The sequence below is a fragment of the Chitinophaga oryziterrae genome, from assembly GCF_009758125.1.
Classification (GTDB): domain Bacteria; phylum Bacteroidota; class Bacteroidia; order Chitinophagales; family Chitinophagaceae; genus Chitinophaga; species Chitinophaga oryziterrae.
The window spans coordinates 1,384,118-1,614,803 of sequence record NZ_WRXO01000001.1 but is presented as its reverse complement, the minus strand read 5'-3'; the positions used below and the strand labels follow the sequence as shown (position 1 = coordinate 1,614,803).

General features: G+C 41.8%; 191 protein-coding genes, 1 tRNA gene and 1 pseudogene. 65 read left to right on the top strand and 128 right to left on the bottom strand.

The features are described 5' to 3' along the window. Positions 1–18 precede the first annotated feature (18 nt). From GO495_RS06640 to GO495_RS06610, 7 genes are all read right to left on the bottom strand, one after another. Positions 19–1,317 carry a thioredoxin family protein gene (locus GO495_RS06640; RefSeq protein ID WP_157298878.1) on the bottom strand — a complete coding sequence of 433 codons (1,299 nt, stop codon included), beginning with the start codon at positions 1,315–1,317 and terminating at the stop codon, positions 19–21. A 78-nt stretch (positions 1,318–1,395) separates the two neighbouring features. Further along, positions 1,396–2,880 carry a RagB/SusD family nutrient uptake outer membrane protein gene (locus tag GO495_RS06635; RefSeq protein WP_157298877.1) on the bottom strand — a complete coding sequence of 495 codons (1,485 nt, stop codon included), beginning with the start codon at positions 2,878–2,880 and terminating at the stop codon, positions 1,396–1,398. A gap of 10 nt (positions 2,881–2,890) precedes the next feature. Then, positions 2,891–6,274: a SusC/RagA family TonB-linked outer membrane protein gene (locus GO495_RS06630; protein WP_157298876.1), complete on the bottom strand. Its 3,384-nt coding sequence runs from the start codon at positions 6,272–6,274 to the stop codon at positions 2,891–2,893. 135 nt (positions 6,275–6,409) lie between these two features. Continuing rightward, the gene (locus GO495_RS06625) at positions 6,410–7,546 is read right to left on the bottom strand and encodes a FecR family protein (protein WP_157298875.1); all 1,137 of its coding nucleotides are present in this window, start codon (positions 7,544–7,546) and stop codon (positions 6,410–6,412) included. A gap of 80 nt (positions 7,547–7,626) precedes the next feature. Then, positions 7,627–8,229, bottom strand: coding sequence for an RNA polymerase sigma factor (locus tag GO495_RS06620; RefSeq protein WP_157298874.1), 603 nt, complete (start codon positions 8,227–8,229; stop codon positions 7,627–7,629). 293 nt (positions 8,230–8,522) lie between these two features. After that, positions 8,523–9,767 carry a Y-family DNA polymerase gene (locus tag GO495_RS06615; protein WP_157298873.1) on the bottom strand — a complete coding sequence of 415 codons (1,245 nt, stop codon included), beginning with the start codon at positions 9,765–9,767 and terminating at the stop codon, positions 8,523–8,525. Continuing rightward, the gene (locus GO495_RS06610; protein WP_170302634.1) at positions 9,755–10,228 is read right to left on the bottom strand and encodes a S24 family peptidase; all 474 of its coding nucleotides are present in this window, start codon (positions 10,226–10,228) and stop codon (positions 9,755–9,757) included. Before GO495_RS06610 ends, GO495_RS06615 begins: the two co-directional genes overlap by 13 nt. 235 nt (positions 10,229–10,463) lie before the next feature. Between GO495_RS06610 and GO495_RS06605 the strand changes: the two genes are divergently transcribed. Further along, positions 10,464–10,991, top strand: a complete 528-nt coding sequence (locus GO495_RS06605) for a hypothetical protein (protein WP_157298871.1) — start codon at positions 10,464–10,466, stop codon at positions 10,989–10,991. Between the two features lie 171 nt (positions 10,992–11,162). Then, positions 11,163–11,693: a hypothetical protein gene (locus GO495_RS06600; RefSeq protein WP_157298870.1), complete on the top strand. Its 531-nt coding sequence runs from the start codon at positions 11,163–11,165 to the stop codon at positions 11,691–11,693. A 62-nt stretch (positions 11,694–11,755) separates the two neighbouring features. Here GO495_RS06600 and GO495_RS06595 read toward each other — a convergent pair whose 3' ends face one another. Genes GO495_RS06595 through GO495_RS06565 form a run of 7 tightly spaced genes read right to left on the bottom strand, consistent with a single transcriptional unit; the run spans position 11,756 to position 18,327 of the window. Beyond that, complete coding sequence (locus GO495_RS06595; protein ID WP_157298869.1) at positions 11,756–12,679, bottom strand: hypothetical protein; 924 nt, start codon at positions 12,677–12,679, stop codon at positions 11,756–11,758. A 19-nt stretch (positions 12,680–12,698) separates the two neighbouring features. Then, positions 12,699–13,676, bottom strand: coding sequence for a hypothetical protein (locus tag GO495_RS06590; protein WP_157298868.1), 978 nt, complete (start codon positions 13,674–13,676; stop codon positions 12,699–12,701). Between the two features lie 23 nt (positions 13,677–13,699). Further along, positions 13,700–14,641 carry a hypothetical protein gene (locus GO495_RS06585; protein ID WP_157298867.1) on the bottom strand — a complete coding sequence of 314 codons (942 nt, stop codon included), beginning with the start codon at positions 14,639–14,641 and terminating at the stop codon, positions 13,700–13,702. 12 nt (positions 14,642–14,653) lie between these two features. Continuing rightward, positions 14,654–15,568: a hypothetical protein gene (locus GO495_RS06580; RefSeq protein WP_157298866.1), complete on the bottom strand. Its 915-nt coding sequence runs from the start codon at positions 15,566–15,568 to the stop codon at positions 14,654–14,656. Between the two features lie 39 nt (positions 15,569–15,607). Further along, complete coding sequence (locus tag GO495_RS06575) at positions 15,608–16,522, bottom strand: hypothetical protein (protein WP_157298865.1); 915 nt, start codon at positions 16,520–16,522, stop codon at positions 15,608–15,610. Next, positions 16,519–17,427, bottom strand: coding sequence for a hypothetical protein (locus GO495_RS06570; protein ID WP_157298864.1), 909 nt, complete (start codon positions 17,425–17,427; stop codon positions 16,519–16,521). The genes GO495_RS06575 and GO495_RS06570 overlap by 4 nt, the downstream gene beginning before the upstream one ends. Further along, positions 17,428–18,327, bottom strand: a complete 900-nt coding sequence (locus GO495_RS06565) for a hypothetical protein (RefSeq protein WP_157298863.1) — start codon at positions 18,325–18,327, stop codon at positions 17,428–17,430. Positions 18,328–19,659: 1,332 nt separating this feature from the next. Here GO495_RS06565 and GO495_RS06560 point away from each other — a divergent pair. The 5 genes from GO495_RS06560 (at position 19,660) to GO495_RS06540 (ending at position 23,956) form a co-directional block, all read left to right on the top strand. Further along, on the top strand, positions 19,660–20,142 hold the full coding sequence (locus GO495_RS06560; RefSeq protein WP_157298862.1) for a J domain-containing protein: 483 nt from the start codon (positions 19,660–19,662) through the stop codon (positions 20,140–20,142). Between the two features lie 63 nt (positions 20,143–20,205). Further along, positions 20,206–20,610: a hypothetical protein gene (locus tag GO495_RS06555; protein WP_157298861.1), complete on the top strand. Its 405-nt coding sequence runs from the start codon at positions 20,206–20,208 to the stop codon at positions 20,608–20,610. Positions 20,611–20,870: 260 nt separating this feature from the next. Beyond that, on the top strand, positions 20,871–21,245 hold the full coding sequence (locus GO495_RS06550) for a hypothetical protein (RefSeq protein ID WP_157298860.1): 375 nt from the start codon (positions 20,871–20,873) through the stop codon (positions 21,243–21,245). 63 nt (positions 21,246–21,308) lie between these two features. Next, on the top strand, positions 21,309–21,617 hold the full coding sequence (locus GO495_RS06545) for a hypothetical protein (RefSeq protein ID WP_157298859.1): 309 nt from the start codon (positions 21,309–21,311) through the stop codon (positions 21,615–21,617). 539 nt (positions 21,618–22,156) lie between these two features. Then, positions 22,157–23,956, top strand: coding sequence for a hybrid sensor histidine kinase/response regulator (locus tag GO495_RS06540; protein WP_157298858.1), 1,800 nt, complete (start codon positions 22,157–22,159; stop codon positions 23,954–23,956). Between the two features lie 17 nt (positions 23,957–23,973). Here the strand turns inward: GO495_RS06540 and GO495_RS06535 are convergent, their stop codons facing one another. After that, positions 23,974–25,086, bottom strand: coding sequence for a terpene synthase family protein (locus GO495_RS06535; RefSeq protein ID WP_157298857.1), 1,113 nt, complete (start codon positions 25,084–25,086; stop codon positions 23,974–23,976). Positions 25,087–25,889: 803 nt separating this feature from the next. Here GO495_RS06535 and GO495_RS06530 point away from each other — a divergent pair. Continuing rightward, a complete protein-coding gene (locus GO495_RS06530) occupies positions 25,890–27,368 on the top strand; it encodes a 3'-5' exonuclease (protein ID WP_157298856.1) in 1,479 nt (492 codons plus the stop codon). A gap of 41 nt (positions 27,369–27,409) precedes the next feature. On the opposite strand, the gene GO495_RS06525 is transcribed toward GO495_RS06530, so the two are convergent. The 5 genes from GO495_RS06525 to GO495_RS06510 all read right to left on the bottom strand — a co-directional run bounded on the left by GO495_RS06525 (position 27,410) and on the right by GO495_RS06510 (position 30,760). Next, positions 27,410–28,180, bottom strand: coding sequence for a hypothetical protein (locus GO495_RS06525; RefSeq protein WP_157298855.1), 771 nt, complete (start codon positions 28,178–28,180; stop codon positions 27,410–27,412). 240 nt (positions 28,181–28,420) lie between these two features. After that, positions 28,421–29,017, bottom strand: a complete 597-nt coding sequence (locus tag GO495_RS06520; RefSeq protein ID WP_157298854.1) for a hypothetical protein — start codon at positions 29,015–29,017, stop codon at positions 28,421–28,423. Continuing rightward, entirely contained in the window at positions 28,923–29,327 is a 405-nt protein-coding gene (locus GO495_RS32640) for a ubiquitination-like system serine protease family protein (protein WP_420808902.1), read from the bottom strand. The genes GO495_RS06520 and GO495_RS32640 overlap by 95 nt, the downstream gene beginning before the upstream one ends. Beyond that, a complete protein-coding gene (locus GO495_RS06515; protein ID WP_157298853.1) occupies positions 29,317–30,510 on the bottom strand; it encodes a ThiF family adenylyltransferase in 1,194 nt (397 codons plus the stop codon). The genes GO495_RS32640 and GO495_RS06515 overlap by 11 nt, the downstream gene beginning before the upstream one ends. Next, positions 30,470–30,760, bottom strand: a complete 291-nt coding sequence (locus GO495_RS06510; protein ID WP_157298852.1) for a multiubiquitin domain-containing protein — start codon at positions 30,758–30,760, stop codon at positions 30,470–30,472. The genes GO495_RS06515 and GO495_RS06510 overlap by 41 nt, the downstream gene beginning before the upstream one ends. Positions 30,761–30,936: 176 nt before the next feature. Here GO495_RS06510 and GO495_RS06505 point away from each other — a divergent pair, with 176 nt between their 5' ends. Together GO495_RS06505 and GO495_RS06500 are read left to right on the top strand one after the other, a co-directional pair. Next, positions 30,937–31,290, top strand: coding sequence for a helix-turn-helix domain-containing protein (locus GO495_RS06505; protein WP_157298851.1), 354 nt, complete (start codon positions 30,937–30,939; stop codon positions 31,288–31,290). Continuing rightward, on the top strand, positions 31,287–32,171 hold the full coding sequence (locus GO495_RS06500) for an ImmA/IrrE family metallo-endopeptidase (protein WP_157298850.1): 885 nt from the start codon (positions 31,287–31,289) through the stop codon (positions 32,169–32,171). Before GO495_RS06505 ends, GO495_RS06500 begins: the two co-directional genes overlap by 4 nt. A gap of 159 nt (positions 32,172–32,330) precedes the next feature. On the opposite strand, the gene GO495_RS06495 is transcribed toward GO495_RS06500, so the two are convergent. The 5 genes from GO495_RS06495 to GO495_RS06475 form a co-directional block, all read right to left on the bottom strand. Further along, positions 32,331–32,588: a hypothetical protein gene (locus GO495_RS06495; protein ID WP_157298849.1), complete on the bottom strand. Its 258-nt coding sequence runs from the start codon at positions 32,586–32,588 to the stop codon at positions 32,331–32,333. 158 nt (positions 32,589–32,746) lie between these two features. Next, positions 32,747–33,994, bottom strand: a complete 1,248-nt coding sequence (locus GO495_RS06490) for a hypothetical protein (protein ID WP_157298848.1) — start codon at positions 33,992–33,994, stop codon at positions 32,747–32,749. A gap of 7 nt (positions 33,995–34,001) precedes the next feature. Then, entirely contained in the window at positions 34,002–36,497 is a 2,496-nt protein-coding gene (locus GO495_RS06485; protein ID WP_157298847.1) for a WD40 repeat domain-containing protein, read from the bottom strand. A 503-nt stretch (positions 36,498–37,000) separates the two neighbouring features. Continuing rightward, entirely contained in the window at positions 37,001–37,342 is a 342-nt protein-coding gene (locus GO495_RS06480; RefSeq protein WP_157298846.1) for a hypothetical protein, read from the bottom strand. 116 nt (positions 37,343–37,458) lie between these two features. Beyond that, positions 37,459–37,944, bottom strand: a complete 486-nt coding sequence (locus GO495_RS06475) for a hypothetical protein (RefSeq protein WP_157298845.1) — start codon at positions 37,942–37,944, stop codon at positions 37,459–37,461. A gap of 516 nt (positions 37,945–38,460) precedes the next feature. On the opposite strand from GO495_RS06475, the gene GO495_RS06470 reads away from it, so the two are divergent. Together GO495_RS06470 and GO495_RS06465 are read left to right on the top strand one after the other, a co-directional pair. Beyond that, on the top strand, positions 38,461–38,898 hold the full coding sequence (locus GO495_RS06470) for a nucleoside deaminase (RefSeq protein ID WP_157298844.1): 438 nt from the start codon (positions 38,461–38,463) through the stop codon (positions 38,896–38,898). Between the two features lie 142 nt (positions 38,899–39,040). Then, positions 39,041–40,195 carry a baeRF3 domain-containing protein gene (locus GO495_RS06465; RefSeq protein WP_157298843.1) on the top strand — a complete coding sequence of 385 codons (1,155 nt, stop codon included), beginning with the start codon at positions 39,041–39,043 and terminating at the stop codon, positions 40,193–40,195. A 2-nt stretch (positions 40,196–40,197) separates the two neighbouring features. On the opposite strand, the gene GO495_RS06460 is transcribed toward GO495_RS06465, so the two are convergent. The 5 genes from GO495_RS06460 to GO495_RS06440 all read right to left on the bottom strand — a co-directional run bounded on the left by GO495_RS06460 (position 40,198) and on the right by GO495_RS06440 (position 44,319). After that, positions 40,198–41,202 carry a hypothetical protein gene (locus GO495_RS06460; RefSeq protein ID WP_157298842.1) on the bottom strand — a complete coding sequence of 335 codons (1,005 nt, stop codon included), beginning with the start codon at positions 41,200–41,202 and terminating at the stop codon, positions 40,198–40,200. After that, the gene (locus GO495_RS06455; protein ID WP_157298841.1) at positions 41,180–41,689 is read right to left on the bottom strand and encodes a P-loop nucleotide/nucleoside kinase family protein; all 510 of its coding nucleotides are present in this window, start codon (positions 41,687–41,689) and stop codon (positions 41,180–41,182) included. Before GO495_RS06455 ends, GO495_RS06460 begins: the two co-directional genes overlap by 23 nt. An 8-nt stretch (positions 41,690–41,697) precedes the next feature. Further along, a complete protein-coding gene (locus GO495_RS06450; protein ID WP_157298840.1) occupies positions 41,698–42,345 on the bottom strand; it encodes a hypothetical protein in 648 nt (215 codons plus the stop codon). Positions 42,346–42,434: 89 nt separating this feature from the next. Beyond that, positions 42,435–43,070, bottom strand: a complete 636-nt coding sequence (locus tag GO495_RS06445) for a nitroreductase (protein ID WP_157298839.1) — start codon at positions 43,068–43,070, stop codon at positions 42,435–42,437. A gap of 202 nt (positions 43,071–43,272) precedes the next feature. Continuing rightward, entirely contained in the window at positions 43,273–44,319 is a 1,047-nt protein-coding gene (locus tag GO495_RS06440; RefSeq protein WP_157298838.1) for a zinc-dependent alcohol dehydrogenase family protein, read from the bottom strand. A gap of 245 nt (positions 44,320–44,564) precedes the next feature. Between GO495_RS06440 and GO495_RS06435 the strand changes: the two genes are divergently transcribed. Continuing rightward, on the top strand, positions 44,565–45,983 hold the full coding sequence (locus GO495_RS06435; protein WP_157298837.1) for a lipopolysaccharide biosynthesis protein: 1,419 nt from the start codon (positions 44,565–44,567) through the stop codon (positions 45,981–45,983). On the opposite strand, the gene GO495_RS06430 is transcribed toward GO495_RS06435, so the two are convergent. The 4 genes from GO495_RS06430 to GO495_RS06415 all read right to left on the bottom strand — a co-directional run bounded on the left by GO495_RS06430 (position 45,949) and on the right by GO495_RS06415 (position 50,282). Beyond that, entirely contained in the window at positions 45,949–47,043 is a 1,095-nt protein-coding gene (locus GO495_RS06430; protein ID WP_157298836.1) for a glycosyltransferase, read from the bottom strand. The genes GO495_RS06435 and GO495_RS06430 overlap by 35 nt on opposite strands. Beyond that, positions 47,018–47,815, bottom strand: coding sequence for a hypothetical protein (locus GO495_RS06425; protein WP_157298835.1), 798 nt, complete (start codon positions 47,813–47,815; stop codon positions 47,018–47,020). The genes GO495_RS06430 and GO495_RS06425 overlap by 26 nt, the downstream gene beginning before the upstream one ends. A gap of 519 nt (positions 47,816–48,334) precedes the next feature. Then, positions 48,335–49,024 (bottom strand): RloB family protein, encoded by a 690-nt coding sequence (locus GO495_RS06420; RefSeq protein ID WP_157298834.1) that lies wholly within the window; start codon positions 49,022–49,024, stop codon positions 48,335–48,337. Then, positions 49,011–50,282: an AAA family ATPase gene (locus GO495_RS06415; RefSeq protein WP_157298833.1), complete on the bottom strand. Its 1,272-nt coding sequence runs from the start codon at positions 50,280–50,282 to the stop codon at positions 49,011–49,013. Before GO495_RS06415 ends, GO495_RS06420 begins: the two co-directional genes overlap by 14 nt. 1,087 nt (positions 50,283–51,369) lie before the next feature. Between GO495_RS06415 and GO495_RS06410 the strand changes: the two genes are divergently transcribed. Genes GO495_RS06410 through GO495_RS06400 form a run of 3 tightly spaced genes read left to right on the top strand, consistent with a single transcriptional unit; the run spans position 51,370 to position 54,994 of the window. After that, positions 51,370–52,506 carry an ABC-three component system protein gene (locus GO495_RS06410; RefSeq protein ID WP_157298832.1) on the top strand — a complete coding sequence of 379 codons (1,137 nt, stop codon included), beginning with the start codon at positions 51,370–51,372 and terminating at the stop codon, positions 52,504–52,506. A gap of 2 nt (positions 52,507–52,508) precedes the next feature. After that, positions 52,509–53,012, top strand: a complete 504-nt coding sequence (locus GO495_RS06405) for a three component ABC system middle component (RefSeq protein ID WP_157298831.1) — start codon at positions 52,509–52,511, stop codon at positions 53,010–53,012. Then, positions 53,012–54,994 carry a DUF3732 domain-containing protein gene (locus tag GO495_RS06400; RefSeq protein WP_157298830.1) on the top strand — a complete coding sequence of 661 codons (1,983 nt, stop codon included), beginning with the start codon at positions 53,012–53,014 and terminating at the stop codon, positions 54,992–54,994. The genes GO495_RS06405 and GO495_RS06400 overlap by 1 nt, the downstream gene beginning before the upstream one ends. Positions 54,995–55,069: 75 nt before the next feature. Here the strand turns inward: GO495_RS06400 and GO495_RS06395 are convergent, their stop codons facing one another. The 5 genes from GO495_RS06395 to GO495_RS06375 form a co-directional block, all read right to left on the bottom strand. Then, positions 55,070–55,306 (bottom strand): hypothetical protein, encoded by a 237-nt coding sequence (locus GO495_RS06395; protein WP_157298829.1) that lies wholly within the window; start codon positions 55,304–55,306, stop codon positions 55,070–55,072. Between the two features lie 11 nt (positions 55,307–55,317). Further along, positions 55,318–55,962 carry a hypothetical protein gene (locus tag GO495_RS06390; RefSeq protein WP_157298828.1) on the bottom strand — a complete coding sequence of 215 codons (645 nt, stop codon included), beginning with the start codon at positions 55,960–55,962 and terminating at the stop codon, positions 55,318–55,320. 19 nt (positions 55,963–55,981) lie between these two features. Beyond that, the gene (locus tag GO495_RS06385; protein WP_157298827.1) at positions 55,982–58,195 is read right to left on the bottom strand and encodes a TonB-dependent receptor; all 2,214 of its coding nucleotides are present in this window, start codon (positions 58,193–58,195) and stop codon (positions 55,982–55,984) included. An 82-nt stretch (positions 58,196–58,277) separates the two neighbouring features. Continuing rightward, the gene (locus tag GO495_RS06380; protein WP_157298826.1) at positions 58,278–58,970 is read right to left on the bottom strand and encodes a LytR/AlgR family response regulator transcription factor; all 693 of its coding nucleotides are present in this window, start codon (positions 58,968–58,970) and stop codon (positions 58,278–58,280) included. Then, positions 58,967–59,965: a sensor histidine kinase gene (locus GO495_RS06375; RefSeq protein WP_157298825.1), complete on the bottom strand. Its 999-nt coding sequence runs from the start codon at positions 59,963–59,965 to the stop codon at positions 58,967–58,969. The genes GO495_RS06380 and GO495_RS06375 overlap by 4 nt, the downstream gene beginning before the upstream one ends. A 477-nt stretch (positions 59,966–60,442) precedes the next feature. On the opposite strand from GO495_RS06375, the gene GO495_RS06370 reads away from it, so the two are divergent. The 4 genes from GO495_RS06370 (at position 60,443) to GO495_RS06355 (ending at position 66,301) form a co-directional block, all read left to right on the top strand. Beyond that, positions 60,443–62,983, top strand: a complete 2,541-nt coding sequence (locus tag GO495_RS06370; RefSeq protein WP_157298824.1) for an adenosylcobalamin-dependent ribonucleoside-diphosphate reductase — start codon at positions 60,443–60,445, stop codon at positions 62,981–62,983. Between the two features lie 125 nt (positions 62,984–63,108). Next, positions 63,109–63,933 carry a hypothetical protein gene (locus GO495_RS32045; protein ID WP_205691207.1) on the top strand — a complete coding sequence of 275 codons (825 nt, stop codon included), beginning with the start codon at positions 63,109–63,111 and terminating at the stop codon, positions 63,931–63,933. 322 nt (positions 63,934–64,255) lie between these two features. Then, the gene (locus GO495_RS06360; RefSeq protein WP_157298823.1) at positions 64,256–64,597 is read left to right on the top strand and encodes a helix-turn-helix domain-containing protein; all 342 of its coding nucleotides are present in this window, start codon (positions 64,256–64,258) and stop codon (positions 64,595–64,597) included. 939 nt (positions 64,598–65,536) lie between these two features. Further along, the gene (locus GO495_RS06355) at positions 65,537–66,301 is read left to right on the top strand and encodes a TlpA family protein disulfide reductase (RefSeq protein ID WP_157298822.1); all 765 of its coding nucleotides are present in this window, start codon (positions 65,537–65,539) and stop codon (positions 66,299–66,301) included. A gap of 58 nt (positions 66,302–66,359) precedes the next feature. Here the strand turns inward: GO495_RS06355 and GO495_RS06350 are convergent, their stop codons facing one another. The 8 genes from GO495_RS06350 to GO495_RS06315 all read right to left on the bottom strand — a co-directional run bounded on the left by GO495_RS06350 (position 66,360) and on the right by GO495_RS06315 (position 81,556). Then, a complete protein-coding gene (locus GO495_RS06350; protein ID WP_157298821.1) occupies positions 66,360–68,987 on the bottom strand; it encodes an alpha/beta hydrolase family protein in 2,628 nt (875 codons plus the stop codon). 287 nt (positions 68,988–69,274) lie between these two features. Then, positions 69,275–70,606 (bottom strand): thioredoxin family protein, encoded by a 1,332-nt coding sequence (locus GO495_RS06345; RefSeq protein WP_157298820.1) that lies wholly within the window; start codon positions 70,604–70,606, stop codon positions 69,275–69,277. Positions 70,607–70,682: 76 nt separating this feature from the next. Continuing rightward, a complete protein-coding gene (locus tag GO495_RS06340; protein WP_157298819.1) occupies positions 70,683–72,143 on the bottom strand; it encodes a RagB/SusD family nutrient uptake outer membrane protein in 1,461 nt (486 codons plus the stop codon). A gap of 19 nt (positions 72,144–72,162) precedes the next feature. Next, positions 72,163–75,561, bottom strand: a complete 3,399-nt coding sequence (locus GO495_RS06335; protein ID WP_157298818.1) for a SusC/RagA family TonB-linked outer membrane protein — start codon at positions 75,559–75,561, stop codon at positions 72,163–72,165. A gap of 130 nt (positions 75,562–75,691) precedes the next feature. Next, a complete protein-coding gene (locus tag GO495_RS06330; RefSeq protein ID WP_157298817.1) occupies positions 75,692–76,813 on the bottom strand; it encodes a FecR family protein in 1,122 nt (373 codons plus the stop codon). 127 nt (positions 76,814–76,940) lie between these two features. Beyond that, positions 76,941–77,540: an RNA polymerase sigma factor gene (locus GO495_RS06325; protein ID WP_157298816.1), complete on the bottom strand. Its 600-nt coding sequence runs from the start codon at positions 77,538–77,540 to the stop codon at positions 76,941–76,943. Positions 77,541–77,797: 257 nt separating this feature from the next. Continuing rightward, positions 77,798–80,209 (bottom strand): penicillin acylase family protein, encoded by a 2,412-nt coding sequence (locus GO495_RS06320; RefSeq protein ID WP_157298815.1) that lies wholly within the window; start codon positions 80,207–80,209, stop codon positions 77,798–77,800. Positions 80,210–80,458: 249 nt separating this feature from the next. Next, positions 80,459–81,556 carry an aminotransferase class I/II-fold pyridoxal phosphate-dependent enzyme gene (locus tag GO495_RS06315; RefSeq protein ID WP_157298814.1) on the bottom strand — a complete coding sequence of 366 codons (1,098 nt, stop codon included), beginning with the start codon at positions 81,554–81,556 and terminating at the stop codon, positions 80,459–80,461. A gap of 26 nt (positions 81,557–81,582) precedes the next feature. Between GO495_RS06315 and GO495_RS06310 the strand changes: the two genes are divergently transcribed. Continuing rightward, positions 81,583–82,179 (top strand): MiaE family protein, encoded by a 597-nt coding sequence (locus GO495_RS06310; protein WP_157298813.1) that lies wholly within the window; start codon positions 81,583–81,585, stop codon positions 82,177–82,179. Here GO495_RS06310 and GO495_RS06305 read toward each other — a convergent pair. After that, positions 82,176–84,404: a patatin-like phospholipase family protein gene (locus tag GO495_RS06305; RefSeq protein ID WP_157298812.1), complete on the bottom strand. Its 2,229-nt coding sequence runs from the start codon at positions 84,402–84,404 to the stop codon at positions 82,176–82,178. The genes GO495_RS06310 and GO495_RS06305 overlap by 4 nt on opposite strands. A gap of 86 nt (positions 84,405–84,490) precedes the next feature. Between GO495_RS06305 and GO495_RS06300 the strand changes: the two genes are divergently transcribed. Further along, positions 84,491–85,972: an MFS transporter gene (locus GO495_RS06300; RefSeq protein ID WP_157298811.1), complete on the top strand. Its 1,482-nt coding sequence runs from the start codon at positions 84,491–84,493 to the stop codon at positions 85,970–85,972. Here GO495_RS06300 and GO495_RS06295 read toward each other — a convergent pair. The 7 genes from GO495_RS06295 to GO495_RS06265 all read right to left on the bottom strand — a co-directional run bounded on the left by GO495_RS06295 (position 85,959) and on the right by GO495_RS06265 (position 91,649). Beyond that, positions 85,959–86,942, bottom strand: a complete 984-nt coding sequence (locus tag GO495_RS06295; RefSeq protein WP_240915161.1) for a GSCFA domain-containing protein — start codon at positions 86,940–86,942, stop codon at positions 85,959–85,961. The genes GO495_RS06300 and GO495_RS06295 overlap by 14 nt on opposite strands. Continuing rightward, complete coding sequence (locus GO495_RS06290) at positions 86,939–87,784, bottom strand: hydroxymethylglutaryl-CoA lyase (protein WP_157298810.1); 846 nt, start codon at positions 87,782–87,784, stop codon at positions 86,939–86,941. The genes GO495_RS06295 and GO495_RS06290 overlap by 4 nt, the downstream gene beginning before the upstream one ends. Before the next feature lie 12 nt (positions 87,785–87,796). Further along, positions 87,797–88,585 (bottom strand): 23S rRNA (guanosine(2251)-2'-O)-methyltransferase RlmB, encoded by a 789-nt coding sequence (gene rlmB, locus GO495_RS06285; protein ID WP_157298809.1) that lies wholly within the window; start codon positions 88,583–88,585, stop codon positions 87,797–87,799. A gap of 21 nt (positions 88,586–88,606) precedes the next feature. Continuing rightward, positions 88,607–89,164: an NUDIX domain-containing protein gene (locus tag GO495_RS06280; protein WP_157298808.1), complete on the bottom strand. Its 558-nt coding sequence runs from the start codon at positions 89,162–89,164 to the stop codon at positions 88,607–88,609. Positions 89,165–89,260: 96 nt separating this feature from the next. Further along, positions 89,261–90,184 (bottom strand): GNAT family N-acetyltransferase, encoded by a 924-nt coding sequence (locus GO495_RS06275; protein ID WP_157298807.1) that lies wholly within the window; start codon positions 90,182–90,184, stop codon positions 89,261–89,263. Beyond that, the gene (locus GO495_RS06270; protein WP_157298806.1) at positions 90,181–91,071 is read right to left on the bottom strand and encodes an EamA family transporter; all 891 of its coding nucleotides are present in this window, start codon (positions 91,069–91,071) and stop codon (positions 90,181–90,183) included. The genes GO495_RS06275 and GO495_RS06270 overlap by 4 nt, the downstream gene beginning before the upstream one ends. A gap of 89 nt (positions 91,072–91,160) precedes the next feature. Continuing rightward, positions 91,161–91,649: a methylated-DNA--[protein]-cysteine S-methyltransferase gene (locus tag GO495_RS06265; RefSeq protein ID WP_157298805.1), complete on the bottom strand. Its 489-nt coding sequence runs from the start codon at positions 91,647–91,649 to the stop codon at positions 91,161–91,163. A gap of 66 nt (positions 91,650–91,715) precedes the next feature. Between GO495_RS06265 and GO495_RS06260 the strand changes: the two genes are divergently transcribed. Beyond that, positions 91,716–93,143, top strand: coding sequence for an aminotransferase-like domain-containing protein (locus GO495_RS06260; protein WP_157298804.1), 1,428 nt, complete (start codon positions 91,716–91,718; stop codon positions 93,141–93,143). On the opposite strand, the gene GO495_RS06255 is transcribed toward GO495_RS06260, so the two are convergent. From GO495_RS06255 to GO495_RS06220, 8 genes are read right to left on the bottom strand one after another with little or no spacing between them, the layout of a single operon-like run. Continuing rightward, entirely contained in the window at positions 93,140–94,249 is a 1,110-nt protein-coding gene (locus tag GO495_RS06255; protein ID WP_157298803.1) for an ABC transporter permease, read from the bottom strand. The genes GO495_RS06260 and GO495_RS06255 overlap by 4 nt on opposite strands. After that, on the bottom strand, positions 94,246–95,301 hold the full coding sequence (locus GO495_RS06250) for an ABC transporter permease (protein ID WP_157298802.1): 1,056 nt from the start codon (positions 95,299–95,301) through the stop codon (positions 94,246–94,248). Before GO495_RS06250 ends, GO495_RS06255 begins: the two co-directional genes overlap by 4 nt. Positions 95,302–95,311: 10 nt before the next feature. After that, a complete protein-coding gene (locus GO495_RS06245; protein WP_157298801.1) occupies positions 95,312–96,055 on the bottom strand; it encodes an ABC transporter ATP-binding protein in 744 nt (247 codons plus the stop codon). After that, positions 96,048–96,950, bottom strand: coding sequence for an ABC transporter ATP-binding protein (locus tag GO495_RS06240; protein WP_157298800.1), 903 nt, complete (start codon positions 96,948–96,950; stop codon positions 96,048–96,050). Before GO495_RS06240 ends, GO495_RS06245 begins: the two co-directional genes overlap by 8 nt. Continuing rightward, positions 96,931–97,842, bottom strand: a complete 912-nt coding sequence (locus GO495_RS06235) for an HlyD family secretion protein (protein ID WP_157298799.1) — start codon at positions 97,840–97,842, stop codon at positions 96,931–96,933. Before GO495_RS06235 ends, GO495_RS06240 begins: the two co-directional genes overlap by 20 nt. 6 nt (positions 97,843–97,848) lie before the next feature. Continuing rightward, the gene (locus tag GO495_RS06230; protein WP_157298798.1) at positions 97,849–99,078 is read right to left on the bottom strand and encodes a TolC family protein; all 1,230 of its coding nucleotides are present in this window, start codon (positions 99,076–99,078) and stop codon (positions 97,849–97,851) included. A gap of 52 nt (positions 99,079–99,130) precedes the next feature. Next, complete coding sequence (locus GO495_RS06225) at positions 99,131–99,739, bottom strand: TetR/AcrR family transcriptional regulator (protein WP_157298797.1); 609 nt, start codon at positions 99,737–99,739, stop codon at positions 99,131–99,133. A gap of 45 nt (positions 99,740–99,784) precedes the next feature. Beyond that, positions 99,785–100,084, bottom strand: coding sequence for an ArsR/SmtB family transcription factor (locus GO495_RS06220; protein WP_240915160.1), 300 nt, complete (start codon positions 100,082–100,084; stop codon positions 99,785–99,787). A gap of 81 nt (positions 100,085–100,165) precedes the next feature. On the opposite strand from GO495_RS06220, the gene GO495_RS06215 reads away from it, so the two are divergent. Beyond that, positions 100,166–101,578, top strand: coding sequence for an aminotransferase-like domain-containing protein (locus tag GO495_RS06215; protein ID WP_157298796.1), 1,413 nt, complete (start codon positions 100,166–100,168; stop codon positions 101,576–101,578). Here the strand turns inward: GO495_RS06215 and GO495_RS06210 are convergent. After that, positions 101,570–102,181, bottom strand: a complete 612-nt coding sequence (locus tag GO495_RS06210; RefSeq protein WP_157298795.1) for a MarR family winged helix-turn-helix transcriptional regulator — start codon at positions 102,179–102,181, stop codon at positions 101,570–101,572. The genes GO495_RS06215 and GO495_RS06210 overlap by 9 nt on opposite strands. A 77-nt stretch (positions 102,182–102,258) precedes the next feature. Then, positions 102,259–102,417, bottom strand: a complete 159-nt coding sequence (locus GO495_RS06205; protein ID WP_157298794.1) for a hypothetical protein — start codon at positions 102,415–102,417, stop codon at positions 102,259–102,261. 31 nt (positions 102,418–102,448) lie between these two features. Here GO495_RS06205 and GO495_RS06200 point away from each other — a divergent pair, with 31 nt between their 5' ends. Genes GO495_RS06200 through GO495_RS06180 form a run of 5 tightly spaced genes read left to right on the top strand, consistent with a single transcriptional unit; the run spans position 102,449 to position 105,720 of the window. After that, positions 102,449–102,955 carry a hypothetical protein gene (locus GO495_RS06200; RefSeq protein WP_157298793.1) on the top strand — a complete coding sequence of 169 codons (507 nt, stop codon included), beginning with the start codon at positions 102,449–102,451 and terminating at the stop codon, positions 102,953–102,955. Beyond that, complete coding sequence (locus GO495_RS06195) at positions 102,955–103,620, top strand: hypothetical protein (protein WP_157298792.1); 666 nt, start codon at positions 102,955–102,957, stop codon at positions 103,618–103,620. The genes GO495_RS06200 and GO495_RS06195 overlap by 1 nt, the downstream gene beginning before the upstream one ends. Positions 103,621–103,639: 19 nt before the next feature. Next, a complete protein-coding gene (locus tag GO495_RS06190; RefSeq protein WP_157298791.1) occupies positions 103,640–104,380 on the top strand; it encodes a sensor histidine kinase in 741 nt (246 codons plus the stop codon). Positions 104,381–104,440: 60 nt separating this feature from the next. Next, a complete protein-coding gene (locus tag GO495_RS06185; protein ID WP_157298790.1) occupies positions 104,441–105,106 on the top strand; it encodes a response regulator transcription factor in 666 nt (221 codons plus the stop codon). A 38-nt stretch (positions 105,107–105,144) separates the two neighbouring features. Continuing rightward, entirely contained in the window at positions 105,145–105,720 is a 576-nt protein-coding gene (locus GO495_RS06180; RefSeq protein WP_157298789.1) for a histidine phosphatase family protein, read from the top strand. A 396-nt stretch (positions 105,721–106,116) separates the two neighbouring features. On the opposite strand, the gene GO495_RS06175 is transcribed toward GO495_RS06180, so the two are convergent. From GO495_RS06175 to GO495_RS06150, 6 genes are all read right to left on the bottom strand, one after another. Next, positions 106,117–108,474: a TonB-dependent receptor gene (locus tag GO495_RS06175; RefSeq protein ID WP_157298788.1), complete on the bottom strand. Its 2,358-nt coding sequence runs from the start codon at positions 108,472–108,474 to the stop codon at positions 106,117–106,119. 181 nt (positions 108,475–108,655) lie between these two features. Continuing rightward, complete coding sequence (locus GO495_RS06170) at positions 108,656–109,642, bottom strand: glycosyltransferase family 2 protein (RefSeq protein WP_157298787.1); 987 nt, start codon at positions 109,640–109,642, stop codon at positions 108,656–108,658. Between the two features lie 21 nt (positions 109,643–109,663). Beyond that, entirely contained in the window at positions 109,664–111,688 is a 2,025-nt protein-coding gene (locus GO495_RS06165) for a glycosyltransferase family 2 protein (protein WP_157298786.1), read from the bottom strand. A 1-nt stretch (position 111,689) separates the two neighbouring features. Further along, complete coding sequence (locus GO495_RS06160) at positions 111,690–112,931, bottom strand: ABC transporter ATP-binding protein (RefSeq protein WP_157298785.1); 1,242 nt, start codon at positions 112,929–112,931, stop codon at positions 111,690–111,692. A gap of 18 nt (positions 112,932–112,949) precedes the next feature. Then, complete coding sequence (locus GO495_RS06155; RefSeq protein ID WP_157298784.1) at positions 112,950–113,792, bottom strand: ABC transporter permease; 843 nt, start codon at positions 113,790–113,792, stop codon at positions 112,950–112,952. 9 nt (positions 113,793–113,801) lie between these two features. Beyond that, complete coding sequence (locus GO495_RS06150) at positions 113,802–114,698, bottom strand: beta-1,6-N-acetylglucosaminyltransferase (protein ID WP_157298783.1); 897 nt, start codon at positions 114,696–114,698, stop codon at positions 113,802–113,804. A gap of 186 nt (positions 114,699–114,884) precedes the next feature. Here GO495_RS06150 and GO495_RS06145 point away from each other — a divergent pair, with 186 nt between their 5' ends. Further along, positions 114,885–115,916 carry an LLM class flavin-dependent oxidoreductase gene (locus GO495_RS06145; RefSeq protein WP_240915159.1) on the top strand — a complete coding sequence of 344 codons (1,032 nt, stop codon included), beginning with the start codon at positions 114,885–114,887 and terminating at the stop codon, positions 115,914–115,916. A gap of 103 nt (positions 115,917–116,019) precedes the next feature. Here GO495_RS06145 and GO495_RS06140 read toward each other — a convergent pair whose 3' ends face one another. Next, a complete protein-coding gene (locus GO495_RS06140) occupies positions 116,020–117,552 on the bottom strand; it encodes a serine hydrolase domain-containing protein (RefSeq protein WP_157298782.1) in 1,533 nt (510 codons plus the stop codon). A 94-nt stretch (positions 117,553–117,646) separates the two neighbouring features. On the opposite strand from GO495_RS06140, the gene GO495_RS06135 reads away from it, so the two are divergent. Further along, a complete protein-coding gene (locus tag GO495_RS06135; RefSeq protein WP_157298781.1) occupies positions 117,647–118,078 on the top strand; it encodes a MarR family winged helix-turn-helix transcriptional regulator in 432 nt (143 codons plus the stop codon). A 4-nt stretch (positions 118,079–118,082) separates the two neighbouring features. After that, positions 118,083–118,574 carry a GNAT family N-acetyltransferase gene (locus GO495_RS06130; RefSeq protein WP_157298780.1) on the top strand — a complete coding sequence of 164 codons (492 nt, stop codon included), beginning with the start codon at positions 118,083–118,085 and terminating at the stop codon, positions 118,572–118,574. A gap of 12 nt (positions 118,575–118,586) precedes the next feature. On the opposite strand, the gene GO495_RS06125 is transcribed toward GO495_RS06130, so the two are convergent. Both GO495_RS06125 and GO495_RS06120 read right to left on the bottom strand, forming a co-directional pair. Continuing rightward, the gene (locus GO495_RS06125; protein ID WP_157298779.1) at positions 118,587–119,294 is read right to left on the bottom strand and encodes a DUF6320 domain-containing protein; all 708 of its coding nucleotides are present in this window, start codon (positions 119,292–119,294) and stop codon (positions 118,587–118,589) included. An 11-nt stretch (positions 119,295–119,305) separates the two neighbouring features. Then, complete coding sequence (locus GO495_RS06120; RefSeq protein ID WP_157298778.1) at positions 119,306–120,589, bottom strand: condensation domain-containing protein; 1,284 nt, start codon at positions 120,587–120,589, stop codon at positions 119,306–119,308. 114 nt (positions 120,590–120,703) lie between these two features. Here GO495_RS06120 and GO495_RS06115 point away from each other — a divergent pair, with 114 nt between their 5' ends. Beyond that, positions 120,704–121,585, top strand: coding sequence for an alpha/beta hydrolase (locus GO495_RS06115; RefSeq protein ID WP_157298777.1), 882 nt, complete (start codon positions 120,704–120,706; stop codon positions 121,583–121,585). Between the two features lie 153 nt (positions 121,586–121,738). Here GO495_RS06115 and GO495_RS06110 read toward each other — a convergent pair whose 3' ends face one another. The 7 genes from GO495_RS06110 to GO495_RS06080 all read right to left on the bottom strand — a co-directional run bounded on the left by GO495_RS06110 (position 121,739) and on the right by GO495_RS06080 (position 132,765). Beyond that, on the bottom strand, positions 121,739–122,701 hold the full coding sequence (locus tag GO495_RS06110) for an SRPBCC domain-containing protein (protein ID WP_157298776.1): 963 nt from the start codon (positions 122,699–122,701) through the stop codon (positions 121,739–121,741). A gap of 309 nt (positions 122,702–123,010) precedes the next feature. Continuing rightward, positions 123,011–124,210, bottom strand: coding sequence for a glycosyltransferase WbsX family protein (locus tag GO495_RS06105; RefSeq protein ID WP_157298775.1), 1,200 nt, complete (start codon positions 124,208–124,210; stop codon positions 123,011–123,013). 100 nt (positions 124,211–124,310) lie between these two features. Further along, positions 124,311–126,215, bottom strand: coding sequence for a glycoside hydrolase family 97 protein (locus tag GO495_RS06100; RefSeq protein ID WP_157298774.1), 1,905 nt, complete (start codon positions 126,213–126,215; stop codon positions 124,311–124,313). 24 nt (positions 126,216–126,239) lie between these two features. Continuing rightward, positions 126,240–127,355, bottom strand: coding sequence for a glycoside hydrolase family 88 protein (locus GO495_RS06095; RefSeq protein WP_157298773.1), 1,116 nt, complete (start codon positions 127,353–127,355; stop codon positions 126,240–126,242). 507 nt (positions 127,356–127,862) lie between these two features. Further along, positions 127,863–128,867, bottom strand: coding sequence for a phosphotransferase (locus GO495_RS06090; protein WP_157298772.1), 1,005 nt, complete (start codon positions 128,865–128,867; stop codon positions 127,863–127,865). Between the two features lie 11 nt (positions 128,868–128,878). Continuing rightward, complete coding sequence (locus tag GO495_RS06085; protein WP_240915158.1) at positions 128,879–129,310, bottom strand: MarR family winged helix-turn-helix transcriptional regulator; 432 nt, start codon at positions 129,308–129,310, stop codon at positions 128,879–128,881. Between the two features lie 176 nt (positions 129,311–129,486). Then, positions 129,487–132,765 (bottom strand): Fic family protein, encoded by a 3,279-nt coding sequence (locus GO495_RS06080; protein WP_157298771.1) that lies wholly within the window; start codon positions 132,763–132,765, stop codon positions 129,487–129,489. A 127-nt stretch (positions 132,766–132,892) separates the two neighbouring features. Between GO495_RS06080 and GO495_RS06075 the strand changes: the two genes are divergently transcribed. Then, a complete protein-coding gene (locus GO495_RS06075; protein ID WP_157298770.1) occupies positions 132,893–133,048 on the top strand; it encodes a hypothetical protein in 156 nt (51 codons plus the stop codon). Positions 133,049–133,079: 31 nt separating this feature from the next. On the opposite strand, the gene GO495_RS06070 is transcribed toward GO495_RS06075, so the two are convergent. Continuing rightward, complete coding sequence (locus GO495_RS06070; protein ID WP_157298769.1) at positions 133,080–135,365, bottom strand: M60 family metallopeptidase; 2,286 nt, start codon at positions 135,363–135,365, stop codon at positions 133,080–133,082. Between the two features lie 202 nt (positions 135,366–135,567). Continuing rightward, the gene (locus tag GO495_RS06065; RefSeq protein ID WP_157298768.1) at positions 135,568–135,942 is read right to left on the bottom strand and encodes a winged helix-turn-helix transcriptional regulator; all 375 of its coding nucleotides are present in this window, start codon (positions 135,940–135,942) and stop codon (positions 135,568–135,570) included. A 160-nt stretch (positions 135,943–136,102) separates the two neighbouring features. Here GO495_RS06065 and GO495_RS06060 point away from each other — a divergent pair, with 160 nt between their 5' ends. Next, positions 136,103–136,897 carry an SDR family oxidoreductase gene (locus tag GO495_RS06060; protein WP_157298767.1) on the top strand — a complete coding sequence of 265 codons (795 nt, stop codon included), beginning with the start codon at positions 136,103–136,105 and terminating at the stop codon, positions 136,895–136,897. 245 nt (positions 136,898–137,142) lie between these two features. Here GO495_RS06060 and GO495_RS06055 read toward each other — a convergent pair whose 3' ends face one another. After that, on the bottom strand, positions 137,143–138,507 hold the full coding sequence (locus GO495_RS06055) for a S41 family peptidase (RefSeq protein WP_157298766.1): 1,365 nt from the start codon (positions 138,505–138,507) through the stop codon (positions 137,143–137,145). Between the two features lie 551 nt (positions 138,508–139,058). On the opposite strand from GO495_RS06055, the gene GO495_RS06050 reads away from it, so the two are divergent. The 4 genes from GO495_RS06050 to GO495_RS06040 all read left to right on the top strand — a co-directional run bounded on the left by GO495_RS06050 (position 139,059) and on the right by GO495_RS06040 (position 141,591). Next, a complete protein-coding gene (locus GO495_RS06050; protein ID WP_089780866.1) occupies positions 139,059–139,400 on the top strand; it encodes a type II toxin-antitoxin system RelE/ParE family toxin in 342 nt (113 codons plus the stop codon). 2 nt (positions 139,401–139,402) lie between these two features. Beyond that, entirely contained in the window at positions 139,403–140,326 is a 924-nt protein-coding gene (locus GO495_RS06045; protein WP_205691206.1) for a HigA family addiction module antitoxin, read from the top strand. Continuing rightward, positions 140,299–140,427 (top strand): hypothetical protein, encoded by a 129-nt coding sequence (locus GO495_RS32350; protein WP_276611794.1) that lies wholly within the window; start codon positions 140,299–140,301, stop codon positions 140,425–140,427. Before GO495_RS06045 ends, GO495_RS32350 begins: the two co-directional genes overlap by 28 nt. Before the next feature lie 123 nt (positions 140,428–140,550). Next, a complete protein-coding gene (locus tag GO495_RS06040) occupies positions 140,551–141,591 on the top strand; it encodes an IS630 family transposase (protein WP_157298765.1) in 1,041 nt (346 codons plus the stop codon). A 78-nt stretch (positions 141,592–141,669) separates the two neighbouring features. Here the strand turns inward: GO495_RS06040 and GO495_RS06035 are convergent, their stop codons facing one another. Both GO495_RS06035 and GO495_RS06030 read right to left on the bottom strand, forming a co-directional pair. Then, entirely contained in the window at positions 141,670–142,737 is a 1,068-nt protein-coding gene (locus GO495_RS06035; protein WP_157298764.1) for a hypothetical protein, read from the bottom strand. Between the two features lie 210 nt (positions 142,738–142,947). Continuing rightward, positions 142,948–143,409 (bottom strand): hypothetical protein, encoded by a 462-nt coding sequence (locus GO495_RS06030; RefSeq protein WP_157298763.1) that lies wholly within the window; start codon positions 143,407–143,409, stop codon positions 142,948–142,950. Between the two features lie 582 nt (positions 143,410–143,991). Between GO495_RS06030 and GO495_RS06025 the strand changes: the two genes are divergently transcribed. Both GO495_RS06025 and GO495_RS06020 read left to right on the top strand, forming a co-directional pair. Continuing rightward, entirely contained in the window at positions 143,992–145,140 is a 1,149-nt protein-coding gene (locus tag GO495_RS06025; RefSeq protein WP_157298762.1) for an XRE family transcriptional regulator, read from the top strand. Next, positions 145,130–145,720 carry a PIN domain-containing protein gene (locus GO495_RS06020; protein ID WP_157298761.1) on the top strand — a complete coding sequence of 197 codons (591 nt, stop codon included), beginning with the start codon at positions 145,130–145,132 and terminating at the stop codon, positions 145,718–145,720. Before GO495_RS06025 ends, GO495_RS06020 begins: the two co-directional genes overlap by 11 nt. A gap of 50 nt (positions 145,721–145,770) precedes the next feature. Here GO495_RS06020 and GO495_RS06015 read toward each other — a convergent pair whose 3' ends face one another. The 5 genes from GO495_RS06015 to GO495_RS05995 form a co-directional block, all read right to left on the bottom strand. Further along, positions 145,771–145,956 (bottom strand): hypothetical protein, encoded by a 186-nt coding sequence (locus GO495_RS06015; RefSeq protein ID WP_157298760.1) that lies wholly within the window; start codon positions 145,954–145,956, stop codon positions 145,771–145,773. Between the two features lie 135 nt (positions 145,957–146,091). Next, positions 146,092–146,817: an IS21-like element helper ATPase IstB gene (gene istB, locus GO495_RS06010; protein WP_157298759.1), complete on the bottom strand. Its 726-nt coding sequence runs from the start codon at positions 146,815–146,817 to the stop codon at positions 146,092–146,094. Between the two features lie 146 nt (positions 146,818–146,963). Then, positions 146,964–148,511: an IS21 family transposase gene (gene istA, locus GO495_RS06005; protein WP_157298758.1), complete on the bottom strand. Its 1,548-nt coding sequence runs from the start codon at positions 148,509–148,511 to the stop codon at positions 146,964–146,966. Positions 148,512–149,256: 745 nt separating this feature from the next. After that, positions 149,257–151,038 carry a DUF262 domain-containing protein gene (locus GO495_RS06000; protein WP_157298757.1) on the bottom strand — a complete coding sequence of 594 codons (1,782 nt, stop codon included), beginning with the start codon at positions 151,036–151,038 and terminating at the stop codon, positions 149,257–149,259. A 1-nt stretch (position 151,039) separates the two neighbouring features. Next, the gene (locus GO495_RS05995; protein WP_157298756.1) at positions 151,040–151,840 is read right to left on the bottom strand and encodes a hypothetical protein; all 801 of its coding nucleotides are present in this window, start codon (positions 151,838–151,840) and stop codon (positions 151,040–151,042) included. Between the two features lie 525 nt (positions 151,841–152,365). Here GO495_RS05995 and GO495_RS05990 point away from each other — a divergent pair. Further along, positions 152,366–153,172, top strand: a complete 807-nt coding sequence (locus tag GO495_RS05990) for a hypothetical protein (RefSeq protein ID WP_157298755.1) — start codon at positions 152,366–152,368, stop codon at positions 153,170–153,172. Positions 153,173–153,305: 133 nt separating this feature from the next. Here the strand turns inward: GO495_RS05990 and GO495_RS05985 are convergent. Beyond that, a tRNA-Ser gene (locus GO495_RS05985) sits at positions 153,306–153,390 on the bottom strand. 145 nt (positions 153,391–153,535) lie between these two features. Here GO495_RS05985 and GO495_RS05980 point away from each other — a divergent pair. Next, positions 153,536–155,563, top strand: coding sequence for a T9SS type B sorting domain-containing protein (locus GO495_RS05980; protein WP_157298754.1), 2,028 nt, complete (start codon positions 153,536–153,538; stop codon positions 155,561–155,563). 475 nt (positions 155,564–156,038) lie between these two features. Here the strand turns inward: GO495_RS05980 and GO495_RS05975 are convergent, their stop codons facing one another. Genes GO495_RS05975 through thiD form a run of 4 tightly spaced genes read right to left on the bottom strand, consistent with a single transcriptional unit; the run spans position 156,039 to position 158,642 of the window. Next, positions 156,039–156,752: a methyltransferase gene (locus GO495_RS05975; RefSeq protein WP_157298753.1), complete on the bottom strand. Its 714-nt coding sequence runs from the start codon at positions 156,750–156,752 to the stop codon at positions 156,039–156,041. Next, positions 156,740–157,477, bottom strand: coding sequence for a DUF2071 domain-containing protein (locus tag GO495_RS05970; RefSeq protein WP_157298752.1), 738 nt, complete (start codon positions 157,475–157,477; stop codon positions 156,740–156,742). Before GO495_RS05970 ends, GO495_RS05975 begins: the two co-directional genes overlap by 13 nt. Beyond that, positions 157,437–157,814: a DoxX-like family protein gene (locus GO495_RS05965; RefSeq protein WP_157298751.1), complete on the bottom strand. Its 378-nt coding sequence runs from the start codon at positions 157,812–157,814 to the stop codon at positions 157,437–157,439. Before GO495_RS05965 ends, GO495_RS05970 begins: the two co-directional genes overlap by 41 nt. A gap of 9 nt (positions 157,815–157,823) precedes the next feature. Continuing rightward, positions 157,824–158,642, bottom strand: coding sequence for a bifunctional hydroxymethylpyrimidine kinase/phosphomethylpyrimidine kinase (gene thiD, locus GO495_RS05960; RefSeq protein WP_157298750.1), 819 nt, complete (start codon positions 158,640–158,642; stop codon positions 157,824–157,826). Between the two features lie 87 nt (positions 158,643–158,729). Between thiD and GO495_RS32635 the strand changes: the two are divergent. Together GO495_RS32635 and GO495_RS05950 are read left to right on the top strand one after the other, a co-directional pair. Beyond that, positions 158,730–159,002, top strand: a pseudogene (locus GO495_RS32635) (MarR family transcriptional regulator); the annotation flags it as partial. Between the two features lie 196 nt (positions 159,003–159,198). Next, entirely contained in the window at positions 159,199–159,687 is a 489-nt protein-coding gene (locus GO495_RS05950; RefSeq protein ID WP_157298748.1) for a GNAT family N-acetyltransferase, read from the top strand. Between the two features lie 3 nt (positions 159,688–159,690). Here GO495_RS05950 and GO495_RS05945 read toward each other — a convergent pair whose 3' ends face one another. Continuing rightward, positions 159,691–160,128 (bottom strand): GNAT family N-acetyltransferase, encoded by a 438-nt coding sequence (locus tag GO495_RS05945; protein WP_157298747.1) that lies wholly within the window; start codon positions 160,126–160,128, stop codon positions 159,691–159,693. 413 nt (positions 160,129–160,541) lie between these two features. Between GO495_RS05945 and GO495_RS05940 the strand changes: the two genes are divergently transcribed. Next, positions 160,542–161,012, top strand: coding sequence for a GNAT family N-acetyltransferase (locus tag GO495_RS05940; RefSeq protein WP_157298746.1), 471 nt, complete (start codon positions 160,542–160,544; stop codon positions 161,010–161,012). Between the two features lie 67 nt (positions 161,013–161,079). Beyond that, positions 161,080–161,640 (top strand): DsbA family protein, encoded by a 561-nt coding sequence (locus tag GO495_RS05935; protein ID WP_157298745.1) that lies wholly within the window; start codon positions 161,080–161,082, stop codon positions 161,638–161,640. A 187-nt stretch (positions 161,641–161,827) separates the two neighbouring features. Here GO495_RS05935 and GO495_RS05930 read toward each other — a convergent pair whose 3' ends face one another. From GO495_RS05930 to GO495_RS05905, 6 genes are all read right to left on the bottom strand, one after another. After that, positions 161,828–163,243, bottom strand: coding sequence for an efflux transporter outer membrane subunit (locus tag GO495_RS05930; protein ID WP_157298744.1), 1,416 nt, complete (start codon positions 163,241–163,243; stop codon positions 161,828–161,830). Positions 163,244–163,267: 24 nt separating this feature from the next. After that, the gene (locus GO495_RS05925; RefSeq protein WP_157298743.1) at positions 163,268–166,420 is read right to left on the bottom strand and encodes an efflux RND transporter permease subunit; all 3,153 of its coding nucleotides are present in this window, start codon (positions 166,418–166,420) and stop codon (positions 163,268–163,270) included. 103 nt (positions 166,421–166,523) lie between these two features. After that, positions 166,524–167,708, bottom strand: a complete 1,185-nt coding sequence (locus GO495_RS05920; RefSeq protein ID WP_157298742.1) for an efflux RND transporter periplasmic adaptor subunit — start codon at positions 167,706–167,708, stop codon at positions 166,524–166,526. A gap of 332 nt (positions 167,709–168,040) precedes the next feature. After that, positions 168,041–168,925, bottom strand: a complete 885-nt coding sequence (locus GO495_RS05915) for an AraC family transcriptional regulator (protein ID WP_157298741.1) — start codon at positions 168,923–168,925, stop codon at positions 168,041–168,043. A gap of 238 nt (positions 168,926–169,163) precedes the next feature. Beyond that, positions 169,164–169,613, bottom strand: a complete 450-nt coding sequence (locus tag GO495_RS05910; protein ID WP_157298740.1) for a MarR family winged helix-turn-helix transcriptional regulator — start codon at positions 169,611–169,613, stop codon at positions 169,164–169,166. Between the two features lie 548 nt (positions 169,614–170,161). Continuing rightward, entirely contained in the window at positions 170,162–172,276 is a 2,115-nt protein-coding gene (locus GO495_RS05905) for an endonuclease MutS2 (protein ID WP_157298739.1), read from the bottom strand. Between the two features lie 185 nt (positions 172,277–172,461). On the opposite strand from GO495_RS05905, the gene msrA reads away from it, so the two are divergent. Both msrA and GO495_RS05895 read left to right on the top strand, forming a co-directional pair. Next, positions 172,462–173,118, top strand: a complete 657-nt coding sequence (gene msrA, locus GO495_RS05900) for a peptide-methionine (S)-S-oxide reductase MsrA (RefSeq protein ID WP_157298738.1) — start codon at positions 172,462–172,464, stop codon at positions 173,116–173,118. 238 nt (positions 173,119–173,356) lie between these two features. Continuing rightward, positions 173,357–174,043, top strand: coding sequence for a hypothetical protein (locus tag GO495_RS05895; protein WP_157298737.1), 687 nt, complete (start codon positions 173,357–173,359; stop codon positions 174,041–174,043). A 156-nt stretch (positions 174,044–174,199) separates the two neighbouring features. On the opposite strand, the gene GO495_RS05890 is transcribed toward GO495_RS05895, so the two are convergent. Beyond that, positions 174,200–174,400, bottom strand: a complete 201-nt coding sequence (locus GO495_RS05890) for a hypothetical protein (protein ID WP_157298736.1) — start codon at positions 174,398–174,400, stop codon at positions 174,200–174,202. A gap of 146 nt (positions 174,401–174,546) precedes the next feature. On the opposite strand from GO495_RS05890, the gene GO495_RS05885 reads away from it, so the two are divergent. Beyond that, positions 174,547–174,900, top strand: coding sequence for a hypothetical protein (locus GO495_RS05885; protein ID WP_157298735.1), 354 nt, complete (start codon positions 174,547–174,549; stop codon positions 174,898–174,900). Between the two features lie 40 nt (positions 174,901–174,940). Here GO495_RS05885 and GO495_RS05880 read toward each other — a convergent pair whose 3' ends face one another. From GO495_RS05880 to GO495_RS05845, 8 genes are all read right to left on the bottom strand, one after another. Further along, positions 174,941–176,452 carry a SusD/RagB family nutrient-binding outer membrane lipoprotein gene (locus GO495_RS05880; protein ID WP_157298734.1) on the bottom strand — a complete coding sequence of 504 codons (1,512 nt, stop codon included), beginning with the start codon at positions 176,450–176,452 and terminating at the stop codon, positions 174,941–174,943. After that, positions 176,449–179,667: a SusC/RagA family TonB-linked outer membrane protein gene (locus tag GO495_RS05875; protein ID WP_157298733.1), complete on the bottom strand. Its 3,219-nt coding sequence runs from the start codon at positions 179,665–179,667 to the stop codon at positions 176,449–176,451. The genes GO495_RS05880 and GO495_RS05875 overlap by 4 nt, the downstream gene beginning before the upstream one ends. 105 nt (positions 179,668–179,772) lie before the next feature. Further along, positions 179,773–180,681 (bottom strand): FecR family protein, encoded by a 909-nt coding sequence (locus GO495_RS05870; RefSeq protein ID WP_157298732.1) that lies wholly within the window; start codon positions 180,679–180,681, stop codon positions 179,773–179,775. A 49-nt stretch (positions 180,682–180,730) separates the two neighbouring features. Then, entirely contained in the window at positions 180,731–181,282 is a 552-nt protein-coding gene (locus tag GO495_RS05865) for a sigma-70 family RNA polymerase sigma factor (protein ID WP_157298731.1), read from the bottom strand. A 137-nt stretch (positions 181,283–181,419) separates the two neighbouring features. Beyond that, on the bottom strand, positions 181,420–182,157 hold the full coding sequence (eutC, locus tag GO495_RS05860) for an ethanolamine ammonia-lyase subunit EutC (protein ID WP_157298730.1): 738 nt from the start codon (positions 182,155–182,157) through the stop codon (positions 181,420–181,422). A gap of 14 nt (positions 182,158–182,171) precedes the next feature. Next, complete coding sequence (locus GO495_RS05855; RefSeq protein ID WP_157298729.1) at positions 182,172–183,545, bottom strand: ethanolamine ammonia-lyase subunit EutB; 1,374 nt, start codon at positions 183,543–183,545, stop codon at positions 182,172–182,174. Continuing rightward, positions 183,535–184,842 carry an ethanolamine permease gene (gene eat, locus GO495_RS05850; RefSeq protein WP_157298728.1) on the bottom strand — a complete coding sequence of 436 codons (1,308 nt, stop codon included), beginning with the start codon at positions 184,840–184,842 and terminating at the stop codon, positions 183,535–183,537. The genes GO495_RS05855 and eat overlap by 11 nt, the downstream gene beginning before the upstream one ends. A gap of 198 nt (positions 184,843–185,040) precedes the next feature. Then, positions 185,041–186,021, bottom strand: coding sequence for a GlxA family transcriptional regulator (locus tag GO495_RS05845; RefSeq protein WP_157299110.1), 981 nt, complete (start codon positions 186,019–186,021; stop codon positions 185,041–185,043). 128 nt (positions 186,022–186,149) lie between these two features. On the opposite strand from GO495_RS05845, the gene GO495_RS05840 reads away from it, so the two are divergent. Beyond that, complete coding sequence (locus tag GO495_RS05840; RefSeq protein ID WP_157298727.1) at positions 186,150–186,554, top strand: VOC family protein; 405 nt, start codon at positions 186,150–186,152, stop codon at positions 186,552–186,554. Between the two features lie 96 nt (positions 186,555–186,650). On the opposite strand, the gene GO495_RS05835 is transcribed toward GO495_RS05840, so the two are convergent. The 3 genes from GO495_RS05835 to GO495_RS05825 all read right to left on the bottom strand — a co-directional run bounded on the left by GO495_RS05835 (position 186,651) and on the right by GO495_RS05825 (position 192,557). Beyond that, a complete protein-coding gene (locus GO495_RS05835) occupies positions 186,651–187,658 on the bottom strand; it encodes a hypothetical protein (protein WP_157298726.1) in 1,008 nt (335 codons plus the stop codon). Between the two features lie 96 nt (positions 187,659–187,754). Then, the gene (locus tag GO495_RS05830) at positions 187,755–190,946 is read right to left on the bottom strand and encodes a S41 family peptidase (RefSeq protein ID WP_157298725.1); all 3,192 of its coding nucleotides are present in this window, start codon (positions 190,944–190,946) and stop codon (positions 187,755–187,757) included. Positions 190,947–191,117: 171 nt separating this feature from the next. Next, the gene (locus tag GO495_RS05825) at positions 191,118–192,557 is read right to left on the bottom strand and encodes an amino acid permease (RefSeq protein ID WP_338075365.1); all 1,440 of its coding nucleotides are present in this window, start codon (positions 192,555–192,557) and stop codon (positions 191,118–191,120) included. Positions 192,558–192,736: 179 nt separating this feature from the next. Here GO495_RS05825 and GO495_RS05820 point away from each other — a divergent pair, with 179 nt between their 5' ends. From GO495_RS05820 to GO495_RS05800, 5 genes are all read left to right on the top strand, one after another. Beyond that, entirely contained in the window at positions 192,737–193,327 is a 591-nt protein-coding gene (locus tag GO495_RS05820; RefSeq protein ID WP_157298723.1) for an RNA polymerase sigma factor, read from the top strand. Positions 193,328–193,388: 61 nt separating this feature from the next. Further along, positions 193,389–194,453 (top strand): FecR family protein, encoded by a 1,065-nt coding sequence (locus tag GO495_RS05815; RefSeq protein ID WP_157298722.1) that lies wholly within the window; start codon positions 193,389–193,391, stop codon positions 194,451–194,453. Positions 194,454–194,702: 249 nt separating this feature from the next. Further along, positions 194,703–198,167, top strand: coding sequence for a SusC/RagA family TonB-linked outer membrane protein (locus GO495_RS05810; protein WP_170302633.1), 3,465 nt, complete (start codon positions 194,703–194,705; stop codon positions 198,165–198,167). A 23-nt stretch (positions 198,168–198,190) separates the two neighbouring features. Beyond that, a complete protein-coding gene (locus tag GO495_RS05805; protein ID WP_157298721.1) occupies positions 198,191–199,990 on the top strand; it encodes a RagB/SusD family nutrient uptake outer membrane protein in 1,800 nt (599 codons plus the stop codon). A 1-nt stretch (position 199,991) separates the two neighbouring features. Beyond that, the gene (locus GO495_RS05800; RefSeq protein WP_157298720.1) at positions 199,992–200,888 is read left to right on the top strand and encodes a metallophosphoesterase family protein; all 897 of its coding nucleotides are present in this window, start codon (positions 199,992–199,994) and stop codon (positions 200,886–200,888) included. A 142-nt stretch (positions 200,889–201,030) separates the two neighbouring features. On the opposite strand, the gene GO495_RS05795 is transcribed toward GO495_RS05800, so the two are convergent. The 9 genes from GO495_RS05795 to GO495_RS05755 form a co-directional block, all read right to left on the bottom strand. Continuing rightward, entirely contained in the window at positions 201,031–201,321 is a 291-nt protein-coding gene (locus GO495_RS05795) for a group II intron maturase-specific domain-containing protein (RefSeq protein ID WP_240915181.1), read from the bottom strand. Positions 201,322–201,571: 250 nt separating this feature from the next. Continuing rightward, positions 201,572–201,904, bottom strand: a complete 333-nt coding sequence (locus GO495_RS32630) for a group II intron maturase-specific domain-containing protein (protein WP_157298718.1) — start codon at positions 201,902–201,904, stop codon at positions 201,572–201,574. Positions 201,905–202,098: 194 nt separating this feature from the next. Beyond that, complete coding sequence (locus GO495_RS05785) at positions 202,099–202,881, bottom strand: helix-turn-helix domain-containing protein (protein ID WP_240915156.1); 783 nt, start codon at positions 202,879–202,881, stop codon at positions 202,099–202,101. A 74-nt stretch (positions 202,882–202,955) separates the two neighbouring features. After that, a complete protein-coding gene (locus tag GO495_RS05780; protein WP_157298716.1) occupies positions 202,956–203,993 on the bottom strand; it encodes an SDR family oxidoreductase in 1,038 nt (345 codons plus the stop codon). An 841-nt stretch (positions 203,994–204,834) separates the two neighbouring features. Then, positions 204,835–205,287 (bottom strand): VOC family protein, encoded by a 453-nt coding sequence (locus tag GO495_RS05775; RefSeq protein ID WP_157298715.1) that lies wholly within the window; start codon positions 205,285–205,287, stop codon positions 204,835–204,837. Positions 205,288–205,866: 579 nt separating this feature from the next. After that, positions 205,867–207,555 carry a dihydroxy-acid dehydratase gene (gene ilvD, locus GO495_RS05770; RefSeq protein WP_157298714.1) on the bottom strand — a complete coding sequence of 563 codons (1,689 nt, stop codon included), beginning with the start codon at positions 207,553–207,555 and terminating at the stop codon, positions 205,867–205,869. Positions 207,556–207,576: 21 nt separating this feature from the next. Further along, positions 207,577–208,146, bottom strand: a complete 570-nt coding sequence (locus GO495_RS05765) for a Crp/Fnr family transcriptional regulator (RefSeq protein ID WP_157298713.1) — start codon at positions 208,144–208,146, stop codon at positions 207,577–207,579. 242 nt (positions 208,147–208,388) lie between these two features. Further along, complete coding sequence (locus GO495_RS05760) at positions 208,389–209,306, bottom strand: helix-turn-helix domain-containing protein (protein WP_157298712.1); 918 nt, start codon at positions 209,304–209,306, stop codon at positions 208,389–208,391. Between the two features lie 187 nt (positions 209,307–209,493). Next, positions 209,494–210,393 carry an NmrA family NAD(P)-binding protein gene (locus GO495_RS05755; RefSeq protein ID WP_157298711.1) on the bottom strand — a complete coding sequence of 300 codons (900 nt, stop codon included), beginning with the start codon at positions 210,391–210,393 and terminating at the stop codon, positions 209,494–209,496. Between the two features lie 297 nt (positions 210,394–210,690). Between GO495_RS05755 and GO495_RS05750 the strand changes: the two genes are divergently transcribed. The 4 genes from GO495_RS05750 to GO495_RS05735 all read left to right on the top strand — a co-directional run bounded on the left by GO495_RS05750 (position 210,691) and on the right by GO495_RS05735 (position 218,478). Continuing rightward, positions 210,691–211,536, top strand: coding sequence for a hypothetical protein (locus GO495_RS05750; RefSeq protein WP_157298710.1), 846 nt, complete (start codon positions 210,691–210,693; stop codon positions 211,534–211,536). 671 nt (positions 211,537–212,207) lie between these two features. Continuing rightward, complete coding sequence (locus GO495_RS05745) at positions 212,208–213,419, top strand: winged helix-turn-helix domain-containing protein (protein WP_157298709.1); 1,212 nt, start codon at positions 212,208–212,210, stop codon at positions 213,417–213,419. A gap of 443 nt (positions 213,420–213,862) precedes the next feature. After that, the gene (locus tag GO495_RS05740) at positions 213,863–216,937 is read left to right on the top strand and encodes a SusC/RagA family TonB-linked outer membrane protein (protein ID WP_157298708.1); all 3,075 of its coding nucleotides are present in this window, start codon (positions 213,863–213,865) and stop codon (positions 216,935–216,937) included. Between the two features lie 14 nt (positions 216,938–216,951). Next, on the top strand, positions 216,952–218,478 hold the full coding sequence (locus tag GO495_RS05735) for a RagB/SusD family nutrient uptake outer membrane protein (RefSeq protein WP_157298707.1): 1,527 nt from the start codon (positions 216,952–216,954) through the stop codon (positions 218,476–218,478). Positions 218,479–218,564: 86 nt separating this feature from the next. Here GO495_RS05735 and GO495_RS05730 read toward each other — a convergent pair whose 3' ends face one another. Further along, on the bottom strand, positions 218,565–221,363 hold the full coding sequence (locus tag GO495_RS05730; protein ID WP_157298706.1) for a glycoside hydrolase family 2 protein: 2,799 nt from the start codon (positions 221,361–221,363) through the stop codon (positions 218,565–218,567). Between the two features lie 168 nt (positions 221,364–221,531). Between GO495_RS05730 and GO495_RS05725 the strand changes: the two genes are divergently transcribed. Beyond that, positions 221,532–222,443, top strand: a complete 912-nt coding sequence (locus GO495_RS05725; RefSeq protein ID WP_157298705.1) for an AraC family transcriptional regulator — start codon at positions 221,532–221,534, stop codon at positions 222,441–222,443. Positions 222,444–222,493: 50 nt separating this feature from the next. On the opposite strand, the gene GO495_RS05720 is transcribed toward GO495_RS05725, so the two are convergent. After that, positions 222,494–223,330 carry a helix-turn-helix domain-containing protein gene (locus GO495_RS05720; RefSeq protein ID WP_157298704.1) on the bottom strand — a complete coding sequence of 279 codons (837 nt, stop codon included), beginning with the start codon at positions 223,328–223,330 and terminating at the stop codon, positions 222,494–222,496. A 94-nt stretch (positions 223,331–223,424) separates the two neighbouring features. Here GO495_RS05720 and map point away from each other — a divergent pair, with 94 nt between their 5' ends. Next, positions 223,425–224,189, top strand: coding sequence for a type I methionyl aminopeptidase (gene map / locus GO495_RS05715; protein ID WP_157298703.1), 765 nt, complete (start codon positions 223,425–223,427; stop codon positions 224,187–224,189). A 55-nt stretch (positions 224,190–224,244) separates the two neighbouring features. Here the strand turns inward: map and GO495_RS05710 are convergent, their stop codons facing one another. Continuing rightward, complete coding sequence (locus GO495_RS05710) at positions 224,245–224,856, bottom strand: class I SAM-dependent methyltransferase (protein ID WP_157298702.1); 612 nt, start codon at positions 224,854–224,856, stop codon at positions 224,245–224,247. Between the two features lie 253 nt (positions 224,857–225,109). On the opposite strand from GO495_RS05710, the gene GO495_RS05705 reads away from it, so the two are divergent. Further along, positions 225,110–225,652 carry a hypothetical protein gene (locus tag GO495_RS05705; RefSeq protein WP_157298701.1) on the top strand — a complete coding sequence of 181 codons (543 nt, stop codon included), beginning with the start codon at positions 225,110–225,112 and terminating at the stop codon, positions 225,650–225,652. Positions 225,653–225,756: 104 nt separating this feature from the next. Here GO495_RS05705 and GO495_RS05700 read toward each other — a convergent pair whose 3' ends face one another. After that, positions 225,757–226,734 carry an NmrA/HSCARG family protein gene (locus GO495_RS05700; protein ID WP_240915155.1) on the bottom strand — a complete coding sequence of 326 codons (978 nt, stop codon included), beginning with the start codon at positions 226,732–226,734 and terminating at the stop codon, positions 225,757–225,759. A gap of 114 nt (positions 226,735–226,848) precedes the next feature. Between GO495_RS05700 and GO495_RS05695 the strand changes: the two genes are divergently transcribed. Beyond that, positions 226,849–227,226, top strand: a complete 378-nt coding sequence (locus tag GO495_RS05695) for a winged helix-turn-helix transcriptional regulator (RefSeq protein ID WP_157298700.1) — start codon at positions 226,849–226,851, stop codon at positions 227,224–227,226. A gap of 246 nt (positions 227,227–227,472) precedes the next feature. Continuing rightward, positions 227,473–230,664: a reprolysin-like metallopeptidase gene (locus GO495_RS05690; protein ID WP_157298699.1), complete on the top strand. Its 3,192-nt coding sequence runs from the start codon at positions 227,473–227,475 to the stop codon at positions 230,662–230,664. Positions 230,665–230,686: the final 22 nt, after the last annotated feature.

Sequence of the window (230,686 nt, the reverse complement as noted above, 5' to 3'; positions counted from 1 at the left end):
AGATGTGCAGCGAGCTAATTATTGCCAGGTTGGTATGTTGTCCTGCATTTTTTTTATCCTTTCCTCATAAATGGAAATTTCATCTTTGTTCGTTTCTTTAGCAAAATCCAATGCTACTGTTTCATGTTTTATCGCTTCTTTCTTTCTACCTACTTTATATAACAAATTAGCATAGGTATCTAACCAGTGGACATTTTTAGGCTGATTCTTTAGTAATACTTCCATATAACCAATTGCTTTATTTAAAGCATAAGGATCATTGCTGAATTTAAAAATGATATTATATGATAGATTGTTAAGGGCAGAAGCAGCCAGGCCTACAGTATCCAATCCTTGATCATCTAGCTTTTCAATATTATATTTAATGATATTGGGCCAGTCTTTTACTGCGCTATACCAGCCTATCTTAGCATTGATCAGCAATCTTTTTGCGGTTATAGGGTCATAAGACTTTGCGACCTGCTTTTCTAATGCATCCCAATGAGGTAATGTACTGGTATATTTACCATTAGGTTTAATGATAGGATTAATTGCATCCTTCGCAATTAAATTATCTACAACTCTACGTGAATATCCAGGTAATTCCATCATGGAATCTGCAAGTGCCGGTTTGTGATACATAAATTGAACAATTGGATCATGTATGGAAAGCAATTCATGAAAATTTACAATGAAGGCCGGTAATTCTGCATTTATAATTTTATTAGATTGCGACTGATCTATAAAAGATTTTTTATAGAATTTAGCCATTTCAAGGGCCAGACTATCATTATGATAATCTTTAGTTTTTATTATTAATACCAAGAGCTGCTTACGTGTAATTTTGCCCTTTTTGAATTGGTTAACCTGACCAGCATAGTTGTCTTGCGGGTTAATTGCATTATTTAATATGGTCAAAAAATCGCTGGGATTCTGGTATCCCATATCTTTTTGAAGTAATTCACCATTCGGAGAAATAAATAAAAAGGTTGGAAAGGCTTCAATATGATAAGTATCCATTAAATATTTAGCATCAGTATACCAATGTTTGGTGCCTTCCGAATCTTTATCGGTTTGGTCAAATTGGACCTTAACAGCGATAAAGTTACTATTGACAAATTCAACTACTTTTGGATCGGTATATACATCTGCATCCATTTTTTTACAAGGACCACACCAAGTTGCATAAGCATCTACAAAGATATTTTTATGCTCCGTTTTTGCTTTAGCCAACACCTGTTGCCAATTGCTAAAATCTTTAAAAACAACTTCTTCATTTTTTTGAGCGTGTACTATTGTTGGTAGAAGCCAACATAAAATCATGATGATCTTTTTCATTTCTATAATTTTAAAAGGTGAGTTCACCCCATTGGATTGCTCCATTAGGGTGAACAGTAATAAAAAAAGAGCCGTTTTCTAATTTGTATAGCCTGGGTTTTGAGAGAGTGCAGAATTTAAAAGTATTTCACTAACAGGGATTGGATAAAGTGCTTTGTAAGCTAGCCAAGTACCTCCCTTATAAATTTCTGCCGCAGTCATAGCTGTATTAATATTACCGGTACGTTGCAAGTCAAACCAACGATGCCCCCATTCAGTAAATAACTCTACACGTCGTTCTTTTAAAATTAACGGCCTAAGTTGGGCTTCTGTTAGCGATAATGAAAGGTTTGGTAAAGGATCTGGAACCATTGCCGTTGCCTCAGCTCTGGAACGAGTACGCAATATATTTAAATCGGCAATAGCATCACTAGTCTTACCTTGTTCATTCCTGGCCTCTGCCCTAATCAAATATTGTTCGGACAATCTGAATACGATCGTGTACTCATCAAAAGTTGTTGAACCATCTGCAAAACCAATTTTATATTTTGCGGGATACGGAAAGGTATCTGTACCAATAGTTACCGTGTTTATCCAATTATCTTTACGGGCATCGCCAGGTTCAAAACTATTCATTAAAGATGGTGATATGAGCAGGGGATGATCACTATTAGGCCCATCATTGGGTAAAATAAATAATCCACCCTCTCTTGTATTAAAATTGTTATTTACAGGTTGCAATGCCCAAATCGTTTCGGAACTATTTTTTAAAAAAACGGAGTTAAGATCTACAATAGAATAAATGCTAGATTGGCTAATGACCTTGGTAGCCGCAACTTCTGCCAGCGGATAATTTTTCTGATATAAATATACCCTGGCTTGTAATGCGTTAACTGCTCCGAGATTAGGGCGTATGCGCTCTGAACTAATTTTTGTTACATCGGTAGTCGCTACATAAGTATTATCCAGCAAACCCTCTGCCTGTGCCAGATCAGCGAGAATTTGTTTGTATACATCGGCTTGTGGCGTACGTGCAAAATGTGAGTTTTCATTATACTGGGTAGTGAGAATCAACGGCACATCCCCAAATATATTGGTTAAGTAGAAATAACAAAACGCACGCAGGAAATATGCTTCACCTAAAAGCCTTTTGCTTACTGCCGGTTTAAGCTCTGTATTTCCTGTTAATGCTGCGATGGACGCATTGATATTGTACATTATACTAAACGTATTATTCCAATAAGGCGCACCCGATGTTAAGTATTGTGGCTCTAAGGCATTTTGATAAAAACTTCCGAAAGCATTATTTACATTCACATCATACATCATCAGATTATCGGCTGATAATTCTTCATATAAAGAAATGGCTGGTAAGTTTAAGCTCACAAAATAATTATCACTCATACGTGCATATATTCCTGTTAATACGGCCGTTGCCGTGGTATTGTCTTTATAGGCGCTTTCTGTACTAATTTTTGTTGGGGGAGTATCTACCTCTACAAATTTCTTACATGCAGTAGGTAAAACTATCATCAACAAAGTTACGCTGATGATAAATATGGAATTATATTTATTACGGTTCATGTTTAGATTTTTAAAGGGTAATTTGTAGACCTACTGTTATAATTCTCAACGGTGGTAAAGCTCCTAATCCTGCTGTTTCTGGATCGCTACCAATAAAATTCGTAAAGGTTAATAAGTTTTGAGCTTGTATGTAAATTCTAGCCTGACTGGCTTTAATCTTACTTAACCATTGCATAGGTAAAGAATAAGAAAGAGAGATATTTTTTAAACGCACGTAAGAAGCTCCAACATAAGAGGCATCACTAGCAATTGCCGCGTCAAAAGGTACAGAAATCTCAGAAGAGTTTGTACTAACTTTTTGTATATCAACAATATCTCCTGGGTTTTTCCATCGATTTAAAACGGAAATAGGTTGATTTCTTACCGCTAACCCAGGTAAATTTCCAAACTTATAATTTCTTGCCTTTTGATTGACAAACTGCAACAGAAAATCTAAATCAAAACCTTTGTACTGTAAGCTGTTGGAAAATCCACCGAAGAATTTAGGATTAGGGTCTATTAATATTGTCTTATCTGTTGTAGGATCAGGAGAAGATGTTGCTTTACCGTTATGGTCAATAAATTGATATAAACCTGTTGCGGGATTAACGCCTGCAAACTGATAGGCTCTAAAGATATTAATAGGTTGCCCAATAATATAATTATTCGCATAGGAACTTGTAGCCAAATCTGGGAAATCAATTAACTTGTTTCTTTGAATAGTCATGTTCAAAGAAGAATGCCAGTTAAAGTTTTTTGATCGTATTACATTCACATTCAACTGTCCTTCTAAACCCTTATTTTGTATAGTGGCCGGAAAATTCTCATCTACAGAACCAAAGCCAGTGATATTTGGCAGTGCATAGCCAATCAATTGATTGGAGGAACGATTGCGGTAATAATTTACACTCAATAAAATCCTGTCTTTAAGAAAGCCTAAATCTAATCCCAGGTTGATTTTTCTTGTTTCTTCCCATTGCAAAAAAGGATTGGCAATACTAAATTGGGTTAAACCTACACTCTGACCATAAGGAATATCAACACCATAGGTATTGAGTAAACTTAAATACCGATAATCTCCAATTTGATCATTGCCTGTAGTACCATAGCTGGCCCTGATTTTACCAGAACTTAACCAGGGCAAACTATTCTTAATAATATGCTCGTCCGCGAATAACCAGGCACCACCTACAGCATAGAAGGTGTGTAATTTATTTTGATCTCCAAACCGGCTGCTTCCATCCCTACGGGCAGTTAAGTTGAGGATGTATTTATCTTTTAAGCGATAATTAATACGACCAAACAATGCATTATATTTATAGAGTGACTTATCTACAAAATTTGTTACGGTGCTGGAAGCAGCAGATAAGTTGCCTAATTGTGCATCATTGGTATAACCGGAACCAGTTTGTGACAATAGATCATTACTTACTTGTTGAAAACTACTTCCAATCAAGGCATCTATTACGCCATATTCAGTTTCTTTTGTGTAAGTGATTTGTGGTTCTATAATCCATGAAGAAATTGATTTGTCCAGATAAAGAGCTGATCTTGTTAGATCGAAAGCATCTGGCTTAATTGAAGTTAGCGGATTAATCTGAATTTCCTTTCCCACTAAGCGGTTAAAGCCCATACTGGTTTTTACTTGCAAACCTGGTAAAATCTCGTAACTGATGTTATTATTTGCAGTTAAATTATTCGTATTCCCCGTATAACGTTCTTCCGTATAGGCGAGTGGATTACGAAAGCTATATCTTGATGGATTTTTTGGAAAGGGTTCCCAGTTTAAGCTACCGTCTGCAAGATGTAATAATGGAGCATTTGGGGTCAAACTTGTTGCTGGATTCATTAAATCAGAAGAACCCAATGTATTTTTATCTTGTAGGTAAGTAGCAGAAATATTATAGTGAAATTTATTGTCTAAGGAATTGTGATTTAAATTGAGGTGAACACTTCCTTTTAAATCTCCCAGGCTACCGGGATAAACTGTAGTTTGTCTATTAAATCCGTAAGCAGCTAAAAATTGGGTGGTATTGCTGCCGCCAGAAACTGAGGCTTGTAAATCTGTAAAATGAGCGGTATTGCCTACCAATACTTTTTGCCAATCGGTGTACCGGTTTTGATCCCATATCGTCAAATCATAATTAGAAGATGTTGGATTAGTTGCAGATGTTGGTATGGATTTACCAGCATTTGTATAGGCTTCTTTACGCATGTCTAAATATTGTTGCGTATTTAAAAAATCCACCTTATGCGCTATCTGACCCCAGCCGTTTTGTAGATTTACATCTATTTTGGTTTTTCCAGGTTTACCTTTTTTAGTGGTTATAAGGATAGCCCCATTAGCAGCCCTAGAACCATAAATAGCTGTAGCATCTGCATCTTTTAACACACTAATGCTTTCAATATCGGCAGGGTTTACAAAATTGAAGGTACTTCCGCCAGGACTATTGAATGAGCTATTTGCTAGAGAAGTATTAAATTGAGGTGTATAGGGAACACCGTCTATTACATATAGAGGATCACTCCCATTACCTAAAGAATTAATTCCCTGGACCTTCACATATATATTGCTGCCGCTCACACCAGATGCTTGCTGTATAAACAATCCAGGTACACGACCTTCCAAGGCTAATAGAGGATTGTTTACAGGCTGCCTTGCAATTTCGGCGGCACTTACCGTACCGATATTATTAGTACTATACTTTTTTATTTGCGTACCATAAGCGATAACCTGTATCTCCTTCAAGTCTGCATCAATCTCTTTAATAACAATACTCCCAACAGTGAAATTTTGATAAGATACACGCCTGGTTTCATGGCCCAGCATCCTAATCAACAATGTGCCATTTTCTGGTGCATTAGCAAAGCGGAACCTGCCTTGGCTGTCTGTAATGGTGCCTCTGTTGCTCTGATCATTTAAAATCACTGTAGCCCCCTCTAATGGTTTGTTTTTATCATCTACCACTATACCGTTCAATTCTCTTTGCTCCAGGTTTTCTTTTTGGACTGGCGTTTTTTTTTCTGTTTCTGGTTTGAGTTTGATCATAATGACCTTGCCATCAAATTCATAAAGGAAGGGCTGATCTGAAAATAATTTAAGTAGCGTTGTTTCAATAGTAGCTGCGTTTAAGGTAAGGGTTACAGGATGTGCATATTGCGCATTTACAGAGGTAATGATAAAGTTGTACCCTGTTTGTTTTCTAATGCTGGATAGTACCTCTAATAGTGGCTTATCTTTTACGTTAAGGGATATGTGTTGCGCATAGGCAGCGGATACATGTAGACTAATGGCGACGAGCAGTACAGTAAGTTTTGTCATTACGATGCACTTTATAAATGGTTTGTACCTTAAAGATCGGCTATTCCCGAAAGAAAAAGCCATACCTCTAGCGGCATGAATTAAAAAATCCATAGTTTTGTGGTTTAGTTGGTTGTTGATTACAATTGTCTGTGGCACATGATATACAACTGACTTTCCGGGAGTGTCGTAAGCACTTCCGGTTCTTTTTTTATACCATGCTGATTTTGGTTGTTGCTGTTTTAATTTCTATTTTTTGCTGATCACTTGCCCCCTTTCAAGTTTTAGTTGTAGGTCTGATGAATAATTTAAAATGTTGAGTACATGGTTTAATGTGAGTGTTTTAGAGAGTTCTCCCTCTATGGTTACGTTGGGGAGTGTACTGTAGTCACATTGTACATTATACCATCTGCAAATTTGTTTCATGGCCTGTTTAAGCGGGATTTTCCTGAATATGAAAAGTCCGTCTTTCCAGGCAATTTCATCTTGGATATTAACTTGTTTTACGAAAAAGCCGGTCGATAAAAGCGCGGCTTGTTGGTTGGGGAAAAGTGGCTGGCGGAGGTTTGTTGAGGGTTGAAGAAGTGTTACACTGCCTTCGGCAAGTGTAGTTTTTACGGTATCTAAATCGTATGCACTGACATTAAATTTAGTACCTGTTACGGTAAGCTGTTGTCCTTTAACATAAACGTGGAATGGTTTCTTGGGGTTCTTGGCGACTTCGAAGTACGCCTCTCCTTGTAAAGTGACTTCTCTTAAGGAGCCAGCAAAACAGGAAGGAAATTTTAATGAACTGGTGGCGTTTAGAAAAACGCGCGTCCCATCGGATAGTACCAGGTGGTATTGACCACCCACTGGGGTACTGATGGTGTTCACTCCGGCTGATTCTCTCACGTAATTTGTACCTTCCTGTTTGCTGCTGCCTTGTGAAGTATAAATTACAACGCCTGTTGCGTTGTTGTTTGTGATACTTACTCCGCCGGATATGGTGGCCACCTTACCATTGGAGTGTGCATCCAAAACTATTTTTTGCCCATTGGCCAGGGTGAGCGTTGCTCTGTTGCCACCCGGCTGTATGTCAGTAATTTGAATTTGTTTGTTTTGATGGTTATGATACAATGCAAATAAGATAGATATTGCTACAACGGCTATTATGGCTGCTGCGTAGCGTAATATAGATATTCTGGTATAGGTAGGTGTTTTATGTTTTACGTTTAGGGTTTTCCATACCCGTTCGGTCACCAGATCAAGGTGACCAGGACTACCGGCATTGGGTAATCCCTTAGCCATGTCATTAAACAGGCTATTGCATAAAGTAATCTCTTCTGGGCTTGCAGTTCCCGAAGTGTACTTATCTAGCAGTTCCTTAATTTCATTATCGCTCATCCTTATCTTGACAATCTGGTTGTTATTAAGTGGAGACGGATCAGGATATGGAAAGTACCCTTGGCAATAAAAATATTTTTTTATCTGTTTTTATTGATCCAAAGTATGGCCCACATCAGGTTTAAAAATAATACGGAAGATAGCCGGGACCGTATTCTCATTGCGGCTCTATAAAGCGCATTTTTGACGCTCTGTTCGGAGATCCCTTCTGCTTCTGCTATTTCTTTGTTGCTAAGATATTGCTTGCGGCTCATTTCAAATATGGCCCTCATTTTGGGCGGGAGGTTGTCAATCTCTTTTTCTATATGCCTTACAAGATCGTTTTCTATGACCTGGGTTTCGGTGCTGTATTCTCCTTTATTGTAAATTTCTTTAAAGGCGGCAATGTAATTGATCTTAATTTTTCTGTTCCGGGCCAAATCTATGATCACGTTACGTATGCTTTGGAACAGATAGGATTTGATAGAGGTAATTTGAACTTTTCCCATTTTCTCTAACAGATTGACAAAGATTTGCTGGGTAGCATCTTCCGCTTGACTATCGTTTTGTAGCATTTTACGGCTAAAATTGTAAATCATTGGAAAATAGCGTTTATACACAGATTCGAAGGCATGGGTATCCTCTTGGCATAATAACTCCGTTAGTTGTTCGTCTGTGTAAAAGTCATATTCGCTTTTCCTCATTGTTTGTTGGGAAGTGTTATTTAATCTGCTCCTTTTATCTTTCTAAGTTATAGAGTTAAAAGTCTAAAACCAAATATCACAATTATTTAAGCAACTGACAAGGTTGCACGTTTTTCTAAAGCCAAATATTATTCCGTTGCAGCAAGGTTATTGCTGTTTAATTTATTCGATGCCAATGTAAAAAGAAATTCCTCACGAATCTGGAAAGAATACGAGTACTCTCATTTGCATTGTTCGAAATTGCAATCGCTATAAAGGTCGTACTTATAGAACTTTCATTCGTTAATGCCACGTTAATGTAGGGTAATTATATCGTCCCAATTGGTGGTGTAATTGCGGGAGATATGTCTTTGTTTCATCTTCCAGGCATGGTATTGTCCTTCTGAGGCTATTTTTATGATGCCATTTCCAAATCTATGGTTAAGATCGTCTAGGGCTTGGCTTACTTTGTCTAATTTTTCTCCTTGGTATTTTGCGAACATGTGAAGTTGTATTTCTGTTTCTGGTAGCAGCCCGGTGAGGGTGATTTCTACTTTTTGGTATTCGAGTTCTTTTCGAAAAATACACCGCAATCCGGCCTGTGCTGCTTTAACCAGGTTGTGGGTATTGTTTACGGGATGGTGCAAGGGTATACTGATATAGGGGCTGTAGATGGCTTGGTCTTTTTTAAATCTGCTGGTGAGCAGGCGTACGCTGAGTATGGTGGCGCATAGTTTTTCTTTTCTGAGTTTTTGTGCTAGTCTGGTAGTGTAATTGGTGGTGGCCTCGTGTAGTTCTTGGTAGTCGCTAGTGAGTTTTCCGAATCCTTTTGCGGTGCTTAGGGCTTGCTTTGGGTCTAGGCTGGTGCTTAGGGGTATGCAGCTTTGGCCATGCAGTTCTTGCCAGGTTCTGGCTCCGGTGACGGTCATGTTTTTGGCTACCCAGGCTAAGGGCAGGGAGCGGAATTGTTGGGCAGTGTGTATGTTCATGCTCTGGAGCTTTTTTTCATATTGTTTTCCTATGCCCCAAACATCGCCGATGCTGAAATTTTCTAATGCGGAGGTAATGGCTGCTTCTGTGTCTAATACAAGTGTGCCGTTTTGTTTTTTGGCGAGTTTGTTGGCTACTTTGGCGAGGGTTTTGGTTTGGGCTACGCCTATGGATATGGGTATTCCGGTGTTGTGTACTACGGTGTCTCTGATGGTGGTGGTGTATTGGTGTAGGTTGCTAAATCCGCCGAAGTCTAAAAAACATTCGTCTATACTGTATACTTCTACGTTGGGTGTAAAACGTGCCAGGTTTTGCATAACTCTTGCACTGGTATCTGCGTATAGGGCGTAATTGCTGCTGTAGGTTTTGATGTTGAAGTGTTGTACTTCTTCTTGGATCTTAGCAAAGATGGCTCCCATTGGTATGCCTAATGCTTTGGCTTCGTTTGATCTGGCTATAACGCATCCGTCGTTATTGCTCAATACAATTACGGGCTTGCCGTTGTATTGCGGCTCCCATAGTCGTTGACAGGAGACGTAAAAGTTATTGCAGTCTGCTATGGCGTACATGGTGTTAGGATTTTACTGTTTGATTGTGGCATCAGGGAATGGCAGATCCAGCGGATTACGCCCCATAACAGATATTGTGTATCGGTTTGGCTCAGGTTGACCAGCTTACCTTTTTTATCGGCTAGTATAATGTCTTTGTTGTGGAGTAAGACTTCGCAGACCATCCAGGTGCCTTTGCCATAACATACGATAATGGCCTTGTTAAATATTTTGACGGATTTATCGACAACGAGTATATCGTTATCGTGTATGTGGAACCTGGTGAGTTCATGACCTTTTGCTTTGAAGTAATAGGTGTTGGTGGGGTCTTTGATCAGGAGCTGCGACAGGTGCAGGCGTTTTTGTTCATAGTCTTGTGCGGGTGATGGAAAGCCTGTGGCGGCTCCTGGTTGCTGCAAGGGTTCATACAGTTCATCTTCTTTTTCACTTAGCAGGTGCAGCATGTTGGCTCGTGTTTTCACAATAGTACTACATTATTTTCTATTTGCTAAGTTTTTTAGTATTTATTGTTTTAGGAATTGTTCCTTAATTTTTTAGGTATGGTGTTTTTTTAGATATCCCCCTTGTTTTTTGCGTGGGGTGTGTATCACACGTTTGTGTTATTTTTCGGTTAACATGCTGGTAACGTTTTGGTTTGGCTTAGTGGCTTAATTTACGGGCAGTTTGTTAATGGTTTAATCTTTAAAAAAATGAATTATGAGACAAGTGTTTTTGTATGCTGCGCTGGTGGTTTTGGTGTCTGGTTGTTTTATGGCTTCTGATCAAAGGGCTATGAGCAATGCTGAGGCGTATGATGTGGTTAAAAAAATGGTGATGGCAAAGGATACGGTTTACTTTCCTTTTTCAACGGGCGATTTTATGGTGTTGCGCAATCCGGCCTTGCCTACTTTGGAAAGGGAAAAACTGATCAAGGTTAACCGGGGGCGTGTGATTGGTGGTTCGCCTTATGTGACTATTGCTGATTTGGGGGCGAAAGATACGGTGCGTAGTCCTGCTAAGGATACGACGGAAAAATTATTGCGTTTGGCCAATAAGGTGCTGAACATTAAGCGTGTTGTTCCGGGTGAAGAGGATGGGCTTCCGGTGGTTTTGGTTGATTACCGGATTTCTTATACTGATGTTTCGCGCTTTGCGTTGTTGCAGTCGGAGAGTTTTTCTCCTTTGGATGGTACGGTTAAGTTGGTCAGGAAAAATAACAAATGGGTTAGGATACACCGGAACTAGGACTTTCTGCGGGTTAATAAGGGTTACCTGTGGAGATAGGGAACGAAGGAGGCTGCATAGTCTCCTTTCGTTTTTATAAAGGGTTTGCTTTGTTAACTTCTTATAAACGTTTTGGCGTTTGGGTATGATGTATTTTGCACATTATCTCACGTAATTTAAAAAATCACTGTTATGAAGTTTTTAGTTTTTGTTTTGTCGGTTACGGCAATGCTTGCTTGTAATCAGCCCTCTAAGCCAACTCAGTCAACTCAACCGCCTCAAATGACCAAGGAAGAGGCTATTGCTCTTGTTTCTAAGAATGTCGGGAATTATGGGTATGAAAATATTGTTATGGACAGCAAGAGTTTTGCAAGTGATTCTCCTTATCTTTTATTGGCTGGGCAGGGTTATTTAGATATTGATCTAAAGGCCAGGGACAGGCATTATGTTAGGTTGACGGATAAGGGGCTAAAGTATGCCCTGCCTTCGCAGATCCCGACGAATTACAAAGTTAGAACAGCTACGGTTCAACTTAATGACCATATAGAGATTAAGGACACATTGATAGATGGGCGTGTATGTACTAAGGTGGTTTATCAGTATTTATTAAGTGATTTTACGCCTTTTAATTCACTAAATGGAGATACGGACAGGGTGTTATATGGCGAACGTACTTATGAGCGGGATGGCCTTAAATGGAAATTGTTGTTTGCGAGTTTATAGGTTTGGTGAAGGATTTTATTGATGGTACGAAAAGAGGCTCTGTTGAGCCTCTTTTTTTGTTTTTAGGTTGGTATTAGGTGGGTTTCTTTTAGGCTTCCCGTCTTAAATTTAGCTTCAAAAATTTCGACTTGTGGCAGGAATTTTTCAGTTAATTCATCTTTGTAGTTATCGTACAGGTCGGCTTCTCTAAGTATTGACCGCAAAAATAGAAAGCGTTTTTTAGCCGGGTTACTTTGTATTTCTAAAAACATTTCGTTCATGTAGTAGAGGATTTGTTTATCGCCGGAGAAATATAGCTCGTCTTTGTTCTCATTATGGCTGATGCTGGGTATTTGTAGTTCTTGTATGGAGAGTTTGGGTAAGAGGTCTATATCGAGTATGGTGAGGGACCGATAGTTCCATTTTGAGTAGTTTAAAGCGATTCTGTGTTCATGGATGTAGTGGAGTTCCATGACAAAGTGGTAGAATTGTTTAAGGTCGTTTTGGTGTTCTTGGAGTTGTTCTTCGTTTTGACTATGGGAAAATTTTAGGGTGTAGTTCCATCTTTTTCTTTTGAGTTCTCTATTAATGATTGTTTCTTGTTCATCGTAGTTTAGTAAGTTATATATGGGTTCTGCAAATTCTGTGTTTTCAAATTCGGGGTTTAAATTGCAAATTTTATTGTATATACTGGCGTGGTCTTGTATTCTCCTGACTTGTTTTTTCAGCATTTCGTTAAAGGGTTTGATCAGGTCATAGTTCATAAAAAGACGCATATAGTCTTGCTTTAGGATCTTCACGCCGATGAAGATAAAGGGGTCGTTATCTGACAAACTCAGGAGCTTAATTTTCTTTTGAATGCTTCCTTCATAGTAGAGCATGAGGTATAACCGGGCCAGTGATAGATGGAAATCATCTAAATTAACTACATCGACCTCAATAAAGCCTTCTAGTTCTTGTAGAAATTCTTCTTTGGTTGATGGTTGGTTAGAGCTGGAATTACTCATTTGCTTTGTTTTTATAAATTTAGGGTATTTCTATGAGGGTAATGGTTGGGGTGCTTGCGAGTATGGGGTCCGTAAACCAGCTTTCTATATACTCTACCATTTTATACAGCTCGTCGGTTAGTTTGGAGCGGTATTCGTAGGCAAATGTGCTGTTGACGGCTTTGTTTACGAAGGGGAAGCGTGTTGCAAAGGAGCCGATTTCGTCAAAGTGGGATTTGGTCCAGCTATGGTCTACGGTATGGTTTTGCATGTTGGTTAACATGTCGTTCATGATTTCAAAGATTTCTTTATGCCCTGTAAATTTTGTTACGCGGTCAAGGTCTTTGCTGAACTTGGGGACACTGCGGATATTTGTACCGGAGAGTTTTAGGGCAAGGTCCTCGTCTAATATGGTGGTATGAAAATAGTATTCTTTGTGATAAGTGACTGCGATATCATGGGTGTGAAAGTAATAGAGTTTTTGCAGGTAGTTATAGAGGTCGATAAAAATGAAATCGTAATCGGATGGTTCGTTATAGATAGAGAGTACTTTGTTTTTATCGGTAAAGGTTACGGTATAAAGATACATGTCTTTTTCTAGTTCTTTTTCTACGAGTTCAATTTGTTCTTTATAACTTAAGGTTTGGAATGGGGATTCTTTAACGCCTGGTTTTCTTTTAGCTTGTTTGTTTAGTTTGTTTTGCTGGGTGCGGAGAAAATTTTTGATAAATTGATTAAAGGGTTCTGTGAATTTTTCATCTTTGAACAGTGAGGCTTCAAAGTGTTTTTGCAGGTTTTCTATGGCGATTTGGTTAAAGACAAACTTATCTGTCTTTAGGAGTGTGTTGATTTTGTCGAATACTGTTCCTTCTGTATTACGCATTTCATACAGGCATTCTAAGGATTTAAGAGGGTCTATGACTTGCAGGTTATCTTCTGTTCTCATAATGAGTTCTTCCCAAAAGTCTTGTTCTTTGCCTTGGAAGGTGTGGTCGGTATGCTTAGAGAATTTTTTCATTTTTTTGTGTTTAGGTGTTAATGTTAGATGCTTTCTATGGTGGGTATACCTATGAGTTCGTTTTTTTGGTATAGCCTGGTGCTGAGTTTATACACGATATCGAAAAAGGTTTGTGTGAGTTGATAGGTGTATGTTTCTGGTAGTTTGTTATTGCTGAAGGTCTGGAATAGATAGGGCCACCGTTCGGAGAGTTCATTGTAGTTTTCCAGGTAGCTTATTTTTATGGGTGCTGCTTTAATTTCTGATATCATGGTGTTCATGATGGTAAAAATTGCTGCGTTGCCAAGGGAACACATTTGGTTATTGTCGGCGTGTTCATTGGCCAGTGGTGTGTGTAGTTTACTCAGGGAGAGTTTTTCTACGTGTTCTGGTGCCAATACGGCCAGGTTGCGGTGTATAAATTCATGGTAGTTTATGGCTATGGTATGGGTGTCGATATAATAGATTTCCCAAAGGAAGTTATACAGGTCTGTTATTTCATCGCGGCATTGCCGTAGTTCTTCTGCATTTTTCCAATGGGTAAATTGTATTCTGTACAGGTGTTTGTCTTTGGCCAATTCTTTGGTGACCAGTTCTTGTTGTTTTTGTTCGTTCAGTACTTTAAACGGAAATTCTTCTGCATCTACATTGCTGTGGCCTATGTTTTCTTCTCTTTTGATAATGGTGTTGAGTTTGGTGGTAAATTGTTTGGTTTGGTCTTGGTCTATCAACTGGTGATAGTTGTATGTCCGGTATAATTCTTTTAGTGTTTGGTGGAATTGCAGGTCTGAATTTATTCTACTCAACCTGAATAGTTTATGTGATATTTCTCCTGTTGTGTGTCTGAGTTCGTAGAGGTAGAACAGGGTGATGATGGGATCGTTTGGCTTGATGAGGTGCTTTTCGATCATATTGCTCAGGTAGTTAACCAGACTGGTTTCCTTTATTTCCCCGACGGTGGTATTAATGGCTGAGGTTTGTTCCATATTGGTGTTTTTTTATTGTTCTTCTTCTCTTATTTCTTCAATTAGTGGTACTTGTATGATTTGTTCGTTTTGGATATAGGTGTTGTTTATTCTGTTAAGGATGGTGAAAAATTCTTCTTGCAGGTTTTCTCTTCCTTTTTTATACAGGGGTGCTGCGTGGAGTTGTTTCATTGGAAAGGGAAAATAGAGGTCTGGTTCTTTGATCATTTCTTCTAGGCTGGTGCTATCCACATTGGGGATAAGCAGGTGAAAGATGTTTCCTATGGGTTTTATCGCATCGGAATTGCCTTTGAAAATAATTTTGTATTTGAGCAGGTCATTTCCGGACAGGGATTGCAGGCTGTGGTTAAAATTGATGTCTTGGGCTAGGTTCGCATTTAACACTGTGCATTGTGTGGTGTCAAAGTCGAAATAGCTGGTTGCAAAGTTGTGTTTGCTGAGGTAAATGATTTTTCTAAAATAGTCGTATAGTTGTTCGAAGTGTATTTTAAAGCCGGATAATTGTTTCTGTACTTTGTTAAAGGTGACGGTGCAATAGGACTTTGGGACGGTGAGGCATTTTTCTGCCATGCTCCTTTGTTCGGTAAAGTCCATGAGCTGGATACGTTCGTTAAAACACAAGGTTATTGGTGCTGCGCTTAGGAAGTGTACAAATCTGTCATAGCTGTCTAAGTTTCTAAAGGTTTCTTCGGTGTACTTTTTAAACAGGTTGTTTAGGAGTTCGTCTACTTCGGGTTCTAATTCGTCCTGAAGGAGTATGCTGAGTTTTTGCCGGATATCGCCGGTATTGTAAGTCATGCGGTAATAGGTTTCTAGTTTTTGCTGGGTGAATTTTGTGGCTTTTATGAAACTGCTTATGAGTTCATCCAGGTCTACCAGAAATTCGTGGTTAATGTTCCTTTCTTCTCCTTCTTTTATGTGATACATGGTATTGTGTTTTAAGTTTTTATTGTTAATGGGTCTTTTTTATTGTTCGAATGTTTTGATGATGGGTAGTGTATCGATTAGGCAGTTGTCAAAACAGATTTGTATTTTGGTCATGCTGTCTAAGAAAATTGCTTTTATGGCTTCGCGTTGCGGGTCGGGTGTATGTATAGATTGTAATTGTTGGTTTAATTCGGGATAGTTTTCAAAGGGCTGGCTGGTGAGTTGTTGGGCATTGGGATTTTCTGCTACTTTTAATCCTAGCTTAAAGTTTTTGTTCATCAGTTCTAAGATCCAGGTTTGTGCGTAAAAGGTGATCTGATGATCGTCTGGTGTGTTTAAACCGTCTCTAAAGGTTTGTTTGACATTTAGGCATTGGGCTTGGTGTAGTTCTAAGATGTTGTAGGTATTTACAGGGTATTGGTCCCAGGCTTCGCTTATGTGGTAAGCTGAAAGGTAATGGAGCGTTCTTATGGTGTTGTGTATATTGTTTAAGTTCTCGAAAAGGTTTGTGGCTTCGCTCTCGTAAATGGGTTGCTTGCCGGTCAGGGTGTAGGAGGATATATTTTTCCGCATTTCTTGGCTCACAAAGGGGCCTAATTGGTGATAACTGTATAGTACGGCATGCTGGTCTTGTATGCTGTCTATATAGACTTGCAGCATGAGTATAAATCCTTCAATAACGAGTATGTTGGTTGTATCTTGTTTGTTGAGTTGCTTTTTAAATTTTGCTATGTGGGTTTTGGTCTTTGTTTCGAAATTGAATTTGTAGAGCTGGTCTACTTTGTCGCCCAGGTCTCCTTGTGCGAATATGATGGTGTGTAGTATTAATAGTTGTTGCTCTGGTTCTAGTTGGTCCAGCCATCCAGCGGTAATAAATGCGGCCATTGCATCCCACAAATGGCTTTGCTGTTGTAGGGCTATGCTATTGATTTTTTCCATGATTTCGGTGTTCATGATCTATAGATGTTAAAGTTGAGGATGGTAAATTCCGTTTGCACTGGTATTTCTTGTTCGTTGTTTTTGATAAACCAATGTTGCAGGCCGTGGATGGCTGCAATGAATTGGTTGGTTATTTTATTGCCGTGGGTTGGTGGTAGGTTTAGGCTGGCTAATTGTTGCCCAAACTTTGGAAAGTGTTCATATGGTTGGAGGCTGATGTTTAGGGCTTCTATACTTTGTTGCTTTGCGTTTAGGAGTTGTTTGAAGATGGTGGTTACTTGGTCTAAAACGGGTTTTATGCCGAGATAGGAATGGCTGTGTGTGAGGTTGTAATGGTTTGCCATTTCTATGAGTTGGGTGTGCAGGTACAGTTTTTGGGCTTGTTCTTTATCGAGTACGGTATATTGTAAGGGGTCAAAGCCGATGTACTGGTCTGTGATTTTATCTTGCTGTAAATAGTATTGTGTGTGTACGAGTTTATATAGTTTTTGCAGGTAATGGGTCAGTGTTTTTTTGTCTGTTGTGGTAATAGTTTGATCCCGGTAAAAGGTATACCGGTTGAGGGTTTGGCGTTTTTGTTTTTCTACAAATTCTTGTTGTTCTTGGCCGTTTTTGAGTGTTGGTATTTCGTTTTGTATGAATTGGATATTTTTATTTAGTGATTGGTTAAAGTGGTTGGTGAATAAGGGGTCTTTTAGGCATTCGTGTAGGGGTTGCTGTTGCAACTGTTCGAATGCTGTTCGTTTGCTTGGTGGTATGAGCTGGGTGTTTAGCCAGTCGAGTTTATCTTGTACGGTGCCTGCGAGTTGCAGGGTTTGGTACAGTATTTCTAGTTTGTTTTCTGGTCCTCTGTTTTTCAGGATTTCTTGAAAAATAAAGGTGCTGATCTGGTCTAGTAGTTGGTGTTTTTGATTTTCCATTTATTGTGGTTTGTAGGTTGGTAGGTTGGTGATGTGTTTTTCGTGTAAGAGGCCGCTGATTCTAAACAGGCTCTTTCTGAGTTGCAGGTCTATTTTTTGTTTGCTGGTATTGCTGATGTTTAAGTTGTTGATTTGCTGGTAGAGGTCTGCAAAGCGTGTTGGTGCGTTTGCGAGTACGTCGATACGGGTATCGTGTTTTTCGGTATGGAGTAGTGTTTCGAATACTTGATATATGGAGCCAAGGACTGCACTATGGCCTGTGATGGTGATGCTTCCATCCTCTTCTGTTTCATATGCTGCTTTTGTATTTTTATGATGTAGTTGGGCTAGTCTTGGTTCGATCACGGTGTATTGTGATGGTCTGATATCTTCATTGTAGGTAAAGGTGAATTTGTATTTGTGTAAGTGGTACAGGGTATGGAGGGTTTGATATAGTGGGTGTATATCAATTTTTAGTTGGTTTACTGGATTTTTTGTGGTGGTTTCTTGTTTGATATGGAGTGTTCCGGTTTTGATGTACAGGAGCTTGCGAATTTGTTTTTGTTGTTCGGATTTGCTGAGTATGGTGGGGTGTATGTTTTGATAGTTTACAATTGTTTCTGCCAGCTCTTTGTTAAAGGTTTCGATAAGGAGTTGACTTTTATAACGGTGGTTATAGAGGTCGGAAAATAGGTTGAATTGTTTTTTGAGTTTGTCTTTGAGTTCTGGTTCTTGTGTGCTGTGTTGTATCTGGATAATTTTTTCGGTGACGTTGCCTTGATGGTGCAATATGGTGTATAGCCAGTCCAGGTGTTGGTCTGGATTGGTTTCTTTATATAGGTCATGGATAAATTTAATGGCTAAATCTATACATGTTCTGGATGTTGTACCCAGGTAGGTATTGGTATGTATTTGTATCATGATGTTCACAGTGTTTGTTTCCGGGAATTTGCGGCATATGTTAGGAGGGCCCCGCTGTAGATCAGCAGGGCACATATATACCTATGCCAACTTTAGAGTATGTTTAAACAGGTTGTTTTTAGGCGACCTGTTTTATGGTGTCTGGAATGTTTTTATTGGCAATTGTTAATGAAAAAGCAATCAGGTTGGAATCAACCCGATGGTTTTGGAAGTAACACTCTTAGGAAAGGAGTTTCCCATAGATTGCCTTATATTGAACTTAATGATAAAATTTTTCCCTGCTTTTTATGGCAGGTAAGTTGGTTGTTTTTTGTTATTATGGAATTGATGTTTTTAACCCGGTTTGGGTTTTTGCTGGCAGCTTTGGTAGAATTAGTGGGTATTAGCATTCGCAAGTTATTTTGGTGTTTGGATCGCGTTAGCGGGTCCAGAATTATTACAAACTACATGAGAACACGATATTCGTAATTTTTTGTTTATCAACTCGTTAATGCGATGTTAACGATTACATTTTTTTGGAATGGTGGTTTTTTATATATGGTTGGGTTTGTTAATATGTGGTTATTGATTTTGTTCTGGTGTTTATAATTAAAAAGGAATTGAGGCAGTTATCTTGCTTTGCAAGATCCGCGCTTTCCGCTGTATGTTTTTCGTGCCTCAAAACGATGCCGCTGCAATCGACTAACTGATGATCGTAGCGGATACAGGTAACTTTAATGTGTATACGTTTTTATTCTTTGTGATAACGGCTCAGTTATGTAGACCCTATCCGCTCTCGTGTACTCCCTTTCTCCTGTCATCTTAACCTGTCCCGTGATACCTGCCCCGTCGTCATGCCTTCTCCCGTCATCCCGGACTTGATCCGGGATCTCTATACTCATTTACGTTTTAATTAGAGTATGTGCATACTCGTTATAAATCCCCCTTCTCTTCATGATAACGGCTCAATCATCTTTGCCCCCTCGTCATCCCGGACTTGATCCGGGATCTCAATATTTCTTTCTCTTCTTTTTCTCTTAGTGTTTGTTGCTTCTGGCTGTTTTTTCATTCGCTGGCGAATGAAAAAACAGGGGGATAATATCATTATCCCCAAAGGAAGGGAAGCGACCGATAAAGAACATTGAACCTACAACCTGGCGGAATGCGAAAGTGCATAATGCCATTTCGTTTTTGATTTCCTACGGGCATGGCCCCCTTCGGGACTTATAACTTTCAAATTCCTCGTGCCAGGTTGTCTCCTTTAATGTCTTTACGGGCTTCCTTCCTTTTGGGGGGAATGATATCGGGGGGCGGAGGACGAGAAAAAATATTGATAACGCTAAAATATGTTGTATGAAATTTTTTGACGGATGTAACACTCAGGAAGAAGTAAAAGCTAGGTACAGACAGTTGGCAATGGAGCATCACCCGGACAAGGGGGGCAATGAAGAGGTGATGAAGGAGATTAACAAGGAGTATGAGTTTATCTGTGCGAAGATTTTGGCAGGTGAAAATCTCAACCAGGAAGAAACGGAAGAGCGCGTAAAGGACAACGTAATGTACCGCGATATTTTAGAGAAGTTGATGGCCTTGGAGGGCGTTGTTATTGAAATTATTGGTCTGTGGATATGGGTATCAGGTAATACTTACCCTCTGCGTGAAAGGCTTAAAAAAATCGGTTTAAAGTTCGCTTTCAAAAAAAAGGTTTGGTATTACCATCCTGAGTATTTAACCAGCTTAGGCAGAGGTAACAAAACTATGGACGAAATCCGCGCAAAGTTTGGTAGTGAGACGGTGCAGGGAAAGTACAAGGGTAAAAAAGAACTTCATAATTAACGCTGGTGCCTATACGGCACCGGCTCCAGGTTATATTATTTGTTCATCTTAAAATCTATTTCTATGTCAGTTGTATTAATTGATTTGAGTGTTTTTCACGCGGTAGCGGAAAGGTTAGTTTCTCCTTCATTGTATGATGCGCATTTTGAAATTTGCAGAGAATGGAAAACTTCTGCACTTGAATTTCTGGTGGAAAATTGGATGAAGTTAAACCGCGCCACGTATAAGGTTATTGATACGGATGGTGTTATCGAAAATGATGTATATGAATATACAGAGAGAGGTTTTACAACAATTCAATTTTTAAAAAATCTAAAGTTTATCAGACAAAATATTGACCTCAAAATTATTGGGCTGGAAAATTTAAAGTTCGAGGAAAAATATGCTTTAGAGTTTTTGGATAGACTAATCAATACTGTTCAATCAAAATTTATTGAAAGTTTAGCGGAGTACCAGGACGCAATTTAATTTTTTTAACGCAGGGAGTGGTTAGGCTCTTTACTCCCTGCTTTTTTATTCATCTTAAAAAATAAGATTATGGAAAATTCAAAATGTTTATTTGATAGCTGGTACGATGGTGAACAGCAGAACCTTAACAATTTTCATCAAAAGTTATTTGAATTGTTTCAACTAGCGAGTGGTACAAATAAGGCGATAATAGTACAGGGATGGCCTGAACTTTTTAAGGATTCGAAATATCTATAACTACATCTTTTAAAATTCAAATCATGTTAATATCTAAAGATTCTACAATTGTAGAGAAGGCAACTGAATTTTTTTGGCTTTTCCCGGATGAAGTACCTGTTTTTATTAAATGGCTGCAAATGCATTGCTGCATAACCTTACTTCACCGGCAAGAGCTTAAAAATTTTTGCTCAGTTGAGCAAATTGGCCGGTATAATTTTCATGTATTATCCGCACAGAGAACGCTTGAAACCATTATACAGTATGAAGGTGGAATTAATCAAGAAATTGAAATTTTTGCTTTTTCTCTTTTTGATTGGTTGTACGGTGATTTTGTAGTGAATTTTTTGAAATGCTACGGTGATACAATCACGGAAAATAGAAAGGTAGCTGCTTTTATTAGCGAGTATTTCGGCTAGTTCTTTTCCCTCAAAATTTCCTTTTTCATCAGGTCTTTTTTTAACACGCTTAAATCTTTAATCATGGGCTTTATATGGCATTTAATTGTTGTTTTATTTCACTTTTCAGTGAATTTTGTTGAGCATTTATCCAGGTTGCAGGCGATTGGTTTGATATTGTTTGTTTATGGGTATAATATGCGTTTAGGAGTTCGCAGGAATAGGTATGAACGTTGGAGAAGTGGAAAGCAAAAGAAATTGTCGTTCGATGAAGATCGTCATATTTCGTACTCAGAAAAATTCACCCGGTTTGTGGGTAATATTATTAGAGTTATTGGCTTGTTTTTAGCCGCTATTGAGCTTGTTAGCCGTATTCCGATGAAATGGTGGTAGAGGAAAATGCCTGCTGTTTCATGACCCCGGCTACATTTGCGTTTTTCGGAAATGTAGCCGGGGTGTTTTGTTCCGTACTCAGATGCCGCCCTGTTCCAGGTCTGGCAGAGCTTCCCACTGTTTGGCAGTGGCAAGATGTCTGTCGGTTAAACACCGACCATCTTTTGCACACTACTCCCCCTTGTCGTGTGTGATGAAATGCAGCATACGTAAGGCTTTACGCATGCTTTCCATAAACTTAAAGTTAAATATATTCAACTACAAAAACACTTCTTCAAAACCAGAATATCAAGATTAAGTTTATTAATCAGATTAACTCTTTTATCTAAGCTAAACTGGACAAAAAATAAGCGTGGATTTTCGACGCTGTTAACAAGCCATTAACAGTTTCAACACAGTTATTGGTTAACTTGTGGTACACCGAAAAAAGAAACTCAAATCGTCGTTAAAGGTAGTCTAGTATCACAAATCCGCATGACTAAAAATTAAAGAATTTTGATAGGGACGCATAAAAAAGGCGTGTTCTCAACCTACAAATTATGAATACATTATTAAACCTCTATTACTCATTAGGGAGAAGGTTACATACTTCATTTCACTTTTTCTCTCTACTATTCTCTCAAATCGCGCAAACTGGTACAGCAGGAATCGAAGATGAAGTTTTGATTGAAAACATCAGATTAACAAATTCATTGGCACTACTGTTTGCGATAATTATGCTTTTGGGTGTACCGACTATATGCATCCTGGTTAACTCAAAACTTTTTCTTATTCCTGTTATCGTCGAGTTTTTTATTAATGCTTTTGTACTTTATTTAAATTATAGAAAAAAGCATGTGGCAGCCAGCATGTTTGTGTTTTATTTGCAGTCAATAGCCATCACCTATTTTTCCCTCATATTGGGCGAATCATTGCACATGCAATTTATGGTAATGTTCCTAATACTGATTACTTGCCTTATTTTTTCAAAACAGCACCATAGAAAAATTGCATTTGCAACTACAGTTATAATCTTATTTAGCCTTCAATTTTGTTATTTTTTCAAAGTAGTAACACCACTTAAATTAGATTACGACACTGGCTTTACCATACAATGTTTCGTGATCTCTGGTATTGTTGTAATACTTGCATTTGTTGGCAGACCATATATTAATAACAATGACAGAATTTATAAGGTTCGACTAAACAATAGAACCTTAGAGAAGGACAACAACTCTCTAAAGATCGTCAACAATTCTTTAAAGGAAGTAAAGAGCTTTACTTTACACGACTTTAGAAATCAATTACAGAAACTATTTAATGCTGTCCAGACGATAGAAAAGCAAACAAAATTAGACCCTAACCTAAATGCCGTTATTCCTCAATTGGATCAGATGTTTTATGTTTTACGTACCATGAGGAACGAAGTAAATGGTGTATTAGATGATGCAGAAATTGAATCTGGAAAAAAAGAGCTAGTACGCCCGGAAGCAATTGATATTCGTAGTTGTTTTAGTGACATTGTAAACTCAAATAACGCCTGGGCTATTAGAAACAATCGTTTTATTCAGTTAGATATATCACCATCTTTTCCAGATGTGGTTATTAGTGACACACTGTTACTTCAAAAGATAACTGACAATCTTCTGTCCAACACAATCAAATACGCAACCAGAAATACAGTTATACATTTAACCTTGACTGCCGATAAATCAACCTGGTATTTACTTGTAAAAAATAAGGGATCAAATATTCCGTTAGAAATACAAAACAAGATCTTTGAGCAGTTCATTACTCACAAAATAGATCATACTGTAATTGGAACTGGTCTAGGTTTAGCTTCCGTAAAAAGAAAAGTAGAAGCATTAGGAGGCATTATCGATTTTGAAAGTATAGATGATGAAGTAGTCTTAAAAGCTGCCTTTCCTTTAGTAATCGGCAGTAGGGATACTCTACCAGTAGAGTTGCCTATAACCACCAATCAGGAAGATATTACTATACTAATTGCCGATGATGATAAAGTAATCCTAACAATACTGGTTAGGATGTTCAAAGATAACGGCTGTCATGTAATCGAGGCTTCAAACGGTGACGAAGTTATATCTATATTGGAAAAGGCGAAACATTTACCGGATGTAATTTTGCTGGATAACCAGATGCCACAGAAAAGTGGGTTAGAAACGCTCCAATATTTAAAAACTCACCCCATATTCAAATTTATTCCTGTTTTTGTGATAACTGGCGATATAGATAAAACAGGAATCTTTAAAGAGGCTGGTGCAGTTGACGTAATTATTAAACCAATTGAAAAAATTAAAGCCACTCTATACATGATAAGCCAGCACCTTAAAGTTGTTTAGGTACTGGCTTATTAGAATTATGCTGTCAACTTGTGATCTAAGACAAGTTCTGTTTCCAGAAAAATTGAGTTTTGCCTCTTATATCGTTCGGTATGAAGTTGCCATAACAAACACGCTTTAAACACGATTTCTACGCCGTCCAGATGTTTGGATAAAGAACCAGCTTTTATGCTCTCTTTTGGGCATATAGTTTCAATAATGGCCCTTATTCTCTCCAGCAAGTTAAAGTATTCGCTTACCAATGCCTTTAACATTAAACCGGCCTGCTTCAAGGATTGTTCTAAATTAGGTATCAAGTCATTAAGAGCTAATACCATGATCAGATTTGCATCTGACGAATTATCGATAACTTCTTTCTCAAAACTGAAAATATCATTGGATAGGCCACCAAATTCAGCCACAACCTGGTGCAGTCTCCTAAGATATTTTGCAATTCCTATTTTCTCCAGCCATTCCCAATCAAGGAAATTACCGTCTGCAAATTCAATTCGCATCATCATGAAGATCATACCGCTGGTATGCAAGCGATTTTCACTATACTCCGTTACCGTAGGAATGTAGCCTAACGAACTAACCCCATTATCTCTATGCGTAATTTCAACATGATGAACATACAACTCTAAAAAGCGATTGAACCAGTCTGCGGGTGATAGCTCCTGCATCATTTTCAACAGATCGATATTAATTTGTTCAATGAAATGAGCATTTGGCAGAATGTTCAATTTTTGATCCAGTAAGGCTATACGTCCAATTAATTCGACGGCTGTTTCTTGCTCTTCGGAATTTAGACTTTTAAAAATATCCCGGCCCATTTTATCGTTTAAAAAAAAATCCATTGCCAGGTGTTTCATCATGATTAATAACCGGCCAGATTCAGCGTAAGGATACAAAAATGGATCACAACTCAGATGGTAAATAGATTTTTTCAGCCAAATACCATGTTCCTCACAAAATTGTTTGGTAAGAGAAATGAGGCTATTACTCTCTGCATGAGGCTTAAATTTCTGGCAATAACTAAGCATCCTTTGACTTTCTCCGGGTAACAAATCTGCAATACTAAACCGGGTGCCTACATTTGTAAAATGTAGATAATTTTCCTTGATACGTTCAAGAACATGCGTTACGTTCATTTTTTTGGTTTTTAAAGTGTAAAGGATTATGGAACTATCCTTTAGAAATTACACTTTAAAGGCACCAAAATTCTGTTTTTAACAACAGTACTCACATATTCAGATTTTGTTATATAAATAATATAAACACAATCTGCTACTTTGGACAAAAAACAATATAAGTACCTAATCAACAGTTTTTTAAATAAAATAAAATGCAAAATCTAATTGAATTACATTAATTTTGACGCATAAACGAAAAAAAATGATCTATGATTTACTATAAAGTATGAACAGGTGGCCGAAAGGGTGGCCTATTTTATTTTGATTATAGAGAATAGCATATGGAATAACGGTTTCGATCTAATTTTCTGATCCCAGCGGGATCACTGAAAAGAAAAAACCTGCGATAATCGCGGGTTTTTCTTTTTTTGTTGAGTGTTTAGTCGAGTTCCTTTTGTATTTAGATTAACGTGCTTTTATAAAAATAACGATTTTTAGGCGATATTGTCGATAGGGTTTCACCGTAGGTATTTGTGAATCCGAGGGGATCACCATCAAAAGTAAAAGTAAATACTCTGACGTAATTAAAACCTTGCAGAAGCATATTTGGGCAATCAATCACCATCTTTCAACAAATTATTCATCGTTTTAAAATGTTAGAGTGAATTTTCCTTTGATTTGTTTTCATTATGATCATTTAATGTTCTGTAAATGGAATCTGCTAATCTGGTGCCAGTTGAAACTAGCTTAGATAGTACGCGCTGGACCGTTTTTCTCATGCGCTACCTGAAGACTATCGTATAGCCTCTAAGTATGATATAGTGCTTTCTGATACCTCGATAGAAGCATATTACAGAGCTGAAGATGTAAATTTTGCAAATACCAATAACAGAAATGCTATTGTAAATTATCACACTCACAAAAAATTGCCTTTACCAGTTTCTAATAGTAACGAGAAACTTAGGTTTAAGGTCTGGACAAAGATGTTAAGGAGAGAACCAGCCAAGCTGACCTTTAAAATGATTATGCGTTTGGCCGAGCTTATTATTAATTCTAACCCTAAAATCAAAGATTACCTGCAAAAAACTTATCATTTTGTTTTTCTTGATGAGTTTCAGGATGCCACTAACATCCAATATGATTTCTTTAAATCCTGCTTTTTGGGAAGTTCAACTGCATTTACTGCTGTTGGTGATGGTAAACAACGGATCATGGTGTGGGCTGGTGCCCTGCAAACTGTTTTTGAAGATTACATTGCCGAAACTGGAGCTGTTCAAATGCCACTACGAATGAATTTCCGTTCAGCTCCAAGACTAGTAGCTGTGTTAAACCATCTTACAGAACATCTTTTGGGTAAGAAAGAATTGGCAATTCCATCTTCAAAGTGGGACCCTGATCGTGGAACCTGTGAAGTTTGGGTATTCGAGAATCCTGTTAAAGAACAAGAAATACTCTTTAAATCTGTAGAACAATGGATCAAAACTGATGGTATAGATCCCAGAGAGATTTGCATCCTTGTAAAACAGCAATTGGATATATATGCAGGCAACCTAATCAAATATTTTAATGATAACGGAATTAAAGCTAGAGATGAAAATAAATTTCAGGATCTGCTAACTCAGGAAGTTTGCCTTTATATAATTCACACCTTATATCTGATTTTTGGAAAAAGAAGTGGCGAATCTAAGGACATTACATTCCGTTTTTTGCGAAACTTGAATCCTGAATTGCAAGATGATGCCCTGCTCAAACTGGAATATTCTTATCAGGGTTTTATAACGGCAACAAAATCGACCTATGACAGAAAGAGATTACAAGAATCCGATATAAATTCGATGATTGATGACATTGTTAACTATGCTGGAAAGGATGGGATTAGGTATTCAAATCTACAATATAAAAATGCTACTTTGCTTGAAGAACAACTTGATTCAGTTAAAAAGGAGTTTGCTATCAATTATACCCAGTCTTTAGATGTGTTAAATAGCTTGGATATGCTTATTGGAAAAGATACAATTCCAGTAATGACCATTCATAAAAGCAAAGGATTGGAATACCACACCATAGTATTTATTGGACTTGAAGACGGTGCATTCTGGTCCTTTCAAAAACAGCCTGACGAAGATAAATGTGCGTTTTTCGTGGCTTTATCACGAGCAAAAGAACAAGTTTTTTTTACTTTTAGTAAGGAAAGAGAAGGAAAGTTTGGTACTCAAAGGCAGTCCACTTCCAACATTCAAGTGATATTTGATGAATTACGAAAATCCGGAATAGTAAAGATGGTACCAAAAGTGGATTAGTGGAATGCCACGCTAATCCAGTGCGAAGCATTTTAAAACCATTATTTCACAAACCGTCTCGTAGCCCGGATAACGTTATAAAGGCAATACGATGAAACAATACGCATCACAAGATAAATAAGTACCGACCAGCCAGTAGCATCTGTGTCATACTTTCGGAGTGGATTAGCAAATTTGAGTGCTTCACCAACTGTAGTCACTATTTGATCATATGAAAAGTCCGGCACAAAACGCAGTCCAGGTACGCCATCAGCTAATGCCAAAAAAGTAAATAGAACTATATTGAAAGCAGCCAAGGTTAAGAGAGACCAAACAAAATTTTGACCATAATTGCTAGTCCACCAGCTAAACCATAATGTAAGTGAGTTTTGACCTTTAACAAGCCACCTGATTGACTTATGAACGTGGACCGCCTCTTTTCTGTCATGCTTCAATTGTTTAGGGTATGCTTCCATTTCTAGGCCATGAAATTTATGCTCCAGTACTGTATCACCTTGCTTGGAATAAGCGTATTTTAATTGTCTGTAAGCTTCTTTAATGCCTGAGAAGTAAGTTGAATCCATATCCTTTTCAGGTATGTATAAAGACTTAGGCCATGTTATGTTATTAAAGGTACATTCAATCAAATGTGACGAGTTTAACAAAATCGTATCAGCATGACGCAGATCAATATCAAAAAACTCACCTTTGCCTAAATTGCAATGCTTAATTGTAAACTCAGCTTGTTTGTTCTCAGCTTTCAAAAATTTCAATCCAAAAATTCTTATTCTTCCATTATTGTGAAGCTCATAAAAATTGAACTTTTCGATCATAACATTCCTTAATTGAATTTCGGATTCTTATTCAGAAGATTTGCATGATGAACAGGTTATTGATGGAAAACTAACTGTAAAAAATCCCTTTAAGTAGATAAGCCATTACCAATGTACCATTGCAAAATATGCTTATGACGAATTCAGCATGACGTGGTATTAATTATTTTACAAAGCGCCTGGTTGCGCGAATGATATTGAAAATGCAGAAGGAGAGAGACAATGATCCGTGTCACTATATCAATGATTAGGGGGCCAGCGTTCTAATTCAGTTTCATATTTTCTTAATGGATTAGCAAAAGCCAAGGCTTTTGCTATAGTAGCCAAAATATGCCTTCCACTAAAGTCTGGAATAAATTTTAAACTGTGAACTCCTTCCGCCCAAACCATACAAGTAAATAAAATAGCGGTAACCGTGCCTAGCGTTATAAGCGATCTCCAAAAGCTTTGGCCATAATTACTGGTCAATGCACTAAGTAGTAATATGATAGTCCTTTCTCTTTTTATGAGCTTTCGACTAAGCCAATATTTTTTGACAGACTCTTTGCGGTTTTCACTTAAATATTCAATATAGGCATTCATTTCTAATCCATGAAACTGATGCTCTAACACAGTATCTCCTTGTTTGGAATACGAGGACTTTAATTGTCGATACACTTCTTTTTCATCCAAAAGGTTTTCAGCACCTATAATTTGGTCAAATATCTTTAACGTTTCAGGCCAGGAAACATTTACAATTAATTTATCCCTTTCCCAAAATCCAGTGTTGAATTCGTTTCCAAAACGACTTGCTTTGCGCGCGTGCTTTTTGCCTGAGATGCTTCTCCAACTTGGCATTGTCTCTCCTACGCCCGGCTTTGATCATTTTTTCGGACCATTGATACGACCATTGAATTTCGCCGTCTGTGATCCAATAGTGGGATCTGCAGGGTATTTGCCAATTGCCGACAGAAGGATACAGGGAAGGTTTGCCACCTTCTTCAGTAAACTCCCATTCACTAGGCCCAATTGGAGTAACAATTTTGTTACCACATCCGCAAGGACAGCTATGAACAGCCACTTGAAACCGTTCCGATACATATAATATGCCGGCCTCAGGTACCTTCGGTATAAACTCTACACGTTTGAGTTCGATTTTAGAGTTCATTCTCGCCAACATTTCGGTTATCGCTTATGTCAAAAAGCATGTTATAAAACTTGTTATCATCTCTATAAAACCCGCGTATCTGTTTATACCTGAGCACAGCAATACTCGCATTCAAGGCGTTCAGCTCTGAAATTTGAATATTGGCTTTGTAGACATCATCGGGGTAGTCTGCCATTGGAGCAAGCTTTTTCTCAGCAATAGCCTGCGCACTTTCAGCAGAATAATAAGTGGTTCTTATCAACCCACTAATGGCACCGCTGTCGCGATTGAGTCCCACTCCTACATCAATAAACGGAATGTACAACTTCAGCAGCAATTCATGGATTTTCGCGCGGGATTCGCCCTTGTCTACGCAGACGAATGCAAACGTAACTCCGGCAAGCTCATCTTCGGAGCCCGCCAAAATAAACTTGGGTTCAAGTTGCAGGCCATGGCGGAAGTTTTCATACCTGCGCTGATAAACTTCCGCTTTGCTCTGTCCAAGTTCCTCATTACTCAACGCACCAGGGGATCTAAAGGCGTTATGTATATGGTACGTATCGAGATCAAAGCCGCGTATTTGTTGAACCGGCGTCTTTACTAAAAAATCCAGAATATACGCCCCTGTACCACCGAGCCCTATAATCGCAATGACTTCGTCGTTAAATCGAGCTGATAGGTCACCAATTCCTGCACGGCTTGTAAGCGAGTCATTGAACTTAAAAATGGAGTCACCAACACTTACATACTCTTTAAAGGTATATGGCGTCGCTTCAGGATACTTCTCCATAGCCGGCCCCGAAATTAATGCCACATAGTTTTCGATCTTCTCGAAATGATCTGCATACTTACCGGTTGCCGTTGGCTTGTTGGAAAATGACCTTTCCACTTTTATGTCGGGCGATTGTAGCTGGATCGAAACTGGCCCACCTCCAAAGTTTGCAATCTTAAGACCGTTCAGCTCGTACGGATGAGAGCCACTAAAATAAATCTGGTGGTCATCCTGGTGGACATGATCTTTGTCTATAAAAAGCAATTTACAAACGATCGCGCCGACCTTAAGTTCGCCATGTTCATCAAGATAAGGAATGTCTCTTATCACCAAATGATCACTGTCCAGCGCGATAGCATAACCTTTGTCGCGAAGTTTTTTTAGATCGTCATTATGACTGACCAGTCGGAGTGACTGTGAATTCCATTCCATCTTTTACTTTTACTTTACCACCGGGAGACAATATACCTTCAGGCTTATTACCATGCCCCCTAACGTATTTTACTGAATAGTTCCTTTCTGGATGCTGGGGATAATCGGAGAAGGCCAACGTAACGATCTGCTCGTATGTTATTTCGTCTTTGTCCACCTGTTCGGGCGAGCCGTTAACGATGATTGTGATATTCTTCTTGCCAGAATCCTTTCCCTGGCCTTCATTATTATTCTCAACTAATTCATTCATGACACTTTATTTAATTTTTAATAATTCGGAGCTATTATTTGATGCTAACTCTAATTCAAAGATAGCAATTCTAAGTTTATCAAGCAAATAATTAGCAAAGTTTTCTTTATTAAGCATAAACCTAGCGAGATTTGGCTTTTTAAGCAGGCTTGCCTAACTTTGTTGAAACAAACGCTATGTCCTTAGGTACAAAACTCAAAGATGCAAGGGAGCATTTGCAATTGACTTTGAGACAAGTCGAAGAGGCATCAGGCATATCTAATGCGTATTTAAGCCAATTGGAAAACGGCAAAATCCTGAAGCCATCCGCAAATATCCTTTATAAGTTATCAACACTCTACAAAGTTAATTTAAATTCATTGCTAGCTGCCGCCGGAATAATCACCACGTCCGACAAATCTGCTGAATTGTCGCGGGAAGATGAGGTGTTAAATAACATCGCATTCTACGCAGAAAACCTAAGCAGCGATGAAAAAAGTCAGGTTCTTGAGTATATAAAATTTCTGCGCCATAAAAAAAAGAAAGCTTGATCGACGCATACACCAAACAAGAAATTGACAAGATAGCCTACGAACTTTTGAAATCGAGCAAGGCGTTGGACAAATTCCCAACCCCTGTGGATGAAATCATAGCTCATGCTGAGTTGCTGGTTGAAATGGGCGTAGATCTGTCGAAAATAGAAAATGGCTTCCTACAGCGATTTAACCTCGACTTTTCAAAAATATTTGCAAAGATTAGGGGAATCCTTGATCGCAAGGAAAAAAAAATTTATTTGGATCTGAGCCAGCCCGTCTCACGCCGAAATTTTGTAAAGCTGCATGAAGCCGGGCATCATCTGCTTCCTTGGCAAAAGGAAACTTTCGATTGCTTAGACAACCAGCAGACCCTTTCCCATGATGTGCGAGAACAATTCGAAGTCGAAGCTAATTATTTTGCTTCTGTTGTTTTGTTTCAACATGATAGATTTCAGCAACAGATGTGCAAGCTCGACCTTAGCATTGGAGCACCGCTCGCGCTTGCAAAAACATTTGGCGCATCCAATCACGCAACCATGCGCAAATTTGTCGAAACTTCCACAAAACGTTGTGCTTTACTTGTATTAAAGAAGCCTGAAGTCGCTGTAATAACAGCAACCTATACGGCCCGAGACTACTTTCAATCAGAAAAGTTCACTTATTCGTTTGGGGAGATTGCTTGGCCAGAACAATTTGGATACAACTGGGCATTCGTCAAAGATTACACCAATGGTAGACGAATGAAAATGGATGGCATGATCGTGTTGCTAACGAAAAACGGGGAGCAGGAATTTGAGTACCATTTTTTCAATACTACCTGGAATGGATTTGTCCTGATATTCCCAAAAAACGAAAATCGAAAATCGAAAGTGACGTACATACTGAAAGGGAAATAACTGAAAGCGATCTAACACTTGAAATAAGTTGCGGCCTCCACTGACTGTAAATGATTAAACTTTATTTAAAATACCGTCTTCTCCTGCAGAAATACGTATTGGTCTCATTCGTTGTTCACCGCGAATTTGTGGAAACTTACCTAACCATTAATTATATCGTTATTTGAAATAATAATTGATTACGGCATTAGTAGTGAAGTCCATGAAAAAGCCAACGCCAAAAGCGGCTAAGATCTGCCGCAGACCAGCTTTAGAATTTACAGAATTGATACTTTTGATGATATATGGCAGCACAGCAAGCCCGAAAATAAATGAGGCTATTAACACATCCCATTGGAGATTTGCCATATTGATCTTCACTTTAGGGAGTTGAGTGATCTGCCGGCAAAAAATGCCCAGACTTGATAGGAGATACATAGCAATGGTTAGCCAATTATTTTCGTTTTCGTCCCCCAATGCTTGTCTTTCTGTATTAAAATTCAACTGGGTAAAATAATGTTTGAATCGGAGCCCCAAGGGTATCTTACCCTTAACCTTGGTGTCCATTTGATGCATTGTGGTCATTAATATTGATTTTAATCTTTGAATACCCAAAATCCCCAGCCTGCAAACCATTGTTGTATTTCCTGAATAGAGCGGTTCTTCAATAAATTCTCCAGAAAACTGGTTGTCTCAGGACGGAGAATAACATGATCCGGTGCAATCACCATATCAAAATAACCATTCTCTTTCAGGATATTGGTCAATGGATTCACATGTGTTTTCCAAAATAAACTACCAACGGTATAATTCTGATTTCCACTGTTACACACACATAACACTGCTACTCTGTTCCCAGAAGAGGGAGTCTGCCTTTTCCCCCAGGCCTTGATTTTATCCAGCGAAATTCGCTCATCTCCTATAAAAAGCTCTGTACCCTTCAGATGCGCTACCAACAATACCATATCCCGCTTTCCTTCAAGCATCTCTTTTTTTATATCCGCCATTGTTTGCAATTGCTCCCCAAATTGCATTGTAATATGCTCTACGTCAGCCCTGTATGAACGCCACGCTTCCAGCGTCGCAGCCGTAGCAGGATGTCCCCCCTCCATTAATTGTCGCATAGTGGTTGGCAACGCATTGCATATAACTGAATTCTCTGGCACCAGCACCCTATCTAATGGTGCTATCTTCTCCGGTAGTTTAACGGAAACCGATGAGGCTCTCTTGTAAATATTTACCCGATTCTCTTTGGCCTGTCTTTCTATATTGAGTTTCAGTTCATCCCCATACCATACAACCGAACGCCCATCTTTTTTTGCTGACTCTAATTCTTCATTAAGGGTTACACTTGATGCTTTCAATTTATTCTTTACAGGAAGAACGGGGTGTGCATAGGCAACTAATCTTCCATCCTGAAAATAACAATAAGTAATGATCTCTTGGTTTCTGTTTTTATATGTACAGATAAACAAATTATCCCGGTATAAGTCAATGCTCGCAGGCAATTTCTCAAGAAATCTTCGCAAATGGTCAGTATAATCGGCCTTTACTTGACCCGAAGGCCAAAGCGTACGGAAATCCGTTTCATTGACAAACAGTCCACTCATGTGATCAGTAAGCTCCGATCCGCGGCCAAATTGATGCCGATATTTGATGAGTTTTACATCAAACCGGTCCGTTTGGAGGAAATTACTGATATCATTTTCTTCGATCGGAGCACTTGGTGTCAGAAGAATGCTACAACTAACGTGATTGAGTAGATTGGGGTATAAACTGTTTTGTCCTATGACATGAAGCCGAAACAGCAACACAAACAATATTAAGATTGATAATGGGCGCATAACGACATTATTTTTGATGGGTAATTTTCTTAACTAGATCGGGTACCCAATAGGAGGTATTTATATTTTCCTGTTTAATTATTTTGTCATCCTGGTTGTAATAAATCAAATCGTGTATGTTCCTGGAGCACTCAAACTGTCCATTAGGATCAAAAAACACATAATTCGACAATCCCACCATTACCAATTGATACAGGATTTTTCCTGCCTCCAGATCATAGACCAATGAAAAGTGATCAGTGCTGCCACACACTGCTAGTCTGCGGGAAGGACTGATTGATAGAGAATTAAATACCATATTGTTTCCCAGGTAGGCAAGTGGATTTTCCAGTTCCTTCACCAGCTTAGTTTTTTGATACAGATCCCATTTACACACCACAATGCTGTCCATATTGTTTCCCAGCAAAAAAATAAAACTACCGTCTGCACTAAATCGGTATTGATCCAGTCGTCCGGGAAACAACATAGTATCCAGCAATTGACCATCAGCCCCATTCCAAAGGTATAAGTGCTGATCACGCTGTGTTAACAGGTATTTGCCTGATTTGTCAGTCAACCACCCTTTATCGGCATAGAAGTTATCGGTAGTCGCATATGTGGGAAGCCGATAGCCCCTTTTCACTTCATTATTCTTAATAGTAAATTGCTGTAGCTGCTGTTGATCCACTGCATAAAAAGTATTATGACAAAAAACGCTTTTCTCTTCGTCCTCAGCCACCATGCTTGATCCTGTTGCCTGAAATATAAGGCCTTCTTTTGAAAACAGTACTTTGCCCGTGCTGAGATCTATCAGCTTATGCTCTTGCGTCCCATTTCCGTCGGAGCCAAAACTGAGTAAACCGTAGTGTCCATCTTCAGTTATACCAAGGATATTCGGACAGTCTTCAAAAGGAATGGAATGCGTCATCTTCCCGGTTCTCACATTTCGTGTTTGTACACGGTACAGATGAAGTCTGCGTTCCTTGGAAATATTCAAGTAAAATAATGTAGATCCATTTTCACTGAAAATAATATTATAATAATCGTATTCCGGATCTGTTGAGAAGCTGGATACTTGCTGACCGGTCCTGTTATCGTAGATCGTTTTCTTATTCTCAGTTATACCTGTAAGCACATATCTTCCATCGAAACTCGCAGTTATTTTGCCGTTGGAAATTCCATTTTTGGTTCCCAAGACTTGTCTATTCCCCGTCATCGCATTCCATTTCACAAGCTGATCGCGAAAGCTATATCCTCCGCCCCAGTTTGTCAACCATTCAGGGGTACCTCCTTTAATATTTCTGTCATTCCAGACGATAAAATGTGTACTGTCTACAAAGCGAGTGCGCATTACGGGAGCAGGAATACAAAAATAATACTGCCCTACGGCCAGACTATCAGCGTCAATGAGCTGGAAACTACCACTACTCAAGCTCACTGCATAGTAATGTCCGTTCGAACTTAATGGGCCAATGGGAGTTCCCTGATAATCATCCCATGATGCCACGTTATGCCAGGTTCGTTTATAGCGGTTAAAATATTTCAGCGTATCCATGGTTACCAGGACACCGGAATCTGAACGGCAGAAACAAATATCATAAAGAGAACCTTCCAGTGGTATACTTTCTAGGACCTTGTCTTCAGTGGTATTCAAAATGTGTAGTATGGCTGTCGATGTATATTTTTCGCTCTGGATCACTGCAAGTAAGGAATCGTTTCCTGAAAGGGTCGCCAACTTTAGCCCGCCCGGAAAGGTGTGAGTATATGCAGTATCTCCTGTTTTTGCAGTTAAAATGGCCACTTTCCCTGACAGGGATGCACAAAGTAGGTATCGGTCATTCGCACTGAACCTGTAGCTGTCATCCTCGTTGGAAATGAGAATGGTGTAGAGTTTGGAGCCTGATTGAGTCTCGTATATGGTAAGCGAGTCTTTCACATTGTTTTCCAATCCTTTTTTGGCTCTCAATGCCAAATATGCCCCGGTATTGCTGATTATTGGTTTTTCGATGTTACACATACTATTTCTCGAAAATGGTAGAACGCCCAATGAATCACCAGTTGCCGCATTGGAAAGTTGCAATATTTCACGGCCATAACGATAGCCACTCAAGAGTACAAGATTGCCTCGAAAACGGCAGATATGGTCCATCCCGGACTTTGACCAGACTAGTTTTTTTTGCTGAATGTCCCAACATTGGACCTCATTTTTACCATTCAGCAATACATAGCGACTATCAGTAGTAAATATAGCTTCTGGGTCCTTTGCATCAGGTAGGCTAAAATTGTACAATGGTACGCCAGATGATTGGTCCCAAAGGATAAAGCCGTTTATGAAATCGGAGACATCTTCGTAGAGGGAAAGCATGTAGTGGCCATCATCAGAAAAAATCACTTCTGACGCAGAAGCATCCCCTATCAGTGCAAATGAGAGCTGGGGCTTTTGTGCCCTTGCCGTTGCAAAAGCCAGCAACAGGGCTATCAGAAAAAGTGATTCTACCTTGTAATGAAAGTATAAATTTCCCATAGCAATTTGGAGTTACTAAATAAAGGCTAAACAATAGTAGTTAAATAAAATCACACAAAAAATACCAAGTAGTTTGTATTTTAGGCGATCATAACTTCTTCCTTATTAATAGCACCCATTTTGAAACCGACTGTCACGTTGGTAATATTTTTCAGATATACTTACTGGCATAGCAAGCAGGAAGTGGAAGCGTTAGTCGGCCAAGAGAAGGGTGTTACTCAATGAAAAACTCAAGTAATGGATTTGGATCTGAAGGATTATTTTAATTTAGTGCGGAGCAATATCCTGTTGGAAAAAGTGACAAAATAAATAGTAGATGTGGAAGTGCGGCATCTGATAAAACTGACCTTTTTCTCTCTGTAACTTAAGGGCTGCCTGACCATTTTGGAGTACTAGTAATAATTGTTCTTGCAGTTGCGAAAATATCTGCTACTTCCCAGTTTGTTTGTACATTCTTGTAAGATATTTTTTATATGTGCCCTAAATATCTTTCTATCATTTAATTATAGTGGATAATCGCACCTCCATGGATAGGTGAATTTGCTTAAGTCTATATTTAGCTGATACAATTTCTCTCTTAACTCTTCCTGATCTTTAGCATAGTACCTTCTTATATTGTACATTTCATTCGGTCCAAAATTTTCATCTACATTCTCTTTATCTATTTCAAAAATCGATATAACAAATTCCCACGCAGAAATTGGTTCCATTAAATCCTCGCCTTTGTTTTTATAGATAGCAACCCATTTTCTATATTGATCACAGCTCGCAGTCAGTTCCTGAGCGACAGGTTTACCGGTTCTGAAAAGTGTTGTCTGAATGGGTAATTCAAAATTTGTTTGCATAATTTATTATTCAAAATTAATTCGGATAACAGCACCGGCTTCATTATGTATTAGCTTTATCTATCTGATCATATAGGCCTGTAAAATGAACTGTGTCAGAAGTAATTTATTAAATATCATTGTCTGTGGTCAGATGAATCGAAGATATGATTTTCTTTGGCGTATAATTTAGCCTTATAAAATATTTCGATTTTGATTCTATTCTCAATCCTTGACACTTGGCCTTCAGCTAATTGCTCCCTTTCGAAAATTGGATTCAATGAAAGCTTAGGGTTATATATTGCATCAACGATGCACGGCGATCCTTGAAATTCTATAAGATACCATTCCTCCGGATCTTCCTTAAAGTGAATTAATCTGTTGTCTTCATGTAAATCGGTCTGTAAGCTATTGATATAAAACTGAGACTTTATGGACTCTGGGAAATGTTTACCCTTATTTAGTACTGAATCTATATAGTAAGCTAATGTTGAATAATTTATAGTGGTATCTTTCAGATCAATGCTTAAGTATGGATGGCTATTTGTACCATAAAAATTATTCACGCATGAACTGCATCCAGAAATTAATATGGATAAAAATATAAAGGCTTTCTTGATCATAAAGGGGAGTAAAATTTGAACAGTTTCATCATATAAATTTTAACGAGTTTAATTGGGGCGGCGACAGGTCCATCCAAAGAGCAAGTCGCCGCCTCTTTTTTACGGAACCCTATCATAGATCGGTACTCATTCGGTCGCCAAATATAATCTTTAACTGGGAGGCTGAGACGGCCCATCCCTGTAAGGGCATCGTCCACTTCCTGGCGATCCGCTCGTCATTAAGGATTTTATATGAGAAAAATATCTCAATATGCAAGATAGATCAATATTGTATGGACAGAATAACACGTGAGTGGGAATTCGCCGCCGCTATCAGTCTTATTCAACCTGATCTCTTCATCTTTAATAATTAGTATTTAATCCGACAGCTACCTTGGCTCAATTGTTAGCCAGCGTCATGCGGTCCTTTTGTATCTTTCCCAATTATATCCTATATTCATAAACTAACGGATTTATATTAGTGTCCAACATCTTTCGCTTGAATTCTCCTGTTATTCCAAACTAATATTCAATGTTATGAGCAATTTTATGATGGCCGCCATTGAAGAGGCATTAAAGGGCCTTGATGAAGGTGGTATCCCTATAGGGTCTGTGCTGGTGCACAAGGATAATATTATTGGACGCGGGCATAACCGAAGGGTACAAAAAAACAGTGTTATCCTTCATGCGGAAATGGACGCACTCGAAAATGCCGGCAGGCTTACCGCTGCTACCTACAGGGATTGTGTATTATATACAACATTATCCCCCTGCCCTATGTGTTCCGGCGCTATATTGCTATATGGTATCCCAAAGATCGTGATCGGCGAAAATCAAACATTCATGGGCTCGGAAAGCCTGCTTAAAGCAAACAATCTGGAAGTGATCGTAGAAAACAATAAGGAATGTATTGAGATAATGCAACGGTTCATCCGGGAACATCCGGATCTTTGGAATGAGGATATTGGTAAATAAACTGTTTTGTTTTCTCCCTCTCCTGAAAGAACGAAAGTTTATATAGTCTGCACAGTGGATACCTTTTAAATCATTGCATTGAATGATCAGAATCATTGACTAACAGGCCGCCAGTCCATTAGATTTGTTAAAAATTGCTTCTATGGAAAAGACGATCATTGACAACCGGGTTCTGACAGGTGAAGAACTGATCAGGCTAGTACAAAAAGAAAAAGGGAATATATGCATTTCCATTATTGTTCCCACACATAAACTTTCTCCGGAAAGAAGAGTTGATCGGTTGCAGGTTGAGAAAGCGGTCATGGAGGCTAAAAAATATTTGTCGTACAACTATGGGAAGGAAGAAATTAAACCGCTGCAACAATCCATCGATGAACTATTCGGGCAAGTCGATTTCAACCATAATTCAGAGGGGATTGGGCTATATGTTTCCGCTAATATAAAAGAATTGGTACAGTTTCATTTCCCGGTCAGGGAAAAAGTAATAATTAACCGTTCGTTCGAGATCAGGGACCTTCTGTACCAGGCATATTATTCCCTTCCCTATTATACTTTACTTTTAACTGAGAAAGAAGCGAGACTTTTCGGGGGCAGGTTAAATAGTCTCTCTGAAATAAAGGATAATGATTTCCCCAAAATATACGTAGATGATTACGAATATGCCCGGCCTTCCCGTGGCTCATCATCTGTTGGCAATGCCTTTGTAAGAGAATTTGAGAGAGAAAAATCCCAACTGGAAGAAATACGATTTCAACATTTTTCCGAAGCGGTCGATGATGGATTGAAGCACTACCTTACTAATCATAATATTCCATTGATCATTGCCGGAGCAAAAAAAGATCTGTCATATTTTAAAATGGTCAACCACCATAATAAAAATATTATAAGCGAACTGCCCGGTAATTACTCCCATATCACGACAACGGAACTAGGGAAAATGACCTTTGAATTGCTCAGGTCATTCATGGACCAGTCCAAACAGCAACTGATTACGGATTTTGAAGAAAAAATCGGTCAGGGACGTGGTATTACAGGTGTCCCCGAGATCTGGAAAGCAGCCAAAGAAGGAAATGCCCTGAAACTCCTTGTAGAAAAAGATTTTTCACGACCAGGTTTCCTAACCGAAAAAAATGAATATAATTTACATTCGCAATCGCCTTTAAAGCCACATCAGGTCCTTGCCGATGCGATCAATGACCTTATGGAGATCGTATTGGAAAAGAATGGTCAGGTGATACTCCTGGAAAATGGTACACTGCAAGCCCACCAGCGGATAGGTCTGATCACAAGATATTAAGCTCATACCGGGAGCAACATCTTTTGGTAGCCCGCTACCATGCTGAGGTATTTGTTCACCTCCGCCAGGGCTGATTCCCTTGCGGCATGATTGTCGGTGCTTCGTGCTCTAAGGCTATTGACCTTTGCCCGGATATTGGCCCGGTAACTTTTATAATAAAGAAAAAGTTTCCAGTCTGCATTAGACGTTATGGCAGGAAAGAAATTACTATAGTAGCGAAAAAACAGATCAGCCAATTCCGGCTTACCAAATGCATCCAGGTCCATGCAAAGAAAGGCGACCTCGTTCAGCACATCGATCTGACGGTATTCATCATTGAATTCTATACAGTCAAAGGGCTGAGGGTCTGGTAATAAGAAAATATTCCTGGTATGCAGATCCCCATGGCAGTCCCGGTAAAACCCTTTTTTGAGGCGGAGGGCAAAGAGATCTTTATGCTTTTCAATAAATGCATCAGACGATTCAATAGCTTCATCAAGGATAGCCCTGTTCTCTGCATCTAAATATCCCCTTTCATTTTTTAAATCATTAAATTCATCCCTTATCTGCAGAACATCTTTTTTATAAATGACCCCGGTATTTTTGTGAAATGTGGCTATCTTTTTTGCCAGGTCCCGGATGTCGGAATCTATGACCTTATTCTTCATCAACAATACGTCCATTTGCCTGCTGCTATCCAGTTTTCGCATTCTCACGGCATAATCAATTATCTCACCATTCTGATTGCCGATATAAAATCTTCCTGAGATTTCCCTTATGGGCTGCACATCGAGGTACATGTTACTGGTAAGCCTTCTATTCAGTTCAATCTCTTTTTCACAATAGTATTTCCGCTTTTCCAATGTAGAGAAGTCAAGAAAAGAATAAGTGATCGGCTTTTTAATTTTATATACGAACTGGTCACATAAGAATACCCAGGAAATATGTGTTTCAACAAGGTCCGGCCTACTGATTTGTTCCGGAAACTCCCCTTCCGAATGCAATTTAGCAATCTGTTCTTTTGTCATTTCTCAACTTTAGGTAATCAACAGCTTTGTGCAGCATGTCTTCTATGTTATTATCAGAAGACACCAGTTTCAACTGATGCTCCTGCAAAGGTTCCCATTGTTCTTTGATGAGTTTATATACTTCAAAATCAGCCTCACTGTCTACTCTTTTTTGTTTTAATCTCTCCTTTATGACAGCCTCTTCGGCTACAATTTCAATGAAAACAATATCTCCGTCCTTAGCTTCATCGGTGAATCTTTTGCGTATATCATTTGCATAGAATGTAGCATCCAGTACCAGGTCTTTATTTTGTACTATCGCCTGTCGCATTAATTTCAACATTTCATCATACACAGATGATTTCTCCTTTTCTGAATAGGACCTGGTGGGGAACAGACTTTTTCTTATCCGGTCGCTGTTAATGTAATCTGCATGGATTAACCTGGAAAGCCGGGAAGCAAAGTAACTTTTCCCGGAACCAGGTAACCCCGATACGATAATAATCATAATTAACATTAAGGAATGATCACCCTCCTGACCATCATATCATTTACAATATTTTTTGCATAATCTCTTGCCATTCCCTCAGTAGGATTCCGGCTGAATGCTTTTGATTGCCCTGACCACAAAAGTTCTCCTGTATCCACCTTATAAAGATTGCTTTCCAGCAGCACTTCCACATCAGTGACCATATAACCGGGTTCGGCATAATAGCCCCATACCCTGTAATAATACCCGTAAAATCCACGGTAGAAACCTACAGGGCCATAATATAAATTACCGGGTTGCCAGCGGTCATGTTCATCAACATTCAGCACCCGGACTGTGATCACGCCATCGAAATGCTTGTCCTGCAACTGCCCGCGCATTTTGAGCGAATCATTTATTTTGGCAAAATCGGGTCCGAACTCATCGAGACTTGTGGCAGCAGTAAACCCATTTTTCTGTAATTCGGCCTTTATATTATCTTCCCCCAGCTTTCTCTTTTCCAAATCTTTGCCGATCGCCATTACCAGTATTTTTGAAAACCTTACAGGCTGCACATTCTTATCGTTCCAGGATGAAGTCAGATGCACGGAAGGGCCGCAGGAATTGAACAGATGCAGCGAAATCATCAATAACAGCGACAGCATTGCGAACGCAACTTTATTATTCTTTTTCATCGTTACTCAATTTATTTTTATAAAATGAATGGAATTTAATTGTCACTCCAAAACTGTCACGGCTACTTTGTTCTCACTACACAGATTTTTTAATCAATAAATAAACGATTATCCCTGCTCCTTTTATGCACTTCCGGCGATTCATCACCATAACCCATGATAATAGCCAACTGTACTTCTTCGGTAGGCCGTACATGTAGCCTGGAAAAAATCTTAGTCTTTTCCACATATTTCCCAAAGCCGACGGGACAAGTATCCAGTCCCAGGGATTTCGCGGCCAGCATCATATTCTGCGCACACATACCAACATCCAGGGAAGCCCATTCATTATCCCGTGGAGAAGTAACGAATATGACCACCGGAGCTCCGTAAAAGACAGGGTCTTTTATAGCGTGAAGATCGATCCCATGTGGAAGATGCAAAAGACCATAAGCAGCCTTGAATATCTGGGCAAAACCGGATATACCGGTTTTCAGCAAGCCTTTCATCACTACCCCGCTCATCTCCCGGGAGAATAAGTGTATGGTCTCTTTATTTGTAAGGACATAAAATTGCCAGGGCTGCTTATTCATCGCCGAAGGAGCCATTCGCCCTGCATCCAATATCTGCTCGACCAGGTTTATGTCCACTGGTCTGTCTTTATATTTTCTGACGGCGCGCCGTTCGTAAATGATCTTTAAGGTTTCCGTCATTGTCCTGGGTTCGTCTGCAATGCCTGTGTTCATAATAAGCTAATTAAAGAGTTAAGATTTAGTAGTGGTCATTTGAGGATTTCTGGGGAATCCATTTAATTTCATTGTATAAAGCTATTTTCAAATCTTTCTTCCGGCAATGATACTAATCAACTTAGCAATTGATTAGTATCACGAAAAAAGTAAATAACTAGAATGGAAAAGTTTATTGGACATTGAAGGTGTAAAATGGTTCTCAGGCAGTGTCATTGGACAAAATCACTTTCAATGACTTCTCTTTTTCCGCATGTCCGAAAGTTTCATATGCCTCTAATATCTCTGTTAACCTGAATCTGTGTGTAATCAATAACAAGGGATCGAGTTTTTTGGATATAACTGTCTTTAACAACAATGGTGTTGTAACCGTATCTACCAATCTTGTGGTAATCGTGATGTTCTTTGACCACAGACTTTCCAGATGCAGGTTAACGGATTTCCCATGTACGCCTACATTGGCGATGTGCCCGCCTGCTGCAATAATTGCCTGACATATTTCAAATGTAGCGGGAATACCCACCGCTTCAATAGCGGTATCTACACACTTGTTGCCAGTAATCGCCATTATTTCTTCAACGATATTTTGTCCGGTGCTGTTGATCGTATGTGTTGCCCCGAATTTTTTAGATACCTGCAACCGGTTGTTATCAAGGTCTATCATTATAATAGCAGCCGGTGAATAGAATTGTGCGGTCAGGAGGCTGGCCAGTCCTATTGGCCCTGCTCCTACAATGGCAACGGTATCGCCTGGTTTTACCTGTCCGTTCAGCACTCCGCATTCATAACCGGTAGGAAGTATATCGCTTAGCATTACAAGCGCTTCCTCATTTGCTCCCTCAGGTATATGATAAAGGCTGGTGTCTGCATAAGGTATCCTGACGTATTCTGCCTGTGTACCATCTATCAGATGGCCCAGTATCCAACCGCCGTTCTCACAATGGGAATACATCCCTTTACGGCAATATTCACACTTTCCGCAGGAAGTGATACAGGATATCAGTACATGGTCCCCTATTTTGAAATTAGCCACATTGCTTCCGGTCGCTTCAATGACACCTACGCCCTCGTGTCCGAGAATGCGGCCATCAGTCACTTCCGGTACATCCCCTTTGAGAATATGAAGGTCCGTACCACAAATCGTTGTCTTGAGTATTTTTACAATGGCATCTGTAGGGGCGATAATTTCCGGTTTGGGCTTTTCTTCGAATGACTTCTTACCGGGCCCATGATATACTAATGCTTTCATAGCTTTTTATGCCAAGTTAAGTCAGGTCCGGCATCAGGAAAATGACGAGGGGGAATAAAAGCAATGATCCTTATCAGTCTGTATGCAGCGTGTTCTGCTGTCTCAAAGCAGCTCTTTTCCCAGGTCGTGACACTTTATTTCCATATCTATCCGGCATATAAATACCTTCTATTTTAGCGGGAAAATAGTATGAGAAAAAACATTATATTCGGGCGGAAGCTGATAAGCATTTCAGTATATAGAAGATGTCAATCAATCAAAAGTTAATACGGGACACATTACTTTATGCAACAGGGCCAATTTTAAGTAAAGTTATTTCCATTTTAATAATCCCCTATTATTCCTTCATTCTGGCAAAAAATGACCTGGGATATTATGATCTGGTTTTAACCAGTAGCCAATTAATAATGGCTATTATCACTTTAAAAATTTCAGATGGCTTGTACAGATGGCTGATGGAAAGCAAAGGTGACCGGAATAAACAGATATCTGCCGTGAGCAACAGCGTTGCTGTAATAATAGCCGCTGCCTTGCTTATTGGGGTTATTAATTATGCTATTCCCATCAGTAATTCGCTTATATACAGGAACCTGATTTGTGTGTTTATTATCACTTCTATGCTACTGGGCTATTTACAGCAATTTTTGCGGGGGCTGGGTTTAATTAAAATGTATACTTATCTTTCTATTCTGAACGGTATACTCCTCTTATTTTTCAATGTTATATTATTAGCACTGCTGCATCTCAATCTTCAGGGCATTCTGCTTTCATTGATCTTTTCCAATACAGTTTGTATATTTTATATTCTCTTCCGGATCAATTTTTTCAGTTTTATAAAAATAGAAGGTTTTAACGGTCCTGCATTAAAGGAAATGATTCTCTACTCCGCTCCCCTGGTATATAATGCAATCAGTTGGTGGCTGATGGGAGGATTTGACAGATATATTATTGCAGGATTCCTGGGGTTGGAAGCGAACGGCATTTATGCCATTGCTGTAAAATTCTCCAGTGTTATCATTTTAGTAAACTCATTTTTCATACCCGCCTGGCAGGACCTTGTTTTAAAAAAGAATGATTTAAACAGTTTGCAAACACGGTTCAACAAGATGCTCAATTATTATATTGGTTTATTATTAAGCCTGACAATTGTCTTTTCATCCCTTTCAAAAATCCTTGTAACATATTTAATTGAGGCCAGGTATTATGATGCATGGAAGTATATCCCGATTTTATTAGTTGGTGGATCTCTTCTTGCTTTAACCTCATTCATGGGTTCTTTATTTGTTCTCGCAAAAAATACTTATAATATATTTATCACTTCTCTGTTAGGCAGTATTATAAATATCCTGATAAGTCTTTTACTCATTACCCGTGCAAACCTTTACGGGCCTTGCCTGGGCATAGTAAGCGGATTTCTTGCGATCTTTCTGGTACGATACGCTTATTTTAAAAAACGGATCCCACTTCAAATTAATATTCGTCCCATACTTGGTTTAATGGTCATCTTTTCTTTTATCACCGGTTGTTTATATTTCGGGAATCCACCTCTTTATTATTTATCTATCCTGGTATCTCTGGTAACTTTTTTACTGTTTAACCGGAAACCGGGTATTGAAATACTATATACTATCAGAGCAATTTTCCTAAAGAGCCGAAACGGATAATCCCATGCGATATCTTTTTAGCAATCCTTCCCAGTTTTAATATCCCTCTCACCGGTAATGTGAGACGTAATTTTATTTGAGCTCTGGACCACCAGCTACCAACAGTATCCGGCATACCTCTTATCCCCTGCTTATAGTCCTTTACCGTTTGAGCATATAATTGTACAAGTTGTTCCATCACATTTGGGCAGGAAGCCTGCTCTCTGATCCATTCAGCATTCAGGCGGTTATTATCTCCATTGAACTTATTGATTTCCTCAATGATCAGTTTTTCATCGAAAGACCGTGTGAGCGTTTTCATACCAAAATTGAACTTCCGCAGATAATTCAGATTTGAAGGTGCCACCATCTCGCCAAGTCCACGAAAATCGCACAAAACAACTGCTGCTCCGGTAGATAATGCCTCCATTGCAGCTTTTGCCTTTGCGAAAACCAGGTCGTACTTTAATAACATCTCCTCCGGATGCTTTACATAGTTTCCTGTTCCGGACCCTATAACATCCAGGGCTAATCCGTACTGTTTACAAGCACTGACAATCACCTGGTAATGATTATCCTCTTTTGCATAATTACTGAATACCAAAGCAGTGGAAGGCCGGGATGCAAATTCTGTCCTTAGTTTAAACCGGTCAGTGTTTACCCAGTTATAAATTACACCTGTATATTTTTCAGGTATTTTTGCTTCAATGAGCAATCTTTCCAGACAATTATAGTCTACCGCAATATATTTTAAGATCCGGGAGCTTTTGATAGGAATATCATAAAAATAGCGTCTATCATGCACAAAAAGAATTACTGGTGTATTTTTAAACCGGTGTAGCGCTTGAATCGCTAACAGATTATGATGAGCATGAATAATATCAGGTATGTTTTTCAGATGGTGGAGATTATCTGTTACATTAATACCATTATTTATCAGTTCCCTCCCTGTATCACCAATAATATGCGTGTATACCTCAACATTATATCCTTTCTTCTTTAATTCAACCGCCAGTTCAAATACATATACTACAGTACCGCTTCGCAGCCCTAATTCAATGTTTGTTATAAGTATGTTCATTACCTGCTGTTTCAGCGTATAAATTTGTAGAAAGATGATGAATTAATGGTAATAGATGTTCCTGAAATGAAATTACTTTTTTATAAACACCACTATTTACCTTTTCTATGGCATATTTTTCATAAAACGGGATTCCATCTCCCCAGGATGAAAAAATATCCGGCCTTACTACTTTTCTTAAGCACTCTGTCATAAACGGTGCGCTGCCATATGCCTGAATAGCAGACTGCAGCTCATATGCAAGCTCCGCATATCCTTCTGCGGCTTTACGTTTACGATTGAAACTATCCTCATCCAGCCGGACCACTAATGATGCATCTTCCTCACTCATTAATCCATCTAACAGAAACTCAAGATTCAACATCTGTATTCCATCGTTTGCTTCTTTAAGCGCAATAGTCAGATTGATTAAGTAACGGCAAAGGTCATGCGTAGGATTAAACCCTTCTACGGCATCCCCGGCAACGACCTGAATGTTATTCTCCTGAAAATCCGATAATATTTTCAGACCTAAGACAGTCAATGATGCATAGTCTTTTTCCAAAATAATACGGTATATCTCTTTATCTGTATAATATCCCATTATTGGAGAAATACTTGCCCCACACTCCTCAAGAATATTAATTGTATTATGCAATCTGGAACTGCCTGCTGACCCCGAACCATCTGTTAATACATATACCCTTGGCTTATATAATTCTACAAAACGAAATACCCTTAGCTCATGTCCCGGATGCGCTATTATAAGGGCGATATTCTCTAGTTGCCGCATAATTGGAGTTACAAATGGCCGGAAAGATAATATATTACCCAAACATTACATGGTAAAATAAAAAATATTTATTCTTAGTATGCGGTATAGGCTGGAAATGGTCATTAAAGTAGTGCCTGACATTTTCGTAGAGGTGAATACGGCATAATTTTTTTTTGAGGGTGAGAAAATTAGTTAGAATAATAATATCAAAAATCGTCTTTTAGTATCAGAAAATCGTTAACTACAAGTTAACGGTTTTCTGATTTTTGACTAAACTCACAACTATTTACCCGAAGCTTTACATAAAATGCCATCAGATGGCCAGGTGTGATTGGTTTAGAATTCTTCTTTGAACATATTAATGTGATATTGCCTGGCAATAAAAGCAACACTTTTTTATGCCGCTCTGACGTAGAGTTACTGTTCGATTTAATAATGCGAATTATCACGTCTTACTGCATCTATAATTTCGTCTGAGTTACAAGGCGGTTTGTAAAATAAAAGAAGTCATGCACCTATTTGTATGGCTTCTGTATTTTAGTTCTTTGTATTCTCCAAATATTTCAATAGTCGCTCAACTAAAATATAAATTCTTGTGTAAGGACTTGCAGCGGCGGCGTTCTTTCCATTATGAAGCGCTTCTAACCTCTTACCACGTACGATCGCTCTTTTTACGTCACCTTCTTTATGTATGCGCTCGCAAACTGTCGGCTCACTCTTCGAATAGTTAGTATTTAACAGTTTAGAAAGCCTTTCGAAATATACTTTTCTGCCTATTGCCGATTCGAGGTCAGCAAAATGAAGAAGATACCAAAGTTCAAAGCATTCATTAGAATGACCACTTTCTATTCCTTCTTTATTGGCAAAACTTATCGCAATCTCGTAGTCTTTATCCGTAAAATCATCTTTGTCAAAAAGTGCCCATACTTCATTATAATTGGGCATGTGAGTATTCTTTTGGCGCAGCTCACGCAGTTCTACTGCTTTTCTCACAACAGCAATAGTATCCTTACTATGTCCTTTCGTTTCAATACTTACAATTTTAGGGGGCAGCAAGCTAGCCAAATATTTAAAGTAGAGGATTTCGGTTTCTGTTCCCTGACTTACGACCAGAAAATATTGCTTGTCTGGTTTAGTTCCTACAGCGGGTACAGTTGGTTTCGAGGCAGTAAGATTCTCCAAAAAACCTTTAAAATCGCTTTTTTCTTTGCTCTTATTCTTCGTCATTCATCAGAAAATTTTCGAGGTTTTCAATGAAAGGGATGCCACCATACTTCCCTTCAAGATAATTTTTAGCTAAAGGAGTTTCTTTTCTGGCGCTTTTATATTCAACTAAATTAACAACTTTTGTAGAAGAAAAATTATCTTTTTCAACTATGTAAATCTGATCTCTTCTCAGCAAATCATTGTCCATTACAGAAGCATCATGACAGACTGCGAAAAGCTGAGCACCACTTTTAACGATTTCCGAATTGAACAATTTAATAATTGCCTTCGTGAGCAAAGTATGAAAACGCGCATCTATTTCATCAATAATTACAAGGTGACCATTCTTTATAGCATACAAAATAGCGCCTAACATGTTATAGAATTTTCGGGTTCCGTCTGATTCCTGGACATCCATACCAAAATCTTCTTCCCCAACAACATTACCAGCATTGTCATAAACATCATGTTTGGCTATAACTTTATCCTGAGGGCCACTGCTCGCAAGCTTATATCTAGTGCCGTCAATGACAACCGTTTGATCTCCACTTTCCTCTTTTAGAACATCAATACTTTTAATCCCAAGATCCGCGTGCTTCATCATCTGGTTTATCGCCTTTCTGTACTTTGGTGATTCGAACAGACGATTGGTTCTACTGTTTGAACTTTTATTCCTATCCAAATCATCCAATCCACGAATGGTATGAGTACCATGAAACCATCCGTAAATTTGTTTGGCAAGGGGTACATTCCATTGATCTGCCGCCGATAAGAATAATACGTTTTCACTACACTTATTTTCCAAACCTTCCGCGTTTTGAAACGTTTTGAAGTCAATCTTAAAATTCTGTTCAAGACGCAGGAAAATTGAACTTGTTGTAGTTGCTTTCACTTCTAATAACCATTCTTTCTGAATATGAGATTTGTATGCTTCAAACCCATAGCGATATTTTCTTCGATTTATTATGAATTCAGCTTCAAACAAAGATGGTTGTTTAGCCGTATCAACGTTAAGCAGAAACGCTTCAACTGCTATGCGAGAAGTGCTATGACGCAATACTGAGTTCAGGACAAGGCGGCGATATAATAAAAATGCATCCAAAATTTTAGATTTCCCACCGGCGTTAGGACCATATAATAAGACTGTCTTAAGCAAATCATCCTTACCTTTTTCAAATACATTCGATTCCTGATGTTCACTGATTGCCGTGGCTGCGAAATTTATGACTACAGGATCCTTGATTGATTTGAAATTGCCGACTTTGAAATACACAAGCATACACACTTATTTTTAGCAAATCTAGCCTAATAATAGATATATTATGTCAATAATATTGTCGTTTTCGCAGAAAACATGCAAAAAGCATACAATTTCACATTAGACTGGAAGTTAAATTATTATGGGAAACGACTATGAAGGATATTAGATGGCTGATAGTATTCTTAAACTGTTGCTTAAGCAACTTCTAAAGGAAATTACGCTTAAAAACATTTCTAATGGCTATAAGCACCAATAGATTATCGAATTTGAATCAAATGCCTTTATCTATATGGACTAGCGATTTCGGAACAAAAACAAGATGTTTAACCAACAGTAATAACTTGTTTAAAGAAGGCATGTGAACGATCGAAGCGTCTATATTTCAGCTGTCAATGCTGGTGCTAATTGAGATTATGCTTGGCTTCTTTTGCATACTATTATCCTTTCTAGAGTTTTATATATGTCGGGAATTAAGGAAAATGAAATTTTGTTGCTTGGTGGTACAAACCAAAAAACGATGCAATAGTTCCGATTTAATCTAATAGCTCCCATAACAATCCTATTCAAGAATCCAATCAAGTTTCTGATCTGTTTACCTAGTATTGCGCACAGTGAGTATTACTATAACCTAGCGCTGATTGTTCTACAGCTTGTCTGATAGGAATTGCTCCCAAAAACTCAAAGCCATGTCCTGTTGGGGTAAGGCATTGCACACCTAATCGACTAAGTACATCTAAAATATTGTCTATTGTAGTGTAGTTTAAAATGTCGAAACTCTTTTTAACCACGAAGTTTTCATTTATGATTGCCAAAACTTTTAAATATATTAAATTATATGATTCATTAGTATTGCTATCAAATTTTGATGATATGAAAGCCCCCTAATCAGTGCATCATGTCAAGGAAATCTTGATTTTCATTGTGAGCTCCGTGTTCTTATCTGTTTGTTATATATGATTTCACCAACTGTCATGACTTAAAACGTGTCTTCAACTAGCGATTTAAACAAATAAGCAATTTTTTAATAATTAATGTTAATTTAGAGCCAGCATAAGGCAATTTAATATTATAAAATTAGTAATTATAAGTAAAGCTCCAAAGATAAATGACCTCTAATGCACCAGCTCAACTTTTAGGATATGCTGTTCAATTTCCTAGAGCACTTTTGCACTTACTGAGAGGAGGACCAGGTGATACTGTCAGTGTGGAAGTCTTAGGTGATGTAGCCACGCATAAACCAAATAACTCTGTTACTTCTGAAGAAGATAAAATATCAACAGTATCCAATCCTTTAACTGACAGATCAATAGAGTTGTGGAAAACATTATATAACTGGCTCCAAGCTGTAGCGTTAAATGCAATTGACGTTAAAAAAACTAAGTTCCTTTTGTATACAAACAAGAGTGGCAGGGAAGCGATCGTAAATAGTTTTGACGAAGCAGTTACATTAAATGAAGCGAAAAAAGCAATCGCTGATGCTAAATTAGTCTTATCTGACATTAAAAATGACCATGACATATGGGTATATTTTGAGTATGTAATAAATTTTGATAACGAAATATTAGCAGAATTAATCACCAGATTTGAATTGCAAATAGACAATGGTCTGGGTTTTACTGAAATCAATTATGAATTAGATAGATTACTGATTGGTAAAAATCAATTCTGTTTTGTTTCAAATTTGCTGAATGGTTGGCTTCAGGAAGAAATCATGACAAAGATCTCACTAAAGAAGCCTGCTTTAATACCTTGGGAAGACTATCAAAAACAATTCCGAGTATGTTTTGATAGAGCCAGAAAATTGGAGCTTATTGATTTCGCCCTGCAAAATCCCCCTAATAATGTAGCTATACAGAATCAAGTCAAGATACAGCCGTATTATCTTCAGCAATTGAATCATATAAAAGTAGGTGAAGATGATATAGTAAATGCTGTATCCGATTTTTTGCGATCAAAAGTTAACCGAGATATGTGGATTGAAAATGAGATGATTGATGAAGATGTTGCTAGCGAGTTTGAATCAAGGTTAACAAATTATTGGTCTGCACAACGTAAGAGATTAGATATCACGGAAAAATCACTGGAAGAACATGAACGAGGCAAGTTGTTGTTCCTGGATTGTAAAATGCGACAGGAAGTTATCCGGGACATGACACCGCCAGCAGGAACAATAGCAGGAACCTACCACGTGTTGGTTGAAGGAAGGTCATTGGGATGGCACCCAAAATGGGAAAATCTGTAAATATGGGAGAAATATTAGAAGAAGTAAAACTTTGGAATACCCCGATAATTGGAGCATATCTTTTATGGCGTTTCAGTACAGGCTATTGTTCCACTCATCCAAGCGGAGACGCACCGGTAGGATTGTTGCATTTTATTGCTACAGCCATATTGACCAGCCCTAAATTATCTGGTCCAATTTCGAATAAGAGAGCAAACTTACAATCATATATCAGAAGCTTTGAGGATTCTAAAAACTCGGATATACTTTTAAGCATTCATGATAGGATTAAAGATAAAATGGCCTATACGATGAAAGCCATTGATATAGCGGTCTCACGGGAATTGCTATTCTGGGATTTTGAAACAGCAAAATTATATCCTAAGAACAATTTAAGAAAGGCTTCACGTGGTAATGCATTGAGAAATAGTCATGAGCAAAATGGCAATAAGGCAGAAATTTTGGGGAAATGGTTTGGTAAGCATAATCTCGCAGATATAGCACAATATTTAAAAATCGTATTTTAATGAACCTACAACTTTTACAACTCATAATTTGGCCTAAAAATAAACAGTTTCCACCTAGAAATGTAGAGTTCAAGCCAGGGATGCTAAATGTGATTACAGGTGCATCAAGAACAGGTAAATCAGCGATAATACCAATCATAGATTATTGTTTTGCATCTAGTGATTGCTATATTCCTATTGATACCATAAGAGACCATTCATCCTGGTATGGAATCGTTTTTCAGACATATCAGGAACAGGTTCTTTTAGCTCGTAGAGTTCCCGTTGGGAATCATGTCAGCAATGATTTTTATTTGCTTCGCTCTGAGCACATAAGCGTACCGATTGAGATCACAGAAAAAAATGAAACATCTGACGGCATAAAAAACTATTTAAATACGATCTCAGGGGTACCCTATTTTAGCCTTGAGGGAGACGATGAAAAGAAAGGTTTTACAGCAAGATTAGCATTCCGTGACTTAATGGCATTGGTATTTCAGACCCAAGATATTGTGGCTAACCAGAATATCTTGTTTTATAAAACCCATGCCCATGAGCATAGAGAACGTCTACGGAACTGGTTTCCGTACATTTTGGGGGCAGAAAACATCGAAACATTAAAGGCTAGACAGCGAATACTGGTTGTTGAAAAACGATTGCATCAACTGCGTAGAGAGTACGATCGAACAAAGTCTATTTCATCTGCCTGGAGGGCTAATATGGAAGGTCATTTGATTATAGCTAAAGAATATGGACTGTTGCGAGATGACATAATTAAAGATACAGATCCTGAGCTATTATTGGGAATCGCTAAAAATGTTCTACAATTAATTCCTGAACATTCTCTTACTGAATTTAAAGATATCAATTCAGCCAATAGCAATATAGCAGAATTGGAAAATCAGGAAAGGAGCATAAGCTTCCAGATCGGAGTAATCAAGAAAAGGTTATCAGACGTTAAACGTTTAAGTTCTGGATTGACAGACTATGAGAACTCTGTGAGAAGAAGAGTAGATCGACTTCAAATATCTAAATGGTTAGAAGAAGTCTCTACAAGAAGTCAAGGTTGTCCCGCTTGCGGTAACAATGACCATCCTAATAGCAGAGAAGAATTCAAAAAAATATCCTCAGTATTTTCCAAGATAGAACAAGAGTCAAAAACATTGGCAGAAGTGCCAACTTCGTTTTCACGAGAAGAACAACGACTGAACGACGAGCTAGAAATTTTGCTTGAGAATAAAAAAGATTTTCAACGCAGGTTTGATATTATTATGCAATCCAATAGTGAAGTAAGGGATGAATTTCAACGGAGAAAAAATATGTACCTGTTCCTGGGGCACATGAAAGCATCTATGGAAACTTTTGAAAGTTTAGCTGATGGAGGTGAATTACAGTTGGAAATTACAAAGCTAGAAGAAGAATATAAGACATTGCTTGGTATTGTTGATCAAAAAAATGTAGCTGCTAAAATTGAAGTTGCTACTACTCGTATCTCTCAAGGCATGCTTAATCATCTTAAAACTTTGGATGTAGAAAGTAAATATAAAGAGGCAGCTCCAAGGTTTGACACCAAAGATCTTAATATTTCAGTATTGAGCAATGATAACCATTGGCACTATTTAGGTCAAGTAGGAAGTGCATCAAACTGGGTATCCTTTCATCTTGCACTTATGTGCTCACTACAAGAATATTTCCTCAGTCAAAAGGCGTCTTGTGTGCCGAGTTTTGTGATATTCGATCAGCCAAGCCAGGTTTATTTTCCTAAACTAAAAAGAGCCGAAATAAGAGAAACTGATCCACAGTTTCTAGGAGAAGACGTAGAGGCAGTAAAAGGGATGTTTAAAACAATAGCAGACTCTATAAAAGGCAAAGAAGGTCAATGGCAAGGCCTGATTTTGGATCATGCAGATGATACTATATATGGAGAGATTGATGGTGTGTACGAAGTAGAAATATGGAGAGATGGACTTAAACTCATTCCTGAACAATGGTATAATGTGTAGTAATAGTTTACTTTCTTATGCTTAATCAGATCCTGCAGTAGGAAAGGGTCCCGATTGAAACGGGACCCTTTGGATTTAATGAGCGGGCCTGCTATTCTCCTGTTGCTGATATCTGTGACATTCATGCCTGAAAGCGAAGCGCATCAGCAGGATATTGGCAGATATAAATAATACGATGGCCAGTATTGCAGCTATTTTACTCAGGGTGGCCAGTACAGGTTGCCTGGAAAATCCCCCGAAAATATATCCGATAATGAAGATCATACAAACCGCAAACAGTATCCGTATGATGATGATAAATGCGAGTCCCATATGTTTAAGATTTATTTGGATTGATTTAAAAGTGTCATATCTTCTGTCTTCCCCCAATGAGGATGAATATCGTCAGATGCCTGTTGTAATTGAGCCAGACTTTCATTCGCCAGTTGTTTAGCCAGGTCCTTATCCCCTCCCCACATTTTTGGTGTGTAATATTTCACCCATGCCTCTACATATAAAACACGTGGGTTATGCGGGCTCAGTCCTTTTGCCAGGTCCAGGAAATGCTGGGACAACAACCCATACTTCCGGCCGTAGGTCATAGGATTGATAAATACCTTTGTACGGTAGACCATGCTCATAACAGTATACAGCTCCGACAATTCATTCTTCTGAGTAGCTGAATCCAGTAAAGACTGCGCTTTTAATGCCTGTTCTTCGCCCTGTTTACTATAAGGTTCGATTCTCTCACCATCCTCCTGGTAAAGGAACCCGATCTTTGCATTGCAGAAGGCGGCATAATAGTAGGGCAGCCAGTCTTTACCCGCAGCAGCAGCCATTGCAGAAAACTCTTTTTCCAGTGATTCATAATCTTTCACCGTTGTGGCTTTATCCAGTCTGCTTACTGCCTGCTGTAGTGCAGGTGTCTGGGCAAAAGTGCTGTAGCAGATTAGTAACAGCACTAACATGGAGATCATTGTTTTCTTCATTTGTATTGATTTTTGTTTGTTAAAGATCTTCGTTCAGGAAATCATCTGTACGGTCAATACCCAGGCTCATAAATACACCGACATAGAAACTCCGGGTAGCAGGTAAGGTAACTGGTACCTTATTGAGACCATCATAACTGTAGTTATAACCGAATACCTGTCGTGTACCCAATAAATTATTGATACCAAAAGCACATCCGGAGAAGTCCTGCCATTTCCCCTTTTTGAAAAAGCGGGTCAGGTAAAACACATGCAGGTTCATTACACTATAAGGACGGGTAGTCCCTTTGTCTGATACCTTATATTCACTCTCCGGAGTATTGTAATGAAGGTCATAATACGGCCGGCCGGCAGCGACCGCGTAAGAGACATTGACACCGGTATTGATAGCCGGAAACATCTTTTTAATGGCAATAGTTGCGGTGTGCGGCGCTGCAAAAGAAGGCCTTAGTGCATACGGATAATCGAGGAAGTTCCTTTTAGTATCCAGATAAGTATAAGTGATCCAGTAATCAAGATCTTTAATTGATTTTTTATCCCGCCAGAAAAATTCAATTCCTTTTGCATATCCATCTCCGTTATTACTGATGGCGGGGTAAGTCTTTACAAGGTTATGGTACTGCTTGTAATAGGCTTCTACCCTAAAGAACCTGTTGTTCTTTCTCTTTGTATAGTTGAGTACATAATGCGTAGCGTTCGTGAAATTCAGGTCCCTGTTCTGGTATAGTAATTCATTCAGTGGCTCCTGGTAAAAGATACCATATGCCAGATTGAACTGACCACCATCGGGTAGCCGGTAAGCAAGACTAATTCTGGGGGCTATCACCATTTTATCCAACAGGGACGAATATTCCAGCCGGGCACCCGCTTTGGCGGCCAGGTTACCGGTGAGGCGGATATCCCCTTCTGCAAAAACAGCGCTCAGTTGATCTGTCAATGATATTGCACTGTCTTTCCTCAGACCTTTATCATTAGTGTAAAAATGTTCTGCACCAACATGTATAGCCTGATTATTGGAAAAGAAATGAGTGAATACTACCCTGCCCTGTGCAAAGCAGGTATTGATAAGACTGTTGAAAGATTTATCACTGAAGGGTACAGATGGTATGGCGATCATCTTTCCTGTTGCATCCAGGAGCTGGCTGACCGTTTTATCCTGATTGTAACTGAAGCCAATACCAGCATCTATTTTCCAGTCATGAGGCAGGAGGTCCCGGTAACTAAGATTGCTATAAATATTCTTTCCTTTCAGTTGGTACTTTGTTCGTAATGTGCTGCTGTCAATATCAGGGTTAGACATACCGACATCACTGTATGACCAGTTCGTATATAGTTTCAGCATACCTGTTTTGCTGGTTTTGATCCTCAGGTTGGCATCTCCCTGCAGGTATACAGGTCCGCTGAAATAATCCGGTTGCTGCCGTATGATTGAATTGTAAAATGACTGGTTACTATAGTTCAGGTTGACGCCATAACTACTCCTGTTATTCTTTGCAAGCTGTTGCCATCCTGCTCCGATATTAGCCGGGAAAATATTGAACCTGGCAGAAGATTTATCAGGCAGGTCTACACTTTCCAGGATGAGGGCACTGCTCATTGCCTGACCGTACAATGCAGAATATCCGCCGGAACTGAACAGGATCCCTTTAAATAAGAACGGGTTAATCCGTGCATATTGGCGAAGGCCAGGTACAGCAGAATAATTGGGATTTCTAAGCAATGTACCATCCATAAATTGCTTGGTTTCATCACTGGTACCACCCCGGACAAACAAACCATCCTGTTCACCGATCTGCTGTGCTCCCGGCAGTGCACGTAGTGCCTGTGCGAGGTCTGCATTACTACCGGCTACGGTCACCGCATCCATGGGTGTTAAAGAGGCCCCCTTCGCCTTATCACTGGCATCAAATGATCCGGCACTGACATTGACTTCATTCAGGGTATGCGTATCATGTCTGAGAACAAGGTTGAGCACACTGTCCGTCATGATCTCTTTTTTAAGAGGACGATATCCTATGGAAGAGACGGTCAGGATTTTTTTTCCTGTGCCAGTTATTTCAATTCTGAAGTATCCAGCACTGTCTGTTTGTGCTCCTTTTCCATTAATGGAGACAGAGGCTGATGGAACGACCATCCCTTTATCATTTTTAATTATCCCGCTGATCGTTTGCTGCGCTTCAGCTATCCCGGACAGTAACGTTAGCAGGAAGAGCAGTACTGCATATTTTTTCATTACCTGTAGTATTTACAGGCAAAACTACAGGCAGATGAAAGCTTGTTTTTTGAAGAGTAGACAAGACGGGGAATTGATACGACTAAATATTGAGCATCCGTGTCACATTTTCTTTGTAGAATTCGCTGACGGGTATTTCCTGATTACCGATCAGGATCAGATCTCTTTTAACGGCGGTAATTTTCCGGGCAGCAACAAGGAAGGATTTATGCGTGCGTATAAAAGCCGGTGGGGGCAGTTTTTCTTCCATTGCTTTGATGGTCATTCGTGTGAGAACAGGCTTGCCGGAGGATGACAGATGTATTTTGATATAGTCTTTAAGTCCTTCGATATATGTGATGTTAGCTACTTCGATCTTTACCTGTGCATATTCCACGTATACAAAGAAGTCCTGCGGCCCTTCTCTCTCTTTATTCCGTAAGTGAAATAATTCATGTGCATGATTACAGGCTTTCAGGAACCGTTCAAAACTGAAAGGCTTTAGCAGATAGTCCACCACCTGTAGCTCGAATCCTTCCATGGCGTATTGTTCGTAGGCAGTCACCAGTATCACCATCGGAGGTTGTGGCAGTGATCTTAAGAACTGTAGTCCGTTTAACCGGGGCATCTGGATATCCAGGAAGATGAGGTCTACCGGTTCATTTTGCATCACGGCTATCGCTTCCATTGCATTTTTACATGTTCTGATAAGTTGCAGGAATGGAATCTGCCGGATATTATCTTCCAGTAGTTCCCGCACCAGCAGTTCATCATCTATGGCAATGCAACGTATCATGTAAACATCAAAGTTAAGGTAACATGAAATAAGTGATCCTCTTCCCTGATCAATAACGTATGCCTGTCTTTATATAGTAAGTCCAGGCGAGTCCTGACATTCGTTAATCCAATACCGGAGTTCTCATCTTTACTTATCGTATTTTCATGATCGAACCTGTTCGTTACATCAAAGGTAAGCCGCCCGTTCTTTACGGATAACTGAATGTTGATCTGTGCTAAGCCATGTTTGAATGCGTTTTCCACAAAGGGGATCAGTAACATGGGTTCTATGGTATAATCTCCTTCTACCTCTATTAGAGTATTTATAGCCACTTCGCTGCCAAAACGCAGCTTCTGTAATTCAATATAACTTTGCAGGTATCCGATCTCTTTTGTTACCGGTACTTTCTTTCCCTGCGTATCATATAACATATAACGCATCAGGTCCGAAAGCATGATCAGCGAAGACTCCAACTGATCTGATTTTTTCCTCGCCAGTGATACCAGGTTCGTAAGGACATTAAACAGGAAATGTGGGCTGATCTGTGACCGGAGGAATTTCAGCTCTGCAGAAAGCTGTTCTGTACGCCGTTGCGCCTGTACTTTTTCATACCTGATCTTATTGATGATCCTCCGGTAGATGATACTGATAACAAATATCCCTACCGAAGGAGCAAAGATGAATTTATAAGCGGTGACATCTTTCAATACATCCGGGAACCAGTACGCAAGTATGTGGTATTTCAACCAGAATGAAGCCATCAGCAACAGGATAGCTGTGGGAATGTACCACCACCACTTATTGATCAACCTGGGATAAAAAAAGAAGGCATTACTATAAAAAATGCCCATATGGATCAGGCCAGAGATCGTAAAGAACAATCCGGGTATAGGACCAATCTTATAATCATTAGCAGGAGTAGACACAATATATGGCAGCAACAATAATATGCTCCATATCAGTACGTGAATCCCTGCTGTAGTAAGGCCGTATTTATTGTTGAGTACTTTCATCTGCCAGGTATTACGAAAGTAGCGTTTTAAAGGTTATTTGTTTTAGAGTGTAGACAAGATGGGCGTTTGTGTATACCAGGTCCGGAAAGTCTCTATATGTAGAACATAGGTTGGAGATAGGTTGAAGATACTTTGGTCTTTTCCGAACCGACCAAAGTATGTTCAGCCTATCTCCGACCTATGTTTAAAGTATGTTCTAGATATAGAGACTCCCCGAACACTCACCGGACAAGCTCTAATTACAAGCAAAAGAAGATTCACTTCTATTTTATCCCATGATGCATAATACATATTTTACATTCATCACGATTACTGTTTTTTGAAAACAATTTTCATTTACAAAAAATATAAACGATTAAAAATCAATCAAATAGTAAAATAAATTTGAAACTCTGATTTAAATCATAAAAATTAGTGTTCCCAAAAAGCGTAGCTTTGCAACCATATCCAACGTTGTCCTCATCTAAAATTTTAGTCATGAAAATTGCAGATCAATCCAATACAATCACTACTTATTCCATCGATGAAGCCTACCGGAAATCGCTTGATTATTTCAAAGGAGATGACCTGGCGGCGAGAGTCTGGGTAAATAAATACGCCTTAAAAGATTCGTATGGAACTATTTATGAAGGTACTCCGGATGACATGCATCGTAGAATTGCATCTGAAATTGCACGAATAGAACAACGCTACCCGAATCCTTTATCGGAAGCGGAGATTTTTGAGCTGATCCGGAACTTTAAATATATTATACCACAGGGAAGTCCGATGACAGGAATTGGCAATCCCTATCAAATTGCCTCCCTCTCTAATTGTTTTGTCATTGGTAATGAAGGCGATTCTGACTCTTATGGCGGGATCATGAAAATTGACCAGGAGCAGGTACAGTTAATGAAAAGACGTGGCGGTGTAGGGCATGACCTGTCCCATATACGCCCCAAAGGTTCGCCGGTGAAGAATTCCGCCCTGACTTCTACCGGTATTGTCCCTTTTATGATGCGTTATTCCAACTCTACCCGGGAAGTAGCACAAGACGGAAGAAGAGGTGCACTCATGCTTTCTATCGCCATAAAACATCCTGATTCCGAAGATTTTATAGATGCCAAAATGGAACAGGGCAAAGTGACAGGGGCAAATGTCTCTGTACGCATTGATGATGAGTTCATGAAAGCTGTGGAAGCCGGACAATCTTATCTGCAACAATATCCTATTGACAGCAAAACCCCACTTTACAAAAAAGAAATTGATCCTACGGTACTTTGGAAGAAGATCGTACATAATGCCTGGAGTTCTGCTGAGCCGGGAATTTTATTCTGGGATACCATTATCCGTGAATCAGTACCGGATTGTTATGCCGATCTGGGTTATAAAACAGTTTCTACCAACCCCTGCGGAGAAATACCACTTTGCCCATATGATTCCTGCCGCCTGCTGGCCATTAACCTGTTCAGCTATGTTGAAAAACCTTTTACTGCCAAGGCCAGTTTCAATTGGGAATTATTCAAAAAACATATTCATTCTGCCCAGCGCATGATGGATGATATTATTGACCTTGAATTGGAGAAAATTGATGCGATCCTGCAAAAAATTGCTGAGGACCCAGAAGACCCGGAACTGAAGCGTATTGAAAAGAATTTGTGGGTAAATATCCGCACCAAAGCGAAGGAAGGCAGGAGAACCGGTATCGGTATTACCGCAGAGGGCGATATGCTCGCCGCAATGGGCCTGCGTTACGGCAGTGATGAAGGATCAGCCTTTGCCGTACAGATACATAAAACCCTTGCTATTGAGGCTTACCGGGCATCTGTAACGGCAGCTAAAGAAAGAGGCCCCTTCGCCATATTTGACGCTGACCGCGAAAAAAACAATCCTTTTATACTTCGTTTGAAAGAAGCAGATTCACAGCTTTATTATGAAATGCTGGAGCATGGCAGGCGGAATATTGCTTTACTGACAATAGCCCCTACCGGAACAACCAGTCTGATGTCTCAAACAAGTTCAGGTATAGAGCCGGTATTTATGCCGGTTTATAAGAGAAGGAGAAAAGTGAATCCAAATGATAAGGAGGCGCGTGTTGATTTTGTGGATGAGGTAGGTGATTCATGGGAAGAATATGTCGTTTTTCATCATCGCTTTAAGCAATGGATGGAAGTGAATGGGCATGATCTGACTAAAAATTATTCCCAAAAAGAGCTGGATGATCTGGTAGCAAAATCACCTTATTATAAATCCACCTCTAATGATGTGGATTACCTGAAAAAGGTACAGATGCAGGGAGATATCCAGAAATGGGTCGATCACTCTATCAGTGTTACTATTAACATGCCTGCAGAGGTTACAGAAGATGTTGTAGGACAATTATATATGGCTGCCTGGAAAGCTGGCTGTAAAGGGGTGACAGTATACAGGGACGGATCACGTTCCGGCGTACTGATCGCGAATACTGCAACAGAGCAAGGTAGTCAGTCGATATTCCCTACAACCAGGCCACCCGTGCTTGAGGCTGAAATTGTTCGTTTCCAGAACAGCAAGGACAAGTGGATCGCTTTTATTGGATTGATTGAAGGCAGGCCGTATGAAATATTTACCGGTTTTGCTGATGATGAAGATGGTATTCTCATCCCAAGATGGGTCAACAACGGTGTCATTATTAAAAGCCGGGATGCAGATGGAGGATCGCGTTACGACTTTCAGTATAAGAATAAACGCGGACATAAAACCACAATAGAAGGCTTATCCTATAAATTCAATCCGGAGTACTGGAATTATGCAAAGCTGATTTCAAGCACCCTGAGGCATGGAATGCCTATTGAAAAGGTAGTTGATCTGATCAGCAGTCTTCAGTTGGATGAAGCTATCAATACATGGAAAAATGGCGTGGCCCGTGCGCTTAAAAGATATATACCGGATGGTACGGAAACAAAGAAGCAACGGTGTCAGAATTGTAATTCCACCAACCTGCAATACCAGGAAGGATGCCTTACCTGCAAAGATTGCGGTTCTTCAAAATGCGGGTAACTATCGATAAATTTTACTGCTTTAAAGACACCTTTGGATGATTGATCAGATTTAACATTCCCTAAGCAACATACTGCTTTAACCTTGCTGCTTCCGGACCATCTAATACACCTAATTCTATTTATATGAAAAGAATAGCCTGCCTTTTATCAGCTATTTCCCTACTATCTTTAGCACAGGCACAAACTCCTTCCAACACCTGGGCAGTAGTGCCTGTTACTGCAGACGGAATATTGAATGAATGGAAAACGCCGCTGAAATATCTTGATGAGAAGATCCAGCTTGCTTACGAGATATCCAACGACTCCACTAACTTATATGTGGCCATCAGCACAATGGACGATGCTACTCAGGTGAATATTATGCGAACAGGTATCAGTCTGGGTGTGAATATAAAAGGCAAGAAGCAGATAAATACATCCGTTACCTATCCACAGATAGATGGAAGTATCCTTTATGCACAGCATCGATATGGCGGTAATAACCCCGCACACCAGCAACCAGATGATGTCTATAGCGGACTGCAACAATATATGGGCAAAGCCGGTGTAAAAGGGATTACCGGCGTGCCTGATGGAACCGTTGACGTAACACAGCATAAAACAGGCATTGCCGCCGCATTATCTCTCGAAAAAGATACACTGAATGTAGAATTGGTGATACCATTGTCAAAACTAGGAATAACACCTGCGTATGCGAATAAGATCGCTTACAGTATCACCGTGAATCAGGATATGGCTGTGCGCGGAGGTTCGCGAGGTGGCGGCAGAATGGGCGGTGTAGGACTCGGTGTTGGTATGGGTGGCGGCACTGGAGGCATAGGAGGCGGTTTTGGGGTGAATCTGGGCAGTTTTGGGGGACGCAGGAGTATGGACGGCAGCGGGGGGGATAAAAACAGTACGATAAGGGTAAAACAGGTATTGGCGAAGCCGGAGAAAATGGTGCCTTAAAAACTTAATTACAATAATTGCATTGGAATAATAAATTAGATCAAAAAGATGTTTTTGAGTAAAAAAATATGCTTTTATCCTATATCTTTGTATTGTCTTTCCTGATGAGCTTAACAGCAATTTTCCTCATATACTTATATTATTATTCGGCGACATTTAGCTCCCAATGTGGGTTTTAAATTTATATGGTACAATAGATAAATAGACAAATTGTTAACTTTTAAAGTCTGTAGCCCCAATATTCAAGTTAACCGTCTGTCCCCAACCGAAGCAAGGAACAAGTCCAACTCATTGTTTTGTACAAATTCAAACCTTACCTCAAATGAAATTAACCTTCTCCGAAAGGAAAATCATAGAAAAGGTACAATTAGAAATCACAACAGACTTCAAGCGTAGATTTAAAATTGAGGACCTTTGCGAACAATATAAGATCAGTGAAACTAAACTGACCAAAGGCTTTAAACAGCTTTTCGGAATAACTATTGCCCGTTATCATCTTGAATTATGCATGCAATTTGCTAAAGAAGAATTCATCAAAGGTACTACCGTCGGAGAGATCGCATTTACCCTCGAATACAGCTCTATTGCCACTTTCTCCCGTGCATTTAAAAGAGTCCACAATAAGGCTCCCAGCTACTACCGGTTCACCGGAGCCGTTGACTAGTTCAACGGTTTCTGTCAAATAAAATCTTTTTTGGCCAACTTCTTTTGCGCGCATTTTCTATTGATTTAACTTACATCCAGAATAGAACGAAAGATGAACATCACAACAATTAAACTAAAAACTCTATATCGATTATAACGTTGTTTTAAACCTTCAATCCCAAGCTAAAGAAGCATTTCTATTTTAAGTCAGATAATGTTATACCCATCCCGGTCTAACTTACTAATACTACATTGGCTTTTTTCATTTAAACCTCAAGTACCCCCGTCAAATTAATGGTAAAAGTGTTTGCCTGAACGCAAGTGCAGGTATAATTACTGCCAGGATGTTGAATTAATGATGCGAATATTAATTCAGGTTATTCCTGCTGCACGGCTGGGTAAGATGTAGGGTCGGATCAGCCATATACACCACTTTAACGGATTAATGGGAATGCGGGGTACTTGATATAAACTCTCTATGGCTATTCCAGATAATGATATAGCTCGAGTATTAATTATAAAATAGCTTATACGCATATCTAAACGTGTGTAGCCAAAAAAAAAATAGAAAAGTGTCATTAACAACAGTTAATAAAATGGTAAGATACAAGAAAGCGTTTCAACCGGTTGAGATGAAGCCGTATTGGGAGAACTATAAACTGGCGAAGATTACCTTCTATAAAAAGGGGTTGAAAAATTGAACAGATCAATGGCTTAATCTTAATACAGATTATTATTTAAAAAAATGAAATGTAATATAAGAATTCATATTTGGTGTTGTTAATCTTGTAATTGCCTCCACCAAATATGAAAAGCTAATAGCAATCAAATTAGTACGTGAGTTTCCAAAATCATGTGGTAAATAGGATGAACTGCCTGTGTTATTTCTTGCCGTTCCTATATCACTCCGGGACATCATAAAATTAACCCGGTAAATTTCATTACCATACCTTATAGATTGGAATTGCTTATAATCACCGCCATAACGTTAGTATTCAGTTCATGTAGTCATCCTGTAGAAACAAACTTGATTACAGGTAAGGAAGGAAAAAGCCTATCATCTTTTGATTTACTACGCCCCAATAGTATGACCATTTATCATACCAGCCAGATGAAAGGTAAACCTACTGTAATATTTTTCTTTGAGCCCAATTGTCCTTATTGCCAGCGGCAGATGGAGGAGATTAAAACTAATATGGTTGAAATGGATAATATGCAGTTTGTTTTATTAACTGGAGCGTGGTTTGTTGGTATGAACAACTTTGTAGAACGGAATGGGTTAAAGGAATATTCTGATGTTGTGGTAGGGTTGGATACTGCAAATTTCTTTATGAAATATTATAAGCTGAATGGTTATCCTTTTAGTGCTTTTTATAATAGTAAAGGGATAAGTGAATATCCAGAAGGTTATCTCGATGGTCCAAAAACTGAATTGAAGTTATTTCGCGAAATAAGGGGGAACCCGAAAACCCTTGATCAGAGTAGGGAAATCTCGATTAATCACAAAATTATTCATTATGAAACGCGCAAAATTCATGCTCGCTGCTATCGCAGTTTTAGCAATTGCTGGTGGTGTTTATGCTTCAAAAGCAAACAGAGGTTCTTTCCTGTATTGTTCGACTACCACAAATACAACTGGGACTTTACTTACAAACTGGACAACGACAAATGTACCTGGCATCACTACCTATTGTACACTTGCTCCAGACGAACTTATCACTAAGTCCACCCTGATTACGCCTCGCATCTAAAAGAAATGGGAGGTCCTAGACCTCCCATTTTTAATATCCTTTTCGATATCCTTTATATTTAGCAGATATGCCATTTTGCATCCATGCTGGCATTGGTGCATCTTTTAGATAATGATCGAGAAACCCCTTTAACCTAATTGTATAATCTTTAAGATTGTTTTTGTTTGCGATCATATGCCCCTCATTATCATATTGTAACAACCACACTCTCTTCTGTAAGCGCCGCAATGCAGTAAATAATTCCCGACCTTGTGTAAACGGAACAATATCATCCTGAGAATTATAAAGCATTAACAATGGGATATTAATTTTATCTGCGTGCATTACAGCGGAACTTTCGATATATAAATCTTGCCCCTCCCATATATTACACCCAATTCTACCTTGTTCAGTTTCTGAGAATGCACGACCAAATGGTTCACCACCTCTTGACATTACATCGCCTGCATAACTGATAAGATTGGAAGGACCTGCTGAGTTGACCGCTGCTGCAAATCTGTTCGGTCTAATAATAATATTATTAGTCTCAAATCCCCCAAAGCTATGCCCCTCGATTCCAACTTTAGTTGAATCTATGTAGCTATATTGTGATAAATATTTATAAGCGCCGACAACGGTTTGATAAGCACTTTCTCCCTGCTTACCTGCCCTAATCGGTATATCTGGAGTGAACATTAAATATTCATTACTGACGAAATAGGCTATATTACTGATCTCTGCGCTATATTCAGGTTTTGGATAGGAATGCAAATGATCTGACAGTTGTTCATAGTAGGTTATAATTAGGGGATACTTCTTTGATGCATCGAAATTTTCGGGCTTGTATAGCACACCCTGTACTTCTGAGCCATCTAAAGATTTGAAATTTACGAGTTCAGAAGTTAGCCAATTGTATTTATTTTCGGGATGAAAATTCGTAAACGGTTTAAAGCTGATGAAATTTTTGGTAAAGTAATAATTCCCAGGATCATTGTAGTTTGTTCTTTTAACTATCCAGACATTTACATCTTTCGCCTTCATTGGATAAAATGGACTTAGTATTGGAATTTCTGAATGATAGTAGCAATCGGCCATCGAACATTTTTTCGGATCAACATTCTCTTTAAATGATAGACTGTAGAAACCATTCCGTTTTGTTTTTACATCATATGCTGAGAGGATAGCTATTGATTTAGTGGTTAAAATTCCATCACCTGAACCTTCTACAATTGGTCGAAACATTATATGGTTTCTTCTACCAAAGCCATTGGTCAGGTTGACTATTTTTTCCGGCATTTTTAGATCAACTTTCCAAAGATCAAATTCATCCACAATAAGTACTGAGGACTGGCCTTCTAGCCAGCCATAGAAATCAAATGTACGTTTGTCATCTGTATAGTAATCGTGTGTAGCTTTGGCTGTCTTTATTAAATCATGTGTGAGTACAGCAAATTTTTTTGTTCGAATTTCATAATACATAATATCTTTGAATCTTGTAACATCCAATCCTATCAGATATTTTTCGTCGGGAGACATTGCCTTCGGCCAAAACGGAACGGTGTCCTTGGTACCGCTCTTTAAATTCAATAAAATATACTTTCCTTTTGCAGATTCATTCCAATTGCGTTCCATTAAACTGCCCTTCAACACGGTGATTATTGCATAATTTTCGTTTAGAAATTGGATAAATTCATTTTCATGTTGTAACTGTTTAACAACTTTGGAAGCTATATTGATAGCTGCAATGTAACTCTTAGGGTTTATTTCTGCTAATTGTTGGCTTTGAATTTTTGCATCTTTATAACTCCATACATTAACTTTAACCGCATCATCAGGGAGTGGAGGGGTAGGACTTTCTTTAAGGCTGATAAACAACTGACTCCCATCTTTACTGAACCTATCGATAGTGTTGATCTTCAGGTCGCTGTCTAATCCTATTATATTTGAGTCTGTTAATTTAGTAAGGACGGTGTTCGTTGTTGAACCAATCCAAATTTCGGTGACATTATCTCCGTAACTAAAAGCATATTGATCTCCTCTAGGAGAAATTGTAAGGTTAGTAAAGGCAGGTGCTGTACATAATGATTTCAACTTTTGAGTTTTAAGATCTATCAATGATAACTCCTGTCCTGATTTTACTTTTGTTTCGAGGTAAACTAATTGCCCATTATTTTCTAAACGAAAGCTAATTACGTTAGGATAGCTCATAATTTTGCCGGTCTGGATTTCCTGAATATATAAATTGTCTGACATGTCCGTATATAGTAGCCAATTTTTATTATAACTTTCAAAAAGCTGATAATGTTTTATACCAGTATTTTTTTTTTCAACGGAACTACCGAGTTTAATAGTGCACATTTCATTGTTCTCTGTAAGCATTATTATATGTCTATTATCTGGCATAAAATTATACTGCCGGATTCCGAGTATCTCTTGAGACCAAGGGCCATTTGTAGCGCTTATATGCAAAGTCCTTTTCATAGGATTATAGGTCCGAGTTATGTAGGCTACGTACGTGCCAGCATTATTTACAGCCGGAACGCCCAATGATGGCCAATTGTCAAGGGCATCAAAATCTATCTGTGCCTTGGCTTCTTTAATCTGCGCATGGATTGGGCTAAACCACACTATTGTGGTCAGCCAAAGCAAAACATACCTATATTTAAATAGTGTCCTCATATGTAAATCGTTTTTTGTACATCTAATAAGTTAGCTGCATTTTACCTGTAATTTTTTTGAACATTCTACAGGAATAGGTCACTTCATTAAAACCAAAGACCTGGGCTGCTTCCGATGCAGGTATTCTGCTTTGCAATATTAATATTTTAACCTCCTTTATAATTCGTGATTCAATTATGGTATATCCCGTAGCATCAGATGGAATGTAGTTGTTCTGGAACCATATTATTTTTATTATGGTTAACAAACAAATGAAATTAAGTTACGTAACTGAAATAGAGCAGCAGTTATCGTTGTTTAGGCCAAGTTGGTTCTCCTTTCTTCATTTTTTGAAGGTTTAGCGAAATGTCAGCGTAAATATACTTCTTACCCCTTTTGGCTGCATCTTGCTCATCGGCTTTCACTGCTAATTCTTGTGTGCGAATGGCTTCACTGACCCGACCTAGTTTATATAAAAGATTTCCCTTAGTATCCAAAAACTGTGAAAAATGTTCTGCGATAATAGCTTGATCAACCCATTCTAATGCTCTTGTTAGTGCTTTTTTATCAGAGGTTTGTTCAAAAACCTCCCATGCAGGCAGATTCAACTCAGTAAAAGCAGCCATTAAGTTAGGGGCCGGTGGATATAACTTTATTTTTTCGGTTCTGTAGTAGCTATATAAATCCCAATTATTTAAGTGTCTATAAAAAACCATTTGCTCGTTTAGTATAATAGCTCTTGCATCGGATACCGGATAACGATTTTTAACGACTTTCGTTAGGACCTTCCAGTTTGGCACATTTGTAATCGGTTTATCTGATTTGTAGAGTATTGGGCCTAATAAATCGCGGGAGATAATGCTGGAGACATAACCACTTGCATTGCCCACCCCGAGTATAGAATCCATTAGGCCAGGTTGCAGGTATGCAACTTTGAAGAAATGATCGTCGAGTTTTACTAAGTCAATATTATACTCACGAATTAATTTTAGGTTATCTGGGGTCGTGAAAGCCGTCATGTCTAACTGATCTAAATAATCAGTTTTATAGCTACGCGCGATATTAGCAGCTAACGTGTCATTTATCAATATCTTTTTTATAACCTCATGGAGTTTTAGCATTTTAGAAAAATCTCTTTTACCAGCTTTATAAGCTGCTAGGTCAGCTTCAAACTGCTTCACAAAACTCGTGTCACTTGCGAAACTTACCAATGTTGATAAATCTGTAGCAGACTTGTAACCTATGGCTCTATGAATCAGTTCACCATCGGCGTTATAAAACAATACAGTTGGAAATGCATTTATTTTTTCACGGAACAACATCTTTTTCGCATCTGCATACCAAGAGCGCACGAACGCATTATCTTGGCTCGTGCTATCCATTTGTACCTTAATAGAAATGAATCTTGAATTCATTATTCTCCCTAAATCCGCATTCGGATAGGTTTCCTTGTCCATCATTTTACAGGGACCGCACCAGGTAGTATAGGCATCTACAAATACCATTTTCTTTTCTTTTTTAGCCTTTGCAAGAATAGATTGCCAATTTCCTTGATCCTCAAATTTAACGCCTGGAATATCTTGGGCATTAACCAACAGTGGAGTTATGATCCACATCCACATAAACAATATTTTTTCCATTTTCAGTTTTTTTAAGTAAAGTGCACCCTGCCTTGTCTAAAAAGGCAAGGTGCTTTGTATATTAATTAGTTATTCTTTATTCGTAGCCAGGGTTTTGTTTTAGATTTATACCAGTTTCTAATTCCTGATAGTAAATAGGGTACAATGCCCAATTACTATTCCACGTACCGCCTTTCACATTGGTAACTGATGGCATTACTTCGTCTATCTTTCCGGTACGCTTTAAATCGAACCAGCGATGTCCCCATTCAGTAAATAGTTCGTGGCGACGTTCAACAAGAATGGCTTTTAGTAGAGCTTCTTTGGTCATAGCAGTTGTGCCTTCCAAACCTGCTCTACTGCGTATAATATCCAAATCAGACTTCGCACTGTTCATGCCTGTAAGATTATTTTGTTGTGCTCGCGCTTCGGCTCGAATTAGATATTGTTCAGCTATTCTTAGTACTATTGAATATTCTGTACTGGGGAAATTTCCCTGACCGATTTTGTACTTGGTAGCGTAACAGATTGGTTTAGTCCCCCAAATCAATGTTTTAGTCCATTTACTTAGGCGATTATCATCAATATCGAAGCTAGCTGTTAAGTCTGGGTTTAAATAGTAGGGAAAACCCTCAGTTGGTCCAGTAGAGGGCAAAATAAACGTACGACCTTGCGGAGAATTTGATCTATTACCAGCGCCAACATTTTGTAAAGCCCATATTGTTTCTTTGCTATTCATTAGAAAAACATCATCTAAAGGGACTGTTTCATATAATGAAGTATTATTGATCAATTTGGTGGCTTCTCCTTCAGCTCCTACCCAATTGTTGGTGTATAGATAAATTCTGGCCAGTAGTGCTATAGCAGCGGACTTATTTGGTCGCACTCTTTCATTGGTTGTTTTTGTCAATGTTGCGTCGAAGTAAATATCTTGCATCAGACTTTGTGCTGCCAGCAGATCCTTTATGATCTGCTGATATACTTGATCTTTTGGAGTTCTAATAGATCCAGCTGCCTTATTGTAATCTGTAGTTAATATCAGAGGAACATCACCGTATAAGTTCACCAAATTAAAGTAGGAATATGCACGCATGAAATAGGATTCTCCAAGAAGTTGGTTTTTTATAGAACTGGTCATTCCTTTGCTGGCACTTATACCCTCTATTGCCTCGTTCTCGATATATACGTAAGGGTATATCCCGCGCCAAAAGTCCAGGCCATTGATAAGTTGACTAGTCAATTGATTTTTATAATAAGCTATTCGTCCTAGGTTAGTGCTGCCACTAAACAATGTCAGTTCATCTGCCGAAAGGCCGGGTAATGCATTTAAGGCAGCAAAGCCCTGACCTAGCAAATTCTCATTTGACATCGTCGCATATAACGATGTCACTGCCGCTATGGCGGTAGGATCGTTTTCATAGACAATACCACCATTATTACTTGTAATAGGAGGCTCAACGGTTATGAATTTTCTACAGCTGACTATACAAATCATTAGCAAAACAAGTAATGCATTGCCAAATTGATTCCGGTTATTGTTTTTATATATTGTGTTCATGATTATCACGTTAAAGTAATTATAAAGTTGCGTTGACGCCAAATGACCAAACCCGCAGTGGAGGGAGACTATTTAGGTTTAGCGTTTCCGGGTCTAATCCATCATATTTGGTAATAGTTAACAAGTTTTGACCATGCAGAAATAGTCTGAAATTTTGTAAATGCATTCTGCTTATCCATCCTTTTGGTAACGACCAAGATAGTGATACATTTTTCAACCGTATAAATGAAGCATCAGTGTAAGCCGCATCAGAGCTCTGAACATCACTTGCAGGTAGGTTCATGCTATACTTCTGTATTATAGTACGATCCCCATCTTTTTGCCAGCGTTGCAAAACGCTTACAGGTTGATTAAAGTTGGATACACCGACTGCTCCAAATCCATGTTCGTAACCTAGCGCTTGCTGCTTGACGAATTGAAAAAGTGCATCTAATTGAAATCCTTTATAACTGAAGCTATTTTGAAATCCGCCAAAATATTTGGGCAAACGATCAATTAAGTAAGTTTTATCAGTGACGCTATTCGGTGTCGTTACAATACTTTTATCTGCTGCATAAAATTGATAAATACCGGTGGTAGGATCTACTCCAGCAAACTTATAATTCCGTGTCAACTTAACTGATTTACCAACGACTAAACTATTTGCATAGGTAGATGTTTCTATACCAGGAAAGGCAATCAATTTGTTACTGCTGATAGTAAGATTAATAGAACTGTTCCAACTGAAATCCTTAGTTTTCAAATTTATTGTGTTCAAAGAAAACTCCCATCCAGAATTTTCTACTGTTGCAGGAAAATTTCTTTCAATATTACTAAATCCTGTCATTACAGGTAGTGCATAATTAACCAGTTGATTGTCACTACGATTGTTAAAATAGTTGGTGCTGAAAAGTAGCCGGTCGTTAATGAAACCTAGATCCAGGCCGACCTGTAATTTCTTGGTCAGCTCCCATTCGAGATATGGATTTAGAAGTTTATTAGGCTTAATAGTGGTAATTCCCTGATAGGGAACTGGAACATTATAGTTGTTGTATAAATTTAAATATCCATAATCACCAATCTGATCGTTACCGGTCGTGCCGTAACTCGCTCGTAACTTACCAAAACTTAAACTGGGCAACATCTGCTTCGCAAAAGTCTCGCTGCTGAACAACCACGCTGCACCAACAGCTCCGAAGTTGTGCATTTGGCTTTGCAAACCGAACCGGCTGCTGCCATCTCTACGAGCAGTAATATTAATTATGTATTTATCTTGCCAATTGTAATTTAACCTCGCGAACGCCGCACTGTATTTATACGTTGCCTGAAATGGTTCTCTAGCAGTCAATGTGGCTGCTGCCTGATAATTATAAATAACTGCGTCATTGTTATAGCCCATTCCATCCATTCCGCGTAAATTATGTTGTCTGGACTGAAGCGTACCTCCCAATAAAAAATCAAACTTACCACCACTTATTGAATGGGTGTAATTTAGTTGGGGCTCTATGATCCAGGAACTGATGGAACCATTTGCATATGACCCCATTCTGTAATCACTATTTTGTATTTCGGGAGGCAGTGCGGTTGATGGAAAGATGGTTACCTCATCAGAGGTTGTACTGGTGTAACCAAAATTTGAGCGTAAATCTAAACCTTTCAAAATGTTGTAAGACAAATTAAAACTAGACACCAGATTGTTGGTTTTATTTTGGTATTTCTGTACTAAATAGCTCAATGGATTAACGTTGAAAGTAGACAGGCTGTCTACACCATTTCCGGATAGAATGCGTTGCCAGTTGATGCTTCCATCTGGATGCGACAATGCAGGGGCATTCGGAGCAAGTGTGATTGCCATGTTTGTTATATCAGATGTGGGTAGCTGGTTATCATCCATCAAATAATTAGCAGTAAATTGGAGTTTAAAGCGATTCTGCAATGAATTGTGATTAATGGCTAGTCCAAAAGAGCCTTTTCGATCAGAGAAATTTTCAGATAATACAGTCGTTTCTTTGTGATAACCTGCATTGAACCGAAATGTTGTTGTGCCACTGCCACCAGATATTGAAACTTGTGCATCAGTATAATGTGCATTTCCGCCTAAAAGTTCCTTTTGCCAATCTGTATTTTTATTTTGATCCCATACTGTCAAATCATAATTATCCCAGTCAGGGGAAGTTGGTAAAGGTATCCCATCATTCTTATAAGCCTCTTTACGCATTTCCAGATATTCTTGTGTGTTGAGTAAATTCATCTTATGCGCTACCTTACTTATCCCTGTTTGAAAAGTTGCATCGATCTTAGAAGCTCCGGTCTTTCCCCTCTTTGTTGTAATCAAGATAGCACCATTGGCTGCACGGGAGCCATAAATAGCGGTGGCATCCGCATCTTTTAGTACCTCAATACTTTCAATGTCCGCAGGATTAATGTAAGAAAAAGGATTACCACTACCGGCATTTTTAAATGCATAAGTATCACCGGACTGACCCAAAACGTTGCTACCTAACGTCGGTAGCACCTGTTGAATATAGGGTACACCATCAACCACGTAAAATGGATCATTACCACGTCCAATAGAATTCACGCCTTGAATACGTATAGTAACCCCCCCTCCAGGCATACCTGAAGTCTGAGTAACAGTTATACCAGGAGTGCGCCCCGCTAGCGTTAACAATGGATTACTAACCGGTTGTGTTTCTATTTCTTTAGCAGTTATTCCACCGCTATTTCCAGTGGTCAAACGTTTACTTGTTATGCCATATGCGATTACCCTTACTTCATCTAAACTGGAAATGCTAACTTTTAATCTAACATCAACCGGGGAGCCAGAGTAATTCACGGTTTGGCTTTCGTAGCCAACCATAGTTACTAACAAGCGGCCGGAAGACGGCGCCCCTTTAAAAAGATAGGCTCCTGTACCATCAGTTGTTGTCCTCTTATTAGTGCCGACGATTGAAACGTTAGCATCTGGTATAAAACGACCCATAGTGTCAGTAATTCTTCCTATTAGATCTGTTGTCTGATCTTTTTTTGACGACGCTGTTTCTATTTTTTTTTTGGATTCTTTCAGCTTGATCATAATGATGTTATGCTGAATCTGGTATTCAAAAGGTTGGTCAGCAAAAACGGCTTGTAGAATTTCGTCGATATCGGTCGATTTGAGGTTTAGAGTAACAGGCTTAGCTTTTTCTAAGTCGGATGAGGCAATGCCAAAGGTGTAGCCACTCTGCTTTCTGATAGAGGTTAATACCTCCTGTAATGATGCTCTATTGAAGTGGAGGGAAATTTGTTGCGAGAATGCATTGGCCGATACTTGCAGCGTGGCGATGAGGAGTATAATGGTTAGTTTCATAACTGCAAGGTATTTGATTAGTTTGCCTCGTGAAGTTCGTTTTTTTTGTAAAAAAAAACACATACCTCCCTGATAATGAATTAAATTCATAATTTTACGTTTTTGGTTGATTTAGTTGATTGTTACTGTTTGCATGGAGACATGGAAATAAAACCGACTTCCGGGAGTGTGAGCGCACTTTCGGTTCTTGTTTTTTCGCCTACTGATTCTGGTTGTTCAGTTACTTGATTTTACTGATTTCTAGCCTCCTTCCATCTTTTAGTTCAATTTTGATGCCTTCATTACTACTGTTTGTAAAGTTGATCACATTAAGAATGTCTTGTAACGTAGCGGATCGTGATAAATCGGCATTGAGCTTGGTATCGGGCAAATTGTTAAAATCTGCTTCTACATTATACCAGCGACAAAGCTGCTGCAGCACTTCAGCAATGGGTGTTTTTCTAAAGATAAACATCCCATCTTTCCATGCAATTTCATCAACAGCATTGACAGTTTTAATTTTAAATCCTTTAGATAAAAGCTCTGATTGTTGATTTGGTAGTAATAATTGAGTGAGGTTACTTGAGGGTTGAAGAAGAGCCACACTGCCCTCTGCAAGTGTAGTGATTACGCTTTCGCCGGAATAGGCACTGACATTGAAATGTGTACCTAACACTGTAAGTTGTTGTCCTTCCGTGGTAACGAGGAATGGTTGTTGGGTGTTTTTGACTACTTCGAAATAGGCTTCGCCTATGAGGTTAACTTTACGCTGGCTGGAAGTAAACCGGGAGGGGAATTGTAATGAACTGGCTGCGTTTAGAAAAACGTGTGAACCATCAGGCAGAATTAATTGGTACTGCCCCCCTTTTGGGGTCCTGATGGTGTTCATTCCGATTACTTCACTAATGTTATTGTTTGTTCGCATCTTATAAGTAACAACACCAGTGCTGGTGTCGTTAGTGATCAGGACGTCGGGATTGGTGGCCACCGCCCCGTTTGCGCCGTTTAAACTGATCTGTTTCCCATTAGCCAGGGTGAGTACTGCTATGTTGCCACCCGGCTGTAAATCAAAGGCTATTTGTTTTTTATGGTTGGTCTGTTTAAATAGTATAAAGGATACCCCAACGACAAGCAACACTGTTGCCGCATATCGTAAAATTAGGATATATCTTCTTCGGGGATGCCGGATACCAATGTTTTGCCATATTTCTTTCCCGACTGATTCAAAGTCAGGAGCTATATCAGGCAAAGGAGATGTATTGGAATGTTGCAAAAACCAGCTTTCCAGCCTGGCAATTTCATCCGGCGTACATTTTCCTTCCCGATATCTATCGAATAGATTTAAAACGTCATTCTCATTCATTAGACAATCCTGTATGGTTGATGTTCTAAGAATATAACAGCTCAGAATATAAAAAGTAATAGTCGGAGTTAAGAATTATTTAATAGGTCGTTAACATCCGGTTAACGCTAATATTGGTATATTTTTACTATCCTTTTCTATGAAGCCATAGAATGGCGTACATCACCTGTAAAAAGAACAGGCATGTAAGCTTTGAACGCATTTTTCTTACTGCGTATGAGATGGTATTTTTTACAGTTCCTTCTGAGATACCGGAACGTTCTGCTATTTCCTTGTGTGAAAGATATTCCTTACGGCTCATTTCAAATATGGCACGCATCTTTGGGGGCAGGTTTTCAATCTCTTTTTCTATCTGACGCTTCAATTCATTCTCGCGCACCTGGTAATCAGTAATATATTCTCCCTGATTGTGAAATGCCAGATAAGCTGTAATATATTGATTACGTACCTGACTATGACGGTATAGGTTAATAATTAAATGCTGCACACTCTTATATAAGTAAGCCTTTATAGATTCATTATACAAACTGCCCATTTTTTCGTACAGCTTGGTAAAGGCTTCCTGAATAACATCTTTTGCCTGATCGTTGTCTTTAAGTTTATTGAGTGCAAAACTGTAAAGTACTGCCCAGTAGCGGTTATAAATCTCTTCAAATGCATGAGTATCCTCCAGAATTAATAACTCTGTAAGTTTAGCATCTGAATAAGATTCGTATTTCGCCTTCATGACAATACAGGTAAATCGTGAAATCCAAGTTAGATAGTAAAAATTCGAAAAGCAAGTATTAGCATGATTATGTCATGGAAGAATCTGCTATTGAAAGCAATAACATAATGAAAGTCTAATAGTTAGTGATGAATACTCAATTTTAGTCGTTCCCGGTACGAAATTAACATTAATGATTTTCCCCTGCGGTTAAGACGAAGTTAATTAGCTGTATAGAGACAAAAAAAGGGCCTGAAATAATTTCAGACCCTTTTCTATTATTTACCAAAGACCATTTTAAACCTGATAGCAGGATCATCATGTTCTGTGGGATTGAAGACATGTAAAAGGTAGTATTTGCCCTGTACCCAGTCCTGCACCGCATTATCATAAAACGGACTCCCCGGGTTGCCGCTCTGCCCTCCGGGATAGATGCCGTAGGCTTCTGTTTTATCAGAGAGCTGGACAACCATACGCCAGGAAGGGCCATGCGTTTGTTTAGTGGCGTTGACGATATGACGCCCACCACCGGTAGCCAGGTGCATAGCACTGAAAGCAGGAAGACTGCGTGTGAGATGACGGATATCCGTACCACGGTAACGCCCCCATTCCAGTATTTTTCGAGATTCCAGTATCTGCACGCTATCGGAAGTGATTTTGAAAGCCTGATCAACTAAAGAAGATAGTGTTTCTTTCTCAGGAGTATTAACATTGTCGATGAAATGCATGGACGAGTCGCGGATCAGCCAGAGAAGGGTGGTTTTCTCCCAGGGCATCTGCAACGCCATTTTAGTACCGAGATCGTCTTTCCAGATGAGATTCATCAACTGGTCCCAGAAAATGTAGAATATAGTGGCTCCTTTGCTGTCTGGTGAATTTTGAAGGTTCCAGTCAGAGAGAAGTTTGAAGTATGGTTTTTCGGCAGGAGAAACAGCGGTAAGGTGCTTTTTGAGCAAGGGCAGCGCTGCACGGGCGAAAAGGTTCATGTTGTCGTTCTGAAGCTGCATCATGTCCTGTACAGTGATTTGACTGGCAGCAGAAAGGACTTCATTGATGCGCTTACCGCGGAACAGGTCGTAGTCGCCGATATAGTTGTACGGATAGCTGCTGTCAGTAGGATGCTGGTTGGCGGAACTGACGAAAGCACGCTCCGGATTGTGCATATGCGGGTTCTGGTCCATGGGGATGTACCCCTGCCAGGCGAAAGTACTGTCGCTGCCGGGCATGATGTACTTGCCCTGGTCTTTCCAGCGGAGCGGGTACTGCCCGTTATGCCAGATCGCGATGTCGCCCTGTTTATCAGCGAATGCGAAGTTTTGCGCCGGGCAGGCGTAATGTTTCAATGCGGCGATGTAATCGTCGTAATTACGGGCCTTATCGAGCTGGAGGAAAGTGCGTAACTCATTGGACGGGTCGAGCGCCTTCCAGTGCATAGCGAGATACTGGCCACCGGCGGTAGTGTCGGGGAAAGTGTTGTCAAAGAGGACTGGTCCCCAGACGGTATAAGCGACGGTATCGTAGTAAGGCTTGCTGTCGCGGATGGATATCTTTTCGATGCGTTCAGTAGCGTCGCGGTATTGCCCGTTGAAGAGGTATTGCTTATGGCCGTTACGGAACTGCATCTGGTAATAGTCTTTCACGTCTTCTTCCCCATTGGTAACGCCCCAGGCGATGTGGTCATTGAACCCGATGATCACACCGGGAGCACCGGGTAAGGAAGCGCCGTAAACATTCATCTCCGGCGTATGGATCTGCACTTCATACCAGAGGGAAGGGAGACTCAGGTTCAAGTGAGGGTCGCTGCAAAGAATAGGTGCACCGGAACGTGTTTTGGAACCGGCGACAGCCCAGTTGTTACTCCCGTTGTCCGGGTCGGGCTTGTCTTCTTTGAAGCTGAGCAGCTTGCCTGCCAGTCGGATGATACTGTCCGGTGGCGGGACCGCCTTCACGGTAGCAGCATCGAAATGGGTACCGGCAGGAATGATAGGGTCCAGGCTGTCACTGAAATCGGGGTACATCAGGTCGAAGTCGGATTTGCTGAATAAGCGACGGGCATTTGTATATTCCAGATCATCAGCAGCACCGGCAAGGTCCTGAGCCATTAGTTTGAGTAATATTCCGGAGTTGAGCGATGTCCAGGGTTCCGGTTTATAGTTGAGTAATTTATATTCTATGGGCAGTTCGGCTGTGCTCAGGCTGTTGATATAGGCATTAACACCGGCAGAATATGATTCGATAGCTGTTTTGGTAATAGGGTCTGCTTCCATTTCCTTAAGGGCCACTTCAGCAGCGTAAACCATTCCTTTGCGGCGTTGCATCCGGTCGTAGTTCAGCATTTTGCTGCCGAGGATCTCGGAGAGGCGGCCGGAGGCGGCGAAGATTTGCAGCTCCATTTGCCAGAGGCGGTCACGGGCATGCATATATCCTTCTACATAGTAAGCGTCTGCATCGTTTTCAGCGAAGATATGAGGCACCATCCTGTCATCCAGCCAGACTTCCGTCTTCCCTTTTAAACCGGGGAGGTCCAGTTGTTCGTTATAGTCTTTGCTGATAGGGGTGGCATTTTGCCAGAAACCTTCCTGTGGGCTCAGGAGTTTGCCTAAGGGAGGGAGTGAACCCCATTTGTTGTCCAGCGTTGCAATAAATCCGATCGTAATGGCCGCCGTAATGGCGAAGGGAATGAGTCTCATGGCTAAAAATGATGATCAGCTAATATACATAATAATGTGCTAACCCAGGATTTTCAGAATTAAGTAGTGACCCGGTTTGATTACATAATCTTCGCGCCAGATGTTTTTGCTCATAAATACACCTTATCTGACGTGAATATCAGGTGAAGTTAAATTGAAAAACAAATCCGGAACCCATATTCCAAAGCTACATCAGAGAACTAAACAGTCAGATGCAGTGTATTTATGAGCAAAAACTTCTGGCCAAATTCAGGAACTTAGTATACCTATCAACTGATCAACTTCTTCCGTTGTATTATAACTATGTAACACAATTCTAAGACGCTCCTTGCCCCTGGGGACAGTAGGATGCATGATCGCTCTTACGTCCAGGTTAGCCGACTGTAACTTCTCAGCCAATTGCCGGATCACTTCATTACCCGGGGCCAGCACCACCTGTATCGGCGTTTCACTGGGCAGGACGTTTAAGCCTGCGTTCTGGAATTGAGAGATTAAAGAAGATAAATGCTCACGGGCGCCGTTCATATAAGGGAACAGGTCATAACTCGCCATGATAGCTGCTATAGCTGTATGCGGCAACGCCGTTGTATAAATAAAGGACCGGGAGAAATTAATAAGATAATCCCGCAAATGAGCAGAACCCAGCACCACCGCACCATGACAACCCACCGCTTTCCCAAAAGTATGCACCCGCGCAAAACAGGGTAAATTCAGATGCTGTACCAACCCCTCTCCTTTCTCTCCCACTACACCGGTAGCATGCGCTTCATCCACAATCAAATGCGCATTGAACTTATCACAAAGAGCAGCAAAATCAGCCAATGGGGCCATATCCCCGTCCATAGAATACACAGACTCCACCGCCACAAAGATATTCCCCTCCGCATGTTTCAACTTCTTATGCAAATCTTCCGCATCATTATGAGCAAAGGAAAACGCCTGGGCTTTGGATAACCGGATACCATCACGGATAGACGCATGGATCAACTGGTCATAAATGATAGTATCCCCTTTCTGCGGCACACAGGAAAACAACCCGATATTGGCATCGTAGCCGGAGTTATAGATCAATGCGGCGGGCGACTGATGGAAGGCAGCCAGCATACTCTCGGCCTCTTCTATCCATACATAATTCCCTGCCAGCAAACGGGACCCCGTACTGCCATGCATAAACGGTCTTGCCTGTAACAATGCATGCACCGCTTCCTGCATCGCAGCGCTGCGGGCCAGTCCCAGGTAATCGTTAGAACAAAAGTCCGTCATTCCGGGAGCAGGTATCCGTAACTCACGGAACGCATGTTGTTCCTTACGTAATGATAAATGCTTTAAAAGAAAATCTTCCTTCATCACACAAAGCTAAGTAACTTTGCGAAATGAGTAAGGTATCCATATTAGGGCTCCAGTTACCTACTGATCCACGCTGGGTAAACCTGGCAGAGATTTCCCTGGAAGAAGTACTGACAGATCATGCTTTTTGTGAACAGAAAGCGGCTACTTCCTGTATTTCCCTTATTCAGCGATATCCTGATAAAAGTATGCTGGTAGAGGAACTGGCGCCTATTGTTACCGAAGAATGGGGGCATTTCCGGCAGGTACTGGCCGAAATGAAAAAACGTGGATATACCTTAGGAAAACAACGCAAAGACGCCTATGTGAACGCCTTAATGCTCCATCAGAATAAAGGCGGTGACCCGGCATCCGTATTACTGGACAGGCTGCTTATTTTTGCCCTGATAGAAGCGAGAAGCTGTGAACGGTTCAGGTTATTAAGCGAAGGACTGGAAGATGATTATCTCCGCGAATTTTACCGTAAATTCATGATATCAGAAGCAGGACATTACCGGCTGTTCATAGACCTGGCAAATGAATATTTACCGGAAGACAAAGTAAAGACCCGCTGGGCGGAATGGCTGAAAATAGAAGCAGAGATCATCACCGGACTGGAAGTACGGGGCGACAGAATGCACTAAAAATTAAACCCGATATTCACGTACACCCTCAACCGGCCATCCTGGTCGGAATGCATCACAGAACCTTCAATAGGCCCCATAAAAGTGGAATATCCCATCGTTAAACCATAACCGGTAAGGTGTTTGTATTTCTCAGAAACACTACCGGAGAAGTCGTACAATGCTCCTCCTACCTTAGGAATAGCAAAGATGTTACGCGTCAGCTCATATTGCCAGGCCAGTTGTACCGTGGCAGCGCTGGAAGTAACGACCTCTCCTTCTAAAAGTCCTATAAACGGTAACTGGTTGCGCATCACGTTATTCAGTCCACCAATCATAAAGGCGTTAATAGGCCCCTGGTTATGGTTGAAGTTGATACCACTGCCACCCGCAAATTGTATGGAGCTTTTATAACTGAGCGGGAAATTATACTTCACCTGTATCGTAGCCCGCTGATAATCATTAAAAGACAGATCGGAAGTGCTTACCGGTACTTCAACACCATCATGGAAAACACGGTAACCGGGATGCTGGTTATAGATCCAGCCGGTCTCCGCGTGCAGGTCTACCCCACTGCGCGGATATATTTTCCGGTCGAGGGAATTCATCCCGAAATAGAAATAAGAGTTAAGCTGATTACCATTACCACGCACTACCTCATCTCCGGCATACCGGGGATTGACATTCAGGAACTCCCAGCGGGTCCCTAAACCCATTGCCATAATACTGTTAAAGGTATACTGCATGTGGATGTCCGTACTGAGATATCTGCTGTGGTATTGGTCCCTGGCATTAAAATCTTCATACAAGGTCATCGCATTATCTTCATAATTAACCCCCAAACCCAGACCGAAATTCCGTTTAGGACCAAGATATTTGAAATACGCTGCTTCAAGACGCGGATTCTCACTGATAGCCACGGTAAGGTATGCACGGGAGTTAGGTACGATGAAATTCCTTTGGGTGATATTGACGATCGCACTGGCATTGGTAAAACTGTTATACTGCAATGCGAACTTTACATAAGTCAGCGGATTCTCTTCAACATTGACACTCATGCTGTTCTTATTATCAATTTCAGGATGCAGCTCGTACGTAATCATCTTATAAAAACGGGTACCGAATACATTTAATACAGATTCCTTGATCTGCTCCGCCGTATAACAACCACCAGGTTGCAACCCTAATCTCCCCCTGAAAAACTTCTCATCAGAATGCACCAGCCCTGTTACACGGATAGTGGTCAGTTCGATATCAGGTGTAAAAGGCAGCCTGTTCTTCTCCGGTGGTGGTGTGGAATATAATGCGTTCAGAGAATCGGCCAGGTGTTTGAAGACAGGATACATCTCCGCTCCTTTGCGCCTTCCCGTTTCAATAATAGAATCGATACTGTTAAAACTGGCGGCGGAATAGTTTTCCAGGTTGTGGTGGATGTAAATATCACACTGCGCCCTTTCTTTAGGAAAGTCTTCCGCATCTTTATAAAAGCCTAACTGATAAAGGATATCTAATGGTGTGATGAGCTGTTCTGCTTTTCTCAATCCCCCTGCCACATTAGACCCTATCACAATATCAGCCCCCATTTCTTTAGCGGTAAGCACCGGAAAGTTGCGTACCACTCCACCATCTACCAGTTTCTTATTCCCTATTTTAACCGCAGTAAAAATAGAAGGAATGGCCATACTGGCACGGATAGCCGTGACGATATTCCCGGAATCCAGGGTCACGATATCACCGGTGGTCACATCTGTGGCTATACATTTAAAAGGAATATTGAATTTTGAGAAGTCGGTCTGATTTTTCATAGGCCAGCAAAGCCGCGCCAGTTCCAGCCATAACTGTTCTCCGGATATCACGCCCGAAGCCAGTTTAGGCTTTCCGTACTCAAAAGGGATCTCGATAATGTATTTATTGTATTCCGGTTTTTCCTCGTAAGAGATATCTGTGAGTACAGGCTGATTGGAGAAGAGATTGTTCCAATCCAGTTGTTTAGCCATCTTTTCAATCGTATCCCCGGAATAACCCATGGCATACAATGAACCCACGATACTACCCATACTGGTACCGGTAACATAATCTATTTTCAGGCCGGCGCTGTCCAATGCCTCCAGGATACCGATATGTGCCAGACCTTTCGCTCCCCCTCCACTTAATGTCAAACCTATTTTGGGCCGCACCTGAGCCTGGAGCAGCGCAGGATAGATAAATCCCAGTAACAAACAAAATAAAGCCCGTCTTATGCGCATAATGTCCCTTGTTATGATGCCATCAATAAAGTTAATAATATTTATATGTTTTTTACTATATTATGCCACTTTTCCAATTTCCACATATGAAAGACAACAAAGTACAAAGCATCTGGCAGGTAATCCTCGCCTCTTCCGCAGGTACACTCATCGAATGGTATGATTTTTACATCTTCGGGAGCCTTGCATTTATTATCTCTGAAAAATTCTTTCCCCCCAGTAATCCCGGTCTGGCATACATCGCTACCCTGGCTACGTTTGCTGTAGGGTTTATTGTGCGTCCTTTCGGAGCAATTGTTTTCGGACGTCTCGGAGATATTACCGGCCGTAAACATACCTTCCTGCTTACTTTGCTGATCATGGGCGGCTCTACGTTTGCCATAGGACTGGTCCCCGGCTATCATAGTATCGGTTATTTAGCGCCGGTTATTGTGCTGATACTAAGATTATTACAGGGATTGGCCCTGGGTGGTGAATATGGTGGCGCGGCGACTTATGTGGCGGAACATTCCCCGCATGATAAACGCGGGTATTATACCAGCTTTATACAAACCACGGCAACCCTGGGGTTGTTCATCTCCCTGGCCGTGATACTTATTACACGTACCAGCATGACACCGGAAGATTTTAACAGTTGGGGATGGCGTATTCCTTTCTGGTTATCGATCGTACTGGTGATAATGTCTTATTATATACGTATCCGTCTGAAGGAATCTCCGTTGTTTACACGATTGAAGGAATCCGGACAAACATCCAAAAATCCCATTAAAGAGAGTTTTGGTAAGAAAGAGAATTTGAAACTGGTACTGTTGGCACTGTTTGGCGCAGCTATGGGTCAGGGCGTTATCTGGTATACCGGTCAGTTCTACGCACTCTCTTTCCTGCAGAAAACCATGCGGATAGAGTTTATACAGTCTAATGTGATCATCGCCATCGCATTGTTACTGGGCGCTCCTTTCTTTATTTACTTCGGTAAGTTATCTGATAAAATAGGACGTAAAAAGATCATGATGACAGGGATGCTGATCGCCGCCCTGGGCTACTACCCTATTTATGCGGGCATGGATTACATTGCGGACCTTAGCAAAAAAACGGAGAACACCGGTCAGTATGCGATAGAGAGCAACATCAGTCGCAACAAGGATATGCAGAATATTGAACGCACCATTAAAACCAGGGTGTTCACTGACGGTACTAAAGAATTAGAAACGATCACCACCGTAGATGGGAAAGCGGATTCTAAAAAGGAAGTAGTAGTAAGTACCAGGAACGTAATCCTGCTGATATTACTGGTATTTATACAGGTACTTTTTGTGACAATGGTCTACGGCCCTATTGCAGCATTTTTAGTAGAACTGTTCCCGACGCGCATCAGGTATACTTCCATGTCCTTACCTTATCATATTGGTAACGGGGTTTTCGGGGGATTACTGCCCACTATCTCCACCATACTGGTTACGGAAACGAATCATCACCTGGCTGGGTTGATTTATCCTATCGGGATTGCATTGATATGCTTTGCAATAGGGATGGTATATATAAAGGATTATATGATCAATAAAGATTAAAATAAGCGGATTCTTTTTCCAGTTTCAGATAAGGGTGCTGTTCCAACAGTACCCTTGTTTTTTTGGCATACGTTTGTAGAAACTGTTGATGCTGCGGGCTTTTCGGGTTAAAAGGCCGGTGTGCCATGGCCCGCTGAAGATCTTCAATAGCGGGAAGTAGTTTTTGCCCTTCGGGCGATAAACAGCTATTGGTAAAATGCTCCCATACATAATTGACAGCCGTCTCATTGGGATGTACCAGATCATCTTTATAAAACCGGTAATCCCTTAAATCATCTAACACCAGTTCATAAGCCGGGAAATAAAACAAGCGGTTAAATTTATTTACAAGATGATGGACCGCCTGTAACAATACGGCCTTACTTAAATTATTCTCCACTACCCCATCGCGGACATAACGTACCGGGCTGACTGTAAACATGATCTTGATGTCCTTATTCCTGAAGAACAGGCGGTGCATCATGTTATCCAGAGCGGTGATAACATCCTGCGGAGAGAGGAGTTTTTTATGGAAGGAGGATGCCGGTACTTTATGACAGTTTCCCACCATCCGGTTATTGTCTTTTAAGGTGTAAGCATGCGCACAGCCGAAAGTGATGAATAGCCAGTCAGCCTTCTCAATTCTTTCAGCCGCAGCCGCGGCAGCGGTATTGATGTTTAACAGTGTTTCTTCAGCAGATAAAGCGGAGAAACGGCTGTGATGGTCCCAGCTATGCCATAGGTCATTATGCTGGAATAAGTCTTCCGTAGTATATTGTTTACCGTCCAGGTAACGCTGTAAAGCTTCGGTGATGCTGATGGGGTTATATAATATCCCATGAGGGTTTACCAGTGCATCGAAGTGAAACTGTTGCAGTCGTTCCCCTATTTCTTCCGCAAAACAAGACCCCATCAGTAATAACTGATCCCGATATTGTATGGGTGTTGAAATCGGTTCTACCGGAAAAGTAAGGCGAAAGTTGCTCATCATATAAAAATACGTTCTGCTATCTGCTGGGCTGCCGTTAACGCAGCTATATCCAGTTTCAGTGCTTCATGCTGTCTCACGCAATAGTCCAGCAGGTTTTCAGTCGCCAGGTTCCCTACCAGTTCGTCCTTAGCCATAGGGCAGCCACCGATACCTTTGATCGCACTGTCGAAGCGACGGCAGCCCTGTTCATAAGCCGCCGCCACCTTCTCTTCCCAGTTATACGGAGCAGAGTGGAAATGCGCCCCGAATTCTACAGTAGGATAAGCAGGTATCAGGCTGGCAAATAAGCGGGTGATAACATCCGGAGTAGCCACACCTACCGTATCCGCGAGGGAAATGGTATGGATGTTCATTTTCACCAGTTCATCTACCCATTGCAAAGCAACCGCTTCATCATAAGGGTCTCCGTAAGGATTCCCGAAGCCCATAGAGATATAGACCACCAGTTGTTTGCTGTTTTTGATGCACAGTTCCTGCAGACTGTCTACCAGTTCCAGTGAATCGGCGATCGTTTTATTGGTATTCCTTAACTGGAATGTTTCTGAGATAGAGAAAGGATAACCCAGGTAATCTATTTCATCGAATACTACCGCTTCTTCCGCCCCGCGCTGGTTGGCCACTATAGCCAGCAGTTTACTCCTGGAACCTGCCCGTTTAAGACGGGGGATCACCAAAGCCGTATCTGCCATCTGCGGGATGGCTTTAGGAGATACGAAACTGCCGCAGTCGAGGGTATCAAACCCTACCTTCAGCAAAGCGTTGAGGTAACTGATTTTATCTTCCGTGCTAATGGGGCTATGCCAGCCCTGCATAGCATCGCGTGGACATTCGATGAGTTTCATGTATGAAATGATTTAAATACCTCTCTGCTTCATCGCCTCGTACAGGATAATACCGGCAGCCACAGATACGTTGAAAGATTCAAAGTTGCCGCTCATAGGAATATGGAACAGGTGGTCCGATGCTTTCAGCAAAGCAGGATACACCCCTTTATCCTCAGAACCCATAATAATGGCCACAGGCTCCTGGAACGGACAATCATACAACTTCATTTCTGCTTCCATTTCACTGGCTATCACCTTGATACCGTTCAGGTGCAGGGTATCTATCGCTTTCAGCAGGCTGTTGACCCGGCATACGGAAATCTTTTCCAGTGCCCCTGCCGATGATTTAATCGCTTCTTCGTTGAGGGCAGCAATCCCTTTGTCGGGTATGATGATCGCCTGTGCACCGCAACAAACAGCACTACGGGCAATGGCCCCTATATTACGCACGTCCGTGATACTGTCCAGGATCAGGAACAGGGGTACTTGTCCCTGGTCGGTCACATGGGAGATCACGTCCTGTAAATCGAGATAATTGATGTGGCCAGTGATGGCAATCACGCCCTGGTGATTAAAGGAAGTTAACCCATTGAGTTTCTCTGCGGGTACACTATTGATGGGGATATTATTCTCTGCAGCCAGTTGCTGGATCAGCGGGATGATATCTCCGCTGGCGCCACGTAACATATAAATACGCTCAATCGCCTTGCCCGATTTGATAGCCTCTACTACAGGCTGACGGCCGATTACCATTGATGATGCTTTCGGTCTTGGCGCATGCTGCCGGGCCCCGGCAGACTTAAATCTTCTTTGTTCCATTGGCGCAAAGATAACGCTAAATCAAATCTCTCCTTCCAGCAGCATCAGTTTTACCTTCTGGATGGCTGTAATAGAGAGCGAGTCCGTGATCTCATGGTCCTTCACCATCTGGTAAGCCGTATCAAAAGGGACCTTTTTGATGAATAACTGCTCTGTTTCTTCCGGCTCGGCCGTACGCTGTTCCAGGTGACGGGCCAGGTACACCACGCCGGCTTCATCAGAAACGGAATTGGAAAGGTGAATGCGGACAATGGGCTGCCAGCTTTGGGCAACCAGACCGGTTTCCTCCAGCAGCTCTCTTTTGGCAGTATCCAGGGTATCTTCTCCCAGCGGACCACCACCTTCGGGAATTTCCCAGCTAAACTGTTCCAGGGGAAAACGGTATTGCCCTACCAGGTAAATATGATGGGCTTCGTCCAGGGCCACTACGCCAACGGCCGCATTTTTGAAATGTACTACGCCATAAATGCCAGGGCCCCCGGCCGGGTTCAATACCTGATGTTCAGTAACACTGATCCAGTTATTATCATATTTCTTATCACTGGAGAGGATAGTCCAGGGGTTGTGTCTGATGTCCATGCCACAAATATAAAAAAATAACCGCCTCCGGGATTAACCGGAGACGGTGTCAACCAGATGTACGGCGGTAAATACCTTTGTTCATCATACCTAAATCTAAATCGTATCTTTTGTAATTACTTTCAATTGTTGAAGATGATGTTTTAAATGTTCCACATAGTCAGTCACCAGGAACAATAATGTTACAGGTGCGCGATCGCTGATCTTACACTGATGCTGGAGCTTAGTCGCTGGTATAGTACGTATAGTTATCGACAGGTGCTTATTAAACCCTGCCCATAGATTTATTAAATTGTGCCAGCCCATATGCTGCCATGCTTGTCCCCTTACCCAAAAATCCTGATCGTATCCAGGTATTTCCAGCAAAGATATTTGTTGTGATCTTATAAAACGAGTGTTATTATTAATTCCTGAGTCAATCAGATGCCCAATGATCTCTTTTGCACTCCACTTCCCTCTCTCCGGACGCTCTGCTGCAGCGGATTCAGGCACTTGTTCGAGTAGTGGAAAAATTTCTTCCACAATTTTTAATAATTCATCCGCAGCGGCATAATGAACATTCTCTTCTTCTCTTGAGATCTCCATTTTTATATTACTCCGCTGATACCTTTCCGCTTCCAGGGGGATCTCCCTGAAGCCCAGGCGCTGATATAACTTAATGGCAGGTACCAGTTTGGTATTGGAATACAGGATAACTTTTTTAAATCCCATCTCCCATGCCAGCCTTATAATATGTGTGGCCAGCTCCGCTCCTATCCCCTTGCCCTGGAAGGCTTCATCTACCGCCATCTTTGTCATTTCCACTGTTTCACCGTCTATTTTTTTCAGGGCTACGGTACCGGCTATATCGGAACCGATAGCAGCAAAAATAATGGTGCCTCCTGTATTGATAATATACTCGTCCGCATGTTCCAGTACATCCAGGTCCACAGGTTCCAGCGTAAAGTATTTTCTTATCCAGTGTTTGTTCAGTCTTTCGAAATCCGGTAAATATTCCGGAGAATACGTTAAGATTTTCATGCTACCTGTTTATTACGGCTTACCGCCAGTTTTACAATGTATACGCCTGTCAAGGTAACCAGACTGGAAATCACGGTAATCCAGTTGATATGTTCTTTGAGGATCAGCCATCCCAGCAACACCGCTACGATCGGATTAATATAGGCGTATACGGAAGCCAGTGACGGAGGCAGGTTATTCAGCACAAATACATAGGCTGAATATCCCAGTATAGATCCTATAAAGATCAGATAGATCAGGCTGCCCCATAATTCAACGCCTTCCCCGCCTGAAGGGAACGGATGCCCCATCAGCAATGCCGTGATCACCATCACGATACCACTGAATAACATCTGGAAACCCGCGCCGTACAAGAAGTTCACCTTCAGCGCCCAGCGGGTGGTAAGTACCGAACCCAATGCCCAGCTCACGCAGGCGATAAGCGTAAGGATAATACCCAACCGGAATTCGGGGTTCATCAGACTGGCCAGGTAATCGTAGAAGATGCCACCTACGCCGAGAAAGCCTATCAGCATACCCACCAGCAGTAAGACGGACAAACGGCTTCTCTCCACCAGGAAGTAACTGAATATGGTAATCCAGATCGGTACCGTTGCCACGATGATAGCGCATAAACCACTGGGAATATATTGCATGGCCCAGGTAATGAGCCCATTACTGAGACATAACATCATTACACCTATTACGAATAAACGGGACAGGATAATTTTATCCGGCAGCTTATATCCTTTCAATAAAAAGAAAGCCGTTAATAAAATACCTGCGGTCGTCTGACGCAGACCAGCCAGCATCAGGCCATGTGTATGTCTGACACCTATTCTGGATGCCAGGTAAGTGGTACCCCAGAAAAAACTAACTATTATTAACGCTAAATATGCCTTTTTCATATACTTAAAATAAGAACACAAAATTGGCACTAATAACGCAGATAAAACAGATTCAGTTTTGTAATTTTAGACCAGATCAGATTTAGATGTTAGAACAACAGGTTACTGCCGTATTTATGTTTCATCTCATGTTCCAGCAACCATTTCTTTCTCCAAAGGCCACCACCATAACCAGTTAAAGAGCCATCACTGCCAATCACCCGGTGACAGGGCACCACAATGGCCAGATTGTTCTTACCATTGGTAGTACCAACGGCACGGATACTGCCGGGATTATTGATCCGTTTTGCCAGTGTGAGATAAGTGATAGTATGTGCGTAGGGAATGGCTGTCAGTTGTTGCCACACAGTTTGTTGAAACACCGTACCTGTTTGTTCCATGGGAAAAGTGAAGATGCGCAGGCTACCGGCGAAATATGCTTCCAGCTCTTCTGTACAAAGGCGGAAAATATCAGGAAGGGGCCCCTGTTCGGGGACAATACCTTCTTTAAAAGACAGTACATTAATAGCAGTGGCAGTGCCACGCAGGGTTAAAGGGCCAACAGGGGAAGGTATGATATGGGTATATATTTCCATCATCCAACTAAATTACAAAAAACAGATTCATTTTCTGTACTTTTGACCAGATCAGATAATTTTTTACCTATGTTAAAAACAGCAGAACATCTTTATCTTCAGATAGCTGACAAGCTGGAACTACTGATTTCAAAAGAAGTATTAAAGACGGGAGATAAACTGCCTTCTGTACGCACCATGAGCGAAGAACAGGGTGTGAGCATGAGTACTGCCTTCCAGGCATATTATCACCTGGAAGGGAAAGGACTGATAGAATCCAGGCCCAAATCGGGCTATTACGTGATCTTTTGTGCACGTCGCCTGCCGGATATGCCGCAGAAATGTGAGGCGGTCAAAAAGCCGGAAGAAGTGACCGTGCATGATATGATCTCCAAAATGTTCGTGCAGGCTTCCAATAATGAAATACTGAAATTCTCTTCTGCCGTACCACTGGCATCGCTGTTACCTACCGCCAAGTTATCCAAAGCCATGATACAGGCCATGCGGAATACAGATGCGGCAGGACTGGGATACGAATCCACCCAGGGTAATGAAAACCTGCGCAGGCAGATAGCGCGTATGTCTATCCTATGGGGTGGTGCTGTAAGTGAAGAAGATATCATCACCACATCAGGATGTATAGATGCACTGCACCTCTGTCTCTCTGCGACTACACAACCGGGAGATACCATCGCGATTGAAAGTCCGGCGTATTTCGGTACCCTGCAACTGGCTGAAAGCCTGGGACTGAAAGTACTGGAAGTCCCTACTCATCCGGCTACAGGCGTGGACCTGGAATATCTGGACAAAGCCATTCCCCGCTTTAAGATCAAAGCCTGTGTATTCGTGACTAATTTCAATAATCCATTAGGCGCTTGTATGCCTGATTCACATAAACAGGAACTGGTACGACTGCTGGAGAAATATGATATTCCGCTGATAGAAGATGATATATACGGGGATATGTATTTTGGAAAAGAAAGACCGTCTGTATGTAAAACGTTTGATAAAAGCGGACTGGTACTGTTATGTAATTCCTTCTCCAAAGCGCTTGCTCCGGGATTTCGTGTAGGCTGGACACTTCCCGGCCGTTATAAAGACAAAGTACTGCAACTGAAACGTACCCGCTCTATTTCCTGTGCTTCTTTGCCAGGGGCCGCTATCGCTCATTTTTTAGAGAATGACCGCTATGAGCATCATCTGCGGAATACCCGTAAAGCCTTGCATACACAGTATTTACGGCATTTGCAGGCGGTAACGGATTACTTCCCCGAAGATATCTGTATCACCCGTCCGCAAGGCGGTTTTGTGCTCTGGATAGAGTTAAATCAAAAGATCAATACGTTTGAACTGTACGACCAGGCGCTAAAACATAAAGTGTCTTTTGCTCCCGGCCGCATCTTCTCTTTACAGGAAAGATATGGCAACTGCCTGCGCATCAGTTATGGTAATCCCTGGAGTAAACAAGTGGAAGATGGTATTAAAACAATAGGACGGTTAATTAAAAAAATGAGTTAAGCCGTTTTCCGGTAGTTCAATATTGCCCATCCATTCAGTATTATTGCAAAAACGATCTCTATCAGCAGGGGTATTTTGATATCATTGAACCCGCTGCCTTTCAGTACGATCATCCTCATCACATCTATGAAATAGGTGACAGGTGATAACCGGGCTATTACTTTCCCCCATACCGGCATATTATCTACAGAAATAAACAATCCGCTCATCAGGATAAAAATGATGATGAAGAAAAACGCCACAAACATCGCCTGTAACTGCGTATCGCTGTAAGTGGATATCAACAGTCCAAAGCCCAGCATAGCTACCAGGTAAACGGACAGGAAGCCATATAACAGGAACAGGTTCCCCACAGGGATAATACCGTATACCAATCGCGCTATCAGCAATCCTATCGTAAAATCTATCATACCGATAATCCAGAAAGGGATCATCTTTCCCATGATAAATTCCCATTTCTTTACAGGTGTTACATTGATCTGCTCTATCGTTCCTACCTCTTTCTCTCTTACTATATTTAAAGCCGCCACAAAACCACATACCATTGTTACCAGTATCACCAATATCCCCGGTACCATGTAAATACGGTAATTCAGATAAGGATTGAACCAGTCGGAAGAACGGATATCTATTCCTGTATTTGCCTGTTGCGGGAGTAACTTCATTCTTATCTCACTGTTAAAATCTGCTAAAATGGTATTGAGATAAGAGCTGCCTAATCCTGCTTTGGTACCATTGATGGCATCAGCAGCCAGGTAAACAGGTCCTGCTCCTTCTTTAATTAACTGCTCTTCGAAATTTGCCGGTATTTCTATGATGATATCTGCTTCTTCACTTTCAATCTGTTTCATTGCTTCCGGAAAAGAAGCGGTGTTAGCGGTGATACGGAAATATCCTGAAGAACCTATTTTAGCCAGTAATTGCTGAGAGTAACCGGAATGATCATGATCTATGACGGCCAGGTTGATGTTCTTTACATCAAAGTTAGCGGCCAGTGGCATGATCAGCAACTGGATCACCGGCATGATAAAGATCACAGGGAGTAACCCTTTATCCCGGAAGATCTGTTTAAACTCCTTCTCCAACAGAAATCTTAATGTTCTCATGCCAAACGGATTTTAAAACGCTTAATACTGATAGTGAGCAGGGTGACGGTCATACCCGCCAATACCAGTGTTTGTTTCCAGACAGCCCAGAATCCCAGTCCTTTTAACATCACCGCCTTTACAATGAAATAGTACCAGCGGGAAGGAATGAAGTTAGAGATGATCCGCAAAGGCAGGGGCATATTTTCCAGGGGGAAGATAAAGCCCGTAAAGAGGATCGTAGGCAGCATCATACCCATCATTGATATCAGCATAGCTGTTTGCTGGGATTGTGTCACAGAAGAGATTAAAAGGCCCAAAGAAAGGCAGCTGATGATGAACAACGAGCTTTCCGCGAATAATAGTAACAGGCTGCCCCTGATAGGTACATCTAATACGAATACGCTCAGTAATAAGATCAGGATGAAATCCAGTAATGATAAAACGAGATACGGGACCGCCTTTGCCAGTACTACATAAGTAGGGTTAAAGGGGGATACCAGCAGTATTTCCATGGTACCATTTTCCTTTTCACGGACAATGGAGACAGATGTTAATGTGGTACAGATGATCATCAGTACCAGGGCGATTACACCGGGAACGAAGTTCATAGAGCCGTTCAGGGAAGGGTTGTACAGCATTCTTGTAACCGGGATAATCTGGTAAGGCTGCGCTGAAGGTGGCTGTATAATAGCTGTTAAGTAGTTCGTTAATGTTTTAGCGGTATTAGGATCTGATGCATCTGCAACGATCTGGATGCGCTTTTCGTTTTCGAAGTCTGCCGGGAACACGACCGCACACCGGATATTCCCTCTTTTAAAAGCAGCTTCAATATCTTCTCCGGGGTCTATATCGAAGTAGGTACTGGCATTGATCTTTGCGATCAGTTGCTGCGAAGCAGCATCCTTTGCCTGATCTACCACGATGATCTTTGCATTCTTTACCTCTGTCGTCAACGCATAACCGAATAACAAAATCTGCATGGTCGGTAATCCGAACAGGATCAGCAATGTTCTTCTGTCGCGGAAAACGTGGTAAAACTCTTTTCTGACAAATACCAGGAATTGTTTCATGGGTGTTAGTTTAATCGGCCGAACGTTTAGCGCCTCTTGCCAATGCATAAAATACTTCGTCCATCGTCTCTGCCCTGTATCGCTGTTTCAGGCTGGCAGGTGTATCCAGCGCATCTATACGTCCATCTACCATGATAGAGATACGGTTGCAGTATTCCGCCTCATCCATGTAATGCGTGGTAACGAACACCGTGATACCACTGTCCGCAGCTTCGTATATCAAATCCCAGAATTGTCGGCGGGTAACAGGATCTACACCACCGGTGGGTTCATCCAGGAATACTATTTTAGGCTGATGGATGATAGCGACAGAGAAAGCGAGTTTCTGTTTCCAGCCTAACGGGAGTTCTCCCACCATTTTCTTTGATTCACCCTGCAACCCCAGTTTATTGATCAGCCCCTCTCCTTTTTCTTTTAACTCCCCGTTTGTTAATCCATAGATACCACCATAGAAACGGATATTTTCTTTTACGGTCAGGTTTTCATACAGAGAGAACTTCTGACTCATATATCCTATATTCTTCTTGATGGATTCCTGTTTGGTGAATACATCGTAACCAGCTACGGCAGCTTCTCCTGAAGTAGGGTAAGATAGTCCGCACAACATACGCATAGCGGTAGTCTTACCGGCGCCATTGGCGCCGAGGAAACCGAATATTTCCCCTGTATTTACCTCAAAGGAGATATTGTCTACGGCGACGAAATCACCGAAGCGTTTTGTTAATCCTTTACAGGTGATCGCTTTTTCATTCATGTTTTAAGAGTAATCGGATAAAACAATCTTCAATACCAGGCGCTACTTTTTTAATAATAACATCCGTATGCCCCTTTACGTACCCGGCTAATGCATTTTCGCTGATGCCTGATACGTGCAGGTATTCCCCGAAGGCATAACAACTGGCATATTGTCTTATGTCCTTTAACAACTGGTGCATGTTCGCAGATTTCACCGCATATAACTCATCCGGGTAAGCGTGTTTAATAGCCGCGGGCGTATCTATAGATAAAATACTGCCGCTTTGCATCAAAGCGATCCGCTCACAGAGGTCTGCTTCGTCCATATAAGGCGTGGATACAACGATAGTGATACCCTGTTGTTTTAAACGTTGCAGCATCTCCCAGAATTCCTTTCTTGATACCGCATCCACCCCGGTAGTAGGTTCATCCAGGAACAATACTTCCGGACGATGGATAAGCGCGCAGCACAATGCCAGTTTCTGTTTCATCCCACCCGACAGTTTACCCGCCCTTCTTGTTTTAAAAGGAGCTATCTGTTCATAGATCTCCTTTATCATTGAATAGTTCTCCTTAACAGTGGTACCAAATAAAGTAGCAAAGAAGTGCAGGTTTTCTTCCACTGTTAAATCCTGGTACAAAGAGAATTTACCGGGCATATATCCCACCCGTTTTCTGATCTCCCTGTAATCCTTTACTACATCATATCCATCAACTGTAGCCACACCTGCATCTGCCAGTAACAAAGTAGTGAGAATGCGGAAGATCGTGGATTTACCAGCCCCGTCGGGGCCGATCAATCCAAACAGTTCTCCGTGTTTTACCGAGAAAGAGAGGTCCTTTACGGCAGTCGTTTCCCCGTACGTTTTAGTAATGTTAGTCAGTATGACGGCGTCAGAACTTTGTTGTGGCATACATCCCTATTTTAAGATACCCATCATTCGGTACTCTTATCTTAATTGCGTAAACCAGGTTGGCACGATCGTCTTTTGTCTGGATACTTTTAGGTGTGAACTCCGATTTATCCGCTACCTGGTAAATCACGCCTTTGTATGTTTTAGTATCGGTAGTCACCTGTACAGTTTGTCCCAGTTTGATCAGCGGCAACTGCCCACCGGTGATATAGGCTTTCAATGTCAGCGTATCCAGGTCTGCTATTTTATACAAGGCCTTACCGGTAGCGGTCATTTCTCCTTCCAGCGCATAACGGGCCAACACCGTACCTGAAAGAGGGTTGACGATCACACCTTTCCTGATCTGGTCATCATATTGCGCTATAGCCTTTTCCAGCGGATTCTTTTCACTCAGCACACTGCGGTTCTGGGTAGCCACGTTGGTAGAGCTGACCGTTAACTGCTGTCTTGTAACATTCATTGATTGCTGCAACTGATCCACCTGTGCATTGATATCATCCAGTTGTTTAGGCGTAGCAGCATCTGCTTTCACCAGGTTCACGGTCCGTTGCTGTTCATGCAGCAGTTGTTTCATCTGAGCTTCCTGCACGGCCAGTTGTTTCTTCACCAGCAGCAGCTGGGGTTGCACATCGGCTGTTTTTTCGCCCAATGCCATAATGGATGCTTTTACCTGTTCTTTCTGCAGGGTGATGCCTGTTACATCGATCTGTCCGACTACAGCCCCTTTGTGTAAGGTATCACCCTCTTTCACTATAAAGGAAAGCAGTTGTCCATTCTGTTGTGCAGATACGATCACTTCGTCTGCTTCAAAATAACCGGAGGCATCCCCTTCATCCTTTTTACCGGAGCAGGAAGCCAGGAACAGGAGCATAATAAATAATGTGTGTTTCATATGCGATTAATTACCGGAAGTGTTTTTACTGTTGTATTGTATCTGTAGCAACTGGATTTCATGTAATGCCAGATTCTGTCTGGCCTGGTTCTCTGCATTCACCTGACTGATATAATCATGAGAGGTGATGACACCATTCTCTAATTGCGCCACGGCAGCGTTTTTAACAGAAGTACGCAAAGCAATGATCTGCTGGTCCTGCGAGATCATATCATCGAATTGCTGTGCATTTACCTGCTGTTGTGTTAACGTTAAGCGGGTATTGAAAAGGAATGTCTCCTTTTGTACGTCCAGGTCCTGGCGATTGATACGCAGTGTCTGTTTATTGTTATGGAGTGTATACAGGCTGTTTAAAGTCCAGCTGAGACGAAGGCCGCCCATACCGAAGACACCAAAGCTGTTGTCTATAATATTATAGGTAGGCCGTCCATACCCACCTTGTACAAACGCACTTATTTTAGGCAGGTAGTTAGACCTGAGTTGTTTCTCCTGTATCTCATATGTTTGTTGCTGATGCTCATATAAACTGAGTTCCGGCCGTTTGATATCTGTAACAATATTTATTGCAGCGGGTTTAACCAAAGTAGTAACAGGCTGATTGATGAACAGGGCCAGCATCTGCATATACGCTTTTTTAGCAGCCACCAGTTGGGTACCTGCCTGCTCTACATTCAGCAGTTCGGCTTTCAGTTCATCCGCACTGCTTCTCAGCGCGGTACCATTATCCACAGCTCCCTGCATTTTATGGATACCACTTTCGATATCCGTTCTGCGCAAATCATTCTGCCGCAGTTGTTCCTCTGATAAAAGGATCCCGAAGAATAGCTGGCTTACCCTGTCTTTGACAGCGTAAAGGTTTACTTCCAGCTGTTGTTCCTGGGTAGCGGTAGCTGCCTTGCTGAGTTCTTTCTGATAGTGGATACTGCCCCCGTCGTACAGGGTCTGACTGATCTCCGCCTGTACCTTATACTGGTCCTTGCTTAACTGGGGGAGGCCGGGCAGCGGGAAATGCACGACATCCGACTGATAAGTAGCCTGCCCGGAGAAAGAGAGTTGCGGCAGGTACCCTTTCCCGGCATTTTCCACAGAATAAGCCCCGGACCTGCTAATTAACTCCCGTTGTTTGATGAGCGGGTAGTTCTTAGTGGCCAGTTCATAACATCTGTCCAGGGTAAGTGGCTCCTGGGCCAATGCCTGTGTACTGAATAGCAGGCATATCCAAACGAGATATCTCATAATACTAACTGTTTAATCTAACCATATGGTTAATTACCAGGCAAAAAAATATTTATGCTTTAATCCATGCAAAAATTACTTCTGTTATCACCTTTTTCCTGTCTTCCATCATCATATTGTACTGTACGTTGTCCAGTTGTAAAATACCCTGTACCATTGGCCGGGCTACAAAGGGGAAAACGCAGAGGGACAGGATATTGAGGAGCAACTGGATGGGACTTACTTCTTTGATCTGTCTCTGTTTTCCGGCTTCTACGATCTCTTTCAGAAACAATAATATATTGGGAAAGTTCCCTTGTGTTTTCAATCGCTGCAAAAACATCTCCGGCTGCTGGTTGATCTCATTCAGTACGAACATGGGGAGATAAGGTGCTTCCATCACGCCATCTATATAACTCTCCACAATGGCCGGGACCTTCTCCAGGATCGGCATTGGCTGGCTGAGGACTGTGCCCAGGCGGCCTATCACTTTACCTATTGCCTCATTAAATACGATCTCAAACAGTTTGTCCTTGCTACGGTAGTAATAGTGCAGCATGGCTTTGTTGATCCCCGCTTCGTCTGCAATGTCCTGCATACGTGCGCCAGCCAGCCCGCGTTTTACAAATATCTTCTTGGCCGCTTCGATGATCAGTTCCTCCGTATTTCTCTCTTGTGCCATTACAACTAATTGATTTAACCATTTGGTTAATGCGAAGATAATGGATTAACTCAATTTTCCAAAGAAGACGGATAAATATTTCATCATCTCTTTATTGATAGTCAGTTGTACGGTACGGCCGGTCTTATCGTAGATAAGTACCCCGCTGTCGACCAGGATCTTTATATGATGGGAAACTGTTGGCTGTGATAACCCGGTTAACTCAGTTATTGCACAACATTGAATGGCAGTTTGTTGCGCTGCTGCCAGCAGTATAGATAACCGGTGCTTGTCCGCTATTGCATTTGCCGCTTTTTCTACCATTGCTGCATCCATATGGTAAAAATATAAAATTTTAGACTTCATCCCATGTTTGTGTAATAATTGGCTGATATACAACCGGAAAATACATTTATACGTATATAAAATAATACTCGTGAGCCAACCATGAAGAGTTTCAGACATGCGCATTTGCAGTTGTCCTTTAACAGCAGAGAGCCAATATATCAGCAGATCAAAACGTACATTATCAATGAAATACAGCGGGGAAGACTACTTCCGGGCGTATTGCTACCCGGTACCCGTATCCTGGCCCAGCAACTGAAAGTGAACCGGAATACCATTATTACGGTGTACGAACAGCTGACAGCACAGGGATGGCTGTCCTCTCAATATAAGAGCGGGACCAGGGTAAGTGATACCATGCCTTCCGGAAAGCAGCTGGAAAGGCCTGCGCTTATCAACATTGATTTCCCTGTTTTTGATTTTAAAATCACGCATCCCCATACCAGGGGCGATTTCGAGATTACGTTCGACGACGGGCTGCCGGATATAAAACTGATACCTGTTACGGATATTACCCGGGAATGCCGGCGTCTGCTGCAACAATATTCCACCCAACAGCTTTACCAGTTCAGCACAGAACGGGGTAATGAGCAATTACTGGCGGAAATCAATGTTATTTTAAATAATGACCGGGGCCTTGCCTTGACCACGGCGAACATTTGTGTTACACACGGTCACCAGGATGCCATTTATCTCACAGCCCGGACTTTATTACGGCAGGGAGACCATGTGGCCGTGGAGTACCCTGGTTACCAGCCGGCCTGGAATGCTTTTACGATAGCAGGTGCACAATTGCACCATATCCCGGTAGACCGTTCCGGGATCAGTATCGAACACCTGGAAGCGCTGTGCAGGAAACAGGCATTGAAAGCATTGTATATCACCCCCCATCATCAATACCCCACTACGGTAACGCTTTCGCAGGAACGCCGTAAACAGTTACTGGCATTAAGTGAACTCTATCATTTCATGATCATCGAAGATGATTATGATCATGAATATCATTTTAGTAAAGAACGGATATTACCTCTGGCCGGTATGCAGCAGGCAGGCAATGTCATTTACATAGGTACACTCTGTAATGAGTTTCCATTGAGTTTTGTTTGCGGTTCTGCCGCATTCATTCATTCCCTGGCAGCGTATTATTCAGTGACCCATCAGCAGGAACATAATATACTGGAACTGGCGATCGCTAACATGCTGGCTTCGGGAGATATCAGAAGACACCAGCAGTATAGCCGTAACATTTACCAGCAAAAGATGGAACTGGCCGCCAGTGTTATTCCTTTTACAAAACCTTCCGGAGGACTGGCGATCTGGCTGGAACTGCCTTCTGCAGCTACTCCTGCAGGGATATTACAGAAGATACAGGCAGGTGGTTTAAACATTGTGGACCCTGCACGTTATTATGATGCATCACATTATGACACGATGGGTATACGTGTGGGTTATGCTTCTCTGGAAGAAAGGGAGATCGTAAATGGATTGGAAAAACTGGGGAAGATCTTAAGATAAAGAAGAGTGATACATGCAATCCAGTTGCAGCTCAGATGACAATAAACGTTTTTGCAGGAACAGGCATTCGTGCTGCCGTTTCTTATTTCCGTTATAGTGAGCGCAGTTATAACACATCCTTTGTACACCACCTTTATCAGGTGTTATTAATCCGGCGATAATTGAATATACTGACTGATACAGGAGATTTTTTTCCTGATCGGACTTATTATTCAGGAGCTGTTCAATCTGCCCCATATATGCTCCTGCCTTTTCCAGCATTTCTATCCCTGTTTCGGTCAGCGCCAGGGAAAAGCTGCGGCGGTCGCGTTTATCATTATGCATTTCCAGCAGTCCTTTTGTAACCAGTGAGCCTACGGCATCGCTGATGGTAGGGCGGCTTACCTGTAATTCAGCCGCGATGTAAGCAGCTTTGTTTACGGCAGGAGAATGGTATCCTGTAAAAAGCAGGATCTGTAACTGTAAAGGGGTGACACCCAAAAGCCTGGCCTGTTCCCATTGCATCGCCTTCAGCATATCACTGAGTCGTTGCAGGGACAATACCAGCCGGGAATCAAGGTGTGTCAGTTGTTGTTCCGGACTAAAGTTGGTTTTCCTTTTCATTGTTCAAGCGCACAAAAGTACGTCAGCCTGTCTGCCCCTGCCAGTACCAGATGATTATTTTTTACCAACCTTCTGGACTACCCCGCTATATATCCTTTTTCCTTATCTTTATTAATAGTCGCCCCGGCATAAGACACAGTACTGTAATCAGCATCAATTAATTTCACGTATAAATACGCTATTTTTTCAGCAATAGTACCCGGCACCATACCGGCCATATCAGCTAATTTGCACATTCATTCAACAATAAAACCACAATCATTTACCATGAACCGCAATGTTATCGTACCCCTTTTCCTTATTGTGTTCCTTACGCAATGTACCCCACAGCGGGACTATAAAATTCCCCTGGACCCCGTAAAGGCAAGCCGGCACGTAATTTCCATACAAGAAGCTGAACAATTGAAGAATGGTTTCCAACAGGCTAAAAAGGAACTGCACCGCCAGATACCGGGCAATTACCTGGACAGCGCCTTTAACCTGCCGGATGCGGAGATGTTTAACCGGGACGCTATAGCAGCCCTGCTGAATGCAAAAGGCGCCAAAAACCTGCGTATTTACCTGGGCCGGGATGAAAAAGGACAGGTCAGATTTGTATTACTGCCGGCAGATGCCAAAGGCAGGGATATTCTTACCACCCTCGTTCCGGGGCCAAGAGCTGTAAGCATACCGGGTATCTCCAGCGCCACCGCCCGTGACGGTGCCCAGGCCATGGAAAGTGGTCAACGTTGTCCTCCGATGTGTCAAACTACACAAGATCCTACAGAAAATTAATGAATACAATAGGTGCTTTCCTGGTTAGCCAGACTGTTCTTATACCGTTATTGATAGGGCTGATCCGCTTCAACAGGACTGTTGCCAGCTTTCAGCCCTTTCTTTTACTGCTGGCACTGGCTTTTATCTCAGAAACGATCAGCTTTATCTGTATCCGCGTACTGGACACAAGTAATGCTGTACCGTTCAATTTGTACGGACTGGCAGAATCCATGGTGATCCTCTACCAGTTCTACGTATGGGGTTTCCTCAAAAGAAAGCACGTTCTGTTCATTGCCCTGATCAGCGGCATCGGTACCGTGTGGATAATAGAAAACCTGATTTTCAATAAGATAGAAACATTTAGCCCTGTTTTCAGGGTAGCATATGCCTTTATAGTAGTGTTACTCAGTATTAATGAGATCAACTTTATGATCGTGCGGGACAACAAGAATCTCCTCAAAAACTCCCGTTTCCTTGTCTGTCTGGGATTTATCACCTTTTTTATCTACCAGATCATCTACGAAGCCTCCTATTTTGTAGGGATAAATAGTTCAGTATTACTTTTAAAGATCGTTTTAATGTTTAATTCTATCAATGCTTTTGTAAATTTGATCTATGCTATAGCTGTTCTCTACATTCCCGTTAAAGAAGAGTACTATTTTAACAAACATTTTGATGCCTAGCAGATAGCGTTAATACCCCATGATCGACAAAATATTCTATACGACTGTCTTCATCTCATTACTGATAGCTATCATCATTATATTTTTCGTGGTGTCTATCATCCTGTATCACCGCAGGTATATACAGTTGCAACGGGAACGCATAGTGGCAGAAATCACTATCCTGGAAAATGAACGCAAACGGATGGCAGCAGACCTGCACGATAGTATGGGCCCTCTCCTCTCTACCATCAAACTGAATCTTCATAGTATCAATGTTACTGACGAACCGGATAAACGTATTATTGACAAGTCGGGGAAGTATATTGATGAAGTGATCCAAAGCCTGCGGCAAATCTCTCATAACCTTTTGCCAGCCACCCTGGAACGTAAAGGATTAACGGAAGCCCTGCATGAATTTATCAGACAGATATCTGATAAACAATTACTGGACATTCATTTTCGTACGTCCGGTAACATTGACATTCCTCCCAACAGGGAAATCCACGTTTTCAGGATCATACAGGAGATCACTCATAATACGCTGAAACATGCAAAAGCCACACAGATGCAGATAGTACTGAGCAGGGAAAGCGGGTTTTTCCTTGTACTGATAAAGGAAAACGGGATAGGGTTTGATGTAAAAAAGGTAAAGGCAGAGTCTACCGGACTGGGAATGAAAAGCCTGGCCATACGCACGGATATCCTTAATGGTTCCATATCTATAGATTCCACACCTGGCCAGGGGACCAACTATTTCATTAAAATACCCGTTGAATAATGTATATTTACGGCCAATAATTTATTGAGAGCCACTTCGTACCCCCAAGATTAAACTTACATGAATCACGACATCCGATTAGTGATCGCTGACGATCATGAGATTTTCCGTGATGGACTAGCATTAATGCTTTCCAGACAACCCAATATTGCGCTTGTCGGACAGGCAGGCAACGGCCGGGAACTACTCGAATTACTGAATACCGTGGAAGCAGATGTGATCATGACGGACCTGAAAATGCCATTAATGGATGGTATTACCGCTACCCGTGCTTTATTACAGAAAGATGCCAGCGCTAAGATCATTGCCTTGTCCATGTTTGACGAAGAAGAGCTGATAGTGGAAATGCTGGAAGCGGGCGCCAAAGGTTACCTGCTGAAAAATGCAGATAAACAGGAGATTATAGAAGCCATTACCTGCGTATACCAGGACAATATATTCTATTGCCGCCAGACCTCCGCCAGACTGGCCGCCATGATCGTTAAAAGTCGTTTCAATCCTTCCAAAGACGTTGTTCCCACCTTTACGGAGCGGGAAACAGAGATCATCCGCCTGATATGCCAGCAGTTCACTGCTCAGCAGATAGGGGATAAAATCTTCCTCAGCAAACGTACGGTGGAAGGTCACCGTACCCGGATCCTTGAAAAAATGAATGTCCGGAATACCGCTGGTGTAGTGGTATTTGCACTTAAACACAATCTTATCAGCGAAGCCGAACTACTTTAGGCTATAAATCCTGCCATCCGCTGCTTATCTTTGCCTCCATGACACGTATTGCCCTTATCCGTCACGGAAGTACAGCATGGAATAAAGAAGGTAGAATGCAGGGAAGCACTGATATCCCCCTTGACGATGAAGGCATCCTTCAGGCACAGAAACTGGGCCTGCGCCTTTCTGACGAACAATGGGACCTTGTATATTCCAGTCATTTATCCCGTGCCCGCCAAACCGGCGAAATCATCGCTGCCCAACTGGGCATTACCGACTTTTTCCAGGATGAACGTTTACGGGAAGTATCCGGCGGGAAAACGGAAGGTACTTCTGAAGAAGAAAGGATCCTTAAATGGGGCCCCGATTGGCGGCAACTGGAACTGGGCATGGAAACAGAAGCTGCAGTTTGTGACCGGGGACTTGCTTTTATAGACGATTTACTGGAAGCCCATGCCAGGAAACATATCCTGATTGTGAGTCATGGTAGCTTTATAAGGCATCTGTTAAGGAAACTGGCTCCTACGCTTACTATTACGGAGCATCTTAAAAATACTTCTGTTACCCGGTTTACCATTAAGGATAACCTTTGGGATTGCGAGCTATATAATTGCACTAAACATCTGGTATAAACTCCTTCTGAACGGTATGATACGCCTTCACAGATTATAATAAGACCCTATATAAAGTAGAATTGAAGAGGTATTGCTAAGGTTCATCCTCCGTTCATCCTACGTTGCGAACGTAGGATGAACGGAGGATGAACCTTAGCAATACCTCTTCAATCCCTTTTCTTAACAATACTTCTTAGAATCTGAGTACCTGTTAATGAAAACACAGTGTAAGACATCGTGAAACAGGGCCGGAATTGGCCCTATAAGGGTCTATTTAAGCTGTTTAAGGATAATACTCAGGTAAATGGACAGGCCTCCCCATTTCGCCTGAAAAAGGCTTTTGGGAAGGTCTTTTTGTTCCTCTGGTACAGGTGCTATAAAAAAAGGCCAGCCCCGTGTCATTTAGTTTAAGGATTAAAATTTAAGACTGATGCTACCGATGAAACGGGCCGGATTCTGAGGCGTCAGTCGCACAGACCATGCTTTTTCGCTGGTCAGGTTATCTACCTTAAATCCTATACGGAACTTGCTGTGTTCATAAAAAACAGAGGCATCCAGCAGCGTATAGGAAGGGATGATCACTTTAGCTGTTTTAGTGTTCGTCTGGAAAGACGCACTACCTGCGTTACCCCCAAAGCCGGCTCCCAAGCCTTTCAACGCGCCATTGGGAATATGGTAGCTGATCCAAAAGTTCAGGGTTTTGTCCGGGCCGGACAAGGCTGGTCTTAATCCCAGGATAGAAGAGTCTCCGTGTGTATATTTACTATTGTTATAAGCATAACCGGCAACGATGTTCAGTCCTTTCACAGGGTTAGCCGTCAGTTCTATTTCCACGCCCTTACTCTGTTGTGTCGCATCCTGGATGGAATAGTTCGCATCGTCCGGATCTGTCCTTAAAACATCTTTCACCCGGATATCGTAATAACTGATGGTACCTACCAGTTTATGCTCCCACACGTCCGCTTTAATACCGCCTTCCGCCTGATTACCCTGTTCAGGCTTAAATGCTTTGCCATTTTTGTCGCTTCCTCCCTTGTTAAAGAAGCCATTCATATAGCTTCCAAATACAGAGAGTTTGTCTTTATACAGTTCGTATACCAATCCCAGTTTAGGTGATAAGGCCGTCTGGTCATACGCCCCGGTACTGATGGCAGTCGTTATATTATATACACCCTGACTATGATACCTGTCTACACGAAGGCTCAGCATCGCCAGCAGGTTATCTGTAATGTTGATGACATCAGAAGCATAAGCAGCATAAGTATTATCTCCGTTATTTTCCACACGGGGAACCGCAGTAGGCGCCAGGGCCAGTGAATCTACTTTACTCTGGCTTAACCTGTAACCTTTGCCCGGATTGATGAAATTAACAGCAGGAGCATTTACCGTTACCCTGTCGAATGAATTTGAATTATTGTAATAATCCAGTCCTACTACTAACCTGTTACGAAAAGACCCGATCTTAAAATCTCCTATGAAATTCTGCTGGATATCAGTAGCGATAAAGGTGGTATATCCTACTATTACCTGTGGACGAATTGTACTATCTGAAGCACCATTCAGCGCCGTGATATAACCGTCGATAGAAGAACGTGCACGGGACACTACTGTCTGGGAAGTCCATTTATCGGAGATCTTATAGTTTACCTGTGCGAATATGTTCATCATTTGTGTCTGGTAAGCAATATCATTGCTGATGAACATACGGTTGTATGGGAACTTCATGTCTGCGATAGACTGTATTTTGTTGCTCTTGGTGTAAGGATTGAAACGTACTACAGAGGTACCTTTTGCCTGTCCGAATTCTACGTCCAGCAATAAGGAAAGGCGGTCCGTGATCTGGTAAGAGAAACTTGGCGCCAGGCCGAGACTGCGCGTGAACCCCATATCCTGGAAGCTCTTTTCAAAAGTAGTAGCGCCATTCAACCTGAATAACATTGTTTTTTCCTTGTTAACCGGTGTATTCACATCTACGGTAAGGCGGTTGTAGTTCCAGCTACCGGCAAAAAAGGCCACTTCCCCACCGAAATCATTGTAGGGCTTTTTGGTAACACGGTTGTATAATCCGCCATAACTGCTGGATACGTTTGTACCGAATAAAGTAGCAGAAGGGCCTTTGATCGCTTCTACCCTTTCCAGGTTGGCATTATCGATAGAAGAGAATGCTGCGCCCGCCACACCATTTCTTGCATTAGGCTCTGTTTCAAAACCCCGGGAACGGAAAGTAACCCTCCCCTGGTTAGCCAGCATCGGGATACCAGCACCAGGTACATTTTTAGAGACACTACCCAGATCAACAGCCATTTGTTCCTCGATCAATTCCTTAGGAACGATGTTGTACACCTGTGGATTTTCCAGGTTCTTTAAAGGCAGCCTGCTTATATATATACTTTCCTTTTTAGAAAATCTATTTGTAGTACCTACGATGCTTACTTCCTGTAAAGCCCGGATATTTTCTTTTGTCAGCTGGTAATCGAAGGTGGTCGTTTGTCCGGCGACAACTTCTACCGTCTGGTCATTTTCCTTAGTTCCCAGCATCTGGATCCTTAAAGTATATTTACCAGGAGCGATATCTGTTATCTCATATACACCTTCCCTGTTGGTAAGTGTCCCTTTCTGTAATTCGACTAATGATATTGAAACAAGTTCTAATGGTAATTTATCTACTGAAGTGATATGACCTGTAACTTTCCCTGTATTTGATTGTCCCTGTGATATAAGAGGAAGACTAAAAAGTGCTACTATAACAGCACTGATTAAAAATCTTGGCATTTATGAATTTTTTGCAAAGGTAGGGCAGGTTTGCGCGGAGCGTTTATCGATTCGGGAATTTATCGGCGTCCATTTATTGATTCGGGAATTTTTCGTGTAAATCTACTGGTATCACTTTCCAATATTAGAAAGTGTTTAACAATATTGGATAAACCCCGGGATGGCAATAGTTGCATACTGCTTACTGTTTATATCTGATAATCAACTTCACCCATGTCTTTAACAGGAAATAAAGAGAGGTTTTATTCCTGTGTAAATTAAATGCCAATTTTGCCTGTACCAGCGCCTGAGCAGGAGCTTTGTACCCACCATAAACCATGTCTGATGTCCGTGCAAAATAATGTGACCAGTTCCTTTTGGCATTATTCGTTAATTTCTTTCTTTGATCCGGAGGAAGATATTGCTGTATGGTTTTAATAACAAAAGCAATGTCCTTTATATGCTGTCCGGAAAGAAAATACCTGCTTGAAATATTATTGCTGTGTATCCTGTACCGGGCAAGCTTTTCCGGGGAATGAGCCACCGGATAATGAGCGGCTATTCTAACCCACATTTCCCAGTCCTCTCCATAATGTACGCCAAAAAAACCACCTAATTTTTCATACACGCTTCTTTTTACGACAATCGCCGGTGGCTGAAGCTTCTGCCCCTGAGCAATTATTGTTAACCAATCGTTTATTATACCAGGTTCCGGTAAAACAAACTCGTTAGGATAACGTTCCTCTCCTTCTTCATTAATATGCCAGAATCCGGTATATGCTGCGCCTGCCTGCGGATAGGCCAGGAACAGACTTTCTATTTCATTATAAAAGCCTTCAGCAACGACATCATCCCCATGCAGGATATGCACCCATTCCCCCTTTGAACGGTTCAAACATGTTTCAAAATTACGTAAACTTCCCTGGTTTACAGGTTGCCTGAAAAAACCTACCCGCCCCTTACCTACTTCCGCTACCAGTTGCTCGATATCAGCATCTGTACTGGCATCATCAATTACTTCTATCTGCATCTTTTCCGGCCCGGGGTCCTGCTGCAACACACTTTCCAGCGTATGTCTCAGAAAGGCGCTGCAATTATACGTTGGGATCATAACAGACCATAACGGGCGCTTAACCGTATTATCCACAGGTGCAATTAACGGAGGCGAAGAAGGTATACGCTCATTCATATCAGCGCTGTTTTATTTTTATTATTCATAAAATCTTTCCCAGTTCTCCAAACCGGCCTTATGCGCTTGTCGTTCTTCTTCATTCAGTAATAATTTTTCCTGTGTCCTTAATACAGCCAGCGCAGTTTTTTTCATTACTTCTTTATTGAGTGACATATTTCCGGAATGTATACGATAATATGCGATTACCTCAGTATGACTGAATACAGGGAATATGCGTGCAATACGTAAATTAAGATCGTAATCTTCACATGATTTCAAAGAAGTATCAAAATGGAAATGAAAGAACAGGTCTCTTCTGTACATTATACTACTTTCCATTCCAATGTAATTGCCCTGCAATAAAGCCCAGTAACTATTTTCATGCTTTGCTTCATTAGTAATGCCTGGTAAATCAATACCCTCCTCGTCTATACGCTGATGCCCACCGGAAACAAAAGCAACATCGCCATAAAAGTTAAAATAATAAAGATTGAGTTCCAATGCAGACTCATATAAGATGTCATCCGCATCCAGGAAAACGACGAAATCTCCTTTAGAGAACTGTACCCCGATATTCCTTGCTGCCGATAGCCCCACTCTTTCTACTCTTACATATTTTATCCAGTCTCCGTATGCCTGACAGATAGCAGGTGTTTCGTCATCTGAACCGTCGTCAACAACGATCACTTCCACGTTTTGATGTGATTGTCCAAAAACGCTGTCAATTGCCTGCTTTAAAAACCGTCCATAGTTATAACACGGAATAATAACAGAAACGATTGTTTCTGCACTAACCACCACCTTTTGCAGTAGCTGTTCAGGAAATGGATAAATATCATGTCGTTTGCGATGTTGATTAGCCTTGTAATATTTCCATCCGGCTATACAACCTTTGATTTCCTTCAGCAAACCAGAATGGTCCCTGCTGCTGTCCCTGCGTAAATAGCTTTTGATCCTGGAATAATAATAAGCAGGAAAGCCTTTCCGGATCCTGTAAAGGTCACCTGCATGCTGATAATTCTCATGCTGGACCAGCAAGGCACTTATATGTCCACGCATATAATGGTACAACTGGCTATGGAGTTCCTTCATTGTACTCCGGTGCTGGTGATACACATACAAATGTGGATAGTAGTTGCAATTCCATCCTTCTGCCAGTATCCTGTACCACATTTCCGAATCTCCGCTACAACCTGAAGCACCCACATCCAATCGTTCATCAAATAAACCTGCCAGTTGAAACGCTTCTTTTCTGAATGCCATATTTGCACCGGCACCAATATCCCAGGCAGGTACTCCTGTATCTATATTATCAAGGAAGTACCGGTGATCGAACACCCTGGGTAAATATCCTTTATTGAAGCTCCAGTCGCGCTCAAAAACGAATTGCGAATATGTCTTTAACTCAGCAGGTAAAATTAGTCCGGTTACGGCCATTGTTAATGGATCATCAAAACAGGACCTGATGTTCCGTATCCAGTTAGATGGTATTAACACATCATCATCGGTATAGGCAATAATATTGTGAGAAGCATGCCTGGCACCGGTATTACGTGCAATATCCAGGCCCTTTCTTTTTTCCTGCACGTATTTCACTCCCGGGAATTTTGCCACGGCCAACTCCGTGAGATTATTATCCGGCGCATTGTCTATTACTATAATTTCAACATCCTTATCCGCGCATTTCGTAAGGGATAATAAGCAGTTTTGTATCGCAGACGGCCGGTTCCTGGTACAAATGACAACGGAAATCCTTTGTTGAGGATCGCTCTCCGGTATAATTTTCTTTTGACTCAACAATGAAGATACAGCACTGTATTTACCTTCTTCCAGTAAATGCTCCCATTCAGCAGATATCGGCAGGTAATGGGTTAAAACGGGCCTTAATACTTCATTGATCCGTTTCCTGTTATTCTGTCCCTCTGCAGCCTTACACCACAAATGTCCCAGCGGCAGCTCATCCGACCAGCATACCAGGTACGTATTATCCGCCCTGTTTAACAGATCATCATCCAGCTCTTTTAACTGTAAGTGTTCAATTGTATAAGGAGAGAATGTATGCATGTTATTCTTTTGTTGTTAAAGTAACCGGGAATGCCGGTCTTACGGCGCCCTGCCATTTACCGTACCATGCAGTATCTTTACGGTAATCTTCTACATCGAAAGCTAAACAGGCCTCAAAATGATATAAAGGATTGGTAGTATCTTTCACAAAAACCAGTGATATATAATAGGAACCGTCATTCAAAAAATTCCCGGGGATCGTGCATTTTCCTTCAATTAAACCATTCGTATACATGGCCCCTTCCGAACAAACATCAAAAATACACTCTCCCTTCATATTAAATAAATGTACTCCGGCAATAAGATTATCGTATGCTGCCCCCAGATACCAGAATTCAAAATGAATATTAACAGGCGTACGTATATCTATCACCTCCTGATCATTGACATATTCCGGGAGTAGCGCAACTTTTTTGATACGTATACTATCATTTCCGGGAGCATAGGGTATGGCTTCATATTCCTGGAAGCTGTTGATCTTTCTTTCTCTTTTTAAATAACGACCGATAACAGTTTCTGGTTCACCGGAATCAATAATCTCTCCCTTATGAAGTGCGATAACACGATGACAAAGGCTCTGCAACGCCTGCATATTATGACTTACAAAAAGGACCGTTTTACCTTTCTGTGTTGACACCTCCTTCATTTTCCCGATACATTTACGCTGAAATTCTGCATCACCTACCGCAAGGACTTCATCTACGATCAATATTTCCGGGTCCATATGAGCAGCTACCGCAAATGCCAGTCTCATGTACATACCACTGGAATATCTCTTCACCGGGGTATCAATGAATTTTTCTACTCCGGAGAAGTCTATGATTGCATCAAACCTGTCAGCTATTTCTTTTTTCTTCATCCCCAGGATATGCCCATTCAGGTATATATTTTCTCTTCCTGTCAGTTCTCCATGAAACCCGGTACCTACTTCCAGCAAACTTGCCACCCGGCCATTACCCATAATAACACCTGACGAGGGAGCCGTTATACGTGAAATGATCCTTAATAAAGTTGATTTGCCCGCTCCGTTATTGCCAATAAAACCCAATACCTCTCCTTCGGAGACTTCAAAGCTGACATCCTTTAATGCCCATATGTGATTACGCGGTTCCTTCTCCTGCCTGCTGTTTTTGACGGAACGGTCCCACCAGTTCTTAAAATCTTCCCTCAGCCTCCCGGAACCTAACCTGCCAAGATTATAGTATTTAGATATATTTTCAGCCCTGATCATTTTGTTAGTCATTGCAGGTAGCTTTAATAGTTAAATAATGTCCATTACGTTCAATTCTTTCTTTTTAAACAACGTCAGGCCCGTGAAAAGGATTACTGTAACGGAAAACAGCGTCAGTAAAAGGTATTTATAATGAAGAGGCCCGGTAGTAAAAAAAGCCGTTCTGAAGCTTTCGATAATCGGGGTCAGTGGATTTAGCCAAAAGACAAACCTGTATTTTTCCGGTACGATGGAAGTTGGATACACCACCGGACTCGCAAACATAAACAGTCTTAACACAAATTGCAGTGCATAGTCCAGGTCCCGGTACCGGGCCGTCATAACACTGATAATAAGCCCTGTGCCCAAACTGAAGGCCGCTGTAAGCAGGATAAGGAATGGCAGGAGTAAAATATACAGGTTAGGCTTAACAGCCTCGGTGAAGATCAGGTAGAAGAGATAAATGCCGGTAAATAGCAGTAGCTGTACCAGCATTCTTATGGTATGAGATACAATAGCGCTAAGAGGGATGATCAAACGCGGGAAATATACCTTACTGAATAATGCGGAGTTTTGTAAAAAGGTATACATTGTCCCATTCAGGCAATCAGAAAAATAGCTCCAGATAATAATGCCCGGCAGGTAAAACAATACAGGCGGGATACCATCAGTAGAGATCCGGGCTACTTTACCGAATATCAGCCAGTAAACAAGGGTCGTTAACGCAGGCTGCAGGAAGATCCAGAATGGACCTAAAACAGTCTGCTGATAATTGGCGATCAGGTCCCTTCTGACAAATCTATTGAGCAAATCTTTATATTGCCACAGTTCTTTCAGATTCCACTGAAACCACCGGGTTTTTGCCTCAATTTTCCATTTCCATTGTGTCTGCAAGTCAATAATTTAAGTACGCCGGCCAGGCATTTTACGATGAGCATAATTTGTTCCGAATATGATTTTTTCATCTATCATGTCCAGGATCTCCGGATCTACTACCCGGTCAAATTTACGTGCAAACATTTTATCAGAACGTTCGAGTAAATCAAAATCATCCTTTGTTAATATTTTCGGGCGGGAACCACCCTGGGACCGGTCTATATAATGATGATTTTCATTAATAACCGTTCCCCTAAAATAGGAATTCATCAGTAATGTATGTATCAGAAATTCGTCGGGCGCCCAGGTATGCTTAAAGAACTGCCGGATGCGCTCATTCCGGTGTAATACGTAATAAATATACAGGGCCGCATCGAAACTCAAAATCCAGTACGAGGCATATGGCCCTCCATACAACTGTAAGGTTAGCGGGAACACACGTTTTGGCAATACTTTTGAAAGAGCTGTTTCCAGCCGGTATTTCCCCCGGAAATCATATTCGGCAAGATGATATTTGGTAATACGGGAGATGGCATCATCCCACCAGGGGGATGGCGGGGTTTCAGATATCATGAAAGATTTCCCGATGTTATCCGATAATAAATCATTGATTTCAGCGACCGGTTTGATAGGATAATCCTGCCCGCTCAGAAGGTTAATAAAATCATACTTCTTATTTCCATTGAATATCTGATCAAGGGACGCAATAAGCGCTTCCAGTTGACTAAAACCTCCCCAGCGAACCGTTTTCCTGTCAATAACAAAATGAGTATTAGGCAAATCGGATAAATACGCAAAAGGTTCTATATCAACTTTTTTGTCGAGGTGAAGATAAAAATCAAAGTTTGGATGCTGCAAAACCTTAATTAAACGTTCAATCGCGCCCGGATCCTTATGAAAAATAATAATATGTGCGACTCTCATACTGAGGCAGATTTATTCGGTTGGTGCAATCGTAATAAAATTACTTTAAATAAACTTTATAATTACACTTTAATGTAATAAAAGGTTTATAGCATCTGCATAATAATCGCTGTATCCAACAAATCGTCCATCATTTCCAGCATTCTATCCAACCGTTAGCCATATTACAAGGCTTAATTTTATACTATGAAAAATGTTATGGAGATAGGAATAGATAGTTTTGCCGCCAGGTTTAGTGAAAACGCCGGCACAGCCATTAGTGATAAGGATGCTATGGCCCAGTTACTGGAAAGAATTGAACATGCAGATCATTCAGACCTTGATATATTCGGTATCGGAGAGCATCACCGGAAGGGTTTTCTTGATTCTGCCCCTACCCTTATTCTGGCCGCAGCCGCCGCCCGTACCAAACGTATAAGACTCACCAGTGCTGTTACCGTACTCAGTGCCATCGATCCGGTAAGAGCCTTCCAGAACTTTGCTACCCTGGACCTGATATCCAATGGCCGGGCCGAGATGGTGGTGGGAAGAGGCTCGTTTACAGATGCCTTTCCATTATTCGGGTATAGCCTCCATGATTATGATGCGCTATTTACAGAGAAACTAGACCTTCTACTAAAGATCCGTGAGAATGAGTTTGTCACCTGGTCGGGTAAGTTCCGCCCCGCCCTGAAAAACCAGCCCGTATATCCAAGACCTTTGCAGGACCCCTTCCCTATCTGGTTGGGTGTAGGTGGTACCCCTGAGTCATTTGTTCGGGCGGGAATGCTGGGTCTGCCATTGATGGTGGCTATTATTGGCGGGGAAACACACCGTTTTCGTCCGTTAATAGATCTTTACAGAGAGGCCGGATTAAAAGCAGGGCATTCACCTGAAAAACTAAAAGTAGGGTTACATTCATTAGGCTATGTAGCAAAAACTATGGAAGAAGCTATTGATGGTTTTTACCCGGGGTATGCAGCAAGTATGACCAATATTGGAAAAGAACGTGGCTGGCCTCCGATGACCAAAGAAAGATTTTTTGATCAGATGGGACCTAAAGGGGCTTTGCTGGTGGGAAGTGTGGAAGAAGTAGCGGAAAAAGTCCTTCGTCACGCCAATGCACTTGGAGGCATTTCCAGACTTACGTTTCAGATGGACAGTGCAGCATTGACTCACGACAAGCTGATGGAATCCATAGAATTGATAGGAACACGACTGAAACCATTAATCGGGTAATATGTAAAGCAGTTGGTTTATCGCCAGCTGCTTTTTTATCAGGTTGTTTTATACAAATACCATTCATTCCCTATCTCACGGACCATAATCAGATTATCCGGAGTCATATGTCAATAACGTCCAGGTGATATTCCTGAATCATAGCCGGGTTTTCAGGGGTTAGGGTAAAGCTTACTCTGATGTTCGCCTTTTCACCCCTGATAATAAAATAACCTCTCAATTGATTTTCTGGTACTACATCAGAGATAGTCAGTGTTTTACCGGCTTTGGCAAATGCTTCCTCCGTTGCTGCTTTTAATTTATCAGGAAAGTAATCCAGGAAGAAATTATCAGCAAATATGCCACTTTGTTTAGCCTTGCTCCAGTCGGCAATTACCTTCACGAGCTCATTCTTACGTTGTTCCAATATAGCAGATGCCGGCAACGTTCTTGGTTTTATTCCAGACAGGGCCAGCAGGGTATCCAGCGCAGCGGAATTGGGATAGCTTGCACGGGCATACGTTAAATTGGCAAATGAGACCACTCCTACCCCATAATCCGGCAGCATGTTCCAGTTACTGCCAAAGCCTGGCAAACCGCCGGTATGACCTATATAAACACGGTTTTCACAATCCTTTGCCCAACGTAACCCGTAAGCATAAGCGCTCACATTAGGACAAGGGCGACCCGTGGTCGTTTTCGCATTCGCAGATAAGTAGCTTACGTCCCATGGGTATTGCATTTCGCGGATAGAACTCCTTTTAACCGGCCCCGTTTCTGCATCATCCCGTGCAGGCCAGGCAGCTATATGTACAGCGATGTATTTGCTGAAATCCTCAATACTGGTGATTAGTCCGCCCATAGCACCGTAAGCACCATCATGTAACAGCGGCTGCTCTACCCATTCGTTGTCCAGCCAGCGGTAACCAAGTGCCAGCTGATCTTTAGGCACTTCGGTATATTCCCAGTAGGTATGCGTCATACCCAGCGGTTTCAGGATATTCTCGTTGATATACTGCTCATACGTTTTGCCCGATACTTTTTTAATGATATAGCCCAGGGTCGCGAAACCAAGGTTACTATATTCATATCCCGTACCCGGGTTATTTGAAAAGGAAACGCCCTTTTTGTAAATGGCTAACAGTTCAGCATCACTGACAGCCAGTTGCCTGTCGCCCCAGGGGTTATCTTCCGGGTAACCGGCGGAATGGGTTAGCAGATGCCTTAAAGTAACCGGTGTGGCATCTTTGGTTAAGTAATGTGTATTCTTCATTTCGGGAATGTAGAGATAAGCAGGGTCATCCAGTTTTAGCTTACCCTCGTCCCGCAATTTCAATATGGCCATAGCAGCCAGGCTTTTAGTCATGGAGGCTATGCGAAAATCAGATTGGGGAGTAGCAAGGGTTTTAGCCTTGATATCAGTATAACCAAAACTACCGGTATGTACCAGCTTACCATCCACAATAATACCATATACCAAACCCGGGAAATGGTTCTGCACTGCATAATCTTTATAAATCTGATCAATTACCGGGTAAGCAGCTTCGATCTTCTTTAACCTGTCCGGATCTGTGAATTTTGCAGGTTTGTAGTTTTGGGCCAGTGTAATACTACAGCAGGTAGTTAATAATATGGTATGAAAAGTTTTCAGGATCATCTTACATATTTACGAAAAATTCCCCTGAAACTATAACCCGTTCTTTTTTACAAAATAGTGGACAAAGTCCACTATTTTATTTTATCTTTGTATCATGCTGACAAAACAAACTGCCATTCAAAATATAAGGGCATTTAACCGTTTTTATACCGATGTAATTGGTCTGTTGAATAAGCATCTATTAGATAGTGATTATTCGCTGGCGGAAGTGCGTGTGATGTACGAGATCTCTGTGGGTAAAGAAGTACAGGCTTCCCAGATTATGGCGGCCATGAGTATTGACAAGAGTTACTTAAGCAGAATTCTGAAAAAATTAGAAAAGGACGGCATTATTACTAAAAGTCTATCCCCTCAGGATGCAAGGGCCCTGTCGATATCATTAACAGCAAAGGGAAAAAAGCTGTTTGATACACTGAATAAGGCCTCTGATCATCAGATCGGTCAATTGATTGAAACATTAAGCAGCGCACAGCAACAGGAACTGGTATCACACATGCATTCGATTATAAGCATTTTAAATAAATAATGATATGCCGCGTCTTTCAGACATACACATAAGAAGGGAGTTATTACCGGGAGACCTGGGGTATATAGCTTATATACATGGATTACTATACGCCCGGGAACTCGGATATGGTTTGAATTTCGAAGCCTATGTACTAGGCGGGTTACAGGAGTTCGCACGCCAGTACGATATTGAGAAAGATCGCGTCTGGATCTGCTCACATGAAGACAGGATCATTGGATTTTTAGTCGGATTTCATCGTCATGATATTGTGCAGTTCCGGTATTTTATTTTTCTGCCGGAGTACCGTGGTATTGGCTTAGGTAAAGTGTTGATGAATGAATTCATATCATACCTGAAAGAAAGCGGATGCAATAAAGCTTATTTATTGACAACCAATGAGCAGCAGGCAGCCATCTCTCTTTACACCAGGTATGGATTTAAACTTACCGAAGAAAAAAAATCCTATGCATTCGATAAAGAGCTGATAGAACTACGCTATGATTTAGAATTATAAACCCGGAGCATTCTACACATGAAACGTTTTTTCCAGACTTCGTCCTCTTTTTAACCGGAAGTGTACAAAAAGTAATACGATCACTACCGGCAGCACACAAGCTGCTACGATAATACTCCAGTTAAAACGGAGGACATGGTGTTGATAAACAGACAGGAGCCCTTCAATGAAAAGGCATAAGAGCGCAGCGCCTAAAAAAGTATACGCGATCAGGTTAATACCTTTGTACCGGGCCTTACGATAGGCAAATATCAGTCCGCCTGTCACCACATTGCTAATCACCAGCAACGGGATCCCAAATACTATTGACCATTGAATGCCGGTGGTGATCGCGTCCAGTATCACAATACAAAACGAAGATAGTATCAGGCCAAGCATCATCTTAACAAATCTGCTCTGATCCGAAAAGGCGAACAGGGAAATATAGCAAAAGATAATGCAGCAAATCTCTACCGGATATTCCGACCAGGTGATGCTTTTATTAATGATAAAATTGACCAGCAAAGTGGTGATAGCACTACAAAGCAATATAAGGGATACGATTTCCCAGGTAAATTTCTTTTGGGGATGCGTCATTCTTTCAGGAGTCAGCAGTGAATGGATGTCAGCCCCCGGCATTGATGACGCAGGTACCGTTAGCGCGTCCGATACCGGTGTTTTACATAGGGGGCAGATCTGCATGTCATCTTCCAGTTCGACCCCGCAATTATTGCAACGCATAACGCATGGTATTATGAATGGTTTATAATTTTAACGGGTATCCCCTGGCTCGTCAGAAAGGTGAAAAATTGCCTTTCCAATTCTTTTGACTGGGTAATATTACCGAAGGTCACGACCAGCTTTCCATCGAACCCTACGGCCCCACAATTAATCTTTAGAATTTTATTAGGCGGTGGAGGTATGAATGAAAAACGCTGAATATGACTGTTGACCTCCGTATCGAGATCGATGCGCCCCAGGTTTGTAACCACACCACTATACTGGCCGGTCCCCTGAGTATACAACCTGGACAGGATCAGGGATTTAAGCAGTAACGGTACTCGCCGGATGAACGGGTTCTTTTCACCGCTTACATTGCGGGAGATCATTTTGCCGATCAGTTTGGGGTCCGTTTCCAGTTGCATCTGATGATAAACGATTTTAATGATTTCCTCAAAACTGTAATGACCCAAACGAAGATCAATACCGGGCATCACATACAGAGAGAAATTGCGCATTGTGCGCGTAGGGAATATACGGCGAAGGTTTACGGGAATTTCTATCCGTAGCATTTTACCGGAAGTTCCTTTCCGGAGTTTAGACAACTGATCATACAGTCCTTGCAAGGCATACAGATAAACAGCCGTCAGGTACTCGGTGAGACTTACCTTGTGCAATTTCGCCTGCTGAATAACATCTGCTATCGGTATGATAGCTGTCAACACCTCAAACCGCGGGGTAGGCTTCAACCGGAATGGCACATGGAAAGCACGCGTAATCTTTGGCGGCGGCGCATCTATCTTTTTAAAATAGCGGTTATAGGCATCTTCGTACTCTTCTTTGGAAGGGGGCTCATCCGGTTTCAGGGAAAGTAATCCGGCAGGCACTATGACTCCGCGCTTTCCGAGATAACCAAGTAACAATGTTTTTAAAAATTCCAGGGCGCCTGTCCCATCGGTGAGTATATGGGAGAATTCCACACTGATGGTACGTTCCCGGGCCAGTACGCGAAACATCAGTTCTTCCCGCTCAAAACTACGGCAGGGCGTTTCCTTGTCCGGTTCTACTGCAATAGGCAGGTCATGAGGTTCCAGGTAATACCAGAAAAAACCTGCTTTCAATTTGACCTTATAATAGGGGAACCGTTCTTCCAGATCATGTACCGCATCCAGAAAGGGTTTTATTTGAATAGGTGTTTTAAGCTCCACACTGACCCTGAAAACGGCCGTCAGTTCCCGGTCTTTAACTGCCGGGTAAATCTTTGCAGCATTGTCCAGGCGCATCCAGAAATCAGGCTTGTTTCCTAATTCATCCATTACATTAAGCGTTATCGTTTAAAACTAACAGGCATAAACCATTTTCGCCATGAAATAGCGGTAACTTCAGGTATTGAAGATATTGAAACGACCGCAAATTATAAACCAGTTATCTTGGCCAGTTCCCAAAGTAAAATATTTCACCTGATACTCCGGCTGATCCGTAAAAAGAGCTTCCTGGGAAAGCAACTGGCTACCGGCACTTTTCGGTTCAGTTGCCCCGAACCTCCGGCACGTATAACTAAAAAGTTGTCTGTTACAAAATATCAGGTCCTGGGCAGAAATGTTTTTACACTGAGGCCGGAAAACCCTGGCAGCCTTACGCACATTCTTTACCTGCATGGCGGCGCTTATGTACAGGGTTTTGTACGTTTTCACTGGAGTTTTCTGGCTTATTTAATACAGGAAACCAGGTGTACCGTTACCGCCCCGGATTATCCTCTGGCACCTGATTTCACCTGCCAGGACTCATTTGCGATGGTACTTCAGCTATACCGGCAATTACTGTTAACCGTCAGGCCCGAAAACCTGATCATCATGGGGGATTCTGCCGGAGGTGGTTTTGCGCTGGGGCTTGCACAGGTACTGAGAGATGAATCATTGCCTCAACCCGGCCAATTGATCCTGCTATCTCCATGGCTGGATATTACACTCACTAACCCGGAGATAGCATTAATAGCGCCGGGTGACCCATTCCTTGAACAGGAAAGTCTTCGCAAAGCCGGTAAATTGTATGCAGGGGATATCCCTCCTGATCATCCGATGCTGAGTCCGATCAATGGACCTTTGGCAGGGTTGGGTAAATTATCCATATTCGCCGGTTCGAATGACATCCTGGTAGCAGATACCCGGAAGCTGCACTTATTGGCGATGTCGCAACACATTCAACATAACTACTACGAGTATCCTCAAATGGTACATGCCTGGATGCTATTAAATTTACCCGAATCCATAATGGCACGTGCGCAGATCATCCATCTGATCCTTCAAGGATAAAAGCATGGTATTGACTGCTGTTATCCTCGCTGTCTCAAAAGTATTAGCAGCAAGCTGTTTCAAAAATAACTAATACATCTTCGGATATGTTTGCAGCAAAACACAAGTGATTAAAAGGAAACATTCCGACCCGGAATATTTCCCTTTCTCTTATTATTTACGCTGGTAGTTCAGCATCCAGTTGATGCCAAATTTATCTGTAAATTCGGCGAAGTAAGCTCCCCAGAACATATCTTCCAAAGGCATGGTGACCACACCTCCCGCGGAAAGTGCATTAAATAATCTTTGGGTTTCCTCTCTTGAATCAGGCTCCAGGTTTATGTGCATATTGTTCCCGGTTTTCAGTTTGAAGCCCATGCTTTCAGGTGCATCAGTCGCCATCAATACATGACCTCCCATTATCGTTAATTCTGCATGGATAATCAGTTTTTTATCAGCCTCACTCAGTGGTGGAATTTCTGCAGGCAATTCTATATCTCCGAATCTTCTTAAACCAACACCTGTAAATTCACCCTGAAAAACTTCTTTGTAAAAGTTGAATGCTTCTTCTGTTTTCCCGGGGAAATTCAGGTATGTAGTTACTCTCGCGTTATTATCTTTTTTAAGTTCTTTCCTGATTTTGAACTGTGTACTTAAGTAAAGGTCAAGGTTACTTAAACCGGCAGTGAATCCTTCCTGGAAGCCCATTTTAATGATCGTTTCCAGATCAGCTTCTTTATCAAAAGTGATTTCAACTCTTACGGTCGTGTTGTCATCCGTTTCACTAAATTCCTTTTTCCAATGCATAGCCGGAAAATCCAGGTTTTCATTTCCTGCTTCATCGCAAAAATGTACTGAGTTGATGATGCTCTTTAAGAGCCCGATCGTTTCATAGTTTTCTTTACACCAGGACCTATCCCCTTCTGGTCCTACCATACAGTACAGCCAGTACCCCCCTTCCCTGAAATCCATTATTTTGGTTTCGGCCCGGTAAGGTTTAGGCGCCCACCATTGGTCAAGTATTTCACTTTCTGTCCAGGCCTTCCATACGTGTTCCAATTGAGCATCAAATGCCCTTACAACGGTCAGTTTCTTCTTTTGCAGATCCTTTGTAAAGACTGTTTCTCTGTTTGTCATGGTTTCTTATGTTTAAGGTTATCCAATAGATTGTCCGGTTGATCAAAGCGATCTACCCAAAGAGTGCGGAGTAGCGTCCGCATATATTCGCAACCATTCAGTTGCAAATATATACGCAACTAATCAATTGCGCAAAATTTATTTTAGGATCTGTTTTCTGATTCACCCGTTTGTTTAATCATGAAACAAAGCATCCTGATGGAAATATTTTTAGCCGCTATGGATGTGGCAGCATGTAGTAAAAGTAACCTGCACAGTATAACCAAACACCATACTTATTATGTATCTCCAACGGGCAAAAAATCATGTTTAACGTATCTCATCTACAAACACTTTTTTTATGGCATTTAAATACCCATAGCCGAAAACATTATCAGGTTGCAGATAACTGGTCTCCGTCCATTCATTCCAACTGTTTATAGTAATCAGAGGTACTTGTTTGGGATGCGCATCTGCGTATGCTTTAGCCATACGTAATCCCTTTTCAAAGTTATCCGGCGTGTTATTTCTTACCACAGCACTATGCCCCGTACGTGGACTATTATCCCATCCGACACTAATGTGAGGATAATAGATAAAATCAAATGCGGTATCGATACGTGCCCATTCTTTTTTTACACCTTCAAGAATATGCAGATAGTCATCATCTACATTTGCGAAATGACAAAACTGATAGTGGGTAGCACTTGTAAAGCCTAATTTTTTAACAAAGGCATTTTCAGGATTTTTCGTTTTACTACCATCAAATCCACTATGGTTCATATTGATTGACCACATGGTGAGCTGTAATTCCAGTCCGGGGAAACCGGCCTTTTTTGTTTCTTCCTTAAACCATTTTAATGCATCAGCAGCTTGTTCTATTCCTCCCAGCCCATCTATAAGCTGAGGCATGTCATAGATCATAAAAACAGGTTTTCCATCGATCTTATAATATTGCGGAAGCTTAAAATACTTTTCAATGTTCCGTTTGCATATTTTTTCAAACTCTGCCCTGCTTACTTTGCCTGTCCAGATAACATTGTTTTCATTATACTTATTCAGACGGGTGTCCCAGGTATTGACAACATCGTGGTTTGCCCACATGAGGTAAAACTTCATTTGATCAGTATTGTCGGCTTTCAGGAACCCATTGTCAAGTGTGGTTTCCATAAACGGTCTGCCATCATACCAGTACCAGTCGAAAATAAATACGTTTACGCCATGCTTTACGGCCTGGTTGATTTCCATAGACATCACAGCCGGATCTGCCTCGTTAACAGGCCCCCATAATGGCTTTCTGTTCCAGTAATGGCCGGGGAACCTTTCCTGCATGTTCAGCACAGTTTCCCATTCCCCATTACCAGCCGGCCAGAAAGGACGTAACCTGGGGTCATCACTGGCATAAGCCGGATACAAAAACGCGGCGATGTCATACGATTTCTTTGCTACAGATGTTTTCGTTTGGCCAAAAGCGATCTGGCTTCCAATCAACCAGAGTGTTAACAATAACAATTGAGGGTGTTTGTTCATGTTATATTTGATTAGTCCATTCAGGGATATCATCAAATGTAATAAAAGGTTATACTAAAAGATATATTATTCTACTTACCTCATTTACAAACACTTTAATCTATTTCTTCCCGGGTAAACTATATACAGTATAACGGGCCACATACCCTCCACCCGGCGCCAGTTGCAGAGAAATGACGTCTTGTGGTGTACCCGAAGTTTCTTCTGTTTTTACGGCCCCGGTACTGTCCGGATCATCCTTTACAACAGACACCTTATAATTCAATGCTTTCAGGAAATGGAGAGGGACCGTTAACTTTTGCGGCTGGGGGCCATTCATGATAGCCAGGAACCAGGTATCTCCCTTGCGACGGGCATAAGCCGCCAGTTGCCCTATTCCGGATTGCGGTAATACAATGGTTTCATCCCAGTTGGCAGGAATATGCCGGATCATGTCTGCGGCCGGATTCTCCAGGATATGCTGTGGCTGTGCAGCATATGTAAGCAATGGAGCGCTCAGGATAGCTGCGCTGGCAATCTGATGGGCCCAGGTGGTATTCTTCCTGCGCTCTCCAAAATGGACTACCGTGTATTCTGCAGGTCCGGCCAGTAAGCGTGTAAAAGGCAGCGTTGTTTCATGTGTGGCCCTGTCTGCCAGTTTGCTGGCCTCCATACCTTTTACCGCCTCCCTTGTCAGTTCATTAGGCCAGGTCCTGGCCAGACCTGTGGGCTTATTGGCGCCATGAAAATCTGTTAAAAGATGGTATTCAGCAGTTTCCCGAAGAATAGCGGAATACAGGTCCACCACCTCTTTAGCTTCATGATCAAAAAAATCGATTTTTACGCCTGCTATACCCAGGTCATGACATCGTTTAAAAAAAGCAAGGCGCACATTTTTATCCCGCAGGTATTTGGAATGCTTCCATACCCAAATACTTACATGCTGTTTTTTAGCATCATTTACCACATCCGTGATCTGTTCATCACTCCATTTTTCCCAGAAGCCTTCCAGGATATTGTGCTCAAAACCCAAAGCAGCAGCTTTGGCTGAAAAGTCCTTTATTACTTCAGGCGTGCCTTCCCCTCCGCCGTCCAGGTACTTCCATACTGCACGCCCGGGCCTGATCCAGTCAGTCAATATTCCTTTCGGGAAGAGTCTGGGATCAGGAGGCGGACAGAGATCATGTACCATATCATTGTTCACCATCGCATTCAGATCTGCACCAATCATCACTACCCGCCAGGGAGTTGTAATAGTACCACTAACAGCCGCCGGTTTTGACAACCGGTTAACATCTTCTTCGCTGTAACGTAACTTATACGGGTACGAAACCGGCTGGTGATGTGCCAGGCGCAGCACCAGGCCACGATTTCCATCTGCTTCCAGCGCCATACCGCTATAGTTCACAAGATTAGCTTCTGTAATGGCAGCATAAATGCCCTGTGGTAATTTTAAAGTGGCTGGCGGCGCTACCCATTCTCCCGCCTGCAATGCTGAAATCATTTTCTTTGTGTGCACACTTTCATAATGCATTACCAGGTCATGATACCAGATCTCACTACCTGCCGGAATATTGAATACCGTTGCTTCGTCGGGGACGCGGAGTTTTCCGGCAACACCTGGCACCACTGTCCGGAAAGCAATGCCCTCATTGAACACCCGTACTTCCAATGTGTAATTTACGGATGCCTGCTGCAGGGCAATGCCTGCACCCTTACAGTTATTGATGGCCCACGCATGTACTCCCATCCAGGGATAACGTTCATTGATAGTATATCGTTTAACCGTACCGGGTTTCACCTCATCTGTGAGTATTTTATTATCAACTGACAGGATCATGGGAGATGTTTCAATAACCGTTTCATTTCTGAAGGTAACCGTATATTGTAACTGATGATGAGAGATAAACAACCTGAACCGGATTTGTCCGTCAGGACTAGTTACTACTGTTGTATCAGCAGCAAAAGCTTTTGAAATTAAGAGAGGGCCGATCAGCATTAAGCAAACAAACATTAGCTTTTTCATACGTGTTTTTAAGAGGTTATTATTTTAGCGTAATAATGCTGCGGCACACCATAGTACCGGCGCCTGACCATGCATATCACCGGTAATACGTTTACGGTCCAGGTAATACTGCCGGTCATTTTTCTTATTTGTGCCTTCGCATACTTCCCGGATATCTCCGTTTTCATCAATGTAGGTGATCAGCGCCAGCCATGCCTTACGTGCTGCCGGTCCATAGGTAGCAGCATCAAGCCATCCCTGTTTTACGCCGGTGATCATAGCAAATGTGAACATGCCTGTGCAGGAAGTTTCCTGCCATGAAGCAGGATCATCCACCAGTTGCCGCCACATACCATCCTCCGCCTGACACTTAAGTAGTGTGGCCATCATCTTTTTGTAACCCTGCATGATACGGGGCCGGTCGGGGTTATCTGAGGGTAATGAGCGTAGCAACTCGCTCATGCCGGCAGCCATCCAGCCATTGCCCCGTCCCCAGAAAAAAGGCACATCAGGAGCATGATAGAATAGTCCGTTAGGTTGTTGCAATGAGTCCAGGTAAACCACCATTTCCCTGGCAGCACGATCAATATACTGCTTGTTACCTGTAGCACGATAAGCCTGCGCCTGCACTGCTGTGATCATAAACATATCATCTATCCACAAACGGGTTTGCCAGGTAAGCCCCTGATCAGAATAAACAACAGATTCCGGTTTTACGTGTGCCCCTTCGGGTGTTCCCCATTGTTTATCTGCAATTGTCTTTCCCATATCCAGGTAGCGCTGTTCTTTCAGTTGTTGGTACAACTCTAAAGGAACTGCCCCGAAAACGGTATGGTCTACGTGATCCGGAGGTGGAACCAAAGCCGCCTCATCACCAAAAAGCGGATCAAAACGTTTGGCCAGTTTGTCTCTAAGGAGCTTATCACCGCTTGCCCTGGCAAATGACAATGCGCCATACCATGTACATACTTCCGGATATGTAATAACGGAAGGGGGTGTTGGCCGGCCAAAATTGGGATGGGGAGAGGCCAGAAAACGGTTTGCCACCCGTTTTCCGATCTCTTCCGGCGAACTGCCTTTGGGAAAATGTTTCAGTGTACCGGGTTGTGCATCAACAATACCGTAATTGAGAATCATCATAAAAATCATCAAACGTTTCATGCTATTGATTTAACAGTTTATAGATCATTTACTGAAGTGGGTGCTGTGGATATAGCAGTTGCATCTGTCTGCCGGGGAATCAGATGTTTCATAACGGGTATTTTAAATGTTATATACAGATAATTTCAACATCTATGCAAACGATTGCATATTGATACAAAAAAAATGACTGTCGTTGAATCTTTGGCCTGGTACTTAATAATTGAATCTTTAAAGAAGGTGGTCTGATGCTTATGGGTCAAGGGTACAGTCAGTTTTCATAAAAAGCTGCTTAGCATGCTAAGCTCACGTGGAAACTGTTTTAAAGTTAATCAAATGAATTAATACAAAGTTGCTATAAGACTTGTTTAATTTTACCAATTACTTATACTTTTTTCTCCGGCCATGTGTGGTTTTTATCTGCAATGTCCATCTTTGCTGAGGCTTTTCAAGTAATGAGTATAATCTCAGGAAGTTGTCCAAAAGTAAAATGGCCTCCTGAGATTATGACCAGTAATAGCAAAATAACTACACGAGTTGTGCAAGAGAGATTGCAAAACGCGGAGAGCGCATCTGATGCACAGCTTCATTCAGCAAGGCTTTCCCATACATTAGCTGGCCTTCATAAGCTGCCAGGGATAATTGACCGGAGCCCATCAATGCACCAAACTCTTTCAGGCCGATTCCTTCCATTTCCTGATTATGTATGTAATCAGCAGGCTTACTTTGCACCGCAACCTGAAACATCAGCATTGCATAAATGATCCTGCAAACCTGGCGCATGACAAAAAAACGTGCTGTTTTATAGTCATCTGCAGCATTGTCAAAATACTTATTCAACAATATGCTTTCCTGTTCTCCGGTATGCACAAAGAAATTGGCAACATTTGCCAGATCAATATACTGATCGTTTAAAAAAGCGACATCCCAATCAATAATCCATATCCTTTCCCCATCGTACAAAATATTACTTGGGTTAAGGTCATTATGGCTGAATACTTTATTCGTATCCTTCCAGGGGTATTTATCCCTTATCTTTTCATAATGCCCGAAACACTCGTCGAACACTGGCCCCGACAACATATTGGTTTGCCTGAACCTGTCGATCATTCCATCAATGGTCCCCTGCAAATCGTCTCCCTCAACCTCACATGGCACCGAATGAATAGCTTTGAGGGTCCCGGCCAGTTCGGCAATTAACTTATCCGGAGCCAAAACAGCACGTATAGGCTTACTGTCTATAAAACCACTAATGGAAATACCATTTTCTATATCCTGGTAATGCAATGGCGGAGCAATACCAGCAGCAGCAGCAAGCACCAGCGGCTTAGGTAAAGTCGCAGTTGCATGTGCATTCAGTTTGAGCACATAGGGCTTGTTATGTACTACAATTTTATACACGGAAGAAGCCGAAAGCCCCCCGGCAAGCAACGAAATATCGGTAACAGCAGAGGTCCCAAAAGCCTGTAGCAAAGCCATTTCAACAGCAGCTATCCGGGAGGTCGGGATAAGAGAAGAATTGATCAGTGACATAGATAACGGATTTATACAATAGTACCACCAAGCAGCTTAAACAGTTCAGCCACGGGTTGGTTGTTTTTCAAATTTTCTACTGGAATGATTTCTTTGGCAATGGCATTGGCCGTATACTTTGCGTCTTCATATATTTGCCGGCCGGCCGCTGTAAGTACTACGTAACTCACCCGCGCGTCCCATTCGTGTGCCTCCCTTTTTATAAGTCCCATTTTTTCCATCGGCAATAACATACGGGTAATACCGGAAGCAGTGAGCCCCACTTTTTCTGATAAGTCTGCGCGCCGTAGCTTTTCACCAGGAGACTGTTGCAACAGGTACAGGATCAGAAAATCGTTAAACCCAATGCCATGCATACTTAACTTATCAAACCTGCGGGCAATAACTGCCTGTATTTTCGCCAGGTTCATAAGGAACTTAAGAGAGTGACTGACTGCTGACATATACTTGACTAATCAATGATTATGCAAGTATATGACTTTCCGGCTATACAAACAAAAATTGTCGGACTGCTGAACTTTATAAAGGATACATATATGGTAAGATAACTTTAAACCCAGGTGTACTATACTACTATAAGACAATCTTCGGTTAATATCAAAACACCAGTGAGAAATTATCACTTTTTAGCATAGATTTTTTCACCGAGCATACTTGCCCATTCAGCCCTCGAAGTACCAAGGTCATTGCCCGTATTTTCGATTACCGGAAGCCTGTCTGCATCATCGGAAATAAGGAAATGCTGTAGCACTTTGTACATGTACATACGGCTGATGCGACCATTTCCATCATCGAAGGGATGGCAGGCTACGATATCCTGTTGGAGGTTGGCCGCGAGGCCTGCTATTTCTTTGTTGAATGCTTTAGGGCCATCAGATGTTGGGGATGTACGGTTAAAAGTTGTTCTCTTCCCGGCGAGAACGTTTTTATATTTTGCCAGCAGGATTATCAGGTGAGAACGGATTTCTTCCCTTTCACTATAGGGGTAGTATACTTCGTAGCGGGGTTCTGCATCATCTTTCAGCGCATCGCCGATAGTGTTTATATCGGCGACGTTCACGGTAAATCGTGTTTTCTCTTTTATTTCTTTCTTTATTGTCTTAATAAGGGATGCTGTTAATTCCCTCTCCCAGTCATCTATCAGATCTTCTTCCTTATATGCCGCATTAACCGTAATATTTTTTTCAAGCAGCGCATCTATCTGAGGTTGTGTAAGCTCGTACGTAGAGGTGTCGTCCCCCCACCCGCTAAAGTGATTGCGAAAGTTTTTGTGTCCTGTCAGTTCCGTTGCAACTCCCAGTAGCCCATCAACAGTCCATAGCGCGTCCAGTCCCGGAGCATCTTCTTTTTTGCGAAGTAGTGCCTGCCATTTGCGGAAGGTTTGCAGGCCATATATTTCCCTTGGGTGATGAATACCGCTCCGCAGGTTTTCTATCCCATCCCGATGCGCTTCGCTGGCTCCCCATGCTTCATGCCGGCTGTATTTTGCGGCAGCTTTATTATAGTGGCGTTTATCCACGAGGGTTTGTACTTCTGTGGTCTCCCCTGGATCGGAACCAACAACGGTGTCGAGGTCCTCTGGCTGAAACGGCTTGCCCGCAGGAGCAAGCTCTTTCATTATATAGATGGAACCCTGCTCTTTCTTTTTCCCCCGTATCCTCTTGTTTTCTACGACAAACCTTGCATAGGGTGGAAATAATATTTCCCGCTGATACCATTTGAGAGCTCCCGCCAGTAGTTGTACATCCTTGCCGGTGTGCAGGCATTTGATGACATAAAGATCGCCTTTGCCAGTTTTGTCAAATTGGATGCCGAAGCGCGGAGAGGAACTAGCACTCCATAATACACCCGGAGAGATAATTTGACCGGGTTCATGATCCGTGACCTCAGACTCCAGGCGATAGGCCCAGCCTTCGTGCACTGGTAATGCCTCGAGGCCATCTGTAGCAGATTGTACATTGTCAATCGCACTTTGATCGTCTTCTCTGTTGGCAGGAGCATCCAGCACATCACTGAACTTACCAAACCCTCCGGAAATGTATTTACTGATCTTATGAGCGCCTCCGATATTATTTTCCATTAAAGCATTTACATGCTCTTCTTTATCCCCGGTTGATGCGCCGAAGTCGTAATCGCCGAGATGCGTTGCAACTTTTTTCACGTTCTTCCGTAAAGTATTCTGCTGGCTTTTGGGTACAGCTGGTTTTGCTAAAGGAGTGGTACGTAATTCCGGAGGCATGAGGACATCCCTGGCAGACTGGAACCAGCGGGCTTTTTTAGGTTCATATTTTTCTGCAAAAATCATTGTCAGCACGAGGTAAGCAGCGATATTATCCTTAAACGCCTTTTTATGTGCGGTATATGCTTTTTTACTCTTTATGCCTTTTATTGACGCTGTCTGTTCGTCAGATAGTTCATCCAATATTACAGGAGGGATTCTATTAAAGAAGGCGTCTTTATCACTATCCGCACGTACTTTCTTTTGTGGCTGCGACAAATTTCTTATGGCACTCTTTATCAGTTCAGTGATTTCGTCAGGAAATAGTTCGTCCAGCGAGTGCAGACTCTCTGCAGAATGATAGAGGCCTTTCGACATTATGTTCAGGCATCCGGGAGAAAGCAGGTAATTGGGAGGTTCCTTCCAGCCTATGGCCTTCAGGAAGGGGGAAGGTACCAGGGTGTAAATACCCGGGCCATCAGGTAGTGGCGGAAAAAGGTCCCGGATAGAAGAAAATGTTTCGAACAGGGTCATGTTTTTTGTTTGATACATGAATGCAAATAATGGCCAGCGGTTTAAATCCATGTTTTCTAATGTACTTAATACTGCTGACAGGCTTGCATTTGGGCCTTTCGATACATAATTATTTGCACTACGGCTGGCCTCCGCATAATGACTATCTACACGAAACTCATCTCCATTCAGTGCGGATTCACGCTCTATACCGCCTTTAACTTTTTTAGTGGCCACTTTCCTGACAGAACCACCAAACCTCGCATTTGTAGATTTTATATTTAGGTTGAACGTTTTGCTCTGGTCACGTTCAGATGACAGAGTGGGAACCTCGGACGCTGTTGCTGTTACGGCTTTGTTTATCTGCCCGTATACATCACCATAAGTATCTCTTAAATGATCAGCCAGTGCTCTTTCAAATATTGGCCTTGCCAAGGTAAGAATATGTTGGGCTACTGCCAGTATCTGTTCCTGTTGTAAATAATTCAGTGTATAGAAACCATGTGTATCGTCAGAAGAGGAAGAGGATGAGGATGATGAGGTTAACGATAAAGAGGATAAGGAAGAAGAAGGCATAGCTCTTCTAACCGGCTCAGTGCTGGTTGCTGCTCGCCTGTCCTGATATTCTACTACAGGCGTTTTTCTTTCTGTTTTCCCTTCTTTTTCATCATCATCGTCGTCATCATATTTTTCATCTTCTTTTGGCCCTGTTCTCTTTCTATCATCAGCCACCAGCATTTTCCCTATCCCAATTGCTTCGTCTACATCATCTCTTTCATCTACAGTATCGTCTTCTGATTCTTCTCCCGGAGCAACTTTCGCTACATATCGATTAACTTCGCGACCTTTTCCTGTAATACGTGCTCTTTTTGCCCCTCCGGAACCTTTTTCGGAAGTGTTGGTGGCGGCCTTCTGTTTCTTTCTTTTAGTAGCCTTCTTCTTATCAGATGCTTTTTTCTTAGCCGCTGCTTTCTTTTTACCAACAGCCTTTTTTTTACCAGAAGCAATTTTCTTTGGAGGCATCCGCTGTATTATGCTATCAGCCTCTGTTCCCATAATAAACGGCTGAGGTGCCGGCCGGGAAATGCCATTAGCAGAAGTATTCCCTGCAATCGCTCTTGATGATCTGTTGTAATGCTGAATGGTATTCGTGGTTTCCTTAGGCATAGAAGATTGAGAGAATCGTTGTGTAGTAAGAAAGATACGGTTTTTAATGCCTCTATTTAGTAATTCATTTTCTAAATGAATTAAAGACTCACCACTACTGTTCATAATTTCGAATAAATAGCAGAATATGAGCAGTTTAAAAGGGAAGTTATTCTTATTACCGGCGCTTCAATCCCCCTATAATATCAGGATCGGCAGCTACTATTTTAAAAGAATAAAAGAACATCCTGTAGTATATGGCTATACGTTTTTCTTATTCTCTCTGTTTAAAGGTAAACCATGAATAATTCGATTATAAGTACGACCATCCCGAGTCATTTAAGTTCATCGGGCAGCCAGGAAGGATAGGCCGTTACTTTGCCCTTCACCTTGTCTGACACGGGTACTTTCCAGATATCGAAGAATTGCGTAAGGTTAGTCTTTGTCGCATCGCAAATAGTGAGGAACCACAAGTCGCGCTTGTCTTCCTGCGATTGCGGGTATTGCTGCGGAGGTATGGCCCTGTATTTCGTGTAGGTATCATCTATACACTGCCAGCCAAATTGCCGGATCAGCTCTATGTACATGCAGAGCGCCAGGAAAGGGTCCTGGCCCCACTTTTCAAAGGAAGGCTTGTTGTGCAGGTGGTTGTTGATCTTTTTCAGTACTGTTTCTTTATCAGCAATGTCTTCGTGGTTATAAATACCTTTGTGCAGCACTTTGTCGTACACGTGCATGGTGAACAGGTTTACGGTTACCTCTCCCACTTCGCCAAAGTCTATGCCCCAGAACTGGTGGCGGTGGCCCAGTTCGTGGAACAGGCCCCAGGAGCCATGTTCGCGCACAAAGGCCTCATCCAGCATCCATTCACAACTTTGATCATCCGGCACGATGATGTGCTCCGGTACTGTGTACATGTAACCATAAGCGACATCCTGGTCTACGATCACCCTTTCCGGGTGCGGACGGGTGCGGGATATCTTAGCCAGGTCTGCATCTGCATCCATTACTTCATCCCAGAACTGCATCAGTTTTACGGGATTGCTCAATTGACGGATGCGGTAAGCAGGCACTGTAAGAATGATCTTATCGGTGGCCAGTTCCGCCCAGGGCGCAGGGTTGTTTCGAATGTTATTATTCCAGTCTGCTTCGTTGGTCTGGCCCAATTTAAAGTAGGGAGCTTTCACAGCACCCATTACCGTAATGTTGATCGCTTTAAGTGTAGTTGTATCGCCAATATTGAGTTGCAGGAGTCCGCCAAAGGGCGAGTAAACTTCTGTCGTGTCTTTGTCCAGCTGGAAGGTGCGCACCATATTTTCGGCGCTGCGGGTCAGCCTGTTCAGGTCTGCCAGGTCATCGCTGTGTACGCCTATTTGTGCTTTCAGTTGCTGGTTCCTGTCTTTGCTTTGCAGGATCACTTTCACCACCGTACCGGGCGGCACATACAGGCCCGTAGAATGAGGGCGAAAGTATACAGCGGTTGGCTCCAGCAGCCCCTGCGCACCTACCTGCACCGGCACCGTGATGCTGGTAGTAACGCGGGTGGCCGTATCCGGCACAACGCCAGGAAAGTAACGTGCACCGGGGGCGACCGCATTCTTATCTCCAGCGGTAGGATGCTGCTTTTCCTGGAAGCGCTGCATGAGGTGATAACGGACCTTATCTTCTGCAGTAGAAAATGTTATTGGTTTTTGTGGCGTGGGAATGGCCAGCGTATCCGGTAGTTTGTATTGTACTTTGAGGTTTTGCAACACAGCGGAATTGATATCGTTATTTTCAAACATCAGGTCCACCGTTGGCTGCACTATGTATCCATCTGCAATATCATCCATAAATCCTGTAGACGGGCGTTTTAGCAAAGGCAGCATGGTGGATAAATGCAGGTAGCATGGTACACTGTCTATGATCAGGTCTTTGTTTCCGGCAGTGCTGTAAAAGGCAATGTTCTTATCGCAAATACCGGCTTTTACCAGCAGCGCATTTATACAGGCAGGTTGCATAGTGCTGCCGGGCGTAGCCAATACTTTTTGATACAATTGCTCATAAGGCGATACCTGTATGAGTGTGCCACCGTTGCGCACAAAGGTTTCCAGGGCTCTCAGAGTGTCTTTGTCTGCTACGTCTGTTGCCAGATAAATGATATCGGTATGTTTTTCAATGCCCGTATTTTTTACCAGGTAAGTGCTGATATGCTGCCGGTGCGCCAACGCCAGGAAGGCACTATCTGCGGCGGTGTAAATGCCCATCTTCGGGCGTTTGCGCCCATTCCCCGCCCAGGTCAGTATGTTCTGCGCCAGTTGGTGCACGTCAGCATCGCGCAGCAGGTCTTTACGCAAATAAGCGCCACTGCCAAAAGCAATGATCCTGCCCTTGCCAAGCGGGGAAGTTGCGATCACGGCCATTTTTACCGGCACGTTTGCATCTATATTGGCTACCGCAATATTTTCTACGGTATCGTTAAAAGTAAGCAAGGTAAATACCAGGTGCGGAGTATCTGGCAATGGCAGATGTCGCACATCGTTCAGCAGTAGTGGTTTGGCCAACTGTTGCGCAATGGCGGTTTGGTGGCATAGTACAAAAAAAAGGTATAGTACAAGCACAGGAGCGCAGGATAATTTCATCGGGTTATTTTCTGTCTAAAATACGGGAACTAAATTGCATACACAAGTGAGTGAGCCTACGAGATCAATATCCAAGCAGCCCATATTATAAAGATTTCTCCAGGAGAAGTTATGTTGCTGTTCTGGCATTTGCAATATTTCGTAAAATCAAATGATGATTACAAACTTCGGCTTTTAGTCAAATATGAGTTATATATCGACATTAAACAACTTGCTTTCCAGATAGTTTATCTGAAATAGGGTGGCCGCTTCCTATATTGCCGGCTATCTGTTCTCCCCAGTCATTCATGGCGTTTAAGATCGGCATAAGCGTTTTCCCTATATCGCTCAGTTCGTACTCAACACGAGGAGGTTTTTCATTATAACTATGCCGGATAATCAAACCATCTTCCTCCAGCTCTTTTAACTGCTGGGATAATATTTTCCTTGATATATCAGGTATTTGTATAGTCAATCTGCCGAAACGAACATTTCCAACAGCCAGTCTGGCCAATATGATTGGTTTCCATTTGCCACCTATATATCCCATAGTTCGCACCATTGGGCAGTATGCTGCATGTGTCTCAAATTTCCTCATTAGTTACTTTAATGTTACCACTTTTCGGACTTTAGTTACATAAATGTCACCACTATTTCGGGATGCGTAAAAGGATCTCTAAAATTGAAGTAGTTACTTTACGAAAGTAAACAAAAATAAAATTTACATAAGTAACATCAATCTATTAAAAATTAGAAAAATGGAAAATAAGCGGAATCACGAGAACCATCTGGAAGGTAAGATTGCACTGGTAACCGGTGGAACAAAAGGTATTGGAAAGGCTATTGCTAACAGGTTAATGCAGGCAGGAGCTAAAGTTATTGTAACGGCACGTACTCAGTCGGGGGAAGCAAACCCTGCATATCATTTCATTGCAGCAGATCTATCTGATCCGGAGGATGTAATTAAAATAGCAAATGAGATCAATGAGCTATTTGGTGGTGTGGACATATTAGTGAATAACATGGGTGCAAATACATCTCCTGGTGGTGGTTTTAGTACATTAAAAGATGAACACTGGGATGAGGCATTGCAAGTCAATTTGCTATCCTCAGTTCGTTTAGATAGGGCTTTATTACCTAAAATGCTGGAACAAAAAAGTGGGGTCATCATTCATATTTCTTCAACCAGCAGCCGTTTTCCCATCTGGGAATCCACTATGGCTTATAGCGTTGCAAAAGCGGCATTAAACACGTACAGCAAAACATTGTCTGATGAAGTAGCTAGTCATGGAATACGGGTTGTAACAGTGTCTCCGGGTTTGAATAAAACAGCCGCAATCGCAGCATTTTTAGAAGATTTGGCTAGAAATGCAAACATCACGGTTGAAGAGATGACTGGAAAACTTTTTGAAAGACTTGGTGGAGTGCCAATGGGAAGAATGGCGGAGCCAGAAGAAACAGCAGAATTGGTTTATTTTCTTGTTTCACAGAGAGCCTCTTATATAACTGGAGCAAATTATATTATTGATGGCGGAAACTTCCCTGTTGCTTAATTGGACCGTAAAACTTATGAGAGATCACTTAAGTGAATTGCGAGGGCGGTATAAAACAAAAAAGAAGAACTATTCCTCTAATACGAAAAAAGCCCTGAGATGTAAAATCTAAGGGCTTCTATTTTCTTTTCAAAACAAAGGCGTCAATTTTGTAAGACCGCCCAAAGAAGAACCCTACGGCACAGTAGCTATATTTGAAGACCTGTACGGAAATTTATGGGATCAGCTGCAGCCTGTCAAAAGCCTTAATGTGATCCTTGTTTTTTGATCATTTCCTGAACGAATGCCTTGGCCGGATCCCTGCCAATAATGATATCGCCACGCTGAGGAATAACTATATGATCGGGCTGCACACCATGGCCATCACTCTTTGATGGATTGATTTGATAGGAGTGGCTGGCAATGTAACAAACGATTTTTGTATTGGGTAAAATATACTCCTCAGCATCACCACTGATCCGTGTGCGATTACCTCCGGTTTCTTCTCCAATAAATACGGCCCGCTGCGATTGTTGCAGATACGCGCTTACAATTGCCGTATTGGAAAAACTTCCTCCGTTGATTAATACATAGAGCTTTCCTTTGAAACAATCCGATGCCGGCAAAATCCACAATGCTTCTTTACTGCCTGACAGGTAATGAACAGGCTTTTTGATAAGGTAGGATAATAACAGTTTGCCAGGAGCGAAATCGCCGCCCTGGTTATCTCTCAAATCAAGCACGAGATGCTCTACCTGATCATGTTGCATTGTAGAGAAGATTACGTGGATAGTGCTGTCGAAATTTTGTTCATATAAGGATTCCAGCAAATCAACATCGAAGGTTTTAATAGCGAGCAAGGCTGTATGCGCTAATGGCCATTTTTCATAAATAATACCCCGCCCTTTTTTTGAAACCGCAGATTGTAGATCATTAATGGTTTTGTAAGATTGAATACTGTCTTTCGGTAAAGCCCCAATAGCAGTGGTTTCTATTCTGCCATCCTTTTCTTTATACTGTAAAATAAATGTTGTGGGGTAACCAAACAAAAAACTGTAGTACTCTTTAAAATAATTGCTTACGATCCACCGGGCATATTGAAGATTATTCCCGTCTCTGATCTGCCTGTCGAGTAATTGTTGGACGATGGTAGCAACAGGTTGGTTGTTGATGCTGATAATTTCTGTTCCGCGGGTCAGTGAAGTATCTTTCAAACAAGGTATTTGCACAAACAACCGGTTGCCGGAAACGAACACATGGAAAGGAAAGAACAAACTGTTTCTATTGTGATACGTTCGCGTAGCTTCGCTCAACAACTCCATCGTATGCCCATCTTTGATCTTTCCGTTTAATAAGGTAATCAAACCATAGAACGTTCTTTCTGTCATAGGTTGTTGAATAGCGTTGTGCAGGCTATCCATAAAAATCACAAAATTTTTCCGGGAAGTATACTGGTACAAATCAGGATGCGTTGTTTCCAGTTTGTAGCGCAGGTGTTGCAAGTCTTCCTGCAATGCCTTTACAGGAAATACGCGATCCGGCTGAAACCCTTTATCCTGCCCGGATGCAAGAGAGAGTACAAAAAATATGTTTGCCAGCAACAAGATTAAAAGAGCAGGAAGCCTGATCATTGTTATTTATGTTTTTTTGGCATGTTACATATTCTCTGGCACATTTGCAAGGCCGCAGGAGTAAGAGGTTCTGGAGATAACTTGGTTTTCTTTGGCGAAGCCATACCTGTTTTTTGAACAAGTATAGACAACCTCCAAATTATCGAATCGCTAAATTATTAACAGCCAGACGTTAAGGGAATTATTAAGTAAGTGAGGATAAATTATCAGACTTAAATTTGAAGGCTTTAAAGCTTGCGGGTTGTGGGAACAAGTTTCGATCCGGTTTATTCAGAATCTATTTGATATTCAGATGTTTATTGATTCATTTCTATCAGGAATAGTAAAAAATGTTTTATTTTAGTTAACAAATAGGTTAACCACAAAAGACATTTTCATGATTATGAAAAACGCTATTAATAGAAACGCTTGTTTCTGGTATTAAGAAGACCAACCAATATTTCTTAAATAAAGTGCACATAAATAGGTCAATATGACCGAAGGATAGTTGTCTTACTTATTCATTTATTTAACTTACACTTTCTATTAACTAAAATTAAATTATCTTTGTAGTGGATATTACTTTTAGGGATAAAAAATTAGAAGAACTGGCTAATAATGACCGGAAGCGTCTAAAAGAGTTTGGTAAGCTCCGGGCAGAGAAAATAAAAGCCAGGCTAGCACAATTAAGGTCTGCGACCAATCTTGAAGAAGTAAGGTATCTGCCCGGGAATTTCCATGAACTTACCAACAACCGGAAAGGACAATGGGCCTGCGATCTGGACCAACCGTACAGATTGGTGTTTACACCTCACGAGAAGCCTATTCCCACAAATGAACATGGTCAATATGTATGGATGGAGATTACAGGAATAGAAGTTAAAGAAATAGTTAACTATCATAAAGAAAAATAATAATGGCCAGGCAAAATCAATACTATCCACAATCAGTTCCTCATCCAGGGGAGACCTTAAAGGAGAAGCTGGAAGAAATGATTATGGGGCCAAAAGAATTCGCCCTTCGTACAGGAAAGCCTGAAAAAACTATAATTGCCATAATCAAAGGAGATAGTTCCATTACCCCTGATATGGCTGTCCAATTTGAGAGTGCTACCAGGATCCCCGCTAATTTTTGGATGAACCACCAGAGAAACTATGATGAATTTATTGCAAGAGAAAAAAGGAAAGCAGTTATTCAGGAAGCGGTGGAATGGGCAAAGCAATTTCCTTTGGCAGAAATGATAAAAAAAGGCTGGTTACCATCTGTAAAGACTATTCAGGAAAAAACAATGGAGATGCTTGCTTTCTTTGGCTTCTCTAATCACACAGCCTGGGAAGACTATTATTTTAATCAGCAACTTAAAGTAGCTTTTCGGATTTCTCTTGCACACACCAGCGAACCGTATGCTATATCTGCATGGCTTCGTAAAGGCGAATTACAAGCAATGGAGCTAGAAGCAAAGGACTATTCAGAAAAGAAGTTTAAAGAAGCATTACCAAAGTTGAAATCAATTAGGGGCAATTTTGATATTTTTAGTCAATTACAAAGTATTTGCCTGGAAGCTGGTGTGAAAATAGTGCATACACCCCTTATCAATAAAGCCCCCATAAGTGGTTCAACACGATGGCTAAACGATACTCCTTTGATTCAATTATCAGGGGAGTATAACGATAGTAAGAACTTTTTGTTTACTTTCTTTCACGAAGCAGGGCATATTCTCTTACATGGGAAAAAAGATATTTTTTTAGAGAAGGTAGAGTATTCCGATAAAGATCTCATTAAAGAAAAGGAAGCTGATGAATTTGCCACAAAATGGACGTTATCAGAGATGAAGAAGTGAAAATATTAGCAGCCGCCTATTTCAGCGAAGACGATATAAGAAGTTTTGTAAAGCAATTCAATATCCTTCCGGCAACTACATTTGGCCGGCTGAAACGTTAGAGAAATTAATTGCTAAACTTGCTATTGACAATTGTATAATGTCCCGCTGTCTTGTACTCCTTTAATTATAACTAGTGTGGTGAAATTATAGTAAATATACTAATAAGATATTATCTTTGAGATATGGCAAGAGTATCTCAAAAAATAACAGCAACAGCCTCAGAAAAGACTGAGTTATTATCGATGAGCCGTTCTCACAAGCTTGATAGTCGTTATGTATTGCGATCTCGCATCATCTTGTATTCGCTTGAGGGTAAAAGGCTGGATGAAATCATGGCAGAAACAGGGGTAACAAGAATGGTTGTAAATAAATGGCGTAATAGATTTCGTGCATCAGGGATTGAAGGACTTAAAGATGCCCCGCGTAGTGGAAAGCCAGCCAAATTTGATGCAGCAGATGAGGCGAGGGTAATACAAAAGGCCTGCGAAAAGCCAGCAGACGGTTATACCAACTGGTCGCAAAGGCGGATCGCATCAGAAACAGGAATGAGCCAGTTCAAAGTGCATCAGATATTAAAAAAAGCGGCATTAAAACCACATAAAGTAGAGTATTGGTGTGGCAAAAGTCCTGATCCTGAATTTGAGTCTAAGATGATGACAATTGTAGGTTTGTATATGAATCCCCCACAAAATGCAATTGTACTAAGTGTAGACGAAAAAAGTCAATTACAGGCGCTTGACAGGACGCAACCAGAGTTACCATTACGTAGTGGTCAACCCAGAAGACAAACAGCCACCTATAAGCGTAATGGAACAGTATCGCTGATTGCTTCGTTAGCAGTGCATAGCGGAGAAATAATAGGTAAGTCAATTGACAGCAACAACAAGGATAATTTCTTAAGTTTTCTTAAGAAGTTGGATCGAACATATCGCAACAGCACCTTGCATATTATAGTAGATAATTTTTCTGCACACAAGCATAAGGACATACAGGAATGGCTTAGTAATAAAAGAAAAATTAAACTGTACTATACCCCTACATATTCGTCCTGGCTTAATCAGATTGAAATATGGTTCAATATGCTCTCAAAAGACGTTATAAAGGGAGGGATATGGAGGTCGACTAAGCAGATGGTAGATCAGATTATGGAATACATTAAAACATACAATCAGACACGAGCCAAACCATTTCAGTGGACTTATGAGGGAACTAAAAGTAAATAGTATGCTTATTACAAAATCACCACACTAGATCTTTGCTTCCTCATAATTAAGCCAGCTTCCGTTGTCTATTTAAAAGAATTATTGTTTGATATACTTATAAACACTCTTAAAAGTAGCAGAACTGGGAAGAACTATTGTAAACGAAGAATCTGCTAACTCCAGTAAACTATAAGTGCTGTAGCCAAAACCAACATGATCAGCGGACGGGTAAATCTGTGTTAGTTTTCTGGTAGCGGCGTCGTATGATATTGTGCCTTTGCGTACAAATGTGTCATTACTCTGGTAATCATAAATGTAGTTACTACAAGATGAAGCTTGTAGATTCAGAATTTTATAAGAGCCGATATAATTAATTGTCATACCAAATTTATCGAATGTAATTCTATCATCGAAATGGGCTATTTGATGTGGAATGACAACATCTGTCGCACTGATGTTTTTAACCAGTAAACCGTCTACACAGTCATAATAAGACATTAACATATAGCCTGTATCTAATGACCAAATACACTGATACTTACCATCTGAATAGCAACTGGTATACATATGTCTCCAGGTACCTATTAATGAATCATTCACTACTTCGCTTCCTTCCTGCAGAACAATGACCAGTGAAGTATCCGCATTACTTACATTATTTAAAGTATCATAAGCAGCGTATTTTATATAAAAGATACCAGAATCAATAGAAGCTGGCATTTTTAATACGATGGCAGAATCTATAAAGCCATCTCCGTAGCCACGAGCACCATTTTTACCATTAGCTGCAGCTCTTCTAAGGCCAATGGCCTTTGTATAATCAACTTTAAAATAAGATTTCGCACCTACAATCTGTACATAATATCCAGCTACATTACCAGATAAATTATGAGGATAGACGGTCAGATAACCACCTTTAAACACCTGGTAGACCTTTGTGAAAGGGGTGTCTAGTACCGGAGCTGAGGCATCCATAGATGCAGCCGGGAAAACCGAATCTACAACATTAGTTCCGTAAGCAACTTTAATTCCTGCTGTAAGCACATCGGCATTTATTTTTGCAGTTATGGTGTCCTGGACAGTTTTTCTAATGCTTTCACCACTCTTGTTACAGGAGTAAAACCCTATAGTGGCAATGATGGCAGTAAGGAATAAATTTTTCTTCATGGTATAAAGCTAATAAAAGATTGCATATTGACGGAGCTATACGCAGGCACACTTTTGCGCAATCACAAATGGAGGCATTGCTTATTCATTAACTAATTGAGTGCTAAACAACAGCAGGCTCAGGATAAAACTAGTTTTTACCGTGACATTTTATACTCAGATCGTATAGAGGTGTCCAATTATTTTTAGAGAAGGTAGAGGGGTTTGAGTTTATGGCCTAGCCCAAAGGCGAATAATATCAGCGGCAACATCGTACTCATATATTTGCCTTGTCAGCGTATCGATATTCAACCATTGCGCAGTACTGAATATTACTCCATCTCCGTTATTTATGTCTGCACCTAATTGTACAATAACATAACCAGCTGTATCGGTATTCTCAAAGCGGTCGTAAATAAAAACAATGGAACTGTCTTTAACATAGTCTTTCACCAGCTCGTTTATGGATACGGAAATGTAACTTAAAATGGTATCACGCATCCAGGGAAACCGGATGTTTACCTCTTCATTGGTGTGATCAGTATAATTGACAGGCGATTGAACAACAGGGGCTGCTGCAATAGAGTCTGGCACCGATGGGACAAAGCTCGTATCTGATTTAGCTCCTGTACCATTACTGGTATGACAAGCAGCAAGCAGCACTAAGGAAAACACAATGAAACTCCTCTTCATAAATACAGGCAAGTAATTAATAATATGTGAAGGTACAAGATTAGTCGTAAAAGAATAGAGGGAGAAATACTATTGCCCTATGAACGCTGAGGTACAGATAGGGCAACAAAATATTTCGAGAGACTATAAAATATCCTGTGTTTATGGCTTATTAGGTCATATAATCTGAATAAGCCTAAAGACCGGGGAAGGCGCTGCTGCCGCGCCATTCCCCCTTCCCCATCCCGGCAGGGTTTCAAACAATGGGGTAGGCGTTTACACAAAATATTTGATACTCCCTATTTCGAATCAAAAAAAGCCTCCAAATCTTTCGACTTGAAGGCTTTAAAGCTTGCGGAGAGTCGGTTACAACTTTCGACACTTTTTGTATTCGATTTAGACAAAATTGTACAGTTTATTACCAGATATTGCCAGAATAGACCGGAATTTAAGTTTAAGTGAGATTGGAAACGCCCTCTTGGTAGGGAGGTGCTTATCCGAATAATCGGACATAAGGTTATCCTAACATTGATGTAATTACCTTATATTTAGTTAAAATACATTTAGTGGCAATAGATTTAGTTACTCTTACTACAATTAGGAATGGCGTTTGATACCAAAATGTTTGGAGAGAAACTCCGTCGTTACAGGGAGCAACTACAGCTTTCCTTAGATGAGGTTGCAACGAAAACCGGTGTTGTAAAATCGCGCCTTGAAGATTTGGAAGGTGGATTAAACGAACCAACCGGTGACGAAATATTAATTTTCTCTGATTTTTATAAACAGGACTATGTTTATTTTATAAGTAACCAGCAGAAGGCTGCTTCGGAACAAATTGATATTCTATATAGGCAATATGGAACAGATTTCACAAAAGAAGACAGATGGGCTATTCAAGAATTTATGTTCCTTTGTGAATGTGAAGAATTGGTCTTTAAAGCTATCGAGTTTGAGAAAATAGATTTTGATTTTATCCCCTCAGGTAATTTCTATAAAGCACATGGCCAACAGGCTGCGGCAAAATTACGTAGCAAATTAGGCTTCCAGCCGATAGTAGCAATACCTAATCCCTACCAGATATTAAGAAAATTAGGTATTCACATATTTAGACGTCAATTGAGTAATTCAAATATATCAGGGCTATTTATCGCTCATCCGGTAGCTGGGAAGTGTGTTTTAATCAATTATTCAGAAGACATCTATCGACAAAATTTTACGTTAGCACATGAGATTGCTCATGCCATTTTTGATCACCAAGAAAATGTAAATGTTTCTTATGAACATTACAGATCAAGTCAAAAATTAGATTTAAGAGAAGTTAGAGCAAACGAGTTTGCATCATCGTTCCTTATTCCTAAAGAAATATTTAGTCGTGTAAAAGGTTCACAATGGACAGATGAAAGCTTTCGGACACTGGCCAAACGTTTACAAGTCAATGCGGAGCCTCTATCCATTGCAATGATGAATGCAGACGCAATAACATATGTACAACAAGAATATTTTAGGACCCTTAAAATAAATCCTGCTGATAAGATTGACCCTGAACTAAAAGACTTATCATCTAAAATGTATGAGGCTAAATCTAAACTCTTGCAAAGGGGGGTTAGTGATTTTTATGTAAAAAAATGCTACGAAGCCTATGACAAAGGCGCAATTTCTTCGGGTAGACTGGCCGACATGATGCTTTGTAATGAGAACGAGCTGGTTGGCTTATTAAACCTTTTCAATCTACAACTAACTTATGACAATTGATATTACAACGTGCGTGAAGGTAAACATTATTGATAGTTGTTCTATATGGAATTTACTTTCTTCAATACTCTTGTACAATAGAATTAAGACAAACGGATTTCACTTTTCTATCACTCAATTTGTCGAATATGAATGTTTATTTAAAGAAAGATCTAATCCAGTTAATCATGATAAAGAAATTCAAGAGCGATTAAGGAAAACTAGAGAAAATGGAGCCTTTAGTACTCATCGTCTGTCAATAGATGACCTGCAAGATTCCGATGTTGTCAAATATAGTCAGCATCTTGGTCGAGGTGAGCTTTCGTCAATTGCCTTTTGTAAAAAAACTAATCAAGTATTCTTAACCGACGATCAGAAGGCGAGGAAAATTGCAAAATCAATTTTGGGAATAGAAAAAACACAAACTGTCCCCCACTTAGTTGGATGGCTTTTCTATGAAGGTATTTTAACGGACAGTGATCTAGAGCCTATCATTGAAGAACACAAAAAGTTTGATAGGCCCTTAGAGAAATATTTTCGCTCTGTGTATAGCGAAGCGATGAGGGTTAAACTAATGACAAGACAGTCCAGCCCTCAATAATTACATTCTTGAAATTATATCTTTTCGGCTTAAATAACAGCAAACTAGGTCTATTCCTTTTCTTTGTTTTCATTATTAACTACTTGTTGTTGGGTAGCAAACCCATATAAAACACGAGCAAACCTCTTAATAGACCAAATAATTTTTTGAGCTTCTTCATCAGATAAATCAAGACCTGACAGTTCTCTTAGTTTTTCAGGAGTAAGTGGCTCATTATTGGGATTTAACCTTTTCATTTCGTCGATATTGATTGTATATTCCGGTGATGCTGACCATGTATTCCGGGCGATGTTGACCACCCTTTTAAGAGACTAAAAAAAGAAAGAACTTTTGTGGATTTTCAAAGATACATGTTGAGCACTTAATGGCCCTCATTTTTTCTTTCTCAAAGACTCCCCTTTAAGCTCTAACCGGTGACTATTAGCTGTCATTCTGTCCATGATTGCATCTGCTAAAGTAGGTTCATCGATATATTCATACCAGCTTGATACAGGTAACTGCGAGGTCACAATAAGTGATTTCTTCGCGTACCGGTCCTCCATGATTTGTAACAGAGCTAGTTTGGAGGTCTTATTAAGGTTCTGAAGACCAAAATCGTCTAGGACTATCAGAGGGATCTTTTCGAGCTGGTTTAAGAACTTCAGGTAGCTTCCCTCTGTCTTTGCCATTACAATCCCTTCTATGAGACGATTCATGTTAAAATAGCGTGTTCTAATGCCTAATAAGCAAGCTTGATATGCTAATGCACAGGCTACATAGCTTTTACCGCAACCAGTAGAACCGGTGATTAATATATTCGCTCCCTGCTGTATATAATTACTTTCCAACAGTGTACTCCAGGTTGTTTTACTCAGATTACGGGTAGCATTACATTCTATGCTCTGTGGTAGTGCCTGATAACGTAGTCTGGCAGACTTCAACAAGGTTGTCATGCGGTCATTCCCCCTGTGTAATTTTTCAGCCTCCAATAGATGTGCAATCAGTTCATGGCCTTCTAACTGATGATTGACGGGTAAATTAAGCTGGGAGCTGTATGAGGCAGCCATGCCGGCTAATTTCAGCTCCTTCATTTGTTCCAGCGTTTGATTTGTGTTCATTGTTTATTGATTTTTATGATAATAAATAAGCGGTAATATATGTCTGTAATTAGAAGAGAAGTACAGATCATTGTTAGCGGATGATTTTTCATCATCTGCTAACAATGATCTCCCCGCGGGAGCGTACCAGTGTAAGTATTATCAGACTAAGAGTAGTTTTGCTTCCCACGGATATTGTTATGTCCAGGCAATCGCAGATCTTCTGTATCAAAGAGTAATGGTTGTTTATCCAGCCCCGATTCCAGTATGTTGCGGATCATTCTAAGTGTTGGACGAGGTATATTGGCAGCGCGTTTGCAGGCGGCTTCTAATCGTTGCTTGCTGTATTTATTCTGTAACAGTATCATGGCATTGCAGGCCTTATAATTCTGTTCAGGATAGATACTGCCATGGATAATGCGGGAGGCGGACTGCCGGGTGTATTCACCTACCCATCCTGCTCTGCAAAGCAACTCGTCCACTGTCCATCCTGCCATTTCTACCATCGCCTTATGTTGCGGCGGCATATGCTCCTTTATGCGATTAAACTTCCCTTCTGTACTACTTCTCACGTGGAAAGCTATCCGGTCAAGACCATAGTATACTTCCACGGTTTTTTCATCATAGCTAACATGCACTTTACGACCAACATGTTCATAGGGCACTGTATAATAATGCCCGTTGTCAGGTAACTGTATCGCGTAGTTGCGTTGTACAGTAACCTGCTTACTTTTCTTAACGTGGTAAGGCTGTTCTGGTAGCGGTTTAAGCACACTTTGTTCCCAGCGCATAAAGATATCCCTGCGGCTTTCGCTACTTCCTTTATAGGGTTTCAGATTGAGCAGATCCAACTGTTCACGGACACGACGATTCAGCATCTCCAGGCTGGTGGATACTTCTTTGCGCAAAGGGGCATAAACATGGGTGTAGATAATATTTACAGCCTTTTCTACCATTGCCTTATCTGTTGGCTTTGCCGGTCGTGTTGCACTAAAGGTAGTCGTGTAATGTTCGGATAACTGATAACACATGTCTGTAAAAAGTGGCTCGTAGCGGTCTGACCGGGTTACCGCTGTCCTCAGATTATCGCAAAGGATCGTTTTGGTAAGGCCTCCGATATATTTGACCATCTCATTGATACATCTTGCAAAATCGGGTATTCGCTGGCTGGGAACGGCTATACAGAAAGCTAATCCGCTATATGGTAATATGGCAACAAACACTTCGCAATGGATAATATCCCCGGTTTCTTTTTGCACATAGGGTAGCTTTTTACCTGCAAAGTCAACCTGGGTAAACTCTCCTGGGTTATACTCCCAATGGAAAGCTGGATCGGTGTCTTTCAGGTATTTTTTAAACAGGTAACAATACTGGCTATACTTGTATCCATCATCATTCTCACCCATATATTCTACCCACAATAACTGTTTCGTAACCCCAGTGCCATGCAGCGCCTTTTTGGCCTGCTCAAAGTGCTTGACCAGTTTGTCAAAACGCTCTCCGCGTACAGGAGCGACATCATCGTTGTAAATGATTGCCGCCAGCGCTTTATCGCTCATTTGCCCCGGCCCATCTGCCGCCTCTGCTTCGCTATGGCATTCTACCTTCCGGAGGTATTTTTTAACCGTATTGCGGCTCATACCCGTTCTGCGGGCTATCTCACTGATAGAGATTCCATCCGCAGTCAATTGTTGAATTTGTTTTGCCTGAGTCATTGTAATTGGTTTTTGAGCCATCCCCTGTTTGTTTAACTGAACGAAGGGGGTAAAATGACCACAAAAACTCAATCTTTCATTAGTCCTTAAATATTGATGGGTAGCATAAGGATAGGGTGGTCAACATGTGCCGGAATGACAGGACGTCAAATAGGAAAGGTTAAATCGAATAGGCATAAAAAGAATGAGAATGATCCCTGGCTACTCAATATAATGTCTTAAAATCCGACAAAATATGCCTGGTCAGCATGCTCCGGAACGCCTGGTCAACATAAAACGGAATGGGTGGTCAACATGCTCCGGAATCTACAATATTGATGTCCATTTGACTTGTTTTTTTGAGGTAAACAAATGAGAAAAATGAGGCATTTCGACCCTACAAGTAATTGACAATTAACCCATAGAATAAAAGAGGAGAAATTAAGAAAAATTCTTCGAACTTAAAAAGCCTTCAAATCCAATGATTTGAAGGCTTTTTAAGTTTCTGCGGAGAGAAGGTTACAACTTTCGACACTTTTTGTATCCGATTTGGACAAAATTGTACAGTTTATTACCAGATATTGCCAGAATAGACCGAAATTTAAGTTTAAGTAAAGAGAAAGGGAACACTTTGTATCCTTGCCCTTTTAGGACAAAGACATACCATATAAGCAATATATTTATTGTTATTAATTTAGTGGAAATTATTTCATCAATTGGTAGGAGTGAAAAGAGGAAAGAATCTATAGTAATAGTACATGGAGAATCAGAAACTCCATATCTCATTTGTTAATTCTCTCAACTTTTCATCTCTGTAACCTATAAACTTAATAATTTCATCCCTATCATTTGCTATAACATAATCATTCATCTCAGGCAAATAACCTTGTTTAATTAAATAGTTGACTCTTTTAATTGGATCATTTTTAGAATTAATAATATCCAGGTCAAAACGTCTAACTAAGCAATGACCAGCAACAGATTTAATATTAATATCCCAAGTTATTTCGTCTACATCACTTTCAATTTCATCGTCCTCCCAAATCTGAAATAAAACTAAAGAACTTTGTTTACGACTGCGCATAAGTTCGCTAAAATCTTCGACCTCAATTCCCATCGCTAACAATATACGAGCAAAGAAGTAATGATAGTATCCCCAGTTATCCATTCTATGAAGAACAGAGAATGGAGAATAGATCTTTTCCCAGGATTTTTCTAATTCAACAGCAAGTCTTTCTTGAAGCTCTTTCACATTAGTATCTCTAATCGATTTAATAAGTTCATACATCGAATATCTGATTGAGCTTTGCGTGATTGCTTTACCCGTAAGAGTTCTGCTATTTATATAGATATCGATGAATTTTCCAATAATGTTAATTTTTTTCACCACTACATCTTCGTCATCCAATTTCGTAACTGGTGATAAATAAAGAGGATATGCTAATGAATCAGCAATTGTGTAATAATTAGAGATATAAATATCTTCCAAACCCTCTGTGTTAATTGACTTAAACCTGTAAAGTTGTTGATATATTGAAGAGTAATAATCAAAATCGGAGCGTAAAAAATAATAATAATCTTCAGGTTTACTAAGTCCTGTTTTTGCTGAATTCTTTTTTACCCAATTGTGAAATTGGGTGCCTATTATTTCAAAATCTTCATTTTCTGCACCCTGTTTTGTTGATCGAACGGTTTCTGCATATTTAGCCCTCAACCAAGCTCTAAAAAATTCCAAGTCACCCTCTGAGTTTGTAGTTATTTTTATTTCTGCAATCCTCTCCTTCCAAAATTCGTTTAATTCCAAACTTTTTTCGCTGTCTGATACTTTTGATAACAAATACCCTTTCAACATTTCTGTTGGGTTCAGGTTCATGCCTCTATCGTTCATAGTTTCAAAAATAGTATACGCATTCTCCATGCTAAAGGCTTTAACCTCAACTAAAACGACTTTCTCCAATAACCATTCAATAAACAGAGGTAAAATATCCTTTTTGCTAATCTCTTCCGGAAATAGCATTGTAATATCTTCATACCTTTCTATGATATTAGAAACTGATTCATCCTTATTTCCATCCACAAAAACGACCTCCGGATCATAATAAAGGTGCCTAACAATTTTTTCTCTTGTATCAATATCTAAAACTAATGTCGTCTTGCCGGCTTTTGTTACATATAGAAATTGCTTAAAATCTTTTTGGAGATTAGATGGAAGTTCCAACTTGCTTTGTAAATGATGCAAATAAATAAGCAATAAAGTAAATGAGGTAAGTCTTTGCTGTCCATCTACTATAGACAAACTTCCTCCATCATTGCACAATACAATAGGTCCCATATAATAGCTATCATATGAATCATATTTTTCTATTGTATCTCCTACTTTATAGGCACTTAAAAAACTTATTGACAAGTCGCTTATCAAGGCTTCGATATGTTTTCGTTGCCAGCGATATTCTCTTTGAAAAACATCTATCTTATATCTTTCGTTTATGAAAATTTTTCCGAGGCTTTTATCTTTTGCTTCTATTTTATTGGCTATATGATTACTCATGTCATTGAATTTTTTTAACGATATACTTCAATATTTGAAAAGCATGTTCGTAAACCACACTATTATTATCCGACGGATTCAATTCTCCGTGAAATAGCATACATCTCAAATAATATAAGACCTTAATTAAGCTTTTTGCGATTAGCTCTTTATCATTTTTAAATCTGGAATTTTCATTATTATCAATTAACAAATATTCATCATTAGATATTGATTTTGTAGTTAGGTTAACTTTTTGTTTAGGGTTGATGTCAACAAAACAACTTTTAATAATTTCTTTCATTTCTGGCTTTGCTAAGCCAACAAATTCTTCATGAGTTAACAAAGTATTTAAATCATATTCTGGCATTTTTATACTTAAATATGTTTTTTTTTCTTTTACAATCAATGCCCTATAATAGGTCTGTATTTTGCTTGGTTGAGACGCCTGATAATTTATGCCATCGGTATCTGTTTCATTTACCGGTTCGCAAGCATAATCTTCAAAAAAGAGTGAGGTAAATGAAATTGCTTCATTTCTATGCTGTAGTCCTTTCTTTTCTAATTCTATATGCAATTGAGAAAGATGATATGAAAATCTATTATAATCGGAGTCTGTACTGGATAGTAAACTATTAATAAATGCTTTAATGTCATTTTTTGAAGCAATTAGTTCCTTAATTATTTTTGAGTCATTCGAATACAAATCGGGATATTTATCTACATACCAAGCATTAAAGGGAATCCATGCTTTGATAAACATAGTATAATAATCTGGTTCCGCCCTTGTTATCCAATTATCAATATGTAATTTATTAGCCATCTGTTTGCGCTTGTTTAATAAATTTTATTGTTACTACATATCGCTATTCGCATTAGCCCAAGATAATTTTTTTTCTTTAAGCTAGCTACATTTTCAGGGAAGTCTACAAACATATTTCCAATCGAATTAGTTTTGAAATTGGGGACACTTCGACCCTATAAATGATTGACAATTAATTTATAGAGTAAAGGAATAGAAATTAAGAAAAATTCTTCGAACTAAAAAAGCCTTCAAATCCAAGGACTTGAAGGCTTTTAAAATTTCAGCGGAGAGTTGGATGCAATTGTCGACCCTTTTCGCCAAAGATTTGGGTAAGATTACGGAGTTTATTGACAGGTATTGTAGAAATAGGCCGGAATGGGCAATTCCCACTAAGTCATAGCGAATAGGGCATCGTGGATTGCAGGCTGTGACTGCAAAAATTAATCATCGCTGCTCTGTGAGGAACGTAGCGTAAATCTAAACTATCAGGGAAGCTCGGCGAAACCGCTTTACCTGTCAATGGAATTTCAGTAATTTTCTGTTATGAAAGTTATCCGATTCAATCTTGCCGAATTACGGCGACATCTAAGTACTATACCGGACATACAAGCTAACACGGGAGATCTGGCGCTCAAAGCCTATGCAGCCCTTTGCCTGACGCGACTACAACATACCCTTAACGGCCTTGAGCCACTACTTGTTTCGCTGGAGCAAAATGCTGCTATTGACTATAGTGCTGGTCTGTTAATCCGACCTATGCTTGGCGATGTACTTTCCCTCGAATACCTCGCCTCGTATATTGATGTACACCGGAACGATACCGATCTGGACGCATTTGTTGATAAGTTTTGCAAAGGTTACCTATATGATGGTACCTACAAATGGATTGAGCAGTTTAAAATGGATGAAGAAAAAGGCGTATTGGATGTTGAAAAAAAGGCTTTACTCATAGGTGGGCTTCGTAAGCAATTTCCGGAACTATTCGTAGAAAAAACACCAGAGAAATGGGAGTATAATAATCCCTATAAGGCCCTACAGGCTAAAGAATTATATAAAAGTATCGATGTGCAGAAGATGGATAAGGATAAAGCCATTGTGATGAGCAAAATTTACTACCTCTATAACTATTATTCTAAATTCGAGCACCTGAGCACCTGGACTCATACCCTTCTGACTACGCAATATATTGGACGAATCCAGCAGATTGAAGAAACAAGTTTTCATATGTTACGGCATCTACAGACAATACTGACCTTCCTCAAATTGTATGAACCATCCTTCGATTCGATACAACAAGCTGTGGGCAAAAGTATTGAGGTAGGTTTCAATATGGTACCGGACAGACACTGAAAAAATATTCAAAAATAATAGATAGTAATCAAGGCTATACTTCGACACCATTTAGTGCGTAAACAAGTAAAATCCGACATAATTAAACAAAAAGAGGAAGAATTATTCCTAATTCTTCCTCTTTTGACCTGAGCGGAGAAAGAGGGATTCGAACCCCCGGACCTGTAACAGTCAACAGTTTTCAAGACTGCCGCAATCGACCGCTCTGCCATTTCTCCGCTGCAAAAGTATAAAACTGAATCAATTTTCAAAAAAAAACTTTTCCATATTGAGGGCATGGCGATTAAAAACCATAAGCACATAGGGTTTCATCGCAAAAAAAACTTATTTTTAAGTTTATTACAGCATCCGAACGGATTCACCATGCGCTTAAAAGACATTATCCTGTACCCATTTGTGTTGCTGGCCTTTATAAAAACCGCTCATGCACAAACATGTACGGCTCCAGGTCAGAACCCCTCAACGGCATTCCCCGTATGTGGTACGAAAACCTTTTCCCAGCAATCTGTGCCCATTTGTGGGAACCATGTGGTACCAGGTCCTGCATGTGATAATCCGGATGACGGTGTTCATATGGACATGAACCCCTATTGGTACAAATTTACCTGCTATACGGCTGGTACACTGGGGTTTAAGATCACTCCCAACGCCATTGCTGACGATTACGACTGGCAGATATTCGATATCACCGGCCGTTCTCCCAATGATGTTTTTACGAATACCAGCCTGTTCCTCTGTATGAACTGGTCCGGGGAAGGTGGTGTCACCGGGGCCTCCTCCGCGGGTACAGTCGCCAATGTATGTGGCGGATACGGTCAGCCCGTATTCAGTAGCATGCCTACCCTCATAAAAGGACATGAATACCTGCTACTCATCAGCCATTTCTCGGGAGATTCACAAAGTGGCTACAACCTGGACTTCAACGGTGGAACTGCTGATATTACAGACCCTGCCATCCCTCAGTTAGTATCTTCCGCTTATAATTGCGGCGATTATACAGTAAGTATCAAACTCAGCAAAAAACTGATCTGCTCTTCCCTGGCAGCCGATGGCAGTGATTTCACAATCACGCCGGCAGGGCCTAAAATCATCAGCGCAACCGGCATAGGATGCGCCAACGGCTTCGACATGGATTCCGTAATACTGAAACTGAATGTTCCCTTAGCCCCCGGCGATTATACCATCACCACCCAAAACGGGACGGATGGCAATACCATCCTCAACACCTGCGGTAACGCTCTCCCCACCGGACAGACCTCCTCCTTCCATATAGATCCTCCCCCACCCGTACTGCTGCGCTCTACAATTACCGTAGGCTGCGCACCGGATGTTATAAAGGTGGCCATGTCTGTTCCAGTACGTTGCGAATCCATTGCAGCAGACGGCACCGACTTTAAAATCACCGGTACCACCGCCGTAAGCATCCGCAGCGCTACCGGCAACTGCAACAGCAATAACCTGGCAGACACTATTATACTACAGCTCAACCAGCCCATCCAAACGGAAGGCGACTACACCGTACAACTCAATACCGGCAGCGACGGCAATGGCGTACTGGGAGAATGTCATCAGCCTGCCGCAACCGGACAATTAGCTACCTTTCATACAGCCGATACCGTATCTGCTGACTTTACCTATACAATCGACAAAAATTGTAAGGTCAATACCTTCATACTTAACCACGACGGCGCACATAAAGTAAACTCCTGGAAATGGACATTCTCCGATGGAGATCAATCCACCTTACAGAACGTTACCAAAATATATGGCGATTTCGGCGATAAGGGCATCCAATTGACCGTTTCCAACGGAGTATGTACGGATACCGTATCCAAGACCGTCTCCCTCACACAGACCCTCGGAGGCCTGTTTTCCGTAGATCCCGGTCCTTACTGCCCACTCGATGTTGTAAGCGCCAAAAATGAGAGCTTTGGCAGCATCGTCTCCTATCTTTGGAACTATGGCAATGGCAATGTCTCTACCAGTCCGGACCCGAACCCTCAACAATATTTCCCTGTCCGCAAGGAACAGGATTTCCTCATACGCCTGATAGTCACCGACAACCTCAACTGCCGGGACACCGCAGACCACATCATCACGGCCGTAACCAGCTGCTATATCGATGTCCCCACCGCCTTCACTCCTAACGGAGACGGCGTCAACGACTACCTCTATCCCCTGAGTGCATACAAAGCCATCGATCTTTACTTCGCTGTATACAACCGCGTAGGACAAAAACTATTCGAAACAACTGACTGGACAAAAAAATGGGACGGTAACGTAAACGGTAATCCTGCAGATTTAGGCACCTATGTATGGATGTTACGTTACACTATGAAAGAAAGTGGTAAAAAAATATTCAGGAAAGGAACAACGGTACTGATAAGATAAGGTCAGAGTGCATAGATTCCAACTGCCAGTTTCCCTGCATCTGGAATAGCTTCGCATTCCATATATAGAAGCGCCTGCCCCTTACTTTGGCATATTTTGCAAATACCATATCATAAAAAATACAACCGTGAAATAAGTCCACATCAAAGAAAAGATAACATGGATAACCGTTTCAAAGCCCTTCCCTTTCCATAGTTCAGGTGAGTACACAAAGAATTGAAACACCCATCTTATCCCCCAGAAAACAAATAACCCAAATGCCAGCCGGGCTCCCAGTTTCGTACTAACAATATCTGAAGAACAGACGAGACAGAACACGCCCATTAAAAACACTATTAACCCGATAAAGAAGGTATGCACATACATCAACTGCCTGTTTATCTGACTTAAAGACAATAACTCGATTTCCCAGTTAAAGTATTTAGGGAAGATAACGTGTATGAGAGATATCAACACTAAAATACAACCAACGATTTTAAGATGTAATTCCATTTTTCTGAAGGATAAAAGCCGATAAGAAAGGTGTAACCTTGATTTCTTTATAAATAGTAAGACCAGCTCCCGCAAACGTGCGCCTCCACTCTTTTTTAGAGAAAAAGTGAAAGAAACCGATATTATACGCCATAAAGTTGGGAAGATCTCTCAAATGTTCCAATACAAGTATTTGCCCCTGATCATTCAATCGCGCTTTCAATAAAGAAAAAAACCTGGTCCTTTCTTCACTGTTCCTGATTTCATGCGCTGCCAGCATCATACAGATAAGATCAGCATTTAGTAAAGGAATATTATCAGTACTGATATTCATCGTACCGGGATAAGGGCCATAAGCCTTTCTGGCCCGCTCTATGGAAACTTCCGTATGTTTAACGGGATCGTAAAAATCAAAAACGGTCAGTGCTGCACCTGGAAATTTCCCGGCTAACAATACACTTGTTTCATCAAATCCCGCATTGATATTTACGATATGATATACATCCGGGAAGTCCATCCAATCCAGCGTATACAAATCGGAATAATCATACACATACCAGGATACTGCCAGAGAAATAACAGTGCTTAATACAATTAAGAGTATCAGCAAATACTGATGGAATATAACACAGCCGATAATACCACCTGTAGCAATGACATAAAAATGCCAGTTAAACCGGATAATATTTGTTACTCCCTGAAACGCTACCCTTTCCATAACTCGGTTTTACCGCTTTTCCAGTAATAAGGAATATTGTTGATGATAAATGCGTTTGCAAGACGCATATCCTTCAACCCCAGTTTATTGATAAAGCCGGAATTACTTCTGATAACATGCACAGGTGCTGGCGTCCAGTTCGTCCTCACGCCCTCTATGATCACCACCTTCTTCGACTGCTCATCATAAGTAAAGGTAAAAGGTAAAGGTCCCGCAAAACGCCGGGCCTCTTTCCAGTCGTGAAAAGGGGAACAAGGAGGTAATTCAGCGTCTCTCACATCAACGGCTATATCCAGACCGGATTGTTTCGATTGTACAGTCACTATACTACCTTCTTCTGTTAAACTGATATCCGTCGTTTTGTAATTGTAATGCGTAAAAATATTACCCATTATCTGCATTTTCTTCTTATCCGTCTCGGAACCTATGATATACAATCCACGCAGTCTTTTGCCAGCCGCGTTAGTATAACGGACAAAGATCCTGTATCCTGTCAGGATAAAGTCGTTCCCCAGCCATTGAGGAAATCCTTTAGGTCTTAAATGTTTTGTTTGAACAATTGCAATGGCGACGAAAGCCCATTTATCCTCAAATGTATCCAGCTCCAGACAGGCAGGTATCATATGTTTTATCTCAGCAGCAGGGACAGCATAGGTAAGCACCAGCGAGCTTTTAAAGTAAGCTTCAACGGCGAAGGGATGGTTTTTTAAGAATGCTAAACTCATTTATTAAAATGATAAGGATAAAAAAGGTGGCTATAATAATATTGATCCTCCCAAATAACAAAAGATCAGGAACAAGTATAAATTCTAAAATATTCATGACCGCTACGATCACTATCTGCGTAATGGCACACAACCTTGATTGTATCCTGGTTAATATCCAGATGGCCATCAGGATCTCCAATACCCCTATCGTTCTGGTAGCCAGTGTGGCATATTCATCCCCCAATATCCTGGCAACGATCTGCCGGTGTCTCGGAACAAGATTTAAAACCTTGCAGAACAATCCGTTCACCAACCATACCAGCGCTATCAGTACGTTACAAATATAACTCTTCATCTTTCAAACTTAACTAATTATCTGCCGGACAGGATCAAAGAAATGGTTCACGGGGCCATGCCCCTCTCCTGTCTTTACATCCATGCCTTTTTCTATAGCTGTATGCATATAAACACTTCCCTGCTCAATAGCGGCAACTAACTCCACCCCCCGGGCAAGAAACGCCGTGATAGCTGAAGATAAAGTACAGCCCGTGCCATGCGTATTATCAGTAGTAATAAAATCACTGCTGATAATATGCTCCTTACCAGACCTGTCCAGATAAACATCATACAACCTGCTGCCGGATAAATGCCCTCCTTTCACCAACACCGCATTACAACCTGTTTCAAGGATCTTAACCGCCGCTGCTTTCATATCATCCACGGTATGTAAAGAGATACCCGATAATACACCTGCTTCATCCAGGTTAGGCGTTACCAATGTTACCAAAGGGAATAACTGCTCCTGCAAAACAATAATGGTCTCTTCTTCCATCAGCATACGGCCGCTACTTGATACCATTACCGGGTCCAGGATAACAGGAATGCCCGGATAATCCCTTAAAACGCTCACAATTGCCCTAACGGTATCAATGCTGTATACCATTCCTATTTTAATCGCTGAGGGCTTAATATCGCTTAAAACGGCCCTTATCTGTCCTTCCACCACCGCAGCAGGAACAGGGTAAATTCCTGTAACGCCTAAAGTGTTCTGCACAGTGATGGCCGTAATGGCAGAAGTGCCGAAACAACCTAATGCGGCGAATGTTTTCAGATCGGCCTGTATACCAGCTCCTCCGCTGCTGTCGGAACCGGCAATAGTTAATACGGAAATATAGTGCTTCATAAAAGGCCGGAAGATACGAATTCAGCCGTTTAAACACTTATTTTAAATATATGTAGTCAACTACGTACTTTTTACTATATTCGTATCATGAACGTTATTAATGAGTCAGGTATTCTTGCCATTTCCACCAGGCTGCAAAGACTGGCGGACCAGATCCGTAAAGACGGACTACTCATCTATAAGGCCAATGGCATTGACTTTGAGCCTAAATGGTTCCCTGTAATATATACCCTGCACCAGAAATCAATCCTTAGTGTGGTAGAAATAGCGGCTGAAATAGGCTATAGCCATCCTTCTACTATCAGCCTGCTAAAAGAGCTGGAAAAGAAGAAATTGATCCGTTCCCGAAAGGATAAATCAGATGAAAGGAAACGCCTGTTAGTATTAACAGAAAAAGGAACCGAACTGGTAACGCAAATGCAACCGGTATGGTCTGTTATGACCGAAGCACTCTCCTCTTTCACCACCGACCTGATAAAAGCAATAGATGAAGTGGAAGAAAAGATGGAACAACAAAGTTTTTACCAACGGGCTCAATCAATAAAAAATAAATAAGATGTCTGTCATCCTTAGAAACATTGAAATAAAAGACAACGAGGCATTAGCGAAGATCATACGTAATGCATTCATAGAATTTAATGTGCCACAGGAAGGAACCATTTTCACAGAACCGGAAACGGATAACCTGTACCAGCTATTCCGGTTTCCGGGAAGCACCTGTTTCGTGGCTGAAGAAGATGGAATTGTCCTCGGTTGCTGTGGTATCTTCCCTACGGACGGATTACCGGACGGATGCGCAGAACTGGTAAAATTCTATTTATCTGCTGCTGCAAGAGGCAAAGGTATAGGAAGATTACTGATGGAAACATGCTTTGATGCGGCTGCAAAAACAGGCTATGCCCAACTTTACCTGGAATCTTTCCCGGAACTGTCCAGGGCCGTCAGCATGTACGAAAAAGCAGGCTTTAACATGCTGCCGGAACAACTCGGTAACTCAGGCCATTTCGCCACAACTATATGGATGCTGAAAGATCTTGTTCAATAAGATTTACAGTATACATTCAAACACCTTCTGCTCTTTATTTTCCGTAAATCCGGACTTTGCATAAAATTCGTGTGCGCCTGCTCTCATCACATTGCAGCGCACACGCAACTTATTGATGTTTCTTTCTGCGGCCCATTTCCGGGCCTTCTCCACCAGTTGCTTTCCAATCCCTTTTCCCTGTACCGCTTTGGAAACTACCAGTCCTCCTATTTCACAAAACGGCCCCGACTCCAAACGAATAGTGTAAAATACATGGATCCACCCTACAACGACCTCATCCAGTACTGCCACATAAGCCACATCACAAATACTCTTGTCAACTGCTGCAATATTAGCTATCGTTTCGTTCACCGTCATGGAATAACCCAACTCCAAAGATAACGAAGTCACCGGCTGCGCATCCTTCACCGAAATATGCCGGATATAAATAGTCCCACTCATTTACACGTAATTTCATGAATAATACAAAATTTTATGATAAGCTAAAAATAAGATGCTAACTATTTTTACCAACAGGATATACATATCATGAGAAAATTTTCCATATTATTAATTTTTATTCTATTACAGTCTCCTCATCCGTGATATAAAACCAGTATTTCAGTACATCCGGTAACGTTAGTAAATAAGCTGCTGCATACAATGGACACTTGTACAAATTACAGTGAAAAAACCACCAATTATACAACAGGAACGATGATATATCTATTGACTATATGATAGCACAAGTATACTTTTGGCTCATATAACAACTCAAAAATGCCTTCAGTATATAGTGTCTGATCAATTCTTCTACCTATTCTATGACCCAATGTTTACTGTATATTAAATAAGGATTTTTTAAAATTAAGAGCATGGATATTTCATATAGATTGGCGCGTTTGATAGATGCTGAAGAACTGACTATTATGTCGATGGACTTATACAACGAGGTCATAAACCGCAAAGACTTTACTGAAAACAGAATAGTTGCTACCATACGATTTTACGAAGAGAATACCAACATGGGAGAAGTACTGATGATTGAGTGTAACGGCTTACTCGCAGGATATTCCATCGTATTCAGATTCTGGAGTAATGAATACGGCGGACTACTCATCGGCATTGATGAATTATATGTAAAGAAACAATTCCGCAATTATGGTGTTGCAAAATCATTCACTAACATCCTTATCAATGAAGAAAAAAGAAACCCTCTCTTTGTAGGTATAGAACTGGAAAGTCATCCTGATAACGAAGCTGCCAACAAACTCTATGCATCCCTGGGTTTCCCTGTAAACGAGAACGCTGCCTACATAAAGCTCTTCAAAAAACACAATCCATAATCAATACAATTTATTCCTTTATACGGCCATTGTCTGATGCTGTACAATACTTCATCTTTGTATTGTTATGAATGCAAGAACGGTCAACAACAGAGATATACCAATTATTCTGTCAAAGGAAATGCTGATCGGTGATCCGAAAGCGCCGGTAACACTGGTGGAATTTGGTGATTATGAAAGTAAATCTACGTTACAGGCACACCAGGTGGTGTTGGATTTACTGGAAAAATATCCGGATAAGATCAACTTCAATTTCAGACATTATCCATTACTACAAATACATCAACGTGCATATAAAGCGGCAGAAGCGGCAATCGCTGCCGGACAGGAAGGTAAGTTCCCTGAGATGCACGAACTGCTGTTAAAGAACAGAACAAATTTAGGGGTGATCAGTCTGACAAGTTACGCAAGGCAAATTGGTATCAAAAGCAAACAATTCCTTGATTCATTAGTTGGAGGAAGGTACGGCTGGCAGGTACACGGGGACATGGCTGAAGGAAAACGCCTGGGGATAAAGCAGATCCCCGCGTTTTTCATCAGAGATAAACAGTTGGACGGAGATATTTCAGTAGAAAACTTTTCCAAACATATTTTATCTGTTACAGATAAGAAAAAGGCTCATCGATAATTACTATACAGTTGGCATTGGTTAGAACAAATGGCTGTTTCTCTTCAGAGACGGCCTTTTTTTACAAAAAAAAAACGTCGCTAACCTGCGACGTTTAATTTTCCTATCTATTGGTTCTTCAGCCTTTCTTGTACTTACAAAATAAAATTTGGGGGTAACAATACATATATACCTATTACAACTGTTCTTACTGATAACCGCCGCCCAGGCTCCTGTACAGTTCTACAGAAGCACTTAACTGCTGACGGGTAATATCTGCCTGTGTCAGGCCTGCCTGCAGGGATTTACCCTGTGCGGTAATCACCTCCAGATAATTGGCCATACCACTGCGGAAAAGCATTTGTGCCTGGCTCGTTGCCAGTAACAATGTATTCACCTGGTCTGTAGCAATTTTCTGCTGTGTTTTCAGCTTATCCAGCTTAATAAGCGCATCAGACACATCTCCTATCGCATTCAGTGCAAGCTGCCTGAAACTGATCACCGCTTCTTCTCTCTGGATCTTCGCTACTTCCAACTGTGTTTTCAACTGCCTGTGCTGGAACAACGGTTGCGTAAGGCCACCTGCTACTGTTCCGAACAAAGATGCCGGCAGCGTAAACCACTGACTGGCCTTAAAGGCATTCACTCCACCGCTGGCTGTTATGTTCAATGTAGGATACATGCTCGCCTGTGCTACCCCTGCATTCGCATTGGCCGCTACCAGCGCCATTTCCGCCGCCCGTACATCCGGTCTGCGACTCACCATCGCTGCGGGAATACCTGTTGGCAATGAATCATGTAACACCACCGCATTCAGTTCCGTACTACGCGCTACACCGCCTGGCAGTTCTCCTGCTAAAATGCGGATCGCATTCTCCTGTATGGCCTGTGCCTGCTCCAGTTGCGGGACGAGCAACGCAGCCGTCTGCAATTGGGCAACTGCCTGCTGTACGGCCAGCTCTGTCACCTCTCCGGCTGTCTTCTGCAAGCGGATCATCTGTACGATGGTATCACTTAAGGCTACATTCCTATGGGCAATCTTCAACTGTTCATCCAGCATCAGCAGGTTGTAATAACTGTTCGCGATATCCGCAACCAGTCCTGTCTGCACCGCTCTCGCTCCTTCATATGTCTGCAGGTAACTGGCCAGTGCCGCTTCCTTCTGACGACGGATCTTTCCCCATACATCAATTTCCCACGACAAGCCCGCACCCAGGCTATAATCTTCTATATGACTTGTACCTAAAAAAGTGTTCAGACTTGTACCATTCAAACTGTTCTTTGAAGGGATGGAAGTAGAGGCAGATGCCTGCAGGTTCACGGAAGGCAGCCAGCCTACTTTAGCCTGTTTCACATACGCATCTGCTGTTTCTATACGCTTCAGCGCCAGTTGCAGATCATAGTTACCGGCAAGCGCCCGGGAAATCAATCCCTGTAATGTTGTATCCGTAAAGAATTTCTTCCATTCCAATCCGGCAATACTACTGTCCGAAGGAGCAGTACCAGCGAATTGATCCGGCAGTACCAGGGCAGGACGTTTATAATCACGTCCTACCCGGCAGGCTGCCAGTCCTACAACTATAAAAAATGAAATGAATGAAAGACCAATATATTTTCGTTGCATTATAATTACTTTATTAATTAAGGATCACACCGTTGCTTCATCACGTTTCTGTGGCTTACCACTGATCTTCTCCTGTAAATACTGGAAGATGATGAACAACACTGGTATAGCAAAGATGCCAAGCAATACGCCTGTTAACATACCACCCGCTGCTCCCGTACTGATAGAACGGTTACCCTGGGCAGACGAACCCGTTGCCCGCATCAGTGGCGTTAACCCTGCTATAAAGGCAAAGGAAGTCATGAGGATGGGTCGCAGACGCAGTTTGGACGCTTCCAGTGCCGCTGCCAGCAGTCCCATACCATTACGTCGCCGCTGCACTGCATATTCCACGATCAGGATCGCATTCTTCGCCAGCAAACCTATCAGCATGATCAAACCCACCTGTACATAAATGTTGTTATCTATACCAAACAGGTTGATGAATACGAATACCCCGAAAATACCCAGCGGGATAGATAATATCACCGAGAATGGAAGTATATAACTTTCATACTGGGCAGATAAGAGGAAGTATACAAACACCAGGCAAAGCAGGAAGATGATACCAGCCTGTCCGCCAGCAGAGATTTCCTCTTTGGTCATCCCCACCCACTCGTAAGCATAACCACGTGGCAGGTACTGTGCAGCCACTTCTTCTACCGCTTTGATCGCATCACCGGAACTGTACCCTGGTTTAGGCTGACCATTAATCGTCACCGCATTAAAGAGGTTATTACGGGTCACCGTTTCAGGACCATATACTCTTTCCAGTTTCACAACGCTGTTAATAGGCACCATCAAACCGGTACTGTTCTTTACAAAGATGTCGTTCAGACTGGCCGGATCAGCACGTGATACCATATCGGCCTGTACGATCACACGGTAATATTTACCGAAGCGGTTAAAGTCCGAAGCAAAAGTACTACCGTAATACACCTGCATGGTTTGCAGTACGTCCGTAACAGATATACCCAACTGCTTCGCCTTATTCTCATCGATCTGTACATTGTACTGAGGGTTACCCGCATTGAAAGTAGTGAAGGCAAAGGCGATCTCTTTTCTCTTCATCAGCTCTCCGATAAAGCCATAAGCTGTACCTGCCAGTTTATCCAATGGTCCGCCCGTTCTGTCCTGTAACACCACTTCAAACCCGTCCACGTTACTGAACCCCGGTACGGTAGGCATGTTGAACATGAAGATATTGGCTTCTTTTATACCCGCCAGTTTCCCCTGCATCATACCCATTACCTGCTTAAGGTCTTTAATAGCACCTCTGTCCGCATGCTGTTTTAGTTTCACAAAACCCACCGCATAAGAAGAGCTGATAGAGGTGGTCATGATGTTTAAACCGGATACGCTCAGGTAACTGTTCACTGCTTCGAGCCCCTTCATCTCCTGTTCTACTTTCGCTACTACCTGACGTGTACGTTGCAGGGAAGTACCCGGAGGCATCGTTACAGAATACACCACGAAACCATTATCCTCAGTAGGTATAAAACCTGTCGGGGTCTTTCTTACCAGCCATACCGTAATACCCAGTATGATTACCAGCGCACCGACAGGTATCCATTTATACCTTACCAGGAAGCGCAGGCTGTTAATATATTTAGAACTCACTGCTTCAAAGCCGGTATTGAAAGCGCTAAAGAAGCGGCCACCAAATCCTTTTGCTGCATATTTGGTATCATGGTCATCATGATGTTTGTTCTTCAGTAACAAGGCACATAATGCAGGGCTCAATGTCAACGCGTTCAATGCAGAGATCAGGATCGCAATCGCCAGTGTAAAGGCAAACTGTCTGTAGAACACACCTGCCGGGCCCTGCATGAAACCTACAGGAATGAACACCGCGGCCATCACCATGGTAATAGAAATGATAGCGCCGGAGATCTCCTGCATACTGGTGATAGTGGCATTCCTCGGAGACATATTGATCTTCTCCATCTTGGAATGGACGGCCTCCACCACCACGATCGCATCATCGACGACTATACCGATCGCCAGTACCAGCGCAAACAGTGTCAGCAGGTTAATGGTAAACCCAAACAACTGCATGAAGAAGAAGGTACCTATAATGGCCACCGGAACAGCGATTGCGGGGATCAGTGTAGAGCGGAAATCCTGCAGGAAGATGAACACTACGATAAATACCAGTATAAATGCTTCTATCAATGTATGTTTTACCTGATCGATAGATTCATCCAGGTATTCTTTTGTACTGTAGATATTGAAGTACTCCACACCTATTGGAAACGACAGGGCCGCCTTTTTCATCAGTTTATTAACGGCTACCTGTATATCATTTGCATTGGAACCTGCAGTCTGATAAATAGCAAGACCAATACCCTGTTTACCGTTTACTTTGGTATCACTGCTATAGGTAAATGAACCAAATTCAACTTTGGCCACATCTTTCAGTTTGAGTGAAGAACCATCTGCATTTGCTTTCAGTACGATATCTTCATACTGTTCATGCTGGTTGAGTTTCCCTTTGTATTTGATCACATATTCAAATGCTTCCTTGCTGCTTTCACCAAAGCGGCCGGGAGCCGCTTCCAGGTTTTGCTCTTTGATAGCGGTCAGCACGTCCTGAGGAGACAGGTTATTCGCTGCCAGCCTGTCCGGGCGCAACCAGATACGCATGGAATAATCCTTACCACCGAATACAGAGGCCTGTCCCACACCGGTTACACGTTGTATTTCAGGAATGATGTTGATCTTTGCATAGTTCTGCAAAAATGTTTCATCATAATCAGCCGTATTACTCATCAGGTTCACCACCATGATCATACTGTTCTGCTGTTTCTGTGTACTGATACCTGCATTTACCACTTCCTGCGGTAAAATACTGGTAGCTTTAGCCACACGGTTCTGTACGTTTACCGCAGCCAGATCAGGGTCTGTTCCCAGTTTAAAATACACGTTCAGTGTCATGGAACCATCGTTGTTGGATGTGGAGGTCATGTATGTCATGTTCTCCACACCATTCACGGATTCTTCAATGGGGGTGGCTACGGAACGTGCCACCACTTCCGCATTGGCGCCCGGGTAAGAGGCTGTCACTGCAACGCAGGGCGGAGCAATGTCCGGGAACTGTGTTACCGGCAGTGTTGCCAGCGACAATAATCCCAATAGTACCAGTATAATGGAGACCACTGTTGCCAGTACGGGTCTCTCTATGAATTTTTTTAACATAATCTTTTTTGAATGAGCTGATAGATCCGGTCATAGGATGTCCTTACTGCTACCTTGGTAACAGCCGTAACAGCGTATATCCTCTTGATTTGTATGATAGTGATTAAAGCGGTTTCAGCTTCAGCAAACTATCCATAGACATCATTTGTGGTGCAATTACAGCACCATCGCGTAAACGGTCAAGACCAGTATAGACAATTCTCTCACCTGGTTGTACCCCTTTCTCTACAAAATAGTATGAGCCATTCTTGCCGGAGACCGTGATAGGTTTACTTGCCACTTTGTTACTGTCTCCTACTGTGAATACAAATACTTTATCCTGTAATTCAAAAGTGGCTTCCTGTGGTATCAGTAATGCTGAAGCAAACTGTTCCGGTATTTTTACGCGACCGGTATTTCCGGAACGCAGCAGACCAGATGCATTAGGGAATACAGCACGGAAACTGATAGCGCCGATATTCTTGTCGAACTGTCCTTCTATGGTTTCGATACGGCCTTTTTCCTGGTAAACACTGTTATCAGCCAGCACCAGTTCTACCGGAGGCAATTTCTTCACCTTGTCCTGAACCGTTTTACCTTCTGTTTTATTTTTAAACTGCAGGAAGTCAATTTCACTCATGGAGAAATAAGCATACACTTCGTTTACATCAGACAGCATTGTTAATGCCTGTGTTTCTCCCCTGCCTACCAGGCTACCGGTCTTGAAAGGAATTCTTCCAATGTAACCGCTTACAGGTGCAGTGATCAGGGTATAACCCAGGTTGATACGGGCATTACTTACCATCGCCTGTGCCTGTGCAACATTTGCTTTTGCCGCCTGGTAAGCTGCATTCGCTGTTTTCAACTGCACATCAGACACTACATTGTTCTGTACCAGTGGTGTAAGACGGTTCACTTCCACTTCAGCCTTTTCTTCATTGGCTTTTGCGGCCTGCAAAGAAGCAGATGCATTGCTTAACTGTTCCTGGTAAGTACGTTCGTTAATTCTGAATAAAGGCTGACCCGCTTTCACATACGCACCTTCGTCTACGTATATTTTATCGAGGTAACCATCTACCTGGGGGCGGATCTCTACGTTCACCTTTCCTTCCAGGGTAGCGTTATATTCACGGTAAGTAGTGGCCGGAACAGCAGCTACTTTTAATACCGGCAGTTCAGCAGGAGGCATACCAGCATTCTCTGTTTTGGCAGAGGAGCTGGCGCATCCGGATAATACGGCCAGAAGAAGCATTGTATAAAGAAAGCCCGCTGGCTTATACATGTTGTTTTGTTGAAATAATTGAGTCATAATAAGGTAATATTTTTTGTTTTTGCAATAGCTTTCCATCCCGCATTACTGCGATAATGAATAATCAAATAATGACAGCTACTGGACGTTAGAGGTCACTCTTCCCGGCTGATACGGAAAAGTGAATAAGGCGGCTTGACGTAGTTATAACACTACGAACAGGCTACTTTTTTTTGTTTTACTGCTAAAGAGAGTAATGAATAAATAAAGATTAGCAGGCGCGATAATTATACTTCATGGGCGTGCGGTTTTAAGATGATGTTCAATATCGATAGATGAACTGTACAAAAGTACTATGGATAAAGACGATATACACTTAACTAATTACGGGATTAATTGTACTTTTCACGGATACTTTTCTGAAAAACAGCAGGCGTATGACCTGTATGTTTTTTAAAGAAACGATTGAAGTACCCATCATCCTCAAAGTTAAGCTGCCACGCTATTTCCTTGATGCTATGCTCATTCCAGAACAGCAATCTTTTAGCCTCTGTAACACGTCTTTCATCAATAATCTGTTTTGCGGTTTTACCCACAACAGATTTAACAGTATCATTCAAATGACCAGGCGTCACATACATCATATCTGCATAATGACCTACCTGCGTTTTATCCTTGTAATGTACATCAGACAGTTCCTTAAACTGACGTACAATGCGGTTTTGTACTGTATCTGCCTGTATCGCTGCAATATCACGTTGTGGTAAACGCGCACTTGCGGCCATCAGTGAATTCAGTAAATTACGGATGATCACTTCACGCAACGGCAACTGACTGTCCATCTCTTTCATCATCAGTTTTGCATACGCCATCAGCTCCTTTAATTGCCCGTCCGTGAGTTGCAGCACAGGTGTCTGAAACACACATGCCGACCAGCACACCATCCCGCCCAGCGTGTCTTCGCTGAGAAATTCCGCTTCAAATGCCATACTCACTATCTCGCATAAACTATCACCCATGTACTGATGTACCTGATCAGGTGATAATAATATCAGCGCGGGCGCCTTTACCGTATATTTTTCAAAATCTATAAACAATGTCATCTCTCCGGAAAGAACAAGCGTAATACTATAATCAATCCTCCGGTGAGGTTCCATCACGCCGTTAGGCTGCACCAGGTATGTACTGCGTTTTATGTTAAATCCCTTAATAGGATTAGGACCGGTATTGCATTCTACAGCATAATTATAAACAGGTATGATTACATTATTCTTCATAATATTAATCGTTTGTTTTTTAGTTAGGGCATCAGTAAATAAGTCACACAGTGGTGGGTAGGTCAGGTTATATGACCTTTAAAGAGCAGTAGGTAGAGTTAGTATTAACCTTTGGTAAGAATCATAATACTGCAAATTTATAACTTCCGGGCAATTTTCATAATATTCTATAAAACTTGATAACTTAATTTCCCGGTCCTATTCATTAGCCGGCTAAGTAATAGTGGCAAAAAAAACCTTAAAGCCCATACTCAGCCTCATCCAGGTTCTCTAATACCTGCATGAGCAATCTTTTAAGCAGCATACGTTCTTCCATACTAAGGTTCTTTACTGTCTGCTGTTCCAGCTTATTCCAGGTCTGCTCCGTAATATACTTCGCAGCTTCCTCCCCCAGCTCTGTCAGGAAAACCTGTACCACCCGCTGATCACTAGAACTCTTCTCTCTTCTTAAAAATCCCTTCTTTTCCAGTCGCTCCGCCATCCGGGTCACCGTTGCCGGTGTCACCTCCATATTATTCGTCAGTTCATTCATGGTGATCCCCTGCCGGCATAATACCTGCTGGAGAAATATTTCCTGGCCAGCATGCAGATTATAGCAAGACAGCATCTGGTTACCCTTATTACGGTGCGCTTTACTGATCTGTACCAACAGATGACTGATGGTACTGCACATAAGCGGTTTGTTCATGAGACAAATATAATACTTAGCCGGCTAATTAAATAAAAAAGGAAAAAAGATATCTGTATATATTAAAATAATACTGGTATAAGGGGGATATAATAGATACTACTATTTCAAAGACGTATTAAAAATATTATAATAAGCGCTGTGTTCGTAGTGTACGTCCTGCCTGATAAAACACAGAAAGAACGTAAACCTTCCTGTAAACTCTTTATAACTGGTAATAGACTACTATACAACCCCTATATAAGCCCTATCTATATAAGTACAGCTTATATACCTGTTATATAGGGGTTATATAGGGCTTATATACGGGTTATATACCTGAAAGCACAGAGTATCAGTAGGTTATCAGTACCAATTAATATTTTGGTGCTTTTTTACTACTGATTATCAATAAATTAAAATATATGGAGATTTATTATGGCAGGAAATAGTAAAAATTAAATGCCATTTAGTTAACCTTCTATGGCTGATATTAAAAGAGGGGTGACTAAAAAAGTCACCCCTCTTAAAGAAGATATAAACACGTCGCTCCTGACGGAGCTATGAAATTATTTTGCGGCTTCTTCCTTCGGCCTTTCCCTTACCAGCACCAGGTCTGCCAGTAACACATTCATCGGGATATTCCCCAGCTTCACGATCCCTCTCTTATCCCTTATCTCCAGCAGCTTCCCTACCTGCCCGTTACTCCGGATCTTCACCTGGTCGCCCACCTTACACGCGCCACCTATCTCTAAGAACTTATCCTGTACCTTCTTCTCAAACCGTTCATTAATCTGCTTCTCCTTCTTCCTGAATAACAACGCCTCTGCCTGTTTTATCACTTTAGGCTTGTCATCTGTACGTTTCCACTCCACCACTATCTGCTTCATCTTCCGCTCCATATCCTTCAGGTACTGCAATTCCTCTTCCTTGATCTGGTTCTGTAATTTCAGCACCGTCACCTGCTGCGTTTTCCGCTCCTTATCAGACAATATCTCGTATTCGCGTTTTAAGCGCTCATTTTCCTTCAGTAATTTCTGCAGCTCTTTCTCCTTGGCTTCTACCTTCTGCAGGTCCTGCTCGGCCTTATTCAGCAATTTATCAAGTTGGAAATGTCCTTCATCCACCAGGTTCCTTGCCCGGGAAATAAGCGAAGGATGCAATCCTATACGCTGCGCAATAGAAAAGGTATAAGAACTACCCGGCTTGCCTATGATCAGCTTATACATAGGAGACAATGTCTCCTCATCAAAGCCCATTGCACCGTTAATGATCCCCTTCACTTTATTGGCCATCACCTTCAGGTTCAGATAGTGCGTCGTTACAATACCAAAGGCATGTTTCTTCGCCAGCTCCTCCATGATCACTTCCGCAAAAGCACCTCCCAGGTTTGGATCAGATCCGCTTCCCAGTTCATCTATGAAGAACAACGTTTTACCGTTGGCGTTCTCCATAAAATATTTCATGTTCTTCAGGTGAGAACTATATGTACTTAATTCAAATTCCAGCGACTGCGTATCTCCGATATGTATCATCAGCTGCCTGAAAATACCTAATTGGGAACTCGGATGCACCGGCACCAGTAATCCCGCCTGCAGCATCAGTTGTATCAAACCAATGGTTTTCAGCGTAACGGTTTTACCTCCTGCATTCGGGCCGCTGATCACCAGTATATGATTATCATTGTCCAGCCTTACATTCAGCGGAATGGTAGGCTTCTTGTTCTTACGGTTGTACAACAGTAACAAAGGATGATACGCTTCCACCAGGTGCGCCTGCGAATGAGGGCTCAGCATAGGATAGTTTCCATCCATATCCAGTGCCAGCTTCGATTTCGCCCGTATAAAATCGTACATGCCCAGGATATCGTGGTAGTTGTTCAGCAAGGCAGAAAACTGGCTCAGTGCGGCCGTCAGTGCCCGCAAAATCCTGTACACTTCCTTATTCTCTTCACGCTCCAGCGATGCCACGTCATTATTCAGTTCAATCGTCTCTTCCGGTTCCACAAATGCAGTACGGCGGGTATCGGACTCTCCATGCAGAATGCCCTTCACCATACGCTTGTTCTCTGCAAACACCGCCAGCACCCTTCTGCCATTCAGGAAGGCTTCTTCCGTATCCGCCAGGTATCCCAGCTTACTGAGTTTACTCAAACTGCGTTCAAATGCCCTGCGCAACTCATTACGCTTGCGGTATAACGACATACGGATCTTCTCCAGCTCAGGAGAGGCATTATCCCTCACCTGCCCGGTTTCATCCAGCACATCATCAATCAGTGCTACGATTTTCTTCTCGTAATGTGTATGCGTAATCACACCAAACAGGCCGGAATACTGCACCCGCCTGTCGTGGTCAAAGAACCGCACAATACTGTGCATGCTCTCCGCCAGTTTACGCAACAGCATCAGTTGCTCTCCGCTTAATACAGCTCCCTGTATACTTAACAGGCGTAGTTCGTTCTTCAGGTTAAGTACGTAATCGTTCGGGAAGTGTTCCTGCAGCAGGGTTAGCTGCTTATATTCATGCGCCTGCTGCAGCGCAGTCTTTACGTAATCGATATGGGTGTGCAGGCGCAGTTCTGCTGCCATCTGTTTACCCAGCTCCGTTTTACAATGTTCCTGCAACAAAGCCTGTACCTTGTCAAATTCCAGCTGCATAAGCGCTGAATCGGGAAAATATTTCATCTTTCTATTCCATACAAAAGTCTAATGATCCATTGTCACCAGACCGGTTAAAACTGACTTTTCCGCAACCCGCAGGCGCTAAAAAAGAATGTTAAAGTTACTTATAATGATGATCTAATACACCATTCTTATCGTAATTTAACTATATGAAGGCATACTCACAATCACCTTCTGTCATTTAAATCATGCGAAGATACTCATTATTAAGCTGTTTGCTGGCCATCGCCTTCTGTGCATGTGCCCAGGGAAAACAAACAAAAAGCAAAGAACCGGTAGACATGGATGTTCCTGCTAACACAAAATTAGAGAAAGCCACTTTTGCCGCAGGCTGCTTCTGGTGCGTTGAAGCCCAGTTCCAGTACCTGGACGGGGTGGTGAAAGTCGAATCCGGTTATTCCGGGGGTACAGTAGCCAATCCTTCCTATGAACTGGTAGGTACAGGTACTACCGGTCACGCAGAAGCCGTGCAGATAACCTATGATCCTGCCAAAATCTCTTATGAAGAATTATTAGAGGCCTTCTGGCAAAGCCACGATCCTACCCAGCTTAACCAGCAGGGTAACGATGTAGGTACCCAGTACCGATCCGCTATCTTCTATCACAATGAAGATCAACACAAACTGGCCCAGGAATACAAGGATAAACTACAAAAATCCGGCGCCTTCGAACATCCGATCGTAACAGAAATAGCGCCGCTTAAGAACTTTTACTTAGCTGAAGACTATCATCAGAACTATTATAGTCAGAATGGTTCACAACCATATTGCCATTATGTAATAGGACCTAAAGTAGAAAAGTTCAAAAAGGTGTTTAAAGACAAACTGAAAAAAGAAAATCAATAAGATAAAAGCAATTAAAGAAAGGCTTGTTCTACGTTGAAAAACGTAGAACAAGCCTTTCTTTCTATATTAAAACACTACTAAGTGATATAATTAACTGATCTTCAATTAAAAGATGGGATTAAAAGAACATTATAAGTGTGTCTTAAACATTTTTGGCAAGCACTGCGCTTTTCTTGCATCATATTCAAAAAAAGCGTATATTGTATAGACATACCATTCCTGTTTAAAGCTACTACCTATGATGTACGTACCGCAATCTTCCCGGCTAACGTCTACGGAAGAACAGGTTTACCTCGCTACCATTAGCAATGATCCTATGCTTTCCAACTTTATGGAATCAGGTGAAATGCCGGGCAATGCGAAATTCTTACAGAACGACAGGTATAAATCACCTGATTTTCTGCACTTTATCTCCGCAAAATATGAAGCTGTCTTCACTGCCGCCATCATACAATGCTTTAATACAGGCAATATTGCGATGATGAACGCCCTGGTAAACAATCCGATCTTATTGGATGATGAACACCAGCAAAAAAGTTACTTCATCATTTTAAACTTCCTAAGGGAAAAACAACAAAAACTCATCACCCTATGGAACAACCTCCAACTAAAGAAAAAAATCAATTCCACAGACCTCGAACTACAAACCACCATCACACTCCTCAACTATCTGCCCGATGAATTCCAGGGCTTCCGCAGCGAATACTGCAACGAACTCGTAAAAATCGCAAAACTACTATCTCTCACCGATCCTCACCTTGCCATAGAACTGATCATCAATGCCAGTAAACTCGACTGCCTGCCACAATCCAGGCAAAGAGTACTGGAATGTTATCAGCAACTCCAGACAATGGATATAAAACCATTACCGGCAGAACACCGCTTTGCCATATTAAGACTGATTTTCGCCTTTAGTAAAAGATAAGTTTCTTATTTTGACACGGATGCGGATTTACAGGAACACAAACAAATGGCAACGGTATTAACAAACTATATAAAGAAGATAAAAAAATACCTGTTGCCCGGCCATAGCTTTCCTATCATACCGGCAACAGGTAACACATACAAACCTGTATCATAATCAAGACAGATTTTCGTGTAATATGTTATTGATTTTTTTCTGGGTCTTACGCAGGTGACGGGTCGCTAAACGTCCTGCATCTTCTGCGCCACCGGATATCTCATCCAATATACCCTTTACTGTTTCTTTTTTTGTCAGATACAAAATTACACCGGCTGCGGCAATGCCTACGATTGTGGCAGCTATCATTGCTTTTTTCATGGTTTTGTTTTTTGGTCCTACAGGGATAATACAAGAGTTGTACCAATTGATGCCAGCTTTTTATATTTTTGCCCCTTCAATCAAGATCAACAATGCCCGAAACCACACCATCACCTGTTTACAGCATTCCGTTAAAATACCGGAAAATGGAAAATCTCCATATTGTTTTCTGGTTATTCAAAGACATCAGCTGGTGTCTGGTATGGCATACTCTGGGAATCATCATGATATTCCCCACTCTTATCATCTCTATCATCATTGCCTACCGTACCCGGCAGTTCGCCTCTGAGTTATGTCATAACCTGGCCATCACGGTATGGATCAGCGCTAACTCCTACTGGATGATCAGTGAATTCATGCACTTTGATGCTATCCCTATTGCCGGCGATCTGACGTATAAACACCTGGCGGTGATACCGTTTGCCCTGGGAGTGCTTATCCTGGCCTACTATTACCTGTGGCACAGGCCCCGTCATCCCGAAGAACTTGAAACAATGTAAAGGCTCCGTAAGGAGCCTTTGCTTTTTATCGTATTGAAATTTACTTATTCCACCACACCTTTTTCAACCAGTCATCCGTTCCGCCTAATCTGTCCAGCGCTTCCTGGTAATGAACAGGATTGTTCAGTGCCTCAGTGGCCGGATACAGCAACCGCTTGGGCAACACTCCATGTGTCTGCGAATCCCCATCCACATCTTCAATTGGCAGCAGCGCAGGGAATCCTATCCGCCGCTGATTGGCATACGCCTCAAACCCATTCGGGAATAAAGCCACCCATTTCTGCATATTGATCTCTTCTATTGCTTTATCCGTTAAAACATGCGCCGCTATAAAATCCTGTACCACATTCGACGGAATAGCAGGCATCCCCGGATACATCCCTATCTGTGCCATCGCAGCCCGTATCCCCTGCTGATAATGCATATTCGCGTCTCCCGCCCAGCCACGGGCTGCCGCTTCCGACAGCAGAAACTCCACTTCTGCATAACCAAGATGCAGATAGGGCGACTGATACTGATAAAACGGTGTACTGATCGTACAATATTTATTTGCATAAGGAATCACCTGCCCATTCGCTCCAATAAAATCAGTCTCATCATCCCACCAGTACATACCCGGTTGAATAGGTAGATAATGCGTAATAGCTGTAATATCATTCCCGGCCGCATCACGGTTTACAAAAAACCTTCCCAGCCGCGGATCGTTCTCCGCTTTCAGGTAATTGACAAAAGTAGCACAGCCCGCAGTATGCCGATATGCCTGTTCTTCCTGCAATGCCTGCGCGATCCCATTACCACGGAGATCGGGATAAGCATAATCTTCATGGATCATCCTGAAATTATCATCCGCACTCTCCATCACTCCTTCTTCAATAGCTGCCTGTACTTCCGCCTTCGCCCTCACCGCATCTATCTCCGTCAGCCGCATACCCAAACGCAGCCGTAAAGAAGCTGCCAGACGTTTCCATTTAACCAGCACTCCATCATACACAATATCATTCAATACAGGCGCTTTAGCTGCATCAAACTGATGAAAAGCAGTATCCAGCTGCAAAAAGAAATCATTATAAATATCGGGCTGTCTGTCATACTGCGGCGTATACACTTTGTTGTAATACGCCATGCCTGCCTGGGAATAAGGCACATCCCCATAAGCATCCGTCAGCAAAGAAAAAACATACACCTTTAATACCCTTGCTGCCGCTATATAATTTGCCTGCATACTATCTGCTTTATTCTTCTCTATAAGATCAGACAGTTGTTTGATACTCTTACTATAAAAGATATCCCACATCAGCGTATTATAGAAATCATTCCAAATATACCTGGTACCATACCCCATACCGGTAGTGCCATTCAGGTACTGCGCCATCGGCTGAAACAGGAATAGATTCGGATAACCCGTTTCCCTTCCCCCGTCCAGGAAATAAGCAGCGGCCGTCAACTGCTCTCCCGGTGCTACGTAAGAAACCTTCCCCGGATCAGTATTAATCTGTTTGAAGTCTTTTGTACAACCAACTAATACAAGTATGAACAGGATGTATTTTTTCATAAAGTAGCATGAATATTAATCCCAAAAGAACGACGCGCAGGCAGAGAACCATATTCCAGTCCCTGCGCATTTGTATTATTATATGTCGATTCCGGATCTACGTTCGGAATATGTTTACTAAGAATAAAAGGATTCCTTGATACCAGTGATACGATCACTTCCTTCCTGAAAAACGGTAACCTGTAATCAATAGTCAACTGCCTTACTTTCACAAAAGAGGCATCATAAATAAACGGCTCCGGGATACTACTCCCTACCCTCTGCCAGTACACCTGTGGATTCACATAAGCCGCTACGTCCACATACATCGGCCTGCCCGATCCTCCTCCATTTTCATTCAACCATACTCCGTCTACCTTCAACCCGCCTGTAGGTACCCAGTCACCTTCCGCCACACCGGCTGCCAGTCTTTCCTTCTCAGATCTGGCCCATCCTTCTCTTCCGGCAAGTGTGCCTTTTTGTGACCCATTCGAATAAGACAATAAATTCGTCATAGAGAAAATACTCCCCCCATGTTTAACATCCAGTAATATTGAAAGAGAAATCCTTTTATAGGAAAACCGGTTATTGATACCTCCTATCCATTTATACTGACTATTCCCCAGTTTCGTATCTCTCACATTATACTGAGGCAGATTATTCCCATCCAGCATCATATGCCCCTGACTATCTCTCAAAAAATCCCTGCCCATGATACTTCCATATTCTTCTCCCGACTTCGCTACTATGGTTACATTTCCCCAACGTGCAGACGATAACGTATAATAATCCGATACCAGGGAATTCAACGCCAGTATCTTATTCTGATTACGAGCGAAATTCACGTCAATATCCCAGCTAAAAACCTTCCCCATAAAAGGCTTTAACCCCAACGTTACTTCTACTCCCTGGTTCCGCACGTTACCGGAATTAATCACCGCACTGGTATAACCACTACTGGAAGAAACAGGTGCATTCAATACCTGGTTCCTTGTATTGGAACGATAAAGTGTAGCATCCACACTCATTCTGCTATCGAAAAAGGAAAGGTTGAAACCTGCTTCATAAGATTTACTGATACTGGGCTTCAGCTTCTCAAAAGGAACACTGTTAGTAGCCACACCACCAATGATATAACCGCCTATGGAAGGAATATCCGGATCTGCACCATAAGTAAGTTTCAACTGATAAGGATCAATGGCATCACTGCCCGTTTGTGCAATTGAAAAACGTACTTTACCAAAAGATAATATCTCACTTTTAATCAGCTCAGAAAAAACAAAACTGGCAGAGGCGGAAGGATAAAAGAAAGAATTGTGACTGGCAGCTAATGTGGATGACCAGTCATTCCTCCCCGTCAGATCTATATAAAGAAGATTTTTATACGACAGATTGATAGCTCCGTATACAGAATTGATCCGCTTGCGCCGTATCTGTTCATTACTCAATTGTGTCTGGAAATTACTGATACTCTGCACATGCCTTGTATTCATATTCCTGCCTGTAGTATTCAGCAGGTCTTCGTTATAATCCATACGGTTGGCACCTGCATTCGCGCCTATCCGGAAATCGTTTACCTTCTTTCTGTAATACAACAGTATATCCGAATTCATCTCCCGGAAGGTACGGTCTTTCAGTGCCAGCCCTCCTCCGGGATTATACGGCGTGGAATAATCCATAAACTCCCGGAAACTAAAACGGGAGTAATCCATGCCTGTACGTCCCTGAATATAAAAGTCGGGACATAACTGGTACTTCAGTTGCACGAAGCCAGTCAGCCTGTTCTGCGTACTCGTATTAGGCTGTTCATTAATTACCCAGTAAGGATTCACCTGGTACACATTGTTATTCCAGTTCACATAATCCCCTGTTACAGCATGTTTGTAATCCTTCAGCCAGTTGATATCAATGTTAGGCGCGATCCCACTCAGCACATAACCAATATTATTAGAGTTATCAGACAAAGCCGGGCGGTTATCCACCTGCTCATTCATATAGGTAATCTTCATATCCAGGCTCACTCCCGGACATACCTGTGAAGTACCCCTTACAGAAAAGTTATGCCTGTTTAATCCACTCTCCGGTACAATATCTTTATTCCTGATATTAGTATACGCAAAGCGTAGTTGTGTTTTCTCATCTCCTCTTGAAACCGATACTCCATTCGTCAGTGTAAGTCCCTCCCTGAAAAAGGCATTCGCCTTATGCTTTGCATTCACATAAGGCACGTGTTTCCCGTTCCATATCCACACCAGGCTATCCCGGTTCATTTTAGGTCCCCAGCTCACCTGCGGAAAGTTATGTGCATCTTCCGCATCAGCAGGCAAAGCACCACCCCTGCCACTGCCATAGGTATCCTGAAAGTCATAACTGTTATTCGCCACATCCACTGTGGTATTGGAAGAAAAAGTAACTTCCAGTCCTTTAGTGATCCCTTTCTTTGTCGTAATCAATATCACCCCGTTACCGGCCCTGCTGCCATATAAGGCTGCCGCAGCGCCTCCTTTCAGCACAGATATCGTCTCTATTTCATCAGGATTGATAATTCCTGTTCCATCGCCCAAATCATAGCCCCCGTATTTCTCTGCCTGTCCCGGCGATGAATTATTCACCGGGATACCGTCGATCACATACAGCGGCTGGTTATTTCCCCCTATGATCTTAACACCTCTCAAAGTGACCTTTGTAGATGCGCCCACCCCACCGTTCACAGGATTTACATCCAACCCCGCCACTCTTCCACTCAGTGCATTCACAGGGTTAAGTTCTCTGGCCGTAGCCAGCTCACTTCCTCTAACATCCGTATAAGCATACCCCAGCGAGCGTTGTTGTCGCCCTATGCCCAAAGCGGTTATCACCACTGTATTCATTTCCACCCGTTTCAGGATGCTGTCCATAGGAATAATAATAACAGGTTGCAGTTTGATAATTACCTGTCCGCCAATCACTTTTACGCGGTACTGTGTAACAGGGAATAATTTATCCAGGATAGCTTTCAGGTTAGTATGGCGTATATGCAGGGAGATATCTGGCCGCCCGGCAAGTATTTCATTGGCATATGCAAAAGAAACCCCTGTCTGCTGCTCAATAGAGTGCAGCAAGACAATTAAAGGCTGGTTATTAATATCGATCTGAACGGCCTTCATAAACACAGTAGAATCCTGCGCTCGTCCTGTAGAAGAGGTGATTAGAATGGTTAAGAATAAATAGATGCTTATGACGCCACTGCGATTCATAAATGCCGGTTGATCTGATATATGGTTAACTGAGAAACAGATCACAGGAATTACCTGCGCGGCATCAAATTATGAGAAAAAAATCAGATATGGGAGATTAAATTCTTATTTATCTAAAACTTCGGCCAAAACAGCCTGTACTTCTTCAAATGACATATTACGGAACTTCACTGTAATTCTCTTCTTCACGAGAGAATCCGGGATCGTGATCTGTTGATGATAATATCCGGATAAGACGGCTGCTACAACGCCCGCTTCCTCATTTTCAAATATAAGATATCCGTTCGCCCAGCCACAGCGCCAGGCATAATTACCCGCCATTTTATTCAGGCTGCCCTTATCCAGCCGGCCCATTTCACCTTCTTTTAACACAATGGTCTCACCATCCAGCCGGGCCATACTCACCTTACCATCCCATACCGCAACATCTGTCAAACCTGAGTCCATGGTGATATTAAACGAAGTACCCAATACTGTCACTGTTGCGCTCTCCATCTGCACTACAAACCTTGTCTTTTCATCCTGTACTACCTTAAAAAATGCTTCCCCTTTTTCCAGTTTCACGATCCTTTGCTTATTATAAGCCAGTGTAGTACCGGGTTTGGCATACACCACAGAGCCATCGGGCAGCAGTAAACTATCCTTTTCGGCGCCCTGCGCTACAAAATTCACCCATTGTGTTTCTTTATGTCCACGTTCACTATACTGCCACCAGGCAACAGCCACAAGACACAGCGGTACCAGCACAGCAGCAGCACGCCACCAGCCGGACATCTTCCTTACCCGCACAGGAGTTTCCGTGATATGCTGAGACAACAGGTCCCATCCCTCGGTTTTATTGAAAGGTGCGGACGGAATGGTCTCCGCGATATCCCAGATGCGTTTGATTTCTTCGTACAGTACCTGGTTCTCTTCAGATTCCTGTAGCCATTTATCCAGCGCAGCCTGCTTGTCCCTGTTTTCAGGATCCGTTATGCAATCGATAACAAATTCCTGTATATCGTCGTTACTCATGATCTATACTATAATGACAATAAATAAATGGTTAAACTTTGATAGCGCTTCAACTTTTCTTCCCCTTCATATGTGTACGGAGGTACTTCAATGCTACTGCCAGTTGAAAATAAACGGTATTAAGGGTGATACCCAGTTTGGAAGCTATCTCTGAAGGGTCCAGCCCCTGCACACGACTCATCATAAATATTTCCCTGCAACGGGGTGCAAGTCCCTGTAAATGGTTGATCAGCTCTTTCTGTAAAAGGATATAATCAGAGATTTCATTCAGAGATGATGGATCGGCCTGCCATTGCAGCAGGTCATCACTCACAAACCTGGACCTTCTCTTTAATTCATTCAGGCACCGGTTGGTAATGGCCCTGAAGAGGTAATGACGCACATTACCTGTGATCGTCAGCGATCCTCCCTTTTCCCACAGATGAACAAACAGATTATGTACCAGGTCTTTAGCAAGATGTTCATCCTTTACCCAACGGCTGGCCAGTAAAAAAAGCTCTTCACTATACGCCAGATAGATTTGCCGGAAGACGTCCACATTATGATTACGGAGCCCTTCATTAGCTTGTTCTGCAGAAATATTGAATCCGTCCTGTAGCATCTTATTGAAGAAGTGAAAGGACCAAAATATTATAAATTTTGATATTAATGAAACTTCTTCCTTACAAAGTACAGAATGTTTATCGCAGGGTTAATGCAACTTATCTGAAGTGCTGTTTTTTTCCATGCTTAATCCAACTAACTTAATAACCCGTAATTATCCTTTAACTCCACTCCGGATAATTTCAATCTTAGCGCTTCCTGTAACAGGTAAAAAATCTTTCCTGCTGCTGCGGGATATTGCAGCCCTTCTTCTCTTATATTAGAAATGCAGTTTCTTACTTCGTCTGTGTTCCCCACCTGTGGGCCATAGGTGATATAAGCGCCCATGCTATCTGCTGCGCTTAATCCTGGTCGTTCTCCTATCAGTACTATCGTCACTTTTGCTTTTAACAAAGCCCCTATCTCATCTCCGATAGCAACCCTTCCCTGCTGTACCAGGCATAACGGTCCTACTGATATTCCCGTTGCTTTCAGCATAGGTAACACCTGTTGTAATAATGGACAGGCATGTACATTTACCGCCGTGGCAGATAAACCGTCTGCGAGTATGAAAACCACATCAGCATGTTGTGGTGCTAAAGATGCTGCACTGTCTGCGTCTAATCGCCTGCCCTTATCCGGTCGTTGCAGATATTCGTACCTGTCTGCTGCGCGACTATGCAGCAGGGGCACCGGTAAGTGGAACGACTGCAACTGTTCCTGTAACGCTGAAGTGTCTAATTTGGAGTACACCGCATCCCTGGCGTGCGCGTGGGCCATTTTAAAGGCCAGCACTTCCCGCAAGGGAATAGCCGTGCCAGTGCGTCCCAGGGCAATGCGTGCCGTTGTAAACGCCTTTAACGATGCCCATGGATCTGATTGTATTAATTCCATATAGTCTTTTATGTTTACACCCCGTACCCCAGCAACCGATGTGTCTCCCCAACCGATAATAACTTACCAGCTACATCCATAATTCCCTGTCGCTGCAACCATTGCTCAAACTCAGGAGCAGGTTTAAGCCCTAATACCTTCCTTGCATACAAAGCATCATGAAAAGAGGTAGACTGATAATTTAACATGATATCATCTGCCCCTGGTACCCCCATGATGAAATTAACCCCTGCCACACTTAAAAGCGTCAGTAAATTATCCATATCATCCTGATCTGCTTCCGCATGATTCGTATAACAGATATCCACGCCCATCGGTAATCCCATCAGCTTCCCGCAAAAATGGTCTTCCAGGGCAGCCCTGATAATCTGCTTACCATCAAACAAATACTCCGGACCAATAAAACCCACTACCGTATTCACCAGTAAAGGAGAAAACCGCCGGGCGACGGCATAAGAACGTACCTCACAAGTCTGCTGGTCTACCCCGGCATTCGCATTGGCAGATAACGCACTCCCCTGCCCCGTCTCAAAATACATCACATTATTCCCTACCGTTCCCCGCTGCAAAGACAATGCAGCAGCATGCGCCTCTGCCAGCAAAGCAATATCAATCCCAAAACTTTTATTCGCCTGTTCCGTCCCTGCGATCGACTGGAAAACGAGGTCCACCGGCGCCCGGTGCATGATCTGCATCGCGGTGGTTACATGACACAGTACACAAGACTGTGTCGGTATCTCAAACTGCTGACGCAACTGGTCTAACATCTGTAACAAGGTCACTACCGCCTGCGGACTGTCCGTCGCCGGATTAATCCCTATTACCGCATCCCCGCTGCCGTACAACAATCCGTCTACAATACTGGCTGCAATCCCCTTCGGGTCGTCCGTATTATGATTCGGTTGTAAGCGCACCGACAAATGCCCTTTCAAACCAATCGTATTCCGGAACTTCGTTACTACCTCACATTTTTGCGCCACACTAATTAAATCCTGGTTCCGCATCAGCTTAGACACTGCCGCTGCCATCTCCGGTGTAATCCCCGGCGCCAATTGCTGCAATGCAATCGTTGCAGCACTGTCTCCCAGCAACCAGTCCCTGAATTCCCCCACCGTAAGATGGCTTACAGGAGCAAACGCCACCGCATCATGGGTATCCATGATCAACCGTGTCACCTCATCCTGTTCATAAGGGATCACGGCCTCATTTAAAAACACTTTTAACGGTACATCCGCCAATGCCATCTGCGCCGCTACCCTTTCCTCATAACTATCCGCTGCCAATCCTGCCAAAGCATCTCCCGAACGAAAAGGGGTCGCCTTCGCCAGCAACGTACGGAGGTCGTTAAAATGATATGTTTTATGTTGTATCGTACTCTTAAACGCCATGTACTAATGTTTGGACTTTATGCCTGCCCATCGCCACAAAAATAACCAGGGCAATGAGCATACCTGCAAAGAACAATGCACTTAAAAAGACATTGTAATAAATGATAGCCGCCAGGGATATCAGAGACAAAATTAAAGCGATAGCCGGAAACCAGGGATATAATGGCGCCTTAAAAGGACGTTCCAGTAATGGCTCCTTACTTCTCAATACAAACAGGCTGATCATACTCAGAATATACATCACCACCGCGCCTAATACGGACAATATTACCAGTTGGTCCGTTTTACCGATACAAAGCGCTACAACACCTAATAATCCGCCTGTTATTAACGACCAGTGCGGCGCCTGCCGTTTAGGGCTCAGGGCTGCTAAAAAAGAAGGTAAATAACCCGCCCTTGCCAGCGCAAATAACTGCCTGGAATAACTAAGGATGATCCCGTTAAAGGAAGCAATCAATCCAAACAGACCTATTCCCGCAAATATCTTCGTAATCCCGCTTTGTTTCCCCAGCACAATACCAATTGCTTCAGGCAAAGGATAATCTATGGCAGACAATTCTTTCCAGTCTGTAATTCCACCGGTGAACATCATCACGCCAATGGCCAGTATCATCAAAGTCAGGATCCCTGAAATATATCCTTTTGGAATATTGCGGGAAGGGTCCTGTACTTCCTCTGCTACCATGGCAATGCCTTCAATGCACACATATAGCCATATTGCAAAAGGCAGTGCCGCAAATACGCCGAGCCAGCCAAATGGCATAGGATCATGCATAAAGTTGTCCATCTTAAAAGAAGGCCCAACGATACCCATGTATACCAGCAATTCAAATACTGCCAGTAAAGTGATCACCAGTGAAAAAAGAGCAGATTCCTTAATCCCCAATAAGTTCACACCTGTCAGCAATACATAAAACCCGATCCCACATCCCAGTACGGGCAAAGCAGGATGTAAAAAATGCAGATAGTTCCCCAATGCAAAAGCAATAGCAGGAGTGGCCAGCAAAAACTCCACGGCAGTGGCATACCCGGCAATAAGACCGCCGATAGGCCCCAATGCCCGGTGCGAATAAGTAAATGGGCCGCCTGCCTGGGGAATAGAAGTGGTGAGTTCTGTAAAGCTGAAGATAAAAGTGACGTACAATAATGTGATGATCAGTGTAGCAATCAGGAAGCCTACGGTACCGGCTACTCCCCAGCCATAATTCCAGCCGAAATATTCGCCAGAGATAACCAAACCTACGCCAATGGCCCACAGGTGAACAGGCTTGATCGCCTTCTTTAAATGTACTGACATAAATAAACGGGATTAATAAATAAGATTGATAAAATGATTCCCGTTTCCCTCGGTGAAGTCAGATCAAGATAAGATATTATTTTTAAAGCGCTACTATCGATCAGTAAAATCCTATTTTTTTTGATGCTGCTTCGCAGCATCAAAAAAAATTAAAGGGGTTTTGCAGGGCTTCGCCCTGTACCCAAAAATCAAACTCTTTTAAGCCGTCGCCAGTTTCCTGTTTCCACCGGAAAACTTCAATCTGTATTCCGTAGGCGTCAGCCCTACCTCTTTCCTGAACACCTTCCTAAAAGCCTTCACATCATTATACCCGCAATCCAGCATTACAGTCAGTATACTGTTACCTGTCTGTTCCAGCAGCTTCTTGGCGGCCTCTATACGCGTCTTCTGTAAATATTCTATCGGCGTAATACCGGTCGCCAGTTTAAACCGCCGTACAAAGTTCCGCCTGCTGGCAGGTATATCCTCCATAAATGCTTCCACCGTATTCGCGTCCTTATACCCCGTTTCCATACGTTTCTGCACTTCTGTGATCAATGTATCCGTATGATGTTTATCCGGCATGAACACGCTGAAATAAGCCTGTGTATACCTATCCATATCAATGGCAAACACCTTGGCCGTCTGTACCGCCATCGGCCGGCCACAATACTTCTCCACCAGATATATCAGCAAATGAAAAGTACTCGTAGCGCCTCCGCTGGTATAGATCCCTTCCGCAGCAGTTAATACCCTGTCCGATTGCAGCAATACTTCCGGAAAAATACCCGCAAACGCCGGGCAGGACATTACATGCGTAGTGGCAGGCTTTCCATTCAGCAGCCCGGTAGAACCCAGCAAAAATGCCCCGGTACAGAAGCTCGCTATTTCTGCACCATTCCGGTACTGTTCCTGTATCCAGGGAACAAAAGCGCTGTTGGCAGCAAGCGCCTGCCCAAGATCTTCCGCCACAAAAGCCGGGATCAGTACCACATCGGCTGAAGAAGCACTGGCCAGGGTAACAGCAGGATAATCAGGCAAAGGCATCACCTCATCATCCGGTACCACCAGTTGAATATCAAAAAACGGAGGCTGCTGCATGCCGGTATAAAAACTATTTACCGTGTCAAACACATCCAATATAGCAGCGATACTGATCAGTCTGTGTTTATGCGTAAGCAGTAATGCCAGCTTTTTCATCATGATAGGTTTATAACAACAGCATTAATTTACACAATTTGTCTTAAATCCCCCCTAAACTTGACTTTTTTCACCTCCCTCATCCGAACTTTTACTACTTATTTTTGTATACAAAAATAAACACCGTTATGAAACTTGTACCTTATCTGCACTTCCAGGGAAACTGCGAAGAAGCATTAAATTTTTATAAAGACATTCTCAACGGTAATGTAGAAATCGTAAGCCGTTACGATAATCCTAACATGAACACACCGGAAGACTACAAGAACAAAGTACTGCACGGTGTTATCTACTTCGGCGAAAACACGATCATGGCGTCCGACAGCCTTCCCGGACAACAACTCAAATACGGAGATTCCTCATCACTGTCAATTGCCGTTGATGGAGAAGCCGAAGCCACACGTGTATTTAACGCATTATCAAAAGGAGGAAATGTGCTCATGCCATTGGAAAAACAATTCTGGGGAGATTTCTTTGGCCACTTTGTAGACCGCTTTGGCACAAGATGGATGGTCAATGGTACCGCCCGATAATACCATTCTAAAACCAGACAGGCTGTCAATGTATGACAGCCTGTTTCCATTTAGTACCTGTTCAATACCTGATAAAGACCTGTTTTTAGTATGTTCTTAGTATGTCTTATAATAAATCAACTCCCCAGCTTCTCCCGGTGCCGAATTCTCACTAGGTACGAACAACGTCACTACCACCGCATGCTGCCCGTTAATCACTACATCCGTAAATGTAGGATTCGCAAAGGCTAAACTCCCTCCATTTGTCTGTATATTCAATTGTTCTGCATTACCGGTAGAATAATCATATATAAACGTCCTCCATGTGCCAAAATCCCCCTTCGTAAACTGCCCCTCTATCAATCCAAAATTATACCCCTGATAATTCAGATACCCATCCCGGTCCCCGATATTCCCGGCAACGCCCCAATACAACAACGCATTGTCAACATTCGACTGTTTAGATGCACTCCAACTGTTAAAATCCGTCAGCGTTCCCCTGGCCTGTCTGTCCACATCACAATTCGCATAATAATGGAATCCTACATCCAGGCTCGTGCTGCTGGCAGCATACAAATCAGGTGTTCCTTCTGCACAGGAAGAAAGCGTACGCGACGCTTCATAACTCTTATTCACTACTCCATTCTGCAAATCTGTCCAGTTTTTGAAATACACAAATTTCAGATGATTACCAGGCTCCTGTTCCCATGCCATTACAAATCCACCATCGGAAGCTACTTTAATAGTAGGCTGCGAGGCAGACCCTGTATTACTTCCTGCCAGTTCCCTGATCCAGGTCCAGGTAAGTAAATTGGCAGACGTCGCCAGGTTCACCTTGGCCGACCCGTTTACATAAGTATGGTACACAGCAATAAAACCACCATTGGGGTTAGCAATGATCTTCGCACAATCCATTGTATGCCCCACATTATCTTTGACATTGTACACTTTAGCGGTAGCTGTTGTAACATTGGAAATAAGCGTTTTTAACGCAGCTCTTGCCGGGTCAGATGGCGCTCCTGCTGCTGCCACTGCTATACCCGATGATGATTTAAGTGATTCTTTGTTTTTAGTACAGGCGCTAAATAATACGGTCAGTAAAAGACCATTCAGAAGGATTCTCATACGTGGGTTAATTGTGGGTCCAAAAAGAGTTTTCTATCCTGATAAAGTTAATCAAAAACAAAAGACCGGAACATGTCCGGTCTTTTATCTTATCAATTATTTAATCTCTTTCATCATCTCCTTCACCGCAGCTTCCAGTTGCGTATCTTTCCCGTTTAAGTTATCCTCATAACTTAACGGTACTTTAATATCAGGCTCCAGTTGCAGATTCTCTGTAGGACGTCCTTCTTTACCGATAGTCGCGATCATGGGAATACCAAAGATCATGGAAGGATCTATCTGTCTTTCCCACCATACTGCTGTACCTGTACCAGCGACCGGCATACCAATTACTTTACCCAGTCCGTTCTGTTTATAGATATACGGGAAGATGAAGGCATCACTATAATTCCCTTCACTCATAATCACGCAACTGGGTTTCTGCCATCTGCCTTCCGGCTCACCACCTTTCACCTTGTTCCCCTGCGGAGCAAAATCCAGATAACGTTTGCCACTCAGGAATGTAGCCAGGTCATCATGTAACCAGCCACCGCCATTAAAGCGGGTGTCTACAATCAATGCCTGCTTATCCCTGTTCTTACCCATCACTTCATCATATACAGAGCGATAGCTTGCATCATTCATGCTCTGTACATGGATATATCCTACTTTACCGCCACTCAGTTTATCTACCATTACACGCATCCTGTTCACCCAACGTTTGTACATCAGCACATCTTCTTCTCCACCGGTGACAGGTTTCACTGTTTCATCCCAATGTTGCTGACCATCAGTAATACTTACCAGGATATTCTCTCCTGTCTTACGGTTCAGTAAGGTGGCCCAGTCGGCCTGAGAAGTAATCTCCGATCCGTTAATACGTTCAATGATATTTCCTTTTTTCAGCTTACTGGCAGCCTTATCAAAAGGGCCGCCGGCAATCACTTCATCTACCTTCAGACCATTACCGGTATATGTTTCATCATACAATAATCCTAAGGCTGCCGTAATATCCCCATTAGGATTGGAAGGATAATAACGGCTACCTGTATGTGATCCGTTCAGCTCTCCTAATAATTCACTCAGCAATTCCTGGAAGTCGTAGTTATTACTGATATGCGGAAGGAAACGTTCGTAGTTTTTTGCATATCCTTCCCAGTCAAGTCCACGTAAAGAAGGATCATAAAACTTATCCTTCACTTCTTTCCAGGCATGCTCAAAGATGTAACGACGTTCTGCATCTGCATTCCATTCAAACTCTGTATTGATATTCACCGGTGTGATCTTACCTGAAGCAGCATCCACTTTCACCACACTTCCTTTGTTGCTTACGAACAAAGAATTGCCATCTTTACTTAATGCAATATCCCCCTGTGTACCACTCAGTTTGGCAAGGATTTTCGTATCTCCTGTTCTTGGTTCTGTTACCCACAGGTCATATCCCTTTTCAAAAGAAGCGGTGTAATAGATCTTACTGGCATCTTTATTCACTACATAATCACTGATAGAAGCGCTGTTAATAGTTAAACGCGTTATTCTGTTCTCCAGATTATTAAAATCGGGCTGGAACTTTTTCTTAGCAGCAGTCGTGTCTTTCTTAGCTGTTGTATCGTTCTTTTCCTTCAGTAAAGTAAATTCATCTTTCGATAATTTAAACTGATCATACGTATCCTGGTCAAAGAACACGCCGTAAATATCCACTTCCCTGCTACCTTGTTTAGCCAGAGAACGGCGTCCTTCACGCTCACTCTGCCATGTCAGGACCTTCCCATCTGCGGCCCATTTAATACCAGATTCTCCAAACCCGCTCTTTACAGGATAAATCACCTCTCCTTTTCCATCTACCGGTATCAGCGCGGCATTACTTACACCAAACGCATATCCCTGATGGTCCTCTGCTACTATCCATTTCCCATCAGGACTCCATGCAAAATCCCAGTCCCCGTCAGAGTAAGAATAGTTACGACCCTTAGGTAATAACGTACGGCTTTTCTTAGAAGCGATATTATATATCCTCAGTATATTCCTGTCTTCCACATACACTATTTCTTTGCCATCCGGTGAGAAAAACGGCTGAAACTCCTGCGCATCAGTCGCTAACAACGGCTCTTCTTTTAACAATGTGGCTGCAAAGAAATAAGGCTCTTCTGCACGTACTATTGAACTCTGGTAAATATCCCAGTTACCGTTACGCTCAGCAGCATAGACTAAATGTTTCCCATCGGGCGACCACTGCACAGATCTTTCCTGCTGCGGTGTATTGGTGATACGTTTAGTCATGTTGTTGTCCACGCTGGTCACAAATACTTCCCCACGGGCAATGAACGCCATCTCCTTACCATTCGGGCTCATTGCGAACTGTGTCACATTACCACTTACAGGCAAATGCTTCTCTGTTAAATAACGGCCGTCGTTCAATACCTGTACTGCGATCTTCTTAGGTTGTTGCCCTTCCTTTAACGTATAGATCTCTCCGTTATAAGTAAAGCAAAGCGTATTATTATCAGCACGGGATAAATGACGTACAGGGTTTTTATCAAAATGTGTGAGCTGTTGCAACTGCCCCTTATCATATACAAAGAGGTTCTGGGAAATGCCTCCCTTCTCACTCAGGTAATATACCTGGTCATTATTTCCAAACACAGGCTCTCTGTCTTCTCCTTCATAAGAAGAAATCTGTTTGTAAGATTTTGTATTGAGATCATAGATCCATATATCACGTGTCACCGCAGATACGTGGTGTTTCCTCCAGGGATCTTCATATCCTTTCCTGTCCTGGAATACCAGCTGATTACCTTTACTGTTGTAATGCGCGTTCTCTGCACCGGCAGCACTTACCAGCAGAGATCTGCCACCGGTAACCGGCACAGTATACAGGTTATTGAATAAATGAGAACTGAAACGGATAGCGGAAGCGGGTGCATTCCTCGCACTGCCGTACAGTACCTGCTTATTATCCGGACTAAAATCATACGGATAATCTCCGGCGCTGTTATAAGTAAGCCTTACAGGGGTACCACCCGTGGCAGACATTACAAACACGTCAAAGTTGCCATAACGGTCACTGGCAAAAGCGATCTGTTTACCATCATGACTCCATACAGGCATCATATCCTGTGCTTCATGGATAGTCACCGGCACAGCAACGCCGCCATTAACATCTACCCGGTAGATATCTCCTTTATAGCCAAAAGCAATGGTCTTTCCATCAGGAGAGATAGCGGGATATCTCAGCCATAATGCGTTGTCCTGGGCATGGACGCCAACAGCCATACAACAGGCTGTAAAAGCAAGTAGTAATCTTTTCATAAGCAGTTAAAGAAGTAAATATATTAAAACGCAGCCTTGTTTCAATTTTACTAAATGATAAGTGGCCACCCGGTTATAGTAAAGGCAAGATAAAGTTACAGGATTTAGTAGCACTGAGGCTATTAAGGTCTAAGTAAAAAGCCGGATGTTGTTAACAACATCCGGCTTTTTTTATAATGAGTTTCTTAGTTTACTATGCTTCTTCCCATACCCGAAATAAATAGCAAAACCTATCAGCAGCCATACTATCAGTCTTATCCATGTATCCAGTGGCAGAGCCGCCATCATGGTCAGGCAGGTTAAAATACCCAGAATAGGCACAACAGGCACCCATGGAGTTCTAAAGGGCCTTGGTATATCGGGCTGTGTTTTTCTCAGGATCAATACACCTATGCATACCATTACAAACGCCAGTAATGTACCGATACTCGTCATCTCCCCTACTACCTGGATGGGTACCAGTCCGGCAAACAAACTGATAAACAGGCACAACACGATATTAGATTTAAACGGCGTATTAAATTTCGGATGTAAATGGGAAAATACGTTCGGCAGTAATCCGTCTTTACTCATAGAATAAAATACCCTGGACTGCCCCAGTAAATCTACCAGTATCACCGAAGTATACCCTATCAGGATAGCTGCAATAACAGCCATAAACAGCCATTCATAAGGCGTATGCGCTATCGCTATCGCCACCGGGGCCGCACTGTCCTTAAACTCCGTATAATGTGCCAATCCGGTCATTACATATCCGAACAGCACAAACAATATCGTACATACTATCAGCGAGCCTAAAATCCCTATAGGCATATTCCTCTTAGGGTTCTTTGTCTCCTGTGCCATAGTCGCCACGATATCAAACCCTATAAAAACAAAGAATACCACACCGGCACCACGCAGAATACCACTCCATCCAAAATGTCCGAACTCCCCGTTATTGGCGGGAATGAATGGCTTATAATTCTCAGGATTGATATAATGCCAGCCCAGTGCAATAAATACCAGTACCACACTTACTTTCAGCGCTACGACAATAGCATTGAACAGGGCAGAGCCCTTGGTCCCCCATATAATGATAGAAGTAATAAATACAATGATCAGTACCGCAGGCAGATTAATATATCCATGGATCTGTGTACCATCTGCCAGTGTGATCAGTTCAAAAGGAGAAGCGACCAACTGTGCCGGTAGATGGATATTGAATTTGCCCAGGAAAGTTACCAGGTACTTAGACCAACTGATACCTACCGTAGCGGCTCCTACAGAATATTCCAGCACCAGGTCCCAGCCTATGATCCAGGCAAACAGTTCACCCAGGGTAGCATATGCGTAAGTATAAGCGCTGCCTGCAACAGGCACCATAGAGGCCATTTCTGCGTAACAGAGGGCGCTGAACGCACAACCTACCGCCGCCAGTACAAAGGACAGGATAACGGCCGGACCGGCATTATTAGCCGCCGCAATGCCTGTTAAGGAGAACAGGCCCGCTCCGATAATAACACCTATCCCTATGGCTATCAGGTTAATACCACCCAAACTTCTTTTTAGTGTATTGCCGCCCGTTTGTGCAGCTTCCTGCTGAAGGCTCTCGATTGATTTTTTTAACACGGGTATAGTTTGCGGCAAAGTTATACTCTTACAACTACTCTACAAAATCAATAGACTTATTCTGATCTTTAGCAAAGATTCGCTTAACTTCACCGCCTTATTTAACATGGTATTCAAATGGCCAAAATCGTAACATATCGTTAATAATAGGCTTTCCCTGATTTATATAATTTTGTTCCATGAGGAATGATGAGCAGATTAGGTCTCTTTTTGAAAAGGTCTGCAACGATGATATGCAGGCATACAATGAGTTATATCTTGCTTTGTGTAACCGATTGCTTCATTTTTCTGCTGCGATAGTTTCTTCATTTCACCTTGCCGAAGAAGTGGTATCAGATGTTTTTATTGCGATATGGCAGAAACGCCACCAGCTTACTCATGTACAAAATCCTGCTGTTTATCTGTATGTTATCACTAAAAATCTTTCACTAAACACTTTACGACAACAACGTCGCCATTTGCATGCCAGCCTGGAATTGCTGGATATTTCCGCCTTACAGATTGCGCCTGATGCTGAGAGCGGGATGATCTCTTCAGAGGTTTCCGGGAAAATAGAAGCAGCTATCCGAAGTCTTCCGGCTCGCTGTCAGCTCATCTTTCGCCTTGTGAAGCATGACCAGTTCAGCTATCGCGAAGTAGCGGAACTCCTTAATATTTCTCCTAAAACCGTGGATGCACAACTCACTATTGCCATTAAAAAAGTGACGGAGACCTTACGTTTTGACCTGTCCGGGGAAGTGGCAAAATCCTACCTTCATCTCGATTCATAATTTTTTTTAAAAATCCTTAGGGAATTTCTGTTAACCGTATTGTCCTTTTAGTATCATTAGTATGGATAAGGAAAAATTTTACAACCTGTTGGCCAGGGAAATAGCCAATGAACTGACTTCTGCCGAAGCGGAAAAACTGCAGCAATTGTTGCAGGAATATCCGGATGCATTCTATATCCGGGAGGTATTTACCAGGCAGTGGAAAGAAGCCGCACAAAAGGAGTTGCCACATAACATGCTGGAAAAACACCAGAAACGTTTACAGGCGGCGTCCTTCACTGTTGAGGATGAAGCTGTTCCAGCGCGCCAGGTATTCCGCTTATGGCCACGTATCACTGCTGTAGCGGCCAGTATAGTGCTGATCGTTTTCGCAGGATGGAAAATACAGCACCGCGTTCCCGCTAAACCATTACCGCTGGCACAAAAAGTAACACTGAAGGGAACACGCTCACAGATGTTGTTGCCGGATGGCTCGCGTGTATGGCTCAATTCTGGAAGCAGACTGGAATATCCGAAAACGTTTGCCGCTGGTCAACCCAGAATTGTACAACTGGAAGGGGAAGCTTTTTTTCAGGTAGCTACTGATGCCAACAGGCCCTTTCGTGTACAAACGAAATCCTTTACCATCCTGGTGCTGGGTACTTCTTTTAATGTAAGGGCTTATCCTGGTGAATCCAGCGCCGTTACTTCGTTGGTGGAAGGCTCTGTTGAAGTGCAACTGGATAAGGCAGGCAAACAAAAGGTGGCACTGCATCCCAACGAAAAACTAACTGTACCAGCTAATCTCTTCGATATTGAAGATGAACCGGTGAGTAAAACCGATACCAGAAAATTACCAGCAACAGTATATAAACAACAACTGACACACGTACGGGACAGCATTGTATCTGAAACGGCCTGGGTGAAAAATAAGCTGGCCTTTAAACACCTGCAACTGGAAAAAGTCACTGCGCTGCTGGAACAATGGTATGGTGCCGAGATAGGCTTCCACAACCAGCAGAAGCGATCACTTTATTTTACCGGTGTATTTGAAACTGATCGTCTTGATGACGTACTGGCAGCGCTGGCGTCTACCAGTTCGTTTACCTATATTAAAGATGCAAGTGGAAAAATCTGGATTGAGTAGCCAATCTGTTTAATCGATTAAAATTACTACTATGACTTAATTCACCTGTAACAACGCGGATCTCAGGTTTCCTTAACGGATAAAAAAACGGGAAATGTTCTCACCATTCCCCGCGTATTTATCGGTTAACGGCTTCGTATTGTCTTTTGCGCAACAATCAGATTAATTAACCAACAAAACAAAAGTATGAAAAAAAGCACAGTGGACAATAATGTCCCGCTGCGGCGGCTGTATAAACTGTTAGTTTTTATGAAGTTTTTTATGCTGTTCGGAATGGTCACATGCCTGCATGTAAGCGGTGCAGTGCACTCACAATCAAAAATAACACTGAAATTATCACAGGTACAGTTAGAAAGAGCGTTGGCTGCACTTGAAAAAAACAGCACTTACCGCTTTGTGTACAATGATGATAACATGCCCCTGCACCTGAAAGTATCGGTAAATGCAGACGGGCTTCCGGTAGATAAAGTGCTGGAACAATTGCTGGACAATACTGCTTTGCGTTACCGTATGATGCCGGGCAACATTATCGTGATAGCGCCGGCAGCGGTGGTTAGCAAAGATGTACTGGTAAAAGGTAAAGTAATTAACACTGCAGGCGAGGTATTGCCGGGCGTTACTGTACGCCTGAAAAATACGTCTATTGGTGTAACTACAGATGCGAAAGGTAACTTCGAATTAAAGGTGCCTGAAAATGCAGTACTGGTATTTTCTTATGTGGGATTTGATCCGCAGGAAGTATCATTGAATGGAAGAGAAAACGTGACTGTTACCATGGAGGCATCTAAGAATTCCATGGAAGAAGTGATCGTAATAGGATATGGTACGCAGAAGAAGATCAACCTAACCGGTGCCATCGATCAGATCTCCGGCAGGCAACTTGCAGAAAGACCTATTGCTAATGTGATGCAGGGTTTGCAAGGCGCAAGCCCAGGCCTGAATATTACGTATAAAGGTGGTGCTCCCGGACAAACCCCCAAGATCAATATCCGTGGTATTACTTCGATAAATGACAGAACGGATGCTCCGCTGATCGTTATTGATGGTATCACTGCGGCCACAGATGATCTGATGCGTCTCAATCCGGCGGATATCGCCTCCATCTCAGTACTGCGTGATGCCGCATCTGCCGCCATTTACGGAGCCCGTGCGGCTTTCGGAGTATTGCTCATTACCACCAAACAAGGTACTCCCGGTGGCAAACAATCTGTGAGCTACCGCAACTATTTTGCAAGATCAAAGAGAACAGTTTTACCTGAGCCTGTTACTGATCCATATATCTTCTCACGTGTACTGGAAACATCCACCAATAATACTCCCTGGGATTATATAAATTATTCCGACGAATATTATAAGTGGGCGAAAGAAAGATCAGATAATCCTTCCCTGCCTGATACCCGCCTTGATCCCAGTGATCCTACCAAATGGGCGTATATGGGCAGCAATAACTGGAATGATTATTTTTTCAGTAAATCCAACTTCTCACAATACCACAGTATCGCATTAAGCGGTTCTGCTGAAACCGCGAAGAAGATGCCAGTATCTTATCTGCTTTCTGCTGATTTTACAGATGAGAATGGCCTCAACCGGCTGTCTAAAGACAAATGGGACCGTTACGGCCTTCGAAACAAAGTGAACATAAAGCCGCTTAGCTGGTTGCAACTGGACAATAATCTTAGTATCTACCAAACAAAAGCAGATGCACCTGCTTACAATATCACAGACGTTTATTACCTGCAACCCACTCAGGTGGCCGTGAATCCTGATGGAACCTGGGCCAATAGCCCTGCAGGCCGTCTTGCTGCCAAACTGGTAGACGGCGGTCGTAATGTACAAACCCGTTTCGGTTTCCAGGATGTGATCAGAGGTACTGCCTCTTTCCTTAACAACGATCTGCAGGTAATTGGCGACGCCAGTTTCAAACGTGAGCTTTGGAAATATCATAATGATTCCAGGAGATACAACATTGGCTTTGGTCCAAAGGATATCCGTCAGGAAGGTGGCACCGGTGCTGTTTCAGAAAACAACGGTACCGTTACCCATGATGTATATGATCTATACACAAACTATCACAAAACCCTTGGTAATGATCATAAAATACAACTGTTAGCAGGTTTTAATCAGGAAAGTTATGAATGGAATTTGGTGAACGTGACTAAACAGGGACTGATCTCTTCTTCATTACCATATATTTTACTGACAAACGGAGCTGCAACCGTAGGTAGTACCTATCAGGCTTATGCTATCAGGAGTTTCTTCGGGAGGGTCAACTATACTTACAAAGATCGTTACATTATTGAAGGGAATGGTCGATATGACGGGTCTTCCCGTTTCCCTGCCAACAATCGCTGGGGCTTCTTCCCTTCTGTTTCCGGAGCCTGGATCGCCAGCGAAGAGAATTTCATGAAGGGACTCTCTCATCAATTGTCTACCCTTAAGTTCAGAGCTTCTTATGGTAGCCTCGGCAACCAGAATGTGAGTGATTATTTTGGATATATCCAAACGATCCCTACAGGATTGTCGGGTTACCTGATAGGTGGCAATGCAAGCCAGACGGTAGTTACAGGTGCTCCGCAACTTAACGTGGATCCTAACAACTATACCTGGGAAAAAGTAACCACCGCCAATATCGGCACAGATATAGGTTTGTACGGGAACCATATCCAGGCTACGTTCGATTATTATGTCCGTAATACCAGCGGGATGCTTACCTCCGGTGTGGAATTGCCTGCGGTACTTGGCACAACACCACCGAAACAAAATGCCGCTGACCTCTCTACCCGCGGCTGGGAACTCACCCTAAGTTACCGTAATAATTTCAACGTAGGCAACAGCCCGCTGAACTTTGGTGTCAAAGTATTTGTTTCTGATGATAAAACAAAGATCACCCGTTTCAAAAATGATCAGCAGCTTTTCAGCAACTATCGGGAAGGACAAACCTTGGGTGAGATCTGGGGCCTCACCAACGATGGTATGTTCAAAAGTAAAGAAGAGATCAAAGCACTTGATGAAAGCTCCCTCATCCCCTGGGGAGCCCTCGAAATCATTGAGGGATGGCCTAAATATAAAGACCTGAATGGCGACGGAAAGATCGAAAGAGGTGTTTCTGCCAAAGATCCTAAGGACCTCAGTGTAATCGGTAACAGTAGTCCGCATTATCGCTTTGGTGTGAATCTGGATGCCAGTTGGAAAGGGTTTGATGTATCCGTTTTTCTGCAAGGTATTGCAAAGATGAAATTTTACCCGCACCACTATCTTTTCTGGGGTCCTTATCAGCAGCCTTATGCCAACATATATCCCTGGAACCTGAATTTCTACCGTGGCGCTGCCGATAATCAAGCGCTACGTGCGCAGCATTCACAGTCCTATATTAAAGCCGGACTGGCAGATGCAAACACTGATTCTTATTTCCCGGTATTGCAGTCGTGGCTTGCAGATAACAATTATGGTAGTGGTCTGGATATCCCGCAAACAAAATACCTGCTGAATGCAGCTTATCTGCGTGTGAAGAATGTAACGATAGGATATACATTGCCACAATCGTTTACTAAACGTTATCACATCGCACGTTTACGTTTCTTCGTGTCAGGTGAGAACCTCTTTGAGTTCTCTGCTATCAAAAAATATCTCGATCCCGAGTCTATTACCGATGGTTTTGGGTGGGAATATCCTTATCAGCGCAAATATTCAGCAGGATTAAATCTTGATCTGTAATAGTGATGCTTAAAAATAACAAGATGAAAAAAATTCTCCTCTTTATGATAGTCAGCGTAATGATCGCTGGTACGGCTTGCCAGAAAAGTTTTCTGGACAAGTATCCGCAGGATGCCATTTCTCCTCAACTCTTTTTTAAATCAGAAGAAGATCTGTCCCTTTATGTGAATGGTCTGCTTTCTTTACCCAGTACACAGATCTATTATGATGATCAGGGTAGTGATAATATGGCCACCACAGGGGCTATTGAAGTGAAGAGTATTATGACAGGCAACCCTTCTTCACAGAATATTACCAGCGGCTGGGACTGGACCCGTCTGCGCAACATAAACTATTTCCTGGATAACTACAGCGAGGCAGCAGTAACACAGGATGTGAAGGATCATTATGCGGGTATAGCAAGATATTACCGTGCGCTGTTCTATTTCAGTATGATTAAACGTTACTCAGATGTGCCCTGGTATGGACATACTATCAATCCAACGGATTCTTCTCAGCTCTACAAGGCCCGTGATCCGCGGGCGCTGGTGGTAGACAGCCTTATGGCCGATCTGAGCTTTGCCGCTGCTCATATCCGCAGCAGTGTCCCGGCAGGTACACCTAACGTATGGGCTGCAAAAGCACTGTTTGTGCGAGTGGCATTGTATGAAGGCGTTTATCGTAAATATCATCCTGAGCTGAATCTGCAATCTACAACTGGCCGTTTTCTTGATTCAGTGGTGAATGTAGCAGAGGATATCATAAAAAACGGTGGTTTTAGTATTTATAGCACTGGTAAGCCAGACCAGGATTATGCGGCATTGTTTAATAGCCAGGACCTTCTGCAGAACAGGGAAATAATTCTCGCACATCCTTATGATGCCAGTAAATCAGTGAGTAGTGGAGGTACCAGTAATGTATTCGGTGATTATGAGCAGTCACCCTCACACGATCTTGTACAAACATACCTGATGGATGATGGTACGCGTTTTACAGATCAGCCGGGATATGCGCAGACACAGTTCGTGCAGGAGTTCCAGCATCGCGATCTGCGTCTGAAACAAACACTTGCCTCCCCCGGTTTTGTAAAAGCAGGAGATAACAACCCATATATTCAGCGTTTGAACAAGAACTTTTCCGGTTATCATCAGGTGAAAGGTTATAGCAATACTACAGATAATATAGTAGCGGGAAGTATAGATGTACCTGTGTACCGCTATGCAGAAGTGCTGCTGTCTTATGCAGAGGCTAAGGCAGAGAAGGGAAGCCTCACTCAGGGCGATCTGGATAAAACTGTGAACCTGCTGCGTACCCGTGTACAGCTCCCTGCGATGGATCTGGCGACTGCCAACAGCAATACAGATGTGGTACTGGCTGCGAAATATCCTGATGTTACAGGTGCTATGACAGGCGCCATCCTGGAGATCCGCCGCGAAAGAAGGGTGGAGCTGGCCATGGAAGGCTTCCGTTATGATGATCTGATGAGATGGCATGCCGGTACATTACTGGTACAGCAGCCAGAAGGGATGTATTTTCCTGGTCTTGGTAAATATGATCTTACCGGAGATGGCATACCTGATATTATCCTGATTGATAAGACAGCAGATATTCCTACAGATGATATAAAAGAGAAAAATTCGCTGGGCGTGAACCTGGTTTACTACAAGGCAGGGAGTTTCGGTGACAATGTAACCGTATATATGAAAAACGGTACAGCAGGCGGCACACTGGTGACGGAGATTACAGCGAGAACATTCCTGGTACCGAAATATTATTATCGTCCTGTTCCTTTTAATCAGATAGTTCTAAATCCAAATCTTAAACAAATTTTTGACTGGCAATAATATGGACAGAAGAAGTATTCTCAAAAATGGTGGCCTGCTGGCAGCAGCGTCCCTACTGGCACCCGCAGTAAGAGCAACTGAACCGGAAATCAAACGTAAGCCGGTGCTTACAATCGCACATATAACAGATGTACATTTACGCCCGGAAGAAGGAGCGCCTGAGCGTTTTGAAAAATGCCTCAGTGCTGTTAAAAAACATGGAGTGGATTTTATCCTCAATGGTGGCGATTCCATCCTTGACGCCTCCTATGATGATGTAAAACGGGAGCGTGTTACAGAGTTGTGGAATATCTGGGACCGTTGTATGGAAACGGTAAAGCCATATGAGGTGTATAGTTGTCTTGGGAATCATGATATGTGGTGGAAGGCACCTTCCAAAGAGGATGAGATGTATGGAAAAGCATATGTGGTAAAGCGTTTAAACATCTCAAAACGTTATTACAGCTTCACTAAAAAAGGTTGGCATTTTGTGATTCTGGATAGTAATAATGAGAATATATCACTGGATGAGGAGCAGTTTAAATGGTTGGAAAACGATCTTCAACAACTGGTTCCGGGTACGCCTGTACTACTGATGTCGCATTATCCAATTTTAGGAGTAACTCCCTCACTGGTAGGCGGCGGCCACAGCGATCATGTGAAACTGAAAAATCTCTTCTACAAACACAAAGACAAAGTCAGGATCTGCCTGAGCGGCCACAATCATCTTTCCGACAATGCTGTGTATAACGATATCCGTTATTGCTGCAACGGGGCTGTGTCTGGCTACTGGTGGGGGAAGGGAGACAAGGATTCTGCTGGTCCGGGTTATTATTATGAAACACCACCGGGATATGCGATCCTGCGGTTATACGAAGACGGACAGGTAGAGAATGAATATATTCCTCATGGATATTAGAATGAAAGAGGCGGCTAAAACGTTTACTAAATGTATAATTGCAGATAAGTCATCTGTAAACCGGTTCCGGGTAGAGCGGTTCGTTACCTCCCCGCTCCTCACAGATCCGTGCGAGCAGATTTCCTGCACACGGTTCCTCTATTTACGGTTTTGCTAATTGATAGCTGTGATAGATTCTTGGTTGTACAAGAGGCATCCACTCAGTAGTCAGTTTCATGATCTTATCCCATGTCCAGACTCGTTTGCCTCCGCGATGGTTTAGCCATTTATGGAGTAGCCGTTTAGTCTGCATAAAGTAAGCGTTTAGTCGCCGACTATTAAATGTAATACCATAGTAGGTATAGTGGCCGCGTAGCTTTTGGTTTAGTTCCGATATAAGCTCCGGTATAGGAAGCTTATGTCTATAGAACTTGATCCAATCACTCAGTCGCATCAAAGCAAGATTCAGTTTCTTACTGCTTGTTTTGCGTTTCAGGATACGATTGCCTTTCCGGCTTTTACTCATGTAGCGGGGTCGAGTAGATAAGGACATTTCAGACCAAACCTCTCACAAAACCGGACAGGCACGTCTCCGCGCATCCGGCTTTTCATCATCAAACAGAAGGGACAACTCCATACACTCAATGTTCGAATAGTGTTGGGGTTTCTTTTGCCACACTACCCACCCATTTCAGTGCATTCCATCAACTCTCTCTTAACCTTTTGAACTTCCTTTTAGCCCAGCATGCCAGCCGTATATTGATATACTGCAAATGCTTTTTGAGTTCGGAAGAGTAAAATTTTGCATAGCTTGAAATCCAACCCCGTATCTTAGGATTTAATTCTTTTGCTATATCTTTTAGAATGTTATTCGTCACTTGAAGCTGATTTACTTCCCTTACTTTTATTCGAATAGATTTTGCAGATTTCTTACTTATTGCAGGTAGAAAACTTGTGAACCCTACTCCATGTTTATTTCCTTTTAAAACGTATAAAACCCATTCTTCCCAATTGTTTTTAATGCGTACTTCCTGCAATAGTCGATAATAATCTGATTTGTTCTTTATTATAAAAAGTACTTAGATAAAGAATGGGGCTCTCTAAAAGCCCCATGGATGATAAGATAAAGAACGTTAATGATTCTTCCGGTTCGACCATTCCCATCATAAAATAGTTGTATGCTTTCAAATTAATAATGCTGCACTGCCAGTTTGATAATAGGAGAAAATCATCATGTCAATTTGTTGGGAGACCTTCCGAAATGCTTCTTAAATGCAAAGCAGAAATGTGAAAGATCTTCAAAGCCCAAATCCATAAAAATTTCCATTGGTTTTTTTCCTTCCTTTTCCATCAAAAAACGAGCCTCTGTTAACCGTCTCTTTAATAGCCAACGATGTGGCGTATCATTATAAGTTTGCTTAAAATCCCGCTTGAAAGATGAAAGACTTCTTCCCGTTAAAAAAGCAAAGCGGTCAAGATTTACATTAAACCTGTAATTTTGATTCATAAATTGTTCCAGGTCGATTTTGCCAGGAATTCCATAATCAAAAAATAAGCCTGAAAGTTCAGGCTTAGATTGCAGCAATATAAGCAGCAGTTCCTCGCGCTTCAAATCAAAGAAGCTTTTGCCAATTTGCCCGTCACTATCATAATAAGGGTTTAATGAACCAATGAACGTTGACAACAGATTATTGCTGGTAATCTTTACAAAAGCATCAGTAAACTTATTTAATTTTATTGATGACCTATGTTTTTCCTGAAAAGTTCTCAGAAATGGTTGATCGAATATAAAAGTGACTTTAGTCGCTTTTATGACTTCAGGAACGTTTAAGTATTTGCCCAATTGGTTTTTACGGAGAATACAGCATTCACCAGATGACAAACAATAATTATTTTCTCCATAGCGTCCTTCGAGTCTGCCATTAATTAGATGGAGGAAAAGATGTTCAGCAATAAACTGCTCGGGCGCTAACTCAGGTCCGATTATCAGCGTTTTTGAAACGGGTTCTTTCATTGTATTAACGAAGTTAAGCATGATGCCGCTTAAATCAAACCACTGGCATAAGAGCGACAACGCCGAAATATTATTCATCTTTTGATCAATCCAAACGCGAATAAACTTTCCGCGGTTGCTAATACAGCTTCTTCATTGCTTCTTGGGGCCCATTTCAAAATATCTTTTGCCTTTTGATTACTTGCTGCAGGATGTTTTCCTAAACCTGGCACAACAGATTTTAGTGTGGGATCTAAAAGCGCCGCAAATTTAACTAACCAGTCGGGCAGTATACGGGACGGAACTTTTTTTGCGGCATCACCTAAATGCGACTTGAGTATATCTGCCATTTCTTTGACACTCAATGGCTCGCCCGCTACAGCCAGGAAACGCTCACCGTTAGCAGCCGGACTGAGCATAGCCCTGATATGAAGATCTGCAACATCCCGAACATCAACCACACCAAAAGAAATATTTGGCACTCCCGGCATTCCTTCGAGAAGCTTCTGGATGCTTTCAGTAGATGTACTTGTTTCGGGGCTTAACACCGGACCTAATATACCAACCGGATTGATTACTGCTAGTTCCATCCCCTTTCCATGTTTGGCAATAAAGTCCCATGCTTCTTTTTCTGCGAGCGTTTTCGATTTCTGATACGCCAATACAGGTACTTCACTATTTAGTCTCGTCCAATCCTTTTCTGTGAAAACCCGGTTTTTTTCAGCATATCCATATCCCACAGATGCAAAAGATGAAGTGACTACTATTCGTTGAACTTTTGCATCACGAGCGGCCTGAAGAACGCGTTGTGTTCCCTCAACTGCCGGCACGATCAACTCAAGCTCATCTTTTGGTACCGTCGATGGGAAGGGAGAGGCAGTATGTAATACATATTTACAATCCTTGACAGCATCGGGCCAATTGTCGTCCTTTGTTAAATCTGTTTCTATGAAGCTTAGATCCTCAAATGTAGATATGCCACCATTTTTCAACTTCTCAATCACCTTAATCTTTTGATTTATAGAGCGGATGGTAGTCTTCACGCGATAGCCTTGATGTAATAACTGCAAAATACAATGCGCTCCTAAAAAGCCGCTGCCTCCAGTCACTAAAACGTTGGTCTTTTGTTCCATGGTTATTTATTTATATCACAAAACTCGGACTTATAATATTTACTAACTGTGTTAGAAAGTTCAAATACACTGTGTAAATCAGTCCATCATGGCGACAAATTGACCCCTTTATAGCAGGTTAGCAAGAACAGGCTAAGTACCACTGATCGATCAGTCAGCAAATGGTAATACGGCTAATCGGCTTGAAGTTGCATCTGATAATATTCAAACTTCTTGAATCCGAGATTGACCCGGGTATTGACGGTAATTACTGGATTTTTACCAATCGGCGGAAAACCGATACCCAATCCCGAATACCCTACTGCCACTGGCAAGGGCAATTATGGAAAAATATGAAACCCGTTTTATTGCTATTTCAAACAAAACCTGGCAATAAACGGCAAAATCAGGTCCAGGTCACTTTAATAATATGATTGACTCTTACGCTTATCCCCAGCAAGCCGTCACGTCTCTTTTGATTAACTGCATTTTCATTCTAAGTGTATATTTGATATTATTCAGAAACAGATAATAACGCTAGCCCAAAAATGAAAATTAGCATTAGTTGTTGGTCTGACTCCACAGGAGTATAATAATACCCAAAATCAAGTACAATAGAGTCAATTTATAAAATTAGTTCTTTCAATCCTGTTGATAATATGGACATATTTCTAACACAGACGGAATATTCTATTATATATTGCTACAAGACTATTTTTTAAATATAAATATGCCTAACGAATGGCTGAATTCCAGATAAATCATCTGCAAACAGGTCCGAACTTTCTCTCCTACACCCCGCAAGCTTTAAAGCCTTCAAGTCGAAAGATTTGGAGGGCTAATCAGTTCCTGGAGTGAATAGTCAGACAATAAGTTGCTGAGCCAGCCCGATGAGCAGCCCGTCGGCTGCGCGAAGGTAACAAAGTCGGTAAAAATTTTGATACTGAACTACTTCACCAACCAACTGGGCACCATGTTTTTCTTTAAGCCTTATTACCATCTCATCAATGTCTTCAACGGTAAACATTGCGCGCAGGTAGCCCAGCGCATTTACCTCGGCTGTGCGATGATCTGAAACAACTGCCGGTCTGATAAATTGAGATAGCTCCAATCGACTGTGTCCATCGGGAGTGACCAGCATGGCAATTTCCACGCTTTGATCGCCAAGGCCAGTAATACGACCAGCCCATTCACCTTCTACCATAGCTCTGCCTTCAAGCTTCAGGCCGATCTCCTCGAAAAATGAAATGGTTTTATCAAGAGATTCAACAACTATCCCCATATTGTCCATCCTTAATAATTTGTTTTGCACCATAAATCTTTATTTCATTAGAAGTAACAATATCCTTAAAATTTACGTTTTATTAAAGAAAGAATACCTACCGAGACAATCTAAACGTTTCGACTTATGGGAGGATCTGACTTACTATGAAATGGAGTTATCTCAATTTTTTTGTAAAATTGGGTTAGAGATAATTATTGATAAACGTTCAATGCTGGGCTTTAGTAGGTATATTGTTGACTTATGGTTAGAAAATGTAGACATTTGCTGAGCCTCAATATTCGAAAATGTAAATGCCATTTGATTTTACCAAAGCTATCAATTCTCGAAACCTCCAGCTCTCCATGAACGAGATAATCATTGTCCAACTTATGTATACCAAAGCATGTGGCAATATCAGCCTGGGTTTGCCAAAGTAATTACAGGTCTGGAACAGATAAACAAAATACCTTGGTAGGAGATGCCTGCCCCAACATCAACATGTTGAGATACCTGGGCAATGCTTTGCTGCTACAACTGTCAGACCCATTATGAGGCTGTCAAAAGTAATTTTGAGGCAACCTTTTCCATTAAAACCAGCAAGCAGTGAAGGCTATTCTTAATTTATTTGTCTCAAAGATCCGTTTTCAGGACAGCTCCGCTGCTGGCATTAGTCACTAAAGCTCTGTATTGTCCCAGCCATCTCGATTGCAACGCCTTCTTAACCGGCACAAACGCCGCTTTCCGCTTTGCAATCTCTTCATCACTTAAATTGACATCTAGAATATACTGGTCCACATCGATATGAATCTCATCTCCGTCTTTTAACAACCCTATCATTCCTCCTTCCGCTGCCTCCGGAGAAACGTGACCTACTGAAACGCCCCTTGTAGCGCCACTGAATCTTCCATCGGTAATCAGCGCCACGGAACTCCCAAGCCCCATACCCATAATAAGACTTGTTGGAGTAAGCATTTCCTGCATGCCCGGACCACCCCTAGGCCCCTCATATCTGATTACCACTACATCGCCGGCCTTTACTTTTCCCATCAGAATACCTTCAATTGCCTCGCCTTGCCCGTCAAAACATACAGCTTTCCCCGTGAATACCCTGTCACCGATAATCCCCGCCGTTTTAATTACAGAGCCCTGCTCAGCCAGATTCCCATATAAAATGGCCAGACCGCCGACGTTACTATAAGGGTTATCAATTGTATGAATGATATCTTCATCTATGATCCTAGCATCCGCAATTTTCTCATATAAAGTTTCCCCTCCTATAGTCAGATTATCTATCAATACATCTCCGCTTCTTTTTGCCATCTCCTTCATAACTGCATTCACACCACCAGCCCTGTTTATATCCTCCATGTGAACAGTACTTAGACTTGGGGAAATCTTGGCAATATGAGAAACATTTTTACTGATATGGTTAATATCCTTTATCCGAAAATTCACATCTGCCTCATGCGCGATTGCAAGCATATGCAGTACTGTATTGGTGCTGCCACCCATTGCCATATCAACGGCAAACGCATTCTTCACTGCATTTTCATTCAGAATATTTTTAAATTTAAACAGCTCACACGCAGCTTCATCCTTTGCAATCTCACAAATTCGCCTTGCTGCTTCTCTGTAAAGGGCTTCACGTTCCTTCGTTTGTGCCAGTATAGTACCATTACCCGGAAGGGCAATGCCCATTGCCTCCATCAGGGTATTCATGGAATTGGCCGTGAACATACCAGAACAACTGCCTCCGCTCGGGCAGGCGTTACATTCAATGTCAAGGAGTTCTTCATCACTGATCCTCCCTGCTTCGTGTCTCCCCACGGCTTCAAAGGCCGTCGATAGGTCAATAGGGGTGCCGTCCTTTTTATAACCTTTGGCCATCGGACCGCCGCTCACGAATATTGTTGGAACATTTACCCTAAGAGCGCCCATAATCATCCCCGGTACAATCTTATCACAGTTGGGGATAGCGATCATAGCATCCAGCTTATGCGCATTCATTACGCTTTCAAGTGAGCTGGCAATCAATTCTCTGCTGGGCAATGAATACAACATCCCATCGTGCCCCATGGCAATACCATCATCGATGCCAATGGTATTAAATTCAAATGGGACACAACCATTTGCCCTGATCTCATCCTTGATAATTTCAGCAACTTTATTCAGAAAAAAGTGTCCCGGAATAATCTCTATGAATGAATTAGCCACTCCGATAAATGGTTTGCCGAAATCCTCATCTTTTAGACCAGTTGCGCGCAATAATGATCTGTGGGGTGTCCTTTGATGCCCCTTCTTTACTTCATCACTTCTCATTTTGTATGTATTTATACCTGACTACATCTGCGATTTAAGTCTGCTGAGTGTTTCAGGTGAGATATTCAGATAAGCGGCAAGGTTTACGTTAGATAACCGCTGAATAAGTTCTGGATTATTTTTGAGCAGATTGCGATACCGTTCTGACGCATTCTGAGTAAGCAGGCTGCTGAGTTTAGAGTTAATGCCAGTAAGGCCATATTCAAGAATATAGATATACATCTTGTCCCATGCAGGAAATTTCTCTCTTAACTTCTCAAAGTCTTGATAAGATATAACCAGCAGTTCAGATGCTTCAACCGCCTGAATATACTCGGGGGAAGGTTCTCTGGATATAAAGCTTACAATAGACGTCAGGAACGTTTGCTCAAATGCCATAAACCTGGTAGAAATACTGCGATCTTCGTTATTATAATACAGGCGTAGACAACCTTTCGATATAAAAAATAACTTATCGGCTACAGCTCCTTCCGTAAGCAGCAGGTCATTTTTTTTTGCTGTCAGCGGTTTGAAAAAAGAAAGTATCTCGGCGAGTTGTTCGCCACTCAGCATTGTTTTTGATTGTATCAGGCCCGCCAGAACTGACGTCATTGTAATAAATTTGAACCCCAAAGGTCCTACATTTCTTTTTCAAAAACATTGATCTTCGTCAAAATCGCTATTCCCAATTGGATTTTAGGAAGTTGACAACTCTCTTTATGTGCAGCGACGATGATGAGGCTGTCGAAGTCCTTTCCCTTATTTCCTGAGGACAACATTGTATTCCAGTTTATTTATTAATTCGTTTTTATATCAGTCCTTTCTACTCTTTGTTTCGCCAACTGTATTATATGTTAGTTAAACTGCTCCCGAAACGCTATTGGGCTAAGGTTTGTTTTAGCCTTAAACAACTTGCTAAATGACTGTGGATGCTCAAACCCTAATTCATAAGCGATTTCAGAAATGGAAAGATTAGTTGCAGATAGTTTTTCCTTCGCTTTTTCGATCAGTTTATCCTGTATTACCTGCCGGGTACTTTGCCCTGTCAGCATTTTGAGCAAACGGCTTAGGTACCCGGCAGATACATTTAATTCACCCGCCACATACTGAACCGTTGGAAGGCCCATGTTAATCAAGGTTTCATTGCTGAAATACTTGTTTAATATCCCTTCCAGATTTTCGAGGATTTTATGGTTATTGATCTTACGAGTAATAAACTGCCTCTCGTAGAACCGTTCGGAATAATTGAGCAGGGTTTCGATATGCGACACTATAATGTTCTGTGTGAATTTATCAATATTTCCATGGTATTCCTGCTGTATGTTGGCTATGATACCGTTAAGCGTAGCTTCTTCTTTATCCGATAGAAACAGCGCCTCATTAACCGAATAATCAAAGAAATCATAGCGGGCTAAGGACTTTGCCAATGGCGTATTCCAAAGAAAGTCTTTATGGAACAATAGCATCCAGCCGGATTTGTCTGCCGGGGCATCTGTTTCCTCCGCAATTTTAAAGACCTGATTGGGAGCAATGAAAAACATCACGCCTTCATCAAAATCGTATTGCTGCTGGCCATATCTCATTTTAGCATTCATTCCACGTTTCAGGGAAACCTGATAAAAGTCTAAAATCCAGCTTACATCACTCATGTCTGCCGGCCGCTTAACCATACTGTAATCAATTACACTTATCAATGGGTGTTCCGGCTTGGGCAGTCCTCTTGAATTATGAAATTCACTGATGGTTTTTATTCTTTTAGTTTCTTTCCCCATTTTGCTCGTATTTAAGAGATTTATTCGGAATCCTGCACACTTAATACCAGCCAATCCCTGAAAGGTAAATTACGGATTCATTTTGTTAAAAATGCCAGTTATTGTTTCGTTGTTCTCATTCAGCAATGCTTTTTAAACATGCTCTCTTATTTACTTTAAGAATGTTGGGGATGAACCGTTTTCCCAATTAGAATTTGTTGTGATAAATGGTAGCAAATTCTTTAGCGAAATCGGCCAGCTTTACTTTGCCCAATATCAGTGGGTGTTTGTAGTAATCTTCATACAAAACGCCGTTCACTCTGGATACGTTCATTTCTGTCAAACCCTTTGCTGCCTGTTCTGAAAATCCCACCTTCATTAAGTTTCCGAAAAATTGTTCGTTTGTAATAGCAACCCATTTCAAATCAGGCTTTCCGATTGCCGCGCCCAATACTACAGCCACTTCATTAGGAGAAACATCCTCGCTGGCTATATACCGGACGCTTCTGCCATTAAACGGTGCTTCCATTTCTTCGGCAATTGTTTCTGCAATGTCCAAAGGTGAAACCCAGGGTTCTGGTTCATCACCACCATAGTTTTGGAAAATGGCACCTGCGTTTTTAATAGCTGGCATAAATGCCATCATGTTATAATAGAAGCCAACAGGGCGCATCGTTTTGATGGATACGTTGCCCGGCAATTCACCTAAAACCTGTTCAACCAGGTGATGTGCTCCCAGCATTCCCACACCGGTAGCAGTATGTCCACCGATGCTGCTGAGTTCTACGATCTTAGTTACGCCTGATTTCAGAACGGCTTGTACATAATTTTTAGCAATTTTTACCCAAAACGCCTCTTCATCGGAATTCTGATCAAAGAAGTCGATGGGGGGCTTCATTAAGTAAACTATATCCGCACCGGTGAAAGCTGCCGTCAGAAATTCAACGTCTTCGAATAAACCGATTGCCGCTTTTGCACCTAATGCTTCAATTTCACTTTGTCTTTCAGTACTGCTGCTAATAATGGTAACAGAATGTCCTTTTTTTATCAGCATTTGTGCAAGAGGCTTGCCGATATGTCCTACTGAACCTGTTAGTACGATATTCATGTGGTTATGTTTTTTGTTACACAAATTTCAAAATATTGTACCGGTGTGAAGTAGCCCAATCGCACCATGTTGTGTGTAAATCTGACATAAGCCCCTGAACACACCATTCGTTTTGCTTACAGCATGAACAGACAAGGATACACTATCATGTGCGCATGCGGAAAATCATATTGCACCAGCTCTACTTCAAGCCCTGTGTTCTCCTTTCCCCGCATAAAAAAAGATAAAAACCGGAAATATTTCTATTTTTGCAGCATTCTGTCAAAAATCCAATTTTACTATTTTACAAGATATTCAATGAAAAAGGCAATAGTCACCCTATGCGTAGGAAAGATGTATGAAGACTTATTTGACGTTAATTGCCGAAAGAACTGGCAGCTCTATTGTGACAAATTTGGCTACGATCTGATAGTGATCAACGAATTGTTAGATAAAACAGACAGAGCATTTAAAAGATCTGCGGCCTGGCAAAAACTGCTTGTTCTTTCACAGGACTGGTCCTCACAATACGATCGCATAGTATGGGTAGATGCGGACATTCTTATCAACTGCCAGCATGCTACCGATATTGCAGACGGAGTACCAATAGACAAGGTGGGCGCCGTAGATGCTTATAGCATTCCATCAAAAGATCTGCACGATATTTCGCTGGAAAGAAGATATGCATTCTGGAAAAAGAATAATATCGCGTACCTGGACAATAGAGATCCAAATTCTTACTATACCAATCGTGGCATTAATGCCGAGGGATTAAAAAATGTCGTTCATACGGGTGTCATGGTTTGCTCTCCCCACTATCACAAAGCGATCTTCGAAGATGTCTATAATCATTATGAAGATGCTAATAAAGATAATTGGAATTACGAGATGCCCGCGCTTTCATACGAGCTGATAAAGGCCGATATAGTACATTGGATCTCACCGAGATTTAATTTTATCGTGATAAGTTTACTCGCATCGTTTTATCCGGACCTTTTGCAAAAGCAACGCAAATTCACACGCAGGGTACTGAATCGTCTTTTAAAATTTACACCATATACTTACACGAGTAAATATGAGAAAGCCTGTCTTAAGAACATTTATGACCTGTCTATCTTTATGCATTTTGCCGGCAATGCGAGTATGATGAAAAATAAATTCTAATACTAGCTATTTCATATTAATTGCCTCTTAAACGAAGGTAATTTTAGCAATGAATTTCACTGATAAATACCTGAATTTCAGATAAACCTTCCGTAAACAGGTTCGAACTTCGTCTCCTATAGTCTGCAGAAAGGGACAAATTATCGAAAGGTAGTTTGTCCCTTTTTCATTAGCATCTGTATTACCCGACAGGTCCGCAATCCACTTTCAGGAGCCTCATTAGCTTTGAAGTCATTTATCCAATAAGCCCGAACTCTGTTGTGATCATACCTATCAATCGCTATTGTTGCAATTGCCTCTCTACCCTGATCTATTACGCCTCCCATCTGGAAAAAACCATGTATCATTTTCGGGTAAAGCTTTTCAGTTACCTGTACATTCGCATAGCGAAGCTTTTTCGCATAGGCCATTGGAAGCACATGTTGGAAAGACATTATTTGAACGGAAACCGAGAATAGTGCCTACAGATTATGGTAAGTTGTTTTATGTACAAGCGGTTGAACCATTGGAAAAGTTGGAGAAAGTGGAGGCTAATTTCAATGCTGTCTGCTTGATTTTGCCAATAAACTGTTCAATTTTACTCAAATCTTTTCTTTACTTATTCATGAAAGTAGCTAGCTAAGTCATATTGCTGCCTATGCATTAACACAAGTATTTTTTATTTTAGCGTAATGGAATCTATAGTCCTTACCAAACCGCAAGCACGGAAGATCATCCTTGACGCCGCCGGACTCGCCCGGAAAGCACAGTTCGGGACGGGAATCGAGGCTGTTTATCGGGTGATCGACCATTTGGGCTTCGTACAATTGGATACGAATTACGTCGTGGAGCGTGCCCATCACCACGTCATGGCCACGCGCGTACCAGACTATCAAACGGAATGGCTGTCCGAACTTTGCGAAGATGGCCGCGTCTTTGAGTACTTCACTTCGGATGCAGGCTATCTTCCCATGCGCGATTTCCGCTTTTCACTGCCTGTGAAAAAAGCCTTTAAAACGCAACGTAAACCGCTCACCAAACCGGAAATCATTTTAATGAAGCGGATTCTGGACCGGGTGGAACGGGAGGGACCTCTTATGGTCGGGGACTTTGAGAACGACCGTCTGGAAGCCAGCTCCGGCTGGTGGGATTGGCGACCCGCCAAGATCGCGCTCGAAAGGCTTTACCTCGATGGAAACCTGATGATCAGCAGAACCAAAGCCTTCCAGAAAGTCTATGACCTGCCGCTTAACTTAGTGTCGGAGGAGACAGACCTGACCATGCCTACAGATGAAGAATATGCCCGTTTCGTCATCCTCCGTACCTTAGGTGCACTCGGTATTGCCTACGCTAAAGAAATGGCCTGGCGCGCCCGTAATGTGAAAGGCAACCTGGTTAAAAAGGAACTGGAAAAAATGGCTCAGAGCGGCAAAGTAAAAATGGTAATCGTCGACGGTCTGAAAGGCCCACTCTATATGCTACCCAATCAGGAAATTAACATTAAACTATCCGATGAAGTCTTCATCCTTTCACCCTTCGATATCCTCAACGTCTTCCGTCACCGCCTAAAAGACTTCTTCAATTTTGATTACCAGATCGAATGCTTCGTGCCCGCCCCCAAACGCCAGTACGGCTATTTTTCACTACCCGTACTCGCAGGGGAAACATTTATCGCAAGGATGGACGCCAAAGCCGACCGCAAACAAAAAGTGCTGATCATCCATAACATCCATTTTGAACCTATTGATCTCGACCAAATCATTATTGAAAAGTTTGTTCAAGCCTTAAAAGCATTTATCCAATTCAACAAATGCAGGGACATTATTTTCAAGAAATCCAATAACAAAAATTACCTGAAAGCGATCAGCAAAGGCTTGTCCGAACAGGGTACTTCAAAACAATAATATATTACCGATGTATACAGATCATTCATCCTCTTGTCCTGATTCAACGCTATCGGCTTTTTGTGATTTTTCAATGCTTCATCAGGTTACAGTCGGGGCAATCTCTTTCCATTGCCTTCCCCATAACTCCTAACTTTGTTCTACCCTTTTGCATCGTCACCTTCCCAAAAAATCTGAACAACTTCTTCCTGTACCCTAAAAATTTGCCGGCAATTAAAATAGTGTCATTCAGACATATTATCCACCCGTAAAATATGGTCTTAATTAAGTAGCTAAAAATAGTGTCATTGGGACATTATCTTTAATCCGCCGGCAAAATATGAACTTAATTAATAAGATTATCCACATAAAAAATGAAAAAACCCTATCTAGCTATTCTTATTAAAACTAACTTTACCATACGTTATGTAAACTATCGCCAAAATCTTAAACCCAATTTCTGTATGACAAATTTCCACGGTGTGAGCTTCTCACCTCGAGCATGGTGTAAACCGACCATGCTGCTATTATTTCTATTTTCATTCCTGATGGCAGATGCACAGAAAAAGATATCCGGTAAAATAACGGATGTTGATAATAAGGAACCTGTGTTCGGGGCTTCTGTTCAGGTCAAAGGCACCGCAAAAGGAGCCATGACTGATGATAAAGGAGTATTTACGATTGATGCGGCCAAAGGCAGTACACTTGTTATTTCCTCCATGGAGTATGACAGGCTTGAGATTAAGGTGGAAGATGCTTCTTCCTACAACATAACCCTTAAACGCAGTGTTTCCGGTTTAAATGAGGTAGTTGTAATCGGATATGGTACGGTAAAACGAAAGGATCTTACCGGGGCCATTGCATCTTTAAAAGGCGCAGATATTAAGACAGAAGGTGTTAGTAATGTGGGCCGTGCATTGCAGGGTAAATTACCTGGTGTAACAGTAGAATCTGCCGGAGGGGATCCCGGTTCCGGTACCCGCATCCTGATAAGGGGAGTAGGAACATTCAATAATGCTGATCCCCTCTATATTGTAGATGGTGTACAGGTTGCCAACATCAATAATGTTGCTCCCGGAGATATTGAATCAATGGATGTATTGAAAGATGCGTCTGCTGCCGCTATCTATGGATCAAGAGCTGCAAATGGAGTTGTTCTGGTGACCACCAAATCCGGTAAACCCGGCAAGGCCGTTATCCAGTTCAATGCCAATTTAGGTTTCCAGAAGATCCTCAAAAAGTATGATGTACTAAATGCATCTGAATGGGCTACAGTGAGTAATGCCGCACATGATGCAGCCGGTCTGCCAAGACTGGCCATTGCCGCAAATCCGTCACAACTCGGTAAAGGGACCGACTGGCAGGATGCTATTTACAGAACGGCACCTATACAACAGTATTACCTGGGTGTAAGTGGTGGCGGTGAGACCGCAAAATACAGCATGTCCGGACAATACACTGACCAGGATGGTATTGTGGACGTAACAGGCTACAAACGTTATGGCGTTCGCGTTAAGTCAGAAGCCACCAAAGGCCGTCTGAAGATCGGTGAAACAGTGCTGATGACAAGAGAAAGATGGATCCGCATGCCGGGAGGCTGGGGCGGACAGGGAGGTAATCCTGTTGGTTCTGCCGCAAAAATGATTCCGGTGTTTAACATCTACGACTCCAGTGCGGTGGGTGGTTATTCCGGTGCATCAGGACCAGTTGTGAATGTGGCCAATCCTGTGGCACAGTTACATCTTGAAGATATCAGTTACGAATTGACTTCTATTCTCGCAAATGCCTTTGCGGAAGTTTCCATTTTGCCAAATTTAAAGTATAAGTTCAATGTTGGATACACCAACTCTTTCGGTAATACAGACGATTACCAGCGCCGTTATGTGGTAGGTGGCCTGTTCGCACATTCCACCAATGACCTCAGTCAGACCAAGGAGCGCACCAACCTGGTATTGCTGGAAAATACACTGAATTATAATAAAGATTTCGGAAAACATAGTCTCCAGGTACTGGCAGGATATGCTTACCAGCGACTGAAATATAATTACTGGCTAGCCAGTAAAACAAATCTCCCCGACGGAATAAAAGAACTCGATGCTGCATCCGGTGCTGCTACAGTAGGTGGCAACAGTACAGAAAGTGTGCTTTTATCCCAACTCGGACGCGTGATCTATTCTTATGATAACCGGTATCTGCTCACTGCCAGTTTCAGAAGAGATGGTTCTTCCCGTTTTGGCAAAGCCAACAGGTACGGGAACTTCCCCTCTGTTGCTGTAGGGTGGAACCTTTCCAATGAAAAGTTCTTTCATGCAGATCCCAATGTATTATCTTCTTTGAAAATAAGAGGTAGTTATGGTATACTGGGCAACCAGGAAATCGGGGATTATCAGTATAGTGCCGCCATCGCTTCCAACATCAATTATGTAATAGGCTCAGCTCAGCAGAAATGGTTTGGTGCAATCCAGACGGCTTTTGCCTCTCCCAATATCAAATGGGAAAATACAGAAACAATCAACGCCGGTATCGATGCTGGTTTCCTGAACGGCAAACTGAATATGAGCGCTGATTACTTTACAAAAAGAACCACTGATGTACTGTTAGAAGTACCTATTCCCGGTTCTGCCGGTTCTTCTGCAAACCCTACCGTGAATGCAGGTATCCTGCAAAACAAAGGGTTTGAACTGGGAATTAATTATGGCAGTAAGGTAGGGGTACTGAATTACTCCGTATATGGAACATTCTCCTCTATAAAGAATAAAGTGATTGAACTGGGTACAGGTTCCCAGCAGATATTTGGCGGACAGCCTACCCACCACGGTGCGTCTACCACACTTACTGAAGCCGGTGGCCAGGTGAGTGCTTTTTACCTGATCAAAGCAGAGGGAATCTTCCAATCACAGGATGAGGTAAATGCCTACAAGGATAAAAACGGGAAGGTGATCCAGCCGAATGCTTCTGCCGGAGACATTAAGTTCCTTGACGCGAACGGCGACGGTAGCATCAGTAATTCTGACAGGGTGAATTGCGGTAGTCCTTTTCCTAAGTTTGAGTACGGACTTGGCGCGAATCTATCCGCCTTTAATTTTGACCTGAACATATTTATGCAGGGTACTTCCGGCAATAAAATATACAATGGTTTAAGACAGGACCTTGAAGGTATGAACCTGGAGTTTAATTATTCCCGCGCTACCTTGAATGCATGGACACCTACCAATCATTCCAACATTCCGAGAGCCGTTATCAATGATCCGAACTTTAATACACAGAGCTCTTCCCGCTTCCTTGAAAGTGGTTCTTATTTCCGTCTCAAAACATTACAGATAGGTTATACTATCCCGGAAAGTCTGAACAATAAATTCAAGATCACTTCCATGCGCGCTTATATCAGCGCGGATAATTTATTTACCATAACGAATTACAGCGGCTACAATCCGGATATTGGCAGATCAGGCAGTATTCTGGACAGAGGTGTTGACTTTGGCCATGTGGCCTATCCTCTTGCCCGCGTAATATCACTCGGTATTCAGTTATCATTATAATTAAATCATTCATCATGAATAAAATATTTTTTGCAATAGCAACAACGGTTGTTATGGCAGGCTGTTCCAGCAAAAACCTGGAACTCACCAACCCTAATAAGATCACTACCGAAACGTTCTGGAAAAATGAAGCGGATGTACAAAGCGCCTTCGCAGCAACCTACGGACTATTCAAGAATGTAGATGGTGGTTACTGGGGAGTAAGAGGTGTTGAACTTTCCAATGGAAGAGGAGATGATTTCTTCATCAGAAATGATGTGAGTTATTTGTACCAGCTTTCCACCTTTACCAACACTCCGGATAATGCCGCTGCCAACAACGTGTTTAATATTTCTTACCGTGCCATTTTCCGGGCTAACCAGATCCTGGAGAATATTGATAAAGTCAGCGGTTTAGATGATACTAAAAAGAAACAATACATTGCAGAAGCGAAATTCCTGAGGGGGTTGCACTACTATATTCTAGCGGTAAATTTTGGAGCTGTTCCTTTAAGAACCACCGTCCCTGTTTCAACTGCTGATTATTTTATTCCTGTCTCTGCAGAATCCGATATCTGGGCACAGGCAATAAAAGATTTCACCGAAGCTGCTGCAGACCTGCCTCTCTCCTATTCCGCGGCAGATCTGGGCAGGGCCACCAAAGGTTCCGCACTTGGTTTTCTTGGTAAGTCCTACGTTTATCTTAAAGACTGGCCTAATGCAGAGACTACCTTAAAACAGTTAACTGTTGCTCCTTTCACTTATCAGCTAATGACCAATTACGGTGATAATTTTACTGCTGCAAATGATAATAATATAGAGTCTCTTTTTGAGATCCAGCTTGCTGATGTAGGCGGTACGAATCCCTGGGCAGGGGAAAATGCCAATGAATCGATCGGCGTTACTACCGCACAGGAGTTTGCCCCTTCGGAAGTTTCCGGTTGGTTCGAAGTGAGTCCTACTGATAAGTTGTTCAATGAATTTCAAATTGAAAAAACAACTACCGATGAACTTGACCCGAGAATGTATGCGACGCTGATGTGGGATTATCCCGGGGCTACATTTTATAATAAACCATTCAGCGCATTCAGCTTACAGTTCGGTTATAAATCCATGTATAAGAAATACCAAAACTATACAAAGGATAATGAGCTTACCGGTAGCAATGGCGGTAGTTATACTTCCAACATTAATGAAAAAGCACTCCGGTATGCGGATGTATTATTGTTACTTTCCGAGGCTGTAACAATGCAAAGCAGGCCGGTGGACGCCTATCCATATATCACTCTGGTCCGCAACAGGGCCAAGTTACCTGCATTAACTGCCGGTCTGGGTGAAACCCAGATGATGGCAGAGATCAGACACCAGCGGATGCTTGAATTTGCACGCGAAGGTCAGCGTTTTTATGACCTGAAAAGATGGGGGTTATTGCAACAGGAACTGACTAACAGCGATAAGGTAGGTAAACAGTTTTATGTGGTTAAAAAACATGATTATTTCCCGATACCACAGGATGAGATTAATTCTAATTCCAAAGCAGAACAAAATTCATACTGGAAGTAATTGACCGGATTTCTATAAGAGCCTGCAGTCTTTAATCCACAAATAAAAGAAGAGGGTGTATCAAAGTACGATACACCCTCTTTTATTTATTTGTATAGTTCTTGTATTTGTTCCGGTCTTACTGCGACTAAAGGATCAAATGCTTTTGTATGCATGTATGACAGCAAACTATGATAAAGCTGCCTCGCAGCTAACCTTGTATCCAGATCATGTTGCAGGTCAATGGAAGTCACCACTATCTTCCCCTTTCCTACCTTCGCTTCGAACAATATACCCAGCTTCCTCGCTTCATACCAGGTATCTATCAATTGTACAGATGGTTTTAATTCAGCAGGAAAATTATCCAGGTGCATCGGCTGAGCAGTATGAATGATATCCCACCACTGCCAGTTAGAATAGTATTCCGTTGGAAAATCATTAAAAAGAGGTGATGCAGGATCACATAGAATACCCAATGTATGAGGGGGTTGCCCCTCAGTCCATGCCGTATTCCAGAAGATCGTAGACATCCCTGTTTTAATAGAAGCCCCTTTCTTTTCAGTGATTTTATTGCTTAAAAGCAATAATATAGTAGCCCCGGCTTCCAGCTTTGCAGATATTGCAGGTGTGAGTGCGTCCGTGACCGTGATATCAGCACCAGGTTGCACATTTAACGTATCGGGATATACCCAGAAGTCCCAGTCATTTGCTCCTAATCCATCCAATATGATCTCCAGGTTGAGCTTTTCTGCTTTGCTGATACCGGAAAGTTTACAGGAGATATTACCTGCCTGGTTATCATTCTTCAGGTCGAGGTCCGCATATAAAGTCCCATTCGCTATTACCCGTTTATTTTTGCCGGTGATCTTCCATTTTACGGGTACTTTCCGCAATTGCTCTTTTCCGAAATGGGCAATCTGTACAGCAGCCGTAAATACTTCAGCATTCTTCCATGTAAACTTACTGATCACTGCAAGTGGCACTGTTGCAGAAGAGAAACGGTGGAAGGCTGCGGGCGTGAAATAAGGTTTGCTGTTCCAGAAAGGGTCCAGAATCCCTACCAATGCAGTACCCTGACCAGGAAAATCGTGCAGGTCCAGTAACTGGTAACCTGCATAGTCCGTACGCATACCGGCTTCTATATCTGCTTTGTAACACAATGCCTGTAACTTTCCGGAAGCCATGAGAAAATCATGTGCCTGCGACTGCAGGTGTTCTCTCTTCATGAAGTCGTAGAAAATATCGAAGTTGCGCGCCTGTAACAAGCCGGTATATTTCTTTCGTTCTGTGAAATCAGGATATACACACCACTGCCCTATTTCATGTGCTACAACCGGTTTATTGTCTTTGATCTTTTCTTTAAAGTTAAACTGTGAATTGGGAGCCTGGGCATTAATGACGCTTTTAATTCCTTCCCCCCAGGCTTGAATACGCGGTTCTGGCATTACATGATAATCATTTTCTGCAATAGCCGGCCATCCTGAACCAGCACTATAAAGACGTCGTTTATCTTTGTCTTTCCAGTATTTTACGAATGCCGCCAGGTACGGGTCACGGTTTTTACCTCCCGCCGGTTCATTAGTGGGCACCATCATCAGAAAAGAAGGATGATTACCATAGGCAGCAATGATCCGGTTGCTTTCTTCATACAGGAAATTATCCACAGATAATCCATCTCCTACCCTTGCCCAGCAATCCACTTCAACAGAAAGATATACACCGGCATGGTCCGCAGCCGTAAAGGCTGCTTCCGGCGGACACCATGAATGAAAACGCATATGATTGAGACCATGCGCCTTTATAATGCGGAAAATCCGGGCCCATGCAGCCGTGTCTGTGGGTGGATAACCAGTTAACGGGAAGATGGCGCATTCCAACGTTCCCCTCAGGAATACAGGATGATTGTTGACCGTTATTTTTGAGTTGGCAGTACCTACACTACGCATTCCAAAACTAATCTCTTTGTTATCAGTGTTTTTCTTATCCGCTGTTTGCAGTTGGACCCTGAGTTGATATAGTGTATGGTTAAATTCATCCCATAATACAGGACGGTCCCCCATTGGATAGGTAAATGATAACGTGCTGTCATTGTTGCTGAAGGACTTCTTTAATGCAGGTAACTGATCTACGGATATAGAAAGACTGCCTGCTGAAATTGCATTACCGGTATGACCGAGGATTATTTTAAGCTGAACGTTCCTGTTGAGGATATCAGGATAAACCTGCACCTGCTTTACGAAAACCGGGCTGCCTGCTTCCAGTACAATGTCTCCTGCAATGCCATTCCAGGTACCCTGTGTCTGATCACTGGCACTGTGAGCGTTGATACCTACTTCTGAGAGGTAACGGTTATCTACACGGATACTGAGTGTATGTTTACCCGGGCTGAGATGGCTCAGGTCATATACATGCGGGGTGGCCAGACTACTGTCTGCTCCGATGAGCTGGTTGTCCGTATAAACGGTGGTTCCCCAATGACAACGTTCCAGTGTAAGACTGATATGTTTACCGGCCCATTGCGGTGGGATATTAATAACCCGCTGGTACCATGCAGCACCCGTATAATATTTTTTGGGCGTTAGCCAGAAGGGGAATTTGAAGTTGTCATCTTTGCGGTAAGGTGCATATTTCTCCTCCGTCAGAAAAGATTCATATCTTTCACCGATCCATTTTGTGTTGACAGAAGGTTCATCCCCATACCCCTGAGATTGCATAGCACCGGGTAATTTCACGGGATCTTTCAATTGCCGGACGTACCATTGCTGTTTAATACCCTGATCGTCTCTATCTATCCGGAATTGCCATTTCCCGGCCAGCGAGATCCTGTTTTGTGCCGGCACTGCAACATGAATAGCCATCATTGCTACCAACAATACCAGTTTAATGTGTTTAGTAATTTCAGACATGTTTCCTAACGTGTGTATTCATTTATGTGGTAATAATATAGTTGATTTATTCTTATTTAAAAGCAAAGAATCAATACTTCTTTACAAAAAAACTTTTTTTACCTTTAACAAGGAGCCACTATATGATTATTCTTGTGGACATTCTTACTTTTTTATCAAAAAACTAACATGGTAAAGGGGCAGCGAAAAAAGGACGGCTTCCAGGGACAGAAGGCCGTTATCATTCCAAGATCTGTATTAAACAATAAATGCAGTACCCATCCACTGATCGGAAAACTATACATCACTGATATGGGTTATTACCCGAAAGCCCGCTACCATTACAGAGAACGTTTGCATGGCACCGATCAGCATATTCTTATTTATTGTCATGAAGGAGAAGGACGTGTGATCATAGATAAACAGGAATATAAGATATCACCTGGTGATTTTTATCTTATACCTGCTTTAACAAGACATACCTATGCAGCCAATGCAAATAATCCCTGGACAATCTTCTGGATTCATTTCAAGGGTGAATCTGCCGGTGACTGGGTAAAACAAATACATCAATATTTAAATAGTTACAGTGGGTTCATACCGGACAGTGAAAAAACAATCCGGTTATTCAACGAGATATATACTCCGCTGGAACGGGGTTACAGCATGGAACACCTGATGTACAGTAATATGTATCTCTGGCATTATCTGTCTACTTTTATTTACCAGGAGAAAAACAAATCCCGGATGAATAATACTGAAACAGACACCATAGATAGTGCTATCGACTATATGCAGAAGAATGTAGATCAAAATCTTACACTGGAGAAGATTGCGCAGCATGTCCGGTTTTCGCCTTCTCATTTCTCCCTGTTATTCCGGAAAAAAACGGGGTTCTCTCCTATCGAGTATTATAATCACCTGAAAATGCAGCAAGCCTGTCAGTACCTCCTGTTTACAAAACAGCGGATCAAGGAAATTGCCCTGGAAGTAGGTATGTCTGACCAGCATTACTTTTCACGGATATTTAAAAAGACAATGGGAGTTTCTCCACAGGAGTATAGAAATAAAAGAAGTTCAGAAGTAATGTTGAGTGTTTAAGACACTTTAATAACAGACCTTCGGTAACAAACGCGCATGCTAACAATATATCAGGTACGACTGATGTTTTGAAAGAAAGCTTTGGGGGACTGGCCTGAAAAACTCCGGAAGTCTTTGATCAGATGGTTATCATCATAATAACCATGTTCCAAAGCTGTTTGCAACAGGGTTTTGGAAGATAATGAATCCAAACTGCGATAAGCATTCAAAAAGCGTCTAAGCAATAAATAGTCTTTCGGGGATACACCGATGTACTTTTTGAAGTTCCTTTCCAACCATTTGTAGTTTAAGCGTACACCGCATGCTTTTGAGAGCTCCCTGACGGTGAGGCTCCGCCCCTGCTCAATATGATTAATTAAGTCTTTTAACAGATCTGGAAATGCAGTTGCGCATATCCTTTGGGATAAAAAGCCAGTTGCTGCTTCAACTTTATGCTCAACAGAGGTATTGCTGTAAAAGTCATTATTGAAAACGCTAAAATCGTCCGTGATAATTTCCACGAGATCAAAAACCGGCTTATGCTCAAAGACATTTTCACGAATATTGAACAACTTAAAAAAAGTAATGGGGTTAAAGCGAATAACAAAAAACTCTTCAGTATTGATAGAGGATTCACAATAGATGTTTTTCAGAAGACCGCCGCAAACCCAGGCATTGCCAATATTTATGATATCGCCGTTTAAATTGATCAGAATCTTACTTCCACGATGTTGCATCAAGGTTATTACGGGATAACCATCATTAAAAAAGAGTTGTCTTCCATGCAAATCCTGCGTTTTAAATAAATAAAACCCTTCAACGAAATCTCTTAAGCTTTCCGGCGGACTTATCCTGGTAATAAACGCATCATCAGGAGTGCAGATATGTCTAAAAAAATTGATAGGCATGATGCGAATATACGGATTTGCTGATCAGAGAACAGATGTCTAATTTATACTATCAGGGATGGCCCGGGGGCGATACTTTTGAAGTAAAATAGACATGACGATAAATAACGAAAAAGAACTTCAGGGAATGCGGGCCATTAGCGAAGCAGTCGCTGTGACCTTAAAGGAAATGCGGGCATATGCCCGGCCAGGAATGAGTACAAAACAATTAGATAATTATGGAGGCCGGTTATTGAGCACTTTCGGTGCACGGTCTGCTCCGCTTCTTACGTACAATTTTCCGGGATTTACCTGTATTAGCTTAAATAATGAGGTATGTCACGGAATACCTTCAAATGACCGGATCATACAGGACGGCGATGTTATAAACATTGATGTCTCTGCTGAACTGGATGGTTATTGGTCAGATAACGGCGGTTCTTTTATTGTTGGACAGGACCTTCATGAAAAAAAGCATCTGGTAGATACTTCGCGGGCTATCCTTAAAAAGGCAATCAATAGCATTAAGGGCGGCGTAAAAATCAATGAAATTGGCGGACTGATTGAAAAAGAAGTCAGGAAGGCCGGTTACAAAGTGATAAAAAATTTAGGTGGACATGGTATTGGAAGGGGACTCCATGAACAACCGGACTGTATTTTGAATTACAAAGACAGGCTTGATCAAAGGCGGTTCAGAAAACACAGTGTTGTGGCAATTGAAACATTCATCAGCACAGCCTCAACCTGGTCTGTAGAATTAAGTGACGGATTTACGCTTGTGGGAGACAAAGGTGGGTTTTCAGTACAACACGAGCATACCATTGTTGTAACAGATGGCTTGCCGATCATCCTGACCGAAGCCAATGGAATTTGGGATTAAATGATAAAATGTCAAAGGTTAATTAACTTATCAATTGCCGGTTCGTCAATAAAAATCATACTCTTCTGAAACTACAAAAAGTAAATGATTGCGTCGTGTTAAACGGTGTCTGATGCTTTTCATCCATACACCTTATTTTTTCAAAAGAGGGCTGTAATATATTCACCAGTTTCGATTGTGAATAACGGTTTACCGGCAGGCCACTGCATTTTTCCGGCCCGTCCCCGGCAAATGTACCTATAATCAATGCGCCATGTGGCTTGATGGTATTTTCCATCAGTTGAATATAATGACGGATATTGTCGGGCTGTGTTACAAAATGAAAAACTGCCCGGTCGTGCCAGCAGTCGTAATGCCTGGAAGGTATGAATTTCAATATGTCACCTGTTATCCAATGTACCCGTTCAGCCTTGTCTCCCAGCCGTTCCCTGGCAATATTAATAGCAGCAGCAGATATGTCCAGTACGGTAATATCAGCATACCCTTTTTCAAGCAGTACATCTACCAAACGACTGTCGCCACCACCTACATCTATAATGGCAGCATTTGGGGGAAGGTTGAGTTCATCTATAAATGCAATAGAAGTTGCGGGATATGGCTGAAACCAGCTTTTCTCGCTATCCTTTTTATGAACAAATACTTTGTCCCAATGCTCCTGATTATCCATAAAATTGTAATTTCCAGTTGTAAACTTACAACATATATGAAAAAATACGCGGCTACCTTAAAGATCGCATTCATATAGCGGCCCACGATAACCCGGAAACAATCAGGCGGCAACTCGAAAAGGTAAAACAGGAGTTCGCCACCTCAACGCAGGTAATCATGGCCCTGGCAGGTCAAATCGTGGCAGGTAGCATCAGTTCTCTTATCATTGGAATATTTATCCGTAATAAAAAGTAATCTAAAATAAACAAGCTATGAAAATGTCTGTTTTAAAGCCCGCTTTAATTGGTATTGGCCTGTGTATTTCCGGAGCCCTGCAAGCACAGCAATCCACTGTAAAAAGTGCTCCCTGGGAAAAATATGCTTTTCTTATCGGTGATTGGGTCGGCGAAGGTAATGGTCAGCCCGGACAAGGCACCGGCTATTTCAGTATCAGGCCGGATTTGGATGCCAGAATATTAGTAAGAAAGAATCATACGGAATATCCTGCCACCCCAAAAAAGGCTGCCTTTACCCACGACGATCTGATGATAATTTATGCGGACAGACCCGGGGAATTATCAAAAGCTATTTACATGGACAATGAAGATCATACTATCCATTACACCATCACATTTTCTGACGATCAAAAGACTATTGTATTTACCAGTACTGCAACAGAAGGGGGGCCTGCTTTCCGGCTATCTTATACTCAGCTCGATGCAGCGACATTAACGCTCAAATTTGAGATCGCTCCACCCGGTAATCCCGTGGTCTTTAATCCATATCTTGAAGGAAAGGTCCATCGCAAAAAATAATGTTTAGTTAGAAGAGGGTGATAAATGTATAGGCTACGTGAACCGAAAGCGGATATATTTACCCTGAGAGGTCTGTGAATGAATCCATCGGAAAGCGAAAGCAATCAATACGAAAGTTTTTGCCCTTTCCAGCCAGTGGTGCGCAGAAATTGTTCCCAACTGAGGGTGTTCGGGTTTATTTGCCGGCTCCACAGCAGGTCGCGGTCCTTTCTGAAATATTCATATTCTACTGCGTACGCTGTCATCCCTAAAATCTCACGTACTAAAATCTCATTTGAACTAAATTCCGGAAAATGATGCAGCAAGCTCTCCTGCGTGAATGCAGAACTGTATGCAGCCTTCTTCCCTGTGACCTGAATGAAAGTATCGACCATCTCCCGGGGGGAGATAATATCGCCGATTACGGGCAAGGACTTACCTGCATACAGATCCGGATTCGAAAAAATTTCCAAAACAGCAGGGCCCGTGGCAGTAAGAGGATCAACAAAAGGTGCACGAAAGTCTTTGGGTAAATAAATCGGAAATACAAGCGTATCGCCTTTCATATCAGGCGGATAAAATTCAATCAGATTAGTGTAAAAGAAAGCCATGTAAATAAACGAGCTTGTGACTGGCAGCGTACGGATATATTCTTCGATTTTGGCCTTGTCTGTAAAATGGGGCGCAAACATTTTTCCTTCCGTAATTTTGTCTACATTTTCCAGGCTGCTGAAGATAATATGCCGTACTCCTGCTTCAATCGCCGCATCCGCCAACTGTTTACCCAACTCCATCTCATGAGTTGCCGGTGGGACAATGCCTGGTGTCATCATGAAAACACCATCCGAACCACGGAATGCTTTCACAAAGTCATTTTTATATCCCAGATCAAGAGGTATATTCACAAGTTCGGCACCTTGTTCTGCCAAACTAAGCGCCTCAGGTGAGTCAACGCGGCGAGTGATACCGCGTACACGATAACGCCCGCTCTGCAATAAGGTGCGTGCAGCACTGCGCCCTTGCTTACCTAAAACACCAACGACCGTAATAAGCGGTTTATCTCTTTGTGTCATTGTCTCATGTTCCCTTAAATTAAACACCATGTTCTCTGTTATTTAGATGAGTTTTGTAACTATAAAAATATAGTTGCAAAACTATTTACAGTTCAATAGATTTACAATAACTATCCATTAGGATAGCTTTATCAAATAAATGTTATGGGAATAGAATGTCAAAGTGATTTTATAAAAGTCAATAATAAATTATATCCCTGCACTGTGAGTGTAGCTATGGATTTAGTCGGCGGAAAATGGAAAGCGGTTATTCTATACCATTTAAAGGATGCACATAAGCGGTATAGTGAGCTTAGAAAGGAAATGCCTGGTGTTACTGAAAGGACATTGAGTTTGCAATTAAAACAATTAGAGGAAGATGAGTTGATTTCAAGACAAGCCTATGGAAAAAAGCCGCCCCTTAAAGTCGTTTACAGTTTAACTGATTTTGGCAGGTCTTTCACTCCTGTACTTAATGCAATTATTGGGTGGGGCAATCAGATAGCTACGCAAAAAGGCGAATTTGTCAAAAATCCCTTATAACTGTACTTATCTTAAACTGTAATTTAAGCTCGCCCACTGCTGTCTTTCATGATGTGAAATCAGCTCCAGGGACTACCCATACAGGTAACCTTACCCTTTACGGCAACCCCTAAAGCCCGCCGGATTTTTGTCCATTATATCTTATAGCTCCTGGTGTGGTATTCCAGACCAGTACAATTGCGATCGCAGGGAGTTAAACTAGATTTATAGAGAGAACCCTTTTTCAACATTAAATCTAAGCGACACATGAGAAAAGTTTTACTATTCGCAACAGCACTGTTGTGCAGTACCCTATCGTTTGCACAGGATTACTGGAGGCCACACACAGACGCCGCCAGGATTATTACCGACAAAGCCGTAGCCCGGCTTGCATTTCCGACCGACTTCAAATTATTTGATCTGAATTTAACTCCTTTACGGAATGAAGTATTCAAAACTGTCGGCAATGCGTCAGCACATTCAACAATCATCTCTTTGCCTAACGCAGACGGGCAAATTGAACAGTTCGAAATTACAGAAGCGTCCAATTTCGAGCCTGCATTGCAGGCACAATTTCCGGAAATAAGGGCGTTTTCAGGAAAAGGCATTACCGATAAATATGCCACATTAAAGTTGAGTATTTCTCCACAGGGAATACAAACAACAGTCTTTCGTACAGAAAAGGAAAATGAATTTATTGAACCTTATTCTGCTGACCATACTGTTTACACTGTATTCAAAAAACGACTGAAGGCTTTACCATGGAAGTGCTCTACTCCAGAGCAAAAATTGTCAACTGATATAGGTAACCAGTTACCTAATGTTGCTGCCAGGTCGACCGGCGATATGAAAACATTGCGACTGGCTCAATCAGTTACTGCCGAATACTCCAATTATTTTGGGGCCACAAGCGCTTCACAGGTTTCATTGGTGCTGGCGGCTGTTAATGCTACGCTTACACGTTGTAATGGTGTCTATGAAAAGGACCTCGCCATCCATCTTAACCTGATCGCGGCAGCTACCAATGTGTTCTATTATAATCCTTCAACAGATCCATATTCCGCGGCCAGCACGGGTGCTGGCGGAGCATGGAACAGCGAGTTACAAAGTACACTGACCTCCGTGATTGGTGCTGCGAATTATGATATCGGCCACCTCTTCGGTGCATCCGGCGGTGGCGGTAACGCTGGTTGTATAGGCTGCATTTGTGTCGACAATTCAAAAGGAAGTGGCTTTACTTCTCCTGCTGATGCTATTCCACAGGGAGATAATTTCGATATCGATTATGTAGTGCATGAAGTAGGACACCAATTGGGGGCCAATCACACTTTCTCCATGAGCAATGAAGGCACTGGCGTTAATGTGGAACCTGGTTCAGGTATTACTATTATGGGTTATGCCGGTATTACCAGCCAGGACCTTGCTCCACATTCTATTGATATTTATCATGCCGCTTCCATTGCACAAATCCAGTCTAATCTTTCAAGCAAGACTTGCCCGATAACTACCAGTATAGCCGGCAATAACGCAACACCGGTGGCCAATGCCGGCAGTAATTTTACTATTCCTGTCAGCACCCCGTTTGCACTTACTGGTTCAGCTACTGATGGCAATGCCGGTGATGTGCTGACTTATTGCTGGGAACAAAATGATAATGCTTCATCATCACAAACAGGAACCAGTAGTGTAGCCAGCGCTACCAAAGCATCTGGCCCCAACTGGATATCATTTACACCTACCACGTCGCCAATAAGATATTTCCCAAAAATGGCGACCATCCTTGCAGGTGGTTTAGTGTCCGGCCCGTTGTCTGGTGGTGATGCGGGAGCTAATACGGAAGCACTGAGTTCCGTTTCAAGAACGTTGCACTTCCGGTTAACCGTAAGGGATAATGCCCCTTATAGTTCTACAGCACCGGTAACTATCGGGCAGACCAATTTTGCGGATATGACAGTAACCGTCACCAGTTCATCAGGACCTTTTGCAGTGACGGCTCCTAATACGGCTGTATCATGGGCCGGTAATTCATCGCAAACTATAACATGGAATGTAGCGAGTACAACAGCATCACCTGTTAGTTGTGCGAATGTAAAAATATCCATCTCTACAGACGGAGGCACTACATTCAGCACATTAGTAGCCAGCACTCCCAATGATGGCAGTGAGGTGGTAACTATTCCTAATACACCCACTACAACTGCAAGAATAAAAATAGAAGCCGTAGGAAATATCTTCTTTGATATTTCCAATACCAACTTCACTATCACGTCCGGTTCATCGTGTGCTGCTCCGGCAGGATTAACGGCTTCTGCTATTACCACTACATCGGCCACGATAGGATGGACAGCAGTAAGCGGAGCTGTATCATATGATGTGGATTATCAACCTGACTCATCTGCCACATGGACCAATGCGGCAACAGGGACCACCGCTACTTCTGTGGGATTAACTGGTCTTACAACAGGCATTACCTATAATTACAGAATAAGAACCAATTGCGCCAGCGGCAGCAGTGCTTATTCAACGGCACAATTTACTACTACAGGTACCTGTAGTGCGCCTACTGGTTTAACCAGTTCTGCTGTGACATCTACCGGGGCTACTGTTAGCTGGACAGCGGTAAGCAGTGCGCTGAGTTATAATGTTGATTACAGATCTACGGCTGATACATCTACTACATGGACCAATGCCGCAACGGGGACCACTTCCACATCTGTTACTTTAAGCGGATTAACATCAGCCACATTGTATGAATGGAGAGTAAGTACAAATTGCTCAAGTGGCACCACCGCATATGTGACTTCCCAGTTCACTACCCTGACCGTATCAGGTTGTTCAAATACATTGGATAATTCAACCAATGGAACAATTTCCGGTGCTGCAACTATTCCATTTAATACCAATGTCACTGGCCTGATCAGCCCAAGTGGGGATGTCGATAATTATAAATTTGTGATCACTACCAGCGGTACTATTACTATTACATTGGGTACGCTGCCTGGTGATTATGATCTGAAACTGCTGAACAGCGCAGGTACACAGGTCGCTATTTCACAGGCAGGCAGCACCACCAGTGAAAGTATCAGCAGAACCGTTAGTGCAGGTACCTATTATGCACAGGTATATGGCTACAATGGGGCCAATAGTGCTACCACCTGTTATACATTACGGGTACAATTAGGTACTGCCAGCAGGACAACCGATCCGGGTACCAGCGATGTGCAAAAAGTACTTGTATTCCCGAACCCGACCAAAAATGTAGTGAACATTAACCTTGCAGATTTCAAAGGAAAATCAGAGGTGAGCCTGTTTGATGTGAATGGCCGCGTGATATTGCGTCGTGAAGTGAGCGCAACCAGCACACAGCTTGATATTTCTGCATTGCCTGCAGGTGTTTATATGATAAGGATTAAGAATGGAGGAAAAGAAGCGAATACGACAAGGATCATTAAACAATAAGGATAACTACAGAACCCAATAC

What these genes read in the sequence shown, in the direction of transcription:
- GO495_RS06640 (WP_157298878.1), bottom strand. Translation starts at nt 1,317, where the DNA reads ATGAAAAAGATCATCATGATTTTATGTTGGCTTCTACCAACAATAGTA.
- GO495_RS06635 (WP_157298877.1), bottom strand. Translation starts at nt 2,880, where the DNA reads ATGAACCGTAATAAATATAATTCCATATTTATCATCAGCGTAACTTTG.
- GO495_RS06630 (WP_157298876.1), bottom strand. Translation starts at nt 6,274, where the DNA reads ATGGATTTTTTAATTCATGCCGCTAGAGGTATGGCTTTTTCTTTCGGG.
- GO495_RS06625 (WP_157298875.1), bottom strand. Translation starts at nt 7,546, where the DNA reads ATGAGCGATAATGAAATTAAGGAACTGCTAGATAAGTACACTTCGGGA.
- GO495_RS06620 (WP_157298874.1), bottom strand. Translation starts at nt 8,229, where the DNA reads ATGAGGAAAAGCGAATATGACTTTTACACAGACGAACAACTAACGGAG.
- GO495_RS06615 (WP_157298873.1), bottom strand. Translation starts at nt 9,767, where the DNA reads ATGTACGCCATAGCAGACTGCAATAACTTTTACGTCTCCTGTCAACGA.
- GO495_RS06605 (WP_157298871.1), top strand. Translation starts at nt 10,464, where the DNA reads ATGAGACAAGTGTTTTTGTATGCTGCGCTGGTGGTTTTGGTGTCTGGT.
- GO495_RS06600 (WP_157298870.1), top strand. Translation starts at nt 11,163, where the DNA reads ATGAAGTTTTTAGTTTTTGTTTTGTCGGTTACGGCAATGCTTGCTTGT.
- GO495_RS06595 (WP_157298869.1), bottom strand. Translation starts at nt 12,679, where the DNA reads ATGAGTAATTCCAGCTCTAACCAACCATCAACCAAAGAAGAATTTCTA.
- GO495_RS06590 (WP_157298868.1), bottom strand. Translation starts at nt 13,676, where the DNA reads ATGAAAAAATTCTCTAAGCATACCGACCACACCTTCCAAGGCAAAGAA.
- GO495_RS06585 (WP_157298867.1), bottom strand. Translation starts at nt 14,641, where the DNA reads ATGGAACAAACCTCAGCCATTAATACCACCGTCGGGGAAATAAAGGAA.
- GO495_RS06580 (WP_157298866.1), bottom strand. Translation starts at nt 15,568, where the DNA reads ATGTATCACATAAAAGAAGGAGAAGAAAGGAACATTAACCACGAATTT.
- GO495_RS06575 (WP_157298865.1), bottom strand. Translation starts at nt 16,522, where the DNA reads ATGAACACCGAAATCATGGAAAAAATCAATAGCATAGCCCTACAACAG.
- GO495_RS06570 (WP_157298864.1), bottom strand. Translation starts at nt 17,427, where the DNA reads ATGGAAAATCAAAAACACCAACTACTAGACCAGATCAGCACCTTTATT.
- GO495_RS06565 (WP_157298863.1), bottom strand. Translation starts at nt 18,327, where the DNA reads ATGATACAAATACATACCAATACCTACCTGGGTACAACATCCAGAACA.
- GO495_RS06560 (WP_157298862.1), top strand. Translation starts at nt 19,660, where the DNA reads ATGAAATTTTTTGACGGATGTAACACTCAGGAAGAAGTAAAAGCTAGG.
- GO495_RS06555 (WP_157298861.1), top strand. Translation starts at nt 20,206, where the DNA reads ATGTCAGTTGTATTAATTGATTTGAGTGTTTTTCACGCGGTAGCGGAA.
- GO495_RS06550 (WP_157298860.1), top strand. Translation starts at nt 20,871, where the DNA reads ATGTTAATATCTAAAGATTCTACAATTGTAGAGAAGGCAACTGAATTT.
- GO495_RS06545 (WP_157298859.1), top strand. Translation starts at nt 21,309, where the DNA reads ATGGGCTTTATATGGCATTTAATTGTTGTTTTATTTCACTTTTCAGTG.
- GO495_RS06540 (WP_157298858.1), top strand. Translation starts at nt 22,157, where the DNA reads ATGAATACATTATTAAACCTCTATTACTCATTAGGGAGAAGGTTACAT.
- GO495_RS06535 (WP_157298857.1), bottom strand. Translation starts at nt 25,086, where the DNA reads ATGAACGTAACGCATGTTCTTGAACGTATCAAGGAAAATTATCTACAT.
- GO495_RS06525 (WP_157298855.1), bottom strand. Translation starts at nt 28,180, where the DNA reads ATGATCGAAAAGTTCAATTTTTATGAGCTTCACAATAATGGAAGAATA.
- GO495_RS06520 (WP_157298854.1), bottom strand. Translation starts at nt 29,017, where the DNA reads ATGCCAAGTTGGAGAAGCATCTCAGGCAAAAAGCACGCGCGCAAAGCA.
- GO495_RS32640 (WP_420808902.1), bottom strand. Translation starts at nt 29,327, where the DNA reads ATGAACTCTAAAATCGAACTCAAACGTGTAGAGTTTATACCGAAGGTA.
- GO495_RS06515 (WP_157298853.1), bottom strand. Translation starts at nt 30,510, where the DNA reads ATGGAATGGAATTCACAGTCACTCCGACTGGTCAGTCATAATGACGAT.
- GO495_RS06510 (WP_157298852.1), bottom strand. Translation starts at nt 30,760, where the DNA reads ATGAATGAATTAGTTGAGAATAATAATGAAGGCCAGGGAAAGGATTCT.
- GO495_RS06505 (WP_157298851.1), top strand. Translation starts at nt 30,937, where the DNA reads ATGTCCTTAGGTACAAAACTCAAAGATGCAAGGGAGCATTTGCAATTG.
- GO495_RS06495 (WP_157298849.1), bottom strand. Translation starts at nt 32,588, where the DNA reads ATGTATCTCCTATCAAGTCTGGGCATTTTTTGCCGGCAGATCACTCAA.
- GO495_RS06490 (WP_157298848.1), bottom strand. Translation starts at nt 33,994, where the DNA reads ATGCGCCCATTATCAATCTTAATATTGTTTGTGTTGCTGTTTCGGCTT.
- GO495_RS06485 (WP_157298847.1), bottom strand. Translation starts at nt 36,497, where the DNA reads ATGGGAAATTTATACTTTCATTACAAGGTAGAATCACTTTTTCTGATA.
- GO495_RS06480 (WP_157298846.1), bottom strand. Translation starts at nt 37,342, where the DNA reads ATGCAAACAAATTTTGAATTACCCATTCAGACAACACTTTTCAGAACC.
- GO495_RS06475 (WP_157298845.1), bottom strand. Translation starts at nt 37,944, where the DNA reads ATGATCAAGAAAGCCTTTATATTTTTATCCATATTAATTTCTGGATGC.
- GO495_RS06470 (WP_157298844.1), top strand. Translation starts at nt 38,461, where the DNA reads ATGAGCAATTTTATGATGGCCGCCATTGAAGAGGCATTAAAGGGCCTT.
- GO495_RS06465 (WP_157298843.1), top strand. Translation starts at nt 39,041, where the DNA reads ATGGAAAAGACGATCATTGACAACCGGGTTCTGACAGGTGAAGAACTG.
- GO495_RS06460 (WP_157298842.1), bottom strand. Translation starts at nt 41,202, where the DNA reads ATGACAAAAGAACAGATTGCTAAATTGCATTCGGAAGGGGAGTTTCCG.
- GO495_RS06455 (WP_157298841.1), bottom strand. Translation starts at nt 41,689, where the DNA reads ATGATTATTATCGTATCGGGGTTACCTGGTTCCGGGAAAAGTTACTTT.
- GO495_RS06450 (WP_157298840.1), bottom strand. Translation starts at nt 42,345, where the DNA reads ATGAAAAAGAATAATAAAGTTGCGTTCGCAATGCTGTCGCTGTTATTG.
- GO495_RS06445 (WP_157298839.1), bottom strand. Translation starts at nt 43,070, where the DNA reads ATGAACACAGGCATTGCAGACGAACCCAGGACAATGACGGAAACCTTA.
- GO495_RS06440 (WP_157298838.1), bottom strand. Translation starts at nt 44,319, where the DNA reads ATGAAAGCATTAGTATATCATGGGCCCGGTAAGAAGTCATTCGAAGAA.
- GO495_RS06435 (WP_157298837.1), top strand. Translation starts at nt 44,565, where the DNA reads ATGTCAATCAATCAAAAGTTAATACGGGACACATTACTTTATGCAACA.
- GO495_RS06430 (WP_157298836.1), bottom strand. Translation starts at nt 47,043, where the DNA reads ATGAACATACTTATAACAAACATTGAATTAGGGCTGCGAAGCGGTACT.
- GO495_RS06425 (WP_157298835.1), bottom strand. Translation starts at nt 47,815, where the DNA reads ATGCGGCAACTAGAGAATATCGCCCTTATAATAGCGCATCCGGGACAT.
- GO495_RS06420 (WP_157298834.1), bottom strand. Translation starts at nt 49,024, where the DNA reads ATGACGAAGAATAAGAGCAAAGAAAAAAGCGATTTTAAAGGTTTTTTG.
- GO495_RS06415 (WP_157298833.1), bottom strand. Translation starts at nt 50,282, where the DNA reads ATGCTTGTGTATTTCAAAGTCGGCAATTTCAAATCAATCAAGGATCCT.
- GO495_RS06410 (WP_157298832.1), top strand. Translation starts at nt 51,370, where the DNA reads ATGACCTCTAATGCACCAGCTCAACTTTTAGGATATGCTGTTCAATTT.
- GO495_RS06405 (WP_157298831.1), top strand. Translation starts at nt 52,509, where the DNA reads ATGGGAGAAATATTAGAAGAAGTAAAACTTTGGAATACCCCGATAATT.
- GO495_RS06400 (WP_157298830.1), top strand. Translation starts at nt 53,012, where the DNA reads ATGAACCTACAACTTTTACAACTCATAATTTGGCCTAAAAATAAACAG.
- GO495_RS06395 (WP_157298829.1), bottom strand. Translation starts at nt 55,306, where the DNA reads ATGGGACTCGCATTTATCATCATCATACGGATACTGTTTGCGGTTTGT.
- GO495_RS06390 (WP_157298828.1), bottom strand. Translation starts at nt 55,962, where the DNA reads ATGAAGAAAACAATGATCTCCATGTTAGTGCTGTTACTAATCTGCTAC.
- GO495_RS06385 (WP_157298827.1), bottom strand. Translation starts at nt 58,195, where the DNA reads ATGAAAAAATATGCAGTACTGCTCTTCCTGCTAACGTTACTGTCCGGG.
- GO495_RS06380 (WP_157298826.1), bottom strand. Translation starts at nt 58,970, where the DNA reads ATGATACGTTGCATTGCCATAGATGATGAACTGCTGGTGCGGGAACTA.
- GO495_RS06375 (WP_157298825.1), bottom strand. Translation starts at nt 59,965, where the DNA reads ATGAAAGTACTCAACAATAAATACGGCCTTACTACAGCAGGGATTCAC.
- GO495_RS06370 (WP_157298824.1), top strand. Translation starts at nt 60,443, where the DNA reads ATGAAAATTGCAGATCAATCCAATACAATCACTACTTATTCCATCGAT.
- GO495_RS32045 (WP_205691207.1), top strand. Translation starts at nt 63,109, where the DNA reads ATGAAAAGAATAGCCTGCCTTTTATCAGCTATTTCCCTACTATCTTTA.
- GO495_RS06360 (WP_157298823.1), top strand. Translation starts at nt 64,256, where the DNA reads ATGAAATTAACCTTCTCCGAAAGGAAAATCATAGAAAAGGTACAATTA.
- GO495_RS06350 (WP_157298821.1), bottom strand. Translation starts at nt 68,987, where the DNA reads ATGAGGACACTATTTAAATATAGGTATGTTTTGCTTTGGCTGACCACA.
- GO495_RS06345 (WP_157298820.1), bottom strand. Translation starts at nt 70,606, where the DNA reads ATGGAAAAAATATTGTTTATGTGGATGTGGATCATAACTCCACTGTTG.
- GO495_RS06340 (WP_157298819.1), bottom strand. Translation starts at nt 72,143, where the DNA reads ATGAACACAATATATAAAAACAATAACCGGAATCAATTTGGCAATGCA.
- GO495_RS06335 (WP_157298818.1), bottom strand. Translation starts at nt 75,561, where the DNA reads ATGAATTTAATTCATTATCAGGGAGGTATGTGTTTTTTTTTACAAAAA.
- GO495_RS06330 (WP_157298817.1), bottom strand. Translation starts at nt 76,813, where the DNA reads ATGAATGAGAATGACGTTTTAAATCTATTCGATAGATATCGGGAAGGA.
- GO495_RS06325 (WP_157298816.1), bottom strand. Translation starts at nt 77,540, where the DNA reads ATGAAGGCGAAATACGAATCTTATTCAGATGCTAAACTTACAGAGTTA.
- GO495_RS06320 (WP_157298815.1), bottom strand. Translation starts at nt 80,209, where the DNA reads ATGAGACTCATTCCCTTCGCCATTACGGCGGCCATTACGATCGGATTT.
- GO495_RS06315 (WP_157298814.1), bottom strand. Translation starts at nt 81,556, where the DNA reads ATGAAGGAAGATTTTCTTTTAAAGCATTTATCATTACGTAAGGAACAA.
- GO495_RS06310 (WP_157298813.1), top strand. Translation starts at nt 81,583, where the DNA reads ATGAGTAAGGTATCCATATTAGGGCTCCAGTTACCTACTGATCCACGC.
- GO495_RS06305 (WP_157298812.1), bottom strand. Translation starts at nt 84,404, where the DNA reads ATGCGCATAAGACGGGCTTTATTTTGTTTGTTACTGGGATTTATCTAT.
- GO495_RS06300 (WP_157298811.1), top strand. Translation starts at nt 84,491, where the DNA reads ATGAAAGACAACAAAGTACAAAGCATCTGGCAGGTAATCCTCGCCTCT.
- GO495_RS06295 (WP_240915161.1), bottom strand. Translation starts at nt 86,942, where the DNA reads ATGATGAGCAACTTTCGCCTTACTTTTCCGGTAGAACCGATTTCAACA.
- GO495_RS06290 (WP_157298810.1), bottom strand. Translation starts at nt 87,784, where the DNA reads ATGAAACTCATCGAATGTCCACGCGATGCTATGCAGGGCTGGCATAGC.
- rlmB (WP_157298809.1), bottom strand. Translation starts at nt 88,585, where the DNA reads ATGGAACAAAGAAGATTTAAGTCTGCCGGGGCCCGGCAGCATGCGCCA.
- GO495_RS06280 (WP_157298808.1), bottom strand. Translation starts at nt 89,164, where the DNA reads ATGGACATCAGACACAACCCCTGGACTATCCTCTCCAGTGATAAGAAA.
- GO495_RS06275 (WP_157298807.1), bottom strand. Translation starts at nt 90,184, where the DNA reads ATGAAAATCTTAACGTATTCTCCGGAATATTTACCGGATTTCGAAAGA.
- GO495_RS06270 (WP_157298806.1), bottom strand. Translation starts at nt 91,071, where the DNA reads ATGAAAAAGGCATATTTAGCGTTAATAATAGTTAGTTTTTTCTGGGGT.
- GO495_RS06265 (WP_157298805.1), bottom strand. Translation starts at nt 91,649, where the DNA reads ATGATGGAAATATATACCCATATCATACCTTCCCCTGTTGGCCCTTTA.
- GO495_RS06260 (WP_157298804.1), top strand. Translation starts at nt 91,716, where the DNA reads ATGTTAAAAACAGCAGAACATCTTTATCTTCAGATAGCTGACAAGCTG.
- GO495_RS06255 (WP_157298803.1), bottom strand. Translation starts at nt 94,249, where the DNA reads ATGAGAACATTAAGATTTCTGTTGGAGAAGGAGTTTAAACAGATCTTC.
- GO495_RS06250 (WP_157298802.1), bottom strand. Translation starts at nt 95,301, where the DNA reads ATGAAACAATTCCTGGTATTTGTCAGAAAAGAGTTTTACCACGTTTTC.
- GO495_RS06245 (WP_157298801.1), bottom strand. Translation starts at nt 96,055, where the DNA reads ATGAATGAAAAAGCGATCACCTGTAAAGGATTAACAAAACGCTTCGGT.
- GO495_RS06240 (WP_157298800.1), bottom strand. Translation starts at nt 96,950, where the DNA reads ATGCCACAACAAAGTTCTGACGCCGTCATACTGACTAACATTACTAAA.
- GO495_RS06235 (WP_157298799.1), bottom strand. Translation starts at nt 97,842, where the DNA reads ATGAAACACACATTATTTATTATGCTCCTGTTCCTGGCTTCCTGCTCC.
- GO495_RS06230 (WP_157298798.1), bottom strand. Translation starts at nt 99,078, where the DNA reads ATGAGATATCTCGTTTGGATATGCCTGCTATTCAGTACACAGGCATTG.
- GO495_RS06225 (WP_157298797.1), bottom strand. Translation starts at nt 99,739, where the DNA reads ATGGCACAAGAGAGAAATACGGAGGAACTGATCATCGAAGCGGCCAAG.
- GO495_RS06220 (WP_240915160.1), bottom strand. Translation starts at nt 100,084, where the DNA reads ATGAAGTCTAAAATTTTATATTTTTACCATATGGATGCAGCAATGGTA.
- GO495_RS06215 (WP_157298796.1), top strand. Translation starts at nt 100,166, where the DNA reads ATGAAGAGTTTCAGACATGCGCATTTGCAGTTGTCCTTTAACAGCAGA.
- GO495_RS06210 (WP_157298795.1), bottom strand. Translation starts at nt 102,181, where the DNA reads ATGAAAAGGAAAACCAACTTTAGTCCGGAACAACAACTGACACACCTT.
- GO495_RS06205 (WP_157298794.1), bottom strand. Translation starts at nt 102,417, where the DNA reads ATGTGCAAATTAGCTGATATGGCCGGTATGGTGCCGGGTACTATTGCT.
- GO495_RS06200 (WP_157298793.1), top strand. Translation starts at nt 102,449, where the DNA reads ATGAACCGCAATGTTATCGTACCCCTTTTCCTTATTGTGTTCCTTACG.
- GO495_RS06195 (WP_157298792.1), top strand. Translation starts at nt 102,955, where the DNA reads ATGAATACAATAGGTGCTTTCCTGGTTAGCCAGACTGTTCTTATACCG.
- GO495_RS06190 (WP_157298791.1), top strand. Translation starts at nt 103,640, where the DNA reads ATGATCGACAAAATATTCTATACGACTGTCTTCATCTCATTACTGATA.
- GO495_RS06185 (WP_157298790.1), top strand. Translation starts at nt 104,441, where the DNA reads ATGAATCACGACATCCGATTAGTGATCGCTGACGATCATGAGATTTTC.
- GO495_RS06180 (WP_157298789.1), top strand. Translation starts at nt 105,145, where the DNA reads ATGACACGTATTGCCCTTATCCGTCACGGAAGTACAGCATGGAATAAA.
- GO495_RS06175 (WP_157298788.1), bottom strand. Translation starts at nt 108,474, where the DNA reads ATGCCAAGATTTTTAATCAGTGCTGTTATAGTAGCACTTTTTAGTCTT.
- GO495_RS06170 (WP_157298787.1), bottom strand. Translation starts at nt 109,642, where the DNA reads ATGAATGAGCGTATACCTTCTTCGCCTCCGTTAATTGCACCTGTGGAT.
- GO495_RS06165 (WP_157298786.1), bottom strand. Translation starts at nt 111,688, where the DNA reads ATGCATACATTCTCTCCTTATACAATTGAACACTTACAGTTAAAAGAG.
- GO495_RS06160 (WP_157298785.1), bottom strand. Translation starts at nt 112,931, where the DNA reads ATGACTAACAAAATGATCAGGGCTGAAAATATATCTAAATACTATAAT.
- GO495_RS06150 (WP_157298783.1), bottom strand. Translation starts at nt 114,698, where the DNA reads ATGAGAGTCGCACATATTATTATTTTTCATAAGGATCCGGGCGCGATT.
- GO495_RS06145 (WP_240915159.1), top strand. Translation starts at nt 114,885, where the DNA reads ATGAAAAATGTTATGGAGATAGGAATAGATAGTTTTGCCGCCAGGTTT.
- GO495_RS06140 (WP_157298782.1), bottom strand. Translation starts at nt 117,552, where the DNA reads ATGATCCTGAAAACTTTTCATACCATATTATTAACTACCTGCTGTAGT.
- GO495_RS06135 (WP_157298781.1), top strand. Translation starts at nt 117,647, where the DNA reads ATGCTGACAAAACAAACTGCCATTCAAAATATAAGGGCATTTAACCGT.
- GO495_RS06130 (WP_157298780.1), top strand. Translation starts at nt 118,083, where the DNA reads ATGCCGCGTCTTTCAGACATACACATAAGAAGGGAGTTATTACCGGGA.
- GO495_RS06125 (WP_157298779.1), bottom strand. Translation starts at nt 119,294, where the DNA reads ATGCGTTGCAATAATTGCGGGGTCGAACTGGAAGATGACATGCAGATC.
- GO495_RS06120 (WP_157298778.1), bottom strand. Translation starts at nt 120,589, where the DNA reads ATGGATGAATTAGGAAACAAGCCTGATTTCTGGATGCGCCTGGACAAT.
- GO495_RS06110 (WP_157298776.1), bottom strand. Translation starts at nt 122,701, where the DNA reads ATGACAAACAGAGAAACAGTCTTTACAAAGGATCTGCAAAAGAAGAAA.
- GO495_RS06105 (WP_157298775.1), bottom strand. Translation starts at nt 124,210, where the DNA reads ATGAACAAACACCCTCAATTGTTATTGTTAACACTCTGGTTGATTGGA.
- GO495_RS06100 (WP_157298774.1), bottom strand. Translation starts at nt 126,215, where the DNA reads ATGAAAAAGCTAATGTTTGTTTGCTTAATGCTGATCGGCCCTCTCTTA.
- GO495_RS06095 (WP_157298773.1), bottom strand. Translation starts at nt 127,355, where the DNA reads ATGAAACGTTTGATGATTTTTATGATGATTCTCAATTACGGTATTGTT.
- GO495_RS06090 (WP_157298772.1), bottom strand. Translation starts at nt 128,867, where the DNA reads ATGTCACTGATCAATTCTTCTCTTATCCCGACCTCCCGGATAGCTGCT.
- GO495_RS06085 (WP_240915158.1), bottom strand. Translation starts at nt 129,310, where the DNA reads ATGTCAGCAGTCAGTCACTCTCTTAAGTTCCTTATGAACCTGGCGAAA.
- GO495_RS06080 (WP_157298771.1), bottom strand. Translation starts at nt 132,765, where the DNA reads ATGCCTAAGGAAACCACGAATACCATTCAGCATTACAACAGATCATCA.
- GO495_RS06075 (WP_157298770.1), top strand. Translation starts at nt 132,893, where the DNA reads ATGAGCAGTTTAAAAGGGAAGTTATTCTTATTACCGGCGCTTCAATCC.
- GO495_RS06070 (WP_157298769.1), bottom strand. Translation starts at nt 135,365, where the DNA reads ATGAAATTATCCTGCGCTCCTGTGCTTGTACTATACCTTTTTTTTGTA.
- GO495_RS06065 (WP_157298768.1), bottom strand. Translation starts at nt 135,942, where the DNA reads ATGAGGAAATTTGAGACACATGCAGCATACTGCCCAATGGTGCGAACT.
- GO495_RS06060 (WP_157298767.1), top strand. Translation starts at nt 136,103, where the DNA reads ATGGAAAATAAGCGGAATCACGAGAACCATCTGGAAGGTAAGATTGCA.
- GO495_RS06055 (WP_157298766.1), bottom strand. Translation starts at nt 138,507, where the DNA reads ATGATCAGGCTTCCTGCTCTTTTAATCTTGTTGCTGGCAAACATATTT.
- GO495_RS06045 (WP_205691206.1), top strand. Translation starts at nt 139,403, where the DNA reads ATGGCCAGGCAAAATCAATACTATCCACAATCAGTTCCTCATCCAGGG.
- GO495_RS32350 (WP_276611794.1), top strand. Translation starts at nt 140,299, where the DNA reads ATGGACGTTATCAGAGATGAAGAAGTGAAAATATTAGCAGCCGCCTAT.
- GO495_RS06040 (WP_157298765.1), top strand. Translation starts at nt 140,551, where the DNA reads ATGGCAAGAGTATCTCAAAAAATAACAGCAACAGCCTCAGAAAAGACT.
- GO495_RS06035 (WP_157298764.1), bottom strand. Translation starts at nt 142,737, where the DNA reads ATGAAGAAAAATTTATTCCTTACTGCCATCATTGCCACTATAGGGTTT.
- GO495_RS06030 (WP_157298763.1), bottom strand. Translation starts at nt 143,409, where the DNA reads ATGAAGAGGAGTTTCATTGTGTTTTCCTTAGTGCTGCTTGCTGCTTGT.
- GO495_RS06025 (WP_157298762.1), top strand. Translation starts at nt 143,992, where the DNA reads ATGGCGTTTGATACCAAAATGTTTGGAGAGAAACTCCGTCGTTACAGG.
- GO495_RS06020 (WP_157298761.1), top strand. Translation starts at nt 145,130, where the DNA reads ATGACAATTGATATTACAACGTGCGTGAAGGTAAACATTATTGATAGT.
- GO495_RS06015 (WP_157298760.1), bottom strand. Translation starts at nt 145,956, where the DNA reads ATGAAAAGGTTAAATCCCAATAATGAGCCACTTACTCCTGAAAAACTA.
- istB (WP_157298759.1), bottom strand. Translation starts at nt 146,817, where the DNA reads ATGAACACAAATCAAACGCTGGAACAAATGAAGGAGCTGAAATTAGCC.
- istA (WP_157298758.1), bottom strand. Translation starts at nt 148,511, where the DNA reads ATGACTCAGGCAAAACAAATTCAACAATTGACTGCGGATGGAATCTCT.
- GO495_RS06000 (WP_157298757.1), bottom strand. Translation starts at nt 151,038, where the DNA reads ATGAGTAATCATATAGCCAATAAAATAGAAGCAAAAGATAAAAGCCTC.
- GO495_RS05995 (WP_157298756.1), bottom strand. Translation starts at nt 151,840, where the DNA reads ATGGCTAATAAATTACATATTGATAATTGGATAACAAGGGCGGAACCA.
- GO495_RS05990 (WP_157298755.1), top strand. Translation starts at nt 152,366, where the DNA reads ATGAAAGTTATCCGATTCAATCTTGCCGAATTACGGCGACATCTAAGT.
- GO495_RS05980 (WP_157298754.1), top strand. Translation starts at nt 153,536, where the DNA reads ATGCGCTTAAAAGACATTATCCTGTACCCATTTGTGTTGCTGGCCTTT.
- GO495_RS05975 (WP_157298753.1), bottom strand. Translation starts at nt 156,752, where the DNA reads ATGGAAAGGGTAGCGTTTCAGGGAGTAACAAATATTATCCGGTTTAAC.
- GO495_RS05970 (WP_157298752.1), bottom strand. Translation starts at nt 157,477, where the DNA reads ATGAGTTTAGCATTCTTAAAAAACCATCCCTTCGCCGTTGAAGCTTAC.
- GO495_RS05965 (WP_157298751.1), bottom strand. Translation starts at nt 157,814, where the DNA reads ATGAAGAGTTATATTTGTAACGTACTGATAGCGCTGGTATGGTTGGTG.
- thiD (WP_157298750.1), bottom strand. Translation starts at nt 158,642, where the DNA reads ATGAAGCACTATATTTCCGTATTAACTATTGCCGGTTCCGACAGCAGC.
- GO495_RS05950 (WP_157298748.1), top strand. Translation starts at nt 159,199, where the DNA reads ATGTCTGTCATCCTTAGAAACATTGAAATAAAAGACAACGAGGCATTA.
- GO495_RS05945 (WP_157298747.1), bottom strand. Translation starts at nt 160,128, where the DNA reads ATGAGTGGGACTATTTATATCCGGCATATTTCGGTGAAGGATGCGCAG.
- GO495_RS05940 (WP_157298746.1), top strand. Translation starts at nt 160,542, where the DNA reads ATGGATATTTCATATAGATTGGCGCGTTTGATAGATGCTGAAGAACTG.
- GO495_RS05935 (WP_157298745.1), top strand. Translation starts at nt 161,080, where the DNA reads ATGAATGCAAGAACGGTCAACAACAGAGATATACCAATTATTCTGTCA.
- GO495_RS05930 (WP_157298744.1), bottom strand. Translation starts at nt 163,243, where the DNA reads ATGCAACGAAAATATATTGGTCTTTCATTCATTTCATTTTTTATAGTT.
- GO495_RS05925 (WP_157298743.1), bottom strand. Translation starts at nt 166,420, where the DNA reads ATGTTAAAAAAATTCATAGAGAGACCCGTACTGGCAACAGTGGTCTCC.
- GO495_RS05920 (WP_157298742.1), bottom strand. Translation starts at nt 167,708, where the DNA reads ATGACTCAATTATTTCAACAAAACAACATGTATAAGCCAGCGGGCTTT.
- GO495_RS05915 (WP_157298741.1), bottom strand. Translation starts at nt 168,925, where the DNA reads ATGAAGAATAATGTAATCATACCTGTTTATAATTATGCTGTAGAATGC.
- GO495_RS05910 (WP_157298740.1), bottom strand. Translation starts at nt 169,613, where the DNA reads ATGAACAAACCGCTTATGTGCAGTACCATCAGTCATCTGTTGGTACAG.
- GO495_RS05905 (WP_157298739.1), bottom strand. Translation starts at nt 172,276, where the DNA reads ATGAAATATTTTCCCGATTCAGCGCTTATGCAGCTGGAATTTGACAAG.
- msrA (WP_157298738.1), top strand. Translation starts at nt 172,462, where the DNA reads ATGCGAAGATACTCATTATTAAGCTGTTTGCTGGCCATCGCCTTCTGT.
- GO495_RS05895 (WP_157298737.1), top strand. Translation starts at nt 173,357, where the DNA reads ATGATGTACGTACCGCAATCTTCCCGGCTAACGTCTACGGAAGAACAG.
- GO495_RS05890 (WP_157298736.1), bottom strand. Translation starts at nt 174,400, where the DNA reads ATGAAAAAAGCAATGATAGCTGCCACAATCGTAGGCATTGCCGCAGCC.
- GO495_RS05885 (WP_157298735.1), top strand. Translation starts at nt 174,547, where the DNA reads ATGGAAAATCTCCATATTGTTTTCTGGTTATTCAAAGACATCAGCTGG.
- GO495_RS05880 (WP_157298734.1), bottom strand. Translation starts at nt 176,452, where the DNA reads ATGAAAAAATACATCCTGTTCATACTTGTATTAGTTGGTTGTACAAAA.
- GO495_RS05875 (WP_157298733.1), bottom strand. Translation starts at nt 179,667, where the DNA reads ATGAATCGCAGTGGCGTCATAAGCATCTATTTATTCTTAACCATTCTA.
- GO495_RS05870 (WP_157298732.1), bottom strand. Translation starts at nt 180,681, where the DNA reads ATGAGTAACGACGATATACAGGAATTTGTTATCGATTGCATAACGGAT.
- GO495_RS05865 (WP_157298731.1), bottom strand. Translation starts at nt 181,282, where the DNA reads ATGCTACAGGACGGATTCAATATTTCTGCAGAACAAGCTAATGAAGGG.
- eutC (WP_157298730.1), bottom strand. Translation starts at nt 182,157, where the DNA reads ATGGAATTAATACAATCAGATCCATGGGCATCGTTAAAGGCGTTTACA.
- GO495_RS05855 (WP_157298729.1), bottom strand. Translation starts at nt 183,545, where the DNA reads ATGGCGTTTAAGAGTACGATACAACATAAAACATATCATTTTAACGAC.
- eat (WP_157298728.1), bottom strand. Translation starts at nt 184,842, where the DNA reads ATGTCAGTACATTTAAAGAAGGCGATCAAGCCTGTTCACCTGTGGGCC.
- GO495_RS05845 (WP_157299110.1), bottom strand. Translation starts at nt 186,021, where the DNA reads ATGAAAAAGCTGGCATTACTGCTTACGCATAAACACAGACTGATCAGT.
- GO495_RS05840 (WP_157298727.1), top strand. Translation starts at nt 186,150, where the DNA reads ATGAAACTTGTACCTTATCTGCACTTCCAGGGAAACTGCGAAGAAGCA.
- GO495_RS05835 (WP_157298726.1), bottom strand. Translation starts at nt 187,658, where the DNA reads ATGAGAATCCTTCTGAATGGTCTTTTACTGACCGTATTATTTAGCGCC.
- GO495_RS05830 (WP_157298725.1), bottom strand. Translation starts at nt 190,946, where the DNA reads ATGAAAAGATTACTACTTGCTTTTACAGCCTGTTGTATGGCTGTTGGC.
- GO495_RS05820 (WP_157298723.1), top strand. Translation starts at nt 192,737, where the DNA reads ATGAGGAATGATGAGCAGATTAGGTCTCTTTTTGAAAAGGTCTGCAAC.
- GO495_RS05815 (WP_157298722.1), top strand. Translation starts at nt 193,389, where the DNA reads ATGGATAAGGAAAAATTTTACAACCTGTTGGCCAGGGAAATAGCCAAT.
- GO495_RS05810 (WP_170302633.1), top strand. Translation starts at nt 194,703, where the DNA reads ATGAAGTTTTTTATGCTGTTCGGAATGGTCACATGCCTGCATGTAAGC.
- GO495_RS05805 (WP_157298721.1), top strand. Translation starts at nt 198,191, where the DNA reads ATGAAAAAAATTCTCCTCTTTATGATAGTCAGCGTAATGATCGCTGGT.
- GO495_RS05800 (WP_157298720.1), top strand. Translation starts at nt 199,992, where the DNA reads ATGGACAGAAGAAGTATTCTCAAAAATGGTGGCCTGCTGGCAGCAGCG.
- GO495_RS05795 (WP_240915181.1), bottom strand. Translation starts at nt 201,321, where the DNA reads ATGCGACTGAGTGATTGGATCAAGTTCTATAGACATAAGCTTCCTATA.
- GO495_RS05785 (WP_240915156.1), bottom strand. Translation starts at nt 202,881, where the DNA reads ATGAAAGAACCCGTTTCAAAAACGCTGATAATCGGACCTGAGTTAGCG.
- GO495_RS05780 (WP_157298716.1), bottom strand. Translation starts at nt 203,993, where the DNA reads ATGGAACAAAAGACCAACGTTTTAGTGACTGGAGGCAGCGGCTTTTTA.
- GO495_RS05775 (WP_157298715.1), bottom strand. Translation starts at nt 205,287, where the DNA reads ATGGTGCAAAACAAATTATTAAGGATGGACAATATGGGGATAGTTGTT.
- ilvD (WP_157298714.1), bottom strand. Translation starts at nt 207,555, where the DNA reads ATGAGAAGTGATGAAGTAAAGAAGGGGCATCAAAGGACACCCCACAGA.
- GO495_RS05765 (WP_157298713.1), bottom strand. Translation starts at nt 208,146, where the DNA reads ATGACGTCAGTTCTGGCGGGCCTGATACAATCAAAAACAATGCTGAGT.
- GO495_RS05760 (WP_157298712.1), bottom strand. Translation starts at nt 209,306, where the DNA reads ATGGGGAAAGAAACTAAAAGAATAAAAACCATCAGTGAATTTCATAAT.
- GO495_RS05755 (WP_157298711.1), bottom strand. Translation starts at nt 210,393, where the DNA reads ATGAATATCGTACTAACAGGTTCAGTAGGACATATCGGCAAGCCTCTT.
- GO495_RS05750 (WP_157298710.1), top strand. Translation starts at nt 210,691, where the DNA reads ATGAAAAAGGCAATAGTCACCCTATGCGTAGGAAAGATGTATGAAGAC.
- GO495_RS05745 (WP_157298709.1), top strand. Translation starts at nt 212,208, where the DNA reads ATGGAATCTATAGTCCTTACCAAACCGCAAGCACGGAAGATCATCCTT.
- GO495_RS05740 (WP_157298708.1), top strand. Translation starts at nt 213,863, where the DNA reads ATGACAAATTTCCACGGTGTGAGCTTCTCACCTCGAGCATGGTGTAAA.
- GO495_RS05735 (WP_157298707.1), top strand. Translation starts at nt 216,952, where the DNA reads ATGAATAAAATATTTTTTGCAATAGCAACAACGGTTGTTATGGCAGGC.
- GO495_RS05730 (WP_157298706.1), bottom strand. Translation starts at nt 221,363, where the DNA reads ATGTCTGAAATTACTAAACACATTAAACTGGTATTGTTGGTAGCAATG.
- GO495_RS05725 (WP_157298705.1), top strand. Translation starts at nt 221,532, where the DNA reads ATGGTAAAGGGGCAGCGAAAAAAGGACGGCTTCCAGGGACAGAAGGCC.
- GO495_RS05720 (WP_157298704.1), bottom strand. Translation starts at nt 223,330, where the DNA reads ATGCCTATCAATTTTTTTAGACATATCTGCACTCCTGATGATGCGTTT.
- map (WP_157298703.1), top strand. Translation starts at nt 223,425, where the DNA reads ATGACGATAAATAACGAAAAAGAACTTCAGGGAATGCGGGCCATTAGC.
- GO495_RS05710 (WP_157298702.1), bottom strand. Translation starts at nt 224,856, where the DNA reads ATGGATAATCAGGAGCATTGGGACAAAGTATTTGTTCATAAAAAGGAT.
- GO495_RS05705 (WP_157298701.1), top strand. Translation starts at nt 225,110, where the DNA reads ATGAAAATGTCTGTTTTAAAGCCCGCTTTAATTGGTATTGGCCTGTGT.
- GO495_RS05700 (WP_240915155.1), bottom strand. Translation starts at nt 226,734, where the DNA reads ATGGTGTTTAATTTAAGGGAACATGAGACAATGACACAAAGAGATAAA.
- GO495_RS05695 (WP_157298700.1), top strand. Translation starts at nt 226,849, where the DNA reads ATGGGAATAGAATGTCAAAGTGATTTTATAAAAGTCAATAATAAATTA.
- GO495_RS05690 (WP_157298699.1), top strand. Translation starts at nt 227,473, where the DNA reads ATGAGAAAAGTTTTACTATTCGCAACAGCACTGTTGTGCAGTACCCTA.